Here is a 210,237-nt window from a genome sequence, read left to right on the forward strand (position 1 = left end):
CGGATCGTCGTCCCGGCCGGGGCGGCGGGGGCGGGTCATACGGCCGCGTTCGCGTCGGCGGCGCCGACGTCGGAGGCCGAGGAGGAGCGCGGCGGGGCACTGAGGTGCTCGCCGAGCTGTTCGACGAGCTCGCTCATGTTGTGGCCGATGAGGCCGACGTCGGAGTCCTCGGAGGCGACGACCGCGAGATGGGCGCCCGCGCCCGCCTCGACGATGAACAGCACGCCGCCGTAGAACTCGGCCATCGCGGACCGTACGCCGCCGGTGCCGTCACCGAACTCCACGGACGCGCCGTGCGAGAGGCTCTGGATGCCGGCCGAGATCGCGGCCAGCTGGTCTGCCTGGTCGACGGAGAGCTCCGGGGTACGGCACAGCTTGAGCCCGTCCCTGGAAAGGACGAGGGCATGACGAGTGCCGGGAGTGCGCTCCAGGAGCCCCTCCAGCAGCCAGTTGAGCTTCTCGTCGGTGGTCGCGGTCATCGGGTGTTGCCTTCTTCCGGGTGCGGGGAATTGGCCCGAACAGCCTGGCGGAAGCTGCTGAAGCGGGCTGCCTGTTCCTTGGGGTCGGAGGTGCGGGGCCGGGAGGCCGCGGCGCCGTCGGTGTGGGCGGCGGCGCGGGCCTCGGCGGCGGCGAGGGTACGGCCGCGGGGGCGCTTGGGCAGCCCGCTCTCGCCGAACCGGGGCAGGTTGCCGGTGGTGTCGGAGGCGGGCGAGTCCTCGGCGGTGGTGGCCGAGGCGTTCGCCGGGGCGGAGTCGGCCGGGTCGGTGGCGGCCGGGGCGTAAGGGGAGTGCGGGGCGTGCTGAGCGCGCTGCGGCTGCGGGGAGTGCTGCGGCTGCTGTGCGTCGGCCGCGCCGGTCGGCGTGGTGGCCGTGGTGGCGGTCGTGCCGGCCGTGGTGGCGGTCGCCGCCGGGGCAGCGGGCCGGGTCTCCGAAGCGTTGCCGTGCGCCGGCTCCGGCTCGGGGGCCGGGCGGGAAGCCGGGGCCGGGGCCGGTACGGAGGCCCGGGTGAGGAGCTCCTGCGGGAGCATCATCAGGGCGCCCGTGCCGCCGCGCGCGGACGGCCGGAACGAGACGGTCAGACCGTGCTTGCGGGCCAGCCGGCCGACGACGGCGAGGCCGAGCCGGGTGCCGGACAGGCCCGTGAGGTCCTGGAGGTCGGCCGATACGGCGCGCTCGGCGCGGCGCAGCTGCACGTCGCTCATGACCAGGCCGCTGTCCTCGACGGTCAGGACGATGCCGGCCGGCACCTCCTCGACGTACACATGGACCTCGGCCGTGGGCGGCGAGAAGTTGGCGGCGTTGTCGAGGAGTTCGGCGAGCGCGTGCATGACGCCCTCGGCGGCGTGCCCGGCGACCGCGACATCACTGGTCGAGTGGAGCCGCACCCGCTGGTAGCCGCTGATCCGGCCCATCGCGCCGCGCAGGATCGACTCCATCACGATCGGCTTCGCCCAGCGCCGCCCGGAGCGGGCACCGGTCAGCACGGCGATGGAGTCGGCGAGCCGGCCCGCCTGGGCGGTGCGGTGGTCGAGGTGGAGCAGATCGCCGAGCACGTCCTCGGAGGCGTGCCGGTGCTCCATCTCGCGCAGGTCGGCGAGCATGCTGGTGGACAGGGCCTGCATCCGGCCCGCGGCGTTGGCGCAGGCGGCGACCGCGGCGGAACGCTCGGTCTCGCTGCGGGTCGCGCGGGCGGTGAGCCGCTTGTTGTCGGCGCCGAGCCGCTCGGTCTCGGCGGCGGCCTGCGCGGTGATCCGTGCGGTCTCCGCCTCGGCCGCGGACCTGAGCCGCGCCGTCTCGGTCGCCGCGGCGGACTTGATCCGGGCGGTCTCGGCGGTGAACCGCTGGCCCTCGGCCGCGGAGGTGGAGACGAGGCGGCTGATCTCGCCGGTGAACCGCTGGGTCTCCGAGGCGAGCCGGGCACGAAGACGGTTCGCCTCGGCGCGGGCACGGACGGCGACGGCGACGGCGGCGGACAGCAGTACGGCGCCGGCGCCCGCCCCCCAGGCCAGCTCGGGCCGTGCCGAGGCGGGGGCCGCGGCGACCGCCCACAGACACAGGGATCCGGTGACGACCAGCGATATCAGCAGGGCCACTGCGGTCGGCCGAGATGAGGGGCTCAAAGGGAGTCCTAGGGGGCGGACGGGTACGGACGGATCGGGCAAGCGGGGCGAACCGAAAAGCCCAGATCGGGACAGTTCGGAACAGTGGGACGGAGCGGAGTAACTGGAGCTGACAATTCCAAGGTAAGTCCTGGTCACTATATGAGAATTGACGCTCCCTTTGGGAAGACCTTGTAGCGTTCTCTGTTACGTATGTGACTACGCGTCCGACGTATCCTGACGTATTGGCGTATTCGGGGGAAACGTGCGGCGCCGAACGGCCGATTGGCCCGATCAACGGCATCCTGGGCCGCATGGCCTCACCTCAGAATCCGACGGAACGCGCCGAACTCGCACAGGCCCTGCGCGCCGCGGTCCGCGGCGAGACCGACTTCGGTGCCACCGCCAGGGCGTTGACGACGATGGACGCCTCCAACTACCGCCGCGTACCGCTGGGCGTCGTCGTCCCGCGTGACGCCGACGACGTGGCCGCCGCGCTCGCGGTCTGCCGCGCGCACCGGGTGCCCGTGGTGCCGCGCGGCGGCGGTACCTCCATCGCGGGGCAGGCCACCGGCACCGGCATCGTGCTCGATCTCACCCGCCACCTGCGGAAGATCGTCGAGCTGGACCCGGTCGCCCGCACCGCCGTCGTCCAGCCGGGCGTGATCCTGGACGAGCTGCGCGCCGCCGCCGCCCCGCACGGCCTCACCTTCGGCCCCGACCCGTCCACGCACAGCCGCTGCACGCTCGGCGGCATGATCGGCAACAACTCCTGCGGCGCGCACTCGGTCGCCTGGGGCACCACCGCCGACAACACCCACGCCCTGACCGTGACCCGCTACGGCGGCGACACCCTGCGCCTGGCCGGGGGAACGACCCCCGAGGCCCTGCCCGGCCTCCCCGGCTTCTCTGGTCTCCCCGGCCTCCCCGAGCTCGTCCACGCGAACCTCGCCCTGCTCCGTACCCGCTTCCCGGAACTCCCGCGCCGTATCTCCGGATACGCCCTGGACGCCCTCCTGCCCGAACGCGGCACCGACCTCGTCCGCGCCTTCTGCGGCAGCGAGGGAACGCTGGGCGTGGTGACGGAGGCGACCGTACGACTGGTCGAGGCCCCGGCGGCCCGCGCGCTCGCCGTACTCGGCTACGCCGACGAGGCCGCGGCCGCCGAGGCCGCCCCCGGCCTGCTCCCGCACCACCCGCTCACCGTCGAGGGCATGGCCGCCGACCTCGTACGGGAACCGGCCGGGCTGCCGCGCGGCGGCGCCTGGCTCTTCGTCGAGACGGGCGGCGCCACCCCCGCCGAGGCGCGGGCGCACGCCGAGCGCATCCTGCGGGCGGCCGACGCCCTGGACGGCGCCGTCGTCACCGACCCCGCCGGACAACGGGCCCTGTGGCGCATCCGCGAGGACGCCGCGGGCACCGCGACCCGGATGCCGGACGGCACCGAGGCGTGGCCCGGCTGGGAGGACTGCGCCGTACCGCCCGCCCGCCTCGGCCCGTACCTCCGCGACTTCCGCGCCCTGCTCACCGAGCACGGGCTGCGCGGCACCCCGTACGGGCACTTCGGCGACGGCTGCATCCACGTCCGCATCGACTTCGACCTGCTGAGCCCACCGGGCGTCGCCCGCTTCCGCCGCTTCTCCGAGGAGCTCGCGGACCTGGTCGTCGCGCACGGCGGCTCACTGAGCGGCGAACACGGCGACGGGCAGGCCCGCGCCGAACTGCTCCCGCGCATGTACGGGGACGAACTCGTTGCCCTCTTCGCCCGCTTCAAGGACATCTGGGACCCGGACGGTGGCATGAACCCCGGTATCCTCGCCCGTCCCGCCCGGCTCGACGAGAACCTCCGCTTCGAGGTGCTGCCGAAGCGCCCGGTGGACGTCGAGTTCGGCTACCCGCACGACGGCGGCGACTTCTCGGCGGCGGTGCGACGGTGCGTGGGCGTCGCGAAATGCCGTACGGCGGAGCCGGCGGGCACCGGCGTGATGTGCCCGTCCTTCCGGGCGACCGGCGAGGAGGCCCACTCCACGCGCGGCCGGGCCCGGCTGCTGCACGAAATGCTCGCGGGCGGCTCGGGCGGCGCGGGCGGCGCGGGCGGCTTGGGCGCTGCGGGCGGCTCGGGCGCTGCGGATGGTGCCGCCGACACGACGGCAGTGATCACGGACGGCTGGCGTTCGACGGAGGTACGGGACGCGCTCGACCTCTGCCTGTCCTGCAAGGGCTGCCGCAGCGACTGCCCGGTGGGCGTCGACATGGCCACGTACAAGGCGGAGTTCCTGCACCACCACTACCGGCAACGGCTGCGCCCGGCCTCCCACTACACGATGGGCCGGCTGCCGACATGGCTGCGCCTGGCGGCCCCGTTCGCCCCCGCCCTCAACGCCCTGGCCCGGATCCGCCTCCTCGCCGCCCTTGCCAAGCGACTGGCGGGCATCGCGCCGGAGCGTGGGATCCCGGTCCTGGCGCGGGAGACGTTCACCCGGTGGCTGAACCGGCGCTGGGGCAAGGGAACGTTCATCTTCTCGAACGACGAGGTGGCCATGGTCTGGCCCGACACCTTCACCGAACACCTCTCGCCCGAGGTGGGCCGGGCGGCGGTACGGGTCCTGGAAGCGGCGGGCCGCCACTCGATCCCCGCCGGGCGCGGGCTGTGCTGCGGCCTCACCTACGTGTCGACGGGCCAGCTGGGCAAGGCCCGCAAGGTCATGCGCCGCACCCTGGACCGGCTGGGCGGCACGCTCGGCACCCCCGTGGTCGTCCTCGAACCGAGCTGCGCCGCCACCCTCCGTACCGACCTGCCCGAACTCCTTCCCGACGACCCGAGATCCGCCGAACTGGCCTCGTCCGTCCGGACCTTGGCCCAATACCTGGAGGAGTACGCCCCCGACTGGCAACCACCCCGCCTGGACCGCCCGGTCACCGGCCAGACCCACTGCCACCAGCACGCGGTCCTGGGTGACGCGGCGGAACGCCGATTGCGAGAACGGGCCGGGCTGACAGGCGAGTTGAGCGGCGGCTGCTGCGGCCTGGCCGGAAACTTCGGCTTCGAACGCGGCCACTGGGACGTGTCGGTGGCCTGCGCGGAGGAGACCCTGCTGCCCTCCGTACGGGCATCCGATCCGGACACGGCCATCCTGGCGGACGGCTTCTCCTGCCGGACCCAGCTGGAACAACTGGGCGGCGTACGGGCCCGGCACCTGGCGGAGGTGCTGGCCGAGGGCCTGGAGGAGGGGCCAGAGTGACTACGAGGCGCGGCCCGCGCCGAACCTCGCGACGGCCTCCGGGGTGACGGGCGTGAAGAAGTTGACGAGGTTCCCGTCGGGGTCGCGGAAGAGCAGCGCCCGGTTCCCCCACGGCATGGTCGTCGGCTCCTTGACGAAGTCGGCGACGAACTCGGTCAGGTTCCGGTGTACGCGGTCCACGTCGTCGACGAGGAACTCGATGATGACGCTGCTGTTCGCCGCGGGCCGGGCCGAGCCGGGGGCGAACAGCGGCACGGTGCGTTCGCTGCCGATCGCGAGCGTGGCACGGGGCAGTCGCAGTTCCGCGAAGTCCTCGGTGGCCCGGTCGGCCGTGATCCCGGTGATCCGCTCGTAGAACGCGACGAGGCGCGCGACGTCGGCGGTGATGATGCGGATCGAGACGAAGTCCATGACGTGTTCCTCGGGGTGGGTGCTCGTTTGAAGGCGTCGTTGCACGGCACACCGTAGGACCGATACCGGACAGATTCGGTCCTATTGCCCGCCCTGGGCGGCCCCGAAGCTCGGGTTCTGGGAGTCGGGTCTCGGGAGCCGGGTTCCGAGCTCCTGGTTCCGAGCTCCGGGACGGCCCGTTCACTCTTTCGTGGGTACGAGGAATGGCTCGGGGCCGGGTCTTGAGCTTCGGGCTTCGGGAGCCGGGACCCGGACGTCGGGATTCGAGCGATGTCGTACAACCGGTAGGTAAATGAAGGTGGTTGGGAAAACCTCCCCACCCTCCCCGCCCCGTCACGGCCAGCAAGTATGACTAGTCGTGACCAACTTGCGGCGGCGAGTCGCGGCTGCTTACGGTGCCCAACGTAACGACCCCGACGCGGTGTTCACAGCACCGGCCGGGGTCTGACCCCAAGATCGAGAATTCAGAGGCGATCCCGTGGCTGTTTCAGACCTTAGCCTTGCCCTGCGTGCGTCCGCATCCTCGCGCGCCCACCCGAAGGCCCGCCCCGGTTACGGAAAGCGATCCGTTCCGGAGCAATGTCCGCCGCGCGAGGCCGACTTCGCGTTGCTGCCCGAGCGCGAGCGGCACATCGCGGGCTATGTGGAGGCGCTGCCCGAGGGTGCGGCGATGGACATCAAGTCGCTGGCGAAGAGCCAGCCGCTGTACGGGCAGATGGCCGTCGGCAGCGCGCTGCGGGCCCTGGGCGTGGCCGGTCATCTGCGGCACGTCCGGTGCCTGAGCGGCGAGGGCGACCAGGTCCGCTGGGTGACCCGCACGTTCTGGTCCCGCACCGCCCACGACAACGAGTGGTGGACCGCCTTCCTGGCCGCCGAGGAACACCACCCCGCATCGCAGGAGACCACTGGGACGTGTGTCCCGGCCGAAGTGCCGGAGCCCGAACCCGGTCCGGCATCCGATCCCGTATCCGTACCCGCACAGCTGCCCGCCCCGGTGGTACCGCAGCAACGCACCGCAGCACAGGCGCCGACGCCGGTCCACACGACGAGCGACCCCTCGCCCGCCTTCGCCGCCCTGGCCCGCCTCGGCCGTACCGACTCCCGCCTGGCCCTTTCGGCGGCGGACTGTGCGGCACTGGAGCAGGCGGCCGCCGAGTGGTTCGCGCGCGGTGTGGACGCCGACTACCTGACGCAGGCCCTCACCGCCGGGCTTCCCGCGTCCGTCGACTCCCCCTTCGGCTTCGTCCGCCGCCGCCTCCACGACAAGCTCCCGCCCCGCCTGCCCGCCACGACCCCCACCGCGCGGGCAACTCCCGTACGCCGCCTGATGGTCGAATGCACCGAGTGCGGTGCGCCCGGGAGGCCCGAGGCGTTCCACGACGGCCTGTGCAGGCCCTGCCGCGAAACCGGCCCGGCCTGACAGCATGACAACGGCCCTCGCCGTGGGGCGAGGGCCGGTTGTTCGGGGCCGGTCATCCGTGGTGCTTGGCGAACTCCACGAGGCCGGTGAACCCCTCGCGTGTCAGGGTCAGATGCGGGCCGTCCGGCGTCTTGCTGTCACGGATCAGGAACTCACCGGTCGCGTGCGCGTGGCCGGGCGCCCACTCGACGCACTGTGCCCCCGTCGCCGCCGCTGTGGGTGCTCTTGACCCACAGCGCGGGCCGAGGGGCGGACGTGCTGCTCATGGGGCGTGGTCTTTCATGATCTGGCGAATCAGGGTCAGTGAAGTACGCGGCACCGTTAGGCCCTGTCCGGCGGATCATGGCGTCGACAGGGTGTGAGCCGTGATCGTTCATCTGGCTCTCGTGGTGCAATGTTGCTCATGGCAACACTTCTTGATATGGCGCAGATGTTCCGTTCCCTGCATGTACCAGGCACGCCGCTGGTCCTGCCCAATGCGTGGGACGGTGCTTCGGCCCGTGTGGTGGCGGACGCGGGTGCTGCTGCGATCGCGACCACCAGTGCCGGGGCCTCCTGGTCACTCGGTCACGGCGACGGTGAGCACATGACCCGGGACCAGGCCCTTGGCGTGATCGCCCGGATCACGGTTGCTGTTGACGTACCGGTCACCGCAGACATCGAACGCGGCTACGCGACCGACCCTGACGGCGTGGCCGAGACCGTCCGAGGCGTCATCGCGGCCGGAGCCGTGGGGATCAACCTGGAAGACACTTTGCGCCCCGTCACCGAGCAGGCCGAACGGATCGCAGCCGCCCGCGAGGCCGCGGACGAGACCGGCATCCCGCTGTTCATCAACGCCCGCATCGACACGCACCGCCTGCCGCCCGGCGACCGCACGACCTGGCTGGACGAAACGCTCACCCGCGCCCGCGCCTACGCGACAGCCGGAGCGAACGGCATCTTCGTCCTCGGCACACCGGACGCCGAGACGGTCAGCACACTCGTGGGCTCTCAACCCCTTCCGGTGAATGTCCTGGCCGGCCCCGGTGCACTCCCCGTGTCCAAGCTCGCCGAGGCGGGAGCCGCCCGCATCAGCGCGGGATCCTCCATCGCCGAGGCAGCGTACGGGCTGGTCCACCAGGCAGCCCGCGAACTGCTGGAGAAGGGCACGACGACCACACTGGAGGGCGGATTCGACTACGCCACCCTCAACGCGCTGCTCCTGGCCGAGCCCACACACTGAGACGCGGTCAGGAACGCAGCCACAGTCGGGTCGCCGCCACGGTGACGGTGCCGTGGAAAACGTAGGCCCGCTTGTCGTAACGCGTCGCCATGGCCCGGAAGCCTTCGAGGCGGTTGATCGTGCGCTCGACTTCGTTGCGGCGCTTGTACATCTGCTGGTCGAAGCCTGTGGGCCGGCCTCCTCTGCCGCCGCGGCGCCGGCGGTTGGCCCGCTGGTCCCTCGGCTCGGGGATGGTGTGCTTGATCTGGCGTCTGCGCAGGTAGCGGCGGTTACGACGGGAGCTGTAGGCCTTATCGCCCGCTCGCCGCCGCACTCCGGCTCCGTGAACACCCCCGGCGCGACGGGCGACGTGTACGCGTGCGGCCCGTGCCTGGTGGAACTCGACACCATGGTGCGGGCCCAGGCGCACGGACGGGACGGGGCCGGTGATCGCGACGCGCGGCCGGCGAGGCTCGCCGTGCCCGCGCACGCGCCCCCGTGCGGGCCCGGGACGGCGGTGTGCGAGCACCGGCGGACCGTGAGTCGTCACGGCAAGACCTTCTGCCGGGCCTGCGAGCGACAGCTCTACCTGTGACGAGTCCACCGCTGGGACGCAGCCCGTCACCGGTGCCCCGAGGCGGTGAGCAGGTCTATTGCGCCCAATTGCGCCGCCCGTCACGCAGACACCGGGGGAGGATGCAACTCGCCGCAATCCCCGCCCGCCCCGGCGACGCCTCGCCCATCCTGGATCTCCGACCCCGCAAATGTGGAGGGTGACATGACACTCAGGCTCATCGGTACGACCAGCGACGAAGGCGACTGTCCCACCCTGTACGAGATCGAGGGCACGGACGAGATTCTCGTCCAGGGCGACCGTGAGACCAACCCCGAACACCTGGTGCAGCTCCGAGACGTGAAGCCGCGCGAGGCGTTCGTGCGCGTCCCGCGCAGCTTGCTCACCCGGTTCGCGCCGCGGGCCGAGGTGCCAGAGTTGCAGCCGTTCTCCTCGGTCTCCCATCTGTTCCGCGAGTTTCGGCACACGGCGTGGCGGCTGGAGACCCGCAGCGGGTACGCCTCCGACAGGAAGAGCCCGAAGTGGGCACGCTGGCAGGCCGGCGAGGATGTCGCCGGCGGCACGAGCGCGTGGCTGGAGAACGTCGCCGGACAGACAGTGGCCGGGAAGCGGATCGAGCGAGTACGCCTGGTCGACGAGCCGCCCACCGAAGGCCAACGGTTCCTTCTCGCGAGTGCGCCCGGCAATGTGCGAGCTGGCGAGGACATCCGCAATCTCACCCGTGCGCGGGCCGAACAGTTGCGGCTGCCCGATTACGACTTCTGGCTGTTCGATTCCAGGACCGTGGCTCGATTCGCGTTCGACGAGGGCGACACCACGCTCGGTGTGTATGTCACGGAGGATCCGGCCGAGGTGCTCGCCGCCTGCCAGGCCCGCGATGCGGCCTGGCATCACGCCGTGCCTACGCGGCAGTTCGCTGTAGCTTCGACTGTGTGACGACCGACTTCCAGACAGCCCGCGAAGCCCTCGGCGCGCGCCTGCGGGAGCTGCGCGCCGAGGCCGGGCTTGAAGGGAAGGAACTCGCCGCGCGGCTCGGCTGGCAGGCTTCGAAGGTCTCACGGCTCCAGAACGGCAAGCAGACCCCTACACGTGCCGATCTCACCGCGTGGGCGCATGCCGTCGAACAATCGGATGTCGAGCCCGAGTTGCACGGCCTGCTGGCCGGACTGGACATGAAGCAGCGCAACCGCTCGTGGCGCAAGCAGTTGGCCGGAGGCATCCGTAACAGGCAGGAGATCGCGGTCAGGCTCACCGGGAACACGAAGCAGATCCGTGGCATGGAGGTCTCGCGGATTCCCGGCCTGTTCCAGACTCCGGAGTACGCGCGCGTCGTCTTCGACTCCCTCGCCGAGTTCAGGGGCATCCCAGCGACGACCGAGGCCGCTGTCGAGAAGCGCATGCGCAGGCAAGAGGCCCTGTACGACCCGGAGAAGACGTTCCGGTTCCTGATCTGCGAGGCCGCTCTGTATCACCGGCCATGCCCGAGCCAGGTGATGGCCGAGCAACTCGACCGCCTCTACAACCTTGTCGGCCGGCAGCGCATCGAGCTCGGCATCATCCCGTTCGCTGCGCAGCTTCGGCGTACCGCGCCCCATGCGTTCTGGATCTACGACAGTCGGTTGACCATCGTCGAGACGATCACCGAGGAACTGTGGCTCACCAACGACGAGGATGTACGCCTGTATGAGCGGGCGTGGGAATGGCTGGCGGAGTCTGCCGAGTACGGGGCGCCGGCCAGACGGCTGATCGGCCGTGCGCGTGCGTTGCTGGACCTCGGATAGGGAATCCCTGCCCCCGCATTCGCAATTCTGAGCAATCGATCTGCAAGCGGACACGGGTCGCCCCTATCGTCCTGGAATGGCCCCACGGACACGGGCCCCGGGCTCAGGCGTCCCGGACTCCGGCGTTCCAATTCCGCACCAGCACAACGCAATTGGGTAGCTGCCAACTCAGCCGATGCCCAGGACCGCGTGCGGCCTCCCGAGTGATCGGAGTCCACAAGCGGCCGTGCGCGTCGTCCGCCTCAGGGCGGTCGACACCGTACCCACGAGATCAGAAGTGCTGACCCCCTCGTGGCCTGCCGCGTGCCTGCTGGAGCGGGCCCTGCACGACATCACCGCAGAAGACGACTGAGGAGGAAACTTGCAAACGAGCCCCGAAGGTACGGAGACCGCCGCACAGACCCCGTGGGGGCTGCGCCGCATGGTCCCGCTGCGCAACGGTTCGCCCTCGCCGTGGCGGTACGCGGGCGTCGACCCGGCCACGCAGACCGGCCGATGGGTCGGGGCGGACGGAGTGATGACACCGGCCGAACTCGGCAAGCACGGCACGAGCGTGAACACCTACCCGCCCACTCAGGTCGGCAAGGACGGCAAGATGGATGCCGACTCCGGCCACGACGCGACGCAGGACTAAGGAGCAGCGCCATGGACGGACGCCCGGTGCTGGTCTGCACGGAGCGCGAGGACGCGACCGCTGATCTGGTCATCGCGGAACTGAACCGCCGCCGGGTGCCCGTCGTCCGGTTCGACCCGGGGCGTGACTTCCCCGCACCTGCCGTGCTTGCCGCACACATCGGTGAAGAGGGATGGGAAGGGCGGCTGACGGTCGGGGAGCGTACAGCCGACCTCTCCGCCGTGCGGGCCCTTTACCACCGTCGGCCGAGCCCCTGCCGGACGGATGGCGGTGCACAGGCGGCCCGGTTCGCCGCACAGGAGAACCGGCGCGGACTGGGCGGTGTGCTGGCCGCGCTGCCGGGGTGCCTGTACCTGAGTCATCCGCAGGCCATCGCGCGGGCGGAGTACAAGCCCGCGCAGTTGGACGCGGCGACCCGCGCAGGACTCACTGTCCCGGCCACTCTGATCACCAATGACCCGGGGGATGCCGCGCAGTTCTGCGCAGAACAGTCCGCGATCTACAAGCCCCTGCACGCGGGGGCGTACGACGTCGAGGGTGAGCCTGCCGGGATCTGGGCCGCCCAGGTCGAGGCCGGCGAGATCGACGGCGCGGTCAGCCGTAGCGCGCACCTGTTCCAGGCGCGGGTGCCCAAGGTGGCGGACGTGCGGGCGGTCGTGGTCGGTGAGCGGGTGTTCAGCGCCCGGATCACCGCGCCGCCCGGGGTCGTGGACTGGAGATCCGAGTACCGGAACCTCGCCTACGAGCCGGTCGCCTGCCCGGATGGGACGCGTGGGGTACTGGCGCGCTTCCTCACCGAATTCGGGCTGAACTTCGGAGCCTTCGACTTCGCCGTGACCGGCGACGGCGCATGGTGGTTTCTGGAGTGCAACCCCAACGGCCAGTGGGCGTGGCTCGAAGACGCGGCCGGACTGCCGGTCACCGCCGCGATCGCGGACCTGCTGGAGAACGGAGCTGGCCGCCATGACCGACCCTCTGACCCCGAAGACTGACCCCTTGGCCTCGAAGGACCTGCGGGCCGGTCTCGTGCGGTGTCTGCGGGACTCCGGCACTCTGCGCACCCCGGAATGGGGAGCGGCCGTCATGGCGGTGCCCCGCGAGGCGTTTCTCGCGCACGGCTGGTTCGAGTACGAAGCGGGCGGCTGGTACCGCCCGGCGTCCGGGGGCTCTCCGGGAGGACTCACGCGGATCTACGAGGACGACACCCTCGTGACGCAGGTGGCCGGGGGCGTCTTTCCCGACCAGGTCGAAGGACGTGTCGCCGCAGCCCCCTCGTCGTCCTCCACCCTGCCGGGCCTGGTCGTGCGGATGCTCGAAGACCTGCGGGCGTCCAGGGGGACGCGCGTACTTGAGATCGGTACGGGCACGGGCTACTCGACCGCGCTGCTCTGCCACGTCGTCGGCGAGGACGACGTGATCACGGTCGAGGTCGATGCCGAGGTGTCCGCCCGCGCGGGAACAGCCCTCGCGGGGGCCGGGTACTGGCCTTTGCGCGTGGTCGGTGACGGCCTGGCGGGCTACGAGGAGGGGGGCCCGTACGACCGTGTGATCGCTACGTGCGCGGTGCGCACCGTGCCGGCCGACTGGCTCGCGCAGACCCGGCCGGGCGGTGAAATCCTGGTCACGGTCGGCGGGTGGATGCACGCGTCCGAGCTCGTACGGCTCACCGTCGCCGACGACGGCACGGCCGACGGCCCGGTGCTCGGCGGACAGGTCTCGTTCATGCTCGCCCGGCCCCACCTTCCGCCCCCGCTGGGCATCCTGCCGAACCTCGGCGAGGGCGACGCGGTGCCCGCCGAGCTGGGCGCGGACGCGCTCGACGACTGGACGGCCCGGTTCGTCGCGCAGTCCGCCGCGCCCCGCGCGCAGCGGCTCACGCTGGAACGTGACGGCCGGACGGAACACGTCGTGGTCGACGTGGACGCCGGGGCGTGGGCGGTCCTCTTCCGGGACGGCGGACGGTGGATGGTCCGGCAGGGCGGCCCGGTGCGTCTGTGGGACGAGATCACCGAGCGGGTCTCGCAGTGGCGGACGGACGGTGGCCCGCCCGCTGACCGCATGCGGCTGCACGTGGGCCCGGACGGGCAGCGCCTCATCTGGGCGTGACCGCAGGCTGACGGCCTCCGGGCCGCGCAGCCTCGGCCGTCGCACTCCCGCCCCACCACCTCGCGCGCCCGGCGTGGGTGACGGCGGACCGCCCCGAGTTCGGCAGCCACGGAGCCATTTCCAACCTCACGCCGACGCGTGGTAAAGGACGTGGATGGCCTGGACGATCGCTGTGATGCGGTTGGTGCTGCAGCGGAGCTTCCGCAGGAGGCGCCAGCCCTTCAGGGTGGCCATGGCCTGCTCGCCGAGGCACTCGCGGCCCCTCCTCATGCGGCGGGCAGCAGCCGGCCATGGCCCAGAGCGGTGCACATACGCGTTGAAGCGCAGGAAAACGGGTTGACCAGGAACGAACCGGCTGACGAGGATCATTGCCGACTTCCGATCTTCTTTCCCAGCAGGGGGTGCAATGACGGCGATATCGCAATCCGACAGCACCGATAGCCTTGATCCGGCCGCGCTGGAGCGAGCCGTCCGTGAGGCGGCGGATGCCGCGGGATTCTCCGGCACGGTCCGGGTGACGCAGCACGGGAAGCCGCTGTTCACGCAGTCGTTCGGAATGGCCTCACGGCGGTGGGCAGTACCGAACACGCCTGACACGCGCTTCCGAGTGGCCTCAGTGTCCAAGACATTCACCGCAGTGGCCGTCCTGCAACTCGTCGAACAGGGCCGGATCGGCCTTGACGACGCGCTGCTGGACCACGTCAAGGCTCACATACCCAGACTGGACCCACGCGTCACGGTCCGCCACGCCCTGACGATGACCTCGGGCATTGGCGACTGGTTCGAGGAGAGCAGCGAGAACTGGGAAGCAGAATGGGCCGCGTTGACCGCGTCCCACCCCCTCTACCTGCTGCGCGACAACAAGGACTACGTGCCCCTGTTCGTCGACAAGCAAGCCCACTTCCCTCCCGGGGAACGCCACCTCTACAACGGCGCCGGCTACATCCTGCTCGGGCTGCTGATCGAATCAGTGACAGGCCGGACCTTCGAGGAAGTCATCACCGAGGAAGTCTTCGCCCGTGCCGGCATGAGCACGGCTGGCTTCCCAGCCCTGGACGAACTGGGCCCCGGCATCGCCGAGGGGTACCTCGCCACGGCCGACAGCCCCACCCCGTACCGGACCAACCACTACGCGACCACTCCCCGCGCGGCCGCTGACGGAGGAGCGACCTGCACGGCCGCCGACCTGACGGCCTTCAACCACGCGCTGCGCCACGGACGACTGCTGAACGAGCAGACCACACGCCTGGCACTCACCCCGCAGGTCTCCGAGCGAGAGGAGAAGATCCGCGGCTACCAGTGGATGTACGGCTTCGGCCTCACCCATATCCTCGACGACGAGGCGAACATCGTCCGCTGGGGTCACACCGGCGAGGAGGACGGGGTCAGCGCACGTCTCTACCACTACCCCCAGTACGACCTGGACGTGGCCGTCCTCGGCAACACGAGCTGGTCCGCCGGCGACCTGGGCTGGGCCGCCCACGACGCCATCGTCGGCACGTGACCTGCCCAGACCTGGGCTGGGCCGCCCACGACGCCATCGTCGGCACGTGACCTGCCCACCTATCGGACGAGGACACGGAGCGCACAGCCGGGGCCTCCGGCCGTTGCGCCCCGTGTCCTCGTCCGACGGTGCCAGCTATGCGGCCGCGAGTGGTGCTCCAGTCAGGCGCGTTCGAAGGTTTCCACGGCGGTTCCCTCTCAGCCTGTTCGTCCAGGCTCCGTGCTGCGGGTGAGTGCAGGTTCAGCAATTGCGGGCGTGCCCGAACAGTGAGCCGTTTCCAGCCTGTCGGCGCCGGCCGTGTGTTGGACGGATCTGCAGAACGACGAAGCTCCTGGTAGACGGGTTCACGACCAAGATCCGCCGTCTGCCAGGAGCTTCATTACTCCGTACAGTGCTTGCCCACCCGCAACCTGCTACCCCATCAGGTTGGAAAAGGCTCACGGTGCGGCCGCGCTTCGCGAGTTGACGAGAACGGCGCTCCCGATTGCTCCGGCCACGTCGACCGGGACCTCCACGACGCATGGTGCGCCGGACGGCGCGACCGGCCCGTGTGCGGTAAACGATTCGAGCGCGTCCGAATTCTCGACGAGCCCCCATTCCCGGGCAGCGCCACCTCCTGAACAACGCCCGCCGCAATACCGCAGTCGATGAGAACAATCGTGTGCCGGCGCGCGGCAGGGTCGAACAGCAACAATTGCCGGAGGGGAATTCTGGCAAACAAAAGAGCCCCGGCCGGAGAGATCCGGAACCGGGGCTCTTCTGTTCGTCGGCGGGTCCTGGCTGAACAGCTACGAGTGGATTAGCTCTCGCTGAAGTTGGAAGACTTGACGCATTCGGCGCCGGGAACGCTCCAGCAGAGGTGCATGTAGTACTGCGTGGAACCCACGATGTCGTACGTCTTGCTGTCGCAGCCTGCGTCACCTCCGTCGTTGATCGTCCACATGATCTTGCCGTCGGAGACGCGATACAGGCTCATCTGGACGCCGTGACCATCCGCGTTGGTGTCACATACGGTGAACTTGTCGCCGCTGTCCTGGAAATGCGCGGTGCCGCGACCATTGAGGGTCACGCCCTTGTCGGCCGCGTAGGCCGTGGAGGTGCCCAGTGCCAGCATTGTGCCCAACGCGACGGTCAGGCCTGCGGTCGACCGGACTACGTTCTTCAACCTCATGACGTCTCCCCCTTGCTCGGCGATACTGATGTAGTCGCCCTTTCCTGTCTGCCGGCCCAACTATTCCGCATCGTCACCTGGTGGGCAACGGGTATCGGATATTCCGGTTGCCGCCTCTGTGTGACGCCCGAACCCTCCGGTGTCTCCGGATGTAAATCGGACGAATTCGCGTCATTCGTTGAATGGTGCCAGTCAATGGGTCCATTCCAACCTGTCGGCTCCGGCCGCGTGTTGGACTCGGCCGCCCGCGGCCGTCCCGCTCGCCCTCGGACCATCTGCCGGGAAGAGGCCGCAGGTATGGCCCTGGAGTTGTTCGGCGCCTTCAAGTCAACTCACTGAACAATTGGATGACTTGAGCCTCCAGGTTGATGCCGCCCGAGCCGCACGATCTCGCGGGCGAGGGCGGCGAGCGCCGGCAGTGCCGGGTGCCCCGGGACGTCCCGCCGGGCGAGGAGCACGGGGACGGACGGGGCGTCGAGCAGCGGGCGGTAGGCGACGCCGGAGTGCGGGTGCATGTCGGCGGTGGACGCGGCGGAGACGCCTACGCCGCGGCCCGCCGCGATGGCCGTCAGCCAGTCGTCGGTGTTGGCGACGGTGAGGGTCGCGGTGGGGCGGGCGGACGGTGGCCACAGCTCGACGGTGGTGGTGCCGGAGACGGTGTTGAGGACGACGGTCTCGGCCGCCAGGTCGGTGAGGCGGAGTGCCGTGCGGTCCGCAAGCGGGCCGTCCGCCGCGACCGCCGCCACCCGGTCCTCCTCGAACAGCACCTCGGCGACGAGGCCGGGCGCCTCGACGGGCCCCCGCAGCAGCGCGGCATCGACCTCGCCGCGGGTCAGACCGGCGGTGCGGTCGTCGATCCGCAGCAGTTCCAGCGGGGTCTGCGGATACAGCTCCTGCCAGCGGCGCAGCAGCGGAGTGGTGTACGGGCCGAACGCCGACCAGGCGTGCCCGAGCCGCAGCGGCCAGTGGCGCAGCCCGCCGGAGTCGAGCGCCTCGTCGAACGCGGCGACCGCGGCGGTGGCCCTGTCCCGGAAGACGACGCCTTCGGGAGTGAGGGCGAGATGGTGGGTGGAGCGGTCGACGAGCCGGGTGCCGAGATGCCGCTCCAGGGCGGCGAGGGTGCGCGAGACCGCGGGCTGGGTGAGGCGGAGACGGGCGGCGGCCCGGGTGACGTTGCCCGCGTCGGCGATGGCCAGGAAGGCGCGCAGATGGCGGATCTCGATGCCGCGACCAGCGCTTTCCCCGGAACGACCGATGCTCATGCGTGGGGAGCATAACCAGCGGTCGATCGACATTTCACGCGGCACGCGGAGGTACCTACCGTAAGAGGACGTACCGCGTGTGTGAGGTGCAGTATGTTCAATCGAACAGTGCATTGAGTTGTACTGTCGGATTCGGGAGGAACACCGCAGGTGAACGACCAGCGCAGTGCAGCAGGGGCGGCGGCCGCCGAGCAGGCCGCAGCCGTCGCCGTACCCGAGGCGGCTTCCGCCCTGGGCGACGCGGCGGGCCCCGCACGCCCCGGGGGCAAGGGCCGGGGCGCGGCGCTCGCCCCGGTCGCGCTGGTCGTCGCGGGCGGCCTCTCCGTCCAGTTCGGCTCCGCCGTCGCGGTCCTGCTGATGCCGAAGGCCGGTGCGCTCGGCGTCGTCACCCTGCGCCTGGCCGTTGCCGCAGTCGTGATGCTGGTCGTCTGCCGCCCGACGCTGCGCGGCCACTCGCGCGCCGACTGGGGCACGGTCCTCGCCTTCGGACTGGCCATGGGCGGCATGAACACGCTCTTCTACCAGGCGGCCGACCGCATCCCGCTGGGCGCCGCCGTCACCCTGGAGGTGCTGGGCCCGCTCGCCCTCTCGGTCTTCGCCTCCCGCCGCCTGATCAACGTGGTCTGGGCCGGGCTCGCGCTGGGCGGCGTCGTGCTGCTGGGCGGGGGAGGCTTCGACCGCCTCGATCCGGTCGGCGCCGCCTACGCGCTGGGCGCGGGCGCCATGTGGGCGACGTACATCGTCTTCAGCGCCCGCACCGGCCGCCGCTTCCCCCAGGCGGACGGCCTGGCTCTGGCCCTGGTCGTCGCCGCGCTGCTCTCGCTGCCCCTGGGCGTCCTGGAGTCGGGCTCGAAGCTGCTGGTCCCGTCCACGCTGGGGCTGGGCGCGGCGGTGGCGCTGCTGAGCTCGGTGCTTCCGTACACCCTCGAACTCATGGCGCTGCGCCGCCTGCCCGCGCCCACCTTCGCGATCCTGATGAGCCTGGAACCGGCGATCGCGGCCACGGCCGGCTTCCTGATCCTGGACCAGGCCCTGACGACCACCGACGCACTGGCGATCGCCCTCGTCATCGGGGCGAGCATGGGCGCGGTGCGGAGCCAGACGCGGCGCGCGAGGCCGCGCGAGCGGGCCTGACGCGGGTGCGCGGGCCCTTGTCGACCGGTCGCGCGCACGGGATCATGGCGGCCCGTACACGTAACATGCCGGGGGAGCCATGGTCATCGCCGCCGCCTACTTCGTCCTCGCCGTCGGCGCGGCCGTGATGTCCGGGAGGAGCCTGGACCGGCAGCTCCAGGGCCCCCGGCTCCGCTCCGCCTGGGCCGAGGGGCTCACCGCCGAGGCCCGGTGCGTCTCCCTGCGCACCGAAGAGGTCCAGAGCCCCGAGGGCGGACCCCTCGAACAAACCCACCCCACGCTGGAGTTCCGTACGGCCGACGGGCACACCGTCAGCTTCGAGGAACGCCAGTCGCGCCACACTCCGGCCCTGGGCGACCTGGTGACCGTCTACTACGGCACCGCGAACCCGAAGGACGCGACCACCCGCGCCCCGTCCTTCGGCATGCGCCACGCCAGGGCCCTGATCACCGGGGCGGGCAGCTTCTTCGCCCTGGTCTCGGCGGCTGTCATCGCTCTGGTTTCCTGAGCGCGGCGGCCGTGGTCGTGCTGGTTCTCCGAGCGCGGCGGCCGTCATAGTTCTGGTTCCCCGAGCGCTGCCGCCGTCGTCCTCCGGTTCTTTGAGCGCTGCCGCTGTCGTCCCTCCGGTCCGTTGAGTGCGGCCTTCGTCGCCCCGGTCCTCTGACCCCGGCCCGGGAGCAGCGCGTCCACGCGCCGTCCTCCCGCGCCGTCTTCCGCGAGCCGCCTTCCCGCGCCCTCTTCCGTACGTGCCGCCTTCCCGCGTCTTCTCCGGTACGTACCGCGCCTCCTCCGGAACGCCCCGGTCGCCGCCCAAGTCCGGTGATACCAAGCCGAGTTCGGAAATCACGGCGGTTCCGCGGCGATTCCGCAGCGGCGATCGCCGGCGTATGCGCCGCGTGTGCGCACTGAGCCGCCCGCGCGATATTCCGGCTGCATGAGGGCCGCTGAGGATGGCACTCGGAACCCGGCCCCACGGGCCTGGTTCTCATCCTCAGCGAAAGGAGGTGACAGACAAATGAACCTTGTTCGCGCATGGAAGGACCCCGAGTACCGGGCCACCCTCAGCGAGGCTCCCGCCAACCCGGCCGGCCTCGTCGAGCTGGCCGACGATCAGCTCGACGGCGTTGCGGGCGGGACCACCTGGGCGTGCGCCACGATCACTCTGACCGTGACGGTGTGCTCCCCGACCGGGACCCTCTGCGGCAGCTGCAGCATGGGCACGCGTGGCTGTTGCTGAGCGTGACAGTTTCCTACAAGGAGTGATGTACGTGGACATAGTCCGTTCCTGGAAGGACGCCGACTACCGGCTGTCCCTCGGGAGTGAGGCCCCCGCCCATCCGTCGGGCGAAGGCCTCACCGCAATCACCGACGAGGAGCTGACCGAGATCAACGGAGCCGGCTCCGGAGTTCTCGGCACTCTCGGGTGCTGCTCGTGCCTGCCGTGGTACTCGGGCTGGACCGTATGTGGTCTCGCCTGCAACCCCGGTAAGCCCTGCAAGAACTAGCAGCGTACCGAAGAAACGGCGTGACCGGCAGGGGCGGGCGACTGTGCGCCCCCGCCGGTCACGTTCTTGCCCCAGGAGGAAGAGCGGAATGCCTGACGTCGCAAGCGAGCACCCCACCAGCGGGTCGGCCGGGGCCCACCTCCCCTGGCACCGGGCCGCCACCCTGAGCGAAAGACTCGGCGGGACCCCGTCGCAGTCCGACCCGGTGCGAGGCGAGAAGCGCCTGGCCATGTGGCGGGAGCTGGCGCCGCTGACCGGTGAGCGCGCCACGCTGGACGCACGGCTCGCACCGCTGGGCGTCCGCGCCGACGAACTGGCCGCTCTGCTCGGCGAGAGCGACGAGTCCCTCGCCGCCCGTCTGGCGGACGAACCCGACTGGCACCGGGTGTTCAGGCGCTGGTGGGCCGAGGGCATGGCCACCACGGACGCCACCCGCCGACTCGACCCCGACATGGGCCTCCTGGAAGTGATCCGCCCCCTCGTGGAGGGCGCCGTCCACGAACTCGACGCGCTCGTCGAGGAACGCGTGCGGAACAGCGACGACCCCCTCATGGCCGACCCGGGCCACATCCTCGACGTCGTCCGCGCGACCGCCCCGGCCGCCGACCTGCTCGGCCATGTGCAGCGGACCCTCGTACTCGAACTCAACATCGCCCGCGTCGAGGACCGGCTCGGCGGTGAGACCTCCGAGGAGCGCTTCTCCTCGTACGTCGAACTGCTCCGCTCGGAGGGCAACGCCCTCGCGCTCTGGGACGAGTACCCGGTCCTGGCACGGCTGATCGTGACCCAGCTCCGCTTCTGGATCGACACGCGGGTCGAGCTGATCGAGGCGCTCGTCGCCGACCTCCCCGTACTGCGCGAGAGCCTGCTCGCCGCCCCGGGCCCCCAGCGGCTCGAACGCCTGGAGTTCGGGGCCGGCGACAAGCACCGGCGGGGCCGCTCCGTCGCCATGGTCGAGTTCGACACCGCCACCCTGGTCTTCAAGCCCCGCCCGCTGGCCATGGACACCGCCTTCGACGGGCTCCTGGACTGGGTCAACCAGCAGGGCGCCCCGCACGACCTGGCCCGGATCGGCATCGTGGACCGCGGCAGCCACGGGTGGGTCGAACAGGTCGACACCACCGCGACCACCGACGCCGAGGGCGGCGACCGCTACGCCTGGCGGCTCGGCGCGCTGACGTCACTCCTCTACCTGCTGCACGCAACGGACTTCCACTTCGAGAACGTGCTCGCCGCGGGCGAGTACCCGGTTCTCGTCGACCTGGAGGCGCTGCTGCACAACGACAAGACCGCGGCCGTCGTCAAGATCGACGGTGAGACGGACATCGCCGCGGTCACCCTCGCCGACTCCGTCCAGTCCGTGGGCATCCTCCCCAACCACCTGCTGGTGCGCGGCGAGGACGGCACCTTCGGCCTGGACGTCAGCGGACTGGCGGGCCACGGCGGGCAGTTGACCCCCATGCCGGTGCCCACCTGGGAGGACAGCGGAACCGACCGGATGCGGCTGGTCAAGCGCCGGATGGAGATGGACGCCGAGCGCAACCACCCGATGACCGCCGACGGCGAACCGATCGACCTGGTCGGCCGGGTCGACTCGTTCGTCGAGGGATTCACCCACGTCTACCGGCTGCTGGAAGCCGGCCGGGACGAACTCCTCGCCGAGCAGGGGCCGTTGACCCCCTTCGGTCTGGTCCGGACCCGGCTCATCGCCAGGCCGACCCACATCTACGGCCGGCTGCTGCTGGAGAGCACCCACCCGGACTTCATGCGCGACGGCCTCGACCACTCCCGCTCGCTCGCCCGGCTGGCGGGCGGACATGTCGAGATGCCGGAGTCCCGCATCGCGATGATCCTGGACGAGGTCGCCGAGCTCACCCTCGGAGACATCCCCATGTTCACCGTCGACGCGGATTCCGGGACCCTGCGCGGCGGACTGGACGGCCTGCCGATGGGTACCCGCTACCCGCCGCTGACCGCCGTACGCGAACGCCTCGTCGCCCTCGGCGACGCCGACCTCGCCTTCCAGGCACGGGTCATCCGCTCGTGCGTCGCCGCCACCGCCATGGGCGAGAGCGACGCCCGCTGGCCCAACTGGCACCGCCCCCGGCTGGACGGCGCGGCCGACCCCGGCGACTTCGCCGAGGAGGCCCTGCGCCTCGCGCACCGGCTGTCGGACCTGTGCATCCGCGACGAACACGGGCTGGGCTGGATCGGTCTCGACCTGGTCGACGAGAAGTACTGGCAGTACGCGCCCGCACCGATCGGCCTCTACACCGGGACCGCCGGCATCGCGCACGCCCTGGACGCCGTAGCGGCCGTGACCGGCGACGAACGGACCGGCGAGCTGGCCCAGGCCGCCTTCGACCAGGTGGCGAAGCGGTCGGTGCTCATCGCCGAGACACTGGCGAGCCTGGCGAAGAAGCCGGGAGCCGCGGAGTTCGGCATCGGCGCGTTCGGCCCGTTCGGCGGTGCCGTCTACGCCCTGGCGCACGCCGCCGTACGCCACGACCGGCCCGAGTACGCGGAAGCCGCCGCCGCCCTGCTGCCCGCCATCGACGAACTCGTCGACGAGGACCCCCTCCTGGACATCGTCTCCGGCTCCGCGGGCGCGATCCTCGCCCTCCTCTCGCTGGAGACCGCCCGGCCGGGCATCGGAGCGGCCCGGATCGCGGCGCGCTGCGCCGACCGCCTGCTGGCCACCCGGCAGGAACGCGGCGAGGGATGGGGCTGGGCCACCCCCATCAACCCCGAGGAGCCGCTCGCCGGCTTCTCGCACGGCGCCTCCGGCATCGCGTACGCGTTCGCCCGGCTCGACCGGGCCGCTCCCCGCCCGGAGTACAAGGAGGCCGTCCGGCACGCGCTCACGTACGAGCGGACCGCCTTCGACCCGGAGCTGCGCACCTGGCGCGACCTGCGGCCGGCCAACCTCGGCGGGCGTACGGTCATGAACGCCTGGTGCCACGGCGCCCCGGGCATCGCGATGGCCCGCAACGCCTTCCAGGAACTGGGCACCGTCCCGGACCTGGCCGACCTGATCGAGAGCGACCGGCACATGGCGGTCCTCGCCGCCATCTCGACCGGCCTCGACCTCGACCCGGTGTCCGGCCTCGGCAACCACAGCCTGTGCCACGGGGACATCGGCAATCTGCTCATCATCGACGAGAGCAGCAGGGCCGACCAGGAGCCGGAGGTCGCCGGTCTGCTGCCCCGGGTGTGGAACACGCTGCTGCACGAGGGCCGGGAGAACGGCTGGCTGTGCGGCGTCCCGAAGGGCGTGGAGACACCCGGTCTCATGACCGGTCTGGCCGGCATCGCCTGGGGACTGGCGCGCAAGGCCGCACCCGAGCAGGTGCCGGACCTGCTGACGCTCGCCGGTCCGGACACCCGGGGGAAGACGTGCTGAACGGCGGGTCCGCACCGGCGGCCCCGCCGGACGGCGCCCTCTCCGACGGCGTCTACCGGCCGAGCATGGTGGCGGCCTACCGCGCCAACCCGCGCGGTGCCGCCCGTACCGGCTTCCACCCCGAACAGATGCGGCCGCGGTGGCGATGGGCCCTGGCCGGGGCCCTGCTGCTCGCCGCCACGGTGGCGGCCGGCCTCCTGGTACGGGTGCCCGTCGGGCCGACCGGCACCCTGGCCGGCGTCAACGGACGCCAGGGCGTGCTCGCCTTCCCGGGCTTCGGCCCGCCGGCGAAGGGCACCGACGTCCTGCTGCGCGTGGACGGCCGGCCCGTGGAGGGCCGGGTGAAGGACTTCCAGACCGGTCAGGGCGGATCCCAGGTCACCATGGTGCTCGTCGAACTTCCCGGTGGCGTCGCCGGCGGACTGAAGGAAGGCGCGTCCGTGGTCCTCGACCAGGGCACCCGCCCACTGCTCATGGACATCTGGGACGGAAGGGGCGACCAGTGACCATCATCCGCCGCAGGGTGCCCGTGCGGTTGCAGTCCACCTCGGTCGAGTGCGGCGTCGCCGCACTCGCCATGGTGCTCGGCCACCACGGCCGCGCCACCACCGTCGCGGAGCTGCGCGACCGGATGGTGCTTTCGCGCGACGGGGCGAGCGCCGCGTCCATCGCCCGGCAGGCACGCGAACTGGGCCTGAAGGTACGGGCCTTCCGCGCGGAACCGGAGGCGCTGCGGGGGCTCGTCCTGCCGCTGATCGCGCACTGGGGCATGAACCACTTCGTCGTCATCGAGCGCTTCACCCGCCGCGGGGTCGACATCGTCGACCCCGCGTCCGGGCGCCGGCACATCAGCTACGCGGAACTGGACGCGTCCTTCACCGGAGTGGCGCTGGAGCTGGAGCCGACCGAGGAGCTCGAACGCCGTGAGGGCGCCGAGGCGGGACTGTGGTCCTTCGTCCGGCCCTTCCTGCCGCGCTCCGTGCCCGTCGTCTCCGGGGTCATCGGCGCCTCCGCCGCGCTCACGCTCCTCGGACTGCTCCCGGCCTTCCTCACGGCGTACATCGTCGACCGCGTCCTGCCGGGGCGCGGCGAGGACACCCTGCTCGTCCTGGCGGCCGGTCTCGTCGCGTACACCGTGAGCCACGGTCTGATGACGCTGGCCCGGGCCGAGCTGCTGCTGTGGCTGCAGACCCGGATGGACTGGTCGATGATGGGCACGTTCCTCAGACACCTGATGTCCCTGCCGTACAAGTTCTTCCAGCTGCGCACCGGGGGCGACCTGCTCGTACGGGTGTCGAGCATGACGTACGTCCGTGACGCCGTCTCCAGCCAGCTCCTGGCGGTCCTCCTGGACGTGGCCCTGCTCGGCGTCTACCTCGTGGTGATCGGCTTCAAGTCCCTGCTGTTCGTCGCCGCGATCCTCGCCGTCGCCACCGTCCAGCTCGTGATCATGTTCGCCTCGGCCCGGACCGCCCAGCGGCTGACCGAACGCGAACTCCAGGCACTCGGGGAGGCGCAGAGCACGCTCCTGGAAGCGGTGACCGGCGCCGAGACGGTCAAGTCCTCCGGCGCCGAACACGTCGTGGTGCGCCGGTGGTCGCAGAAGTTCACCGAGCAGCTGGAGTCCTCCGTACGCCGCAGCAGGCTGGACAACGCGATCGACGGCGTCCTCGGCATGCTGGGCACCGCGTCCCCGCTGCTCATGCTCGTACTCGGCGCCTACCTCGTCCTCAGCGACAACCTGTCGCTGGGAACGATGCTCGCGCTCATCGCCCTGGCCGGCTCCGCGCTCGCCCCGGTGGCCCAACTGGGCCGCAGCATCAAGACGTTCCAGACCATCCGGGTCCACCTCGACCGGCTGCGCGACGTGCTGAACGAACCCCCGGAGTCCCTGGGGCAGGGATCCGGGAAGGCGGACCTGAGCGAGCCGATCACCCTGACCGACGTCAGCTTCCGCTACTCCGGGGACGGGCCGGAGGCCCTGTCGGGCATCTCCCTCACCGTCCGGCCGGGCGAGAAGATCGCCATCGTCGGCAGCAGCGGTTCGGGGAAGTCCACCCTGGCCCGTCTCATCCTCGGGCTCTACGACCCGACGGACGGGGAGATCACCTACGGCTCCACCCCGCTCACCGAACTGGACCTCGGCCACCTGCGCCGCCAGTGCGGCGTCGTCACCCAGGACGCGGACATCTTCAGCGGCTCGGTGCTGACCAACATCGCGCTGGTCATGCCCGACGCGACCCTGGACGATGTCGTCGAGGCGGCCCGCCTCGCGGCGGTCCACGAGGACATCACACACATGCCGATGGGGTACGAGACGATCCTCGGCGAGGGCGGCAACGGCCTGTCCGGCGGGCAGCGGCAGCGGGTCGCCCTGGCCCGCGCCGTCGTGCACCGGCCGAGGGTGCTGCTGCTCGACGAGGCCACCAGCCACCTGGACGCGACCACCGAGGCGGTCGTGCACGAGAACCTCTCGGAACTCGACTGCACCCGCATCGTCATCGCGCACCGGCTGAGCACGGTCCGCGACGCCGACCGCATCCTCGTCATCGACCGCGGCCGGATCGTCGAGGACGGCGACCACGAGGAACTGGTCGCGCGAGGAGGTGCGTACGCCGCCCTCGTCGGCCAGCAACTGGTCCATGACTGACCGATTCCCGCGCACGTCCCCCGGGCCCGGGGCGGCACGCGATGCTGGGAGCATGACCCCTGCGACACGCTCCCGGCCGGCGCTGCTGAGGCGACTGCGCACGCTGACCCTTCTGGAGGCGGCGAACATCGCACTGATCGGCTGGGCGGTGTTCGTGGCCCTCGGCGCACCCTTCAGCACCGCGAACACGGTGGGCTTCGCCCTGGTGGCCGGGCTCCTGCTCATCGGGTCCGGGTACTGGGCACTGAAAGCACGTCAACTGCGCACCGGAGCACGGAGACCGCCCGCGATCGGGGTGTTCGGTCCGCTCCGGCCGCTGTGCGCCCTGGCCCTGGCGGCCGGCCTCGCGGTCATGGTCCCGGCCCTCCCGGGACGGCCGCCGTCCGAGTGGGCGCCCGGCCTCGTGCTGTACGCCCTCGGTCTGGCGGAGTACGTCAACTACTTCCACCGGCAGCTGATGCACGACACCGCGGCGGACTGGCGCAGGCTGCTGCGCACTCGCCGACTGCGCAGATCGCACCTGGCGGAGGACCTGCGCGCCCACCGCGACCGGCACGTACGGACCTGACGGCCTGCACGCACGATTCCAGCGGCCCCCGACGCCCGTGCCCGTGACGCCCGGCACGGCAGCCGCGCGAACGTAAGGAACAGAGTTCATGACCCCACCGGAAGCGCCGGAAGCGAAGGAAGCGCCGGACGCGAAGGACGCGAAGGACGCGAAGGACGCGAAGGACGCGCAGGGCCGGGCCGACGGACGGCCGATCGAGTTCCGCGGCCTGTCGAAGCGGTACCGCGACAACAGATGGGCCGTGCGGGACCTGTCCTTCACGGTCGCGCCCGGACGCGTCACCGGCTTCCTCGGCCCCAACGGGGCGGGCAAGACGACGACGCTCCGGATGCTCCTCGGCCTCACCGCCCCGACGTCCGGCACCGCGACCGTCGGCGGACAGCCGTACCGGGACCTGGCACAGCCGCTCAGAACCGTCGGCGCGATGCTCGACGAGTCCGGCACCCATCGCAGGCGGACCGGCCGTGACCATCTGCGTGTGCAGTGCGCGGCGACGGGCCTGCCGGCCCGCCGGGCCGACGAGGTGCTCGACCATGTCGGACTGGCCCAGGCGGGCGGACGGCGGTACGGGGAGTACTCGCTCGGCATGCGGCAACGCCTCAACCTCGCCCAGGCGCTGCTCGGCGATCCACCCGTCCTGATCCTCGACGAACCCTCCAACGGGCTCGACCCCGAAGGGATCGCCTGGATGCGCGCCCTGCTGCGGACGCTGGCCGCCGAAGGCCGCACGGTGCTCGTTTCCAGCCACCTCATATCCGAGGTCGAGCAGACCGCCGACGATCTCGTGATCATCAGTCAGGGGCGGCTGGTGGCCGAAGGGTCGAGCCGGGAGATCGTCGCCCGGGTACGGGGCGAGGCCCGGGTACGGGTCCGCGTCTCACGGCCCGGGGAACTGGCGGCGGCGCTCACCTCGACGGGAGCGGCCGTGACGCGTCCGCCGGACGGGGACGGCCTGCTGGTCGTGAGCGGCCTCGGGACCGGCGCGGTGGCCGCGGCGGCCGCCGCCCACGGCGGGGAACTGTACGAACTCGCCGAGGACGCGCCCGATCTGGAACAGGCGTTCCTGCGGCTCACGCAAGGAAAGGCGGAGATCCGATGAGGGGGCTGATCGGCAGCGAGCTGCTCAAGCTCCGTACGCTGCCCACCTGGTGGATCGCCGGCGCGGCGATGGCCGCGGTGGCGGTGCTGCTGGCGCTGTGGAACAGCTGGCAGGCCCACACCTTCATGCAGCCGTTCGAGGACTATCTGGCAGGGGCGATCCTGACCCCCCGCGAGGACATGTCCGCCGAGCAGGTCGGCACGATGCGTGACCTCTGGGAGACCCAGTCGGCCCCCGGCCGCATCGCCGCGACCCTCTACACCTCCGGGCAGACCCTCGGCCTGCTGCTGGCGGGCGTGCTGGCCATCCTGCTGGTGACCAACGAGTACCAGTACCGGACCCTGACGGCCACGTTTCTCGCGGCGCCCCGCCGGGGCCGGGTCGTCACGGCCAAGCTCGTCGTCGTGCTCATCTCCTCGGCCGGGCTGTGGCTGGCGGCCACGGTGGGAAGCCTCGTGGTCGGTGGGATCTTCCTGACGTCCCAGGGCACCGGTCTCGGGCTCGGGAGCGGGGACGTGCTCGGCGCGGTTCTGCTGAACCTGGCCGCCTACCTGGTGTGGGGCGTGTTCGGCTTCGGCCTCGGGGTGCTCATCCGCAGCCAGACCGCCGCCACCGTCACCGCGGCGGTGCTGTACTTCCTGTCCTCGGTCGTCGTCGCGTTCGCCTTCCAGGTAGTGCACGACATGGTCCTGGAGGAGGACTGGGTGCTCCAGGCCCAGGTGCTGCTGCCCGGAGTGGCGTCCCAGATCATGACCACGCCCGGTGAGCTCTTCGCCGGGGCCCCCGCGCCCTGGACGGGCGCCGCGGTACTCGTCGCCTACAGCCTGGTCGGCGGCCTCACCGGAACGCTGCTGCTGCTCCGGCGGGACGTGACCTGAGTCCGGTGGCCGGACGGCCACCGGACCCGGCCGCGAGACCTCCGCGTCAGGAAGAAGGACGCGGAGGTCTTCGGCATTGGCACCGCTCCGCGGAGTCCTGGGTCCGGGACGCGACGAGCCGCATGGCCTCCTCACGGTCCCAGTTGAGCGCCGCCGACCGCATGGCCTCGATACCGGGAGGCAGATCGAGCCCCAGATCCTCCGCGAACAGCTTCTGGCAGCGGTTGACCACCGACAGCGTGCTGACGGTGTCGCCGTGCAGGCAGTGCACCGCCGCGAGCAGCTCCCACAGGTGCTGGCGGTAGGGGGCCTCGGCGATCACGCTCTCGATGCGGTAGGCCAACATGGTGGTGCGGCCGGCGAGGACGGACGCGGTGAAGAGGTCCTGATAGGCGTCCAGCCGGGCGTTGTTGAGCCCCGCGATGTGGGCGTTGAACCACCGGGTGGGCGGGAGGTCCTGTCCGAAGGGACCGCTCCAGAGGCCCACGGCCTGCTCCAGTGCGTCGACCGCCGACTTGTGGGAGCCGTGTATCAGCCAGTTCCGGCCACGCTGGACCGCGGCGGTGAACCGGGGCAGGTCGAACTCGTCGGGTGCGATCTCCAGTCCGTACCCGCACTGGGCGCCGCGGTAGGTCCGCATCCGGTCGCCGAGTCCGGGCTCGACCTCGTCGAGATCCCGGCGCAGTCCCGTCACATGACTGCGGAGGTTCGCCGTGGCCGAAACCGGCGGGTCGTCCCAGAGGATCTCGCTGAACTCCGCGATGCCGATGGGCCGTCCGTAGCGGAGCAGGCAAGCGGTGAGGACCGCGCGCCGGACGGGTGAGGTGACCGACATGGTCCTGCCGTGGACCGAGAGCTGCCCGAGGACGCCGAAGCGCGGATCAGGGCGTTCGTCGTGGGTTTCGGGCGGTGTAGCTGAGGTGGGGAGGCCGGCTGGGGCCGGCTCGTTCCCGACGGCGTGGGGAGCGGATCCGTCGGGAGGATCGGTCTGTGGGGACTGGATCAACAGGAGTCCTCTCACAGATACGCAGTGAGAGGCGTGCCGGTGGTGAGCCGCGGAACCTCGGTTGTCCGATTCTCGCCGCCGACCCGGGCAGAGAGGAGGACCCTTCGTTCGATGTCCGGCGAGATCCTGCTCAAGTGCGTCATATCGTCTCCTGCGTGGTCAGGGCAGGGGGAACGCACATAGGCGTCAGTCTTTTGTTCCCCCGTTGGAACTGCGTTCACGCTTTCAGAGGGAATGAGATCCGGCTAGTAGCAGCGCGTAATTGACTTGAATCCTGCGGTTGGCAGTCTTCCGAACGGTGCTACTGGGAGGTAGGATCCTGCGCTTCCGTTCATGGAGGCCCGGCCGATCGGTTCCCGCCAAATCGAGGCAGTTCTGCGACGGCAAATCATGCAAGCGTGCTTGATTGTTTATTGGCCCGCTGCCATGCTCCTGGGCACACCGCCACGCCCCGAGGGAGTGCACCGTGTCCGATGCATCGGCCGTGACCGTCGCCGTACTCGACGACCTGCGTCAGGAGAGCGAGGAACTCGACCGGTTGGTCGCCGGGGTGGACGCGGCCCACTGGGCGCGGCCGACCCCGGCCGAGGGGTGGACCGTCGCCCATCAGATCGCGCACCTGAACTGGACCGACGAGGTCGCCCTGATCGCCGTCACCGAACCGGACGCCTTCGCCGCCGAGGTCGAGAAGGCGCTCGCGCACCCCGAGACGTTCGTCGACGAGGCCGCCGGGGAGCTCGTCGCGCTGCTGCCGCCCGAGGAACTGCTCGTCCGGTGGCGCGAGGGCCGGGCCCGGCTGCACGCGGCCCTGGCCGCGGCCCCGCCGGGCGTGAAGTTCCCCTGGTACGGGCCGCCGATGAGCGTCGCGTCCATGGCGACCGCCCGGATCATGGAGAGCTGGGCGCACGGCCAGGACATCGCCGACGCCCTCGGGGTCACCAGGCCCCCCACCGCCCGGCTGCGGCACGTCGCCCGGATCGGGGTACGGGCCCGCGACTACGCCTATCTGGTACGGGGGATCCAGGCGCCCAAGGAGGAGTTCCGGGTCGAACTGCACACCGCTGACGGGGAGTTGATCGCCTTCGGGGCGCCGGACGCACCGCAGCGCGTCAGCGGGCCGCTCGTCGACTTCTGTCTCCTCGTCACCCAGCGCGCGCACCGCGACGACCTCGCCGTACTGGCCGTCGGCCCGGACGCCGACCAGTGGCTCGACATCGCCCAGGCGTTCGCCGGACCCGCCGGACCGGGCCGCGCACCCCGGGGTGAGGGCGAGTGACCGCCCACACCCCGGAGGGAGGCCGAGTGACCGCGCCGCTGCGGATCGGCAACGCCTCCGGGTTCTACGGCGACCGCTTCGACGCCGTGCGCGAGATGCTCACCGGCGGCCCCCTCGACGTCCTCACCGGGGACTACCTGGCCGAGCTGACCATGCTCATCCTCGGCCGGAGCAGGCTCAAGGACCCGAAGCGCGGCTACGCCACCACCTTCCTGCGCCAGCTCGAAGAGGGGCTCGGCCTCGCCCACGAGCGCGGGGTCAGGATCGTCGCCAACGCGGGCGGCCTCAACCCGGCCGGACTGGCCGACGCGGTACGGGAGTTGGCGGCGAAGGTCGGCGTCCCGGTGCGGGTCGCCCATGTGGAGGGCGACAGCCTGCCCGTGCCCGAGGGGTTCCTCACCGCCAACGCCTACCTCGGCGGCGCCGGGATCGCCGCCTGCCTCACCGCCGGCGCGGACATCGTCGTCACCGGACGGGTCACCGACGCGGCCCTCGTCACCGGGCCCGCCGCCGCCCACTTCGGCTGGGGCCCCGACGACCTCGACGCGCTCGCCGGGGCCGTCGTCGCCGGACACGCACTGGAGTGCGGAACCCAGGCCACCGGCGGCAACTACTCCTTCTTCCGGGGTCACGACCTGCGCCGTCCCGGCTTCCCCGTCGCCGAGATCCACGCCGACGGCTCGTCCGTCATCACCAAGCACGACGGCACCGGCGGGCTCGTCGACCTCGGCACCGTCACCGCCCAACTGCTGTACGAGACCGGCGGCGCCCGGTACGCCGGACCGGACGTCACCGCCCGGCTCGACACCGTACGGCTGACCCAGGACGGACCCGACCGGGTCAGGATCTCCGGCGTACGCGGCGAGGCCCCGCCCCCCACTCTCAAGGCCGGGCTGAACCGGCTCGGCGGCTGGCGCAACGAGGTCGTCTTCGTGCTCACCGGACTCGACATCGAGGCCAAGGCCCGGCTGGTGCGCGAGCAGTTCGCGGACGCGCTCGCCCGCTCCGGCGCCGAACCGGACGAGGTGCGGTGGGAGCTGGCCCGGACCGACCGGGCCGACGCCGCCACCGAGGAGAGCGCGAGCGCCCTGCTCCGGCTCGTCGTCCGCGATCAGGACCAGGAGACGGTCGGGCGCGCGGTCTCCGGCGCCGCGATCGAGCTCGCCCTCGGCAGCTACCCCGGCTTCCACGTCACCGCCCCGCCCGGCAAGGGTGCCCCGTACGGGGTGTTCGAGGCCCGGTACGTACCGGCCGGCGAGGTCCCGCACATCGCCGTACTCCCCGACGGGCGCCGGGAGCACCTGGCACCCCCCGCGACGACACGGCCGCTCCGGGACGTCGCCGAACCGCCGCTGCCCGAACCCCTGCCGGACCCCGGTCCCACCCGGTCCGCCCCGCTCGGCCGGATCGCGGGCGCCCGCAGCGGCGACAAGGGCGGCGACGCCAACGTGGGGGTGTGGGCCGTCGACGACGACGCCTGGCGGTGGCTGGCCCACGAACTGACCGTCGAACGGTTCCGGGAACTGCTCCCGGAGACCGCCGCCCTCACCGTCGTACGCCACCTCCTGCCGAATCTGCGCGCCCTGAACTTCACCGTGCACGGGCTGCTCGGCGAGGGCGTCGCCGCCCAGCACCGGTTCGACCCGCAGGCCAAGGCGGTGGGGGAGTGGCTGCGCTCCCGGCACCTGCCCATTCCCGTATCGCTGCTGGAGACCGCCCACGCACCGGAGGCGCACGCATGACCGTCCTGCCCACCGCGCTCGACATCGCGAGCCCCGAATACGCCGCCAACCGCACCGCCATGCTCGCCAAGCTCGACGAACTGGCCGGCGAGCACCTCAAGGCGCAGGCGGGCGGCGGCGAGAAGTACGTGGCGCGGCACCGCTCGCGCGGCAAGCTCCTGGCCCGCGAGCGGATCGAGCTGCTGATCGACGAGGACACCCCGTTCCTGGAGCTGTCGCCGCTCGCCGCCTGGGGCAGTGAGGCCCCCGGGTACACGGTCGGCGCCTCGCTCATCACCGGGATCGGGGTGATCGAGGGCGTCGAGTGCCTGATCACCGCCAACGACCCGACCGTACGTGGCGGCGCCTCCAACCCCTGGACCCTCAAGAAGGCGCTGCGGGCCAACGAGATCGCCTTCGCCAACCGGCTGCCCTGCGTCAGCCTGGTGGAGTCCGGCGGCGCCGATCTGCCCTCCCAGAAGGAGATCTTCATCCCCGGCGGGGCACTGTTCCGCGACATCACCCGGCTCTCGGCGGCCGGCATCCCGACGGTCGCCGTGGTCTTCGGTAACTCCACAGCCGGCGGGGCCTACGTCCCCGGCATGTCCGACCACACCGTCATGATCAAGGAACGGTCCAAGGTCTTCCTCGGCGGACCGCCCCTGGTCAAGATGGCGACCGGTGAGGAGAGCGACGACGAATCGCTCGGCGGCGCCGAGATGCACGCCCGCACTTCCGGACTCGCCGACCACTTCGCCGTCGACGAGCAGGACGCGCTGCGCCAGGCCCGCCGGATCGTCGCCCGCCTCAACTGGCGCAAGGCACACACCGATCCGGGCCCCGCCGAGCCGCCCAAGTACGACGAGGACGAGCTGATCGGCATCGTGCCCGGCGACCTGAAGGTGCCCTTCGACCCGCGCGAGGTCATCGCCCGGCTCGTCGACGGCTCCGACTTCGACGCGTTCAAACCGCTCTACGGGACCAGCCTGGTCACCGGGTGGGCCAGGCTGCACGGATACCCCGTCGGTATCCTCGCCAACGCGCAGGGCGTGCTGTTCAGCGAGGAGTCGCAGAAGGCCGCCCAGTTCATCCAGCTCGCCAACCAGCGCGACATCCCGCTGCTCTTCCTCCACAACACCACCGGCTACATGGTCGGCAAGGAGTACGAACAGGGCGGCATCATCAAGCACGGCGCGATGATGATCAACGCGGTGTCCAACTCGAAGGTCCCGCACCTGTCCGTACTGATGGGCGCCTCCTACGGCGCCGGGCACTACGGCATGTGCGGCCGGGCCTACGACCCGCGCTTCCTCTTCGCCTGGCCCGGCAGCAAGTCCGCCGTCATGGGCCCGCAGCAGCTCGCCGGGGTGCTCTCCATCGTCGCCCGCGCCTCCGCCGCCGCGAAGGGACAGCCGTACGACGACGAGGCCGACGCCGCACTGCGCGCCATGGTCGAGCAGCAGATCGAGTCCGAGTCGCTGCCCATGTTCCTGTCCGGGCGGCTGTACGACGACGGGGTCATCGACCCGCGCGACACCAGGACCGTCCTCGGAATGTGCCTGTCCGCGATCCACACCGCCCCGGTCGAAGGCGCCCGCGGCGGCTTCGGCATCTTCCGGATGTGAGGACGACCATGATCAGCACCCTCCTCGTCGCCAACCGGGGCGAGATCGCCTGCCGGATCTTCCGCACCTGCCGGGCGCTCGGCATCGCCACCGTCGCCGTGTACTCCGACGCGGACGCCGACGCCCTGCACGTACGGGAGGCGGACACCGCCGTACGGCTGCCCGGCGCCGCCCCGTCCGACACCTACCTCCGCGCCGACCTCGTCGTCGCCGCCGCGCTCGCGGCCGGTGCCGACGCCGTCCACCCCGGCTACGGATTCCTCTCCGAGAACGCCGGATTCGCCCGCGCCGTGCAGGACGCCGGACTCCTCTGGGTGGGCCCACCGGTCAAGGCCATCGAGCTGATGGCGTCCAAGACCCGCGCCAAGGAACTGATGGCCGCCGCCGGGGTGCCGCTGCTCGCCCCCGTCGACCCGGCCGAGGCCACCGCCGACGACCTGCCGCTGCTGCTCAAGGCGGCGGCCGGCGGCGGCGGACGCGGAATGCGGATCGTACGCGAACTCACCGAACTACCCGCTGAGTTGACGGCCGCGACCATGGAGGCGGCATCCGCGTTCGGGGACGGCGAGGTCTTCGCCGAGCCGTACGTGGAGCGCGGCCGGCATGTCGAGGTCCAGGTCATGGCCGACGGACACGGCGGGGTCTGGGCGCTCTCCACCCGCGACTGCTCGCTCCAGCGACGCCATCAGAAGGTCATCGAGGAAGCCCCCGCCCCCGGACTCGACGACGCGCTGCGCACCCGGCTGCACGACGCCGCCGTGGCCGCCGCGCACGCCGTCGGCTACCGGGGCGCGGGCACCGTCGAATTCCTGCTCGCCCCGGACGGACGCCCCTTCTTCCTGGAGATGAACACCCGCCTCCAGGTCGAACACCCCGTCACCGAAGCCGTCTTCGGCCTCGACCTCGTCGCCCTCCAGCTCCGCATCGCCGAAGGCGAACCCCTGCCCGCCACCGCACCCCCCGCACCGCACGGCCACGCCGTCGAGGCCCGCCTCTACGCTGAGGACCCCGCCCACGGCTGGCAGCCCCAGACCGGCACACTGCACACCTTCCACATACCCGACGAGCCAGGACTGCGCCTCGACACCGGGTACACCGACGGCGACACCATCGGCGTCCACTACGACCCGATGCTCGCCAAGGTCGTCGCCCACGCCCCCACCCGCACCGAAGCCGTACGCCTGCTCGCCCGCGCCCTGGAACGCGCCCGCATCCACGGCCCGGTCACCAACCGCGACCTGCTCGTACGTTCCCTGCGCCACCCCGACTTCCTCGCCACCCGCCTCGACACCGGCTTCTACGACCGCCACCTCGACGCCCTCACCCCGGCCCCCGACGCAGCGGATTCGCGTCGCGCCGCCCTGGCCGCCGCCCTCGCCGACGCCGCCGCCCGGCAGCACGCACCCGGCCCCGGCCCGGCCCGCTTCGGCGCCTGGCGCAACATCTCCTCCCAGCCCCGGACCAAGCGCTACCGCGCCGAACCCGACGGCACCGAACACGAGGCGGCCTACCGCACCACCCGCACCGGCCCCGCCCCCGAGACCGGCGAACGCGTCATCGCCGCCCGCCCCGACCGCGTCACCCTCGAAACCGGCGACGGCCTCACCCGCCACTTCGACATCGCCGTCCACGGCGACAAGGCGTACGTGGACACCGCCACCGGCTCGTACACCCTCACCGCCCTGCCCCGCTTCACCGACCCCACCGACCGCACCGAACCCGGCTCCCTGCTCGCCCCCATGCCCGGCACCGTCGTCCGCCTCGCGGACGGGCTCGCCGAAGGGGCGGCGGTCCGGGCCGGACAGCCACTGATCTGGCTGGAGGCGATGAAGATGGAACACCGCATCCTCGCCCCCGCGTCCGGCACCCTCACCGCGCTCCACGCCGCACCCGGCCTCCAGGTGGAGGTCGGCGCCCTGCTCGCCGTCGTGCAAGACGTACAGGAGGAACCGAAGCAATGAGCACCGTCCTCGAAACCGAAGAGCACCAGGCACTGCGCGCCGCCGTCGCCGCCCTCGGCAAGCGCTACGGACGCGACTACATGACCTCCGTCGTACGCGACGGCGCCCACCCGCACGAACTGTGGGCCGAGGCCGCCAAGCTCGGCTACCTCGGCGTGAACCTCCCCGAGGAGTACGGCGGCGGAGGCAGCGGAATGGCTGAACTCTCCATCGTCCTGGAGGAGTTGGGCGCCGCCGGAAGCCCGCTGCTGATGATGGTGGTCTCCCCGGCGATCTGCGGCACCGTCATAGCCCGCTTCGGCACCGACGTCCAGAAGCGGCAGTGGCTCCCCGGCCTCGCCGACGGCAGCCTCACCATGGCCTTCGGCATCACCGAACCCGACGCCGGATCCAACTCCCACCGCATCACCACCACCGCCCGCAGGGACGGCTCCGGCGCGGACGCCGACTGGCTGCTCACCGGCCGCAAGGTCTTCGTCTCCGGCGTCGACATCGCCGACGCCACCCTCGTCGTCGGCCGCACCGAGGACGCCAGGACCGGCAAGCTCAAGGCCTGCCTCTTCATCGTCCCCCGCGATGCCCCCGGCTTCGGCCGCTCGCAGATCGACATGGAACTCCAGGCCCCGGAGAAGCAGTTCGAACTGGTCCTCGACGACGTACGCCTGCCCGCCGACGCCCTCGTCGGCGACGAGGACGCCGGACTCCTCCAGCTCTTCGCCGGGCTCAACCCCGAACGCATCATGACCGCCGCCTTCGGCATCGGCATGGGCCGCTACGCCCTCGCCCGCGCCGTCGAATACGCCAAGACCCGCCAGGTGTGGAAGGAACCCATCGGCTCCCACCAGGCCATCGCCCACCCGCTCGCCCAGGCCCACATCGAACTCGAACTGGCCCGGCTGATGATGCAGAAGGCCGCCAGGCTCTACGACGACGGCGACGACATCGGCGCCGGCGAGGCCGCCAACATGGCGAAGTACGCGGCCGGCGAAGCCTGCGTCAAGGCCGTCGACCAGGCCGTGCACACCCTGGGCGGCAACGGCCTCACCCGCGAATACGGCCTCGCCTCCCTCATCACCGCGGCCCGCGTCGCCCGGATCGCCCCCGTCAGCCGGGAAATGATCCTGAACTACGTCTCCCACCAGTCCCTGGGGCTGCCCAAGTCGTACTGAGCCGGGACACCCTGTCCCTCCACGCCGCGGCTGCGGCGGTGTGGAGGGCCCGCCAAGAGGTTCACAACCCCTGCTGCCGGCCCATGACCGCTCGCGAGGCGCCGGGAAGCGGGGTGCCCGAAACCGGGGCGCCCGAAAGCGGGGCGCCCGAAAGCGGGGCCACTGAAATCATGCAAGCGTGCTTGATTGTTCCTGCTCCCGCTGCCACGCTCGACGCGACATCCCCGCAGCAAGGAGAGTGACCGATGAGCCGGCTCGCCCCACCCACCCACGACCGGGGCATCACCACCCTCACCCTCGACTCGCCCGCCAACCGCAACGCGCTCTCCGCCGCCCTGGTCGGCGAGCTCGCCACCGCCCTGGACGACTGCGCCGCCGACGACACCGCACGAGCCGTCGTCCTCACCCACACCGGCAACACCTTCTGCGCCGGAGCCGACCTCACCGCACCGCCCGAGCCGCACGCCCTCGTCGCCCTGATGCGGCGGATCATCGCCCTCCCCAAACCCGTCGTCGCCCGGGTCACCGGCCACGTACGCGCGGGCGGCCTCGGCCTGCTCGGCGCCTGCGACATCTCCGCGGCCGGCCCCGGAGCCACCTTCGCCCTCACCGAATCCCGGCTCGGCCTCGCCCCCGCCGTCATCTCCCTGCCCCTGCTGCCCCGCACCGACCCGCGCGCCGCCGCCCGCTACTACCTCACCGGCGAACGCTTCGACGCCGCCGAAGCCGCCCGCATCGGCCTGATCACACTCGCCACCGGGCCCACCGAGGACATCGACACGGCACTCGCCCCCGTCCTGGACGGGCTGCGCAAGGCGTCGCCCCAGGGGCTGACGGCATCGAAGGAGCTGGTCACGGCTAATGTGCTGAAGAATTTCGACCAGCATGCCGAAGACCTCATCGCCCGCTCGGCGGCCCTCTTCGCCTCCGCCGAGGCACGGGAAGGAATGACGGCCTTCCTCGAACGACGGGAGCCCGCATGGGCGCTGTGACGCCCCCCACCGACCGGACCCCCAAGCAGGACCGCAGCCGGGCCACCCGCCGCGGACTCCTCGAAGCGGCCGTCGCCTGCCTCGCCGAACACGGCTGGGCGGGCTCCACCGTCTCCGTCGTCGCCGAACGCGCGGGCGTCTCACGGGGCGCCGCCCAGCACCACTTCCCCACCCGCGAGGACCTGTTCACCGCAGCAGTCGAATACGTCGCCGAGGAACGCTCCGCCGCCCTGCGCGCCCTGCCCGTCCAGGGCCGCACGGACGTCGTCGCCGCCCTCGTCGACCTCTACACCGGCCCGCTCTTCCGCGCCGCCCTCCAGCTCTGGGTCGCCGCCTCCAACGAACCGCAGCTGCGCCCCCGCGTCACCGAACTCGAAGCCCGTGTCGGCCGCGAGACCCACCGCATCGCCGTCGAACTGCTCGCCGCCGACGAGACGAGACCCGGCGTACGCGAAACCGTCCAGGGCCTCCTCGACATGGCCCGCGGTCTGGGCCTGGCCAACGTCCTCACCGACGACACGGCCCGGCGGCGCAGGGTCGTGGCGCAGTGGGCCGCGCTGGTGGAGGACGCGCTGGGGTGAGGGCTTCTGCTACGCCGGACCACCGACGGCGAGCGCCGGACACCACGTGTATGCGATGCTGCGAGCTCAGGCCCTCAGGCCCTCAGGCCCGAAGACGCCCTGGGTCTGTTGGACTGTCCGCCGGGAGAGCGATGAGCACTGCACACGTGGGCCGCTGAGGAACCGGGGGAATCAGGGGAATCATGGGGGACTACTTCCAGACGATCGTCGACCTCGACGCCACCGAGCGGGACGCGCAGGAGCTCGGAGCCCGGATCCTGGACTGGCTGATCGCGGACGGGATCGTGGCGGCCGAGCGCACCGACTGCGTCCTGGACGGAGACGGATACGGTCACGCCCCCGGCCCGCACTTCACCAGGGCCGTCGATGACCCGGACCCGGTCGACCTGTGGAGCAACGGGTTTCACGTCCAGACCGGCCGTACGGTCTTCGACAGTGGCCAGGGAGACGCGGGCGCGGCCACCTGCCCGCTCTGCCGGACCGAGATCCGGCTGGTCGACGAGGTGTGGGAGCCCATCGAGTCAGCCTGGGATCCCTTCAAGGGGCGGTTCCAGGACTGGGCCGAGGACGGTGGCGAAGGGATCGTGCACTGCCCGTCCTGCGCCCGACCGTCCGGGATCGACCGGTGGAGCTGGGAGGACGACTACTACGCGTGCGGGCACCTCGGGTTCACGTTCTGGGGCTGGGCGGAGCTCACGTCCGACTTCACCCGGGAGATCGGCCGCAGACTGGGCGGCCACCGCACCGTGCTCCTCGCCGGGAAGCTGTAGCGCGTGGGCCGCGGGCCGGGCGTGCCGTCAGGGACGGGATGCCCGGCCCGCTGACACGGGAACGGCTGATCAGTTGGTCCAGAGGACCGGGCTGTCGCGGTACGCGTCACCCTCCTCGAACGAGGCGACCGCGATGGGATCGGTCTTCGTGGCGCTGAGCGAGCAGGTCTCGTACGACGCGCCCTTGGTGGTGAAGTCGCGGGGCGCCGCCTCGCTGTCGCACTTGCCCTGGATGTCGCCGATCAGAATGACGCCTGTGGGGGCGCCGCCTTCCAGCTTGCCGCGCAGCCTCAGCGACGCGTACGACAGGTCGGTCCCGCCGACGTTCTCCACCTTCATCCGGATGTAGTAGGGCGTCATGCCCTTCGCCTTGGCACCGAATGCGGCCATGTCGGCCTCGGCGCCCTTCTCGATCGCCGTGACGGTCACGGCGACGGTGCCCTTCTTGGTGGTCCCGTACTTGAACGGCAGGACCGCCCGGTCACCGATCTTGAACTTCGTGCCCGGTGCGGCGACGTCACCACCGGCCGGAGCGGCGGCGTCGTCGCTGGGGTCCGTGGACGGGCTCTTGGCGCCCGGGTCGGACGACGCCGGGGCGGAGGCCGACGGCGATTCCTGCGCCGGTGCCGCGTCCTCGCCGTCGTTGCAGGCCGTGAGCCCGAGCGTCAGAGTGGTGAGGGCGACTGCGGAGACGATGCGTCCCTTGTGTGTCATTTTGACCTAACTGGCAGTGAGGGTTGCCCATACGGCAGCCGGAACGTTCAACTGGGCGAAGCGCCCGGCCGTGTGACCGGACACGTCGGCGCAGCACGACGACGGCGGTGCGTCAACGAGGCGCGCCACGACGCCCTCTCAGACTGAGGCGGGAATGACACAGACTCGCCACAGGAACGGCACAGGCCCGGCACAGGGCGCGCGGGGTGCGGCACAGGCACGGCGCAGGGCGCGCGGGGTGCGGCACAGGCACGGCAGGGGGTGCGGCGAGGGGTGTTGCCGCAGGCATTGCACAGGGCGCGCGGGGGCGCGGCACAGGTGCGTGACGGGCGCGGCACGGCTCGGCTCGGCACGGCTCGGAGGGTGTGGCTCCCGCGGCCTGCCCCGCCGAACACGGCACGGACGGGAGTGCCGCGGCGTCTCCCGTCCGTGCGGACCCGGGCCTCAGTTCCCCAGATCGGCCGGCTGGTCGTACCCCGCCGGACCGCCGATGGCGAGGGCGAGCTGCCACATGCCGGTGGAGGGGTTCACCTTCGGCTCGTCGCCCTCCGGAGCCAGACCTTTCGCGCGGCGGACGGCTTCGGGCCAGGTGTTTTCGTAGAGACGGAAGTCGAGGCGGGTCTTGCTGTACCCGCCCGGCGCGTGCTTGTCCAGGTGCGGCACGAGATGGGCGTACGACGGGGCATGGCCGCGGTGGTCGGCGAAGTGCAGCAACAGCCACAGCTCAAAGCATGGATTGGACAGTGCGATACCGATGCCGTGGTGGTCCGCTTCGGTCACGGTCTGATCGATGTCCGTGAACTCGTCGACGTCGAAGACGCACCACGCCCGGTCGTATTCGTCGGCCGCCGAAGCGAGCAACTTCACTGTGTGCGAAACGACCTGGGAAGGTGCCTTGGGGTGTTCGAGGATCTTGACCGAAACGGCCGGATTTCTGACAGAGGACTTGAGCCCCCGCACATAGTCCCGTTCCGTCACCTTGGTGCCGCAAACGACCAGTAATCGCTGTCGCGTGACGCGATTCCCGGTCCTCCTGCCGAGCCGGGAATCAAAAGAGGGACGGTTCTGTCCGCTCGGCTTCGGTGCCCTCGCCATCCTGCTCCCCCCGGCCCGCCAGCGCCCTGGCGAAACTGTCGTCGATGAACGGCACGCCGCCGTAACTGCCGCCCAGGTAGCGGCGCTCGTGGTTCTCCCCGATGCGCGGCTTGAACTCCGACAGGGCGAACAACTCCGTCTCCCCGTGGCGATTCTTCTCCAGGAACCACACCTGGTCCCGCTTGAGAATGTCCTCTCCGCCCATGCGGCCCAGCAGGCTGGCATCGTGGGTGGTGAAGACCAGTTGCGCTCCGTGCGGGTTGGTGGCCGGGTCCTGGAAGAGGCCGATGAGCTGCGCGGTGAGCAGCGGGTGGAGACTGGAGTCGATCTCGTCCACGACGAAGGTGCCGCCCCGCCGAAGGACCGACATGAACCGTGGGGCCTGTTCCAGCAGCGCCCGGGTCCCGGCGGACTGCTCGTGCAGGTCCATCCGCACCACGCCGGTACGACCGCGATGTCCGAGCCAGGGCCGCAGGTGTTCTTGCGGGCCCTCTTCCTCCAGCCTGGCGAGCAGGCGCGCCGGAAGGCGTCCGCCGTACCGCTGTCGCAGCGCGTCCTCGTCCAGGAGCACACGCTCCGTGCCGCACTCCTCGATGCCCAGGTCGGCCGCGCGCAGGAGAGCCATCAGCTCGGGATGACGTTCCGGGCTCTCCAGCATCCGGGCCATGTCGGAGCCGGCGAGGCGTCCCGGTCCCTGTCGGCCGAACCTCAAGTCCGTCAGGAACCAGTCGTAGACCGGGCGGAAGTCCAGCTGCCTGGAACGTGCCGCCATGGTCAGGAACAGCACATTGGGTTCGGTGATGTTCTCGACCAGTTCGAGTTCGCGCTTGGCCTGTGAGTCGCCCGGCTGTACGTCGCCGTCCGGCCGTTCGAAGATCTTGCGCTTCTTCCCGTGCGGATAGCTGTAGAGCCATTCGTCCAGAACCCGCTCGTCGTCGACGCTGAATCCGTAGGTGAAGCGGACACCGTCGAGCAGCAGATCCACCACGTACCAGGAAGGCTCGTCGAGTGCGGCGGTGTCCAGACGGAAGGGACGGCGCGTGACACCGTCGTCGGGCTCCGCGTCACGGTGCGAGTTCACCACCATCCGGGCCATGTATTCCAACGCGCCGAGCAGATTCGACTTGCCGGCCGCGTTGGCGCCGAAGAGGCCCGCCACGGGAACGGCCTGCCAGTCCGTGCCGGAAGGCCTGTCCGCGTCGTAGGCGGGGTGAAGCTGAAGTTCTTGCTCTTCCCGGATCGAGCGATGATTCGACACCCTGAAGTTCAGCAGCACGTGAGCCCTCCCCCCAGCGATTCAGTGGGACTGTGCGCAAGTGAATCGCGAGTACAGGAAGCTGGCAACCCGTTACGAGGAATACCGGGCGTCACGGGTGGTGATTCCACTCGAACGGGAGCCGAGGCCGAAGGAGAGAACCCGTCCCCCGGCCCCGGAGCCGAGCCGAGCTCTCAGTTCCCCAGATCCGCGAGCTGGTCGTACCCCTCGATCTCCCGCGGATCCCGCGAGCCCGGACCCACGTAACGCGCCGAGGGACGCACCAGCCGCCCCGTCCGCTTCTGCTCCAGGATGTGCGCCGACCAGCCCGCCGTACGCGCACACGTGAACATCGACGTGAACATGTGCGCCGGAACCTCCGCGAAGTCCAGCATGATCGCCGCCCAGAACTCCACGTTCGTCGCCAGCACCCGGTCCGGGCGCCGCGCGTGCAGCTCCTCCAGCGCGGCCTTCTCCAGCGCCTGCGCCACCTCGAAGCGCGGCGCGCCCAACTCCTCGGCCGTACGCCGCAGCACCCGCGCCCGCGGGTCCTCCGCCCGGTAGACCCGGTGCCCGAAGCCCATCAGCCGCTCGCCCCTGTCCAGGGCCTTCTTCACGTACGCGGTGGCATCACCGGTCCGCTCGATCTCCTCGATCATCCCGAGCACCCGGGACGGCGCACCACCGTGCAGCGGCCCCGACATCGCGCCCACCGCACCCGACAGCGCCGCCGCCACATCGGCGCCGGTCGACGCGATGACCCGGGCGGTGAACGTCGAGGCGTTCATGCCGTGCTCGGCGGCCGACGTCCAGTACGCGTCCACGGCCTTCACGTGCCTCGGGTCCGGCTCGCCGCGCCAGCGGATCATGAACCGCTCCACCACGGAACCGGCCTTGTCGATCTCGCTCTGCGGAACCATCGGCAGCCCCTGCCCGCGCGCCGACTGGGCGACGTACGACAGCGCCATCACGGCGGCCCGCGCCAGGTTGTTGCGGGCCGTCTCCTCGTCGATGTCGAGCAGCGGCTTCAGCCCCCACACGGGGGCGAGCATCGCCAGCGCGGACTGCACATCGACCCGGATGTCCCCGGAGTGCACCGGGATCGGGAACGGTTCGGCCGGCGGCAGACCGGGGTTGAACGCCCCGTCGACCAGCAGGCCCCAGACGTTGCCGAACGACACATGGCCGACGAGATCCTCGATGTCGACACCCCGGTAGCGGAGCGCACCGCCTTCCTTGTCCGGTTCGGCGATCTCCGTCTCGAACGCGACGACTCCCTCTAGTCCCGGTACGAAGTCGGACATGGCGGCTCCCTCGGTCGACGGCTCTGCGCGGGCCACAGTGGCCTGCCTCAGATACTGGCGGGTCACCCGGGACCCGGGGAAGCGTGACATCCGGCACAGCACCCCGAATCGGCCCCGCCCCACAACACCCCTCCTTGCCGGGCCGGTCCTGCCCCTGCGGCAGGATGACCCCGTGCCCACCGCAGATTCCCCCTCCGATTCCACCACCGATCCGGCCGCGATGCGCGAGCAGTACCGCTCCGAGGGCTTCACCGAGGACACGCTGGCCGCCGACCCGATGCAGCAGTTCGCCCATTGGTTCCGGCAGGTCGCCGTCGGCGGGCTGCTCCACGAGCCCAACGCCATGGTGGTCTCCACCGCCACCCCCGAGGGCCGCCCGTCCTCGCGCACCGTGCTGCTGAAGAAGTACGACGAGCGCGGCTTCGTCTTCTTCACCAACTACGAGTCCCGCAAGGGCCGCGAACTGACCGCCAACCCGTACGTCTCGCTGCTCTTCCCCTGGCACCCGATGGCCCGCCAGGTCATCGTCACCGGCCGCGCGGACCGCACCGGCCGCGACGAGACGGCCGCCTACTTCCGCACCCGCCCGCACGGCTCCCAGCTGGGCGCCTGGGCGAGCCCCCAGTCCACGGTGATCGGCTCCCGCGACGAACTGCTCGCCCGCTACGAGGAGCTCGCGGCCCGCTACCCCGAGGGCGAACAGGTCCCCGCGCCCCCGAACTGGGGCGGCTTCCGCGTCGTCCCCGACACGATCGAGTTCTGGCAGGGCCACGAGAACCGGCTGCACGACCGGCTGCGCTACGTACGCGAGGGCGATCAGTGGCGCGTCGAGCGCCTGTGCCCGTAGCAGCCCAGCCCCATCCGGACATGCAGAGACCCGCAGGCTCTGGACCCTCCTTGCGGAGGAGCCGGCCGGACTTACCGGCGAGCCTGCGGGTCGGTGACTGCATTGGGATTGGCCGATGACCGGCCTGCACTGCAAAGTGCGCGACAACGGGCGTCAGCCCGCAGCCACCTCACGAGTCCGAGAAGAAATCACTTCTGGAACACCTCCTTTCGCGTGTGGCAGCAGCCTAGGAACACCTCTGGCACCGCACAAGCGAATTAATGCGGCGGTCGATTTCCGGGAAGTCGGTGTGGGTCGGGTCACCATCGAGTTCAATGGTCTGACGTGCGGAAATGCCGGATGCGTCCTGCGGGGGGTATGGGGTGAGTGCGTCCACAAGCAGTGGAACGGCCGAGGCGCTCGGGCCCGACGAGGGGCCGCAGGGCGGGGCCGGGGCCGTATTGCTCGCCGCGTTGCTCGACGGGATGGACGCCGCGCTCTGTGCCTTCGACGCGCACGGCACGGTCACCCACTGGAACCGCGAGGCCGAGCGGATTCTGGGCTGGTCCGCCGGGGAGGCCGTGGGGCGGGCCGGGTTCGCGGGGTGGGCGGTGCGGCGGGCGGACGCCGAGGAGGTGCAGGGGCGGCTGATGGCGGTCATGGGGGCGCCGGGGCGTCAGGTGCATGAGTTCGCGCTGCTGCGCAAGGACGGCGGGCGGGTGCTGGTGCGGACCCAGTCGGCCGGGGTGCGGGGCGCGGACGGCAGGCCGGCCGGGGTGTACTGCGCGTTCGGCGAGGTGCACGCGCAGATCGATCTGGAGCGGTCGATCGCGCTGAGCGAGGCGTTGTTCGAGGACGCGTCCTGGGGTGTGGTGCTGGTCGACGCGGATCTGCGGCCGACGGTCGTCAACGCCCATGCGGCGCGGGCGCTGGGCGGTGGCCGCAGGACGCTGCTGGGGCGCCCGCTGGGGGAGCTGATCGGGCAGGGCGTGGAGGATCTGGAGGGCGCGTTGCAGCATGTGCTCGCCGAGGGCGCACCACCGGCGCCCGCCGAGCTGTGGGTGACGCTGCGGACGGCGCAGGGGGAGCGGCGGCGGTGCTGGCGCAGCGGTTTTCTGCGGCTGGCCTCGCCGTTGGCCCAGGAGCCGGTTCCGCTGGGGGTGGGCTGGCTGTTCCAGGACGTGACGGAGCAGAAGCTGGCGGCGCAGGAGGCGGACCGGGTGCGGTTCCGGTCGAACCAGTTGCACCGGGCCTCGCGGGCGGCGTCCGAGTGCGAGGACCCGATGGAGGCGGCGACGTCGTATCTGGACTACGCGCTCGCCGGGTTCGCGGATCACGCGCTGGTCGATGTGGTGGCGGGGGAGCGGCTGGTGCGGGTGGCGGCGACGCCGTCGGGTGAGCCGGGGCCGTGTCTGCCGGTGGCCGGTGGTTCCATTCCGCTGCGGTACGCGGCGGGGCATCCGGCCCTCCAGGCGGTGGACCGTACGGGGTCGGTGCGGGCCAGCGCGGGTGCCGGGGCCGGGGCCGGGGCGTGGGCGGCCGAGCGGCAGTGGCCGGGCGACGCCGTGCACGCGCTGTGCGCGGTGCTGCGGAGCCGGGGGCGCACGCTGGGTGTGGTGACGTTTCTGCGGTCCGCCCACCGCGCCGCCTTCGAGCGCCCGGACGCGGCGTACGCGGAGAGCGTGGCGGTGCGGGTGGCGGCCGCGGTGGACCTGGCGCAGGTGACGAAGCGGCTGTAGGAGACGCGGTCCGGCCAGGGTGTGCCGGGCCCGGGTGTGCAGCCCGGCACCGCCCCCCCCCGGCCGGGGTTCGTGCCGGGCCCGGGTGTGGAGCCCGGCACCGACCCCGGCCGGGGTTCGTCCTCACGCCGCGTGCAGCGCCAGCGTCGGTGAGAGACGGGACGCCCGCACCGCGGGGTAGAGGCCCGCGATCGTGCCGATCACCAGCGTCGCGCCGAAGCCACCGCCGATCGCCCACGGCGGCACCACCCAGGGCAGTCCGCCGGAGTACGCGTACACCGCGGTCGCTGCCGCGCCGAGCGCCACGCCCGCCAGGCCGCCCAGGCCGGAGAGCATCATCGACTCCGTGACGAACTGGATGCGGATCTGGCCCCGGGTCGCGCCGAGCGAGCGGCGCAGCCCGATCTCGTACCGCCGCTCCAGTACCGAGATGATCATGGTGTTGGCGACTCCGACGCCGCCGACGAGCAGCGCGATGCCGCCCAGGCCCAGCAGCATGCTGCTGAACGCCCCCTCGGTCGCCGCCTTGGCCTGGAGCGCCGACGACGGGTCGGTGACCTTTACGTTCTGCGGGTTCTGCGGGTCGACCGTCGCCGCCATGACCTCGCGCACGTCCTGCACCGCCGCGTCGGCCGAGCGCTCGTACACCGACGTCGGGTGGCCCTTGAAGCCCAGCAGGCGCTTCGCACCCTCCCAGCCGAGCAGCGCGGAGCGTTCGATCTCCGGGGCGAGCGGCAGCGGGGCGAGGATGCCGACCACGGTGAAGTACCGGTTGCCGATCCATACCTGCCGGCCCGCGGCGGTGATGCCGAGACGCTCCGCGGAGACATGGCCGAGCACGACGGAGGGGTAGCGTCCGGTCGCGTTGTTGAGCCAGCGGCCGCTGTGGACCTCGCCGCGCAGCACCCGCAGCAGGTCGCCGGTGGTCGCCTTGACGACGATCCCGCCCGTGTCGTCCTTGTCGATCTTCTCGTTGCGGCGTGCGGTCGTGTCGAGGTCGGCGGTCGCGCCCACCTCCTCGACGCCCTTGATGCGGCCCACCATTCCGACGGCGTCCTCGGGCAGTTCGACGTCCTGCCCGGCGAACATCGAATCGCCGGGGGAGGCCACGAGCAGGTTGGTGCCCAGCTTGTCGAGTTCCCGGAGCAGCTGGGCCTGGCTGGAGGCGGAGATGCCCACAACAGAGATCATCGTCGCGATGCCGATGGCGATGCCCAGGGCGGAGAGCACGACCCGCATGGGCCGGCTGCGCAGTCCCGCCGAGCCGACGTGCAGCACGTCCCGGGGGCCGAGCCGGGCCGCTTCGAGCCGCCCCCGGCCGTCGGCGCCGCGGCCCGCGCGCCGCGCCCTCACTGGTCCGCTCCCGTCGTGGCGGGGGAGCGGCCGTTTCCGGAGGTGTCGCGTACAGCTGTGGACGGATCGCGCATGCCCGGGGACCGATCGCGTGCGTCCGCGGACGGGTTGCGTACGTCCGCGACCACCTGGCCGTCCCGGATGCGCACTTCGCGCGGCAGGTCCCGGGCGATCTCGGTGTCGTGCGTGATGACCGCGATGGTGGCGCCCTCCCGGTTGAGGTCGCGCAGCAGCTTCATCACCGTTTCCCCGGACGACGAGTCGAGCGCCCCGGTCGGTTCGTCGGCCAGCAGCAGCGCGGGTTGCCCCACGACGGCCCGCGCGATGGCGACCCGCTGCTTCTGTCCGCCGGAGAGCTGGTGCGGCTTGTGGTCGAGGCGGTCGGCGAGCCCGACCCGCTCCAGCGCGGCGGCGGCCTTGCGGCGGCGTGCGGTACGGGAGAGGCCCGAGTACAGCAGGCCCTCCGCGACGTTGTCGCGGGCGCTGACGCCCGGCACCAGGTGGAACGCCTGGAAGACGAAGCCGACGTGCTGGGCACGCAGCGCGGAGAGCCTGCGGTCGGAGAGCGCCGCCACGTCGTGCCCCGCGATGTGGACCGACCCGGCGGTGGGGCGGTCCAGGGTGCCGATGATGTGCAGGAGCGTGGACTTGCCGGAGCCGGACGGGCCGACGATGCCGAGGAGTTCGCCCTCCTCGACGGTGAGGTCCACCCCGCGCAGGGCGGCGACCGGGCCCGGGTACTCCTTGGTGACGCCCCTGAGGCCGACGACCGTGTTCATATCTTCGGCACCCCGATCTTCATGCCCTCGCGCAGCCCGCCGCCGGACACCTCGACCCGGCCCTCGGCGAACATGCCGAGCTCGACCTTCACGTCGCGGACCGTGCCGTCCTGGACGACCTGGAGGCCGAAGCCGCCGCCGGGCAGCGCGAGCAGCGCGTTCACCGGGACGCTGAGGACGTCCTTGTGCACTTCGCCGGTCAGGTTCACCGTGACCGGCGCCTGGTCGAAGCCGCCGACCTGGTCCGGCTTGTCGAAGGAGACGGTCAGGGTGACCTTGGGGCTGTTGTCCTGCGGGTCCTTGCCGGGCTTCGCCGTCCGGCCGACCGAGGAGACCGACCCGGCCGCGCTGCTGCCGTCCGGCAGATCGACGGTGACCTTGGTGCCCGCCTTGGCGAGCTGGGTCTCGGCGACGTCGAGCTCGAATGTCACGATGCGCTCGGAGCCGGTCGTGGTGAGGACCGGAGCGCCGGGCTGGGCCAGTTCACCGACGGCTGTCTCGACGCTCTTGATCCGGACCTCCGCCGGGGAGAAGGCGATGTCCTGCGGCCCCACCGTTCCGGTCCGCTCGCTGTCGTGGGACTTCTGCCAGCGCTTGACGGCGGCCGCGGTCAGCTCGGTGTACTCGTCGTCCGGGGTGAAGCCGGTGTAGCCGAGCTCCGCGAGGTTGCGCTCCAGCTGCTCCACGTCCCGGCCCCGGTCGCCCGGCTTCAGAGTCCGGTACATCGGCCCCGAGCCGTACATCAGCCACACCGCCCGGCCGTCGACCTCGTACAGCCGCTCGTTCCGCTTGACGGTCGAGCCGGTGCGCGGGGTCCAGGTCGTGGTGCCCGCCGCGCCCGCGTTGACCTTGCGCTGCTTGTCGTAGCCGAGCGTGCCGTCCGCCTGGGCGCTGTCGCGCAGGTCGCCGCGCTGGATCGAGGCGGTGGCCGGGGGCAGCCCGGCGTTCCCCGGGCCACCCGTCTCCCCGGCGGAGCCGAACCGGGTGAGAGCCAGTGACCCGGCCGCCACGGCGAGTACCGCCGCGGCGGCCACCATGACGCGCCCGCGCCTCACCGCCCGGCGCTTTCGCACGCCGCGTTGGCCTTCTCGAACTTCTTCATGTCCTTCTGCTGCATCGCGGGCGCCTGCGCCATCCCGCCCTCGAACTTCGGGTCGGGCATGTCGATGCCGTTCTTGCGCATGCACCGGGCGAAGGCGAGCATCTTGTCCTTCTGGGCCTGGCTGAGCTCCTTGGCCCCGCCGCCGACCGCCTTGTCCTGGCAGGCCTTGAACGCCTTCTCCATCTCTGCCTTGCTCTTGCCGTCGTTGCCGATGGTTATTCCGCGGCCGTCCTCGCCCGGCTTCGGCTCCGCGACGTCCAGGCCGTGCTCCCGCAGGCACTTGCGGTGCTCCAGGGCCTGGTCCTCGTTCGTCTTCTTGGTGCCCGAAGCGGATCCCGCGCTCTTGGTTTTGCTTCCGCTTCCGCCGCCGTCGCCCGAGCAGGCGGTGGCCGACAGGACGACGGCGGCGGCGATCAGACAGGCGGCGACGACGCCGCGGCTCTGTGTGCGGGAGGTGGTCCGGTGGGAAGTGACCGGGTTCATGCAGACTCCTCGTCCGTTGCTGGCAGGCCGGATACGTACGGCTTGAGCGTGTGTGAGGAGGCGGTTTCGTTTCTCTCAGCCCGGATGCTTACACCGACGAAACATCGCTTTGGGTTAAACAGAACTCATGCGCGTGCTGGTGGTGGAGGACGAGGAATTCCTGGCAGGGATGATTGCCGAGGGGCTGCGCCGCGACGCCGTCGCGGTGGACATCGCCCCCGACGGCCGGGCGGCGCTGGACCGGCTTCGGTTCGGCGCGTACGACGTGATGATCCTCGACCGCGATCTGCCGGGGCTGCACGGCGACGAGGTGTGCCGGCGGGTCGTCGGCATGCGCCTGCTGACCCGGATCCTGATGCTCACCGCGTCCGGGACGGTACGGGACCGGGTGGCCGGCCTCGGGCTCGGCGCCGACGACTACCTGACCAAGCCGTTCGCGTACGACGAACTCCTCGCCCGGGTCCTGGCGCTCGGCCGCCGTGCCCGCCCCGCTCTCCCGCCGGTCCTGGAGCGGGCCGGGCTGACGCTCGACACCGCACGCCGCCAGGTCTGCCGCGACGGCCGCTACCTCTCGCTCTCCCGCAAGGAGTTCGCCGTGCTGGAGACCCTGCTGCGGGCCGAGGGCGCGGTCGTCAGCGGCGACGACCTGATCGAGGAGGTGTGGGAGGAGGACACCAGCTATCGCACCAACGCGGTCCGGGTCACCCTGTCCAAGCTCCGCGCCAAACTGGGCGCGCCCCCGGTGATCGAGACGGTCCCCGGGGCCGGCTACCGCGTCGGGGACGGCCTCGCGGACGGGCCGGGGCACCACGGCCCCCCGACCGGACGGGTGAACGGGCCGGCGGACCGGCCGGACGGCGGCTCCGCGGACCGGCCGGGGGAGAGCCGGTGAGGAGCGAGCGCGCCCGGCTCACCGCGCTGTACGGCGGACTGCTGGTGCTGGCCGGTGCCCTGCTGATGGGGCTGGTCTACCTGCTGGTCAGCGAGCGCCTCTATGCCAGTGTGCTGACCGCGGTGGCCCCGGCGGTCCCCGACGGGGCCACCCCCGCCATTCGGTCGGGCGTGGCCTCCACGCCCGAGCTGCCGTCGTCGGACTGGGCGCGGACCGTGGTCATGGAACCCGGGCAGTACGCGGTGGCGAAGAGGGTCACCACGGCGGCCGGGGACGCCGCGCTCAACCAGCTGCTGACGGTCTCCGGGGTCTCCCTCGCCGCCTACTCGGTGCTCTCCGTCGCGCTCGCCTGGTGGATGGCGGGGCGGGTGCTGCGGCCGGTCGGCGTCATCACCGCCCGCGCCCGCCGGCTCTCCGGCAGCAACCTGCACGAACGCCTCGCGCTGAAGGCCCCGCCCGGCGAGCTCAAGGAACTGGCCGACACCTTCGACGGGATGCTCGACCGGATCGAGGCGCTGGTCGCCGCCCGCCAGCGGTTCGCCGCCAACGCCGCCCATGAGCTGCGCACCCCGCTCGCCGTGCAGCGGGCCGCAGCCGAGATCGGCCTCGCCGACGACCCGCCGCCCGAGAAGGTCGCCTGGATCCGGGACAAACTCATCGACACCGCCGCCGACAGCGAGCAGCTCATCGAGGGACTGCTGCTCCTCGCGGTCTGTGACGAGGGCCTGCGGCGGCGCGAACGGGTCGAACTGGGCGCGATCGCGGCCACGGTGACCGAGGCGCTGGAGCCGGAGGCGAAGAATCGTTCCATCACCGTCGAGGCGGAGGCCCGGCCACTGCCGGCCGAGGGCGACCCGGTCCTGCTGGGCCATCTCGTGCACAACCTGGTCGCCAACGCGCTGCGCCACAACCACCCCGGCGGGACGGTACGGATCCGGGTGGGACCGGGCGGTCTGGAGGTCGCCAACACCGGGCCGGTGGTGGAAGCGGCGACCGTGCCGCTGCTGTTCGAGCCGTTCCGCCGGGCGCAGGACCGCCGCCACGCTCCCGGTGAGGGAGCCGGCCTGGGGCTCTCCATCGTGGCGTCGATCGCGAGGGCACACGGCGGCGAGGCGAGTGCGACGGCGCACCCGGGCGGCGGCCTGACGGTCCGGGTCGTGCTGCCGGCGTGCCCGTAGCGGGGCGGCCGGCGGCCCGGGCGCGATCAGCGGCGGTAGAAGATCCGGTCCCGGTACTCCGTCATGACGCGGCCGTTCCACTCGTGGCCGCCGTCGACGTTGCCCGAGCGCAGCAGCGGCGGCTCGATGCCCCGGGCGACCAGCTGTTCCGCGGCGGCGGCCATCATGGCCTGCATCAGCGCGCTGGTGACGACCGTCGACGCGGGGGCGAACGGCGCCTCGATCCCGTCGAGGGTCAGCTCGGCGTCGCCGATGGCGATCTTGCTGTCGAGCACGATGTCGCAGTGGTCCCGCAGGAAGCCGCCCGAGGTGTGCCGGGAGCGGGTGCCGTCCGCGTACGCCACCGAGGTCACGCCGATGACCTTCAGGCCGAGGGCCCGGGCGTTCAGCGCCATCTCCACCGGGAGCGCGTTGCGGCCGGAGAGCGAGATGATCACGAGGACGTCGCCGGTGGCAGCGGGGCTGGAGTCGAGCACGGCGCCCGCCAGTCCGTCGACCCGCTCCAGCGCTGAGCCGAGCGTCGCGGGCATGACGTCGACGCCGACCGTTCCGGGGACGGCCATCAGGTTCATCAGGGCGAGGCCGCCGGCCCGGTAGACGACGTCCTGCGCGGCGAGCGAGGAGTGTCCGGCGCCGAAGGCGAAGAGCCTGCCGCCCGCCTCCACGGTGTCGGCGATCGCGGCACCGGCGGCCGCGATGTTGCCGGACTCCTCGTCGCGGACCCGCTCCAGCAGGCCGATCGCTGCGTCGAAGAACTGACCGGCCAGCTTGCTGTCGCTCATCGAGGAGGCCCTTTCCGGCGGGAAGAAGTGTTCATGGGTGTCCGTGCCGCGGATCACGTTGCGGTCTGGACCAGTGACATGTCAATACCGCCTGCCGGGCTCCGGCGTCCGGCGTTCGACCGGCCCGGCACGGTTGTCGGCGGTATGCGTCAGAATTGGGGGAGGGCCAGCGCACAGCGCTTACGACGTTTTCCTGTCACAGCATCGAGGGGCACGAATGTCCGGACTGATCGACACCACGGAGATGTATCTCCGCACCATCCTCGAACTCGAAGAGGAAGGCGTGGTCCCCATGCGCGCCCGGATCGCGGAACGGCTGGACCAGAGCGGTCCGACGGTCAGCCAGACGGTGGCGCGGATGGAGCGTGACGGCTTGGTGCGGGTCGCGGGCGACCGGCACCTGGAGCTGACCGACGAGGGGCGCCGCCTGGCGACGCGGGTGATGCGCAAGCACCGGCTCGCCGAGTGCCTGCTGGTCGATGTGATCGGCCTGGAGTGGGAGCAGGTCCACGCCGAGGCGTGCCGCTGGGAGCATGTGATGAGCGAGGCGGTGGAGCGGCGGGTGCTGGAGCTGCTGCGTCACCCGACGGAGTCGCCGTACGGGAATCCGATTCCGGGCCTGGAGGAGCTGGGCGAGAAGGCCGAGGCCGACCCGTTCCTGGACGAGGGCATGGTGAGCCTGGCGGAGCTCGACCCGGGGGCGGACGGCAAGACGGTGGTCGTGCGCCGGATCGGTGAGCCGATCCAGACGGACGCCCAGCTGATGTACACGCTGCGGCGTGCGGGTGTGCAGCCCGGTTCCGTGGTCAGCGTGACGCAGTCGCCCGGCGGTGTGCTGGTGGGCAGCAGCGGTGAGGCGGCGGAGCTGGACACCGAGGTCGCCTCGCACGTGTTCGTCGCCAAGCGCTGAGTGCCCGGCCGCTGAATGGCCGGTCGCTGAATGCCCGGTCGGCGACTGTCCCGCCGCCGGGACCGGCAGCCGGCCGGGCTCCCCGGGCGGATGCCGGGGAGGGGCGCCGGCCGGGGGCGCGGCGGGGCCGGTGTTCTCCGCCCGGATTCGCGCCGCCGGGGCGCTGCTCGGCCGGATGTCGTTGCCGGGGCACCGCCGGAGCGTTGAAGCGGGGGCGTCCGCTCAGCGATTTTCCGTCCGGAAGTGCAGCGCCCGGACGGATCGCGTGCCAGGCTGTGGCTGAGGCATACCTGAGAGTGTCGGCCAACTGGTCGCGCGGTCGGGGAGGGAGCAGGTGCATGCGCCCGTCGTTTTCGCGTGTCCGGCATGTCGGGCACGCGCACCGGAAGGTGGCTGCCGCGGTGCCGGCCGCCCGCGCATCGCGTGCCCGTGAATCGAACATTCTTGCTGCATCGCACACCGCCGCCCGGGGGACCGGTGCCGGCGCCCGCCGATGCGCATCGCCGCCGACGGCTCCCCGGAAGACGGAGGGCCCCGGCGCCTCGCGGCGCCGGGGCCTGTCCTCCCCTGCTCCGACCTGGAGCCCCGAGCTCTCAAGGTCGGTCCCCACGGGCCCTCATCCCCGAGTGGCCCGCCTCCCGGAGAAGGTCTCCCCGTCGCCGCCCCGGTCAATCCTTGGGGCCGGTCACTCGAACGAGCGGTGTTGGGTGGCAGAACCCGGTTTTCGAATACAAGTTCGATAGTCTGGCGTGACGCGACCACGCGGTGATCGAGGCTGTGATCAAGCGGTGATCGAGGACCAGAAGGGGGTGCCAGGACATATGGTGCGGCGCATCGATGTGACCGGGACCGACGGCTTACGCCTCGCGGCCTGGGAGTTCGCCGACCCGCCCAAGGGGCGCACGGAGGGCGAGCGCGCCCCCGGGGTCTTATTGCTCCACGGCCTGATGGGCCGGGCCGCGCACTGGGCCCCGACCGCCCGCTGGCTCGCGGAGCGGCACCGGGCCGTCGGCCTCGACCAGCGAGGGCACGGCCGCAGCGACAAGCCGGCCGAAGGCCCGTACACCCGTGACGCGTACGTCGCCGACGCCGAGGCCGCGATCGAGCAGCTCGGCCTCGCCCCCGTCACCCTCGTCGGGCATTCCATGGGGGCGCTGACGGCCTGGCAGCTCGCCGCGAAGCGCCCCGATCTGGTGCGGGCGCTGGTCATCTGCGACATGCGGGCCTCCGCGCTCGGCGCGGCCTCGCAGCGCGAGTGGGAGGACTGGTTCAAGTCCTGGCCGGTGCCGTTCGCGACGCTCTCCGACGTACGGAAGTGGTTCGGCGAGGACGACCCCTGGGTGGAGCGGCCCAACCCGGCCCGCGGCGAGTTCTTCGCCGAGGTGATGGCCGAGCGGGCCGATGGCTGGCGCCCCGTCTTCTCCCGCCGCCAGATGCTCCGCTCCCGCGCGACCTGGGTGTTCGACGCGCACTGGGAGGAGCTGGCGCAGGTCCGCTGCCCGACCCTGGTGCTCCGGGGGCTCGACGGCGAGCTGGGCCGGGCGGAGGCCCAGGAGATGGTCCGGGTGCTGCCGCGCGGGCAGTACGCGGAAGTGGCCGACGCCGGCCATCTCGTCCACTACGACCAGCCCGAGGGCTGGCGCGCCGCGGTCGAACCCTTCCTGGAGCAGTTCGCCGAGGACCCCCAGGCGGAGCGCGAACCCGTCCCGTCCTGACCGGGTGGTGCGACGGAGCGGCGCGGCCGGCCCCGCGGGGCCGGCCGCGGCCGTCCTCAGCCCTTGCTGACCGCCGCCAGGATCTCCGGGAGCCGGTCCGCCGTGCGCGGGGCGGCCACCCGCAGCCCCGCCCAGGAGATCAGCGCCCCGTACACCGCCCCCACCGGCAGCAGCAGCCACAGCCACTGCTCGTGGTCCGCGACGTGCAGCCAGATCGTCGCCGCGATCGCCGGCGCGCAGAGCAGCCCCGCAGAGACCATGCCGCCGAAGATGGAGATCCAGGCGAGCCCGGCCTGCCCCGGCGCCACGTTCTTGAACGCCCCGTCCTGCGGGATCGAGTACGGGAAGTTCGCCGACGCCACCGCGCCCGTCGCCAGCATCCCGCCCAGCAGCGCGAACGACAGCCCCATGACCTCCGGCAGCGCGGCCCAGTCGTCGAGCACCGCGGCCGTCACCACCGTCACCACGATCGTGTAGGGCAGCGTGATCAGCAGCAGTGCCAGTGCCCGCGCCCGCAGTTCCAGATAGGCGTCACGGGTGGAGGAGATCGTCAGCGCCACCATCCAGAACGCCGAGGTGTCCTGTCCGAACTGGTTGTACATCTGGATGCCGAGCATCCAGGCGGCGAAACAGGCGAAGTAGACCGAGCCGGTGCCCTGGAGCGCGTTGAGGATCGGCACGATCAGCCCGATCGCCAGCGCCGTCGTCCAGGCGGCCTTGGTCTTCGGGTCGCGCGCGATGTACCGCAGGCTGCGCTCCATCACCGTCCCGGTACGCCCCTGCGGCAGCAGCGAGGCGAGCCCGGAGCCGCCCTTGCCGGCCTTCTCGCGGCCCGGCCCGGCGGCCGCCAGGGTCGAGCCGTCCGGGGTCGTCATCAGCTTCACCAGGCTCCGCTGCCACAGCCACAGCAGCGCGACCAGCGCCGCGACGGAGAGCAGCAGCTGTGCGAGGGCCGGTCCGTACGAGCCCCGCGACGCCGAGTCCACCGCCCCGATCGCCGAGGCGGGCGGCAGCCAGCGCACCACGTCCGCGACCGGGTCGAGCGCGGACAGCCCGCCCGCCCGGCCGAGCCGCTGGGCGCCGAAGTTGACGACCTGGAAGCCCACCGCGATCACCAGCCCGCTGAGCACCGCGAGATCGCGGCCCTTGCGGGACGTCAGCAGCCGGGTGTTGGCCGTGGCCACCGCCCGCGCCAGCGCCACGCACACCAGCAGCGCGAGCGGCGCGGCCACCACGGCGAACACCGCGCCGGCCGCCCCGCGCGCCACCGCGAACACCGATCCGGCCGTCAGGCAGAGCGTGAACAGCGGACCGATCCCGACCAGTGAGGACGCCAGCAGCGCCGAGATCAGCGGGCGCGGCCGCAGCGGCAGCATCACCAGCCGGCTCGGGTCCAGAGTCTCGTCACCGCTGGGGAAGAACAGCGGCATCACGGCCCAGCCGACCGCCAGCACCGCCGCCAGCAGCACCACGAGGGAGCCGGTGTGGGCGTTCCCGCGCAGCGCGATCAGCCCGATCAGCTGGCCCGCGGCGAACAGCAGGGTGACGACGACGGAGGCGATGTACGCGGCCCGCCGGCCGGCCGACTGCCGCAGCCCGTTGCGCAGCAGGGTCAGCTTCAGCCGTACGAAGACCGGGACGAGCTTCTCGTTCGCGGCCCGTCCGGGGGCGGCGCCCGCGGGGGCATCGAGCACGCTCATCGCTTGCCGCCCAGCCAGTCGAGGGAGCCGTCGGTGGCGCGGGATCCGGCGCCGACGAGTTCGAGGAAGGCGGTCTGCAGCGAGGGCGCCTCGCCGCGCACCTGGGCCAGGGTGCCCTGCGCCCGGATCCTGCCCGCCGCCATGACGGCCACCCAGTCGCAGAGGGACTCCACGAGCTCCATCACATGGCTGGAGAAGACGACGGTCGCCCCCGAGCGGGTGTACCGCTCCAGGACCTCGCGGATGGTCTGCGCCGAAACCGGGTCGACGCCCTCGAACGGCTCGTCCAGGAACAGCACTTCGGGGTTGTGCAGCAGCGCGGCCGCGAGCCCGATCTTCTTCCGCATGCCGGTCGAGTAGTCGACGACCAGTTTGTGCTGGGCGCCCGCAAGATCGAGCACGTCCAGGAGCTGGGTGGCCCGCTTGTCCACCTCGGCGCCGGGCAGCCCGCGCAATCTGCCGGTGTACGCGAGGAGTTCGCGCCCCGAGAGCCGTTCGAAGAGCCGCAGCCCCTCCGGCAGCACACCGATCCTGGACTTCACCTCGACCGGGTCGCGCCACACGTCGTGGCCCGCCACCTCGACCTTGCCCTGGTCGGGCCGGAGCAGTCCGGTGACCATCGACAACGTGGTGGTCTTGCCCGCCCCGTTGGGCCCGACCAGACCGATGAACCTGCCCGCGGGCAGCTCCAGATCGATCCCGGCCACCGCGGTCTGTTCCCCGAACCGCTTCCACAGCCCCTGTACGCGAACGGCGGGCGCCGCCCCACCGGATTCGCCCGCCGCGTCCGCTCCGTCCGCTCCGTCCGCCCGTACCGCTCTGTCGGTCTCTGCGCGGTCACGCATGATTCCTCTGCCTTTCGGTGGCCCCGTGTTCCGGGACCAGCCTACGAAAGGGTGTTCCGTCAGAGGCGGGTCCGCGCGTCGGCCGCTTCCCTGGCGCAGGCGTAGGCGAGCGGGCTGATGAGCTCCTGCGCGTCCGGCAGCCAGCGGTTGGCGGGGGTGGGGCGGCGTGCCCACTGCACCGCGCCGCGACCGCCGACCCGGGTCGGCGGGCCCGTGACGTAGTGCCCCTCGCCCCGGGCGACCAGATCGATGGCGGCGGCCTGCCAGCCCAGCTTCCTCACGAGGTCGTCCGACCTGGCCGCCGCGCCCGGCAGCACGAAGAAGAACATCCGCCGGTCGGGGCTACAGGTGACAGGGCCCAGCGGCAGGTCCATCCGCTCCATCCGGGCCAGCGCCAGGAAGCCGGCGGACTCCGGTACTTCGATCGCGTCGAAGCTGCGGCCGGTGGGCAGCAGGATCGACGCCTTCGGGTGCCTGGACCACATCCGGCGGGCCGCGGCCCCGCTCCCGGTCGCCTGGCCCGCCCAGTCGGGGCCGGTGGGATGGGCGCCGGGGGCGGCGCAGCCGGCAGCGCCGCAGGAGCACCGCTCGGTACCCTCCGCCGCCTCCAGCCAGGTGCCCGGGCACACGTCCCAGTGCCGCTCCTCCGCGTACCGCACCGCCGCGTCGAGCAGTTGCTCGCCCCGCTGCTGGGGGACCTTCGCGGCTTCCATGACTCCGACGGGCTCTTCGACTGCGATGGGCTCTTCCACGCTCAGCACAACTACGGCCAAGACTTGGGGTTACGGGCGTGACGGGTGCGGTCCCGGCGTATCGATCCGGCACACGGGGCGCATGGATGCATGGGCGGGGGCGCGCGTGAGGCGGTGCCGGGCAGGGCGGGTAGCCACATACGGGCAACCGCCGGACCGCCCCTGTGCGGGTCCGTAACGGTCGGCCTCTGTCATATGCCGACATGAATGACAAGGAACAAGACGCACGTGACGAACACGATGAATCTGTGCATTTTCCGCGTATTCGCCGGGCAGTGATCGGCTCAATGATCACTGCGGCCTCAGGGGGAAACATGGCAGCCAGGCCTCTCGTCGCCCGCCAGCCGAACGAACGGCTCCAGGCGCTCATCCAGGAAGCCGGATGCTCCAACGCCGGCCTCGCCCGCCGCGTCAACATGGTCGGCGCGGAACGCGGGCTCGACCTGCGCTACGACAAGACGTCCGTGGCCCGTTGGCTACGCGGACAGCAACCACGCGGCAGGGCACCGGGAATCATCGCCGAGGCGCTCGGCCGCAAGCTCGGCCGTACGGTCACGATCGACGAGATCGGGATGGCCAACGGCAAGAATCTGGCGTCCGGCGTCGGCCTCCAGTTCGCCCCGACCGTGATCGGCGCGATCGAGCAGGTCTGCGAGCTGTGGCGCAGCGATGTCGGCCGCCGGGACTTTCTGTCCGGTTCGGCGGTCGCCTCCTCCGCGCTCGTCGAACCCAGCCGTGACTGGCTGATCACCGGCGCCGACCCGCAGGTGGCACGGGCCGCCGGGGCCCGTGTCGGGATGCCGGACGTCGAGGCGGTGCGGGCGATGACGACCGCGCTGATCGATCTCGACCACCGGTTCGGCAGCGGGCACGTCCGGCCGGTCCTGGTGCACTACCTGAACAGCGTGGTCTCCGGGCTGCTCTCCGGGGCGTACCGGGAAGCGGTCGGCCGGCAGCTGTTCGGGGCGGTCGCCCGGCTCACCGAACTCGCCGGGTACATGGCGGTCGACACCGGCCAGCCGGGGCTCGCCCAGCGTTATTACATCCAGGCGCTGCGGCTGGCCCAGGCGGCGGGCGACCGGGCGTACGGCGGTTATGTGCTGGCCGCCTCGATGAGCCATCTCGCCGCGCAGCTCGGCAACCCCAGGGAGATCGCCCAGCTGGCCCGGGCCGCCCAGGAGGGCGCGCGCGGGCGTGTGACACCGCGGGCGGAGGCGATGTTCTACGCGGCGGAGGCGCGCGGCCACGCCCTGCTCGGCGACGCCCGCTCCTGCCAGTCGGTGACGGGCCGTGCGCTGGCCGCCATGGAACGGGCCGAACCGGACACGGGCGACGACCCCGACTGGATCGCCCACTTCGACCGCGCCTATCTCGCGGACGAGCTGGCGCACTGTCACCGGGACCTCGGCCAGGCGGAGTCCGCCGCGCGCCGCGCGAAGGAGTCGCTGGCCGGCCACCCGGAGTCCCGGACCCGCCGTCGCGGCATCGGCCTGGTGCTGCTGGCCACGGCCCAGGTCCAGATGCGCGAGGTGGAGCAGGCCTGCCACACGGGCACGCGGGCGATGGAGCTGCTGGGGTCGGTGCGCTCCAGCCGGGGAGCGGAGTATCTGGACGACCTCCAGCAGCGGCTGATCCCGTACGGGGACGAGTCGGCGGTGCGCGAGTTCGGCGCCCGACTGGAGCTCCAGGCGGCCTGACCGGGGCCGGGCAACGGGGGCCCGGCCGGCGAGTGCGTCAGGACGCTCCGTTGCGAGTGCGTCAGGACGCTTCATTGCGAGTGCGTCAGGACGCTCCATTAACTGCGTCTTAAGAGCGCTGAGTGTTACAGCGCACGTGAAGGGCTGGTGAGTGACAACACACGCTTGGCGAACGGCGGCAACCACCCGATAGCGTGAGCCGACGATTCCGTAGGTTTACACGTAGGAGTCCCGGTGACGCAGAGCGGACAGGGTGACGAGCAGCAGCTCCCTGCTGTACGGCCCACGCACGAAGGTGTCGTGCTGCCCGCGGGTGGCGGCGAGCCCTGGATACCGGGGGGCCCCGCGGATCAGGCCGCCCCGGCGGGCGGCCAGCCGTGGGGGCAGCCCTGGGGGCCGCAGGCGGCGCACCAGGACCCCTCGCAACAGCCTCAGCACCAGCCCCGGCACCAGGGGCACGCCCAGGGCCAGGGGGCGTACGGACAGGGGCAGTACGGCCCCGGGCAGCCGGGGCAGGGACAGTACGGGCAGCCGCACGCCCCGCAGCATGCCCAGATGCCGCAGGCCCAGCCGCTGCCCCCCGCGCAGCCGCAGCAGATGCAACAGCCGCAGCAGCCTCAGCAGATGCAACAGCCGCAACAGATGCAGCAGCCCCAGCAGATGCAGCAACAGCCGCAGCCGCCGCAGTCGTTCGGGCAGCCGTTGCCGCCCGAGGCCGTGCCCGGGATGAGCATGGGCGGGGACGCGGAGGCCACCCAGTACATCGCGCCGGTGCCCGGTGGGCCCGGACCGGGCGGGCTGCCGCCGGAGAGCCCCGCCGAGTCGACGACGTTCCTCGGCCACGGAGTGCCGCCGCAGCAGCAGGCGTACCAGCAGCAGCCCGGCACCGGCGGTGACGCCGAGGCGACCCAGTTCATCCCGCCGGTCCCCGGCTCCACGCCCTACGGCATCAGGCCCGGCGCCCCGGGCGACCGGCAGCCGCCCGCCGAGTTCGACAACCTGTTCCGCAACGACGAACCGGCGGGCGCCACCCAGCAGATGCCCCGGCTCGACCCCGGCCAGCACCCGGGTCAGCACCCCGGTCAGCACCCCGGTCAGCACCCGGGCGGGCAGTACCGGAGCGCCCCGCAGTACCAGGCCGCCCCGCAGGCGCAGCAGCCCCCGCAGACCGGGTACCAGCCGGTGGGCGAGGAGCCGCAGCCGCCGCGCAGGAAGCGGGCCCACGTCACGCTGATCGCGGCGGTCGTGGCCGGCTGCGCGGTGGTCGGTCTCGGCGCCGGTGCGCTGCTGAGCGGCGGCGACGACAAGGGCAAGGACGACAAGCAGCCGGTCGCCGCGGCGAGTTCGCCCACCGGGAAGGAGCCCTCCACGCAGGCGGCGGCCGACCCGGCGAAGCCGCAGGCCGAGGCGCTCGACAAGCTGCTGGCGGACAGCAACAACAGCCGCGCCGCGGTCATCGGGGCCGTCGAGAAGACCAAGAACTGCACGGATCTGGACCAGGCCGTGACCGATCTGAAGGGCGCCGCCCAGCAGCGCCGCGATCTGGTGACCCGGCTCGAAGGGCTGAGCGTCGACAAGCTGCCGGACCACGCCCGGCTGACCGCCTCCCTCACCAAGGCCTGGCGGGCCTCCGCCGCCGCCGACGAGCACTACGCCGCATGGGCCGCGCAGGCCAAGCACGGCAAGAAGGTGTGCAAGCACGGGAAGGCGCGTACGACCTCCGAGACGCAGCAGGCCACCGTGCAGAGCGGCGAGGCGAGCAAGGCGAAGCAGCAGGCGTCCGGGCTGTGGAACTCGATTGCGACGAAGTACGGACTGACCCGGCGGGCGGCCACGCAGCTCTGACGGACCGCCCCGCGGCGCCCGTCCGGCGAATCCGGGCCGGCGCCGCGGGTCAGCTCCTCGCGCTGGCGTCCGACAGAGTCTTCGAGACGTCCATGAAGCCCTTCCGGTCCGCGACGAGCCGGCCGTCGCGCACCACCTGATACGTCACCCCGGTGTTGACGATCCGGGGGTACGAGGACGAGCCCAGCACGTCCGTGAAGCCCCAGCGCAGCACCGGGGTGAGGCCGCCGGTCTCCGCCGGGGTGCCCTGGTTGAGGGCGGAGGTCAGCTTCCAGGAAGTGATCTGCGCGGAGTCGACCGACTCCACGATCCTCTTCAGCACGGTGTACGCGATCCAGGTCGTCTGCACGCCCGTGTCGTCCGGGTCGATCCGGTTGTCGCCGAAGGCGTGCTTGCGGATCACGTTCCGCATCGCGTCCCAGCGGGCGTCGCCCGCGTCCGGGTACCAGCCGGTGATGTACGCCCCCTCGAACGGGCTGTTCCGGCCGCCGGTGCTGTCGATCAGCGGCTGGTCGACGCTGCCCAGCACGGAGGAGATCCGGACCTCCCCGTACGACGGTTCGAGCCGCCGGAAGGAGTCGAAGAAGGTCTCCGTGCGCTTCCCGAGCACCGCCGTCACACAGCCGCCGGACGCCCCCGCGGCCTGGAGCGCCGGGGCGGCGGCCTCGTCGTACGAAGTGGCCGACTCGGGTGCCCGGATGTCGGTGGGCGCGGGCCGGCCGGCCTCGGTGAGGCCGGTCCGCAGGAGCCACGCCTGGCCGTCGCCGGGCAGGGTGTCGGGACGGACCACGGACACCCGCCGGCAATTGCGGGACAGCTGCCGGGCGTTGCCCGCCAGCAGGGCGGGCTGGCCGCCGTTGACCGGGAAGGAGACGTAGCTGCTGAACTCCTCGTCGGAAGCGCCGTACCCGCCGATGTAGGGGATTCCGGCGCCCTCCAGCGGCGGCATGAACGCCGTGCCGTGACGGCTGTACGAGCCGACCACCGCCACCGCCTTCTCCTTGATGGCCAGCCGCGCGCAGTTCGCCGCCCCGATCGAGGTGTCCTGCTCGTCGCAGGTGACGACCCGCAGCTTGTGACCGGCCAGCCCGCCGTTGTCGTTGGCCCAGCGGGCGTAGGTGCGGGCCATGGCGGTCATGCCGGCCATGTTCACCGCGTCCGGACCCGTGCCACCGCCGGGGGCCCAGGTCACGACGGTGACGGGCTCCCTGGAGCCCCCCGTGGCCCCAGGGAGCGCGCCGCAGCCGGTGACCAGCAACGCCCCGGCCGCCGCCGCACTTGTGAGGAGCTTGTAGGGGCGGGTGAGGATGGGGCGTCGCCGTCCGGTCATGGACACGAACATTTCCGGCCGCGGGGTAACGCCACAGAGTGCCCCGCTCAACGCTCAGTGACATCCAGGTGAATTACAGGGGCCGGTGCGGTCGGCGGAAAAGGGAACGTACGATCGATGACCGTGCAGCAAGGTTCGGAGAACTCTTCCCGTCGCGGCCGTCGCTCCTCCACCATGGGCGGCATGCCGCTGAATGACATGCCTTGGTGGCGCTGGCGCAGCAACGTGCGCTCGGCGCTGCACATGCTCTCCGACCCCGTCTTCCACCACGAGTGCTGGCTGGCCGGCCGGGAGGGGTACGGCGACGTCACCGACGCCGTGTACCGCCTGGTCGAGGACACCTGGCTGGACAACTGGTCCGCCGAGAAGTACATCGGGACGATCTTCCGCGACACCGGCGAGGCCGCGCTCGTCGACATCGCCGTGCTCCGGGTGCTGCGCATCATGCACCAGGTCGGCGCGGACGCCCCGGTCTCGGCGTATCTGGAGCACCACGGCTGGCAGGAGGCGGTACTGGCCGCCCGCGAGGCCCATGTGCTGCTCGCCGGGAACGACGGCGAGGATCCCGACACACCGCCGCGCTCCCTGGACGTGCTCCGCATAATGACCAGGTCTGCCTGATTCCCGGCCCGTGTGGCACGCTACGAGGATGACTGTGCCACGGCCTGCCGACGCCGCCCCCGAGCAGTACGTCCTCACGCTGTCCTGCCCCGACAAGCAGGGCATCGTGCACGCCGTGTCGAGCTATCTCTTCATGACCGGCTGCAACATCGAGGACAGCCAGCAGTTCGGCGACCACGACACGGGTCTGTTCTTCATGCGGGTCCACTTCTCGGCGGACGCCCCGGTGACCGTGGAGAAGCTGCGGGCCAGTTTCGCCGCCGTCGGCGACTCCTTCCGGATGGACTGGCAGATCCACCGCTCCGCGGACCGGATGCGGGTCGTGCTGATGGTCAGCAAGTTCGGGCACTGCCTCAACGACCTGCTGTTCCGTTCCCGGATCGGGGCGCTGCCGGTCGACATCGCCGCGGTCGTCTCCAACCACACGGACTTCGCCGAGCTGGTCGGCTCGTACAACGTCCCCTTCCGGCACATCCCGGTGACCAGGGACACCAAGGCGGCGGCCGAGGCCGAGCTGCTGGAGCTGGTGCGCGAGGAGAACGTCGAGCTGGTCGTCCTCGCCCGCTACATGCAGGTCCTCTCGGACGACCTCTGCAAGCAGCTGAGCGGCCGGATCATCAACATCCACCACTCCTTCCTGCCGAGCTTCAAGGGCGCGAAGCCGTACCACCAGGCGCACGCCCGCGGTGTGAAGCTGATCGGTGCGACGGCGCACTACGTGACCGCGGACCTCGACGAGGGGCCGATCATCGAGCAGGAGGTCGAGCGGGTGGGCCACAACGTCACCCCGGACCAGCTGGTCGCCATCGGGCGCGACGTGGAGTGCCAGGCGCTGGCGCGGGCCGTGAAGTGGCACGCGGAGCGCCGCATCCTGCTCAACGGCCGCCGCACGGTGGTCTTCGCCTGAGCGCCGGGCACGGAAGGAACTACAGGCGGCTCAGCGAGGCCGCGGCGGAGAGCACGTCGCGGATCGCCTCGCGGTCGCCCTCCTGACCGGCCGCCGCCTCGACGGGCGGTACGTGCCCGGCCACCAGCCGGCAGAACTCCACGCCGTCCAGTGCGACCTGCGCTACGGTGTGCGCGGGGGAGCCGAGCGCGGCCGGGGAGTCCAGCGGGATGTACCAGTCGCCGCCGCCCGAACCCTCGACCTCCAGATGCAGCGAACGGCCAGGCGAACCGGCCGTCACCAGATGGCGGGCGGGCCCGGCAAGACCGGTCCTGCGGCGCTCGGCGAGGGCGGCGGGCAGCAGCCGGGCCGCCAGGTCGATCATCCGGTTGAGGTGGGCGGCGGACGGCGCCTCGTACGGATAGTCCACCGCCTCCGCGATGTCGCCGCCGTGCATCCAGCACTCGAAGGCCCGGTCCAGCAGGGCGTCGTGCATCGGGAGGGCGAAGTCCCCGTACGAGACGGAGAGCTCGCAGACCCCGCGGCCGGCGAAGGACACCGTACGGATGAGGGTGTGGCTCTGCGCCCGCCACGGCTCGTGGACCGCGCGGGTGGGCGGCCGCAGTGCGGCGGACCAGTACCGCTCGGTGCGTGCGGTGGGCGAGAGCGGCCAGTCGGCGCCCCGGCCGAGGACTCCGTCGCCGAGCGGCACGTCGAGGTCGAGCGCGGTGCCGATCAGCCCGTCGACGGCCATGAGATGGCTGATGACGCCCGCGACCGTGGTCTTGCGGCCGGCCTCCTGCTCGCCCTCGAACCACTTCAGCCGCACCGGGGCGTGCCACTCCGAGCTGCCGATGTCACGGAGCAGCGCGTCGAGCCGCGCGGTCTCCGCGTCGTACGGAGCGGCCCAGTCCGGCACCGGGATGTCGGCCGGGCGGCGGCTCAGACAGGCGTCGATCACCCGGGTCCGCAGCGTCGGGTCGAGATCCAGGCTGCGGTCGGTGTGCAGCAGCCCGACCGCGTCCCGCAGCCGCAGGGCCTCGTCCGCGCAGGCGGCGCACTCGGTCAGATGCGCCTCGACGGCCTCGGTCTCCTCCGCGGAGCAGGCCGCCAGGGCCCATGCGCCGAGGAGCGCCTTGAGGACCCGGTGCGTCAGCACCGGCGGGTCCGACGGGTTCGATGGGGCCGGTGGTGCCACGGCGGATTCCGGTTCCGGTGCTGTCGGCCGCGGGGTCGCGCGCGGCTCCTCGGGCGGGGTCGCGGGGACGGGCGGAGGCAGGGGTACGGCGGAGAGGTCGAAGTCGTCCGCGGCGGCCCGGGGCCCCGGTATGCGCGGTGCGCCCCGGACCTCGTCGTCGTGCCCGCCGTCACCCCGGCCGTCCGTTCCGTCGTCGGTCACAGGGGCCGTCCGTATCCGGGCGGCGACATCCCTTCGAGCGGACGGGTGTGCGCGGTGGAGAGCAGTTGCAGACCGAGGCGGAGCCGGCGGCGGGCCTCGTCCTCGGTGACCCCGAGATCGGCCGCGGTCTGCCGGTAGTCCCGGCGCTGGATGTACGCGAGCTCCAGGGCGGCCCGCAGCGGGGCGGGCATGGACGCGACGATGTAGTCGGCGCGGGCCGCGACCGTGGCCCGGTGCACCCGCTCCTCCGGACCGCTGCTGTCCTCGTCCGGGCCGTCGGGCAGGCCGTTCTCCTCGCGCAGCCGCCGCACGGACTGGCGGTGCGTGAGCCGGGCCACCCAGGAGCGCATCGAGCCCTCCTTGGGGTCGTAGGCGCCCGGGTTCTCCCACACGTAGCCGAAGACCTCGCGGGTCACCAGGTCGGCGGCGGTCTCGTCGTCCAGCATCCGGTGGGCCTGGCTGTGCACGAGCGAGGCGAACCGGTCGTAGAGCTCACCGAGAGCCGCCGCCTCACCGCGTGCCAGCCGCTGCTGCATCTTGCGGTCCCAGCGGGGTGGTGCGTTTTTGGCCATGCGACCCCCGACCCTGTTCCCTCTGCTCTGTTCCCCTCGTCACATCGAATGTAGTCGGCGGTGCCGACCATGTGCGTCCCTTTACGGCAAGTACGCCCGCCAAGAGGCCCGGGATGATAGGGAATGCGTCAGTCGGCTCCGGCGGAATCGGACCCGAACCGATCATTTCTGTTCGAATCCGACTGTGCCCTGTCGGGCCGCCCGGTGTTTCATGGGAGCGCGGCTGGGGCAGCCGCGAGAAGGAACGGAAACTTCCGGATCGTCGGAAGCCCCGGAACGAGAGGCCCAGTGGCGTGACACTAGATGTGGCCGAGACCGTGCAGGGCGAATGGACCGTACTGCACATAAGCGGCGAACTGGATCTGCTGACGTCGCCCGCGGTGCGCCAGTCCGTCCATGACGCGGTCGCCGTCGGCCGCCACGACGTGGTGCTCGACCTCTCCGAGGTGCTGTTCTGCGACTCCAGCGGGGTCGGTGTGCTGATCGCCTCCCGCCGGCTGATGCGTTCCTGCGGGGGCCGGCTGCGGCTGATCCTGCCGGCCCGGGGCGCGGAGGAGGGCTCGCACGTCAACCGGGTGCTCGCCGCCCTCGGCGTACGCCGGCTCTTCGAGGTCTACCCCGACTGGGACACCGCCGTCGACGACCGGGCCCGGCCGCTCTCCGCGTGAAGCCGCTCCGGGGCGCCGTCCGCAGGGGGCGGCGGCGGGCGGCGACGACCGGGTCGTGACACCGGTGGAGCGCGTAAGTGACACGTGACGCCCTCCGGCGTCGTACGCTCCCCGCATGGACAGCGCAGAGTACGAGCGCAAGATCGCCTTCCGCTTCGCCGCCTTCGACCAGGACGGCAACGGATACATCGATCGCGCGGATTTCAATGCCGCCGCGGCCCGTCTGCTCGCCGAATTCGGTACGACGGCGCGCTGCGACAAGGGCCAGGCGCTCTACATCGGGGCCGAGGCGTTCTGGCAGGGCATGGCGGGCATCGCCGATGTCGACGGGGACCAGCGCGTCACCCGTGAGGAGTTCGTGGGCGGGGCCGTGAAACGGCTGCGCGACAACCCGGAGCGCTTCGCGGAGATCGCCCGCCCCTTCCTGCGCGCGGCGATCGCCGTGGCGGACCGGGACGACCTGGGCACGGCGGACGTGCCCGCCGTGGAACGGGCGCTGCAGGTGCTGGGCGCGGACGCCGGGACGGCGCGGCTCGCGGCCCGGAACCTGGACGCGGACCAGGACGGCCGGATCGCGGAGGACGAGGCGGTGTCGGCGCTCGCCGACTACTTCACGGTGATCGCCCCGGACACGTAGCACCGAGGGGGTGCGGGGCGGCACCCGCACCCCCGTCGGGCTCTCAGCCGAACTGCTCCCGCAGCCGGTACTTCAGCACCTTGCGCAGGGCGTCGTTGCGCGGCAGCGCGGCCACCACCTCCAGCCGCTCCGGCAGCTTGTGCACGGAGAGTCCCTCGGCCCGCAGATGCCCCGTGAGCTGCGTCAGCGTCAGCGGCGCCGCACCCGCCGGCTGCTCCACGACCGCGCAGACCAGCTCGCCCCGCTCCGGGTCCGGCAGCCCGATCACCGCCGCGTCCCCGACGCCCGGGTGCCGGTGCAGCAGGTCTTCTATCTCCTTCGCGGAGATGTTCTCGCCCTTGCGGATGATGATGTCCTTCAGCCGCCCGGTGAGCACCAGATGCCCGCTCTCCCTGACATGGCCGACGTCGCCGGTGATCAGGAACCCCTCCGCGTCGAAGGCCGACGCGGTCGCCGCCGGGTCCAGATAGCCCTGGCAGACGGCCTCGCCGCGCAGCCGCACCTCGCCGTCCGTGCCGTGCGGCAGCGGCTTGCCGTCCTCGTCGGTGATCCGGATCTCCATGCCCGCGGGCGGCCGCCCCTCCGTCCCGGCGAGGTGTTCCACCGTGTCGTCCGGGGCGCCCATCGTGATCATGGGGACCTCGGTCATGCCGTAGCCGTGGGTGAGCTGGACGCCCATCTCCCGGACCACCGCGTGGTAGATCTCCGGCGGCTTCGGGGCCCCGCCGCCCGCCAGCAGCCGCAGGGTGGGGAGCAGCTTCCGGTCCGGCGTCCTGCGCTGCTCGGTCAGGAACATCGAGTAGAACGCCGTGGACCCGCCCGCGACCGTCACCCCGTGGCGCCGGTAGCCCTCCAGCGCGTCCGGCATCGCGAAGTGCTCGAACAGCACCGCCGGGAAGCCGTACAGCAACAGCATCACCGAGTAGTCGGGCCCGGCGACATGGGCGAAGGGGAAGGCCATCGAGCCGATGTCGTCGGCCGACAGATGCAGCGCGTGGGCCAGGCAGGAGCCGCCCGCGATCAGGCTGCGGTCGGTGTGCAGTACCCCCTTCGGATCGGAGGTGGTGCCCGAGGTCCAGTAGATCCAGCGCACCCCCGTGCCGTCGCCGGGCGGCGGCGGCAGCACCGACGGATCGCCGTCCGGCAGCGACGCGTACGCCTCGAACACCGTCACCGGCCGGTCCGCCGTCAGCCGTCCGGCCATCGCGGTGTGGTCGAAGCCGCGCCAGGTGCCCGGTACGGCGAAGAACTCCGCCTTCGACTCGCGCAGCGCGAACCCCACCTCGCGGTCCCGGTAGAACGGGATGACGGGCGACTGCACGGCCCCGATCCGGGTCAGCGCGAACGACAGCAGCACCGTCTCGATCCGGGTCGGCAGCTGCCAGGCGACGACGCTGCCGGGGCGTACGCCCGTTTCCCACAGCCCGGCCGCGACCCGCTCGCCGCGGTCGCGCAACTCACCGAAGGTGAGGGTGCGGTCGTCCTGGATCAGGAACGGGCGGTCCGGGGTCAGGCCGGCCCGGCGTTCGACGAGTTCCCAGAAGGTGCCCGATGCACCCAGGGCGTGCGCGGTCTCGGTCACGGCGTACCCCTCACAGCTGACGGACAGTCAGATAGTGCGGAGAGCGTAGAGCGCTGTGCCTTGTCGGTCCAGGGGTGCGGGGCTAGCCTGATGGCGACATAAATCTGACGGGTCATCAGAAAATCGCGCGCCGGAGGAGACACCATGACGGAACTGCCGCGGATCGTCAGCGTCGACGACCATGTGATCGAGCCGCCGCACCTCTTCTCGACCTGGCTGCCCGCCAAGTACCGCGAGCGCGGCCCGCAGCCGCTCACCGCGGGCATCGGCGAGCTGGCCTACACGGGCGGCAAGTACGTCATCACGATGGACCCGGACGGCCCGCCCACCGACTGGTGGATCTACGAGGACCTGAAGTTCCCGTACAAGCGCAACATCGCCGCCGTCGGCTTCGACCGCGACGACATGACGCTGGAGGGCATCACCCGGGCGGAGATGCGGCCCGGCTGCTGGGATCCGGCCGAGCGGCTCAAGGACATGGACCTCAACCACGTCGAGGCCAGTCTCTGCTTCCCGACCTTCCCGCGCTTCTGCGGCCAGACCTTCGCCGAGGCCCATGACAAGGAGGTCGCGCTCGCCTGCGTGCGCGCCTACAACGACTGGATGGTGGAGGAGTGGTGCGGCGACAGCGGCGGCCGGCTCATCCCGCTCTGCATCATCCCGCTCTGGGACATCGACCTGGCGGTCGCCGAGATCCACCGGAACGCGGCCCGCGGGGTGCGCGCGGTGACCTTCTCCGAGATCCCCACCCACCTGGGACTGCCGTCGATCCACACCGGGTACTGGGACCCGTTCTTCGCGGCCTGCCAGGAGACCGGCACGGTCGTCAACATGCACATCGGGTCCAGCTCGCAGATGCCCGCCGCGTCACCGGACGCCCCGCCCGCCGTGCAGGCCAGCCTCTCCTTCAACAACGCCATGGCCTCGATGATGGACTTCCTGTTCAGCGGGGTCCTGGTGAGGTTCCCGCGGCTCAAGCTCGCCTACAGCGAGGGCCAGATGGGCTGGATCCCGTACGCCCTGGAGCGCGCCGACGACGTCTGGGAGGAGCACCGGGCCTGGGGCGGGGTGCGCGATCTGATCCCCGAGCCGCCGTCCACGTACTACTACCGGCAGATCTTCTGCTGCTTCTTCCGGGACAAGCACGGCGTCGCCTCGCTCGACGTCGTCGGACGGGACAACGCCACCTTCGAGACCGACTACCCGCACGTCGACTCGACCTTCCCGCACACCAAGGAGGTCGCCCTGGACCACGTCAAGGGACTGGACGACGAGACCGTCTACAAACTGATGCGCGGAAACGCGATCCGGATGCTCGATCTGGACCTCGACAAGTAGGCCCGCGATGGACCTCGCGTACACCCAGGAGGAACAGGAGTTCCGGGCGCGGCTGCGCGAATGGCTGGGCGAGGCGCTGCCCGGACTGCCGCCGAGGCCCCGCCCCGACGACTGGCCGGGGCGCCGCGCGTACGACACGGCCTGGCAGCGGATGCTCCACGACGCCGGCTACGCGGGTCTGCACTGGCCCGTCGACGCGGGCGGCCGGGGCGCGACCCCGACCCAGCACCTGATCTTCCTGGAGGAGACGGAGAAGGCCGGGGCCCCGTACGTCGGCGCGAACTTCGTCGGGCTGCTGCACGCCGGCCCGACGATCGCCGCCGAGGGCACCGCGGAGCAGCGGGCCCGCTGGCTGCCCCCGGTGCTGCGCGGCGACGAGATCTGGTGCCAGGGGTTCAGCGAGCCCGACGCCGGATCCGACCTCGCCGCGCTGCGGACCAGGGCGGTGCGCGACGGCGACCACTACGTGGTGAGCGGCAGCAAGATCTGGACCTCGCACGCCGAGGTCGCCGACTGGTGCGAGCTCCTGGTGCGTACGGACCCGGCGGCACCCAAGCACCGAGGGATCACCTGGCTCGCCATGGAGATGGACGCGCCCGGGGTCACCGTCCGCCCGCTGCGCACCCTCGCCGGGTCCACCGAGTTCGCCGAGATGTTCCTCGACGAGGTGCGGGTGCCGCTCTCGCACCGGGTCGGCGCGCAGAACGACGGCTGGCGGGTCACCATGGTCACCCTCTCCTTCGAGCGCGGCACGGCCTTCGTCGGCGAGGTCGTCGCCTGCCGCCGCACCCTGGACGAGCTGGCCGCCGAGGCCCGGCGCAGCGGACGCTGGGACGACCCGGTCCTGCGCCGCAGGCTGGGCAGGCTGAACGCCGAGTTCCGGGCGCTGTGGCGGCTCACCCAGTGGAACGTCAGCGAGGCGCAGCGGGCCGGCGGCGGCGTGCCCGGCACCGGCGGCTCGGTCTTCAAGCTGCGCTACTCGCACGCCCGCCAGGAGCTGTACGAGGCGGCCGCCGAGGTGCTCGGCGCCGACAGCGCGGACCTGGACCGGGAATGGGTCCTGGACCGGCTGTCCTCGCTCTCGTACACCATCGCCGCGGGCACCTCGCAGATCCAGCGGAACATCGTCGCCGAACGCATGCTCGGCCTGCCGAAGGGGCGCTGACGCACTCATGGACTTCCAGCTCTCGGACGACCAGCGGGCCCTGCGGGCGGGGGTGCGGGAACTCCTGGCCGGGCGCTTCGGCAGGGACCGGATGCGCGCGGCGCTCGACGACGGCACGGGCGTCGACCGGGCGCTGTGGCGGGAGCTCGGCGAAGCCGGGTTCTTCGCGCTGCGGCTCCCGGAGGCGGAGGGGGGCGTCGGACTCGGACTGCCCGAATCGGTGCTGCTCTTCGAGGAGGTGGGGCGCTCGCTGCTGCCGGGGCCGCTGATAGCCACCCACCTCGCGGCCGGTCCGGTGAAGGGCGCGGCGCAGGGCGCGACGGTGGTCGCCGTGCTCGACCCGGGGCAGCCGGTGGCGCATCTGGGGGAGGCGGACGCGCTGCTGGCGCTGGGCCGAGTCCGCGAAGCGCCGCGCGTCACGCCCTCCGGGCGTACGACGGGCCTTCACGGACCCGACCAGGGTCCCGGCGGCGGGCCGCGGGCGTCCGCCGCGTCGGTGGACGTCACCCGGGTGCGGGACGATGCCACCCCCGTACGTTCGATCGACCCGTTCACACCCCTGTGGCGGGCCGAGGACCCGGAGGAGACCGGGGAACTGCTGCCCGGGGGCGGGCGGCTGCGCGAGGAGGGGGCCCTGCTGGCCGCCGCCGAACAGCTCGGCAGCGCCGCCCGGACGACCGAGATGGCCGTCCAACACGCCGGTGAGCGCGAACAGTTCGGATCGCCGATCGGGTCCTTCCAGGCGGTCAAACACCTGTGCGCCGGAATGCTGGTCCGGGCCGAACTGGCCCGCTGCGCCGTCTACGCGGCGGCAGTGACGGCGGACCCGGTGGAGATCGCGGGCGCGAAACTGCTCGCCGACGACGCGGCGGTCCGCAACGCGCGGGACTGCCTCCAGGTGCACGGCGGCATGGGCTTCACCTGGGAGGCAGATGTTCACCTGCACCTCAAACGGGCCTGGCTGCGGTCCGGGCAGTGGCTCACCGCGGCGGCGGCGGAGGAGCTGCTTGCGGGGGACCTGTGCTGAAGCCGGAGGGTTTCCGTGCAGGCTTTCGGCACCCGGCAGCGGGTCGATGTACCGTGCACGGAGGTGACAGGCAGGGCCACGAGCCTCACGCTGCGGAGTTACGCAGTGCAGTCGGCGGGCGCGGGGGCCGGTCCGCGGCCTCCACGTTCTTTGTCACGGGGTGGAGTCGGTGCCGGGCTCGGGTACGCTCCGTTGGATGCGACAGGAACTGGAACCGGGCGATCCGGAGCTTGCCCCTGCGGTGACTCCGGGTCCGGAGCGGCGTCCTGCTCGCGTTCCTGGCAGAAGCGCCGGGAGCGCCCGGGAGGCGGTTCGGGCGACCTCTGCGCGCCTCTGTTCGACTCCCCGCAACGTGCGTCGCACAGTATGCATCACGCGTACTCCTTGGCGCTGGAATATGCCCGAAGCGCTTGTTGCGGTGACTGTACGTCAACCATGCTGTCTCGAAGGGGAATCACGTTCCGTGACCCCGAGGAGGCGCGAGGCGATGTGTCCGCCGGTTCGGATGGTGTGAGCGGTGCAGGTGCTTCAGGTTCAGCTGGAGGTCGGGCCGGATCCCGCGGAGGTCGGGCGGGCCCGTAGATGGGCCCGGTCGAGACTGGTCGGGTCCGGGATAAGGGACGACGAGCCGCTGGCCGAGACGCTCATCCTGCTGATCTCGGAGCTGGTCACCAACGCGGTGGTGCACACCGGGTGCCCGGCGGTGCTGCGGATGCTGTTCGGCCTGACCGGCTCGGCCGGTGCGCCCGGGACCGTCCGGGTCGAGGTGGCCGACGCCAGCTGCCGCCCGCCGCGGCAGCGCCACGCGGCCGGGGAGGACACCAACGGCCGGGGCCTGGAGCTGGTCGACGGCCTCGCGGACCGCTGGGGCTGGCAGCCGGAGGGCGCGGGCAAGCGCATCTGGTGCGAGGTCGACCGCGGCGCACCACTGATCCAGCTGCCGCTGCACTCCGGCGCACAGGGCGCCGCGCCCTGCGCGGGGGACCCGGGCCGTGATGCGCACAAGGCATCACAGGCCGCGACGAATTTTGCATAAAGGTTAAAGCAGTCCTTGCGGGCTGCCGTCCGGCGCCGGCCGGTCCCGTCACAGCACGGCGACCGGCGCGACCGGAGTGCCGGTCGCACCGACGAACGGCTCCGGCATCGCGGAGAGCAGGAAGGCGTACCGCTCCTCCTGTGCACAGGCTGTGGACAGGGCCTCCAGATTCCAGTTCTGGCCCTGGAGCATGCCCATCTCGACGAGGTCCAGGGCGTGCACCCCCAGCCACAGGTCCTCGATCTCCGGCGGGAAGATCTCGAAGGTCAGGGTGTCGTTGGCGACCGCCGCCACATCGCGCGCGCGGAACCACTCGGGCGTCCGGATCGACAGACCGGGCGACGGATAGCCGTACGCGTGCTTGTCGCCCGCCAGATACACCTGCACCTGCCCGGTCCGTACGAGCACGATGTCGCCGGAGCGGACCCGTACCCCCGCCAGTTCCTCGGCCGCGTCCAGGTCCTTTGGGGTGACCGCGTGGCCGCCGGGCAGCCGGTCCACGCCGTGGGCGCGCGCCACGTCGAGCAGCACCCCGCGCGAGACGATGTGCGGCGCTTTGTCGATCCCGCTGAACTGCGCGCCGCCGTGGGCGGTGATCGTCGCGGCCGGGCGGCCGTTGTAGATCTTCCCCGAGTGCGAGGCGTGTGTGAGGGCGTCCCAGTGGGTGGCCGTCTGAAGGCTCAGCACCGCCGTGTCGTCGCTGGTGGCGACGGTGCCGGGGCCGAACAGCTCCTGGTTTATCTGGATCATGGTGTGCAGCGGGTTGACCCGTCCCGGGATCAGTCCGCTCTGCACGCCGTCCTGCTGGAGCGGGAGCGCGAGCGGGATCCGCAGGCCGCTGCGGACGGCGGCGGCGGCCTCGCGCACCACGGCGTCGGTGATCAGGTTGAGCGTCCCGATCTCGTCGTCGTCGCCCCAGCGGCCCCAGTTGCTGACCCGCTTCGCGATGTCGTGGAACTCGGCCGGCAGTGACATGGCGCCTCCTGGGGCTTGTGCTCGTGGACCTGATGGCCCATAAAATCTAACGGTCCGTCAGAAACCGCGGGAAGGGGCCGGGCATGGGGAACTTCTTGGCAGGCAAGGTGGTGGCCGTCACGGGTGCCGGGCGCGGCATCGGGCGCGCGGTCGCGCTCGCCGCGGCGGCCGAGGGGGCGCGGGTGATCGTCAACGACTACGGCGTCTCCATCGAGGGCGGCGAGCCCAGCAGCGAGGTGGCCGAATCGGTCGTCAAGGAGATCGGGGCGGCGGGCGGCGAGGCCGTGGCGGTCGCCGACGACATCTCCACGATGGCGGGCGGGCAGCGGATCGTGGACACGGCGCTCGCCCGGTTCGGCCGGATCGACGGGGTCGTGTGCGTGGCCGGGATCCTGCGCGAACGGATGCTGTTCAACATGTCCGAGGAGGAGTGGGACCCGGTGGTCGCCACCCACCTCAAGGGCACCTTCACCGTCTTCCGGGCCGCGTCGGCGGTGATGCGCAAGCAGGAGGGCGGCGGCACCCTGATCGGCTTCACCAGCGGCAACCACCAGGGCAGCGTCGCCCAGGCCAACTACAGCGCCGCGAAGGGCGGGATCATCTCGCTGGTACGGAGCGCGGCCCTCGGCCTGCACAAGTACGGCGTCACGGCCAACGCCGTCGCCCCGGTCGCCCGTACCCGGATGTCCGCCAACGTCCCCATGGAGCTCAAGGAGATCGGCGAGCCGGAGGACGTGGCGGCGCTCGTCGTCTACCTGCTCAGCGAACGAGCCCGCCAGGAGAAGATCACCGGCCAGGTGTACACCGTCGCCGGGCCGAAGATCGCGGTCTGGGCCCAGCCCAGGGAGCTGCGGGCCGGGTACGTCGAAGGGGCGTGGACCCCGGAACGCATCGCGGACTTCCTGCCGGGGACGGTGGGCACCGACCCGATGCCGATGCTGGCCCGGCTGGAGGAGATGGCCGCGGCGGCGGCCGCGAAGGCGCGCCCCAACGCGTGAGGCCCCGCACGGCGAGCGGCAACGGTCAGGAGACACCGTGGACTTCACCTTCGGCCCCGACGACACCGCGTTCCGCGCGCAGGCGCGCGGCTGGCTGGAAGCGCATCTCGTGGGCGAGTACGCGGCGGCCGCGGGCACCGGCGGTCCCGGCAGCGAGCACGAGGGCGTCGCGGTCCGCCGCGCCTGGGAACGCGAACTGGGCCGGGACGGCTGGATCGGCCTCGGCTGGCAGAACCCGGGCACCGGCCACGGCAACCGCCGGGCGAGCCTCACCCAGCAGGTCGTCTGGGCCGAGGAGTACGCCCGCGCCGCAGCCCCCGCCCGGGTCGGCCACATCGGCGAAAACCTCCTCGCCCCGACCCTGATCGCCTACGGCAGCGAGGAACAGCAGCGGCGCTTCCTGCCCGCCGTGGCCCGCGGCGAGGCGCTCTGGTGCCAGGGCTACAGCGAACCGGACGCCGGATCGGACCTCGCCGCGGTGCGCACCGCCGCCGTGCCCGACCCGGGCGGCGGCCACCGGGTGACCGGGCAGAAGATCTGGACGTCACTGGCGAAGGAGGCCGACTGGTGCTTCGTGCTGGCCCGTACGGAGCCCGGCTCCCGCCGCCACCACGGCCTGTCGTTCCTCCTGGTACCGATGGACCAGCCCGGCAGGATCGAGGTGCGGCCGATCCGCCAGATGTCCGGGACCAGCGAGTTCAACGAGGTCTTCTTCGACGGGGCGCACGCCGAGGAGTGCGTCGGCGGCGAGGGCAACGGCTGGACGGTCGCCATGGGGCTGCTGGCCCTGGAACGCGGCGTCTCCACGCTCGTCCAGCAGATCGGCTTCGCCGCCGAACTGGGCCGGGTGGTCCGATCGGCCGTCGACAGCGGCGCCGTCACCGACCCGGTCCTGCGTGAACGTCTCGTACGGCAGTGGGCGCAGCTGCGCACCATGCGCTGGAACGCCCTGCGCACCCTCGGCTCCACCGGCGACCCGGGCGCGCCCAGTGTGGCGAAGCTGCTCTGGGGCGGCTGGCACCGGCGCCTGGGGGAGCTGGCCGTGCAGGTCAGGGGCGCGGCGGCGGCCGTCGGGCCGGACGACTGGTCGGCGAAGGCACCGTACGGACTCGACGAGGCACAGCGCCTGTTCCTGTTCACCCGGTCCGACACCATCTACGGCGGCTCGGACGAGATCCAGCGGAACATCATCGCCGAGCGGGTGCTCGGCCTACCGAGGGAGCCGAGATGAGAGGCGTCGTCTTCGACGGCAAGCGGACCGAGGTCGTCGACGATCTGGAGATACGCGATCCGGGCCCCGGCGAGGTGCTGGTGGCGGTGGCCGCGGCCGGACTGTGCCACAGCGACCTCTCGGTGATCGACGGGACGATTCCGTTCCCGCCGCCGGTGGTGCTCGGGCACGAGGGCGCGGGGGTGGTCGAGGCGGTCGGCGCCGGCGTCCGGCATGTCGCGCCGGGCGACCACGTGTCGCTGTCCACGCTCGCCAACTGCGGGGCGTGCGCCCAGTGCGACCGGGGGCGCCCGACGATGTGCCGCAAGGCGATCGGGATGCCGGGGCAGCCGTTCTCGCGCCGCGGGAAGCCGCTGTACCAGTTCGCCTCCAACTCGGCCTTCGCCGAGCGGACCCTGGTCAAGGCCGTGCAGGCGGTGAAGATCCCGGACGAGTTGCCGCTCACCTCGGCGGCCCTGATCGGCTGCGGGGTGCTGACCGGGGTCGGCGCCGTGCTCAACCGGGCGAAGGTGGACCGGGGTGACACCGTCGTGGTGATCGGCACCGGTGGCATCGGACTCAATGTGATCCAGGGCGCCCGGATCGCGGGCGCGCTGACGATCGTCGCCGTGGACGCCAACCCGGCGAAGGAGGCGGCGGCCCGGCAGTTCGGCGCGACACACTTCCTGACCTCGGCGGACGGGGTGCGGGACATCCTGCCGAACGGCGCCGACCACGCCTTCGAGTGCGTCGGCCGCACCGAGCTGATCCGTACCGCGATCGACCTGCTGGACCGGCACGGCCAGGCGGTCCTGCTGGGCGTCCCGGCGGCCACGGCGGAGGCCTCGTTCCTCGTCTCGTCGATGTACCTGGACAAGTCGATCCTGGGCTGCCGGTACGGCTCCTCGCGCCCGCAGCGGGACATCGCGCTCTACGCGGAGCTGTACCGGCAGGGCCGGCTGCTCCTGGACGAACTCGTCACCACCACCTACCCGGTGGAGGACTTCGACAAGGCGGCGGCCGACGCGCACGAGGGCCGGGTGGCGCGGGGAGTGCTGGTGTTCTGACCGGCCCGGCGCGCGCTCTCAGCCGCTCCCGGCGGCCCGGAACGTGCGCCGGTACACCGTCGGGGAGACCCCCAGCGCCGCCTGGAGGTGCTGCCGGAGCGAGGTGGGCGTGCCGAAGCCCGCGTCGCGGGCCACCTGGTCGATCGACAGGTCCGTCGACTCCAGCAGTTGCCGGGCCCGTTCGACCCGCTGCCGGGTCAGCCACTGGACGGGGCTGACCCCGACCTCCTCCCGGAACCGGCGGGTGAAGGTCCGTACGCTCATCGACTCCTGCCGCGCCATGTCGCGCAGCAGGATCGGCCGCTCCAGCCGCCCGAGCGCCCAGGTGCGCGCCGTGGTCGTGGTCGCGAACTGCGTGTCGGGCACGGGGCGCCGGATGTACTGCGCCTGCCCGCCGTCCCGGTGCGGGGGCACCACCGTGCGGCGGGCCACGTCATTGGCGACGGCGGTGCCGTGGTCGCGGCGCACGATGTGCAGGCAGAGGTCGATCCCGGCGGCGACCCCGGCGGAGGTGAGCACCTCCCCGTCGTCGATGAACAGGACGTCCGGATCGACCCGGACCTCGGGGAAGAGCCGCTGGAAGTGGTCGGCGTGCGACCAGTGGGTGGTGGCGGGGCGGCCGTCGAGGTATCCGGCGGCGGCCAGCACGTAACTGCCCGTGCAGATGGAGACCATCCTGGTCCCCGGCCGGATGTGGGTGAGCGCGGCGGCCAGTTCGTCGGTGAGCCTGCCCTCGTCGAAGACGGGCCCGAGTTCGTAGCTGGCGGGAATCACCACCGTGTCGGCGGTGGCCAGGGTCTCGGGGCCGTGCTCGACAGTGATCGTGAAGTCGGCGTCGGTGCCGACCGGCCCCGGCGGGCGGACGGAACAGGTCACGACTTCGTACAGACTGCGGCCCTCTTCGTGCGGCTCCTGGCCGAACGCGCGGCCGAATATCCGCTGGGGGATGCCCAGTTCGAAGGGAAGCAGCCCGTCGAGGGCCAGGACGGCTATTCGGTGCGGCATCGGCGGACTCCCTTTCCCCCTAGTGGTATAGACCTCAACCCTGATACATGTCACTCCTGTGAAGGAAAAGTCAGCGGAGCACCCGCGCATTCCCGCCGCCGAACGCGATGACGTACAGCCTCTTCCGCCCGGTTCGTCCTCCGCGCGGCTGATCGGCGACGGCCGGCCGGAGGGGCTCTGGAACCGTAACTTCCGGCTCTTCTTCGTCGCCCGTACCGCGGCGCTCTTCGGCGACGGCATGATCCCGGTGGCGCTCACCGCGGGCCTGCTGGGGGCCGGCCGCCCGCACTCCTCGGTGGGGTTCGCGCTCGCGGCCTGGATGGGGCCGCTGGCGGTCTTCGTCCTCTTCGGCGGTGTGCTGGCGGACCGGTTCACCCCCCGCCGGATGATGATCATCGCGGACGCGCTGCGGCTGGTCGGCGCCTCCGTGCTGGCGTTCTCCTTCGCCACCGGGAACCCCCCGCTGTGGGCGGTGTACACGCTGAGCTCGGTGGCCGGGGTGGGCGCCGCGCTCTTCCAGCCGGGCGTCGCCTCGACCGTGCCCCGGGTGGCCTCGGACGTGCAGCGGGCCAACGCGGTGCTGCGGGTCTCCGAGGCGCTGATGACCATGGCGGGCCCGGCCTTCGCGGGCATGCTCGTCGGGCTGGCAAGCGCCGGGGCGGTCTACGCGGCGAACGCGTCGACGTTCCTGGTCTCCGGCGTCTGCCTGTTCCTGCTGCGGCTCGCCCCGGCCCTCTCGGACGAGGCGCAGCGCGGCGGCTTCGTCGCCGAACTGGTCGACGGGTGGCGGGAGTTCCGGGCGCGGAGCTGGCTGTGGGGGGTGATCGCGATCTGGACGGTGTACGGCTTCACGGTGCTCGGCCCGATGCTGCCGCTCACCGCGATCGAGGTCACCGAGGCGCACGGCTCGGGGACGTACGGCGTGATGATGGCGGTGAACGGCGCGGGCAGCGTGGTCGGAGGACTGCTCGCCCTGCGGCTGAGACCCCGGCGCCCGCTCGCGGCGGGGGCCGTGGCGCTGACCGGGGTCTGTGTGAACCTGGTGGCGCTGGGGCTCGGGATGCCGGTGTTCGCGCTCGGGGCCGGTCAGTTCGTGGCGGGTGCGGCGTTCGCGTTCTGGCTGGTGATGTGGTCGACGACGGTCCAGACCCAGGTGCCGCCGGAGGCGCTGAACCGGCTGCACGCGTACGACGTGGCGGGCTCGTTGCTGATGCTGGCGGCGGGCCGGGCCCTGGCCGGACCGGTCGCGGACCGGGTGGGGGCGCCCGAGGTGCTGCTGGCCGGAGCGGTGATCAACCTGCTGGTGGTGGCGGTGCTGCTGACGGCCCGGCCGATCAGTCGGCTGGAACGGATCCGATGACGGGGGAGGGCGTCCCGGTGGCCTCGTCCCGTACGGCCGCGCGGGGCGTCGCGGGTCCGCGTGCGCGCGCGGTCGCGGCCCTGCGCGTACGCGCGGTCGCGGCCGGGGCCGCGGTGCTGACCGTCCTCGCCGGTCTGGGGGTCAGGGCGTTCGCGGCCGGCGACCTCGCCAAGTACGCCGGGGACGCGCTCTACACCGTGCTGGTCTGCGCCCTGGCCGCCGTGATCGCGCCCGGCGCACGCCCGGTGGTCAGGGCCGGTGCGGCGCTGGCGTTCAGCTGGGCGGTGGAACTGCTGCAGCTGACCGGGGTGCCGGCGGACCTCTCCCGCCACAGCACGGCGGCCCGGCTGGTGCTCGGCTCGACCTTCAACGCCCCCGACCTGTTCTGGTACGTGGTGGGCGCGGGCTTCGCCTGGGCGGTGTCGGCGGTGGCCGGTTCCGCGACTGCCTCTGCCGGTCGCGCGCCCCGGACTCCTGCATCTCGATGACCTCGAAGACAGGGGCGCCCCTCTGCCCGCGCACCGTCCCGGCGACGAGCAGGCCCGCCCCGACGACGGGCAGGAAGCGCCGGCGCGCTGCCCACTGCACGGAGCCCGCCGGATCGGTGCGCGACGAGGCCGGCGGGACCGGCTCCTCGGCCGACCGGCGATCGTGCGCACACGCGGCTCCGGCCGGCCGGGCCGGAGGGCGACGAGCCCGGTGGCCCGATTCCTGCGAACGGTGTCCCTCCGGCCACTCGTGAGGAGGTGCGCCGCGCCCCGATGCTGAGTGACGTGACCCAGACAACCGAAAGCGCCGCCGCCCGGGACGCCGCCCGGGGTGCCGCTCAGGACGACGCCCGGGACGACCGGCCGACAGCCACCGCAACTCCCGTGCTTCCCGCGGCTTCCGCGGTCCCCGCAGGTTCCACGGCACCCCGGCGTCCCTCCCGCCGGCGTGTTCACCGTGCCTGGATCGTCGCGGCCGTCACCTTCGTGACGATCATCGGCGGCGCCGCCTTCAACGCCCTCCCCGGCCTCCTCATCGAACCGCTCAACGCGGAATTCGGCTGGTCGCGCGGGGAGATCGGCCTCGCCGTCTCCATCGACATGGCGCTGTACGGGCTCACCGCGCCCTTCGCCGCCGCGCTGATGGACCGTTTCGGCATCCGCCGGGTCGTCGTCGTGGCGCTCAGCGTCGTGGCCGCCGGGGCACTGGCCGGCGTATGGATGACGGCCGCCTGGCAGCTGATGGTCTACTGGGGCCTGCTCGTCGGTCTCGGCACCGGTGCGATGGCGATGTCCTTCTCCGCGACGGTCACCAACCGCTGGTTCGTGGCCCGGCGCGGTCTGGTCACCGGCGTCCTCACCGCGGCGGGCGCGTCGGGTCAGCTCGTCTTCCTGCCGCTGTGTGCCTGGATCGTCGACCGGCACGGCTGGCGCCCGGCGTCGGTGACCGTCGCGCTCGCCGCCCTGGTCGTCGTCCCGTTCGTCTGGCTGCTGCTCCGCGACCACCCGGCCGATGCGGGGCTGGCCCCGTACGGCGGGGAGTACGCGGACAAGCCGGCGCCGGCGCGCGGGGCGGCGAGGCGGACCGTACGCGTCCTGATCGACGCGGCGCGCACCGGACCGTTCTGGCTGCTGGCCGGATCGTTCGCGATCTGCGGGGCATCCACCAACGGCCTGATCCGCACCCACTTCGTGCCGTCGGCGCACGACCACCACATGCCCATCACGGCCGCCGCCTCGCTGCTCGCCGTCATCGGGATCTTCGACATCATCGGCACGGTCTTCTCCGGCTGGCTCACCGACCGTTTCGACGCCCGCCGCCTCCTCGCCGTCTACTACTCGCTGCGCGGCGTCTCGCTGCTCTTCCTGCCCTTCCTGATGCAGCCCACCGTGCAGCCGCCGATGGTCTTCTTCATCGTGTTCTACGGACTGGACTGGGTCGCCACCGTCCCGCCGACCCTGGCCCTGTGCCGCGAGCAGTACGGGGAGGACAGCGCCATCGTCTTCGGCTGGGTACTGGCGTCCCATCAGGTGGGTGCGGCGCTGGTGGCGTTCCTGGGCGGGGTGGCGCGCGACGTGTTCGGTTCGTACGACGTGGTCTGGTACGCGTCCGGTGCGCTGTGCGCGATGGCGGCGCTGATGGCGCTGGTGATCCGGCGGGTCCGGGAACCTTCGGACACCGTCGCCGCACTCGGCTGAGGGCGCGGGTGCGGGGGCGGTGGACCGTGGTCGGGCTGCCGGCTGCCGGGGGTGGACTGCGGCCGGGCTGCCGGGGGTGGACCGTGGTCAGGCCGCCGGGCGGTGGCCGTGGAGGTGCTCGGCGACGGCCAGGAAGACGTGCAGGTTCGCGATGTCGCTGACCGCGGTGCTGCACCAGGCGCCGGATCCGCCCGACCCCGCGACGAGGATCCGGCCCGCCACGACCCGGATCTCCCGGACCTCGGACCAGGGGAGCAGGCCCTTCGCCCTGGCGGTCAGGCCGGCGTCGGAGAGCGAGAGATCCCCGAAGTTCACCGTCTCGCCCGCCAGGACCGATTCCAGGGCCGCCGGCCCCTGGGCCCGGAGGACTGCCTGCTGCATGTGGGGTCCCCAGGTCTCGGGGCCCTCGTAGAAGTGTGTGATGGTCGCGTGGTCGCGGCCCGGGCCCACCGCGGAGTAGACGTACTCGGTGGTCGTCGGGATGCCGTTGATGATCTTCCGGGTGATGTTCTGGTAGAGCCGTACGGAGTCCCAGCGGATGACGACCCGGCCGTCGCCGGACTCCGGGTGCACGATCAGCCCGTTCTCGAACAGGTGGAGGCGCTTGGCGGCCTGTCTTCGGCTGAAGTCCGGCGTCCGGCGCAGCCACCAGAGGAAGACCAGGCCGGGTATCACGAACAGCGCCAGGAGATGGATCGTCGTGAAGACGTAGAGGGCGAAGAGCGCCCTGTTCAGGCGTTTGGGGGTGAAAGTTCCCTGTAAAGAGCCGAGTTGATGGCCGGCGGCCAGTTCGACGGCCTCGGTCGGCAGGGTGGTCGGTGCGGCTGCCATGGACGTGTCCCCCGTGTCCTTGAGTGTTTGCCTGGCGTCCCTCGTGTCGAAGTTAGGGCCGGGCAAGGCATTCCACCAGCGACTAGATTGCATGTGAGCCATGCATGGAGGGAATGTGTTCGAGATCGACGCGCTGCGTCTGCTGGTGACCGTGGCCGAGACCGGATCGTTCACGAAGGCCGCGGTCCGGCTCGACTACACGCAGTCGGCGGTGTCCCGGCGGATCGCCTCGCTGGAGAAGGAGACGGGCGGGCCGCTCTTCGAACGGCTGGCCCGGGGCGTGCGGCTGAATCCGGCCGGCCACGCCCTGCACCGGCACGCGGTGGAGGTGCTCGCGCGCCTGGCGGGTGCGCGGGAGGAGATGGCCGCGATCCGGGCCGGGCGGGGTGGCCGGCTGCGCGTGGGCGCCTTCGCCACGGCCAATGTCTCGCTGGTGCCCGCCGCGCTGCGGGCGTTCGCGCGGTCCAGGCCGGAGGCCGAGATCGTCGTGGGGGAGGGCCGGACCGGCGAGTCGATGCGGCGCCTGACGGAGGGGGCGCTCGACCTGGCCGTGGTCAGCGACTACCCGTCCGGTCTGCCGCCCGCCGACGGCGTCACGACCGAGGTCCTGCTGGAGGACGAGCTGTTCGTCGTCCTTCCCCGCGAGCACCACCTGGCCGGGGCCGGGACGATCGACCTGCGCGAACTGCGCGACGAGACCTGGCTCCAGGACGTCTCCGCCGACCGGCCCATGATGCTCGCCGAGGTCTGCGGGCGGGCCGGCTTCCGGCCGAAGCGGATCATCAGGATCGGCGAGTGGACCGGCAAGTTCGGCTATGCGGCGGCCGGACTGGGAGTCGCGCTGGTCCCCTCACTGGCCGCCTGGGCGGTCCCCGCCGAACTCGCCGTATGCCGGCTCGGCGACCTCGCCCCGCACCGGACTGTGTATGCCGCACTGCCCGCCACCGCGCCGCTCCCGGCGGCACTGGAGCTCCGGGACCTGCTGCGCGACGCGGCAGGCTGAAAAGAGCGGCGCGGGCCGGGAGGTGCGGCGCGGGCGGTGCGGGGTGGCGCGGGTCGGAAGGGTGGCCGGCCGCTCCGGCCCCGGCGCGGGCTCACCCGCCGAGCGGCCCGAACCGTCCGAACGTCCCCCGGTGGAACAACAGCGGATCGGCGCCGTCCACCGCCCCCATCGCCGCCACCCGGCCGACGACGATCAGATGGTCGCCCCCGGTGTGGACGGTCTGGATGCGGCAGTCGATCCACGCCGGTACGGAGTCCAGCACCGGCGACCCGGTCGCCGGTGCCGCCTCGTACGCCACCCCCGCGAACTTGTCCGCGCCGCTCACCGCGAAGCTCCGGCACAGCGCACCCTGGTCCGCGCCGAGGATGTTGACGCAGAAGGCCCCGGCGCGTGCGATGCGCGGCCAGGTCGTCGACGTACGGGCAACCATGAACGTGACCAGCGGCGGATCGAGGGAGAGCGAGGCGAACGACTGGCAGGCGAAGCCCGCCGGGCCCGCCGCGTCGTCCGGGTCGTGTGCGGTCACGATGGTGACACCGCTGGCGAAGTGCCCCAGTACGCGCCGGAATTCACCCGGCTCCACGGGCGCCCGCTCGTTGTCGGAGACCGCTCGCAGATGCGGGCGCGGCAGTGGATCGACCGGCGCCGGTCCGGCGGTCGTGGCGGCGCCGACGGACCTGAGGTACCGGACGGCGATGGCGGCCATGCCTGCGTGTCCCATCACCCCTCGATTAGAACTGACACCACGTCAGTTGTGAAGGGCCGGGGACCGGCGGCTTCGACATGCCTGTGCGCTGCAAGGTACATTGCATTGCATGGAACCAGGTGATCCGAGCAACCGCACCGCGAGCAAGGCCGAGAGCCAGCTCCGCAAGGGAGTGCTGGAGTACTGCGTGCTCGCCCTGATGCGCGACGGGGCGCGGTACGGGGTCGAGCTGTTGCGGGAGCTTGAGGAGACCGGCGCGCTGGCGACCAGCCAGGGCACGGTGTATCCGCTGCTGTCGCGGCTGCGGCGGGACCGGCTCGTCGACACCACCTGGCAGGAGTCCGCCTCGGGTCCCCCGAGGCGCTACTACGAGCTGACCGAGGCCGGACGTGCCGCGCTCGCGGAGTTCACGGGAACGTGGCCCGCGTTCCGGGATGCCGTCGACCGACTTCTCGTGCCGGAGACGGGCACGCGGGCATCTGGAGAGACACAGTGATGAACACCGAGAAGCCGCAGAGCGCCGCAAGCACCGGGAGCTCCGCCGGCGGTGCCGGGGACGCGTTGATACGGGACTACCTCGCGGCGGTCGGGCGCGAGGCGTCGGCACTTCCCCCGGACCGCCGGCAGGAGCTGGTGGCCGATCTCGCCGAGCACATCGAGGTCGCGCTCGCCGAACGGCCGGACAGCGGCCGGGAGATCCTGCGCGAACTGGGCGACCCCCGCGACATCGCCGCCACCGCGCTCCAGGAGTCCGGGATCGCTCCGGGGCCCGCGCCCGGGACCACGGCCTTCCCCGCATCAGGTCCCGTCCCCGCTCCGGGCCCCGCCCCGGTTTCCGGGAAGGCGCCCGCGCGCCGTTCGCCCGTGTGGCTCGTGGTGCTGCTGCCGGTGCTCGCCTTCGGGCTCGGCTACCTCTGGGTGCCGCTCGGCTTCGCGCTGAAGGTCACCGGGGCCGTGGTGCTGTTCCGGTCCCGGTACTGGACGCCGTCCCAGAAGTGGACCGGCTTCGCGCTGACCGCGCTGGCCCCCTCGCTCATGAACGCCGCCTGGTTCTTCTTCAGCTACCCCAACGATCCGCCGCAGTCCGCGTACTGGACGGCGATCGTGGCGACGGCCGTCGTGACGCTCGCCGGCGCGGCCTGGCTCTGGCGGGAGCACGAACGGGATCAGCAACGGGAGACGGAGCGGGAACGGGACGGCGCGGTCGCGTAGTTCCCCGGCAGGGCCCACCCCCGACGATCGTCGGGGGTGGGCCCTGCCGTTCGGCCCGGGTCCGCGGCTCCCGCCGCTCCTAGGTTCACGTTCATGAGACGAGAAACCGGAAGCAGGGCCCGTACCCGTTCCCGTACCCGGACGGCACGGCCGTTGTCGGCCTGCGTCGTGCTGGGCGCGGGGGCGGCAGCCGTCGTGGGGCTCGCGCCGGGCGGGCCGGGTGCGGCCGACGCCGTGGAGGTGACGGGCGGCGCGTCGGCGTCCGCGTACCGCTCGGTGACCGGGGCGGTGGCCGACGCGCCCTCCTGGGCGGGACCGCTGCTGGAGACGGCCACCGACGGCACCCTGGTCGTCCTCGGCCTGCTGCTGGTGTGGGTCTGGTGGAGCGCCGTACGGCGCGCGGACACCAGGGCCACCGCGGGCACGGTGCTCACCGGCATCGGCACGGTGCTGGCGTACGCGGTGAGCGAGGCCGTGAAGCTGGTGGTGGACGAGGAGCGGCCCTGCCGGGCCCTGCACCGCATCGCGGAGACGGCCGCCGAGTGCCCGCCGCCCGGCGACTGGTCCTTCCCGAGCAACCACGCCACCCTCGCCGCCGGCCTCGCCGTGGGCCTGGCCGTACTGCGCCCGCGCCTCGCCGCCGTCACCCTGCCGGTGGGCGCGGCGGCGGCGCTGCTGAGGGTCGCGGTGGGGGCGCACTACCCGCACGACGTGCTGGCCGGCGCGGTCCTCGGGGCCTCGGTGGTGGCGGCCGTGCTGCTGGCGTTCCTGCCGCTCGCCCGGCGTGCGGCGTCAGCGATCGGGCGGCGGCTGCGCGGGCGCGACGATTCCGGCCTCGTGGGCGACGACGGCCGCTGCGGCCCGGTTGTCGACGCCCAGCCGGGCCAGGATGGAGCTCACGTGCGCCTTGACCGTCCCTTCCACCAGGTGCAGCCGCCGGGCGATCTGACCGTTGGACAGCCCGCTGCCGAGGAAGGCCAGTACGTCGCGTTCCCGGCCGGTGAGCGCACCGACCCGTTCCCGGGCGGCGGCGCGGCGCCCGGCCAGGGCACCCGCGCCCGTCGCCGAGAGGTGGGCGACGACCCGGGCCGCGACCTTCGGTGACAGATAGGCGGCCCCGTCGGCCACCGCGCGGACCCCCGCGATCAGTTCCTCGGGCTCGCCCGACTTGATCAGGAATCCGGCGGCGCCGCCTCCCAGCGCCTGGAGGATGTAGTCGTCCTCCCCGAAGGTCGTGAGCATCACGACCCCCGTCCCCGGCACGGTGCGCCGGATCTCGGCCGCCGCCTCGATCCCGTTCGTCCCGGGCATCCGGATGTCGAGCACGGCGACGGCCGGGCGGTGGCGGCGCACCAGCTCCACCGCGTCGCGACCGTCGGCGGCCTCGGCGACGACGTCGATGTCCGGATCGGTGGACAGCACGGCGCGCACCCCCGCGCGGATCATCGGCTCGTCGTCCGCGATCAGTACCCGGATCACCGCCCGACCGCCTCCCCGGGGCGGGCGGCACCCGCGTCAGCGCCCGGGGGACCGCTCGGCCTCATGGGGGCAGTGCCCGGGAGACTGTCCGGCCTTATGGGGGCAGTGCCCGGGAGACTGTCCGGCCTTGCGGGGGCAGTGCCCGGGGGACCGCTCGGCCTCATGGCGTCAACACCCGGGAGACCGTCCGGCCTCATGGCGTCAACGCCTCCTTGGACATCAGCCGGCCGTCCCGGAAACAGAGCCGGTAGGCGTCCCCGGACCGGTCGTCGAAGCGGTCCGCGGTCATCGCGTAGTACCCGCATGTGATGCCCTCTCCCCTCGGTTCCCCGGCCACCGGCCGCTGTGTGGTCTCGCGGTCGGGCAGCAGCCGCCCGACGCTCTCCCGATCCTGGCCCACCCGCAGCCTGGCGTAGTCACCCGGGTCCAGCACGGACAGCCGGGCCGAGCGGATGTCCCAGGCCATCAGCGCCGCGCTCAGCAACGCCCAGGCCACCAGGGGCAGTACGACCGCGACGGCCAGCGCCCGGCGGACCCGGCTGCGGGCGTGCCGGTGTTCCGGGGGCAGCGCCGGGGGAACGGCCCGGGGGACGGCGGGCCCCCGGTGGACCAGCGCGGCGGGTGCGGCGTGCGGGATCCGTGCGGTGACCGCGAAGCCGCCCCCGTACGGACCGTGCGTGAACTCGCCGCCGGTCAGCCGTACCCGTTCGTCGAGCCCGATCAGTCCACGCCCGGTGCCCGGAACGCCCTCGGCGCGGGTCGGCGCGGGCGCGGGCCCGTTCGCCACCCGGACCGCCGTCTCCCCGGCCGCATGCGTCACGCGCACGTCCACCCGCGCCCCCGGCGCGTGCTTGGCCGCGTTGGTCAGGGCCTCCCGGACCACCCGGTGGGCGGCCCGCGCGGCCGCCGGGGAGACGGCGCCGGCCTCCCCCTCGACCCGCAGGGCGACCGGGAGCCCGGCGGCCGCGGCCTCCTCGACCAGCCGGGCGACACCGGTGCCGGACGGCTGTGACGCGTCCTCGCCCGCCTCCTCGCGCAGCAGGCCGATCACCTCGCCGAGCCGCTCCACCGAGGCGGCCGCCCGGGCCCGGATCTCCCCGGCCGCGGCCCGGTGCGCCTCGTCGAGACCGGGGGCCAGTTTGAGGGCCCCGGCCGACAGGGCGATGAGGCTGAGGTCGTGCCCGAGTACGTCGTGCATGTCCTGGGCGATCCTGGCCCGTTCACGGGACCGCGCCTGCTCGGCGACGAGCCGTTGTTCGCGCTCCAGCCGGGCCGCCCGCTCCCAGCCGGCCCGGACGAGTTCCTGGTACTGGCGCCAGAAGCGCCCCGCGAACCACGGCAGCATCGCGGCCACCGCCACCACCGCGACGAACCGTCCCGCCATCAGCAGCCAGGAAGGCACCAGGGCCACCGCCACCACGCCACCGGCCAGCACCGCCACCAGCACCAGGACCGTGGGCCCGGTCCTCCCGGGCTCCCGCCCCGCGAAGAACGCCGCCACGGCGGCGGGCAGCGCCCACCACATGCTGACCGCGCTCAGCCCGACACAGACCGCCGCCCCGACCGTCAGCAGATTCCCCGGTGCGACGAGCGCCCGCCGCACCGCACCGCTCGTCCTCACTCGCTCCGCCTCTCCACCCGGACGACCGTACGCAGCCGGACCGCCGCCCCGACACTGCCGAAAGTCACCCTTTCAATTGCCTGGCGCGGGGCGGGCGGGAGCGGCTAGGCTCCATGGCGAGACGGAGCGTCCCGTCTCGTCACCGTACTCACGAAGGAGCGGCATCCCGTGCCGAGCACCAGAACCTGGTTCATCACCGGCGCCTCCCGTGGCCTGGGGCGCGCTTTCGCGGAGGCCGCGCTGTCCGCCGGGGACCGGGTGGTGGCGGCCGCCCGGGACGTCGGCCCGCTCGCCGGTCTCACGGAGGAGTACCCGGACCGGCTCCTCGCGCTGCCCCTCGACGTCTCCGACCGCCGGGCCGTGTTCGAGACCGTGGAACGCGCGGCGGCGGCCTTCGGCGGCCTCGACATCGTGGTCAACAACGCCGGCGGTCTGCTGTACGGCATGGTGGAGGAGGCCACCGAGAAACAGATCCGGGACCACCTCGACGTCAACTTCTTCGGCGCGGTCTGGGTCGCCCAGGCCGTACTTCCCCACCTGCGTGCGCACGGCTCCGGGCGCCTGCTCCAGGTCACGTCGATGGGCAGTGGCGGCGGCATGGCCACCGTCGGCTTCTACGCGGCGGGCAAGGCGGCGCTCGACTCGGTCAGCGAGGCGCTGGCGATGGAGGTCGAGCAGTTCGGCATCAAGGTCACCATCGTCCAGATGGGCGGCTACGCCACGGGTCTGTTCACCTCCGGCACCACGGCGACCGCACCCGACCCCGCCTACGCCGAACTGCGCACCCGGCTGGAGGAGATGTGGGGCGACGACCTCGGCCCCGACCCGGGCGAGGCGGCCCCCGCGATCATGGAACTGGTCACCCTGCCCGACCCGCCGCGGCGCCTGATCCTCGGCGCCCGGTCGTACGACATCGTCCAGGAGATGGGCCGCGACCGCGCGGAGCAGTACCGGGCCTGGGAGTCCCTCAGCCGCATGGCGCCGGGCTGACGGCGCCGGACGGCGACCGCACCCGGTTGCGGGCCGCCACTCCGAGTCGTCGGACCGGCTGAGCGGGAGGAGGCACCGGATGACCGGTGCGCCCGACTAGACCCCCCGGTACTTCGGCGCCCGCCGCTCGACGAAGCTCGCCACGCCCTCGTTGGCGTCCTGCGTGGTCATGTTGATCTCCTGGGCCATGGCCTCGGCGGCGAACGCCGTCGCCCGGTCGGCGTCCATCGACGCGTTGACGAGCTGCTTGGTGAGGGCGATCGACCGGGTCGGCCCCTCGGCCAGCCGCTGGGCCCACGCCCGTGCCGTCGCCGCCAGCTCCCCGTCCGGGACGACCCGGTTGACCAGCCCCAGACGTTCCGCCTCCGCCGCCGGGAGCGAGTCGCCGAAGAACATCAGCTCCTTGGCGCGCTGCGGGCCGATCAGCCGGGGCAGCAGATACGCGCCGCCGCCGTCGGGCACGAGGCCGCGGCGTACGAACACCTCGATGAACTTCGCCGACTCGGCGGCCAGCACCAGATCGCAGGCGAACGCGAGATGGGCGCCGATGCCGGCCGCGGTGCCGTTGACCGCCGCGACGACGGGCTTCTCGCAGTCCAGGACCGCGGCGATCAGACGCTGTGCGCCGAGCCGGATCGTACGGGCCACATCGCCGGGCACCCGCTCGCCGGTCGCCGGGGCGCCGCGCAGATCGGCGCCCGCGCAGAAGCCCCGGCCGGTGGCGGTGAGCACGACGGCCCGGACCGCCGGGTCGGCGGAGGCCTCGGCGAGCAGGTCGATGACGCGCTCCCGCTGCTCCCAGGTGACGGCGTTCATCGCCTCGGGGCGGTTGAGCGTGATCCAGGAGACGCCGTTGTCAGTGGCGTGGAGTACCAATGAACGGAGCGGGTCGGCGGGCTCGGGCGGTTCGGTGGACTCGGTGATGTCTTCGGGGGAGGACGGCATGGGGCAGCTCCTGGGTGGGCGCGGTGGTGGCGGCACTGGCGGTGGTGGCAGCGGTCGTGGTGGCAACGGTCGTGGTGGCGGACGGTTCGGACGCTGGTACGGACGACGGCTCGGGCGGTGGTTCAGGTGGTCGGGGGCCCGGCGGTCAGCGGCAGACGGCGAGTGCGTCCAGCGCCACCGCCGACGGCTCGGGCGGTGGCGCGAGCGGTGGCTCGGACGACGGCTCGGGCGGTGGTTCAGGTGGTCGGGGGCCCGGCGGTCAGCGGCAGACGGCGAGTGCGTCCAGCGCCACCGCGCCCTGCCCCCGCCCGAGCACCATCAGCGGGTTGATGTCCAGCTCGGCGAGGTCGTCGCCCAGCTCCAGCGCCATCCGCTGCACCCGCAGCACGACCTCGACCAGCGCGTCCACATCCACCGGCGGACCGCCGCGCACGCCCTCCAGCAGGGCCCGGCCGCGCAGTTCGCCCAGCATCGAGCGCGCCTGGTCCTCGCCGAACGGCGGCACCCGCACCGCCGCGTCGTGCAGCACCTCGACGAGTACGCCCCCGAGCCCGACCGTCACCGTCGGCCCGAAGAGCGCGTCCTGAGTGACGCCGACCATCATCTCGACGCCCCGCTCGACCATCTGGCAGACCAGGATCCCGTCCAGCTCGACGCCCTCGAACCGCGCGATGTCGGTCAGTTCGCGGTACGCGTCCCGCACCTGGCTCGCGGAGGTGAGCCCGACCTTGACCAGGCCCAGTTCGGTCTTGTGGGCGAGCCGGGCGCCCGACGCCTTCATGACGACCGGATAGCCGACCAGGGCCGCCGCCCGGACGGACGCCGCGGCGCTGGTCACCAACTGCTCGCGCGGCACCCGGATCCCGTACGCCCGCAGCAGCTGCTTCGCCGCGTGCTCGCTCAGCTGCTGACCCGGGCGCATCAGCGCCTGCGCCTTGCGGAACGAGGGCGAGGGCGTGCGCGGCGCCTCGTCGAAGGGAGAGCGGTAGGAAGCGGCGAACCGGTGGTGGTCGAGGTAGGCCCTCACGGCGGTGATGCAGTTGCCGAAGGTACGGAAGGTGGCGACGCGGGACGAGCCGAGCAGCGTCGTGCGGTACGCCTCCTCCGTACCGACGGGCGAGCCCCACACCACGCACACCAGTTTGTCCGTGCTCTCCGCCGCGTCCACCAGGTCCTGCGCGAGCCTGTCGCTCATCGGCGGGAAGGGGCCGGTGATCGGACAGATCAGCACCCCGACGCCGGGGTCGGCGAGGATCGCGTCGATGATCTTCCGGCCGCGCCAGTCGCCGACCGGGTGACCACCGTTGTCGACCGGGTTCGCCACGTTCAGATAGTCCGGGATCCACTCGTGCAGTTCACGCTGCTTCGCCTCGGACAGGGTGGGCAGGTTCAGCCCCGCGCCGGTCGCCAGGTCCGAGAAGTGCGCGCCCGTGCCGCCCGAGATCGAATACACCACGACCCCCTCGGCCTGCGGCTTCCGGGCCCGCGCGAGCAGCGCCGCGGTGTCCTGGAGTTCGTCGAGCCCGTCCACCCGGATCACACCGAACTGCCGCATCGCCGCGTCCACCACCTGGTCGGCGCCGGTCAGCTTGCCGGTGTGTGACGCGGCCATCCTGGCTCCCGTCTCGGTACGTCCCACCTTGACCGCCACCACCGGAACGCCGGCCCGCGCCGCCCGGTCCGCGGCCAGCAGGAAGGAGCGCCCGTCCTTGAGCCCCTCCACGTAGCAGGCGATGGCCCCGACCTCGGGGCGCTGCGAGAAGTACGAGATGAAGTCGGCGGTCTCCAGATCCGCCTCGTTGCCCGTGGGCGCCCAGTGCGAGAGCCGCACGCCCAGTTCCTGAAGGGTGTAGACGGGGCGGCCCTGGTGACCGGACTGGGTGATCAGCGCGATGGCCGGCCCGTCCAGATCGTCCCGGAACTCCTCGAAGGCGTTGAGATTGGTGTTCGGCCCGAGCAGCCGCAGCCCGGACCGCTCCACCGCGGCGGCCAGCCGCGCCTGGGCGGCGGCCCCCGCCTCGCCGGTCTCGGCGAACCCGGAGGCGAAGGCGACGGCGAACCTCACCTTGGCCTGCGCGAGTTCCTCGATCACCGGGAGCGGATCGCCGACCAGCAGTACGGCCAGATCGACCTGCTCCGGCAGCTGTGCGACGGAAGGAGAACAGGCCAGCCCGAACACGGACTTCCTGGTGGGATGCACGGGATACAGCCGCGCCCCGACCCGCTCGGCCCAGCGGATCAGCTGCCGGGTGATGCCGGTGTTGGGCCGTCCCTCGGTGTCGGACGCGCCGATGACGGCCACGGACCCGGGCCGGAAGAACCGGTCCAGATCCGGCACGGCCGCGTACAACGGCCGGCCGCTGACGTCCAGCACGCCTTCCGTGGCGGCGGCGACCGTCATGCTGTGGACGGCGGCGTGCGGCTCCTCGCCGCAGGCCACCACCCTGGCGCGGAAGTCGGTGGTGAGGGTGCCATGAGTCGATCCAAGCATCGTTCCGCCCACTCCTGCTCGGGGTCCGTCGGGTGATCGTGCCCGGCCAGCTCCCAAAAGCTGACGCCCTGTCAGGTTACTGAACTGACGGCGCGTCAGGAATGGGTGTGCAGGCAAAGCCTGAGAGCGCGGGGCGGCGGCCGGAGCCGTACAACCTCCGAGTGATCTTGAACGTCCAACGGTCGGGCCGGACACACCGGCCGTCGCCCGCCATTCGTGGCCCACCCCTGGGAGAAACATGAGACCCGTCTCAGCCCGGCACACCGTGCGTCTCGGTGTCCGTGCCGCCGCAGCCGCCGGACTGCTGACCGCCGGCCTCGCGGTCCCCGCGTTCGCCGGGGAGCAGACCGATCAGCTCTGGATACAGGCACCGAGCGAGCAGAAGCTGATCCCCGGCAGCACGTCGGAGGGCAGCCCGCTGGACATCGGGCTCTACCACGACAACGACAACTTCGCCGTCACCGACGGCCGGCTCTCGGTCGACATCTCCGGCATCGCCGGGGTGGCCGATGTGACCTGGCCCGACAACTGCGCCCCGACCGGGACCACGGCCGTCTGCACCGTCCCCGAGGTGCCCGTCATCGGTGACGCCTACAGCTCCCAGGTCCACCTCACGGTCCGCGCCGCCGACGGCGCCGCGACCGGGGCCCAGGGGCGGATCACCTACGCCGCCGTGGCCACCGGCGGCCCCGACGGCACGCTGGAGGCCCCGCACGACTCGTTCGACACCACGGTCTCGGTCGGTTCGGGCCCCGATCTGTCCCTCGGCGAGATCGCCCCGGTCAAGAACCTCCAGCCGGGCGCCGTCCGGACCGTGCCGTTCGCGGTGACCAACAAGGGCAGCGAGCGGTCCGAGGGCCTCACCGCCACCTTCACCGCTTCGTACGGGCTGGACATCCTCACCAAGTACCCCGAGTGCACCTACAAGACGCTCGGCGACGGCTACGCCCCGATGTCCCAGGCCACCTGCTCCTTCGACCAGGTCATCGAGCCGGGCGACGCCTTCACCCTGCCGTCGCCGCTACGGGTCGCCCTCGCCGCGCACGCGTACGCCGAACGCCTCGACATCAGCGTCGAGCCCGGCAGCGGAGCCACGGACCTCTCGGACGAGGACAACTACACGATCGCCGCCTTCGGCGCGGTGAACACGGCGGACTTCGCGGCCCGGGGCGCCCAGGTCACGGGCGGCGTCGGCGAGACCGTCACCGCCGCAATCGGCTTCCGCAACAACGGCCCGGCCTGGATCGGCAACCTCGGCTCCGGCGACCCGGTCGCGGCCGTCGACTTCACTGTCCCCGACGGCGCCACCGTCACCTCCGCCCCCGCCGACTGCGAGCCGCGCACCCTGAGCGGCGGCCACTACCCGCAGCGGACCGGCGCCCCGCGGTACAGCTGCGAAATGCCGTACTGGGCCTTGGAGGACACGACGCGCTCGCTCCCCTTCCAGCTGCGCATCGACCGACTGGTCCCCGACGCGACCGGCCGCGTCATGCTCACCACCGGTGGCTCCAGCCCCGCGACCTTCCCATTCGACCCGCAGCCGGCCAACAACACGGCCCAGCTCGTGCTGAACGCCACGCCCACAGCCTGACCCACGTCCCCCTCAACACGAGCGCGGGACGCGACCGGTCCTCCCGGCCGCGCCCCGCGCGGGTCAGCCACCGACGCCCGTCAGTTCGTGGACGCGTAGTTCACGAAGTCCGCCCATGCCGTGGGTGTGACGGCGAGCCGGGGGCCGGGCACGTTCTTCGAATCGCGGACGTGGACCGTGCCCGGGGTGGTTGCGACCTCGACGCAGTCGTTTCCGTCGCCGCTGCTGCTGTAGCTGCTCTTGAACCACTTCAGCTCGGGAGTGACTGAGGCGGAAGGCTTGTGGATCATGTCTCTCCCAGCGCTTGCGTCGCGGGTGCGGACGATGTCGGTCAGTTCGTGGACGTGTAGTTCACGAAGTCCGCCCATGCCGTGGGTGTGACGGCGATTCGGGGGCCGGGCGCGTTCTTCGAGTCGCGGACGTGGATCGTGCCCGGGGTGGTTGCGACCTCGACGCAGTCACTGGGGTTGCTGCTGTCGCTGTAGGTGCTCTTGAACCACTCCAGCTCGGGGCCATCCCCGGCGGATTGCTCGTGGATCATGTTTCTCCCAGCACTCGCTCGATGAAGGCCAGTGACTCCTCTGGCGAGAGAGCCCGAGCCCGGATGATGCCATGCCGCAACTCAAGAATACGGAGCTGTCGCGGGTTGGAAACCGGGCGGCCCGCGAACTCGTCGTCGGTCCGTCCGATCGCCGAACCGTCAGCGAACTTCAGGACCTGAATGCGTCCGCCCGTTCCTGGGTGGTCCCATTGAGATGTCGGCATCACCTGGATCTCCACGGAGGGCAACCTGCCGACCTTGAGCAGGTTTTCGAGCTGCTGGCGCCACACCGCCAGACCTCCGGTCGGGCGGCGCAGCGATGTCTCCTCCTGTACGAAGCTGAGGTCCGGAGCGGGCTCCCGTTCGAAGATCGATTGCCGCGCCATGCGCGCGGCCACTGCTCGCTCCAACTCATCCCGGGACAGCATGGGGCGCCGAGTGCCGAGCAATGCCCGGGCGTATTCCTCGGTCTGCAACAAACCGTGCAGGTTTTGGCTTCCGTACGACGCGAGCTCCACTGCTCGGGATTCCAGCTTGGCCAGTGCCCGGATCTTCTTCGGGTACCGGACCTCCGCCACGTCCTGCTTCATCGCAGAGAGCTTCCCGCCGGCCCCCAGTACCCTGTCCGCTCTGTCCAGGAGCTCCGGCCGGGGGATGCGACGGCCGCTCTCCACCTTGTAGACCAGGTCCTCCCCGTACCCGATCGCCGTACCGAACTCGCAGGCCCGCAGGCCCGCCGACTCCCGCCATGCCTTGAGCTGGCGGCCCACTGCGGCGAGCACGGCCAAGCCCGACTCGTCGTCGGGGTCCACGTCCCAGCCGGACTCGTCCGCTCCGTCGTCAGTGCGTTCCGTACCGGCCCCATCCACGCTCATCCGTGCCCCATTTCCGCTGTGCGCGCCGTTCTCTTCCTCAACCCCTTCTGTCCCCGGCCCGTCACCCCGGACAGCCAGGACAGCGCTGGACAAGCCCCGGACAGTTACCGTACGCAAGGGCTTTGTCACTGTTCACGGTATGCGGGCCCGGCCACGCTGAGTGACGTGAATCGAGAAATCGCTCGACCTCAACCGGCCGCCCCCACACGCGCGTTCACCGTGCTGCTCTCGCCCACGCGCCGGGGCGCCCGCCTTGCCCGGCTGCTGGCCACGGCGCATCTGGGGGACTGGGGGATCGCCTGCGAATCGGCCGCGCACATCGTCGCCGAACCGGCCGCGAACGCCACGGTCCACGGACGAGTGGCCGGGCGGGACTTCCGGTCTGGGTGAGCTCGACCTTGCACGGTGAGCGGCCGCACCGGATCGTGACAGCCGCGACCCGGTGGACCGCGATCCGGTGAACGACGACGCGGGGGACCGCGACGTGGTCGTGCGCGACGTCAAAAGATGTAAGAACCGGGGAGAAAAACCCTTCCCAACCCAACCCCACCCCGCCCCGTCGCACCCCCGTCGCACCCCACTCCACGCCCGTCACTCACACGGGTGAGCTTCTCCAACTCGGCTGGAAGTGAGGCCGGTTGTCCGGCATATGCTCGCCACACAACCCCAGACGCGCGACGGCCCTCGCCAGGACGGCAATCCTGAAACGAGGGCCTGACCAACAAGGAAGAAGCAGAGCTTCCTGATGGATACCCCGCAGATTAGCGCGCCCTCGCGCGCCCCGTCATCCGGTGTCGTACACATCGACGCCCGGCACACCGGCCGCTTCACGGTCGTGGGCAACCACCTCACCCAGCACCGCGAGCTGTCCCTCGTCGCGATCGGACTCGCCGCCCACATCCAGTCGCTGCCCGACGGCGCCAGGATCGGCATCAAGCACCTCGCCGACCGCTTCCCGGAGAGCGAGGCCCGGATCGCCGCCGCCCTGCGCGAACTGGAGGCCCACGGCTACCTGAAGCGCACCCGGGAGCGACTGCCCAGCGGCAGGGTCGTCACCCGCACGGTCTCGTACAACCAGCCCCTCACCGTTACGAGGGCCGCCGCAGCGCCGCAGGCGCAGCCGCAGCCGCAGACCCGGCCGACGCCGGAGTCCGGGCCGCGACCAGGGCCCGTCCGCCCGGTCCCCGCGCCCCAGCCGGAAACGGTCACGCCCGCCCCCGAGCCCTCGGCTCCCACGCCCCGCCCGGAAGCGGTCACGCCCGCCCCGGCCCCCGCGCCGCCGCGCCCTCCGCTTCCCCGCCCGCAGGCTCACGACCTCGACCGGCATCGCGTGGCCGTCGAACTCCTCGCGGACCTTCGGCGCCACGAATCCCGGCTGCTGCGGAAAGTTCGAGATCACCAAAGAAGGGATCGTGCACGACATGAGGGCGCCCGCCGGACTCCACGAACTGACGGCACTCCGTCTTCGGAAGCGCCTGGAGAAGGCGATGCCGGAAGAACTGGCAGCTCACACCGGGACCCCTGATGTGGAGGACGTACCTCAGGGCATCATGCGCCACCCCGACATCATGGTGATCGCCGAGGCCGACATGGAGGGACAAGGGTCCTTCGACCCCCGTGCTCTCATCGCCGCTGTCGAAGTGGTCTCCCAGTCCAATCCGGACAACGACTGGGTGAGCAAGCTGCGGGACTACCCACTGCTCGGTGTCCCCGTCTACGCGATCTTCGACCCCCGTACGGGCACGGGCGCCGTCCTCTCCGAGATCCACGCGACGCCGGACGGACCGAGGTACGCGATCCGCAAGGACTTCGTGTACGGCGAGGACGTCACCATCGGCGAGTGGACGATCTCGACCGACGGGCTGCCGCTGTACGCCTGAGCCCACGGGCGGAACCGGCAGCCCCGCCCCGCGCGGGCTCAGTGCCTGCGTGCCGCCTTCTTGGCGATCCTGCGGGCGTCCAGGGCCAGTTCGCGCAGCATGCCGCTGATCGGGTTGGTGAAGCCGGTGAAGTACAGGCCGGGGGCCTGCTTGGGGGTGCGGGCACCGTGGACGACCGGGCGGCCCCGGGCGTCCAGTACGCCGAGATGGCCGACCAGGCCCTCCAGGGCGCGCCGGTAGCCGGTCGCCGCGATCACCGCGTCCGGGGTGATCCGCTCGCCGTCGGCCAGTACCACCGCGTCCCCGTCGAACGACTCGACGGCCGCCACCGGTACCACCCGGCCGCCCTTCACCGCGTCGATCAGCCCCACGTCCTGCACCGGGATCGCGCCGTCCTTGACCCGTGAGTACAGCCCGGTGTCCGGGCGGGGGAGGCCCTGCGCGGCGAGGTCGGGCACGGCGGCCCTGGCCATCAGACGCCCGGCCCGGTCGACCAGCCGGACCGGCAGCCTGCGGACCAGGATGCCGGTCAGCTGCGCGGGCCAGCCCGCCGTGGAGCGGCGCACGATGTGCGGCACGGTGCGCACGGCGATCCGTACCCGGGACGCCCCGCCCTCGACCAGGTCCACGGCGAGCTCCGCGCCCGTGTTGCCGATGCCGACGACCAGGACGTCCCTGCCCGCGTACGGGGCGGGGTTGCGGTAGTCGCAGGCGTGCACCAGATCGCCGGTGAAGGTGTCGAGACCGGGCCAGTCGGGGACGCGCGGGGTGTGGTTGAAGCCGGTGGCGACGACGACCGCCCGGCCGGTCAGCACCCGGCCGCCGGTCGCGGTCAGCTGCCAGTCCTCGCCGTCCGGGGCGCGGTCGATCCGGGACACCTCGACCCCCGTCACCACCTCCAGCTCATGGTGCTCGGCGTACTTGTCCAGATAGCGCACCACATCGTCCCTGGACACCCAGCGCCCGAACCGGCGCGGCATCGCGAGCCCCGGCAGCGCGGACCGGCTCCGGGTCGTGTGGAGGTGCAGCCGGTCGTAGTGACGGCGCCAGGACGCGCCCACGTTCCCGGACTTCTCCAGCACGACCGCCCGTACGCCCAGCTCGCGCAGGGCCGCTGCGGCGGCGAGACCGCCCGGCCCGCCGCCGATGACGTAGACGGGACGGTCCTCGGTGAGGTCGGTGGGGGCCGATATGGGGATACCGGCGGTAAGTGCGCTGTCGGACATGGTTCGGAGCGTAATCGCGCACCCGGTTGATGGGTCTCGGTCAAGACCGGAATCGATTGCGAATCGATCACGGGTGCGCGCCTTCTGTCCGCTCCTGGCTCATCTCCCTTCGTTTATTTCCCTTCGTTCGTCTCTTTCCATCCGTCTTCCTTCGCCCATCTCCGGCGCACTCCGTGCGCGCCCCTTGCGCGAGTTGCCCGCCATCAGGTGAACTGACGTACCGTCAGATTCAGTGAACGGGCGGCCACGGGAGGCCTCATGCAGACGATCTGGCTCGGTGGAGCCGAGTGGCTCGCCGTCCTCCGGATAGGCCTCGGCCTGTGGTGGCTGGAGAGCTGGCGACACAAGGACAAGAAGGGCTGGTTCGAGCGCGGCACGGGCATCGCCTGGGCCTCGGACGTCGCGAGCAAGCACCGCTGGCCGGTCGTACGCACCGGCTTCCAGAAAATCGTCGCGCCGCGCCCCAAGGCCATGGCGTACCTCGTCGTGTACGCCGAACTCGCCCTGGGGCTCGGCCTGATCACCGGATTCCTCACGCCCGTCGCGCTCGTCGCCGGGCTGCTGCTCAATCTGCTCTACCTCGTGCTGATGATCCACGACTGGGCCGAGCAGGGGCAGAACGCGATGATGGCGCTCATCTCGCTCGTCGCGCTGTTCGCGATGTCCTGGCAGACCTGGTCCCTCGACAAAGCGATCGGACTCTTCCTGTGACCTCGCCCGCCGTACGTTTCGACCGCCCCGAACCCGACGCCTTCACCCGCCCGTACTGGGACGCCGCCGCCCGGGGGCAGTTGCTGCTGCGCCGCTGCCGCGACTGCGGGCGTGCGCACCACTACCCGCGCGAGTTCTGCCCGCACTGCTGGAGCGAGGACGTCGTCTGGGAGCGGGCGAGCGGGGACGCCACGCTCTACACCTGGTCCGTCGTCCACCGCAACGACCTGCCGCCGTTCGGTGCCCGCGTCCCGTACGTCGCCGCCGTGGTCGACCTGGCGGAGGGGCCACGGATGATGACGGAGGTCGAGGGGTGCGAGGAGTCCGCGCTCGCCATCGGCATGGCGCTGCGGGTGGCTTTCCGGCAGGAGGAGGGGGAGGAGGCCGTTCCGGTCTTCCGTCCCGGGGACTTTACGGAAAGTGCGCACGGCTGATCAGCTTCCCGGCCATGATGTTCGTTGGGCTGGGGGTGTCCGGTGGATCACGGCCGGGGTTGCGGTGCCCGGTCCGCCCCCCCCATCCGCCGAACATCCCTGTGTGTGATGCCGGAGCGACCGCGAGCCGGATGGTTAATCGCGCCAACAGCCTGGGCTGCTGCCGCCGGGAAGGAGCTGTCCATGAGTGGATCAAGTCCTGCGGGGCCGGAGCCCTCGCCCGCTCCTCCGCCGCCTGGCAACCCGCCGTCGCCCAGTCCCGTACCTCCTGCCAGAAGCCGCATCATCGAATGGGCAACCATGCTCTCGGCACTGACAGGCGTGGCGGGGCTTCTACTGGGATTCCTCGGTCTTCCCGTGGTGTTCAACTCGCCGACCGCGAGAGCGCCGATTCCGCAACCGACCGTCACCGTCACCGCCACCGCCACCGCGCCCCAAGCGCCGGCTGACAACGGGCCCCCGCCGGCTTCCGGCGATCCCTCCCCGTCGACGGAGCCCGTCACCAAGAACGGCATCCGCATGCCTGACCGGTTCAACCTCTTGCTCTCGGACAACCCGATCAAGCTGCATGAAGGCTACGGCGGAGACCTCTCCTACTACCTCCAAACAGGGCTGACCTCCAAACAGGGGAAGCTCGTCCGCCTGGACCCGGGAGCGGACGGAAGCCGGGCAGAGTGTGAATCGGACACGCGGTATACCGACGCCGTGGACGACGCTCAATTGACCAAGGGATCCAAGGTGTGCGTGCTCAGCAATGATCACGTGGCACTCGTGACGATCCGGGCGGCCCCGGAGGAGCGGGACGGGAGCTATTTCGTAACCTTCGACATCATTGTCTGGCAGTGAGAATCTGGCAGCGGCGGGGAACACCGGCGGCTCCGACGACCGCCGGCTCCGACGACCGCCGGCCCGATAGGCCCCGTTGACGGTCTTGTCCTCCAGCCCGACAGACCCCCGTCGTAGCAGTAGTCGGAGCGCAGGGTGTTCGCCGTGCTGACGCCGATCCTCTCGACCCCCGGCTCCACGCTGCGTTCGAACCCTATGAGGCCGTACGCCCCCTGGGAGCGCCGGAAGGCACGGTCCGCCATCTTCTCGGGTGTGACCCGGGGGAATGTCCGTGGACCCGGCCAAGGCCCATACGGCCAGGGCGATCAGGGCGATGACGGGTACGGTCACCTGGCCGGGGCCAGGGCCAGGGCCGGGTACGCGTACTCAGGACTCGATGCCGCGCAGCTTGCGGCGTTCGCGGAAGTTCGGGTGGCGTACGAGCACGCCGCCCATGCCGCAGGAGCCGGACAGCCGCAGGGTCGGGGCGCCCGGTGTCCGTTCCTCCGTGGTCTTGTCCTTCAGGCCGCCGAGGCCCCGGTCCACGCTGTCGCTCTCCACGGTCCAGCCCTCAGGGACCACGATCTTCACCCCGGCCATCTCGCCGCGCACCTCCAGATCGATCACGCGCAGCCGGCACTCGGCGCGGGTGAAGTCGATCCGGACGCCGCCGATGCCGCCCTGGGCACGGATCACCGGGGGCACCTTCCAGACGCCCGCGCGGGTCATGCCGTGCAGGCCGCCCTTGAGGACCAGCGGTTGACCCCCACCCTTGGCCACCTCGATCGGGACCAGATCCTCGGTGAGGGGCGCCAGTTCGGCGTAGGTCTTGGCGGACAGCGCCTGCCCGAGCCGGGTGTCCAGCTCGTCCATGTCGATGCGACCCTCGGCCGCCGCCTCGCGCAACTGCTCGACCACCGCCTCGCGATCGGCATCCGAAGCGCGCATACGGGCGGCGGAACGGGCGGGCTCTGCAGTCATGGAAATGATGATACGGGCGGGGGCCGCGCCGGGCTCCCCACCGTTTCCCCGCCGCCCGCCCCGGCTGCCTCACAGCCCCGGCGCCCCCCACACCGGGAACCACCGGGACAGGTCCTTCTCCACCCGCAGGTCGTCCCCGAGCACCGCTCTGACCTGCAACTCCAGCTGGTTGTCCCGCTTCTCGACGCCGCCGGGCAGGGGTGCGAACGGGTAGAACGTGCCGCGCTTGTAGAGGTAGACCAGAGCCAGCGGACGGTCCCGCGCATCGCGGAAGCCGATCAGGGAGCAGAGCAGGTGCGGCCCGAACCCGCCGTCCTGGAGCAGGGTGTTGACCGCGTGCAGATCGTTGACCAGGGCAGCGGTGTCCTCGGCCGGGCGGCGGGAGAGCAGCCAGGTGTAGCCGTACGCGTCCTGGCTGAACTCCACCGGGATGCCGCCGCGGCCGGTGTCGGCGTCGAGCAGTTCCCGTACGTCCTGCTGGATGCGGGCGAAGGTGCCGCCCTCGACCCCCGCGAAACAGACCGAGCCGAGACCGGTCGGGGTGAAGCCCGCGCCCGCCTGGAGGGTGAGGGCGGCCGAGGGTACGGCGAAGAGCTGGTCGAGGTCGGGGCGGACCGGTTTGCTGCGGCCGAGGATGGTGTCGAGAAGGCCCATGGGCGTTCCTTACGGACGGGCGAGGTCGGCGGAGATCCGGGCCAGCTGGTCGAGGCGCTGTTCGAGGGTCGGGTGGGAGGAGAGCAGCCGGCTCAGGCTCTCCTTGGAGGAGAACGCGGGGACGAAGTAGAAGGCGTTGTACGGCTCCGCCTTCCGCAGGTCCTCGGTCGGTATGCGGGCCATCTGACCGCTCACCTTGGTGAGGGCGGAGGCGAGCGCGGAGGGGCGGCCGGTGAGCAGGGCGGCGGTGCGGTCGGCGGAGAGCTCGCGGTAGCGGGACAGCAGCCGGGTCAGCAGGAAGCTCAGCGCGTACACGACCGCGCTGACCAGCGGGATCAGCATGATCGCGATGCCGACGGGGTCATTGCTGCGGCTGTTGCGGGAGAGCCCGCCCCACAGGGCGACCCTGGTGATGATGCCGGCGAGCACGCCGAGGAACGAGGCGATCGTCATGACGGCGACATCGCGGTGCGCGACATGTGACATCTCGTGCGCGAGCACGCCCTCCAGCTCAGGGGGGTCCAGTCTGCGCAGCAGTCCGGTGGTGGCACAGACGAGAGCGGTCTTCTCGCTGCGACCGGTCGCGAAGGCGTTCGGTACGTCGCTCTGCGCGATGGCCACACGCGGTTTCGGCATGTCGGCAAGAGCGCAGATCCGGTCGACGGCGCCGTGCAGCTCGGGCGCCTCCTCCGGGGTGACCTCGCGGGCCCCCATGCTGAACGCCGCGATGCGGTCGCTGAACCAGAACTGGGCGATGAACATGCCGCCGACGAGGATCAGGATGATCGGCCAGGCGCCGCGCAGCACGGCGAGCAGCACGCCGACCAGGACCACGTACAGCAGGCCGATCAGGAACATGGTGCCGACCATGCGCGTGGTCAACCCGCTGTCCGGGGCGTAGCGCGAACGGGAGCGGGGGCGGGAACGGGTCTGGCTCATCGTTGCCTCCAGTCGCCCTGAGGGACAGCCCTCGGTGCTTTCCATATTGCCCCTTTCACATGAAAATCGGAGACAATTGATCCGGGCTCGAAGAACGACATCGGCTCGAAACGTTCGCTCGGGCGGGCGGACGGCAAATTGATTCCTCAACGGATCTGATTGATCTCTCAATGGATCTGTCCGAGGGTGATTCCGAGGACATTTGGCCGAACTACACCTGGACCCATTAGGTGCCTGAGGCATCTAGTGGTGGGAGATCGGTAGGACTCCCCCATCTCTTGCGAGGTCCGCCATGGCAGACACCGAGACCGTCTCATTCCCGCAGAACCGCACCTGTCCCTACAACCCGCCGACCGGATACCGCAGCGAGCACGGGGGGCAGCCGGTGTCCCGGGCCCGGCTCTTCGACGGCCGTACGGTGTGGCTGGTGACCGGGCACGCCGAGGCGCGCTCGCTCCTGGTGGACCAGCGGCTCTCGTCCGACCGCGAGAACCCCGCCTTCCCGTTCTTCGCCGAGCGGCTGGCCGCCAGCTCCCTGCGGCGCGTGGAGCTGCTCGGCGTCGACGACCCGGAGCACAACGTGCAGCGCCGGATGCTGATCCCGAGCTTCACGGTCAGGCGGACGGCCTCGCTCCGGCCGCAGATCCGGGCGACCGTGGACCGGCTGCTCGACGCGATGGTCAAGCAGGGGCCGCCGGCCGATCTGGTCGACTCGTTCGCCCTGCCGGTGCCCTCCATGGTCATCTGCGCGCTGCTCGGGGTGCCGTACGACGACCACGAGTTCTTCGAGGCACAGTCGCGCAAGCTGCTCCGCGGCCCGGCGGCCGCGGACGTCGAGTCCGCGCGGGACGCGCTCGACGAGTACTTCCACGTCCTCATCGGGCAGAAGCAGGCCACCCCCGGCGAAGGGCTGCTCGACGAACTCATCGCCAAGCAGCTGGAGACCGGGGCCGTGGACCGGCAGGAGCTGGTGCGGCTGGCCCAGATCCTGCTCATCGCGGGGCACGAGACGACCGCGAACATGATCTCGCTCGGCACGTTCACCCTGCTCCAGCACCCCGACCAGCTGGCCCGGATGCGCGAGTCCGACGGTCTGATGCCTTCCGCGGTCGAGGAGCTGCTCCGCTTCCTGTCCATCGCCGACGGGATCTCGCGGGTCGCCGTCGACGACATCGAAGTGGGCGGGGTGACCATCCGGGCGGGGGACGGCGTTCTCCTGACCACGTCGGTGATCAACCGGGACGAGACCGTGTACCCCGCACCGGACGAGCTGGACCTCGGCCGGAACGCGCGCAACCACGTCGCGTTCGGCTTCGGGGTTCACCAGTGCCTGGGGCAGAACCTGGCACGGGCCGAGCTGGAGATCGCGCTGCCCGCACTCTTCGACCGCCTTCCCGAATTGCGGCTGGCGGTCCCTGCCGAAGAAGTCCCGTTCAAACCCGGTGACACCATTCAGGGCCTGCTCGAAATGCCCGTGACCTGGTGACCGGAATCCGACCGGAAGGCCCCGCCGCAATGAAGATCAATATCGACAGGAGCCGGTGCATCGGTGCGGGTCAGTGCGCGCTCACCGCTCCGACGGTTTTCACCCAGGACGACGACGGTTTCAGTGAACTGCTGCCCGATCACGAGGAAGCCCTCGACGGTGCGGCGGCGAAGGAATCGGTGAAGGTGGCGGTCCGCGTCTGCCCGGTACAGGCGATCACCGTCGAGTGACCGGACGGCCCCGCCGGGCCGTGTCCGTCCGCGTACGCGGGTGTACGGAACTGCTCTGGTCCGGGCCTCTCGTTCGGATCACGCCGGGCTGATCCGAACGGAACCCCAAGGGCTGTCCCGCCAGGAATTGCGGGACAGTCCTCAGGGCCAGAGCAGTTCCCGGACCCACGCCGCGTCGCCCCCGGCCGCGTCCGTCCTGCGGTAGCGCAGCCGTACGTGCCTGCGCGCCGCGTCGCCCTGGAAGAACTCGACCTCCCGCGGCTCCGCCACGTACCGGGTCCAGCTCGTCACCTCCGCGTCCGGTTCGGCCCGGGCCCGTTCCCAGGCGGCGTCGGCGGTCCGGACCAGCTCCTCCCGCGAGCCCAGTACCTCGCTCTGCGAGCCGGTCAGCGCGGAGGCGAGCGCCCCGGTCGAGCGGGCGCGCAGATCGGCCCGGCTCTCGGCGGGAGCGCACTCGGTGACCGGACCCCGCACCCGTACCTGCCGGCCCTGCGCCGGCCAGTAGAAGCCGAGCGCCGCGTACGGCCGGGCGGCGAGCTGGTGGCCCTTGGCACTGGTGCGGTGGGTGGCGAAGTGCCAGCCCCGCTCGTCCGCGTCGTGCAGCATCACCGTCCGTACGTCGGGACGCCCCTCGGCGTCCACGGTGGCCAGCGACATGGTGTGCGGCTCCGCCTGCCCGGCGGCCACCGCCTCGGCGAACCAGCCGTGGAAGAGGGGGAGCGGGGCAGGGGGCGCGGCGGCCGGGTCGAAACCGGGAAGCTCCACGTCCCAGACGCGCTGGGCGTGGAGCAGGTCCAGGAAGCTCTGGTGTGCGTCGGTCATGTCCCCATTGCAGCGCATGGGGCGGCACGGGCCGGGCGGGCCGGGCGGGGTGATCGCTGTAGCGCGGTGGGACACGCCGAGCTACGCTGGTGGCATGAAGACCATCACCCAGCGGGAGTTCCGGAACAACTCCGCCGAAGTCATGAACGCCGTGGAGGCGGGCGAGGTCTTTCACATCACCCGCAACGGAATAGAGGTTGCCGAGCTGCGGCCGCTCACCCGGAAACGGCAGTTGAGCTCGGAGGAACTGGTGGCCAGGCACCGACGGCTGCCCCGCGTGGACGGTGCGCTGATGCGTCGCGAGGCCGATGAGTTCTTCGGGGCCGAGGACCGGGTGGGCGACGACGATCCGTGGGAGCGCGAGCGTGGCTGAGCGACATGAAGTGGGAGTGCTCGACACCTGCACGTACATCGACCTCGATCTGCTGCGGGCCGAGGATCTGCCCGTTCTCCCGGCGCTCACCGCCGTGACGATGGCCGAGCTCCAGCAGGGTGTGGCGATGGCGAAGGACCCGGGCGTGCGGGTGGCCCGGATGGAGAAACTCGGCGCCGCCGTGTCCGACTTCGAGCCGCTGCCCTTCGACGGGGACGCCGCCGCCCGCTACGGGAGCCTGGTGGCTCTGGCGGTCGCTGCCCGGCGTGATCCCCGGCCCCGGCGCATGGACCTGATGATCGCGTCCATCGCCTCGGTCAGGGGGCTGCCGCTCTACACGCGCAACGCGGACGACTTCAAGGGACTGGAAGGGGCGCTCACCGTCGTCCCGGTGTGACCGGCCTGCCGCACCGGGACGCGCCCCGCTCCTCGGCCCGGCCCCGCCTCGCCCCGCCCCGCTCCTCACCCCCGCCCCAGCACCACCGTCCCCGACGAGCAGAACCAGCCGCCCGTGCCCGATGCCACCGCCAGTTCCGGGAGCCGGCCGCCCGGGCGGTGCACCTGGCGTTCGCCGGCCTCGCCGCGGAGCTGGCGTACCGCCTCCACCAGCAGGAACAGCCCGCGCATCCCGGGGTGACAGGCGGACAGGCCGCCGCCATCGGTGTTCACCGGGAGCTCGCCGGTCAGCCCGGTCCGGCCCTTCTCCACGAACGCGCCGCCCTCGCCCTTCGCGCAGAAACCCAGGTCCTCCAGCGTCACCAGGGTCATGTAGGTGAACGCGTCGTAGATCTCGGCGAGGTCGATCTCCGAGGGCCGCACCCCGGCCCGTTCGAACGCGAGGCGGCCGGAGACCGCCGCGGGGGAGACCGTGAAGTCGTCCCACTCGGACATGGTGGAGTGCGAGACGTGCTCGCCCGTGCCGAGGATCCACACCGGCGCCTTCGCCGTGTCCGGTACGTACTCCTCGGTGGCCAGCAGCACCGCGCAGCCGCCGTCGCTGCGGATGCAGCAGTGCAGTTTGGTGAACGGGTCGGCGATCATCGGCCCCGACAGGACGTCGTCCACCGTGACCGGGTCACGGAACATCGCGTCCGGGTTGGCCGCCGCGTTCGCCCGTGCCTGGACCGCGACCTCGGCGAGCTGCTCCAGGGTCGTCCCGTACTCGTGCATGTGCCGGCGGGCGGCCATCGCGTACTTCGCGATCAGCGAGTGGCCGTACGGCACCTCGAACTGGAGCGGGCCGCGCGCGCCGAAGGAGAGGTTGGAGGTCCGCCGGCCCGCCTTGATGTCCGCGCGCGCCGTCGACCCGTAGACCAGCAGTACGGCATTGGCGTGCCCCGCCGCGACGGCGTCCGCCGCGTGCGCCGCCATCACCTCCCAGGTCGAGCCGCCGACCGAGGTGGAGTCCACCCAGGTGGGCTTCAGCCCCAGGTACTCGGCGACCTCGACCGGGGCGAGCGTGCCGAGCCCGGCGGAGGCGAAACCGTCGACCACGGACCGGTCCAGCCCCGAGTCGGCCAGCGCCCGGCGGGCGGCCTGGGCGTGCAGGGCGTACGGAGTGGCCGTGTCGACGCGTCCGCAGTCGGCGAGGGATATGCCGACGACAGCGACCTTGCGGTGGGAAGAAGGCATGGATCTGACGGTACATCAGATGCGGCGGGGGTGGACCGCCCGGTGCGGGGTGGATCTCCCGCTCCACCCGGCGTGGATGTCCCGTTCCTGCCGGGCGTGGATCTCCCGCTCCTGCCGGGCGTGGATCTCCCGCTCCCGCCCGGCGTGGATCTCCCGCTCCCGCCGGTGCGCGACTCTGGGCATCTGCTGGATTCGCCCCTAACATGACGCACCGTCAGATCAGGGGCCGGAGGCCTCTGAGGGGAAGGAGTCCGACGATGGATGCCGCCTTCACCGCGGAACAGGACGAGATCCGCCGCACCTTGCGCGAACTGCTGGCCGAACACTGCGCACCCGACGACATCAGGAGCGCCGTGCGCACCGCCGACGGGTACGACGCGGACCTGTGGCGACGGCTCGCCCAGGACCTCGGGCTGCCCGGACTCGCCCTCCCGCAGGAGTACGGGGGCGTCGGCTGCGGACGCACCGAACTCGCCGTCGCCTGCGAGGAGACGGGCCGCGCCCTGCTGCCCTCGCCGCTGATCGCCACCGCCGTGCTCGCCGCGCCCCTGATCGCCGCACTCGGCACCGACGGCCAGCGCACCGCCCTGCTGCCGCGCATCGCGGCCGGTGAGCTGACCGCGACCCTGGCCGTCCCCGGCGGCTCGCTCGCCACCGCACTCGGCCTGACCGGCGACCCCACCGACGGCGCCTGGGCGGGCGGCGGCCGGGCCGGCGGCGTACAGGCCGGGCGGGGCGCCGGCGAAGGGGGCTGGCGGCTGTACGGGGAGGCCGCGCAGGTCCTCGACGGGCACAGTGCCGAGCTGCTGCTGGTCGCGGCCCACGCCGGGGGCTTCCCGCGCAGCCGTACGCTCCTCTTCCTGGTCCGTCCCGACGCGGCGGCCGGAGTCGTCCGCACCCGTCGGACCTCGCTCGACGAGACCCGGCCGCTGGCCCGGATCGAACTCCGCGACACCGAGGCCGAACTCCTCGGCGCCGACGACAGTGCCGACGTCACCGGCGCGCTCGCCACGGCCGGGGAGCCGGTCGCCGCGCTGCTCGCCGCCCAGGCGGTGGGGGCGGCGGGCAGCGCGCTGGAGCGGACGGTCGAATACGTCAAGGCGCGCGAGCAGTTCGGCCGGGCGATCGGCTCCTTCCAGGCGGTGAAGCACCGCCTGGCGGACCTGTACGTACAGGTGCAGGCGGCCCGCTCCGCCGCGTACTACGCGGCCTGGGATCCGGCCGGGGCCGGGGGACTCGCCCTGGCCCAGGCACTGGAAGCGCTCCGGGTCACCACCGCCGAGGCCGTCCAGCTGCACGGCGGGCTCGGCTTCACCTGGGAGCACGAGGCGCATCTGTACTTCAAGAGGGCCGCCGCCGACGAACTGCTCTTCGGCCCCGTGCACCGGCTCCGGGACCGGGCGGCGCAGCTGGCCGGGCTGTTCGCGGGAGCGGCCACGACCGCACCGGCCGAGCGGGTGGCGGTCTGATGGCGCCCGGCGTCCGGCTGGTCCAGAAGGTCTCCTCCACCCGTGCGTTCGCCAAGGTCGCCCCGCACGTCGTTCCCGTCATGGACCGCACGGTGCACCGGCTCACGCGCGGAAAGGTGCTGCTCAGTGCCCGGATGCTGCCGGGGCTGATCCTGACGGTGCCGGGGGCGCGGAGCGGGCGGCTCAGAACCACCCCGCTGGCCTGCATGCCGGAGAAGGGGACGGAGCAGAGCTGGATCCTGGTCGGCAGCAACTTCGGCCGGTCCGGGCATCCGGCCTGGACCGCGAATCTGCTGGCCGGTCCCGACCGGGCGGTCGTGAACTGGCAGGGCCGGGACATCCCGGTGCGCGCCACGCTGCTGGAGGGCGAGGAGCGGGAAGAGGTGTGGCGGGCGGCGCTGAAGTTCTGGCCGCCGTACGCGGCTTACCAGGCGCGGGTGGAGCGGGAGATCCGGCTCTTCAGGCTGCGCGGGCGGGACGACGCCGCGTCCTGAGCCGGCAGAGCGGAGGAGCGCGGTGCGGGAAGGGCTTCGTGCGCCGTGGACATGGTCCGGGTGCACCGACGGCGGGCCACAATGCGTGGCCCGCCGTCGGTGTGACAGGACCTGAGGGCGCCCGGGACGGCCGCACGAACCCGGTGGGGAAGGGGCCGTCGGCGCCTGCGCTACCTCGTGGGCTTCTTTCCGGTGATGCCCAGATGCACCAACAGGGCGAGGTTCGGCTTGAGTTCGGCCTGCTTCACGCCCCAGGTGGTGAAGCCCTTCTGGTGCGAGGCGACGGCGGCCAGCATCGCGACCAGCGAGCCCGCCATCGCGGCGGCGCTGACCTCCTTGTCGACCTTGCCCTTGGCCTGGAGCTCCTTCACCGAGTCGGTGAGGGAGTTGGTGACCGAGTTCAGGATCTTCATGCGGATCTTGTAGAACCGCTTGTCCCCCTCGGCCGCACCGAGGTCGACCACGCGCAGGATCGCGTCGTGATGGCGCCAGAAGTCGAGGAACCCTTCGACGAGTTCCTCGGCCGTCTGCCAGCCGGCCTTGCCGACCCAGGAGCGGCCGGCGACCAGTTCGGTCAACCCGGCGCCCTCCTTGGCCATTTCCTCGGCGATTTCGAGGACGGCGCCCTCGACATCGGGGAAGTACTGATAGAAGGTCGCGGGTGAAGTCCCCGCCTTCCGGGCGACGTCGATGACTTTGACGTCCCGGTACGGCGAGGAGCTGAGCATTTCGCTGAGGCAGTCGAGCAGCTTCTGCCGCGTCGCCTGTCCGCGTCGACCGGCCACGCGGCCGTCGACGGTGCGCACTTGTCCTGTCATGCCGTCAGCTTACCGAGGGGTGATCGGAGCGCGATTCGGCCGACTGCAAATGGGGATCACCGCAGACGCGGTGGGGGGAGTGGCCGGATTTCGACGTATGCGCACCACGCAGCGATAAGTCTTATCAACAGCCTGTGGATAACTTCGGTGGATAACTTTCCGTGATGCCGTGAGCATGGAACTGTTCTTTCGAAAATGCGTTCGATGTGAACGGTTCGGGGCGCGCGGCGCGCGACCCGCGGTTACGTTTGCTGTGACGAGTGTCACTGTCGCGAACTTCATCCGTCGCGAACTTCATCCGCCACGTACCTCGACCGCCACGTACCTCGACCTCCGCGAGCCCCGTGTGCACCGTACGACCGCCGCAAACGGAAGGACCCGGGCCCATGGCCGCATTCGCGCGATCCGCGCCGTGCTGGGTGGATGTGCAGCTGCCCGACCTGGAAGCGGGCAAGCGCTTCTACGGCGAGCTGTTCGGCTGGACCTTCCGGGCCGGCGAGGGGCCGTACGCGGACGCCTTCAGCGACGGGAAACTCGTCGCCGCGCTCGCCGCCAAGCAGGACGGCCGGATGCCCACCGCCTGGGGGATCTACTTCGCCACCGACGACATCGCCGCGTCCGTGGCCCGGATCAGGGAGGCGGGCGGCCAGGTGATCACCGAGCCGGTCCGGGCCGGCCGGGCCGGGGTGCTCGCCCAGGCGGCCGACCCGGGCGGAGCGGTCTTCGGGCTCTGGCAGGCCGGTGACCGCGAGGGCTTCCAGAAGCAGAACGAACCCGGCTCCTTCTGCTGGACCGAGGTCTACACCCGGCAGAAGGACCGGGTGGACCCCTTCTACGCGAAGGTCTTCGGCTTCCAGGGCACCGACCTCGAAGCCTCCGGCCCCGACGCCGCCCGCACGGGCCCCGACGACTCCCCGGCGGGCTTCCGCATGTGGTCCCCGGCGGGCACCGAGCCCGGTCCGGACACCGCAGTCGGCGGCCGCGGCGTCATCACCGACGCGTTCCCGGCGGAGCTGCCCAGCTACTTCCTCAGCTACTTCGCGGTCGAGGACTGCAACCGCACCGCCGGGAACGCCGTACGCCTCGGTGGCCGGATCTCCGCGCCGCCCTTCGACATCCCGTACGGGCGGATGGCCGTCCTCCAGGACGATCAGGGCGCCGTCTTCGCCGTACTTCAGCCCCCTGTGTCCGAGAACGGGGCAGAGTGAGCTGTGACACCCCGATCCGCCCCCGGGTTCGCAACCAGGGCCTCAGCCAGGAAGAATCGGGGGTGCGCACCGCCGGGTGGTGCCCAGTGGTGAGACGCCGTACAGGGCGGGTTTTCGCGGGCTTCTGTTCCTGAGGCTCGTACGGGGAGGTGGCAGGGCAAGTGGTGGAGCAGCTGACGCAGCACGACCCGAGGCGGATCGGCCCGTTCGAGGTGCTGGGACGGCTCGGTGCCGGCGGCATGGGGCTGGTCTATCTCGCCCGCTCGGCTTCGGGCCGGCGCGTGGCGATCAAGACGGTCCGTACGGAGCTCGCCGAGGACCAGCTTTTCCGGGTCCGGTTCACGCGCGAGGTGGAGGCCGCCCGCGCGGTCAGCGGCTTCTACACCGCGGCGGTGGTGGACGCCGACCCGCGTGCCGCCGTGCCGTGGCTGGCCACCGCCTATGTGCCGGCCCCCTCGCTGGAGGAGATAGTGAGCGAGTGCGGGCCCATGCCCGTCCAGGCGGTGCGCTGGCTGGCCGCCGGCATCGCCGAGGCGCTCCAGTCGATCCACGGAGCGGGGCTGGTCCACCGCGACATGAAGCCCTCGAACGTGCTCGTCGTCGAGGACGGCCCCCGGGTGATCGACTTCGGGATCGCGTCCGGGGTCTCCAACACCCGGCTGACCATGACGAACGTCGCCGTCGGCACGCCCGCCTACATGTCGCCCGAACAGGCCAGGGACTCCCGCAGCGTCACCGGCGCCAGCGATGTCTTCTCGCTCGGCTCCACGCTGGTCTTCGCCGCCACCGGCCACGCTCCGTTCCACGGCGCCAACCCGGTCGAGACGGTCTTCATGCTGCTGCGCGAGGGCCCCGACCTGGAGGGCCTGCCCGGTGAGCTGCGGCCGCTGATCGAGTCCTGCATGCAGATGGACGCCGCGCTGCGGCCCACCCCCGCCGACCTCCAGTCCCAGCTCGCCCCGCACCTCTTCGCCTCCGGCGGCGACGACAGCGGTACGGCCTCCGCCTGGCTGCCGGGCTCCGCCACCGCGATGATCGAGCAGCGCCGCGGCGGCCGGAGGCCCGCACCCGCGGGTCCTCCCGCGGGTCCTCCCGCCAGTCCGCCCCCGGGTCCGCCGCCGGGCCTCGACCCCGGCTGGCGCCGCAACACCGACCCCCGCCCCCCGGCCCCCGACCCGGTGCCCGTCCCCGACGCGGGCGGTCCGGTGCGGCTGCCCGGCGCGAAGGTGCCGATCGGCCCCGGGCCGCGGGCCCAGGACGTCCGGGCCACCTCCACGTCCGCCGCGGACGCCGGCCCCGCGACCGGCTGGGTGCGCGCGCCCGCCGGAGTGAACGGTTCCGCCCCGACCGCGCCCGTACCCGGCCCCGCGCAGCCGCCCGAGCCGCCGCCCGGCCCGGACCGCTGGCGGCCCTGGCGGTTCCGCATGTCCAACGACGTCTGGGGCACGCCCGTCGTCGCCGGCGACCTCCTCTACGTCACGTCGTTCGAGGTGCACGCCCTGGACGTCGGCAACGGGCGGCGCCAGTTCAAGACCCGCGACGTGGCCTGGGTGATGGCCGTCGAGGGCGGCCGGATCCACGCCTCCGACGGGCCGTCCCTGTACGCCCTGGACGCGACTACCGGCGCCGAGCGGTGGCGGCTGCAGACGGACGCCTGGGTGTACTCCCTCAAGGTCGACCGCGGCACCGTCGTCACCGGCACCCGGGGCGGCGGCGTCCAGGCGTGGGAGGCGTCCACGGGCGAGAAGCTCTGGGAGAGCGGCGGCGTACAGACCGACTTCGAGACGGCGGAGGCCGGGCCCGCGATCCACGACGGCACGGTCTACCTCTGGCAGGACGCCCGGCTGCGCGCCGTCGACGCCCGTACCGGCACCGAGCGCTGGTCGTACCCCATCGGCGACGCCGCCTCCTGCGGCGGGGTGCCGGTCCGGGTGACCTCGGCGCCGGACGGCTTCGTCTACGTCAGCGCGGGGGCCCGGGTCCTCGCCGTGGACAACGCGTCCGGCCATGTGCGCTGGCACTTCGAGTCGCCCGCGGTCTTCCTCTCGCCGCCCGCGTTCGCCCCCGGCCCCGCCGTCACCGGCGGCGGGGTGTACCTCGCCGACTACCTGGGCACCGTGTACGCGCTCGACGCCTCGACCGGCAAGGACCGCTGGCGCATCGCCACGGAGGCCCGTCAGTCGATCGAACCGGTGCTGGTGACGGCCGGAAACGTCCATGTCGGCAGCGGCAGCGCGCTGTACACGCTCGACGCGGTCACCGGCACCCCGAAGTGGCGGTTCGCGGCGGGCGGCGAGGTGGTGGGCGCCCCGGTGGTCGCCGACGGCCGGGTCCACTTCGGCTCCGCCGACCATGTCCTCTACACCCTGGACGCGGCGGGCGGTCAGCTCCGCTGGAAGCTGGCGACCGGCGGCGAGATCACGGGTTCGCCGGTGGCGCAGGGCGGTGTCGTGTACGCGTGCAGCAAGGACCGCTGCGTGTACGCGCTGGACGCGCTGAAGGGAACGGGCACGGGCAGCCGCGCCAGGACGTAGCGCGGACGGGGCGCGGCGAAGTCCGGCCCTTACGGCGTTCGGGGCCGGAACCCCGGGCGAGGAGGGCCTCAGCCGCGTGGGCGCCCGTCCGCATCCGGGGCGGAGGCCGGGCCGCGGCCCGGGTCCGGATCCGGATCCGGCACGACGGGGTACGGGGCCGTGTCCCGGCCGTCCGGGTCCGCGCCCGGACGGTGCCGTTCCGCCGGATCCGGCCCCGTGTACAGCTCCGGCTCGGGCTCCGGCAGGGTGCTCGTCTGCACGGACGGCCCCGGCTCCTGCGTCGGCGGCCAAGTGTCCGGGTTCTCCGAGCCGGGCGCCGCGTACGGCCGGTCGTGCCCCCCGCGTACGGACCGGCGCCCGGCCGCGCGCCGCCCCGGCATCACCGCCGCGCTCAGCAGCAGCAGCACCCCGCCCGCCGCCGCCCAGGCCACGCCCCACCCCAGCCCGGAACCGTCGCCCGCGACCGTCAGACTGCCCACCGACTCCCCCTGGCGCACCATCCACAGCACGGTGAACCCGAGCACCAGCACTCCCGAGGCCGCCACCAGCAGCCGTGACCGCAGCACCACACCGATCACGGCCGGCAGGGCGGCGAAGAGGAAGACGACCAGGATCGACCCCAGCGGTCCGGGCCGGCCGGCCGTGATGCCGGTGAACAGCTCGTCCACCCGGTAGTGGCGCCCGAGGCGACCGTCGTACCAGTCACGGAAGGGGCTCAGCACGGCGGCCGCCGCTCCGGCGAGAGCGAGGACCGAGCCGAGGACGTTGCGGATCATCATCGGCCTCCTGCGTGCCACGGACCGGCGTCACAGCTCTGCACCGCTCTCGGCCTCGACGCTACGCCCGGCTCCTGGCCCTCGCCACCTTGCGCTAGCGTGACGCACGGTCGTTCGACAACTGCAGAAACGGACAACAACACAAGGGGGGCTGCATCGATGATGCGGCAGCACATAAAGCTATCCGCGGTACTGGTCGTGGTGGTGCTCGCACTCACCGGCTTCTCGACCTCCAGCCACGGCGGCCGCAGCGGCAAGAGCAAGAGCAAGAGCCACGGGTCGAGCAGCGGCGGCGGCTGCTCCAACTCCAAGAAGAGCAACAACGGTTACCACAGCAGCGACTACGACGACGATGACTACGACTCGTCGAGCAGCTCCTCCGGCTCCACCGACTACGGCACCCCGACCCCGAGCGCCACGGCGTCCGACGAACCCCAGGCGTATGTCTTCCGCTGCGCCCAGCCCCGCAAGGGCAAGCGCAAGGCCGTGACCGCCTCCACCGTCAGGCTCACCGCCGACGCCGGTGCCACCGGCTCGCACACCTACGAGGTCGACGTGACCTTCCTCGACGCCCGCGGCAACACCGTCGACACCGGTGACGCGACCGTGGACGCCGAGGGCGGCGAGACCAGGACCGTCTCCGTGCGGATGGACAACCCGCGCAAGGTCTCCAAGGTGAAGAAGTGCCGCGTGGACGCCGAGCTGAGTTACTGACCCGAGCTGAGCCACCGACCCGAGCCGCGCCACTGACCCGAGCCGAGCCGCCGGCCCGTCAGCGCGTGCGGAACCCGCCCGCACCCCGCCCCCGGAACAGCTCGGCCTGCCGCTCCGCCGGCAGATTGCCGAGTGCGACGAGGTGCGGGGCGTGGGCCATGGCCTGCGCCCTGGCCGCCTCCCGCGCGGACCACACCGCCCGCACCGTCCCCTGCACCGCCCCGGTCGGGTACGAGGCGATCACGGCCGCCGCCCGCAGCGCCGCGGCCACCGCGCCGCCGGGCGCCGTCAACTCGCTGACCAGCCCGGTCTCGTAGGCGCGACGGGCCGAGACCCGCTCCGCCGTACCCATCAGCGCCATCCGGGCCACCTCGCCGAACGGCATCCGCTGCGCCATCGAGATCGCCTCGAACGCGCTGACCATGCCGTACGTCGTGTGCGGATCGAAGAACGTCGCCTCCTCGGACGCGATCACGAACTCCGCCTCGCCCAGCAGATAGAACGCCCCGCCGCAGGCCATCCCCTCCACGGCCGCGACCACCGGCTTCCACAGGTCGTTCGCCTTCGGCCCGATCGCGATCAGCGGATCATCGATCGTGTACGGGGACGAGGGCTGCGGCACCTCCACGTCCCGGTCGATCCCGGTGCAGAAGGCCCGGCCGCCCGCACCGGTGAGGACCACCGCCCGGACCTCGTCGTCGAGGCGGAACGCCCGCCAGGCGGCACTCAGTCCGGCGGCCGTGGCCAGGTCGATCGCGTTGTGTTTCGCGGGCCGGTCGAGGGTGACGAGCGCGACCCCGGTCTCCTTGTCCGTCTCCGTGCGCAGCGCCATCGCCCCTCACCTCTCCAGCAGCCAGCGCACCAGGGTCACCCCGGGGCCGGCCGGGCAGAACACCGCCCGGACCGGCGCACCGATCCGCAGCCGCTCGGGATCGACCGAGTCCAGCGGGGCGTCCGGACCGCTCACCACGTTCCCGACCAGCCGGATCTGCGGGGCGTCCGCCAGCTCGACCACCACCGCGTTGTACGGGGCCTGCGCGGCGTACGCGGGCAGCAGCGGCGGATGCGGCCGTACGTAGGACCAGATGCGGCCGCGTCCGCTCATCGGCCGCCACTCGCTCTCGAACGACTGGCAGCGCGGGCAGCACGGCCGCGGCGGAAAGCGGAGCCGCCCGCACTCCGGCGCGGCGCACGCCTGGACGCGGAGTTCACCACGCGCCGCGTACTCCCAGAAGGGGGCGCCGTCTTCGTCCACGACGGGCAGCAGCAGACCATCCATCCCGGTCAACTCCCTCAACTCCTCAGCAGTACGGCGGATGTGGGGACACCCTCCCCGGCGGTGACCAGACACGTCCGGGCGTCCGGGACCTGGGCGGTGGAGACGCCGCGCAACTGCTTGACGCCCTCGTTGATCAGGTTGAAGCCGTGCACGTACCCCTCGCTGAGCCCGCCGCCCCCGGTGTTGATGGGCAGCCGCCCGCCGCTCTCCAGGGCACCGCCCTCGGTGAACGCGGCGCCCTCGCCGCGCCCGCAGAAGCCGTAACCCTCCAGCGAGAGCGGGATGAGCGGGGTGAACGCGTCGTAGATCTGCGCGACGTCCACGTCGTCCGGGCCGAAGTCGGCCTGCTTCCACAGCTGCCGGGCGGCCGTCCAGGCGGGCCCGGTGAGCGGGTCGTCGTTCCAGTAGTTGACCATCCCGTGGTGCTGGGCGGGCAGCCCCTGGGCGACGGAGTGGAGGTAGACGGGTTTCTGCCGGCAGTCGCGGGCTCGCTCGGCGGAGACGATCACGCAGGCCAGCGCCCCGTCCGTCTCCAGGCAGTTGTCGAAGAGACAGAGCGGCTCACTGATCCAGCGCGAGGTCATATACATGTCGCGGGTCAGCGGGCGTTCGTACATCACCGCGTCCGGGTTCTGGTTGGCGCGGTTGCGGCAGGCGAGGGCGACGTTGAAGAGGTGGTCGCGGGTCGCCCCGTACTCGTGCATGTACCGCCGCGCCAGCATCCCGATCTCGTCGGCCGGCCGCAGCAGTCCGTACGGGCGGGTCCACTGGGCGGGGGTGGGCAGTTGCACGGCGGTGTTCTTCCAGGGCCGGGGCCCTGAGCCGCGCTTGCGGGACCGCCAGGCGACACCGACGCTCGCCTGCCCGGTCGCCACGGCGGCGGCGAGGTGCGCGATCGTCGCGCAGGAGCCGCCGCCGCCGTACCCCACCTTGCTGAAGAAGGTGACGTCGCCGGCCCCGATGGCCTTGGCGACCTCCACCTCGTCGGTCTCCTCCATCGTGTACGAGGCGAATCCGTCCACCTCCGACGCGTCGATGCCCGCGTCGTCGAGCGCCGCGACGATGGCCCGGCAGGCCAAGGTCTTCTCGGATTCCGGCAGTTGTTTCGCGAAAGCCGTCTGTCCTATGCCGGCTATCGCCGTCGCGTCCTTGAGTGCCGTCACCGCCACCTCCCAGGCCGTCATGACTGCTGACAGCGGCTGAGGCTACAGCTAATCTGACGGATAGTCAGCTACTGCGTCAGGAGGGCGAACGATGCGCGGTGACGAGGAGTGGGGCAGCATCCCGGGGCTGATGCGGGCGGCGGCGCGACGGTACGGGCATCGGGAGGCGGTCGTCGAGGGCCGCACCCGGGTCTCGTACGCCGAACTGGGCGACCGTGTGGAGCGGGCCGCCGCCGCGTGCATGGCCTCGGGCGTGGAACCGGGGGACCGGGTCGCGGTCTGGGCGCCGAACACCCTGGACTGGATCGTCTCGGCGCTGGGGGCGGTGACGGCCGGCGCGGTCCTCGTCCCCCTCAACACCCGCTTCAAGGGCACCGAAGCGGCGTACGTCCTGCAACGCAGCCGGGCGAAACTCCTCTTCGTCACCGGCACCTTCCTCGGTACGTCGTACGTGGCGTCGCTGCGCCGGGCGGACGTACGGCTCCCGCACCTGGAACGGGTGGTGGTGCTCGCCGACTCCGCCCCCGACGACTACCTCACCTGGAAGGACTTCCTGGCGGCGGGGGAGGGCGTGTCCGGGGCCGAGGTGCGCACCCGGGCCGACGCGATCGCCTCCTCGGACCCCTCCGACATCATCTACACCTCGGGCACCACCGGCCGGCCCAAGGGCGCGGTCATCACGCACGCCCAGACCCTGCGCTGCTACGCGATCTGGAGCGAACTGGCGGATCTGCGCGAGGGCGACCGCTATCTGATCGTGAACCCCTTCTTCCACACCTTCGGCTACAAGGCCGGCATCATCGCGTGCCTGATGCGGGGCGCGACGATGGTCCCGCAGCCGGTCTTCAACGTGGACACGGCCCTGGCCAACATCGCCGCCGAACGCATCTCGGTGCTGCCCGGCCCGCCCACCCTCCACCAGTCCCTCCTGGACCACCCCGCCCGCTCCGCCCACGACCTCTCCGCACTCCGTCTGGTGGTGACGGGCGCGGCGGTGGTCCCGCTGAGACTGGTGGAACGCCTGCGCACGGAGCTCGGCATCGCCACGGTCCTCACCGCGTACGGCCTCTCCGAGGCGAGCGGCATCGTCACGATGTGCCGGCGCGGCGACCCGGCGGAGACGATCGCCTCGACGTCCGGCCGGGCGATCCCGGACACCGAGATCCGCGTCCTGGCCGACCCCGGCACCCCCGGCGAGGTCCTGGTCCGCGGCTTCAACGTGATGCGGGGCTACTTCGAGGACCCGGAGACCACGGCCGCCGCGATCACCCCGGACGGCTGGCTCCACACCGGCGACGTGGGCGTCCTCGACGAAGCGGGCAACCTCCGGATCACCGACCGGATCAAGGACATGTTCATCGTCGGCGGCTTCAACGCGTACCCGGCCGAGATAGAACAACTCCTCGGCCTGCACCCGGACGTGGCCGACGTGGCGGTCGTCGGAGTCCCCGACCCCCGCCTCGGCGAGGTCGGCCGGGCCTACGTGGTGCGCCGCCCCGGCGCGACGACGACCGCCGACGACCTGATCGCCTGGTCCCGCCGCGAGATGGCCAACTACAAGGTCCCGCGCGCGGTGGAGTTCATGGAAGAACTGCCCCGCAACGCGAGCGGCAAGGTGGTGAAGGGGGAGCTGCGGAGGCGGGCGGGGGACTGACGGGGCGGGGCGTGCCGACGTGATCACTCCATGGGGTGATGTGATCACCCCATGGAGTGAAGAGGGTCGTCGGGCGGGCCCGCCCGGAGGTATGGTGATTGGTATGGCAACCAAGAAGTACACCGTCACGCTCCCGGAGGAGCTCGCGGAGGAGATCCGCAGCGAGGTCGGCCCCGGTGCGTTCAGCGCGTATGTCACGCGGGCCATAGAGCGCCAGCGCGAGCGCGACCGGCTGGGGGAGCTGGTGGGGCAGTTGGAAGGTGAGTACGGCCCGGTGACCGATGCGGATCTGGCTGCGGCCGAGGTCGAGCGGCGTGAGATCGAGCAATGGTTCGACGAGCAGGAGTCAGGCGCGGACGCGCGCCGGAGTGCGGCCTGATGCCCGACGTCTCCTATGTGCTGGACTGTGAAGGTCTCTCCCGGGCCGGACTCGGAGACCCCGGGATGAAGGCCCGCCTCAAGGATGCGCATCGCTCCGGCATCCGTGTGGTGACCAGCTCCATGACCTTGATCGAGGCCTATCACGGCAAGATCCGGCGGGCCGTCTGGGACTGGGCGCTTTCGGGCATCGTGGTCGAGCCCGTGACGAAGGACATCGCCGACGAGGCGATCCGGCTGCTGAGGGCCAACGGCCTGCACGGCCACAAGTACGCCATCGACGCCGCCCTCGCGGTGATCGCGGGGCGGCAGCCGGGCCGGGCGGTGGTCTTCACCTCGGACGAGGACGACATGGGCAAGCTGTGCGAGGCCCGGGTGCTGGTCCGGGGGCTGTAGCGGCGGACGCGGAGAGGGGCACGAGCCGATGGCCCGTGCCCCTCTGTCGTGCGCCCGCGGACGTACGACGGCCGCGACGGCTCCCCCTCCGCGCCGCCGCGGCCGTTCCCCCGTGCCCCCCGTGCCCCCGTCGACGGAAGTCCTAGTTGGCCGGCTCGCTCGTGGCGTGGGTGTCCATGAGCTTGATGTCGCCGCCGGTGGCGTGGGTGTCCGTGAGCTTGATGTCGCCGCCGGTGGCGTGCGTGTCCTGGGTCGTCGCCGACCCGGTCTCGGCGCCGGTGGCGTGGGTGTCCTGCGGCTTGATGATCGGGTCGGTCTTCTTCTTTTCGCCCATGATGGTCATCTCCGTTGTGGCTGGCATGCTGCGTTGGAGGGGCCCGCCCAGCTGTTCCCCCGTGGACTGCCGGACGGGCCCCTGTCAGGGCCGCTCACCCTATTGGTTTGGCCGCTCATCGCCCCGTCTGCCCCCCGACACGACGGATCGACAGACATGAGCTTGCCGTCCGGCGATAAACGAACGATGAACGACCGGGCCCGGCCGGCGTCAGGCCCGTTCGGGGGAGACCTGGACAAGAAGGTCGCGGATCCCCGCCGCCTCGTCGGAACCGAGGTCGTCGTAGATCGCGAGGGCTTCGCGCCAGCAGACCAGGGCCCGTCCGGACTGGCCTATCCCGTCGAGGGCGTGCCCGAGGACGGTGAGCACGTTTCCCCGGCGCCACTCCCCGCCGATGCCGCGCAGGACGGTCAGCGCCATCTCCGCCTTGGAGGCGGCCTGGGCCGCGTTGTCACCCACCAGATCCGCCTCCGCGAGGCGGAACAAGGTCATTCCTTCCCAGAGCCGCTGACGGCTGTCGCGGAAGACCTTCAGGGCTTCCAGGAAGCTGTCGGTCGCCTCGGAGAGCTCTCCGCACCGGGTCAACGCGATACCGAGCGCGTAGCGGGCGTTGGCCCCCCGCAGCGTGTGCCCCAGGCCTTCGTAGATCTCGATGCCCTCACGCGCCAGAGCGACGGCGCTCGCCGTCCGGCCCATGGCCAGGTGGACCCGGGACAGGTTGCACAGCGCCGAAGCCTCTCCCGGGAGGTTCTCGCCGGTACGGAAGTCCTCGATCGCCTGAGTCAGGTACTTCTCACCGTCCTCGTGGCGGCTCTGATAGATGGCGATGACCCCGAGGTGGTTGAGCGCCCAGCAGTTGGGCAGCGGATCGTGCCCGTCGTGCGACAACTCCACCACCTGGAGAGCTTCCTGATCGGCCTGGGCGAACCGGCCGGCACCCAGATGGGCGTTGCTCAATGTGACCAGGGCGCGCCGTTCGGCATGGCGGTCGTCGCAGGTGCGGGCGGCACTCAGCATGAACGAGGCAGCGGCCTCGTACTGCTTGGAGTTCGCGCCGGACTCGGCGAGATCCAGCGCGGCCCACAGCAGGTCGATCGCCCGCCGGAGCACCTCGGGACCGGAGGACTGGCGCACGCACGCCAGCAACGGACCGGCTTCCGAATAGAGCCAGTCCTGGGCGTCGTGCCGGTCGGTGAACGACAGCCCCGTGTGCCCCGTCGGCTCCAGGTGGTCCACCAGCCGGTCCCCCGGCCGCTCCAGCGCGTACACCCCCGCGGCCGTCGCCAGATAGAAGTCCAGCAGCCGCGACAGCGCCGACTCCCGCTCCTCCAGGGGCTCCTCGCCCCGCTCCGCGCAGGAACGCGCGTAGAGGCGCACCAGGTCGTGGTAGCGGTAGCGGCCGGGGGCGGCCGACTCCACGAGGCTGGTGTCCACCAGGGCCTCCAGGAGGTCCTCCGCGGCATGCACGTCCAGGTTGAGCAGGGCGGCCGCGGCGGCCAGGGAGATGTCCGGGCCGTCCGCCAGGCCGAGGAGGCGGAAGGCGCGGGCCTGGGCGGGCTCCAGCTGGCCGTAGCCGAGTTCGAAGGTGGCCTTCACCGCGAGGTCGCCGGCCTGGAGCTCGTCGAGTCGGCGGCGCTCGTCGGCGAGCTTGGCGGCCAGGACGGAGACCGTCCAGGTGCGGCGGGCGGCCAGACGGGAGGCGGCGATGCGGATGGCCAGCGGGAGGAAACCGCAGGCGGCGACCACGTCGAGGGCGGCGTCCCGCTCGGAGTTGATCCGCTCCTCGCCCACGATGCGGGTGAAGAGCTGGAGCGCCTCCTCGGGGGACATCACATCCAGGTCGACGAGGTGGGCGCCGGCCAGGTCGACCATGCGGACGCGGCTGGTGACCAGGGCCGCGCAGCCCGCGGTGCCGGGCAGGAGGGGGCGGACCTGGGCCGCGTCGTGGGCGTTGTCGAGGAGGACCAGGATGCGGCGGCCGTCCAGCGTGGACCGGTACAGCGCGGCGCGCTCGTCCGGGGAGTCCGGGATCGCCGAGTCCGCGGTGCCCAGGGCGCGCAGGAACGCGCCGAGGACCGTCTCCGGCTCCGCCGCCCGTGCCCCCGCGCCCTGGAGGTCCACGTACAGCTGCCCGTCCGGGAAGTGCTGGCGTGCCTGGTGGGCGACGTGCACGGCGAGGGTCGTCTTGCCGACGCCGCCGATCCCGGCCAGCGCCGAGACGGCCATCACCGACCCCTCGGCGGTCGCCAGCCGGTCGCCCAGTTCGCGTACGAAGGAGGCGCGGCCGGTGAAGTCCGGGACGGTGGCCGGGAGCTGGGCGGGGCGCACCGGGGCCGGGGCGGGGGCCGGCTCGTCCGCGGGGCGGGCGAGCTCCTCGTCGGCGCGCAGGATGCGCTGCTGGAGCTGGGCGAGCTCGGGGCGCGGGTCCACGCCCAGCTCGTCGGCGAGCAGCCGGCGGGTGTCGGCGTACACCGCCAGCGCCTCGGCCTGCCGGCCGCTGCGGTACAGGGCGACCATCAGCAGCTCGCGCAGCCGCTCCCGCAGCGGGTGCGCGGCGGTGAGCGCGGTCAGCTCGGAGACCGCCTCGGCGTGACAGCCGACCTCCAGGTCCAGGTCCAGCCGGGTCTCGGTGAGCTGGAGCCGCCATTCCTCCAGGCGGGTGCGCTGGTTCTCGGCGTACGGTCCGGGCACCGATGCCAGTGCCTCGCCGTCCCACAGCCCGAGCGCCTTGTTGAGGAGGGTCCGGGCCTGGCAGCGGTCGCCGGAGGCCCGCGCCTTGTCCGCGTCGGCCGCCAGCCCCTGGGCCACCGTCACGTCCAGCGCGTCGTGGCCGGCCCGGATCGCGTACCCGCCGGCGTCGCTGACCAGCGTCTGCGGGTCGAGCACCTTGCGCAGCCGGGAGGCGTACGTACGTATCGTGGCGAGCGCCTGGGAGGGCGGTTCTTCGCCCCAGATCGCGTCGATGAGCTCCGAGGCGGTGGCCGTGCGGCCACCGCGCAGCAGGAGCGCCGCCAGCAGGGCGCGCTGCTGCGGCGAGCCGGACGACAGCGCTTCGCCGTCCCGCCATGCCCGTACCGGACCGAGTACGGAGAAACGCAGATCGACGCCGCCCGCCGACCGCTGTTGTGGAGCGCGCTGCTCCGGAACACGCACGTGTGGCCCGATGTCACGGTCCATTGCTGCCCCCTGCCCTGCTCGCCCCGCCTGTGCTGCCCATCTTGCTTGATGCTGCCCGCCTGGATTGCCCGCCCATGTGGCGTCCGGGGCGGGGGATCCGGATTGGTCGGTACCGCTGGTATCGCGGTCAACAGTCTGCCTTGTCTTGGGTGGCACGTCAGCAGTGGGTGACTCTCTGCACAAGCCCTCGACAACGATTACCGGGCGGGGTCCCGTCCGGGGAGCTGACGGTTCGTCAGATCAGCGCTACGGTGGTGTGCATGGAGACCTTCCCGAAGATCATCTCGGTGGACGACCACACGGTGGAGCCCCCTCATGTCTGGCGGGACCGGCTCCCGTCCAAGTACCTCGACCGCGGCCCGCGGATCGTCCGCGCGCCGCTCAAGGAAATGACCTTCATGGGCGGGAAGTTCGCGCCCGTGATGGGCGCGAAGGGCGACGACGGGCCGATCGGCGACTGGTGGGTGTACGAGGACCTGCACCGCCCGCTCACCCGGCTCGACACCGCGGTCGGCTACGACCGGGACGAGATCAAGCTGGAGATCATCACCTACGAGCAGATGCGTCCGGGTTCGTTCTCGGTCCCCGACCGGCTCGCCGACATGGACGTCAACCACGTCCAGTCCGCGCTCTGTTTCCCCACCTTCCCGCGCTTCTGCGGCCAGACCTTCACCGAAGCGAAGGACCGCGAGCTGGGGCTGCTCGGAGTGCGCGCGTACAACGACTGGATGGTCGAGGAGTGGTGCGGGCCCGAGGCGCACGGCCGGCTCGTCCCGCTCACCCTGATCCCGCTCTGGGACGCGGAGCTCGCCGCGGCCGAGGTGCGGCGCAATGCGGCGCGGGGGGTGCGCGCGGTGGCGTTCTCCGAGATACCCCCGCACCTCGGACTGCCCTCGATTCACACGGACGAGTGGGATCCGTTCCTGCGGGCCTGTGACGAGACCGGGACGGTGATCGCCATGCACATCGGATCGTCCTCGAAGATGCCGTCCACCTCGGCGGACGCCCCACCGGCCGTCGGATCCACCATCACCTTCGCCAACTGCTGCTTCTCGATGGTCGACTGGCTGATGAGCGGCAAGTTCGAGCGCTTCCCGAACCTCAGGATCATGTACGCGGAGGGGCAGATCGGCTGGATCCCGTACATCCTGGAACGCGCCGACGTGGTCTGGGAGGAGAACCGGGCCTGGGGCGGCGTCGCCGACAAGGTCCACCGCCCGCCGTCGGAGCTGTTCTCCGAGCACGTCTTCGGCTGCTTCTTCGACGACGCCTTCGGACTGAAGAACCTGGACTCGATCGGCGTCGGGAACGTCCTGTACGAGACGGACTACCCGCACTCCGACTCCACCTGGCCCAAGTCGCGCGAGGTCGGCGAGGCGCAGATGGGGCATCTGGACGCCGATGTGGTGGACCGGATCGTGCGCCGCAACGCGATCGACCTGCTGGGGCTGACGGACGACGGGCTGTGGGCGGGGCCCGGGGCGTGATCCACCCGGGGCCGGAAGGGGACGGGGCGGACACCCTTCCGGCCCGGATTCATGCGGCGGTGGCGGATCCACCGGATCCACCGGATCCACCGGATCCACCGGATCCACCGGATCCGTGCGGCGGTGCCGGGCCCGGGGGCGGGCCCGGTTCCCGTTCCGGGGGCCGGTTCCTGCCGGGCCCGGCGACCGGTTCCGGCGGTGTCAGGACCGGGCGACCGGCTCCTGGAGCTCCGTCACCCACTCGTCCCGGTCCTCGGGGCACTCCAGGCTGATCTCCCGGGCGTACCCCGCGGACCGGTAGCCGTTGGCGTCGATCCAGCGGGCCAGCGTCTGGGTCGTCGGCAGTACGCCGTCCATGGAACCCCGGTGGACGACGGTCGCCGCCTCGAACGGGGGGAGCTCGACCACCGTGATCCCGGTGTCGCCCAGCGGGCCCACCGGGGCGGACACCGTGACCCCCGCGTGCACGACGACCGCGCCGCCGCCCTCCGGGGCGTCCTCGTAGTGCGCGATCCCGGGACCGCTCGGAGCGACGCCCGCCTCGCCCAGCAGCGGGAACAGCCGGTCGTACAGCGGGCCGATCACCGGAGAGATCTCCTCCGGTCCGAAGCCGGTCGCGGTGGCGGTCAACTCGGCGACCCGTACCGCGGCAACGTTCTTGACGACCACATCGTCCATGGACATGCTTCCCTCGCTCTCGATCGACCGGAGCCTCGCCTCGACCTGCGTCAGCCTCGCTGCCGCCGCCCTCATGGCCTCCTCCAGCTCCGCCCGGCGCAGCCGCAGCATCCCGCGCAGCTCCTCCGGCCCCACCTGCTCGTCGAGGATGGCCCGCACCTGCTGGAGCGTGAAGCCGAGATCCTTGAGGGCGATGACGCGGTTGAGACGGGCGAGCTGGGCGGCGCCGTAGAAGCGGTAGCCGGTGGCGGGGTCGGTACGGTCCGGGCGCAGCAGCCCGATGGCGTCGTAGTGACGCAGCATCCGGGCCGACACCCGTCCGTACCGGGCGAAGTCTCCGATGGTGAACATGATGTCTCCCAGCCCACCGCCTCACACGGTGTCAAGGTCAAGCGCCGTCGCCCTGCGGGCCCGCAGCGGAGGAAAAGAAGGGCGGGGGGAGAGGAGGAGGAACGGAAAAGGGGCGGAAAGAGGGGGCGGGAAAGGCAGGAGCCCCGTTCCCCGCCGAAGCGGAGGAGCGGGGCTCCTTGGGTACTACTAGCCGGCCGCGATCGGCCGACCCGGGCAACTAGGCCGGGGTGACGTTCTCAGCCTGCGGACCCTTGGGTCCCTGAGTGACGTCGAAGTTCACGACCTGGTTCTCCTCAAGGGAGCGGAACCCGGACGCGTTGATCGCGGAGTAGTGGACGAAGACATCCGGGCCGCCGCCGTCCTGGGCGATGAAGCCGAAGCCCTTTTCAGCGTTGAACCACTTGACGGTTCCGGTAGCCATAAGCCCTCCTTGGGCCAAAGGGTTGCCCTGCTCCAGAACCTGCAAAGAAGTCTGAAAACTACAAAAGCCTGCGGGTTACATGCTCCGCAGGCTCTGTACTGCAAGGGAAACCAAACTGCAACTTGCGTCGAGCCTAGCACGCAGCGTGTATCGAAGGGTAGAGGGAAAGATCACTTCACTCGGATGTTTGATTGCCGTGCTGATGAGCTGACGAAGTGGGCCTACGGGAGGGTGTCGTGGGGGTGACTTCCGGGCGTACGGAGGGGATCCGAGGGCCCTCCCGGAGCGCCTCGGGAGTGAGCCGGAGCGCCTTGGGGGTGAGATCGGGTGCGCCCCGCGCCCCCGGTGCCGTCCGGATCGCGCCACAGGTCTAGCCTCGCGATGTGGACAATTCAACCGTCTCAACCGTCGCAGGCGACGACCGTCGCAGCCGGCCGCGCGTCGGCCACATCCAGTTCCTGAACTGCCTTCCCCTGTACTGGGGACTGGCACGCACCGGAACCCTGCTCGACCTGGAGCTCTCGAAGGACACCCCGGAGAAGCTCAGTGAACAGCTGATCAGGGGTGAGCTGGACATCGGCCCCGTCACCCTGGTCGAGTACCTGCGCAACGCCGACGACCTGGTCGCCTTCCCCGACATCGCGGTGGGCTGCGACGGGCCCGTCATGTCGTGCGTGATCGTGTCGCAGGTGCCGCTGGACCAGCTCGACCGGGCCCGGGTGGCCCTCGGCTCGACCTCGCGCACCTCCGTCCGGCTGGCCCAACTGCTGCTCGCCGAGCGGTACGGGGTCAGCCCGGACTACTACACCTGCCCGCCGGACCTCGGCCTGATGATGCAGGAGGCGGACGCCGCCGTGCTGATCGGCGACGCCGCGCTGCGCGCCAACCTGCACGACGCGCCCCGGCTCGGCCTCCAGGTCCACGACCTGGGGCAGATGTGGAAGGAATGGACCGGGCTGCCGTTCGTCTTCGCGATCTGGGCGGCCCGCAAGGACTACCTGGCGGCCGAGCCGGACCGGGTGGGCAAGGTGCACGAGGCGTTCCTGGCCTCGCGGGACCTCTCCCTGGAGGAGGTCACCAAGGTCGCCGAGCAGGCGGCGCGCTGGGAGGCCTTCGACTCGGAGGTGCTGGAGCGGTACTTCACGACCCTGGACTTCCGCTTCGGACCGGACCAGCTGGCGGGCGTGCGGGAGTTCGCGCGCCGGGTCGGCCCGACGACCGGCTTCCCGGCCGACGTGAAGGTCGAACTGCTCGGCGGCTGAGGTCCGTCGGGGGCGGGAGCAGGTGGCGAGAGCGGCGCGCGGGTCCGGAGCGCGGGTCCGGAGCGCGAATCCGGAGTGCGGGGCGCGGGTTCGCGGTGGGGCGCGGTTCGGAGTTCGGAGTGCGGGGCGCCGGGCGTGCGCCCGGCGCGGGAATGGGCCGGGATATAGGTGAATCCCGTACCTTTCGGGATCGCTTATCCCGTCTCGCGCCTTCCCGTGCCTTCCGCGCTTCTCGCGTCTTCTTCCGCTCCCCGCACCTTCTTCCGACGCATCTCCCGCCGTCTCTCTTATGTGTTTCTGCCGGTACGGCCTCGATTCGGGTTAATACGCGTCGAATAGCCGATTCCCGGACGAGGTCCGCCGGGTGTCCCGGCCGGCTGCGGAATCGCTCGGGTGAACGACGCATTCACGCCTTTTGTTGTGTCGAAAGCCGTTGTTCGTTCCCATAGGGGCGAAATAGGCGGATGGTTTCCTCTGTGACCCGATGACCTTCGCCCCCTAGGCTTCGGTCGGAGGTCAGGCCGGTCCACAGGGGGAGTGTCCATATGCAGCCGCTGGAAGCCGGCGAACCGCTGACCATCGGTGCCTACCGATTGCTCGGCAGGCTCGGTGCGGGCGGCATGGGCCGGGTCTATCTGGGGCGCAGCGCGGGCGGACGCACCGTCGCGGTCAAGGTCGTGCACCCCCATTTCGCGCTGGACGAGCAGTTCCGCGCGCGCTTCCGGCGCGAGGTGGACGCGGCCCGGCGGATCGGCGCGCAGTGGACGGCCCCGGTGCTGGACGCCGACCCGGACGCGCCCATTCCGTGGGTCGCCACCGGTTACGTGGCCGGCCCCGCGCTCTCCGCCGCCGTCGCCGAGCACGGCCCGCTGCCCGAGAACGCGGTACGGACGCTGGGCGCCGGACTCGGGGAGGCGCTGGCCGCGGTGCACGGACAGGGCCTCATCCACCGTGATGTGAAGCCGTCCAACGTACTGCTGGCCCTGGACGGCCCCCGGCTGATCGACTTCGGCATCGCCCACGCCATCGGCGCCACCGCCTCGCTCACCTCCACCGGGGTCTCGGTCGGCTCGCCCGGCTACATGGCGCCTGAGCAGATCCGGGGCGTCGACATCTCGGGCGCGGCCGATGTCTTCTCGCTCGGCGCGGTGCTCGCGTACGCGGCGACCGGTACCGCCCCCTTCCTCGGCGACTCCTCCGCCGTACTCCTCTACAAGGTGGTGCACGAGGAGCCCGAGCTGGGGGAGTTGGAGGGGGACCTGCGGGCGCTGGTCGCCGGGTGCCTGGCGAAGGAGCCCGAGGACCGGCCCACGCCCATGGAGCTGGCCCGGCGGCTGGCACCGGGCGGGGCCGCCGCGCTGGTGGCGGCCGGCTGGCTGCCCGGGCCGCTGGTGCGCGAGGTCAGCCGGGCCGCGGTCGCGCTGCTGGACCTGGAGCCGCAGGACGCGCCGGCGCAGTCGGGGCCGGTGCCGTTCAGCGGGGCGCAGTGGGGTGCCGACGGCGCCGGCGGGGGCAGCGGCCCGAGCGGGTCCGGGGGCCTGGGCGGCGGGTTCGGATCACCGGCCGAGCCCTTCCCCACGCACGATCCGACCCGGCTGTCCCACCCGGGCGTACTGCCCTCGTGGCCCGCGACCGCCGGCGCGGCCCAGTCGGCCAGGACGTCGGGGGCGTTCGGACCGCCGCCGCGGACCGGGCCCTCCGGGATGCCCGGGCAACGCGCGTCCGACCCGCATTTCTCCGTCACCGTCAGCGCGGACTCCGGCCCGGCCCGGCCGGACGCGAACCGCGGCCGGCGGCTCAGCTGCACCGTCGCCCTCGCGGTGGCGGGCGCGCTCGCCGCGGTGACCGTGGGCAGCGCGTTCCTCTTCGACCTGCTGCCGGGCGGCGGCAGCCGGAACAGCGCCGAGCACGGCAACGTCGGCAGCAACCCGCCCGCCGCCACCGCGTCCGGCCGGCCGTCGCAGCCCGCGGACTCGGCGACCGCGAGCCCGGAGCAGATCGCCGAGCTGCCGAAGGAGTTCATCGGCACCTGGAAGGGCCCGGCCACCGAGAAGACCACCGGGGCGCCGCACGGCACCCTCACCGCCGTCTTCACCGCGGGGAAGAAGGGCACGGACGTGGTCAGGATGAACACCGAGATCAGCGGCCTCGGAACCACCGTCAGCTGCAACAGCGTCGCCAGCCTCACCTCCGGCACCGCCGAGGAGCTCACCCTCCACGAACGTGTCGACCCGGACCGCCCCAGCACCCCGGCCCTGTGCACCTCCACCACCACCGACGTCCACTTCACCCTGACCTCCGACGGCACCCTGAGTTTCCGGTCCGAGGAGCGGGGCGCGGGCCTGCCGTACGCCACGCTCACCAGGTCCGGCGGCTGACCCCGAGAGGGGCTGGCGTACGCTGAACCGGTCCGTAGATCCGTTGAAAAACCGCCGAAAGGTGACAGCCCGGTGACCGAGAAGGCCGACCTCCAGCCCATCCTCGACCGAGCCGCCGAGGGCGGTCGGATCTCCCCGGAGGAGGCGCTCGACCTCTACCGTTCGGCGCCGCTGCACGCGCTGGGTGCGGCCGCCGACGCCGTACGCCGACGCCGTTACGCCGGTACGGAGCACATCGCGACGTACATCATCGAGCGCAACATCAACTACACGAACGTCTGCGTCACGGCCTGCAAGTTCTGCGCCTTCTACGCCGCGCCGAAGGACACCGCCAAGGGCTGGACGCGCGACCTCGACGACATCCTGCGCCGCTGCGCGGAGACCGTCGAACTCGGCGGCACGCAGATCATGTTCCAGGGCGGGCACCACCCGGACTACGGCGTCGAGTACTACGAGGAGCACTTCTCCGCGATCAAGAAGGCGTTCCCGCAGCTGGTCATCCACTCGCTGGGCGCCTCCGAGATCGAGCACATGGCCCGGATCTCCAAGGTCTCCGTCGAGGAGGCCATCCAGCGCATCCACACCGCCGGTCTCGACTCCTTCGCGGGAGCCGGCGCCGAGCTGCTGCCGGCCCGGCCGCGCAAGGCGATCGCCCCGCTGAAGGAGTCCGGCGAGCGCTGGCTGGAGATCATGGAGGCGGCGCACCGCCTCGGTGTCGAGTCCACCTCCACCATGCTGATGGGCACCGGCGAGACCAACGCCGAGCGCATCGAGCACCTGCGGATGATCCGCGACGTACAGGACCGGACGGGCGGCTTCCGCGCGTTCATCCCGTACACGTACCAGCCGGAGAACAACAAGCTGAAGGGCCAGACGCAGGCCACGCTCTTCGAGTACCTGCGGATGATCGCCATCGCCCGGATCTTCCTGGACAACGTCGCCCACATCCAGGGCTCCTGGCTGACCACCGGCAAGGAGGTCGGCCAGCTGTCGCTGCACTACGGCGCCGACGACCTGGGCTCGATCATGCTGGAGGAGAACGTCGTCTCCTCGGCCGGTGCCAAGCACCGCTCCAACCGCCTGGAGATCATCGATCTGATCCGCAAGGCGGACCGGGTGCCGGCCCAGCGCGCCACCACCTACGAACACCTCGTCGTCCACGACGACCCGGCGAACGACCCGGTCGACGAGCGCGTGGTCTCGCACATCTCGTCCACGGCGATCGACGGCGGCACGGCCCACCCGGAGCTGAAGCTCCTCGGCGCCAACTGAGCCCGGCCGGTCCGAGGCAGCCTTGCTGACAGTTCACGCCGCCGACGCGGTCATCGGCGCCCCGGACGGGGCGGACTCCGTTGCCGTGGACGGCGGCGCGGTCGTCGCCATCGGCCGGTACGCGGAGCTGACCGCCGCCCGTCCGCAGGCCAGGGTCAGGCGCTGGTCCGGGCTGATCACCCCCGGGCTGCTGAACGCGGCGGCCCCGGCCCTGCTGGAGGCCGCCTACCACCCGGATCCGCGCGAGGCCGACGAGCACGGCACCGAACCGCTCACCGGCGACGCGCTCACCGCACTCGGCATGGACGACGCCCGCTGGGGCGCGAGTGCCCGGCGCGGGTTGCAACGGATGCTGCGGCACGGCACGACCGCCGTGCGGGGCCCGTTCACCCGCCCCGCCGTGCGTACCGCGGTCGCCCGCTCGGGGCTGCGGGTCCACGCCCCCGGCCCGGCGACGGATGCGGCGTCGCTCGACCCGCTGGCATCCCTGCCGGAGCCGGGCGACGCGTTCGCGGCGGCGCTGACCGTCGGCGGCCCCGCGGACCTGGCGGTGTTCGGCGTACCGGACCTGGCGGCCCTGCGCACCGAGGGCGCCGGGAGCTGCACGGCGACAGTGCTCGGCGGGCGGCTGGTCTTCCGCCGCAGCTGACGCGCGCGGTTGATACGTACGTGCGGCCGACAGGAATGCACAGTTGATACGTGCGCACGGTCGACAGGAATGCACAGTTGATACGTGCGCACGGTCGACACGTGCGCACCTGCGGCGGGCCGGCTCACGGGACCTGCGGGCCGCCCAGATAGCGGCCATCGGCGTCGTACGGCCAGGCGTTGGAGACGCATCCCTTCAGCCCGTATATCTGCTGCATCATCGCGGGGGCGGGGCGCCCCTTGCCCGGGCAGGTCTCGTGGCCGTGGCCCAGCCAGTGGCCGACCTCGTGATTGATGATCAGGGCCCGGTACTCGGCGAGCGGGCCGTGGAACTCGGGCGATCCCCGCTGCCAGCGCTTGAGGTTGACCATGACGTCGGTGCCGACCCGGCAGTTGACCTCGCCATGGGTGTCGAGGCCGCTCCTGCCGCAGATGGCGTCGGTGGTCCCCGGCGTGGCGATCCGGATGACGAGTCCGGCCGGCCCTTCGGAGACCCGGCGGAAGGTGTGCTCGCCGTGGTGCGACCAGCCGCGTGGCGCGGCCAGGATCCCGGCGATCTCGGCGGCGGCCCGGTCCGGGTCGACGCCCGATCCGTTCTCCACCTCGACCCGGTACGCCATGCCCTTGCTCCGGCCCGCGCCCTTGTCCTTCTTGTCCCCGCCCCGGTCCCCGCCGGCATCGGGAGCACCGGCGACGGTGAACGTGCCGGTGCCCGGCGAACTCGCGGACGCGGACGGCGTGGACGCCTTCCCCCCGTCGCCGGCGCTCTCCCGGGGCACCAGCACGGCGGCGGCACAGAGCAGCGCCACCGGGACGGCGACGGCGACGAGCAGGCGCCCCCGGCGGCGTTCCGGCTGCGACCTGACGCGTGCGTCTCGTACGGACATCTGGGTTCCCCCCTGGATCCCGGTGGCTCGGTGCCCCTTCAGTCTGACCGCCGGTGGAACGGATTGGTTCAGTCCACTCGGGTAACGACTTGCGACCGGCGCGGAGCGGCCGGGACCGGGCTGCTTGAATGGGTGGGTGACCCGAGCATCCCTGGACAAGCAGCCGCACGAAGTCGCCACGATGTTCGACGGCGTGGCGGCGAACTACGACCTCACCAACGACGTGCTGTCGCTCGGCCAGGCCCGGCTGTGGCGCAAGGAGGTCGCGAAGGCGGTGCACGCCCGGCCCGCGGAGAAGATCCTGGACCTGGCCGCGGGCACGGCGACGTCGTCACTGCCGTTCGCCGCGACGGGCGCGTACGTCGTGCCGTGCGACTTCTCCCTCGGGATGCTCCAGGAGGGCAAGAGGCGCAACTCCTGGCTGCCCTTCACCGCGGGCGACGCCACCAGGCTGCCGTTCCGCGACGGGACGTTCGACGCGGTGACGATCTCCTTCGGGCTGCGCAACGTCCAGGACACGGACGCGGCGCTGCGCGAGCTGTACCGGGTGACCAAGCCGGGTGGCCGGGTGGTGATCTGCGAGTTCTCTTCGCCGACCTGGGCGCCGTTCCGCACGGTCTACACCGAGTACCTGATGCGGGCGCTGCCGCCGGTCGCCCGCGCGGTGTCCTCCAACCCCGACGCGTACGTCTACCTCGCCGAATCCATCCGTGCCTGGCCCGACCAGCCCGGACTCGCGGCCGCGCTCCAGCGGGCCGGCTGGTCGAAGGTCGCCTGGCGCAACCTCACGGGCGGAGTGGTGGCGCTGCACCGGGGCGTACGCCCCTGAGCGCAGTCCCGCCGGCCCGCAGGCAACGCCCCTTGTAGTCGGCGCTTCCTGTAGGCACGCTTCGGCTGGGTAACGCTTCCTGTGGGCAACGCTTCGCAGGCAACGCTTCGGCTGGGCAACGCTTCGGCGAATTCCGGCGCGGGGAACCGGGTGGCGGGGTAGACGTGTCCGTTGAAACGCACATGTCTTCCCCGACGTCGTCCCCCTCCCCGTTCCTGCCGCCGGAGCCCGCATGCCGTTGTACTGCCCCTTCTGTGGAACACCGGCCCCGGGCGGGGCGCGCTTCTGTATGAAGTGCGGGCGCGAACGCCCGACGACCGCCGACGAGGCAGCGGCCGCCGCCCCGCCGGCGATGCCGGCCGCTCCGCCCCGGCCCGAGCCGCTCGGACCGCCGTCCCACCGGCCCCCGCCGCCCGGCCACACGCCGATGCCGGCCGCTCCACCGCCGCCGGGCCCGCCCGGCCAGGTGGTTCCGTCGCCCCTCGGCGCGTTCTTCGGCCGGACCTTCCGGGGCGACTGGGCGGGTTCGGCGAAGGCGGCCGCCTGGCCCACCGGACTGATCCTGGCCCTCGCGGTGGCGCTCGCCGTCCCCTCGTACGGGCAGGGCGACGACATCGTCGTCGGCTGGGGCGACCGGCTGCGGATCGCGCTGGCGATGCTGCTCCAGGCGTTCGGCGGCGGCTTCGAGCTGCGGTCCACCGGCCCGGTCGGCGGCGGTTTCGAGAGCGGCGGATACTACGGCGACGGCGACGCCGGCGGCATGTCGCAGGGCGGCGCCTCGCTGGCCGTGGTCCCGCTGACCGTCACCGTGCTGTGGGTGGGCGCGCTGATCCTCGGCGCCCGCCGGGTCCGTGCGCAGGGCGGCGGACCGGAGGCGGCGGTACGGATCGGCCTGGTGGCCTCCGCCGCCGTGCTGGTCCTCGGACTGTTCGCCCAGCCCGATGTCGCGGGCGTATCGGTCTCGTCCGCGCCGCTCCTCGCCACGTTCGGGGCGCTGGTCATCTCGCTGCTCGTCACCGGCGGAGTGCTCCGGCGCGACGCCGCGGCACAGTGGCTGGCAGCGCGCCCGGCGGCGCTCACCACGGTCCGGGCAGTGGGAACGGCCGTACGGGCCCTGGGCGCGGTGCTCCTGTTCTGCGGCCTGGCCGGGTACATCGTGTACGCCAACGCCGACGGCGTGGACGGCGAGGCCATGCTGATCGCGCTGCCGCTGCTGCCGAACATCGGCCTGGCGGTACTCGGGCTGAGCTGGGGCGCCCCCGTCGAGTACGACATGCGCGGACAGGTGAACCTCTTCGGCTCGGGCCTGGAGCACGGCTCCGTCGGGCTGCCCGAACTGGGCGAGGAAGTGAACGGCTGGGCGGTGACCGGAGCACTGGCCATCGGTCTGGTCTGTGCGCTGGCCGTGGGTCTCTGGGCCGCGCGCCGTTCGGCGGACCGCCGCGAACAGGCCACCGCGGGCGCGCTGTTCCTCGGGATGTTCCTGGTACTGAGCGGCATCGGCGGAGTGTCCGTCGAGCTGTCGGGCGGCTTCGGGGACATGGGTGGCCAGGGCACGGCGGAGCTGGCGACGAGCGTGCCGGACGCGCTGTTGTTCGGCCTGTTGTGGGTGGGCGGCGCGGTGCTCGTGGCACCGCATCTGCTGCGGCTGACGGGGCGGACGACTCAGGCCGCGCCACAGGCGCCGATGCCGATGCCGGGGTCGGGGCCGGGGCCGGGTTCGATGCCGGGGTCGGGGCCGACGTCGGGTTCGGCACCGGGCCCCGAGCCCATGCCTACGCCCATGCCGACGCCCATGCCGACGCCCATGCCGTCCACGTCCCCGCTGCCGCCGCTGCCGGGCACGGCGCCGGAGGCCCCGGCAACGGTGGTCCCGCCGACGCCGGCCCCGTACGACCCCGCTGCGGCGGACCCGACCGCGCCCCCGACCGCGGCGCCGACCCCGTACGACATGCGGACCGTCGCACTGCCCACCGATCCCGCATCCGATCCCGCATCCGATGCCGCATCCGATGCCGCATCCGATGCCGCATCCGCATCCGCGACCACCGCCCCGCCCGGCTCCCGCAAGCGCTCCGCCCTCGTCTGGACCGGCACCCTCGTCGCGGCGCTGCTCGTCGGTGGTGGAGCGACGGCCGGGGGCTGGCCCTGACGGACGGCGGAGGCGGGGCCGGAGCGGTCGAGGACGAGAGGCCCACCGCCGGGGCCCGGAACAGCCGGCCGCCCTCGGCCGAGCCGACGCCGCAACAGACCCCCTCCACCGGCCCGCCCGCCCCGAGCACCACCTCCACCGTCTCCGCCACCCCGTCCGCCCCCGCCGCCCCGACCGTCCCCGAGGGCTTCCGGCTCGTCTCCGACACCGCCGGCTTCTCCTTCGCGGTCCCCACCGTCTGGGACCGGCAGAGCGAGAAGAACCACCAGATCACCTACGCGGGTTCCACCGGACGGGCCGCGCTCAAGGTCGGCGTCATCCGCAACGCCCCGTACACCTCGTACGGCAACTTCGTGACGCTGGAGCGGACCGCCGACACCAACCAGAAGAACTACCGCCGCATCGGGCTGACGGCCAACACCTTCCAGGGGCGGCCCGGTGCGATCTGGGAGTACACGTACGAGGACCGGGAGAGCGGCGAGACGATCCACGCGATCGACCAGAGCTACATCGCGGACGACGGCACCGAGTACGCCGTCTACACCACCGAACGCGACACCGAATGGCCAGGTGCCCGGCGGATCTTCGACACCGCCCTGTCCACCTGGACGCTCAACGACACCGACTGAGGCCCGCGTTCAGGGCGTCGGAGTCACAGGACCAACCGAAAGCAGACCACTCCCCGGCCTGTCCCCGGCCTGTCCCCGGCCTGTCCCCGGCCTGTCCCCGGCCCGTCCCCGGCCCGTCTCCGGCCCGGGGTCACAGGGACAGGCGGAAGCAGACCACTTCCCGGCCCGTCCCCGGTGCCGGGAAGCTCTCCGCCCGCTCCATCCCCAGGCGCCGGGCCACGGCCAGGGACCGCTCGTTCTCCGCGTCGATCGTCGCCACCACCCGCTCCACCCCGGCGGTGCGCAGCCGCTCCAGCGTGAGGCGCGCGGCGGTGGTGGCGTAGCCCCGGCCCCAGGCCGACCGGGCCAGCCGCCACCCGATCTCGATCTCGCCGACCGGCCCGTGATCGGCCCGCGGCCACGGCTGGGCGCCCGTGAAGCCGGCCACCTCGCCGTCCGCGCCCAGCACCGTCCACAGGCAGTAGCCGAGTTCGGCGTCGAGTCTGCGCTGGCGGGCGGTCCACTCCTCGTACATCGAGAGCTCCTCCGACGCGCCGCCGAAGAACTCCATCACCTCGGGATCGTCGAACGCGCGATGCCAGGACAGCGCGTCCTCGTCGATCGGCACGCGCAGCTGTACGGAGGGTGCACCGGGAAGCACGGTCGACATCTGGGAGCCCTTCGGAATGTTGATCGGCGGACCCCCATAGACTGCACGGGACAGGTGCCGCGCGGCACGTGATTTCGAGTCTTCGGGAGATCCGACCGTGACCGAGCAGCCCCTCTCCGAACACAGCGCGGATGTGATCGTCGTCGGGGCAGGCCCGGCCGGTTCCACGACGGCGTACTACCTGGCCAAGGCCGGACTGGACGTCCTGCTCCTGGAGAAGACGGCCTTCCCCCGCGAGAAGGTCTGCGGCGACGGCCTCACCCCGCGCGCGACCAAGCAGCTGGTCTCCATGGGCATCGACATCTCCGAAGAGGCCGGCTGGCTGCGCAACAAGGGCCTGCGCATCATCGGCGGCGGCGTCCGCCTCCAGCTGGACTGGCCCGACCTCGCCTCGTACCCGGACTACGGACTGGTCCGCAAGCGCGACGACTTCGACGAGCAGCTGGCCCGTCAGGCGCAGAAGGCGGGCGCGCGGCTGTACGAGCGCTGCAACGTCGGCGCCCCGATCGTCGACGACCGCACCGGCCGCATCACCGGTGTCAACGCGAAGCTCGGCGAGGAGAAGCGCGAAGTCACCTTCCACGCACCTCTCGTCGTCGCCGCCGACGGCAACTCCACCCGGCTGTCGCTCGCCATGGGCCTGCACCGCCGCGAGGACCGCCCGATGGGCGTCGCCGTCCGTACGTACTTCACCTCGCCCCGTCACGACGACGACTACCTGGAGTCCTGGCTGGAGCTCTGGGACCGCCGCGGCCCCCAGGACCGGCTGCTGCCCGGCTACGGCTGGATCTTCGGCATGGGCGACGGCACGTCCAACGTCGGCCTCGGCATCCTCAACTCCTCCTCCGCGTTCAAGGAGCTGGACTGGCGCGAGGTCCTCAAGGCGTGGTGCGCCTCGATGCCGGAGGACTGGGGCTACACCCCCGAGAACATGACGATGCCGATCCGCGGCGCCGCCCTCCCGATGGCCTTCAACCGCCAGCCGCACTACACCAAGGGCCTGCTGCTCGTCGGTGACGCGGGCGGCATGGTCAACCCGTTCAACGGCGAGGGCATCGCGTACGCCATGGAGTCGGGCCAGATCGCCGCCGACGTCATCGTCCAGGCCCACGCCCGCGCGACCCCCGCCCAGCGCGAACTGGCCCTGAACAACTACCCGAAGGTGCTCAAGGAGACCTACGGCGGCTACTACACGATGGGCCGCGCCTTCGTGAAGCTGATCGGCAACCCGAAGGTCATGAAGGTCGCCACCCAGCGCGGCCTGACGCACCCGCTGCTGATGAAGTTCACCCTCAAGATGCTCGCCAACCTCACCGACCCCACGGGCGGCGACGCGATGGACCGCATCATCAACGGGCTGTCGAAGGTGGCCCCGCGGGCCTGAAGACTCAAGCAGTCCTGCGCCCGGTCGTGCTCCGCTGAGCCGACCAGCACCGACGTACTCGTGCCGGCGGAACAACAAGCGTTGTTCGGCCGGCACGTTGCGTTCGGGGGTGCCCCACTGCGTTGCTACGGCCTGTCGAGTCGTCGCACATGACCATCCCTGCACGGCTTCCGCAGGCCGACGAGCTCGCCGGCGCGCGAAGCGATGAGGTATTCGCCACGGCGATGCCGAGATGCAGCAACGCCGCTCGCACCAACCGGCTCTTCAAGCCAATTTCCATACCCGCCCCGGCCTTCGGCTCGCCTGATTCCTCGGCGACGCTCAACGCACCGGGCCAGAATCCGCAGAGTATCCGGCGATCGCTTCAGGCCGGTCCTCGCATCGTGCTCGGACACAGCGGGGCAGACACTCAGATTCAGGCCGATCCGACCAGCCTCGCGGACGCCACTGTCGCACTGTTCTCGTAACGTCTGTAGCGGCAGCCTCACGTAGCGCAACCGGCGGCTGCACAGGCTTTCCCGAGCCGGGCTCGGGACACGGGGAGGACGATCGCACATGGCATGGAACGAGTGGGAACGACTGAAAGCCGACGCGGCCCGGCGTCACACCACGAACATGCAGATCAACAGTGCGTCGCCCGATGGCGGCTATGTCGAAGCAACGGGCGGCCCTGCTGCCACTGGCGACCTCAAGTCCGAGAAGGCGGCCTGGGTTGCCGCCGCTGAAGGCGTCGCCGATCAGCGTAAGCGCTTGGGCAAAGCCCTCACCGCGCTGACTACCGGGCAGAAGGGGATCGGCGAGAACGAAGGCTGCATGACCGCTGCTGCCCAGAGCACTGTGCACACCTCCTGGCACACCTACGCCAAGACGCTGGACGAGAAGTGCCAGGACCTGCAACAGATCTTGGAGAAGACCGGCCACGAGTTCCATGCCACCGACGAGTCGGTCAAGGACGAGTTGAACAAGCTCAAGACCAAGTACCAGGACACACCCGCCGCGGGTGGTCAAGCAGAGGAACGGTGATCGGGCGCCATGAACTACGCGACTCTCAGCGCACTCAAGTTGTCCGAGTTCACGGAGGCCGCCGATGGCTACCGGTCGTTGAGCGACAGTGCCAGCACCTCGAAGGACGACATCGACAACCGTGTGGCCGCCGGCATGCGCAAGGCCCTTGAGGGAGAAGCTGCCGGCTCTGCGCAGGGCGCACTCAAGGCGTTGTCCGACAACTTCCACTATGTCCAGACGGAGTGCGGTCTGATCAGCACCGCGCTCAACGGATTCATCTACGACATCGAGGTGGCCAAGAAGAAACTGGACGCCGCAGTTGCTGATGCGGGGGCTGCGAAGTGCACGGTCAACCCGGACGGCTCGGTCAGCTACCCGGCCGGCGGAGCCGAAGTCGACGGCAAGGTCCCCGCGGGCGGTACTGCGAGTGGGCTGACGGATTCCAGTGCGAGGGGAGTGGGGCGCCAGGCCGCGAACCTCGACCCCAATCCTCATCACCGAGCCGCGCAGGAATGCGCGGACCGCATTGCCGCGGCACTCAAGGAAGCCACCGAGGCAGACGAGAAGTGGGCCCCTAAGCTGCGTGCGTTGAAAGCTGACGACGACCTGACGGTTTCGGCCCGCGATTGGGTCGACGCAAAGTCGGACATGGGCGGTGCGAGCAAGGCCGCTGAGAACTACTTCGGCAGCATCAAGCATCCGCCCGAGGAGGGAAATTCAGAGGACAACGCCCAATGGTGGAAGGACCTCAGTCCGCAGGAACGTGAAGCGTATCTCTCGCTCCACCCCGACGTAGTCGGTGCTCTCGACGGCCTTCCGGCAGAGGTGCGTGACGAGGCGAATCGTACGCTCTTCTCCGAGACCAGGGCCAAGTATCAAATGGATCTCGACTCCATCCCTGCTGAGCCGGCCAAGAAGTTCAAGACGATCAACACCATCAACGGCCCCTTCGAAGTGCACTCCGACGAGTGGAGGGCGTGGAACGAGAAATATGGTGATCGGAAGTCTGAACTGCAGGGCGTTATGCGGGGTATGACTGCCATCCAGGGGCGTTTCGACAGAACGGGCGAGAACGGGCTGCCCGAGGCCTACCTGCTCGGATTCGACCCTGTCGGCAAGGGAGACGGCAAGGTCATCCTGGCAAACGGGAATCCGGACACCGCTGACCACACAGGCGTTTACGTCCCCGGAACCGGCTCGAATCTTGAAAACATCGGCAAAGACCTCCACCGCGGCGACATTCTGTGGGCGACGAGTGACAAGCTCGCCCCCGGACAGAAGATTTCGACAATTACTTGGTTCGACTACGACGCCCCACGGTCCGCCTTCCCGGGCGACAAGGGCGACGCCATTCCTGAAGCGATGCACGATCAGTACGCCGAGAAAGCCGGGCCGACCTTGCGAGGATTCATGGACGGGAACCGCGTCGCGCACCAGGGTGAATCCGGAACAGGCACCCCCGGGCACACGACGCTGATCGGGCACAGCTACGGGAGCACCGTCATCGGTGACGCCGCCAAGTCCGGTACCTTTCACGACGGTCCCTTGGCTGCTGATGACGTGGTCGCCGTTGGTAGTCCGGGTATGCAAGCCGACCGCGCCGCGGATCTTGGCATCAAGCACGGCCACATGTGGGCGGAGCAGGGTGGCGGCAGCGACAACTTCGTGACGGGTGGAGGAAAAGTTATCGGACTCGGGGATAACTGGACTATTCCGACAGATCCCGATTTCGGTGCGAATATTATGCAATCGGACGCTGCTGACCATGGTGCGTACTGGAACGGCAGCGACGACGGCTCGAAGCCGTCGGTCAGCCTGAAGAATCAGGCACGTGTCATTGTCGGCGACTACGGAAGCGTGACCCTTGACTAACGCTCGATCGACGTCGCTGTCGCAGTTTCGACGGTTTCCTCTGCTCCTGTGTGCAGTTGCCCTAGCTCTCCCTCTGGCAGGTTGTTCATCCGTGAAGACTGACAACGAGAAGCTCGGATACGAGCCCCAGGTGCTGGACGTCGAGGCGGCGGAGCAGGAGGTGAACGACATTTCCAGCAGGCTGCTCGACGCGATGAACGTCAAGGGTAGGACCGAGGGGTCGGGAGCCATGATCGCTCAGTGCGAAGCCGTAGATCCCGACATGAAGAACTACTACACGGTGGCTCACCCCTGGTCGATCTACGACCTCAAGAAGGGGACGTTCGAAGAGGCTATGCAAAACCTGCGGGATGAACTTCCCAGAATGGGCTGGAAGATCACGAGGGACGGTGAGACGAAGTCGATCGCGAAGAATCCTGAGATTGTGGCTGTAGACACCAAGAGCCATCACACCGTGACGATCGAGTGGGCCAAGAACAGGTCCGGCGACCTGAAGCAGCTGATCAGTATCGATGTCGGCTCTCGCTGCTACAGAGCCCCCGAAGGAACCGACCTCTCCACCGCGCACTGATGCCTGCAAGGGACCGCGGTTCGACTCGAAACTGCGGCAGGCGGCTTTGGGCCTCGCCGCAGTGGGTGCCGAGTGAAGTACAGAGCCGAGGTGTTCGCGGTATCGCAGGAGACGCTTCGGCTGGGTATCCGCCTGAAGATGCTCGCCAACCTCACCGACCCCACGGGCGGCGACGCGATGGACCGCATCATCAACGGGCTGTCGAAGGTGGCCCCGCGGGCCTGATCCTTCTCCCCGGCCGCCCGGCCGCCCCGCCGCCCGGCCGCCCCGGGCCCGGTCGACCTTCCGTTCCCCTGATCGACGTCACCGGCGCGGTGGGGGTCCGTGATCCTGGTTGACTGAGTGGTCTTCGACCAGGACATGGGAAGGCCCGGGGCTGCAACGATGGTGTATCGGCATACGGAACGTACGAGGCGCAATGCCCAGGAGAAGGAGGAGGCGTTCCTGCGCGCGGCGCACGACCTGGTGGCCCGCCACGGCTTCGCCGGGGCGAAAGTGACCGCGGTGGCCGGTGCGTGCGGAGCGAGTGCGGGCTCCCTCTACTCGTACTTCGGCAGCCGGGACGAACTGCTCGCCCGGGTCTTCCGGCGTGCTGCCGACCGTGAACTGGCCGCTGTGCGCGCCGCGGTGTCCGAAGCCCCTGCCGCAGCGCCGGCGCGTCTGGACGCGCTCATCAGTACCTTCACGCAGCGAGCCCTGCTGGGGCGCCGGCTGGCCTGGTCATTGCTCTTCGAGCCGGTCTCCCCGTTGGTCGAGGCGGAACGGCTCCGCTACCGGCGGGAGTACGTCACGCTGGGGGAGAGCGTCATCGGCGAAGGTGTCGCGGCGAAGCTGTTCGCACAGCAGAACGCCTACGTCGCTGCCTCGGCGGCGATCGGTGCCATCGCCGAAGCGCTGATCGGGCGGCTCTCGCCGGTCGTCTCCGGCGGGACGGGGACGGATCTTCCGGATGTGCAGTTGGTGGCAGAAATTCGCAACTTCTGCTTCAGGGCGCTGGGTTACACGCCGGACGGACCGTCCGCACCTGCTGCGGAGGATCGTTGCCCGACTCCTGCATCGCCCGTACCATAAATTGAACAATGGTTCATGGCTTGATCTGGACGTGGGGGACAGATGCAACACGGGGAACAGGTAGACATGCTCAAGCGCCTTCTCGCGCTGCGCGAGACGCGCCGCGACGAGAAGATGCTCGATGAGGTCGTCAGACTTCCGGTCACCAAGTACACGGACGAGGGGCTCCTGGAGCAGGAGATCGCCTCGGCCTTCTCCCAGTACCCGCTGATCGCCGGTCACGCGTCGACGCTGGCCGAACCCGGGGCCTATCTGACCAGTGACTGGGACCAGTTCCCGTACTTCGTGGTCAGGGGTGAGGACGGCCGGGTCCGCGCCTTCTACAACCAGTGCCGTCATCGCGGTGCCCGGATAGCCGAGGCGCCCGCCGGCACGGTGAAGAACTTCGTCTGCCCCTTCCACGGCTGGGTCTACGGGCTCGACGGCGCCCTGAAGGGCATCACCCGGGCACACGACTTCCCGGGCGTGAACCCGTGCGACTACGGGCTGGTGGAGCTGCCGGCCACGGAGGCGGGAGGCCTGGTCTGGGTGGGCCGGACGCCCGGGGCGGAGCTCGACATCCCCGGCTTCCTGGGGACGTTCTTCGAGGACCTCGTGAACTTCGACGTGGCCTCGCTGATCCAGTACAAGAAGACGAAGGTCGTCAAGGAAGCCAACTGGAAGCTGCTGATCAAGACGTACCTGGAGGGCTACCACGTCCCCTACCTCCACCGGGAGACGCTCGCGGCCGCCTTCAAGAGGGGCGTGATCGCCCACGACAGCGACGGGCCGCACATCCGGCTGTCCGCGGCGCGCACCAACATCGGCGAGTGCGCCCTCAAGCCGGAGGAGGAGTGGCGCATCCTCGACTACGCCTCCGTGTACTACACGCTCTTCCCCAACACCTTCTTCATCCTGCATCCCGACTACGTGTCCATCAACACGTTCTGGCCGTTGAGCCCCGACCGGACGATCTGGACGCACGAGATGCTCTACCGGGCCGAGGACTTCGCCGGTTCCGCCGGGCAGAGTTCCCTGGAGAAGCGGTTCCGGTTCACCAACGACACCGTGTTCGACCAGGAGGACTTCGCCATCGCCGAGGACGTGCAGCGCCACCTCCTCCACGGCGGCAGCGATCACCACGTCCTGGGCCTCGCGGAGGGCCTGCTCTCGATATTCCAGAACAACATAGACGAGCGGCTCGCCGGTCCGGGCGAGACCGCCGGCACTTCGGCCACCACCCGCGCGACGACAGGACGGCACTCATGACCACGGACCTCAGCGACTTCGCGCACGGCATCTTCAAGGCCCAGCCCTTCAGCATGTTCCTGGGCGCCGAACTCACCTCGGTGGGGCCCGGCTCGGCCGAGATCCGCATCGCCAACCGGCCCGAGATCCAGCAGCAGCACGGCTTCGTGCACGGAGGCGTCCTCAGCTACCTGGCGGACAACGCGCTGACGTTCGCGGGAGGGCTCGCCCTGGGAGGCGATGCGCTCACCGCCGAGTACAAGATCAACTACATCAAGCCGGCGGTCGGTGACACCGTCATCGCCCGCGCGCAGGCAACGGCCACCACCCGGCGGCAGGCCGTGTGCCAGTGCTCCATCTACGTCGCGTCCCCGGAGGGGGACGAGCGCCTGGTCGCCGTGGCGCAAGGGACGATCGTGACGGCGGGCGAGCGCCCGGCGCAGGAGGACTGACGGAGGCGGGGGGACGGCTGCCCACCGCCGCCCCCGGCGCAGGCGGACCGACCGTGATGGCGGACGGTTGCCCACCGCCGCCGCCTCCCGGCGCAGGGCGACCGACGACCGACGGTTGCCCACCGTCGTCCCCCGGCCCCTGGCGAGAAGACACCCGTCCTCGCGTCAGGGGCCGCCCCCTGTTCGCCCGTGTGGGTCAGCGCTCACCCGGCAGCGCCTGCTCACGCAGGACGTGCTTCATCACCTTGCCGGAGGGAGTACGGGGAAGGGACGGCAGCACCACCAGTTCCCGGGGGATCTTGTACTTGGCCAGTGTCGTGGCGAGGAACCGGCGCAACTCCTCAAGCGTCACGGCCGCGTTCGCCTCCACGACGGCCACGACGGTCTCTCCCCACTCCTCGTGCGGCCGGCCGATGACGGCGCAATCCTGGACCGCTGGATGCTGGCGCAGTGCCTCCTCCACCTCGGGGGAGAAGACGTTCTCGCCACCGGTGATGACGACATCCTTGAGCCGGTCGACGATGAACAGGTAACCGTCCTCGTCGACGCGTGCCAGATCCCCGGACCTGTACCAGTCGCCGTCGAACGCGCGCTCCGTCGCCGACGGGTCGTCAAGGTAGCCGATCATCCGCGTGCCCGAGCGCAGCCACAGCTCCCCGGTCTGGCCGGCGCGGGCGTCGGAGCCGTCGGCCCCGACCACACGGATGTCCACGCCGGGCATTCCCCCCGCACCGATCGACCCGGCCTTGGTGACCTGCTCCTCGGGGTAGAGGGCGGAGCCGACCGGGCCCATCTCGGTCATCCCGTACACCTGGTAGAAGCGGTCGGATCCGTAGGCGTCCTGGAGCATCCGTACGGTCCGCGCTCCCAGCGGCGCACCGCCGTAGGCCCACAGCCGCACGCTCGACAGATCGAAGCCGGACAGGTCGCGTCCCGCCGCCTCCAGTGTCTTCAGCGGGGCGAGGTAGGCGATGGGGGCGCCGAAGAACGCCGTGGCCCGGTGCTTCTGGACGGCTTCGAGGAAGGCGACGGGCTGGTACTCCTTGAGCAGGACCACGGTGCCGCCCAGGTAGATCATGGACAGGAACCAGTTGTTCAGGGGCGCCGCGTGCCAGATCGGCATCGCGATGAGGAACCGGTCGTCCCGGCGCAGCCCCGTGGCCGCGGTGGTGTACGCGGGCACACTGGACAGGCCGCGGTGCGAGTGGAGACACCCCTTGGGCGCACTGGTCGTTCCGGAGGTGTAGAGCACCTGTGCGACGTCGTCGGGCCCGACCTCCACGCCGTGCCACTCCTGTGCCTGCGCGACACACAGGTCGAACTCGCCGCCGCCGGTGTCGTTCGTGGTGAGAGCGACCACATCGGGGGACGCCTCGCCCACGCGTCCGGCCAGTTCCTCCGCCACGATCGTCAGGCGCAGCCTCGCGTGCCCGACGACGTACGCCACCTCGTGCGCGGTGAGCTTGTGGTTGATGGGCACCAGCGCCGCACCGGCCCGCCAGATGCCGAACGCAGCCACGGCGAAGGCGGGAGTGTTGTACATCATCACGCCCACCCGGTCGCCCGGCCGCACACCCCGGTCACGCAGTACGCCAGCCGCGCGCTTCGAGGCCGAGAGCAGCTCGGCGTAGGTCATCGAGCCCAGGTCGGAGACCACGGCGGGCTTCGCGCCGGAGGTGCGAGCCGACTTCTCCAGCATCCACGTCAGGTTCACTGCAGGACTCTCCATATTCCGTCGCGGCCGTGGCGCGACGAAGCGCGGCCCTGCCGCGACTCCTGGGTGGCGCTCCAACCGACTCAGCAAGGATTGAATCATTGTTCAATATTCTGCGGAAGCCTCAACAACCCCTGGTGTGAGGGCCGATGAACACGATGCCCCCGTCAGCGGCGCCCCGTGGCCGTGACGGGTAGGTACGGATACTCAGGGCCCGTGTGGGTGACCGTACGGACGTGGCGCCGGGCGCCTCGTCGTAGCCTCTGTGGCGACCACCTCCGGCGAGTACAGCAGACACGGCCGGAGATTTCACCCGGGCGGTGGCCCGGGTCGCGGGGGAAGGCGTGTGCATGGCGTGGGACGAGTGGGAACAGGCGAAGGCTCAGGTGGCCGAGCGGCACACCGCTCGATTACAGCTCAACAGCCTTCCGGGGGAGGGCGGCCACGCCGATCCGTCCGGTGGCGGCGGCGGTGGCGGTGCCGGAACGCTCAGGCACAAGGGCGGCCCGTGGACGAAGGCGGCCGGCACGGCGGATGGCCTCCAGACCGGCACGATCACTGCGAAGGCCGAGCTGCGCAAGGCTCATGACGGCACTTCCGGCGGTCTGGCCGGGCTGTCCAGCCTCGGGGCACTCAAGTCCGTTCTCACCTCGTGGGACGAACGCCTCGGTCGTGTCCGTGCGGAGTGCGGTTCTCTGGAGCCGAAGCTGCGGCAAGAGCGTGATGTTCACGAACGATGCCGAGGCGGGAGCCCCTGACTACAACGCGTTCATGGCGGGGATCTCCGCAACGCACGAGGGCGGCGACCCGCACGTCACCGCCATTGGACACTCCTACGGATCCCTCACGGTCGGGCTCGCTGCTCAGGAGAAAGGTGGCATTCCCGGCGCCGATGACATCATCCTGGTCGGAAGCCCCGGCACCGGCGCGGACAACGCTCAGGACCTCAACGTGGGTAAGGGTCACGTGTTCGTGGGCGCAGCCGAAAATGACATTGTCACCAAACTCCCGAACCGCGCGGAAGCCTCAGGAATGGCTTCCGGAGTGGTCGGCGGAGGGTCGACAGGATTTGTTCTGGGAGCCGGCATGGCCGGCCCGCCGGGAGCGCTCATCGGTGGCGGTGCCGGAGCCATCGTCGGAGGTATCGCCGGCTACAACGCCCAAGATGCACAATCCGATCCTAGCGAACGTTGGTTCGGCACCGACCCTGCAAGTGAGGATTTCGGTGCAACACGGTTTGTGGTGAAGGATGGGGAAACCGTCTTGGAGGACCACTTTAAAATGTCGGCGCATTCGAATTATTTTAACCGTGCGAAAGATCAGATCTCGGCTGACAATATTGCCAATATCGTAGTTGGTAATCCTGACAGGATCACCTTGGAGACGCCTCGATGAGAATTTCGGGAGCCGCGGTGCTGGCCGCTGGAGTGCTGCTCCTGACCGGATGCGGAAAATCAGGAGACTCGACTGGACGGGAGACGAAGATGGACATGCAGGAGGCGGCGATGCGTGCGGATGAAATCCTCGACGGTACATTCGCTGCAATCAAGCCGGCAGTGCACTGGACGCATGATGAGTCGATCGAGGGGGGGTGTGACGTACAAAGGAGCCGGGCGGTCATGACGATTGTCTCTGAGGAACGTCGGGGGAGCTTCCTGGGTGTGATCGAGCGCTACTGGAAGAGTCAGGGATACGAGCAGCTTGCCGTGAATAAATCGAAGAGTCCGGCGATGTACTACAGAACGCCGGACGGATTCAATGTGCGCGTTCTCATTGGCGGCAACGGGCAAGCTTTCTTTGAAGTTGCGACACCCTGCGTAAATGCTTCGAAGGTGTCTCCGCCGAAGACGGAGACAGTCGGACCGAACTATGCCGGAAGGGATATTCCTTTCCCTGACGTCAAGTCGGATTTCTGGTCCGCGAAGAGCGCTCCCTCTTCCCGGACGTGACCCGCCGCCAGGTCGTCCCTCCCGCCGACAACCCTCAGCGGCGCCCCGCCCGCCCATAGCACCGCGCCAGCGCGTGGAAGGCCTGCTTCGGCTCCCAGTGCCAGTCGGACCGCGGGTCGTCGAACCGGTCCTTGATCGGCTTCACGACCGCGTAGCTCGCCATGTCCAGGTCGTAGCGCGGGACGGGGGAGTGCGGGGCGTCGGCGGTGACGAACTCGAAGGCCATCGCGGCGTACAGGCCCATCTCCTCGAAGACGCCGAGGAGTTCGGTGAGATAGGCGGCCTGGGTCCGCTCGCTGCGGACCAGGTCGCCCTTGATCTCCGGCGGTTGCTTGGTGTAGTCGATGGTGTCCCACCCCATGCCGCCCTGCTCGGGCGCCCCCGCGTACGTGCACGTGCCGAACTCGGTGATCGCCAGCGGCTTGCCCCAGCGCAGGTACGAGCGCAGCTCGCGCACATAGTCCGCGCGGTCGGGGAAGTACGAGTAGTAGTCGATGCCCACGATGTCGAAGAGGTTCCAGTCGACCTCGTCGTCCTGGGCGGCCGCGTACGACAGGTTGCCGCCGAAGACCGACCGTCCGACCGCGGCGGCCCGTGCCGTGAACGCGGACAGGCGGCGCATCATCTGCTCCGGGTCGAAGTTGCCCTCCATCAGGTTGCGGATCCGCTCCTGGGCGTCGGCGCCGGGCACGATGCCCGGCACGAACAGCCAGAACTCGCACCCCACGCTCAGGTCGGCCCGCGCGCCCTGGCGGCGGAGCCGCTCCAGGTGCCGCCCGGTCTCCGCGAGGTGGTCGAGGATCTCCGACGGGGGGCGGTCGCCCAGGGTCGGCTGGAGCCAGATGTGCAGACCGAGCTCGGCGGCCTCGGACGCGGTGGCGTTGAGGCGGTCGACGCCGTCGCCCGTCACCTCGATCGACGTGGCGTGCATGTCGTTCTTGATGGCGCGGAGGTCCTTGCGCATCCGGGCGGTGCTCCACGCGGTGCCGGGGGTCTCGCCCGCGCTGATCGTGTAGCAGACCCCTCGGTGCGTCAGCCCCTTGTGGTTCCCGCGCCCGCCCCGCCGGCCGGCCGTGGCCGCCGAGGCGGGGGCGCCGGTCAGCAGCGGTCCGGCGGCCGCCGCGGCCCCGATCGCCCCCGCCCCGGCCAGGAACCTCGCCCGGCTGATTCCCTCACTGCGTACGTCACGATGCACTCTGACTCCCCGGATGGTCGGCGGTTCACGTGTCGCCGCCAGTCTGCCGAGCGGGTGCGGTTGCGGGCGTCCGCCGAAAGTCTCCGGGCGCGCGACCAAGGGATGAACCGCGCGTCCGGAACAGCGACTTAGGTCGACGGGCCGGGCTCGCGTCCGGAACAGCGACTCAGGTCGACGGACCGGGCTCGCGCCCTGTCCACCGCGGGAGTCCCGGGTGCGTCACTGGCCCACTCGTCCGTCGACGCACTCGCGAAGCAGGTCGGCGTGGCCGCAGTGGCGGGCGTACTCCTCGACCCGGTGCACCATCAGCTCCCGGACCGAGGTCCGGTCCTTCCCGAGACGCGTGCCCAGGTCCGGGTGCTCGGCCAGCGCGGCGTCGGTCGCCGCCTGCTCGCGCTCCAGGTCGGCGTACGCGGCATCGACCAGGGCCTGATCGGCGACTGCTCCGTCGAAGTCCGCGTCACGCCTGCCGTACAGCCTCGGCAGCGGCTCGTCCTCGCTGATCCAGTTGCGCCAGTCCCGTTCCACCATGGCGAGGTGCCGGACCAGGCCGAGCAGCGACATCGTCGACGGCGGGACCGAACGACGGGCCAGTTGCTCCGCGTCCAGGCCCTCGCACTTCATCCGCAGGGTCAGGCGGTAGTCCGTCAGGAAGCCCTGGAGCGTCGCGAGCTCACCGTCCGGACCGGTTCCCTCACTGTTGCGGGGGTCGTCGGCCGGGTCGGCCCACATGTCGGGGTAGACAGTGGCCCGGGTCCATCGTGCGGGTTGGTCATTCATGCGCCCCATGCTCGCCGCCGAGTGCCCCGCCCGCCAGGGGGTTTCGCCCACCCGGCCAACCCGTCACCCGGCCAACCCGTCACCCGGTCACCCCGTCACCCGGTCACCCCGTCACCCGGTCACCCCGTCACCCGGTCACCCCGTCACCCGGTCACCCCGTCACCCGGTCACCCGGTCACCCGGTCGGTACCCGGCGTTCCTCGTCGGCCTCGGCGCGCCTGCCGCCGGAGGCGACCACCCGGCCCCCGGACCGGCGCGGCAGCAGACGGCGGGTGAGGCCGGACGCGTAGCGGGGCTGGAGCAGCAGGACCAGGCCCACCGCGCAGACGAACGCGACGCCGAAGAGCATCCAGGACTTGGCGCCCCGAGCCGAATAGGCCACGATCCCGAACGAGAACAGCGCCGACCAGAAGTACATGAGGAGCACGGCCCGGCGGTGCGAGTGGCCGAGCTGGAGCAGACGGTGGTGGAGGTGGCCCTTGTCGGCGGCGAAGGGGGACATTCCGTTCCAGGTACGCCTGATGACGGCCAGGACCAGGTCCGCGACCGGCAGCGCGATGACGGACAGCGGCAGCAGCAGCGGAATGTAGACCGGCACCATCGCGGCCGAACCGGACCTGCCGTCCATCGACTGGTTGAGGAGGCTCGGGTCGACCTCGCCCGTCACCGAGACCGCGCACCCGGCGATGAGCAGACCGAGCAGCATCGAGCCCGAGTCACCCATGAAGATCCGGGCCGGGTGGGAGTTGTGGACCAGGAAACCCAGGCACATGCCCGCCAGGATCGCCGAGATCAGCGTGGTGGACGCGGCGGCCTCGATCCCGTAGCCGTACCAGAGCCGGTACGCGTACAGGAAGAACGCCGACGCCGCGATGCCCACCGTGCCGGCGGCCAGCCCGTCGAGCCCGTCGACGAAGTTGACCGCGTTGATGGAGACGACGATCAGTCCCACGGTCAGCAGCGTGCCCTGCCAGTCGGAGAGGTAGATCCCGTCGGTGCCCGGCACCGGGAGCCAGAGGATCGTCAGCCCCTGGAACACCATCACCCCGGCGGCGAGCACCTGCCCGCCGAGCTTGACCAGCGCGTCGACGCCCCATTTGTCGTCGAGCACACCGAGCAGACAGATCAGTGCCGCGCCGGACAGCAACGCCCGTGGCGTCGAGCTCTCGGTGAAGATCTCTTCCAGGTGCGGCAGATGGGAGGCGACCAGCAGCCCGGCCAGCAGCCCACCGAACATGGCCATGCCGCCCAGACGCGGAGTGGGCTCGCGGTGGACGTCGCGCGCCCGGACCTCGGGGACCACCCCGATGGTGATGGCGAACTTCCGTACGGGGCCGGTCAGGACATGGGTCACGGCCGCCGTGACGAACAGCATGAGCAAGTAGTCCCGCACGGGCGGCCTCACATTCCGGCCCAGCGGGCCGATACCTGAGCCCGATCGATGCCCTCGCTGTGCCCCGGCGAGCCTAACTCATGCGGATTTCTGTGCGACGGGGCGTGGCCCGGGGCGGTGGTGGGCGCGGATGAGCTCGCGCGGTGTGAGGCCGTGGAGACGGTCGCCCGAAGCTGTACGCGGATAGCTGTACGCGGATGGCGGGGACGGTCGCCCGGAGCTGTACGCGGATGGGGGCCTCCTGGGGCGTGGCCGAGGCGGAGGGCCTCGAAGCCGAAGCGGAGGCCTCGAACCGGTGGCCGCGCTCGACGGCCCGGTGCAGAAGTCACCTTGTTCGGGTCACGGTGAGCCGGCCGACGAACCGTGTGTGACGTGCGGCGAAGTGAACCCGGCAACCGGGCCGTACGACGTGCAGGTGCCGGACGGACGGTGGTTCCGGCCTCCGGGGTGCTCGGGTGGGTGCGGCAGAGCCTCGCTGTGCCGGCGGTGCCGGAGGCGTTCGGGGTTCTCGGGATCGTGCCGACCCCGGTCGGCACCGGCCTGGTGATCGGGGGGCGCTCCTATGCGTTTGGTCAAGCTGTGTGGCGCACAATGCGGGCATGGATGACGAGGGAGGGGACTCGGTGTCGGTGTGGCGGGTGGGTGGGTCGGCTCGCGTGGCGGGCTTTGCGATCCCGGCCGTTGTCGGGGCGACGGCGCTCTTCCGCTGGGCCGGGTGGGTCGCCTCTCCGGGAGCGGAGACGGCACGGCCGGCCGGGCTGTGGACGGGGCTGGCAGTCGGCGTCGGGCTGTTCTTCTGGTGGGCGATCCTCAGGGTCCGGCTTGAGGTCGGCCCTGACGGGATCGTGGCGGTCAACCCGTGGGGGACCGACCGCCTGGGGCTGGACGAGGTGGCCTCGGTGCGGCTTGGCTCGTGGGGCGCGGAGTTCTATCACGCAGACGGCTTCAAGACCACGGCCTATGCGCTGAGCGAGCTGGCCGCGGGAACCTCGCAGGACCGGCGCTTCGCGGAGCTGCAGGCTGTGCTGGAAGCGGGCCCCGACACCTCGTCGCAGTGACGCCTGACCGGGACAGCGGTCAGGAGCCGGCCGGCCGCGGTTCGTAGAAGGTTCCGTCGCGGGGCATCGCCCCGGTCCTGACACCGGCGCCCGGCATCGGTGCCAGGACCTTCGGAAGAGGGTGGCCCTCCAGCGGTTCCCCGATCCGCCCGGCCGGCAGCTTGCGCCGGTCAAGCACGGCGCCGGCGGGGCAGCCAGGCCCGGGACGGTCGGGGCGGCCGCCTCGGTGCCGGCCAACACCAACCGGGTGTCACCGGGTGCCGACCGGGTGGAGTCCCGGACCGCGCAGCCGATCCCGGGCGCGAAGCCGAACCGCTGCATCACCTTCGCGGTGGACGCAGCCGCCGTGAGTTGCGACCAGGCGAATCCGTCGTCGGAGTGCTCGACCCGTCTGCGGGCAACGTCTGCGTCAACGAGCAGGTCCTGTCCGGCGGATCATGGTCGGAGCCGTAGTCGGATCGCGGCCGCGCTGACTGTGCCGTGGAAGACATCGGCTCTCCTGATCCCCGCGACGCAGGACCGGGCCAACGAGCGATCAATCAGAAGGCCACATGATCTGCGGACAGAACCTGGCTCCCCTACCTTGCGAGCGTGTCCAGGACGTCCGCAACCGGGGTGGGATCCAGAGGGCCGACGTGTGACGCCCCGGGGAAGTCGTGCACGCGGAAGCTGTTGCCGGGTGTGGACGCGTCGGCCTCCGCGATCATTCTGTCCTGGAGCGCGGTGGCGATCGTACGGTCCCTGCCGAAACGCAGGTACGTGCGGGGAATGCGTCCCCAGTTGCCGGCCCGGCCGACCGCTCGGCCCGCATAGGCGGCGACGGGCTCGTCGGTCTGCATGCCGGCCAGTATCCGGCGGAAGTCGGCGTCGGGGTAGTCCGCGCAGATCATCTCCTTCAGGAGGGCCAACTCGGCGCTGACACCCGTACGGAAGTTCAGCCGCAATACCCCGAGCCGGTCCGGGTCACCCACCGTCAGCTCCACCGGGCTGACGGCGTTCGCGTTCTCGGGTGCCGCCGTGCAGGCGTCCGCCGTGGGCAGGACGCGGCTGGGACAGAAGGCCGCCATGTAGCAGATGTGGTGAAGCAGGTGCGGGACGGCTTCGCCGACACGGCTGACCGACACGCCGCCCAGGCTGTGCCCGACCAGCACCACCGGGCCGTTGCGTGCGGCCTGCCGCACGATGCCCGTGACGCGCGCCTCGTAGTCGTCCAGCCCGAGGCCCTTCAGCGGGGAGGGCTCGACCGCCATCGCTGTGAGGTCCTGCCACTGGTACGACTCCGCCACGAAGGCCTCCGCTCCGTGCCGCGGCTGGTCCACCATGACGACGCGGTGGCCGCGCAGCACCAGCTCCCGCGCGATCGGCATCCAGAACGCGCCGGCGCTGTGGGTACCGTGCACCAGTACGTAGGTCGCGAGCCCGCGACGCGGGGCCGCCGCGGCCGGCGAGGTTCCGAGCCCGGTGGCCAGGGCCATGCCCCCCACCGCGAGTCCCAGCCCACGCAGCGCCGTCCGCCGGGTGGCATATTTTCGTTCTTCGTTCCTGTCATCCCTCATGAACACCACGCTATGAACGGCCTGTTCGGCCCACCAGCGGTCCAGCACCCCCGCAGGGGTGGACCCAGAACCCCCTGCTGCGCGTCTCGCGGGGCCCGACCCGCGCGCCGTGAGCGACCGGGACCGCCCGGACTTCCCGAACCGCTTCTGAGCGTTCCCGCCGCGACCGCGGTTACCTGCGAAGACGCCGGATCAAGCACACGATCCCGGAGCCGAGGGACCAGCGGGCCAACGGCCGGCGCAGAGGCAGCGCGGGCGGCAGGCCCACCGGGTTCGACCAGGAGCACTCCGGCGCCGAACGAAGTCGAGCGGACCACCGGCCGGCTCAAGAACTCCCGGGAGATCGCCACCCGTTGCGGCAGGAGAGCCTATGCGGTCAGCAGGGTGTCCGGGTCGCTCGGCACAGAACGATCCTGGGCGCCCTGCCCGCGTGCCGGACACACCATCAGCAGAAGCCCGTTCAGAGGCGGGTGGCGAGAAGCGGTTCCACATCGAACGGGCGGGGCCCGGAATTTCCGATGGAACGATCGCGCACCAGCGGTAGCGCCGCGCGGAGGTCTGCGCCGAGGTGATGCAGGGAGTTGAAACCGCGTGACTCCCAGATGGGGAACTCCCCGTCCCTGTTGCGTGACGCGCTGTTCCACAACAGGGCATCACCGTTCTCGCTCCACGCGAAGACCTCCAGGGTGGCAGCCAGGGACCAGTTGCCGTCCGGTTCCACCATCCAGTCGAATGCTTCGCTCTCTCCGTCCAGATAGCTCGCGCGAAAACGCCTCGTGAGCTGGGCGCCCCGACCGTGCAGGCCATCGGCGTATCCCGGGCGGACCGGCGGGTAGACCAACCACAGCCCGAAGGTACGTCCCCACCCCGCGTGGCGAACGAACGCACGATAGGAAGCGGGGAATCCCTCACCATCGGTGAAGCGGTATCCATCGAGGGACTCGAAGTCGATGTGCTCGATCGTCGGTGAATCCCGAAGACGCAGCTCGGCTATTGCATCACTGATCATGTCGTGGATGCTAGCGATCGCACGGAACCGGAGCAGTGGTTGCCGGACACTTCCTCAGCTCGGCGGACCAAGTCAAGACAACGGATGACTGCCGCAAAGCAAGTGATGACCGCAGGAGCGCCAGGCCATACGCCGGCATTGGGAATACCTCGTCCAGAAGTCACGCCGGCGTGCCTGACTCATGTGGATTTCTGTGCGACGGGGCGTGCGGCGGGGCGGTGGTGGGCGCGGGCGTCGAGTGATACGTACGTCAGCGGGCGGATGTGCCACTCGATGTGCCGGCCACCCCGCAGCAGGAGGGTGAACCCGCAGGGTTCGCCGCGTCGGAGCGCCCCCAGGGCCTGCACCCAGCCGCCCTGGTCCGCCCAGTGGTGGGCGCGGATCAGTTCGCGCGGGGTGAGGCCGAAGAGATGGTTCGTCCGGAGCTGTACGCGGACGGCGCGGACGGCCTCCTGGGGCGTGGCCACGATGCGCAGGTCGACCGGCTCGGGGACGAAGCCGGTGGCGGGGCCGTAGCGGAGGGCCTCGAACCGGTAGCCGTGTTCGACGGCTGGTCGTAAGGGGGTGAGGGACGTACGCATCGACTACCGTCCGATCGCGAGCGGGCGCGCCAAATGGCGTGCGGGCAGGGGTGGTTGGGGCGCGGAGCGGCGGGTGGAGTCGGTTGCCCTCCGCAGCGCGGCGACGCACGGCGACGGTAGCGTTACGGAAGCGTGGGGCGCAACCATGCCCCGGGGCATGGTTGCGCCCAGATAGCAGGAGAGCCCCCGTCCGGCACGGACGGAGGCTCTCCTGCGGCAGGCGGGACGGCGCTACTGGACGAAGTGGTCGAAATCGCCCGCCTTGACACCCTGAATGAAGGCAGCGAACTTGGCGCGGCTCGTCCTGGTCACCGTGCGCGGGTCGTCGCTCTCGCGCACCAGGATCTCCTCGCCCTGCCACGCCACCTCGACGCACTGTTCTCCGCCGCCGGAGAACGACGACTTCTGCCATTCGATGTCTGCGCTCATGCTGCGGATTATCACAGGTCTCGCGCGAGGTGGTGAACGAAGCTCCGCGACTCCTCGGGCCCGAGGCCGACCTGCTGGGCGAAGTCGAGCTGCATGCGGTACCGGTTCAGATCGGCCGCAGCGTCCAGGTAGGCCCCTCTGAACGGGGTGTCGATGTGGACGGTGTCCAGCTGTGGCGCCACACCGCCCGCGTACAGCACGGTCTGTGTCACCTCGACGAACCTCTCGCTGGCGAACGGGATCACGCGCACGGTCACGTTGGGCCGGTCGGCTGCCTCCAGGAGGCGCACCAGCTGGCCGTGTGCGACCTCGCGTCCGCCGACCCGCATGCGGAGGCCGGCCTCGTGGACGATGACGTCGAACTTCGGTGGCCTGTCGCGGTCGAGTACGGCCTGCCTGCGCATGCGGTGCTCGACTCTCGCCTCCACCTCGTCCTCGGGCAGCTTGGGCAGCACTCCCTCGAACAGCGCCCGTGCGTACTGCGGCGTCTGGATCAATCCCGGCAGTGTCACGGACTGGAGGCAGCGCATATGGCTCGCGTGGTGCTCCAGCTCCGCGATGTCGAGGAAGCCGGGTGCCAGTACGCCGCGGTACTCGTCCCACCAGAACTGGCCCCGGTGCTCCCGGGATATGGCGCACAGTGCCTCGATCAATACGGTGTCGTCGCATGCGTAGAAGCTGGCAAGGCGGCGGATTCGCGCCTCGCTGATGCCGATGCGGCCCGCTTCCATGTGGCTGATCTTCGACTGATCGGTCGAGATGAGTCCGGCGGCTTCGCGAGCCGTTCGGCCGGCCTGCTCCCGCAGCTTCCTCAGTTCGCAGCCCAGGCGTGCCTGGCGTGCGGTCGGATTGTCCCTCGGTGGCATGTCACCATCCTTCGTCCCCGCGCAGTCTTGCGCGGTGCGGCTGCCCCGGTCCACCCGATCGCGTGAAGCGGAAGGGGCAACCTTGCTACGGAGCATTCTGGCGCCCTATGGTCCCAGTGGGCGACGCTCAAGGCGACATCGTCCGAAGTGCAGCCACCCGCAAGCGAGTTGAGCGCCCCCGGGGTCGGCCAATGCCACGGACCGCGCCCAACGCACGACGCCCCGGAGACCGCCTCACGCAGGGAGACCGCGCCATGACCCCCGTAACCGCTCCTCCGTCACCAGCCCCCTACCTCCCCCAGCGCGGCGAGCGCTACCGGCTCGTCGCACCGAACGCCCCCACCGCACCCAGGATCGTGCGGGACTTCGTGGCGACGGTGCTGTGGGCCGCCGGGCATGCCCCACTCGTCGACGACGCCCGGCTCTGCGTGAGCGAGGTCGTCTCCAACACGTACTGCCATACGGACTCGCCGCAGGTCCGGGTGGAGGTCACCGTCAATCGCCGGCAGGTGACGGTGTACGTGACGGACGACGAGCCCGGTCGTCTGCCCGTGCCCCCGCCCCGGTGCCTGTCCCGGTCCCCGCGCGCCCCCGGCGCGGACGAGGGCGGGCGGGGGCTGTTCCTCGTCGACGCGCTCGCCGCCCGGTGGGGGACCACCGCGTACGGGGCGCGGTCGCCGCACTCGAAGACGGTGTGGTTCACCCTCTCCGCCGCCGGTGCCGGTCACCCCTCCATTTGATTTGGACGACCGTCCAGGACTATCGTCCAAACAGGCGACCGACTCCGCCACGTACACGTATCGGAGAGTGTGATGAACCAATCCTTGCTGGCGACCGTGATCGCGGCACTCCTGGTCTGGGAGGCGCTCCTGCTGATTCCCATGGTTCCCGGGAAGCTGATCGACACGAGGGACTTCTCGCCGCTTCCGCGGTGGCAGTACAACAGCTTCAACGTGTATCTGACCTCTCTCGGGCTCGCCAGCTTCGTGGTGGCCGGGTTCGCCATGGCCGGCCAGCACTGGGCCTTCGTGGCGGCACTGGTGCTGAGCCTCGGCTACATCGCGGTGTTCGCGGCCGACCTCGGCGCGGTCTTCCCGGTCGTGCCCGACCCCCTGCCGGTGCAGCTGCTCGTCCTCGAAGCGATCGCGCTGGCCTCGGCCGGTGTGATCGCCGTGCTCGCGATCCAGGGGATGCGGCTGTGATGAGCGAGTCGACGGGCCCCTCGCGCCGGACGGACACGCGCGAGAAGATCATCGAAGCCGCGGCCTCCCTCATTCCCGAGCTGGGCTGGGGCGATGTGAGCAGTCGGCGGGTGGCGGAGCGCGCGGGTGTGAACACCGGAGTGATCCACTACCACGTGGGGAGCATCGGCGAACTCCGGCGCATCGCCGCGGTACGGAAGATCCGGACGTTCTTCCTCGACCGGATCGGCGAGGCCCTGGCGCAGGAGGATCCGGCCGCAGCCGTGGAAACCATGCTCCGCGCGCTGTCCGCCAACGACCCCCGTGATCCGGAGCTGCTGTTGCTGTACGAGTCCCTCGTCGCCGCGAGCCGGGACGACCAGCTGCGTGCCGAGATCGCCGGATTGCTGGCCGAGTTGCGGCAGCGGCTGTGCGAGTGGTTCGCGGAGCGGGGGGTCGCGCGTCCGCTCACCGTCGCGGTGACGCTCACGGCGGCGATCGACGGATACCTGCTCCAGCGGTCGCTCGACCCGTCCGTCGAGCCAGGCCCCCTCATCGAGGGACTGGTCGGCCTGGTCCGGCAGCAGCTCGCGGCCGGCGGCTCATGAGATGCAGAGGCGCGGGAACCACCTGACGAGGGGGAGCCACCCCACGTACGGGGCGCGCGGCCGCCGTACGCGGGGTGGCTCCCACGCCGTACGAGGTGTGGCTCCCCCTCGTCAGCCGCCCTGCCGGGAGAGAACCCGGGCACCTCGGCGCACCGCCGGCTGAACGGGCACGGTGCGAATGCCCGGCGTGACAGCGGCTTTCCGGGTGCTCCTCTCGCGTACGACGAGCAGTCCGGCCACCACCAGCGTCACGCAGAGCACCGGACCGAGCGGGTTTCCGGGAGAAATGAAACCCTGGGCGGCGAGTCCGAGGAGACCACCGGCGGAAAGCACCGCCGCGAGAACGACCTTGCCGAGGCTCATTTCCGATGCCGCACCGGAACGGCGACCGAATTCGAACCGGCCGAAAATTCGGGTGAAGCACACCAGGAAGAATCCCGAAACGCCGACCCACAGCGGTGCCACCGCGAACCACAGGGGGCTACCGGGCGTCGGTGTCGCGAATCCGAGTCCGACCGTGGCGATTCCCGCCGTCATCACGAGTGCGGGCATGTGCCAGAGATACAGCGTCATGAAGCGGGCCCCGCACCACTGAAGTACGGCGGTGGCCATGGGGCGTTCCGCGAATCGCGTGATCACCGGCTTGAGCGTCAGCCAGAGTCCGAGCTGGCCGACGGTCAGCGACAGCATCAGCGCGGTCGGCGGGCTCATGTTGGAGACCGGGGCCCCGGGCATTCCGATCATGGACGCCGGGTAGGGGCCGAAGAACACGGCGGCCGCGGTGAGTCCGAAGCCGACCGCGGCCACACCCGCCGAAACCCACCCGCTCCGCATGCGCAGGCCGCCGTCGGCGTAGTGGAAGCCGAACTGGTGGGCCGCCAGCCAGACGAACAGGGCGTTCAGGAAACCGATCGCGGGGCTGAACTCGAAGCGCAGCACGTCGACGGCCAGGGCACAGACGGCGAGCACGCCGATCACCCGCCAGCCGAACCGGCGGTAGAGCGTGAACATCACCGGCGTGAGCGCGACCACGAGCACATAGACAGCGAGGAACCAGAGCAGCTGCCCGGCGATCTTGCCCGCCATCAGCACCGGCTGCTCGGGCACCCCCGCGCCGATCAACGCATGGGGCAACAGCAGCCACACGGCCGCCAGGGGCACGACCGGCACCAGGAGACGCGCGATTCTGCTCCGGAGCCAGGTATTCACCGATTTCATGGATCGGAACGAGAAGAAATTGGCGGCCCCACCGGCGAAGAACACCATGGGCATGACCTGAGTCAGCCATGTGACAATCCACCAGCCGGGGCTCGCGAGCGCATTCCCGGTGCTCAAATGCCCATTGTCATAGGCCAGTACGGGCATGAGCCAGTGCTGGGATATCACGGCCAGCACGCACAGCGCTCTGATGACGTCTATGAACGAATCGCGACCGCGACCGGGCGAATGAGCGGGGGTTTGCAGCATATGAACATCGTGGCGTCAGCAGGCGATACGCACAGTAAAGCGGGCCCCCGAATCCACCGGGGTGCCAGCACCGCACGCGGTGGTGGGGTTCTCCCCACCACGTACGGGGCACGCCCTCCACTTGAGGACGGTGCGGTTCATCGCCGCTCCCCGGCACCGAGGTCTCCGGAGCGAGGTCCCGCCACGGCCACCGCCACAACCACCAGAGCCGCGACCGCGCCGCCGAGCACCATCACCGCCGACACGGACATGTGGTCGAGGACGGCTCCGCCCGACAGGGCGCCGAGGGCGAAGGTCGCCTGGAAGGACGCGGTGAACAGGACGGAAGCCGCTTCGGGTGCGTCGGGGGCGGCCCTGGCGAACCAGGTCTGCGAGCAGACCGGCACCGCGCCGTAGGCGACACCCCAGACGATCAGCAGCGCTACGGCTCCGGCCTCCCACCTGCCCAGGACCGGGAGCAGCGCGGTCGCGGTGGCGATGAGGCCCGCGGCGAGACAGACCGCCGCGCGCGGGCGGCGCGTCACGAGTGCGCCGGCGGTGAAGTTGCCGACGATCCCGGCGGCACCGTAGAGCAGCAGGAACACCGTGATCAGCGCCGGACCGGCGTGCGTGACCCGTTCCAGGAAGGGCGTGACATAGGTGTACGTCGCGAAATGTGACAGAACGACGAGAAAGGTGATCAGCAGGGCGAACCGGGTGCCGGGCTGGGCGAGCACGGTGCGCAGCAGGCTCGCGCGGGTGACCCGGGCCGGCGGCAGCGGCGGAACCACGACGAGCATCAGGGCCAGTACACCCACGCTCAGCGCCCCCATGACCACGAACGCCGTCCGCCAGCCGGCCAGGCCGCCGATGAGCGTACCGGCGGGGACACCGAGCACGGAGCCCAGCGGGACGGCCGAGAAGATCACCGCTGTCGCCCGGGCGGCCGATGCCGGGCGGACCAGCCGGCCGGCCAGTCCGGCCCCGACGGACCAGAAGCCGCCGATGGTGATCCCGACCAGCACGCGGGAGACCAGGACGAGGCGGTAGTCGGTCGCTGCGGCGAGGAGGAAGTCGGCCAGGGCCAGCAGGAGCATGAAGGCACCGAGCATCAGGCGCCGGTCGACGCGTGCCGTCGCCACCGTGACCAGGGGTGCGGAGACCGCGGCGAGGAGTCCGGGCACGGTCATCATCAGGCCCGCCGTGCCGTCCGAGACGGCGAAGTCGGACCCGATCGATGTGAGCAGGCCGATGGGCAGGATCTCGGTGGTGACGATCGAGAAGATGCCCAGCATGACGGAGAGGACGGCGAGCCGGCCGCGTAAAGGCGTGCGGGCCGGGAGGGCGGCGGGTGCGGAGGGGGTGGTGGCCGCGGTGGAGGTCATGGCGGATGCCGTCCTGTGCTCGGTGACGCGAGGGCTGTTCGCCCCAGTTCACAAGCGACGGTGGACGGTGTCCGGCAGGTTCGCGACGTCGACGCCGAAGACCGGGTTCGACGTCGGTTTTTCGCCGGAGGCCGGACACTTCTCGCCGGAGGACCGGAAACGGTGAAGGGCCGTCGCTCCCGAGCGGGGGAGTGACGGCCCTTCACCGCGCGCCGGAAAGGCGCTTGTGAATCCGTGAACCCGGAGGGTCGCGACGAATCAGAGAACGCGGACCGCGCCCGACGGCGGGTCGTAGGACAGCGGACGCTGCACCACACCGGTGCTGGAGTTCTGCGCGCCGACGAACTGGCCGTTGCCCACGTAGATCCCGACGTGGTACGCGCTGCCCGCGCCGCCCCAGTACAGGATGTCGCCCGGCTGGAGGTTGCTCAGCGAGACCTGGGTGCCGGCGGTGGACTGGGACTGCGAGACGCGCGGCAGGTCGATGTTGACCGAACGGAACGCGGCCTGGACGAGACCGGAGCAGTCCCACGAGTTGGGGCCGGTGCCGCCGGGCACGTACGCGTCGCCGACCTGGGCCTGCGCGAAGGCGATGACCGCGGCGGCGGAGCCGGTCGCGTTCGACGAGAAGGAGGAGGAAGAAGAGGAGGAGGACGTGGACGCGGCGGTACCGGTGCTGGAGCCGGAGGTCGCGCTGAGCGTCGTGCGGACGGTGGAGCGGGAGGCGCGCTCGGCGGCCTCCGCCTTGGCCTTGGCGGCCGCCTCCGCCTTCTTCTTGGCCTCTGCCTTGCGGACCGCCTCGGCCTTGGCCTTCTTGGCGGCCTTGGCCGCGGTGGCGGCTGCGGCGTCCTCCTGGGCCTGCGTCTGCAGGTCCTGGGCGACCTGCTGCGTGGCCTGGGCGGACGCGGCGACGGCGGTGGAGAGCCCGGAGGTGATGGTGGGCATCTCGATGGTCTGGGTCACCGGCTCGGCCTGGGCCGGACCGGCGGCGCCTGCGACCGCGATGGTGCTGAGGACGCCACCGGCAACTCCGGCCCGCAGCGCCGTCTTCGAGGCGTTTCGGCGGGGCTTCCGGTGGCTGGGTATGTGAGCGGTGTGGGACATGAGTACTAGCGCTATCAGGGCCTCGGGGCTCCCATCAAGAAACGTGTGTTGCGACACAGTTACGTACGGAATCTGTGAATCCGCTTTCCGGTGGCCCTTATTGACGCCGTAACGGGCAAAGCGGGCATGGCTGATCATGGCTGTGATCACGTGCTTTCGGTAATACGCCCGAATTGCCCGCCACTTACCATCCGTTCACACCGATGGCCAAGCCCGCTTTTACCGGGGCCTTGACGGAGTGACGCAGGTCACAGGGTGGTCGCGGAGCGAGGGGCGGATATGCGCCACGCGCCCAAGGCGGCACCGGGTGAAGGGAGATGTCCCGTTCGCTCCGAAGATCAGAAATGGCACCATGCGTCCATTTTGATCCCCTCGACTCCCCCTCCCGGGTGAGGTTCGGGCGACCCGGAGGGTGCGGGCCCGTCGGGGAGGGGTGGGATCCGCGCGGAGCCGGCCGGGAGGGATCAAGATCAGGTGGATTCCTCTATCACCCCGTGTCGTCCATCGCCAATTTGCTTGGCACGACCAACCCTTGATAGAGCGGCAGCCGTTTGACCAGCGGTAACAGCATCAGATGTCACGTCTCGTGATCACTCGGCCGCTTCGCGTGTGAAGATCACCGCTCATCCGACTTCATGATCCTTCGTCAGGTGGTGGAGATCACAAAGGCGTTGTCGTACCCCGTGTCGCAGATCACAGGATGGCGGGCATAGGATGCGGGGCAGTCGGGCTTGTGAACTGCCTCACATGTGCACGATCTTGGTGAGGCGGTGAGCCGGTCGCCCGATGCGGTCCAACGGTCAAGGACGACTGGAAGGAGCGAGGAGCGTGAATGCCTACGCGCCCATCCTCGTGCTCGGCGCCCTCGGGGCAGGGTTTGCGATCTTCTCCGTGGTCATGGCCACGCTTATCGGCCCCAAGCGCTACAACCGGGCAAAGCTCGAAGCGTACGAGTGCGGTATCGAACCCACACCCACGCCGGCCGGAGGCGGCCGCTTCCCCATCAAGTACTACCTGACGGCGATGCTCTTCATCGTCTTCGACATCGAGATCGTCTTCCTCTATCCCTGGGCGGTCACCTTCGACGCCCTGGGGATCTTCGGGCTCGTGGAGATGCTGCTCTTCGTGCTCACCGTCTTCGTCGCCTACGCGTATGTGTGGCGTCGCGGCGGCCTGGAATGGGACTGAGGGGCTGAGGGGCACACCATGGGACTCGAAGAGAAGCTGCCCAGCGGCTTCGTGCTGACCACTGTCGAGCAGGCCGCCGGCTGGGTACGGAAGTCCTCCGTCTTCCCCGCCACCTTCGGCCTCGCCTGTTGCGCCATCGAAATGATGACGACCGGGGCCGGGCGTTACGACCTGGCCCGTTTCGGCATGGAGGTCTTCCGCGGATCGCCGCGACAGGCCGATCTGATGATCGTCGCAGGACGGGTCAGCCAGAAGATGGCTCCCGTCCTGCGTCAGGTCTACGACCAGATGCCCAATCCCAAGTGGGTGATCTCCATGGGGGTTTGCGCATCATCGGGCGGAATGTTCAACAATTACGCCATTGTGCAGGGTGTTGATCATATTGTTCCGGTTGACATCTATTTGCCCGGCTGTCCGCCGCGGCCCGAGATGCTGATGGACGCGATCCTCAAGCTCCACCAGAAGATCCAGGGCTCCAAGCTCGGGGTCAACGCGGAGGAGGCCGCCCGCGAGGCGGAGGACGCGGCACTCAAGGCGCTGCCCCTGATCGAGATGAAGGGGCTGCTGCGATGAGCGGGAACGACAACCACGACGAACAGAGCAACAACAACGGTGTGCCCGCCCCGCGCGCGGACACCGGCGAGGTCGTCGGCGTACGCAAGGGCATGTTCGGCGCCAACAACGGCGGCGACACCTCCGGCTACGGCGGCCTCGTCCGCACCGTGACCCTGCCGGGCGCCACCTCCCGCCCGTACGGCGGCTGGTTCGACGAAGTCGCCGACGAGCTCGAAGGGGCCCTGGAGGAGCAGGACCTGCTTCCCGGGAACGCCATCGAGAAGACCGTCGTCGACCGCGGCGAGCTCACCTTCCACATCGCCCGCGAACACCTCGTCCTGGTCGCCCGGACCCTGCGCGACGACCCGGCGCTGCGCTTCGAGCTCTGCACGGGGGTGAGCGGCGTCCACTTCCTCGGCGACAAGGGCCGCGAGCTGCACGCCGTCTACCACCTGCGCTCGATCACGCACGGCCGGCTCATCCGGCTTGAGGTGTCGGCCCCGGACAGCGATCCGCACATCCCGTCCCTCGTCGAGGTCTACCCGACCAACGACTGGCACGAGCGCGAGACCTACGACTTCTTCGGGCTCGTCTTCGACGGGCACCCCGCCCTCACCCGGATCATGATGCCGGACGACTGGCAGGGCTTCCCGCAGCGCAAGGACTACCCGCTCGGCGGCATCGCCGTCGAGTACAAGGGCGCCCAGATCCCGGCTCCGGACCAGCGGAGGTCGTACTCCTGATGTCTACTCCCCATGCAACGCCCCGGGCCACGACCGAGGGGACTGTATATACAGTCACCGGCGGCGACTGGGACGAGGTCGTCGAGTCCGCGGTCAAGTCCGACGACGAACGCATCATCGTCAACATGGGCCCCCAGCACCCGTCCACGCACGGCGTGCTGCGGCTGATCCTGGAGATCGACGGCGAGACCGTCACCGAGGCCCGCTGCGGCATCGGCTACCTCCACACCGGCATCGAGAAGAACCTCGAATACCGGAACTGGACGCAGGGCACCACCTTCGTCACGCGCATGGACTACCTGACGCCGTTCTTCAACGAGGCGGCGTACTGCCTGGGCGTCGAGAAGCTTCTCGGCATCGAGGACCAGATCCCCGACCGGGCGACCATCCTGCGCGTGCTCCTGATGGAGCTCAACCGGCTCTCCTCGCACCTGGTGTGCATCGCCACCGGCGGCATGGAGCTCGGCGCCACCACGATCATGATCTACGGCTTCCGCGATCGTGAACTCGTTCTCGACCTCTTCGAGCTGATCACCGGCCTGCGCATGAACCACGCGTTCATCCGCCCCGGCGGACTCGCCCAGGACCTGCCGCCCGGCGCGATCGACCAGCTCCGCGAGTTCGTGAAGACCATGAAGAAGAACCTGCCGGAGTACGACAAGCTCGCCACCGGCAACCCCATCTTCAAGGCCCGCATGCAGGACGTCGGCTATCTCGACCTGACCGGCTGCATGGCGCTCGGCGTCACCGGACCGATGCTGCGCTCCGCCGGACTCCCGCACGACCTGCGCAAGACCGACCCCTACTGCGGGTACGAGACCTACGAGTTCGACGTCCCCACCGCCGACAGCTGCGACGCCTACGGCCGCTTCCTCGTCCGCCTGGAGGAGATGCGCCAGTCGCTGCGGATCGTCGAGCAGTGCATCGACCGGCTCGCCCCCGGTCCCGTGATGGTCGCCGACAAGAAGATCGCCTGGCCGGCCCAGCTCGCGCTCGGCCCGGACGGACTCGGCAACTCGCTCGACCACATCAAGAAGATCATGGGCACCTCCATGGAGGCCCTGATCCACCACTTCAAGTTGGTGACCGAGGGCTTCCGGGTCCCGGCCGGGCAGGCGTACACCGCCGTCGAATCGCCCAAGGGCGAACTCGGCGTGCACGTCGTCTCGGACGGCGGCACCCGCCCCTACCGGGTCCACTTCCGTGACCCGTCCTTCACCAACCTCCAGGCCATGGCGGCGATGTGCGAGGGCGGCCAGGTCGCCGACGTCATCGTCGCCGTCGCGTCCATCGACCCCGTGATGGGAGGCGTCGACCGGTGACCGAAGCACGTCAGGAAGTCAGTCTGGGGATGCCGCAGCTCCCCGCCCCCGCCTACCCGGCCGAGGTGCGCGCCAGGCTCGAAGCGGACGCGAAGGAGGTGATCGCCCGCTACCCCGGCAGCCGCTCCGCCCTGCTTCCGCTGCTGCACCTGGTGCAGTCCGAAGAGGGCTACGTGTCCCGTACGGGCATGGCGTTCTGCGCCGAGCTGCTCGGCCTCACCACCGCCGAGGTCACCGCGGTCGCCACCTTCTACACGATGTACCGGCGCAAGCCGAGCGGTGACTACCAGGTCGGCGTCTGCACCAACACGCTCTGCGCGGTGATGGGCGGCGACGCGATCTTCGACCGGCTCAAGGAGCACCTCGGCGTCGGCAACGACGAGACGACCGAGGACGGCAAGGTCACCCTCGAACACATCGAGTGCAACGCGGCCTGCGACTTCGCCCCCGTGGTGATGGTCAACTGGGAGTTCTTCGACAACCAGACGCCCGAGAGCGCGACCCGCCTGGTCGACGACCTGATCGCCGGGCGCACCGTCGAACCCACCCGCGGCGCCCCGATCTGCTCGTACAAGGAGACCGCCCGGATCCTGGCCGGCTTCCCCGACGAGCGCCCCGGCGCCGTCGAGGCGTCCGGTGGCGCGGGCCCCGCCTCGCTGATCGGCCTCCGCCTCGCCAAGGGCGAGGAGCCGCACCCGCGCGTCGTCGCCCCGCGCGGCGAGCGCCCCGGCGGCGCCCAGCCCCACGACCCGTCGCCGTCCGAGCACCTCAGCTCGCACGACGCACCGCAGCAGACCTCGGCCTCCGACCCGGACCACCCGGCCGGCCCGACAGCCGAGGAGGGGGAGTGATGACGTTGGCGACCGAGATCAACGACAACGGAGGCGGCAACGGGAACGGGGGCAGCCCCGAGAAGCTGCTCGCCCCCGTCCTCTCCGCCTTCTGGGACGAGCCGGAATCCTGGACCCTGGACACCTACCACCGCCACGACGGATACGAGGGCCTGCGCAAGGCCCTCGCCATGGCGCCGGACGACCTCATCGCCTACGTCAAGGACTCCGGCCTCCGCGGCCGCGGAGGCGCGGGCTTCCCGACCGGGATGAAGTGGCAGTTCATCCCGCAGGGCGACGGCAAACCGCACTATCTAGTTGTCAACGCCGACGAATCGGAACCGGGCACCTGCAAGGACATCCCGCTCCTGTTCGCCAACCCGCACAGCCTCATCGAGGGCATCGTGATCGCCTGTTACGCGATCCGTTCGTCGCACGCGTTCATCTACTTGCGCGGTGAGGTCGTCCCCGTGCTGCGACGTCTGCACGAGGCTGTACGAGAGGCGTACGAGGCGGGCTATCTGGGGACGAACATCCTGGGCTCGGGGCTCGATCTGGAACTCACGGTGCACGCCGGTGCCGGCGCGTACATCTGTGGTGAGGAAACCGCGCTGCTCGACTCTCTCGAAGGACGGCGTGGCCAGCCCCGGCTGCGACCTCCCTTCCCCGCGGTCGCCGGTCTGTACGCCTGCCCCACTGTGGTGAACAACGTCGAGTCCATCGCCTCGGTTCCCGCGATCCTGAACCGGGGCAAGGACTGGTTCAAGTCGATGGGCAGCGAGAAGTCCCCGGGCTTCACGCTGTACTCGCTCAGCGGGCACGTCGCGGGCCCCGGCCAGTACGAGGCCCCGCTCGGCATCACCCTGCGCCAGCTGCTCGACATGAGCGGCGGCATGCGCCCCGGCCACCGGCTGAAGTTCTGGACCCCGGGCGGCTCGTCGACCCCGATGTTCACCGAAGAGCACCTCGACGTACCGCTCGACTACGAGGGTGTCGGCGCCGCCGGATCCATGCTCGGGACCAAGGCGCTCCAGTGCTTCGACGAGACCACCTGCGTGGTGCGGGCCGTCACCCGCTGGACCGAGTTCTACGCCCACGAGTCCTGCGGCAAGTGCACACCCTGCCGCGAAGGCACCTACTGGCTCGTCCAGTTGCTCCGCGACATCGAGGCCGGCAAGGGGCAGATGGCCGACCTCGACAAGCTGAACGACATCGCCGACAACATCAACGGCAAGTCCTTCTGTGCCCTCGGCGACGGCGCCGCCTCGCCGATCTTCTCCTCGCTGAAGTACTTCCGCGAGGAGTACGAGCAGCACATCACGGGCAAGGGCTGCCCCTTCGATCCCGCCAGGTCGACCGTCTGGGCCGACGACAAGAACGCATCCCAGGGGGTGAACGCATGACAGTCACCACGAGTGCGCCCTCCGGGGGCGGCGAGGCGGCCATCCCGCCCGAGGACCTGGTCACGCTGACCATCGACGGCATCGAGATCAGCGTGCCCAAGGGCACCCTGGTCATCCGGGCCGCCGAACTCCTCGGCATCGAGATCCCGCGCTTCTGCGACCACCCGCTCCTCGACCCGGCCGGCGCCTGCCGCCAGTGCATCGTCGAGGTCGAGGGCCAGCGCAAGCCGATGGCGTCCTGCACCATCACCTGCACCGACGGCATGGTCGTCAGGTCGCAGCTCACCTCACCGGTCGCCGAGAAGGCCCAGAAGGGTGTGATGGAGCTGCTGCTCATCAACCACCCGCTGGACTGCCCGGTCTGCGACAAGGGCGGCGAGTGCCCGCTGCAGAACCAGGCGATGTCGCACGGCGACGCGGACTCGCGCTTCGACGGCAAGAAGCGGACGTACGAGAAGCCCGTCCCGATCTCCACCCAGGTGCTGCTGGACCGTGAGCGCTGCGTGCTCTGCGCGCGCTGCACCCGGTTCTCCAACCAGGTGGCGGGCGACCCGATGATCGAGCTGATCGAGCGCGGCGCGCTCCAGCAGGTCGGCACCGGCGAGGGCGACCCGTTCGAGTCGTACTTCTCCGGGAACACCATCCAGATCTGCCCGGTCGGGGCGCTGACCTCGGCGGCGTACCGATTCCGCTCCCGCCCCTTCGACCTGGTCTCCTCGCCGTCGGTCTGCGAGCACTGCGCGGGCGGCTGCGCGACCCGCACCGACCACCGGCGCGGAAAGGTCATGCGGCGGCTCGCCGCCGACGACCCCGAGGTCAACGAGGAGTGGGTCTGCGACAAGGGCCGCTTCGGCTTCCGCTACGCGCAGCAGCGGGACCGGCTCACCACTCCGCTGGTACGCAACGCGGACGGCGTCCTGGAGCCCGCGGGCTGGCCCGAGGCGCTGGCCGCCGCGGCCGCCGGCCTCTTGGCCGCCCGCGGCCGGACCGGGGTGCTCACCGGCGGCCGGCTGACCGTCGAGGACGCCTACGCGTACAGCAAGTTCGCCCGGATCGCGCTGGACACCAACGACATCGACTTCCGGGCCCGGGTCCACAGCAGCGAGGAGGCCGACTTCCTGGCCGCCCGCGTGGCCGGGCGCGGGCGCGACCTGGACGGCAGCGGGATCACGTACACCTCGCTGGAGAAGGCCCCGACGGTACTGCTGGTCGGGTTCGAGTCGGAGGAGGAGGCGCCCGGCGTCTTCCTGCGGCTGCGCAAGGCCAACCGCAAGCACGGACAGCGCACCTTCGCCGTCGCCTCGCACGCCACCCGCGGTCTCGACAAGGCGGGCGGCACGCTGCTGCCCGCCGCCCCCGGCACCGAGACCGAGTGGCTGGACGCGATCGCGGGCGGTGTCGGCCTCGACGGCGACGGAGCCGTGGCGGCCGAGGCGCTGCGGGCCGAGGGCGCCGTGATCGTGGTCGGTGAGCGGCTGGCCGCGGTGCCGGGCGGGCTCACCGCCGCGGTGCGCACGGCCACCGCGACCGGGGCCGCGCTGGTGTGGATCCCGCGCCGGGCCGGCGAGCGCGGCGCGGTGGAGGCGGGCGCGCTCCCGTCGCTGCTGCCCGGCGGCCGTCCGGCGACCGACCCGCGGGCCAGGGAAGAGGTGGCGGCCGTCTGGGGCGTCGCCGAACTCCCGTCCCGCTTCGGCCGCGACACCGACCAGATCGTCGAGGCCGCGGCCACCGGCGAACTGGCCGCGCTGGTCGTCGCCGGAGTCCAGACCGTGGACCTGCCGGACCCGGCACGGGCCCTGGAGGCCCTGGACCAGGTCGGCTTCCTGGTCTCGCTGGAGCAGCGGCCCAACGAGGTCACCGACCGCGCCGACGTGGTGTTCCCGGTCGCCGCGGTGGCCGAGAAGTCCGGCACCTTCCTCAACTGGGAGGGCAGGGCGCGGATGTTCGAGGCCGCGCTGAAGCCCGAGCAGATGACGCGCGCGCTCGCGCCGGGCGACGCCCGGGTGCTGCACATGCTGGCCGACGCCCTCGACGTCCACTTCGCGCTGCCGGACCTGAAGTCCGTACGACGCGAACTGGACCGGCTCGGCGGCTGGACCGGCACACACGCCGGCGACCCGAACGAGCCGGCGCAGCCGCTGCCCAGGCCCGGCGACGGCGAGGCGGTCCTCGCGGGCCACCGGATGCTGCTCGACCTGGGCCGGCTCCAGGAGGGCGACGAGGCGCTGGCCGGTACCCGGCACGCCGCGGTCGCCCGGCTCTCCGCGGCCACCGCCGCCGAGACGGGCGTGAAGGACGGCGATCTGCTGGCCGTCACCGGCCCGGCGGGCAGTGTCGCGTTCCCGCTGAAGGTCACCGACATGCCGGACCGGGTGGTCTGGGTGCCGCTGAACTCCGCCGGGCGGGGCGTTCCGGCCGACACCGGTGCCCGGCCCGGCGGTCTGGTCCGGATCGGCCCCGCCGCACCGGGTACTCCCGACGTCACACCGGAGGTGGGGGCGTGAGTGCCTTCGCTCAACTGGCCGCGGCACCGCACAGTGCCGTACTCGCCGCCGAGGATCTGTCGATGTTCGGCACCGACCCGTGGTGGCTCGTCGTCATCAAGGCGGTGTTCTGCTTCGCGTTCCTGATGGTGACCGTGCTTTTCTCCATCGTGTGGGAGCGCAAGGTCGTCGCCTGGATGCAGCTGCGCATCGGCCCCAACCGGCACGGTCCCTGGGGCATGCTCCAGTCGCTCGCCGACGGCATCAAGCTGATGCTGAAGGAAGACGTCATCGTCAAGCGGGCCGACAAGGTCGTGTACGTGCTCGCGCCGATCGTCGCGGCCATCCCGGCGTTCATGGCGATCGCCGTGATCCCGTTCGGCCCGTCCGGCAACGAGGTCTCGATCTTCGGCCACCGCACCACGATGCAGCTCACCGACCTGCCGATCGCGATGCTCTACATCCTCGCGGTCGCCTCGGTCGGGATCTACGGCATCGTGCTGGCCGGCTGGTCGTCCGGATCGACGTACCCGCTCCTGGGCGGTCTGCGCTCCTGCGCGCAGATGATCAGCTACGAGATCGCGATGGGCGCCGCGTTCGCCTCGGTCTTCCTCTACTCCGGGTCGATGTCGACCTCGAAGATCGTGGAGGCGCAGCAGGACCGCTGGTTCATCCTGCTGCTGCCGGTCTCGTTCATCATCTACATCGTCACGATGGTCGGCGAGACCAACCGCGCCCCGTTCGACATGCCCGAGTCCGAGGGCGACCTGGTCGGCGGCTTCAACACCGAGTACTCCTCGATCAAGTTCGCGATGTTCATGCTCGCCGAGTACGTCAACATGGTCACCGTCTCCGCGGTCGCCACGACCCTGTTCCTGGGCGGCTGGCGGGCCCCGTGGCCGATCAGCACCTTCTGGGAGGGCGCGAACCACGGCTGGTGGCCGATGCTCTGGTTCGTCGTCAAGGTCCAGCTGCTGCTGTTCTTCTTCATCTGGCTGCGCGGCACGCTGCCCCGGGTCCGCTACGACCAGCTGATGAAGCTCGGCTGGAAGGTCCTGATCCCGGTCTCCGTCGTCTGGCTGATGCTCGTCGCGACGGTGCGGGCGCTGCGCAACGAGGGCTACGACTTCTCGAAGATCGTGCTGTACGTGGCCGGGGCCGTGATCGCGATCCTGCTGATCTCCTTCGTCGTCGACATCTTCCGCGACAAGAAGGGCCGGGCCGCCGAGGCGGAGACCGGACCGGAGCCGGCGTTCGACCCGATGGCGGGCGGATTCCCGGTGCCGCCGCTGCCCGGACAGACCCTGCCGCCGGTACCGCGCCGCAGGCCGCGGGGAGAGCGGGAGCTCGTTGTCAGTGGCGGGCCGGATACTCAGAGTGACGGAAATTCGAGTGACGGAAAGGAGGCCGACGGTGTCTGAGTCACCAGAGTCCTCGGGGACTTCGGGAGCCTCGGGTTCCTCGGGGTCCTCGGAGGAGAAGTTCCAGAACCCCGTCGCCGGCTTCGGCGTGACCTTCAAGGCCATGTTCAAGAAGCGGCTGACCGAGCAGTATCCGGAAACGCCGAAGGTGACGGCGCCGCGCTTCCACGGCCGGCACCAGCTCAACCGTCACCCGGACGGTCTGGAGAAGTGCGTCGGCTGCGAGCTGTGCGCCTGGGCCTGCCCGGCGGACGCGATCTACGTGGAGGGCGCGGACAACACCGAGGAGGAGCGCTACTCCCCGGGTGAGCGCTACGGCCGCGTCTACCAGATCAACTACGCGCGCTGCATTCTCTGCGGACTGTGCATCGAGGCCTGCCCGACCCGGGCGCTGACGATGACCAATGAGTTCGAGCTCGCCAACACCACCCGCGAGAGCCTCATCTACACCAAGGACGAGCTGCTCGCGGGCCTGGAGGAGGGCATGGTCGACACCCCGCACGCGATCTTCCCCGGAATGGACGAACAGGACTACTACCGGGGCCTCGTCACCGAGGCGGCGCCCGGTACGGAGCCCCAGGTCGCCGTCTCCAAGGGCGAGAAGCCGGCCGACGGGCACAGCGAGAACAACGGCTCGGCGCAGGAGGTGGGCGCATGACCGGCCTGGCCGCCGCGGCCTCCCAGACCTCGACCGGCGAGGCCGTCCAGTTCTGGCTGCTCGGCATCGTCGCCGTCCTCGGCGCGCTGTCGACCGTACTGATGAAGAAGGCCGTGCACAGCGCGCTGAGCCTCGCCGGGACCATGATCGTCCTGGCGGTGTTCTACCTCGCCAACGGCGCCTACTTCCTCGGCATCGTCCAGATCGTCGTCTACACCGGCGCGATCATGATGCTGTTCCTCTTCGTGGTCATGCTCGTCGGCGTCACCGCGGCCGACTCGCTGAAGGAGACCCTGAAGGGCCAGCGCTGGCTGGCCGCGGGCTGCGGGCTCGGCTTCGGTGTCCTGCTGATCGCGGGCATCGGCAACGCCTCGCTGAACAGCTTCAACGGACTCGGCACCGCCAACACCGAGCACGGCGGAAACGTGGAGGGGCTGGCCAGCCTCATCTTCACCAAGTACGTCTTCGCCTTCGAGATCACCGGCGCCCTGCTGATCACGGCGACGGTCGGCGCGATGGTGCTCACCCACCGGGAGCGCACCGAACGCGCCAAGAACCAGCGGGAGATGTCCGAGGAGCGCGTACGCGGCAAGCAGCTCCCGCCGCTGCCCGCCCCCGGTGTCTACGCCCGGCACAACGCCGTGGACATCCCGGGCCTGCTCCCGGACGGCACGCCCTCCGAGCTCACCGTCATGCAGACGCTGCGCAACCGCGGCCAGATCCGCGACGTCTCGAACGAGTCGCTGGACCAGCTCAAGGCGCTGGAGCAGCGCTCCGGGGAACGGCTCGGCCGTGACAACGAAGAAGAGGAGGTCGCCAAGTGAACCCGGTCAACTACCTCTATCTCGCAGCCCTGCTGTTCACCATCGGTGCGGCCGGGGTGCTGATCCGGCGGAACGCGATCGTGGTGTTCATGTGCGTGGAGCTGATGCTCAACGCCTGCAACCTCGCGTTCGTGACCTTCTCCCGGATGCACGGCAATCTCGACGGCCAGATCATCGCCTTCTTCACGATGGTCGTCGCCGCCGCCGAGGTCGTGGTCGGGCTCGCGATCATCGTGTCGGTGTTCCGTTCCCGCCACTCGGCCTCGGTCGACGACGCCAGCCTGATGAAGCTGTAAGGGGACGTTGAATCGTGGAGAACCTGATCGCGCTGCTCGTCGCGGCGCCCCTGCTCGGAGCGGCGGTCCTGCTCTGCGGCGGCCGACGGCTGGACCGCGCCGGACACTGGATCGGCACCCTGCTCGCCGCCGCGTCGTTCGTCGTCGGTGTCGTGCTCTTCCTCGACATGCTGGGGAAGGGCGCGGAGGACCGGGCGCTGCACCAGAAGCTGTTCAGCTGGATCCCGGTCGAGGGCTTCCAGGCCGATGTGGCCTTCCAGCTCGACCAGTTGTCGATGACGTTCGTGCTGCTGATCACCGGTGTGGGCACCCTGATCCACATCTACTCGATCGGCTACATGGAGCACGACGAGCGCCGGCGCCGCTTCTTCGGCTATCTGAACCTGTTCCTCGCGGCGATGCTGATCCTGGTCATCGCCGACAACTACCTGCTGCTGTACGTCGGGTGGGAGGGCGTCGGTCTGGCGTCGTACCTGCTCATCGGCTTCTGGCAGCACAAGCCCAGCGCGGCCACCGCCGCCAAGAAGGCGTTCCTGGTCAACCGCGTCGGCGACATGGGCCTGTCGATCGCGATCATGCTGATGTTCACCACCTTCGGCACCTTCGCCTTCGGCCCCGTCCTCGAAGCGACCGGGGAGACGAGCGAGGGCAAGCTGACGGCGATCGGCCTGATGCTGCTGCTCGCGGCCTGCGGCAAGTCGGCCCAGGTGCCGCTGCAGTCCTGGCTCGGTGACGCGATGGAGGGCCCGACCCCGGTCTCCGCCCTCATCCACGCCGCGACCATGGTCACCGCCGGTGTCTATCTGATCGTCCGCTCCGGTGCGATCTTCAACGCAGCGCCGGACGCACAACTGGTCGTCGTGGTCGTCGGAGCGGTCACGCTGCTCTTCGGTGCGATCGTCGGTTGCGCGAAGGACGACATCAAGAAGGCTCTCGCCGGGTCGACGATGTCGCAGATCGGCTACATGATCCTGGCCGCCGGGCTCGGCCCGATCGGTTACGTCTTCGCGATCATGCACCTGGTGACCCACGGCTTCTTCAAGGCCGGGCTCTTCCTCGGCGCCGGATCGGTCATGCACGGCATGAACGACGAGGTCGACATGCGGAAGTTCGGCGGCCTGCGGAAGTACATGCCGGTCACCTTCATCACCTTCGGCCTCGGCTACCTCGCGATTATCGGCTTCCCCGGCCTGTCCGGCTTCTTCTCCAAGGACAAGATCATCGAGGCGGCCTTCGCCAAGGGCGGCACCGAGGGCTGGATCCTCGGCTCGGTGGCCCTGCTGGGCGCCGCGATCACCGCGTTCTACATGACGCGCGTGATGCTGCTGACGTTCTTCGGCGAGAAGCGCTGGCAGCCCGACGCGGAGGGCCACGAGCCGCATCCGCACGAGTCGCCGAAGTCGATGACCATCCCCATGATCGTCCTGGCGTTCGGCTCGGTCTTCGCCGGAGGCTTCTTCTCCATCGGCGACCGCTTCCTGAACTGGCTGGAGCCGGTCACCGGCCACAGCCACGGCCACGCCCCGGTCAGCGCCACGACCGTCACCGCCGCCACCATGGTGGTGCTCGTCATCGGCGTCGCCATCGCCTGGGCGATGTACGGACGCAAGCCCGTACCGGTCGTCGCCCCGCGCGGCTCGCTGCTCACCCGGGCCGCCCGCCGCGACCTCCTCCAGGACGACTTCAACCATGTGGTCCTGGTCCGCGGCGGCGAGCACCTCACCCGCTCCCTGGTGTACGTCGACCACACCCTGGTCGACGGCGTCGTCAACGGCACGGCGGCCTCGATGGGCGGGCTCTCCGGCCGGCTGCGCAAGCTGCAGAACGGCTACGCCCGCACCTACGCGGTCTCGATGTTCGGCGGTACGGCGGTTCTCATCGCCGCGACCCTGCTGATGAGGGCGGTCTGATCACCATGTCCTTTCCCCTCCTGACAGCGACGGCGGCGCTCCCGGCGATCGGCGCGGTCGCCACCGCCGCCGTCCCGGCCGCCCGGCGCACCACCGCCAAATGGCTGGCACTGGTCTTCTCGCTGGCCACCCTCGTCCTGGCGGGCATCGCGCTCGCCCGCTTCGAGCCCGGCGGCGACCGCTACCAGCTCACCGAATCGCACGCCTGGATCAAGGACTTCGGCGTCCGGTACGAACTGGGCGTGGACGGCATCGGGGTGGCGCTCATGGCGCTCACCGCCCTGCTGATCCCCTTCGTCATCCTGGCGGGCTGGCACGACGCCGACCCCCTGGAGACCAAGTCCTCGCGCTGGCGCCCCACCCAGGGCTTCTTCGCCCTGATCCTGATGGTCGAAGCGATGGTGATCCTCTCCTTCGAGGCCACCGACGTCTTCCTCTTCTACATCCTCTTCGAAGCCATGCTCATCCCGATGTACTTCCTCATCGGCGGCTTCGGGGACCGGGCGCACACCGGCAGCGACGAGAACGCGGCGGCGCAACGCTCCTACGCCGCGGTGAAGTTCCTGCTCTACAACCTGGTCGGCGGCCTCATCATGCTGGCCGCCGTGATCGGGCTCTATGTGGTCGCGGGGACGTTCTCGCTCTCCGAGATCGCCGAGGCCCGCGCCAACGGCTCGCTCTCCATGGCGACCGGAACCGAACGCTGGCTCTTCCTCGGGTTCTTCTTCGCCTTCGCGGTGAAGGCCCCGCTGTGGCCGCTGCACACCTGGCTGCCCAACGCGATGGGTGAGGCGACCTCCCCGGTCGCCGTCCTGATCACCGCGGTCGTCGACAAGGTCGGCACCTTCGCGATGCTCCGCTTCTGCCTCCAGCTCTTCCCGGAGGCCAGCAAGTGGGCGACGCCGGTGATCATCGTCCTCGCGCTGATCAGCATCGTGTACGGGGCGCTGCTCGCCGTCGGCCAGCGCGACATCAAGCGCCTGATCGCCTACGCGTCGATCTCGCACTTCGGCTTCATCATCCTGGGCATCTTCGCGATGACCAGCCAGGGCCAGTCCGGCGCCACGCTCTACATGGTCAACCACGGGATCTCGACCGCCGCGCTGATGCTGGTGGCGGGCTTCCTGATCACCCGGCGCGGTTCGCGGCTCATCGCCGACTACGGCGGGGTGCAGAAGGTGGCGCCGATTCTCGCCGGCACCTTCCTGATCGGTGGGCTGGCCACCCTGTCGCTGCCCGGACTCGCCCCGTTCGTCAGTGAGTTCCTGGTCCTGGTCGGCGCGTTCAGTGCCTACCCGGCGGCGGGCATCGTCGCCACGACCGGCATCGTGCTCGCCGCGCTCTACGTCCTCGTCCTCTACCAGCGGACGATGACCGGCCCGGTGAAGGCCGAGGTCCAGGGCATGGCGGACCTCAAGGTCCGGGAGCTGGTGGTGGTCCTGCCGCTGATCGCGCTGCTGCTCTTCCTGGGTGTCTATCCGAAGCCGCTGACGGAGATCGTCAACCCGGCGGTGCAGCACACCATGTCGGACGTCCAGAAGAAGGACCCCCAGCCTGAGGTGGAGGCCGCCAAGTGAGCGCAACAGCTGTCCACAGCCTGTGGACGACGGCGGGCGGGGTGACATCGGCCGCCCCGGTCGAGAAGTTCAAGGCCCCGGTCATCGAGTACACCCAGCTGACCCCGGTCCTCATTGTGATCGGTGTCGCCGTCGTGGGCGTACTCGTCGAGGCCTTCGTGCCGCGCCGGGCCCGCTATTACACGCAGGTCTTCCTCGCGGTCGTCGCCCTGGCCGCCGCGTTCGCCGCGGTCGTCGGACTGGCGGCCGGCGGGTACGGCACGACGAAGGCGCACATCGCCGCGATGGGCGCCATCGCGATCGACGGGCCGACGCTCTTCCTGCAGGGCACCATCCTGCTGACCTCGCTGGTCGCCGTCTTCACCTTCGCCGAGCGGCGGCTCGACCCCGCCGCGCACGGCAACCACGTGGACTCCTTCGCCGCCCAGGCCGCCTCGGTCCCCGGCAGCGACAGCGAGAAGGCCGCGGTCAAGGCCGGATTCACCACCACCGAGGTCTTCCCGCTGGTCCTCTTCTCGGTGGCCGGGATGCTGGTCTTCCCCGCGGCCAACGATCTGCTGACGCTCTTCGTGGCCCTGGAGGTCTTCTCCCTCCCGCTCTACCTCCTGTGCGCCGTCGCCCGCCGCAAGCGGCTGATGTCGCAGGAGGCCGCGGTGAAGTACTTCCTGCTCGGCGCGTTCTCCTCGGCGTTCCTGCTCTTCGGGATCGCCCTGCTCTACGGGTACGCGGGCTCCGTCTCGTACGCGGCCATCGCCGACGTGGTCGACGGCGCCGTCACCAAGATCGACCCCGCGCTCGCCGACACCATGGGCAACGACGCGCTGCTGCTGATCGGCGGCGCGATGATCCTGACCGGGCTGCTCTTCAAGGTCGGCGCCGTCCCGTTCCACATGTGGACCCCGGACGTCTACCAGGGCGCCCCGACCCCGGTCACCGGCTTCATGGCCGCGGCCACCAAGGTCGCCGCGTTCGGCGCGCTGCTGCGCCTGCTGTACGTGGTGCTGCCGGGCCTCGCCTGGGACTGGCGTCCGGTCATGTGGGCCGTCGCGATCGTCACGATGCTGGGCGGTGCGATCGTCGCCATCACCCAGACCGACATCAAGCGGCTGCTGGCCTACTCCTCGATCGCCCACGCCGGATTCATCCTCGCCGGTGTGATCGCCACGACCCCGGACGGCATCTCGTCGGTCCTCTTCTACCTCGGCGCGTACTCCTTCGTGACGGTCGGCGCGTTCGCCGTCGTCACCCTGGTCCGCGACGCGGGCGGCGAGGCGACGCACCTGTCGAAGTGGGCCGGGCTCGGCCGGCGCTCTCCGCTGGTCGCCGCGGTCTTCGCGGTGTTCCTGCTGGCCTTCGCCGGCATCCCGCTCACCTCCGGGTTCTCCGGAAAGTTCGCCGTGTTCAAGGCGGCGGCGGACGGCGGCGCGGGCGGACTGGTCGTGGTCGGTGTGATCTCCTCGGCGATCGCCGCGTTCTTCTACATCCGGGTCATCGTGCTGATGTTCTTCAGCGAGCCGAAGGCGGACGGCCCCACGGTCGCCGTCCCGTCCCCGCTGACGATGACGACGATCGCGGTGGGAGTCGCGGTCACGCTGGTGCTGGGCCTGGCCCCGCAGTACTTCCTGGACCTGGCGAGCCAGGCGGGAGTCTTCGTGAGGTAGCGCACTCCCGCACAACAGCGACCGCCGCCGGACGGGCTTGAGAAGTCAAGCCCGTCCGGCGTTGTCGTACGCGGCGCCTATCGTGGCAGGGGACGGCGGCAACACGGACGACCGAGCGGGACGGACCCGGGGGACAGAGCGATGGGCACGACGGGCGGGACCATGGATGTGACCGAGAGCGACGCACGGCGGACGCTGCACAAGGTATTCGGGTACGACGCGTTCCGCGGCGAGCAGGAAGCGATCGTCGACCATGTGGTGGCCGGCGGCGACGCCGTCGTGCTCATGCCGACCGGCGGTGGCAAGTCCCTCTGCTACCAGATCCCCGCCCTGGTCAGAGCGGGTACGGGCATCGTCGTCTCGCCTCTGATCGCCCTGATGCAGGACCAGGTGGACGCGCTGCGGGCGCTCGGTGTGCGGGCCGGCTTCATCAACTCCACGCAGGACTTCGACGAGCGCCGCTCGATGGAGGCCCAGTTCGTCGCCGGTGAGCTCGACCTGCTCTACCTGGCCCCGGAGCGGCTCCGCCTGGACTCCACGCTCGCGCTGCTCTCGCGCGGCGAGATCTCCGTCTTCGCGATCGACGAGGCGCACTGTGTCGCCCAGTGGGGTCACGACTTCCGCCCGGACTATCTGACCCTCTCCGTCCTCGGCGAGCGCTGGCCCGAGGTGCCGCGCATCGCCCTGACGGCGACCGCGACCGACGCCACGCACCAGGAGATCACCCAGCGTCTGGGCATGCCCGACGCCAAGCACTTCGTCGCCAGCTTCGACCGGCCCAACATCCAGTACCGGATCGTGCCGAAGGCCGACCCGAAGAAGCAGCTGCTCTCCTTCCTCAAGGACGAGCACGCCGGGGACGCGGGCATCGTCTACTGCCTCTCGCGCAATTCGACCGAGAAGACCGCCGAGTACCTCTGCCGCAACGGCATCGAGGCCGTCCCGTACCACGCGGGGCTCGACGCGGGCACGCGAGCCGTCCACCAGTCCCGGTTCCTGCGCGAGGAGGGCCTGGTCGTCGTCGCGACCATCGCCTTCGGCATGGGCATCGACAAGCCCGACGTGCGCTTCGTCGCCCACCTCGACCTGCCGAAGTCCGTCGAGGGCTACTACCAGGAGACCGGCCGCGCCGGCCGTGACGGACAGCCGTCCACGGCCTGGATGGCGTACGGCCTCCAGGACGTCGTCCAGCAGCGCAAGCTGATCCAGGGCGGCGAGGGCGACGAGGCGTTCCGCCGCCGCGCCGCCTCCCACCTGGACTCGATGCTCGCCCTGTGCGAGACGGTGCGCTGCCGCCGCGCCCAGCTCCTGACGTACTTCGGCCAGGAGCCCACCACCGCGGACTGCGGCAACTGCGACACCTGCCTCACCCCGCCCGAGAGCTGGGACGGCACGGTGGTCGCGCAGAAGCTGCTGTCGACCGTGGTGCGGCTGAAGCGGGAGCGCGGGCAGAAGTTCGGCGCGGGCCAGATCATCGACATCCTGCTCGGCCGCAAGACGGCCAAGGTCATCCAGTTCGACCACGACCAGCTCTCGGTCTTCGGCATCGGCGAGGAGCTGGCCGAGGCCGAATGGCGTGGCGTCGTACGGCAGTTGCTGGCCCAGGGACTGATCGCGGTCGAGGGCGAGTACGGCACGCTGGTGCTCACCGAGGAGAGCGGCTCCGTGCTCGGCCGGCAGCGCGAGGTGCTGCTGCGCAAGGAGGCGCCGAAGCCCGCCTCGCGTTCCACGAAGGCCGACCGCAAGTCGAAGTCGCAGGCGGCCGCCGCCGAGCTGGCTCCCGAGGCCGTCCCGGTCTTCGAGGCGCTGCGGGCCTGGCGGGGCGCCCAGGCGAAGGAGCAGGGCGTCCCGGCGTACGTCATCTTCCACGACGCGACCCTGCGCGAGATCGCGACGGCGCGGCCGGACTCGGTGTCCGCGCTGGGCGGGATCAGCGGCCTGGGCGAGAAGAAGCTGGCGACGTACGGGGAGGGAGTACTGGAGGTGCTGGCTTCGCTCGGCGAGACGGGAGCCCCGGCCCCGACCCCGGCCCCGACCCCGCCGGCCCCGACCCGGGCCCTGAAAGTCGTACCGGCTCCGGTGGCCCCCGAAGCCGACCCCGAGTTCGGCTGGGACGAGGAGCCGCCCGAGTACGAGTGAGCGCGGACCGGGCGGCCGGACCTACTGCGGGTCCGCCGCCCGGCGGCGCGCGGTGATCGCGGCGAGGTCGAGATCGACCGGGAAGGGGACGGAGACCTTCATCCGGTCGTGGAAGATCCCGGTGGAGGTGTAGGCCCCGGTCGACGGCTCCAGCTCGAAGACGTAGACCACCGCCCGGCCGTCGTGGTTCTCCACCCGCCAGTAGTGCGGGATCCTCGCCCGCGCGTACTTCACGGGCTTGGTCTCCCGGTCCCGGGTGAGGGATTCCGGGGAGACGACCTCGATGGCCAGCTGTACGGACGCGGCGGGGAAGCGGGTCTGGCTCGCGTCCTGGATGATCTCGCCGTCCACGACGATCACATCGGGCTCGGGCCGGTTGTAGCGGTCGATGTCGATGGTGAACTCGCGCACGACTTCGAGTTCGCGCGGTGCCAGCGACTGCAACTGCCATTCGAAGAAGCTGACCGCCCGTGAATGGAAGAGGGTCTGCGGACTCACGAAAACAAGGCTCCCGTCGATCAGCTCCGTGTGCGGAGGCAGATTCGGGAGTGTGTCCAGGTCATCGGCGGTCCAGCCGCCCACGGGCGGAACCGCCCACCGCGGCTCGGGGGCCTCGGGTTCGACGCTCATCAGTGCTCCCATGACGCAGAGTCTCGTGGGACTTTTCAGCGTATCCGCCGGGAACGGGAGAGGGCTCCCCCGAACGTGTGAACGCCCCTGCGAAGCTGACCCGCTCCCCTCAGTCGCCCCCGGAACTCCCGCCTCCGCTGCTGTATCGCATCCTGCGGTTCCGGTTCGCCCGGTCCCGGCGGACGTTCCGGTGCACCGCTTCCGCGGCCCAGTCCTGGTCCACCAGGCCGCGCATCGCCCAGCGGTCCCGCAGGCCGCCCCGGGACACCGTGCCCGACAGGCCGATCGCCGAGACCAGGGCGGCCAGGGCGCGGCTGCGCGGATCCGGGAAGCCGGCGGCCTCGGCGGCCGTGAAGCGGTCGCGGACGGCGAGCGTCAGGGCCGGGTCCGCCGCCGGGTGGCGGTGGTAGGGGAGCAGGCCGAGCAGGCGGTGGGTCTCCCTGCGCAGGACCGAGCGGCGCACCAGGTGCTCCAGGCACAACTCCTCGACGTGCGGGGCGGTCCGGCGTATCCAGTGCGTCGTGTCGACGCCACCCGCGAAGCCGCCCACGCCCGGGTCCGACAGGCTTCCCAGGACCTGGGCGAGGAACGGGTCCGATGGCGCGGGCGGGCCGACCACCCGGGTCCGGCCGCCCTGTCCGGTGACCCGGCCCTGGAACTCCAGCTCCCTCAGGGTCGCACCCGCCGTCCCGTACTCCAGGTATCGGCCGGCGCAGTGCGGCTTGCCGCGCAGCGGATCCAGCGCGAGCAGCAGCAGCTCCTCGGGGAGCGTGAGTTCCGGGGCGGGCGCGGTCATGACGCGGGCACGATCCGTCCGGTGACCTCGCCGAGGCCGACCCGGGTGCCGTCCGGCCCCGGCGCCCAGGCGGTCATCGTCACCGTGTCGCCGTCCTCCAGGAAGGTGCGCTTGCCGTCCGGGAGGTCCAGCGGGTCGCGGCCGTTCCAGGTCAGCTCCAGGAGGGAGCCGCGCTGTCCGGGCCCGGCGCCGCTGACCGTGCCGGAGCCGTACAGATCGCCGGTGCGCAGCGAAGCGCCGTTCACCGTCATCTGGGCCAGCATCTGGGCCGCCGTCCAGTACATGGTGGCGAACGGCGGCTCGGCGACCACCTCTCCGTTGATCGCTACGGAGATCCGCAGGTCGAGGCCGCCGGCCTCGTCCTCGTCGGCGTCCTCCAGATAGGGGAGCAGCGGGAAGTCGCGGGCCGGGGGCGCGACGCGGGCCGACTCCAGGGCCTCCAGCGGTGTCACCCAGGCCGACACGGAGGTGGCGAAGGACTTGCCGAGGAACGGGCCGAGCGGCACGTACTCCCAGGCCTGGATGTCCCGCGCCGACCAGTCGTTGAGCAGGCAGAGCCCGAAGACGTGGTCGCGGAAGCCGGTGAGCGGGACCGGGCGGCCCTGCTCGGAGCCCACGCCGACGACGAAGCCGACCTCGGCCTCGATGTCCAGCTTCACGGACGGGCCGAAGACCGGGGCCGCGTCGGCCGGCGCCTTGCGCTGCCCGGACGGGCGCACCACGTCCGTGCCCGAGACCACGACGGTGCCGGACCGGCCGTGGTAACCGATCGGGAGGTGCTTCCAGTTGGGCGTCAGCGCCTCGCCGTCCGGACGGAAGATCTTCCCGACGTTCGAGGCGTGGTTCTCGCTCGCGTAGAAGTCGACGTAGTCCGCGACCGCGTACGGCAGATGGAGCGTCACGGCGTCGACCGGGTGCAGCAGGGGTTCGATGTCCGCGCGGTGGCCCGGGACCGTCACCCACGCGGTGAGCGCCCGCCGGACGTCCCGCCAGGCGGTGCGGCCAGCCGACAGCAGCGCGGTGAGGTCCGGCTGCGCGAGGAGCTGCGCGTAGGGCGAACCGAGCGCGTGCGCCGCGGCTCCGGCGTCCAGTACGTGGTTGCCGATGCGGACGCCGACCCGGCGGTCCTCGGGGTGATCGGGGGTGGAGAACACTCCGTAGGGAAGGTTGTGCGGACCGAAGGGGTCGCCCTCGGCCAGATCGAGCGGGCTGCTCTGCTCGGGCATGTGTTGCTGCCTCGCTTTCCAGGTCGCTTGGGGGACACGTTACGTCGGCACCGCCTGCTCGCGGGAGAGCCCCAACTGCCCGTGATGCCCGGAAAGTTCCGCCGTGCCCCGGTGGCCGGGGCACGGCGGTGGGCGCGGAAGGGGCGCTGTCAGCCCGCCGTGCGCGGGATCCGCTTCTCCCAGGTGCGGTGGAAGACGACCTCGCCGCCCTCCTTGCAGACCACCTCGTTGGAGGTGATGAAGTCGGTGTCGTCCGCACCGATCTCCGAGCGGGTCTCCACCCGTACGTCCCACGCCAGCTCCGGCCGGTGCAGCCGGATCGCCCAGTCGGAGCGGGTGCGTGCGGAGAGCGGGTCGTCCTCCTGGATCGTGTACGTCTCCAGGGCGTCCTCGGTGAATTCGAGGCCGTCCGGGTAGACGCGGGTGCCGCCGTAGCGCGGGTCGACCTCCAGCCGCCACTCGCCCCTGGCGACATCGCGGACCACCAGCCGCTCCGGGCGCTGTTCGTCGAGCGTCACCGGGTACACGACGCCGAGCGGCTCCGACTGCTCCGGCTCCTCGAACCGGATCGCCGGATCCTCGACGGGCCGGCGCACCGGCAGTTCGACGAGGCTGCCGTCGGCGTCCAGGGTGAAGCCGACCGAACCGGCCTGCGGCCAGATCCACGGCCAGTACGAGGAGGAGACCGCGAGCCTGATCCGGTGGCCGGGCGGGAAGGTGTGCCCGATGCCGTTCAGCTCGAAGGTCACGTCCTCGGTGGCGCCCACCGGCCAGTCCTCCGCGCGGTCGCGGCCGCCCCGGGCGGACAGGTTGAGCGCGCCCCGGGTCACCAGGGTGGAGGAACCGTCCGGCGCGACGTCGCAGAGCCGGGCGATCGCCTGGCCGCGCGGCACGTCCATCCGGATCCGCAGCCTCACCCGGGGGCGGCCCAGGATCTCGATCGGGGCGCCCTCGACCGGGAACTCGAAGCAGACCGACTTGGCGTCCTCGTCGCGCTGGTCGGGCGGCAGGTCGGCGTCGTTGCCGAACGGGAAGAACCGCCCGGCGTCCAGCCCGGTCTGCTGCGGCGAGTCGACGATCTGCGGGCCGCCGCCGAGGGCGTACGCGACCGGCTCGACGTTCGGGGACGGCCAGCTGTTCTCGCCGGCCCAGCGGCCCGGCAGCGTCTCGTACACCGTCGCTGGACGGTGCGACCCGCTGATCCAGGCCCGCAGCAGCGGCTCGGCCATGACCCCGGTGTCCTCGTCCTTCAGGTGCTGGTCCCACCAGCGCAGGGTCTCCTGGAGGAAGCCGATCGACGGCCCGGGCGGCAGACCCCGGTCAGGGTACTGGTGCGACCACGGCCCGATCAGTCCGCGTACCTTTCCGGGGTCCAGGTGCTCGACCAGCCGCAGGACGGTGTCGCGGTACGGGTCGTGCCAGCCGCCCACCGCGAGGACGTTCGCCCGGATCGCGGAGTAGTCCTCGCAGACGCTGCCGTGCTTCCAGTAGTCGTCGCGGGTCTGGTGCGCCAGCCAGGTGTGGATGAAGGGGTCCACGGCCTCCAGCCGCTCCAGCCACATGTCCTTCCAGCCGTCGCCGACCTGCGCCGGGTCCGGCGGCCGGGAGACGAAGGCGAGCATGGTGGCCGCCCAGGCGTGCATGTCGACGCCGAGCACCGAGCCGCCCATGTAGTGGACGTCGTTGTCGTAGCGGTCGTCGGTCGAGCAGACGGTGACGACCGCCTTCAGCGGCTCCGGGGCCAGCGCGGCGATCTGGAGCGAGTTGAAGCCGCCCCAGGAGATGCCGAACATGCCGACCCGGCCGGAACACCACTCCTGCTGGGCCAGCCAGTGGACGACGGCGACGCCGTCCGCCAGCTCCGTCGCGTCGTACTCGTCACCCGGAAGGCCCTCGCTGTTGCCGTGTCCGCGCACGTCCACCCGGACGGAGGCATAGCCGTGGCCCGCGTACCAGGGGTGGCGCTGCCAGTCCCGCGGCGCCGTCCAGTCGCTCAGCCGGTAGGGCAGGTATTCGAGGAGCGCGGGCACCTGCTCCTCGGTGACGGGCCGCCAGATCCGGGCGTACAGCCGGGTGCCGTCCGGCAGCGGGATGCGGACGTCCTCATGGGTGGTTTCGTACGGGAATGCGGTGCGGATGTGCATGGGGGTACCTCAGTGGACGGGGTGCATGGTGCGCTTGAGCCAGGGTGCGGCGGCGATGACAGCCACACCGGCCACCACCGCGATCGCGCCATTGACACCGAAGTAGGCGGGGTTGGAGACCTCGCCGTACAGCTTCACGACCTGGGCCTGGATGCCGTTGGCGAGGGCCAGCGAGAGGAACCAGAGCGCCATCGTCTGGCTGGCGAACGCCTTCGGGGCGAGCTTGGTGGTCGCGGACATGCCGGAGGTCTCCAGCAGGATGTCGCCGAGACCGAGCAGCAGGTACGAGCCGACGATCCACCAGGCGGCCATCTTGTAGGTGTCGCCGGAGTGCCCGGAGGTCGGCAGCACCATCAGCAGGAAGGACAGACCGCCGAGGATCACCCCGATCGCGATCTTGTTGGAGGCGTGCGGCTGGCGCGGGCCCATCCGGGCCCAGACGGTGGCGACCACCGGGGCGAGCGCGACCTCGAAGGCGCCGAGCGCGGAGGCGTACCAGCTCGCCGGGAAGTGGAAGCCGAAGATCTCGGTACGGGCGTTGGTCGACGCGAGCAGCATCATCGTCGAGTACGCCTGGAAGAGGATGAAGTTGAAGACGACGGAGGCCAGGAACAGCACCACGTACGGGCGCAGCCTGCCGCGTTCCTCCGAGGTGACCCGGGGGCTGCGGAACATCACCACGAAGTAGACGACCGGAGCGATCACCGAGATCAGGGTGAGCAGGTCGACGAAGCGGTCCATGGTCAGCCAGCCCGCCAGGGCCAGCGCGGTGGCCACGGCGGCGACCACGACGGCGCCGGCGGCGATCAGCCGGACGGCGCGGCGCATGGGTGCGGGCGCGAGGGCGAATTCGGCGCTGTGCTTTCGCCCGGCCAGGTGACGCCGGCCCAGTACGTACTGGATCAGACCGAGCGTCATGCCGAAGGCGGCGGCCGAGAAACCCCAGTGCCAGCTCGCGTGGTCGCCGAGCCAGCCGGTGACCAGCGGGCCGAGGAACGCGCCGATGTTGATGCCCATGTAGTACAGGGCGAAGCCGGCGTCGCGGCGCTCGTCGTCGGTGCGGTAGAGCTTGCCGACCATGGTGGCCACATTGGGCTTGAGCAGACCGGTTCCGGCGCTGATCAGACCGAGGCCGACCCACGTCATGGTGTCGGTGGGCACCGCCATGGCGTAGTGCCCGCAGGCGATGAGGATTCCGCCGTACAGGACGGCGCGGTAGGAGCCGAGGATCCGGTCGGCCAGCCAGCCGCCCGCGACGGAGACCAGGTAGACCAGGGTGCCGTAGGCGGCGGAGACGGAGGCCGCGGTGCCCGGCTCCATGCCCATGCCGCCGTGCGCGACGGTGTCGGCGAAGTAGAGGACCAGGATCGCCTGCATGCCGAGGAACGAGAACCGTTCCCAGACCTCCAGGCCGGACAGGGTCATCAGCCCCCGCGGCTGGCCGAAAAACGCATGGTCGTCTTCGGGTGGCGGCTGACTCGGTTCGGTGTCGGTGGCCGTGTGGGACAAAGGGAGAACTCCTGATCGTATGAGCTGATCCCGAACATACCGGCGGTGGCGGGAAGGCGCCCACGGTGATCCAAAGGGGACCGGATACGCTGACTTGAGTGATGACAGCGACACATCGACATTCCGTGTGATCGTCAGCAGACAGGAGATCCCCTCGTGACCGTCGTCGAGCCGTTCGGGCTGAGCGCACGGGACCAGGCACTTGAGGCCGATGTCCAGGCCGGGTTGGCTGCTGTCGAGTCCGGGCTGCTCGACGCGACCAAGAGCGGCGTGCCCTTCATCACGGAGGCCGCGCAGCATCTCGTACGCGCCGGGGGCAAGCGATTCCGGCCGCTGCTGGCGATGCTGGCCGCCCAGTTCGGCGACCCGGACGCGCCGGGCGTCGTGCCCGCGGCCGTCGTCGTCGAGCTGACGCACCTCGCGACGCTCTACCACGACGACGTGATGGACGAGGCGGACGTACGCCGCGGCGTGGACAGCGCCAACAGCCGCTGGGGCAACTCGGTGGCCGTGCTGACCGGCGACTTCGTCTTCGCCCGCGCCTCGCACATACTGGCCGACCTCGGCCCGGAGGCCGTGCGCATCCAGGCGGAGGCGTTCGAGCGGCTGGTCACCGGTCAGATCCTGGAGACCGCGGGGCCGGCCGAGGGCGTCGCCCCGGTCGAGCACTACCTGGAGGTGCTCCGCGGCAAGACCGGCTCGCTGGTCGCGGTGGCCTGCCGGTTCGGCGCGATGATGGCCGGCGCCGACGAGACCGCGGTCGACATCCTCACCCAGTACGGGGAGCGGCTCGGCGTCGCCTTCCAGCTCGCCGACGACGTGCTCGACATCGCCTCCGACTCCCACGAGTCCGGCAAGACCCCGGGCACCGACCTGCGCGAGGGCATCCCGACGCTCCCCGTGCTCCACCTGCGGGCGCAGGCACTGGCCGAGGGGAAGCCGGACGACCTGGAGCTCGTCGCACTGCTCGACGGCGACCTGAGCGACGACGCCCGGCACGCCGAGGCGCTGCGCAGGCTGCGCGCCCACCCGGCGCTGGAGCAGGCCAAGCGGGACACCGTGCGCTACGCGGAGGAGGCGCGCGCCACGCTGACACCGCTGCCCGAGGGCTACGCCAAGTCCGCGCTGTGCGAGCTGTGCGACGCGGTGGTGCACCGCGCGGGCTGAGCCCCGTAGTGGCACCCCCTGATGAACGGGGTGGGGCCGGTACCTCGGTGTCATACCGAAGAGGTACGCGGAGTTGCTCCCGAGGGCTGACGCTTCCGAGCCACCGGTTTGGTCAGATGGAGAACAACCACTCCTGACCAAACCGGGTGAGAATGGCGGCACGGAGTGGACGAGTGCAACCTGACGGAAGCCGCCGACCACGGAGGTAGGGCACAGATGGCACCGAACGACAGCGCAGAGACCAACGGCGGGACCAGGGGCACCGCCGCCGGCCGCCGCAAGGCGGCGCGCTACATCGTCCCGGTCGCGGTGGCGGGTGTGGCGGCCGCGACGATCGGGCTCGTCCCGGCGCTCGCGAGCAGCGGCGACCCCGATCTGCCGAAGATCAGCGCACAGCAACTCATCGAGAAGATCGCCGCTTCGGACACCGAACAGCTCTCCGGCACGGTGAAGATCAGCACGGACCTCGGCATCCCGTCGCTCGGCGGTCTGGCCGAATCCTTCGCCCCGGGCGGCACGGGCGGCAAGGGCGGCGCCGGCGCCGACCCGCAGGAGCGGATGACGGAGCTGGCGTCCGGCACCCACACCCTCCGGGTGGCCACCGACGGCCCCGACAAGCAGCGCGTCTCGATCCTGGACGACACGTCCGAGTACAGCCTGATCCACAACGGCGACCAGGTCTGGGCGTACGACAGCAAGTCCGACCAGGCGTACCACGCCACCGGGGACCGGGCGGGCGAGGACGCCGGGAAGAAGCCCGGGCACCCCGTTCCCGACGGCGTGCCCACCACCCCGAAGGCACTTGCCGAGCAGGTGCTGAAGGCCGCAGGCCCCACCACGTCGGTGACGGTCGACGGCACCGCGCAGGTCGCCGGACGCGATGCGTACAAGCTGGTCGTCAAGCCGAAGCAGAGCGGCTCCACGATCGGTTCGGTCGTGGTCGCGGTCGACGCGGAGAACGGTGTGCCGCTGAAGTTCACGATGCTGCCGAGCAGCGGCGGCAAGGCCATCGTCGACGCCGGATTCACCAAGGTGGACTTCTCGAAGCCGGACGCCTCCTCGTTCACGTTCACCCCGCCCAAGGGCACCGAGGTGACCGAGGCGGACGACGCGAAGGCGGAGCACGGGGCCGGCAAGGGCCTCGGCGACCTGATCCCGGGAGCCGACGCCGCACAGCTGGGCGCCGGCGGGAAGAGCGCCGGGAACACGAAGATCATCGGCGAGGGCTGGAGCACGATCGCCGAGATCACCACCCCGGGCGGCACCGGAATCCCGTCGAAGGCCTCGGACGACGTCCCGGCCGAGGCCCAGCAGTTCCTGGACGCGCTGGGCGACAAGGTCACCGGAAAGTTCGGCTCGGGCACGGTCTTCAAGACCCGCCTGGTCAACGCCCTGATGACGGACGACGGCAAGGTGTACGTCGGCGCGGTCACCAAGGACGCGCTGGTCAAGGCGGCGAACAGCGCCTCCTGACACCGGGGCGCGCCGCGCTCTCCCGCACCGCCGGGCCGCCCCGCCGTACGCTCCGTACGGCGGGGCGGCCCGCCAACGGGCCCGGCCCCGGTCCGCCGGACGGGCCCTGCCCGACCCATGGGGAGTACGCATGACAGAGTCCGGGACCATGACCGGGCCGCGGGTGGTCACCGAGCCCGGGGCCGTGATCGAGACACGGGGCCTCACCAAGCGGTACCGCGGCGGCCAGCTCGCCGTCGACGGCCTCGACCTCAGCGTCCCCGGCGGCAGCGTCTTCGGCTTCCTCGGCCCCAACGGCTCGGGCAAGACCACCACCATCCGGATGCTGATGGGCCTGATCGACCCGACGTCCGGCACCGCCCGGCTCCTGGGCCACCCCGTGCCGGGCGCCGCACGCACCGTGCTCCCGCAGGTCGGCGCGCTGATCGAGGGACCGGCGCTGTACGGGTTCCTGAGCGGCCGGGACAATCTGCTGCGCTACGACTCCGCCGACCCGACCGCCGATCCGCGCACCCGCCGGGCCCGGGTGGGGCAGGCACTGGACCGGGTCGGGCTGGCCGCGGCGGCCGGAAAGAAGGCCCGGGCGTACTCACTGGGCATGAAGCAGCGCCTCGGTCTCGCCGCCGCCCTGCTCCAGCCGCGCCGGCTGCTCGTACTCGACGAACCGACCAACGGCCTGGACCCGCAGGGCATGCGGGAGATCCGCACCCTGGTCAGGGAGCTGGCGGCGGACGGCACCACCGTCTTCCTCTCCTCGCACCTCCTCGACGAGATCGAGCAGGTCTGCACGCACGCCGCGGTGATGGCCAGGGGCCGGCTGATCATCCAGGGCCCGGTCGCGGAACTGGCGGCGGGTGCCCGCGGCCGGCTGGCCGTCACCACCCCCGACCCCGGCGACGCCGCCCGGGTCCTCAAGGAACTGGGCGTCACCGGAATCACGGCCGACGGCGACCGGGTGAGCGCCGAGGCCCCGCCCGGTGACGTCGAACTCGCCGACCTCAGCGCGGCGCTGGTGCACGCCGGCGTGCGTCTGAGGTCCTTCGGCGTCGAACGTGCCTCGCTGGAGGACGCCTTTGTCGCACTCACCGGAGAGGGTTTCGATGTCGCAGGCTGAAATCGCGCCCACGGCGGCGCCCCGTGCACGCAACCCGCTGTGGACCTTCGGGATCCTCCGCTCCGAACTGACCACCACGCTGCGCCGCTGGCGCACCCTCGCGCTGCTCGGCGTGCTGGCCGCCGTGCCCGTACTGATCGGCATCGCGGTGCGGATCGAGACGGGCGACGGCTCCTCGCCCGGACCGGGCGGCGGCGGGGGAGGCCCGGCGTTCCTCTCCCAGGTCACCAACAACGGACTCTTCCTGGTCTTCGCCGCCCTGGCGGTGACGCTCCCGGTCTTCCTGCCGATGGCCGTCGGCGTCGTCGCGGGCGACTCCGTCGCAGGCGAGGCGAACGCGGGCACCCTGCGCTACCTGCTGGTCGCCCCGGCCGGACGGACCAGGCTGCTGCTGACGAAGTACGCCTCGGTGCTGGTGTTCTGCCTGGTGGCGACCCTGGTCGTCGCGCTGTCCGCGCTCGTGGTGGGCTCCCTGCTCTTCCCGGTCGGAGAGGTCACCACCATCTCCGGGACCAGGATCGGCTTCGGCGAGGGGCTGCTGCGGGCCGGGCTGATCGCGGTGGTCGTCGCGGCGTCGCTGACCGGGTTCGCGGCGATCGGCCTGTTCGTCTCGACCCTCACCGGCAGCGGCATCGCGGCCATGGCCGCCACCGTCGGACTGCTGATCACCGTTCAGATCGTGGACACGATCCCGCAGCTGAGCGGGGCGCATCCCTATCTCTTCCCGCACTACTGGATGTCGTACGCGGACCTGCTGCGCGCCCCCGTCTACTGGGACGAAGTGGTGAAGAACCTGGGGCTTCAGGGCCTGTACGCGGCGGTGTTCGGCTCGGCGGCCTGGGCCCGTTTCACCACGAAGGACATCACCGCCTGACGCGGGGACACCCCGGTGCACGGGGTGCAACGCCCGCCCGCGCCGTCGGCCGGGCGAGCCGTCCCCCGATCGGCTCGTCGCGGCACGAACGGCACGGAACGGTGCGAATTGACGGAACGACACGACACGGCACGTTCCGTTTCCGCCTGGGTATTGTTCGACCTCTGGCGACAGGCTGTCAACAAGGGCCGGTTCGAACGCGCTTATGCTCACCGAATGATCACATCGCCGAGTTCACTGCGCCGCAGCGAGAGATCACGGAGAGCGACCCTGGAGGCCGCTCTCGCACTGTGCACGGAGAAGGGGTACGGCCGCGTCACCATCGAGGCCATCGCGGCCCGAGCGGGTGTCAGCAAGAAGACCATCTACCGCTGGTGGCCGTCGAAGAGCGCGGTGATCCTCGAAGCGTTCACCGACGCGCTGGTCGGCACGACGCCGTTCGACGACACCGGTGACATCGCCGCCGATCTGCGGGCCAATCTGAGCGGCGCGGTGAAGCTCATCTCCACGCCGCCGTTCGGCCCCGCGTACGCCGGGATCCTCTCCGAGATGCACCACGACGACGCGCTCGCGCAAACCGTCCGGGCCAAGCTCGTCGACCCCCGCTTCGACGAGGCCGTCGCCCGTCTGCGCCGGGCCCAGGAGCAGGGGCAGATCCCGCCGGACGCGAATCTTCCGCTGGCCGTGGAGATGCTGTACGGCCCGATGTACTACCGGCACGTCCTGCGCAAGCCGATCCAGGACGAGGAGGAGATCGCGGCCCTGGTCGCGCATGTGCTGCGGGCGATCGGGGTGCCGCCGGAGCCGTGAGACCGGGGCGGCTGTCAGAGGCGCGTGCGAGCATGCGGCACATGGGAAATCTGTACGACTACTTCAGCGCACCGGACGACCCCGCGGCCCTGGCGGCCTTCGGCCCGGGGGTCGAGGAGGCCAGCCTCCCGCTGCTCCCGGTCAAGGGGATCGACCCGTACGTGCAGTTGGGCCAGGCCGAGAGCATGCTCACCGGCACGCCGTACGACGACGTCACCTCGCTCCCGCGCTTCAACCGGCTGCTCAGCTCACCCGAGGACGAATCCCGCTGGCTGGTCACGCTCACCGACGAGCTGCGCGACGCACTCGTGGCGGCGATACCCGGCGGATTCGCCGAGGTGGCCGAGACCTGGTCGCGCATCGAGGAGTTCGGCGGCGACTGCCCGCCCGGCGAACTGGCCGGCTTCCTCGCGCGGCTGGCGGAGCTGGCCGAGGAGGCGCGGAACCACCCCGAGCCGCACCGGCTCTACTGTCTGATGTCGCTCTGAACGGCCTGCCGCCGTACGGAGCGGCCCGGTCCGGCCCCGAACACCCGCTCCAGCACCGCCGCGACCCCGTCGTCCTCGTTCGACGCCGTCACCTCGTCCGCCGCCGCCCGTAGCTCCGGGTGGGCGTCGGCCATGGCCACGCCGTACCCGGCGGCGCGGAACATCGGCAGGTCGTTGGGCATGTCCCCGAAGGCGATCGCGGAGTCCGCGGACACCCCGAGGTACTCGGCGGCCAGCGCGAGACCGGTCCCCTTGTCGACGCCGTACGGCTGGAGTTCGACCGTGCCGGGGCCGGAGTGCGTGACGGTGGCGAGATCGCCGACGGCCCCGCGGGCCGCCTCGGCCAGCGCGTCGTCGGTCAGCTCCGGGTGCCGGACGAGCACCTTGACCACCGGCGCGGCCCACAACTCGTGGCGGTGCCGGGTCCGTTGGGCGGGCAACGTCGGATGGGGCATCGCATAGCCCGGCTCGATCAGGGTCCGGCCGTCGGCCCCGTCCTGGTCCACGGCCGCGAAGACCGGCCCCACCTGGGCCTCGATCTTGCCGAGCGCGGCGTCGGCCGCCTCCCGGTCCAGGGTGAGCGCCCGCACCAGCCGCCCGGACCCGGCGTCGTACAGCTGGGTGCCCTGTCCGCACACCGCCGGTCCCCGGTAGCCCAGCCCGGCGAGCAGCCCGCGTATCCGGGGGACGGGCCGCCCGGTGACCACGAGATGCCGGGCCCCGGCGCGGGCGGCCAGGGCGAGCGCGGCGCGGGTGCGGGGGCTCACGGTGTCGTCGCGGCGCAGCAGGGTGCCGTCCAGGTCGGTGGCGACGAGGGCGTATGCGGGTGGGATGGGCATGGCACCAGACTAGGAGCGTCCGCGGTGCGGGCGGGCGCGCGTTGACAGGCCCCCGCCGGGGTGCGTGTAATGAACCCGGTGTCGCGTGACGCCGGCCAAAGAGCAGTGGGCCGGCCGGTGCTCGGGCGAACACCCTTCACCGAGGGGCCCGTCATGAGTTCACACTCCGCGCCCTGCGTCTGACGCTTCGGCGACCCCTGGTCGCACTCTTCCGTTCCGCGTGCCCCGGCACCGTGCACCGTCACGGGCCCGCGCATCGCGCCCACCCGTTCCCACGGAGACACAGCACGCATGCCCACACCTTTCAATGAATCCGTCATCGAGGAGTTCCGCGCCAACGGCGGCGAGGTCGGCGGCCCCTTCGAGGGCGGCGACCTCCTTCTGCTGACCACCACCGGCGCGAGATCGGGGAAGGAGACCACGACACCCCTCGGCTACGTACGCCACGGCGAGACGCTGCTGGTCATCGGCTCCAACCTCGGCGCCCCGCACCACCCCGCCTGGTACTACAACCTGCTCGCCCACCCCGTGGTGCGGGTGGAGCTCGGCACTCGTACGTTCCAGGCCCTCGCCGTCCCCGCGCAGGGGGCGCGGCGCGAGGAACTGTTCGCGCACGCCGTGCGGGCGGCGCCCGGTTACGCCGACTACCAGGCCCGTACGGCCCGGCTCCTCCCGGTCGTGGTGCTGGAGCGCGCCGAGCCCGAGGGCTGGGAGCCGCCCCGCGACGTCACCACCCTCGCGGACAAGGTGATGGAGGTCCACACCTGGCTGCGGGACCAGTTGCGCCAGGTGAAGGCGGAGGTGGACGCCCACTTCGCCGCACTGGCCGCCCACCGGGGCCCCGGCGCCCCGCCTCCTTTGGGCCTCGGGCTCCAGATCAGGCAGCGCTGCCTGGCGTTCTGCCAGGCCCTGGAGTTCCACCACGTCAGCGAGGACGACCACCTGTTCCCCGGCATCGCGCGGTACCACCCGCACCTGACGGACACCTTCGCCCGGCTCGCCCGCGAACACCGCACGGTCGCCCGCATCCAGGGCGAGCTGGTGGCGCTGCTGGCGGACATCGGCATCACCGATCCCGAGCGCTTCCGCGCCGAGCTGGACAGGATGTCCACGGAGCTGAACGCGCACCTCGACCACGAGGAGGAAGAGATCCTGCCCCTGCTGGCCGGTGTCCCGTGGCCACCGGCCGCGCCCCCGGCCCGACCGTCCGCCCCGACCGACTGAAAGGCTGTGCAGTGCAAGCGAGAGTGAAAGTGAAGGACTTCGACCACCTGGTGCTCAATGTGCAGGACGTCGAACGGTCCCTGGAGTTCTACTGCGGTCCGCTCGGACTGGAACCGATCAAGGTGGACGAGTGGCGGGCGGGGAAGTTCCCGTTCCCCTCGGTGCGGGTCAGCCCGAGCATGATCATCGACCTGCTGGGCCGGCCGCGCCACGAGTCGAACGTCGACCACATCTGCCTGGTCGTCGAGCCGCTGGACTGGCAGGAGGTCATCGACGCGGGCACCTTCACGGTGCTGGAGGGCCCGGTCTCCCGCTCCGGCGCCCGGGGCGAGGCGCAGTCGGTGTACGTCCGCGACCCGGACGGCAACACCGTCGAACTGCGCTGGTACCCGCAGGACGCGGTGGGGGGCTGACCTACCGGTGGGGCCGCTCGTGCCGCCCACCCGGGTGAGCGGCACGACCGACCGGATGGAAGCGGCCGGCGGATCCGGTCCCGGTCGTGACCGGGCCCCGCGGCGATCGTTGCCAGGCCATGAAGAAGATCTTGGCTGCCGCCGCGCTCGCCGTCCTGGGCATCACCGCCGCCGCCCCCACCCACGCCGCCACACCCTCGGTGGCGAAGCCCCTGCACGCGACTTCCGCCCTCACCCCGGCAGCGGGGGCGGAAGTCCCCGAGTCGACCAGGTACGTGATCCACAACGTGGGCTCCCCCGTGGGGACGGGCCTGGGGATCGGACCCGTCCCGCTGATCTACCCGCCGATCGACGTCCCCGTGCGGAACCTCTCCGGCCCCTCCGTCGAGCGGTGGGTGGTGAAGCCGGCCGGGAACGGCCTGTACACGATCATCTCCGGACAGGGACGGCCCGCCGAACCGGGACGCCCCGGTGACTACGCCCTCGTCGAGCGGGGCGACGACGTCTTCGTCTCGGCGACGCAGCAGCCCGGCCAGTGGACGATCCAGCCGGCCGGTGGCGGCAAGTGGACCATCGGGGTTCCCAACGAGGACAGGGTCGTCACCCTCAACGAGGGCGGCGAGTTCCCGCCGGTCGGCCTGGCGCCGAGGAACGGGTCGGTCGCCCAGCTGTGGGACTCGGTACCCGTCCCGGGCCTCGACTGAGGGCTGTCCCGCCAGGAATTGCGGGACAGCCCTTAGGGTCATCCCGCCCGTGGCACCGGGGCTCCGGGAGCCGGGTGCGGGGCAGTGCGACCCGAGAAGCCCCGCCGTGCTCCCGATCCGGGTGCGTGGCGGGGCTTTCGCGGCGAACGCGGAAGGTGAGCCGTACGCCCCTCGGTGCGCACGGCCCACCTCCGCGTTCGCCCGACGCCCGGGTCACTGCACGCAGAACTCATTGCCCTCGGGGTCTGCGAGCACCGTCCACCTGCCGCCCTGCTCCGCCACCTCGCGGAGCACCGTCGCACCCAGCCCCACCAGGCGCCGCACCTCGGCCTCGCGGCGGTCCGGGCCCGCGTGCACGTCCAGGTGGAGCCGGTTCTTCGCCGTCCTGGCCTCCGGGACGCGCTGGAACAGGAGCCTGCGCCCGAGGCCCGCCCCGCTGTCCTTGTCGTACGGGTCGTCGGGGTGCCGGACCCCCGCGAGGTCGCGCCAGGCGCGGCGGTCGTGGGCGATGAGGGTGACGTCCTCGGGCACCGCGCCGAAGCCGAGCAGTCGCTCGATCAGCACGCTGTGGTCCTCGACGAGGTAGCCGAGGGCCTCTCCCCAGAAGGCGGCCTGGGCGTGCGGGTCGGTCGAGTCGATGACGACTTTCCAGTCCAGAGTCATGGAAACCGTTTATAGTGGTTACATGAGTGAGTCGTCAACGGGCGCTCCGGGGCTGCTCCTTCACACACGGGAGGGCCGCCCCTACCGCTTCGATCCCGGCGCCCTGTGCCTGGAGCTGCTGCCCACCGGCGGGCACCCGCGGTACACGCGGTACGAGGTGCTGCACACGCCCGGGGACCTGGTGCGCTGGGCGGGGGAGAGCCGGCTGCCGGGCGGTCTGTCGCCGACGGTGAGCGCGCAAGAGCTGGCGCGGGCACACGAGTTGCGTGCCGCGCTGTGGAGCCTGACCGCCGGCCGGGCGCACGGCCGTGCGCCCGGCCGGTCCGATCTCGCCGTGGTGAACGCCGTGGCGGCCGAACCGCCGCTCGTCCCCCGTATCGACCCCGGCAGCGGGGCCCTCGCCATGGCCCCGGACGCCACCGGAACGGCTCTGCTCTCGACGGTCGCCCGTGACGCGGTGGAGCTCCTCACCGGCCCGTACGCCGACCGCATCCGCGAATGCGGCTCCGACAGCTGCAAGTTGCTCTTCGTCGACACCTCGCGGCCGGGCAGGCGGCGCTGGTGCGCGATGGAGCACTGCGGAAACCTCCACAAGGTGCGGGCGCACCGTGCCCGGCACGCCCCGAAGGAGGCGTGATCCCTGCGGGGCCGACGCGGAGCCGCGCGCCCGGCCGGAGCCCGCGCGGCGCCCGGACCCGCAGGGGCACCCCGCCGTCAGGCCGTACCGGCCAGGCGGTCGAGGTATTCGCCGATCGCCCCGGGCTCCGTGGCCGGGGCGATCAGGGCCACGTGGTTGTCGGGGCGGACCAGGACGAGGAGGCCGGTGGCGGGGGTGACCCCGTACGCCGTGCGGGCGTGGCCCGCGTCGTCGGTCAGGTCGCGGGGGGCGCCGGCGTCCACGCCGTACGCCCGCACGGTGTCGCCGTACGCCGCTTCCGTCGCCCGTAGTGTCCCGGCCGTGTCCGGGCCGAAGCCCAGGAGGGTGAAGTGCGGGCCCGCGAACGCCTCGAAGAGGCGGGTCGGCGCGCCCGTCGCGGTGTCGCGGCAGGGGGCGTCGGGGGCCCGGTCGCCGGTCCGCAGGCGGGAGGTGGAGCCGGGAGCGGAAAGGGAACTCCAGGGGTGGCCGAGGCCCAGGCCGGTCGTGTCGGCGGACATCGCCGAGTCCAGGCCGCCGCCCGGCCGCCGGATCGCGTCCAGGGTCTCGCGCAGCCGCTCGGCGGTGATGCCCAGGGTCCAGGAGGCCACGGGCAGCCGCTCCTCCTCGTAGGTGTCCAGCAGGCCGGGGCCCGAGCGGCCGTCGACGACCCGGGCGAGCTTCCAGCCCAGGTTGTACGCGTCCTGGATGCCGGTGTTCATGCCCAGCCCGCCCGCGATGGAATGCACGTGCGCGGCGTCCCCGGCCAGGAACACGCGGCCCACCCGGTAGCGGTCGGCCATGCGCTCGTTGACCCGGTACGTCGACAGCAGCGTGGCCCGCGTCAGCAGCTCGGCCGGCAGCCGGGTGTGCTTGGCGAACAGCCGCCGGAAGCTCTCCGGGGAGGGCGGTACGAGGGCCCCCGCCGCGTCGCGCTCCGGCCCCGCCTGGAACCACCAGCCCGAAGCCGTCCCCGGGATCGGGCACATCATCACGGCGCCGTCCTCGTCGAACCACTGGTGCCAGATCCCGCGGTCGAGGCCGTCCGCCTCCACGTCCCCGCAGACCATCGACTGCTCCTCGGCGGTCTTCCCCTCGAACGGGACGCCGAGCATCTTGCGTACCGGGCTGTGGCCGCCGTCGCAGCCCACCACGTACCGCGCCTCGATGTTCCGGCCGTCGGCGAGCGCGACGGTCACGGAGCCGGGGCCCTCCGACAGGGCGACCGCCTCGGAGCCGAGCTCCACCCGCACGCCGTACTCCGCGAGGCGGTCCCGCAGGATCTCCTCCAGCCGCCACTGGGCGATCAGCCGGCCGTGGGCGTACGGGGTGTCCGGCGTCGGGTGCGAGGACCGGGACGGGTCGGCGTCGGCGACCGGCTCCCCGTTGCGGTACTTGCGCATCGGCAGCGGTCCCGATCCGGCGGCCAGCACCCGGTCGACGACGCCCAGGTCCTCCAGCACCTCCAGGGAGCGGGGGTTGGGGCCCTTCGCCCGTGAGCTGCGCGGGAAGTCGGCGGACCTGTCGATGATCCGTACGCCGATGGAGCGGCGCGCCAGATCGCAGGCGAGCGTCAGGCCGGTCGGGCCCGAGCCGACGATCAGTACGGGCGTGGTGGCAGGTGGGGTCGCAGGCATGCGGGCTCCTCGGTCGTGGTCCGTTGACGCCCAGGAAAACGCAACCGAGTCAAAAAGGCAACCAGGTAACTAAATCTGGGCCTGTGGGGCGGGTTCGTCGGCCGACGGGTTCGGGCGCGGTGCCTGTTGCCGCGCCGCCCGGCGGGCCTCGCGCACCTGGACGCTCGACCGCCGTGCCGTCCGCAGCGCGTCCCACGTCAGCAGCGTGAGCGCCAGCCACACCAGCGCGAAACCGGCCCACCGTTCCGGCGGCATCGCCTCGTGGAAGTAGACGATGCCGAGGGCGAACTGGAAGACCGGCGCCAGATACTGCAGCAGGCCCAGGGTGGAGAGCGGCACCCGGATCGCCGCCGCGCCGAACAGCACGAGCGGCACGGCCGTGACGAGGCCCGTCGAGGCGAGCAGCGCCGCGTGGCCGGCGCCGTCGGAGGTGAACGTCGACTCGCCCCGGACACCCAGCCACAGCAGATAGCCGAGCGCGGGCAGGAACTGCACCGCGGTCTCGGCGGTGAGCGACTCCAGGCCGCTCATGTTGACCTTCTTCTTCATCAGCCCGTACGTCGCGAAGGAGAACGCCAGGATCAGCGAGATCCACGGCGGCCGTCCGTAACCGATCGCCAGCACCAGTACCGCCGCCAGGCCGGTGCCGACCGCCACCCACTGCACGGGGCGCAGCCGTTCGCCCAGGAGCAGGACGCCCATGGCGATGGTGACCAGCGGGTTGATGAAGTAGCCGAGCGACGCCTCGACGACGTGACCGTTGTTCACGGACCAGATGTACAGGCCCCAGTTGACCGTGATCGTGGCCGCGGCCACCGATATCAGACCGAGCTTCCTCGGCTGCCGGATCAGCTCGCCGATCCAGGACCAGCGGCGCAGTGCCAGCAGCGCGATGGCGACGACCACCAGGGACCAGGCCATGCGGTGCGCGAGGATCTCGATCGCGCCGGCGGGCTTCAGCAGGGGCCAGAAGAGCGGGACCAGTCCCCACAGTCCGTATGCGCCGATGCCGGACAGAAGTCCCGCCCGCTGTTCGTCGATCCCCTTCACGGGCCCTCCAGGCATGTCTGTGTCAACTGCATGAAGGTAGCTCCGGGAGGGGCCCCGTGTCATGCCCGTATCGGGATACGGTCATGACACGGGGCCCCTGGGGTGCGAGGGAACGGTGTTACGCCGTGGCCACCGCGGCGGCCACCGTCTCGGCGAGCGGCGTCGTCGGGCGGCCGATCAGCCGGGCCAGATCGCCACTCGTGGTGGCGAGCAGGCCGCGCTCGATCGCCTTGTCGACGTCGACGAGGATGTCCGCGAAGAACTCGGGCACACCGGCGCCGACCAGGATCTCCTGGTGCGTGGCGGCGGGCACGTTCCGGTACGCGATCTCCTTGCCGGTGGCCCTGGAGATCTCCGCCGCGTACTCCGCCAGCGACCAGGCGACATCGCCGCTCAGCTCGTAGGCCGCGCCGAGGTGGCCCTCGCCGGTCAGTACGGCGGCGGCCGCGGCGGCGTAGTCGGCGCGGGTGGCGGAGGCGACCCGGCCGTCGCCCGCGTTGGCGACGACGGCGCCGTGCGCCAGGACCGGGGCGAGGTTGGCCGTGTAGTTCTCCGTGTACCAGCCGTTGCGCAGGAAGGTGTGGGGCAGCCCGGAGTCGAGGATCAGCTGCTCGGTGGCCTTGTGCTCCTCGGCCAGCCGGAAGTCGGCCTCGGGGCCGCCCAGGATGCCGGTGTAGGCGAGCTGGGCGACACCCGCCGCCTTCGCCGCGCCGATGACCGCGGTGTGCTGCGGCACGCGCCGGCCGACCTCGCTGCCGGAGATGAGCAGGACCCGGTCGCCGGCCCGGAAGACGTCCTTGAGGGACTCCGGCCGGTTGTAGTCCGCGACGCGGAGCTCGATGCCGCGGGCGGCGAGCGGGGCCGCCTTCTCCGCGTCGCGCACGACGGCGGCGATCCCGTTCGCGGGCACGGTGGTCAGCAGCTGCTCGACGACCAGACGGCCGAGCTCTCCGGTGGCTCCGGTGACGACGATGCTCATGGGGGGTTTCTCCTCTTCGGTGGCGCTTGTCCTTGTTCGGGCTCGCAGTACTCACCGTAAGGGGTGCACTTACCAATGGAAAGTACCCACTTTGAAGTAAGGTACTGGTGTGAACGTAAGCGACCGGGGCCGGTGGCCCGACATGAACGGGCAGATGTGCCCCTCCCGGCTGGTGCTCGAACACGTCACCAGCCGCTGGGGCGTCCTGGTCCTGGCCGTGCTGCTGGAGCGCCCGTACCGCTTCAGCGAACTGCGCCGCGAGGTGGGCGGCGTCAGCGAGAAGATGCTGACCCAGACCCTCCGGACACTGGAGCGCGACGGCATCGTGCACCGGGAGGCGAAGCCGGTGATCCCGCCCCGGGTCGACTACTCGCTCACCGAGCTGGGCCGGGAGGCCGCCGAGCAGGTGTGTGCACTGGGCCGCTGGACCGAGCACCGGCTGAGCGCGGTGCAGGCGGCGCGCGAGGCGTACGACGAGCGCAGCACGCACGCCTCCCAGGACCCGCGCGGTCAGTCCGGCTGAGGCGCGCGCCCCTCCTCCAGCGCACGCAGCGCACGCGACACGTCGAACGGCAGGATGGTCACCGCCACGTGCGGCAGCGCCGCCAGCGTCTTCGCCATCTGTTCGCCCGTGCCCCGGTGCAGCAGCTTGCCGAGCACATTGGAGTACGTCCGCCGCGGCACCAGCACCGTCAGCGAGGTCCTGCCGTCCTCGGTGGTGCGGGCGGCCAGCTCCTTCATCGCATGGCGCAGCCGCCGGTCCGGGCACTCCACCAGCTCCAGGGACACGGACGTGGCGGCCGTCGCCTCCCACCGGGCGGCCAGCCGCCTGCCGTACGCCTCGTCGATCGCGAAGTGCACGGCCCGGATCTCGTCCGGGCGCAGCTCGTGCGCGTACCGCAGCGCCTTGATCGTCGCCAGGTCCAGCGTCTCGACGAGGACGAAGACCCGATGGCGCAGGTCCCGGGGCCGGTCGGCCCCCGGCGCCTGGAGGCTCTGCAGCGCCGCCGCCTCGCGGCGGTACTCGCGGTTGATCCGGATCAGCGCCCACACCCCGAGCGGGAAGACCACCACGACCAGCCAGGCACCCTCGGTGAACTTGGTGACCGCGAAGATCAGCACGACGGCGGCCGAGATCACCGCGGCGAGCCCGTTGACCGCGATCTTCACCCGGCGGTACGGCTCGCGGCGCCGCAGGTGGTACGCGGTGAGACCGGCCCCGGCCATGGTGAAGGCGGTGAACACGCCGATCGCGTACAGCGCCACCAGCTTGTCCACGCTGGCCCCGGTGACCAGCAGCAGCGCCAGCGAGACGACCATCAGCGCGATGATGCCGTTGGAGAACGCCAGCCGGTGCCCGCGCCGGGTCAGCAGCCGCGGCAGGAACCGGTCCTCGGCGACGAAGCTGGCGAGGAACGGGAAGCCGGTGAACGGCGTGTTGGCCCCGGTGTAGAGGACCAGCGCGGTCGCCAGCTGTACGAAGACCAGTCCGGCCGTCCCGACCGGCCCGCCGCCGAAGGCGATGTGGGCCTCCTGCGCGATGACCGTCGGGGTGCCGTCGATGTAGGGGACGGCATGGGTGAAGTGCGCCAGCGTGGAGACGCCGAGCACCAGCACGCCGAGCACACAGCTCATCGCGATCAGGGTGCGGCGGGCGTTGCGGCCCTGCGGCTCGCGGAACGCGGAGATGCCGTTGGAGATCGCTTCGAGCCCGGTGAGGGACGAGCCGCCGTTGGCGAACGAGCGCAGCACGATGAAGAGCGAGGCGCCGTAGAGCCAGCCGTCGCCCGGGGTGCCGAGCGGTACGACCCCGGCGGCGTGCAGGTCGGCGTGCGGCAGCTCGCCGGTGAGCCCGCGCACCGCGGCGGCGAGAAGGACGAGACCGACGGCGGCCATGAAGAGGTAGGCGGGCAGCGCGAAGGCCCGGCCCGCCTCGCGGATCCCGCGCAGATTCCCGTACGCGAGCAGCACGATGACCCCGACGGAGACCGGGATCTGGAGGTGGTCGAGGCCGGTGAAGTCGCCGCCGACCAGATGGGCCAGTGAGATCAGGGCGTTGGTCCCCGCCGAGACCTGGACGGCGACGGTGACGATGTAGTCGACGAGCAGCGCCACGGCGGCGATCTGCGCGATGTCCGGACCGAAGTTCTCCCGCGCGACCACGTAGGAGCCGCCCGCCCGGGTGTAGATCATGACGACATCGCTGTAACAGAGCGTCAGAAGCAGCAGCACCAGCAGGATCGCGCCGGTCACCGGCATCAGCAGGGTGAAGGCGGCGGCCCCGACGACCGGCACGAGGACCCGGAGCATCTCCTCGGAGCCGTACGCGGACGAACTGATGCAGTCGGAGGCGAGCACCCCGAGCGCCGTCCGGTTGTTCAGCTTCTCCTCGCTGATGCGCTCGGTGGTGAGCGGCTTGCCGAGCAGACGCTTCTTGATGCGGTACGCGGGACGGTCCAGGGTCATGGGCACATCGTGCGTGGCGGCCGGCCGCCCACCCGGGACGCGAGCGCCGGACAGGCCGAAATTCAGCCCGTCCGGCGCTTCCGATCCGGCTTCGATCCGCAGGCGTACGGCCTAGTCGGCGACGGTCCAGGTGTCGTTGCCGGTGAGGAGTGCGGCGAGGTCGCCCTTGCCGTGTTGTTCGACGGCGGTGTCGAGTTGTTCGGCCATGAGGGTGTCGTAGACGGGGCGGTCGATGTCGCGGAGTACGCCGATGGGGGTCTGGTGGAGGGTGTCGGGGTCGGCGAGGCGGGAGAGGGCGAAGGCGGTGGTGGGTGAGGGGTTGTGGGCGTCGTGGACGAGGACGCTTGAGCGGTTGTCGTCGGTGACGGTGACGACCTGGAGGTCGCCGGTGGCGGGGTCGCGGACGACGCCCTTGGTGTGGTCGGTGCCGAAGAGGATGGGCTGTCCGTGTTCGAGGCGGATGACCGCGTCCTGGGCGCGTTCCTTGTCCTTGAGGGCTTCGAAGGCGCCGTCGTTGAAGATGTTGCAGTTCTGGTAGATCTCCACGAGCGCGGTGCCGGGGTGGTCGGCGGCGGCGCGGAGCACGCCGGTGAGGTGTTTGCGGTCGGAGTCGATGGTGCGGGCGACGAAGGAGGCTTCGGCGCCGATGGCCAGGGAGACCGGGTTGAAGGGTGCGTCGAGGGAGCCCATCGGGGTCGACTTGGTGATCTTGCCGACTTCGGAGGTGGGGGAGTACTGGCCCTTGGTGAGGCCGTAGATCCGGTTGTTGAACAGGAGGATCTTGAGGTTCACGTTGCGGCGCAGGGCGTGGATGAGGTGGTTGCCGCCGATGGAGAGGGCGTCGCCGTCGCCGGTGACGACCCAGACGGACAGGTCGCGGCGGGAGGAGGCGAGTCCGGTGGCGATGGCGGGGGCGCGGCCGTGGATGGAGTGCATCCCGTAGGTGTTCATGTAGTACGGGAAGCGGGAGGAGCAGCCGATCCCGGAGACGAAGACGATGTTCTCCTTCGCCAGGCCGAGTTCGGGCATGAAACCCTGCACGGCCGCGAGCACGGCGTAGTCACCGCAGCCAGGACACCAGCGGACTTCCTGGTCGGACTTGAAGTCCTTCATGGACTGCGCGGCCTCGGCCTTGGGCACCAGGTGCAGGAGTTCATTGGTGTCAGGCATCGATGGCCTCCTTGAGTGCCGTCGCGAGCTGTTCGGCCTTGAACGGCATGCCGTTGACCTGGTTGTAGCTGTGGGCGTCCACCAGGTACCTGGCCCGGATCAGGGTGGCGAGCTGCCCGAGGTTCATCTCCGGGACGACGACCTTGTCGTAGTGCTCCAGGACTTCGCCGAGGTTCTTCGGGAAGGGGTTGAGGTTGCGCAGGTGGGCCTGGGCGATGGGCTGTCCGGCGGCGCGGAGCCGGCGGACGGCTGCGGTGATGGGGCCGTAGGTGGAGCCCCAGCCCAGGACGAGGGTGCGCGCGTCGGCCGGGTCGTCGACTTCGAGGTCGGGGACCTCGATGCCGTCGATCTTGGCCTGGCGGGTGCGGACCATGAGGTCGTGGTTGACGGGGTCGTAGGAGATGTTGCCGCTGCCGTCCTGCTTCTCGATACCGCCGATACGGTGTTCGAGACCGGGCGTGCCGGGGACCGCCCAGGGGCGTGCCAGGGTCTGCGGGTCGCGTTTGTAGGGCCAGAACACGGCGGTGCCGTCGGCGAGTTCGTGGTTGGGGCCGGTGGCGAACCGGACCCGCAGGTCGGGCAGTTCCCCGGCCTGGGGGATCTTCCAGGGCTCGGAGCCGTTGGCGAGGTAGCCGTCGGAGAGCAGGAAGACGGGGGTGCGGTAGGTCAGTGCGATCCGTGCCGCGTCGAGTGCGGCGTCGAAGCAGTCCGCCGGGGTGCGGGGGGCCACGACCGGGACCGGGGCCTCGCCGTTGCGCCCGTACATCGCCTGGAGGAGATCGGCCTGCTCGGTCTTGGTCGGCAGGCCCGTGGACGGGCCGCCGCGCTGGATGTCGATCACCAGGAGCGGGAGCTCCAGGGAGACGGCCAGGCCGATCGTCTCCGACTTCAGCGCCACCCCCGGCCCCGACGTCGTCGTGACCGCGAGGGAACCCCCGAACGCGGCGCCCAGCGCCGCCCCGATCCCCGCGATCTCGTCCTCGGCCTGGAACGTGCGTACCCCGAAGTTCTTGTGCTTGCTGAGCTCGTGCAGGATGTCGGAGGCCGGAGTGATCGGGTACGAGCCCAGATACAGCGGCAGGTCCGCCTGCCG

198 protein-coding genes and 7 pseudogenes (1 of these 205 only partly in view) are annotated in these 210,237 nt (G+C 71.2%); 124 read left to right on the plus strand and 81 right to left on the minus strand.

Annotation, left to right across the window (positions count from 1 at the left end):
- The 3 genes in view from ACGF8B_RS19070 to ACGF8B_RS19080 are tightly spaced (each overlapping or abutting the next) and all read right to left on the minus strand, a layout consistent with a single transcriptional unit that may run on beyond the window.
- Positions 1-39: the start of a DUF742 domain-containing protein gene (locus ACGF8B_RS19070; protein ID WP_392739751.1), read on the minus strand. The gene continues 327 nt to the left of window position 1, outside the view; the window shows 39 of its 366 coding nt (coding positions 1-39); it begins with the start codon at positions 37-39; its stop codon lies beyond the left edge, outside the window.
- The gene (locus ACGF8B_RS19075) at positions 36-479 is read right to left on the minus strand and encodes a roadblock/LC7 domain-containing protein (RefSeq protein ID WP_093540384.1); all 444 of its coding nucleotides are present in this window, start codon (positions 477-479) and stop codon (positions 36-38) included. Before ACGF8B_RS19075 ends, ACGF8B_RS19070 begins: the two co-directional genes overlap by 4 nt.
- Positions 476-2,119 (minus strand): sensor histidine kinase, encoded by a 1,644-nt coding sequence (locus ACGF8B_RS19080; protein ID WP_392739753.1) that lies wholly within the window; start codon positions 2,117-2,119, stop codon positions 476-478. The genes ACGF8B_RS19075 and ACGF8B_RS19080 overlap by 4 nt, the downstream gene beginning before the upstream one ends.
- A 293-nt stretch (positions 2,120-2,412) precedes the next feature.
- Between ACGF8B_RS19080 and ACGF8B_RS19085 the strand changes: the two genes are divergently transcribed.
- On the plus strand, positions 2,413-5,340 hold the full coding sequence (locus ACGF8B_RS19085) for an FAD-binding and (Fe-S)-binding domain-containing protein (RefSeq protein ID WP_392739755.1): 2,928 nt from the start codon (positions 2,413-2,415) through the stop codon (positions 5,338-5,340).
- On the opposite strand, the gene ACGF8B_RS19090 is transcribed toward ACGF8B_RS19085, so the two are convergent.
- The gene (locus ACGF8B_RS19090) at positions 5,341-5,751 is read right to left on the minus strand and encodes a VOC family protein (protein WP_392739757.1); all 411 of its coding nucleotides are present in this window, start codon (positions 5,749-5,751) and stop codon (positions 5,341-5,343) included.
- Between the two features lie 478 nt (positions 5,752-6,229).
- On the opposite strand from ACGF8B_RS19090, the gene ACGF8B_RS19095 reads away from it, so the two are divergent.
- The gene (locus ACGF8B_RS19095; protein WP_392739759.1) at positions 6,230-7,171 is read left to right on the plus strand and encodes a MarR family transcriptional regulator; all 942 of its coding nucleotides are present in this window, start codon (positions 6,230-6,232) and stop codon (positions 7,169-7,171) included.
- A 52-nt stretch (positions 7,172-7,223) separates the two neighbouring features.
- Here the strand turns inward: ACGF8B_RS19095 and ACGF8B_RS19100 are convergent.
- Positions 7,224-7,437: pseudogene (locus ACGF8B_RS19100) on the minus strand (DUF397 domain-containing protein).
- Positions 7,438-7,592: 155 nt separating this feature from the next.
- Between ACGF8B_RS19100 and ACGF8B_RS19105 the strand changes: the two are divergent.
- On the plus strand, positions 7,593-8,396 hold the full coding sequence (locus ACGF8B_RS19105) for an isocitrate lyase/phosphoenolpyruvate mutase family protein (protein ID WP_392739760.1): 804 nt from the start codon (positions 7,593-7,595) through the stop codon (positions 8,394-8,396).
- A 7-nt stretch (positions 8,397-8,403) separates the two neighbouring features.
- Here the strand turns inward: ACGF8B_RS19105 and ACGF8B_RS19110 are convergent.
- A pseudogene (locus tag ACGF8B_RS19110) lies at positions 8,404-8,751 on the minus strand (transposase); the annotation flags it as partial.
- Here ACGF8B_RS19110 and ACGF8B_RS19115 point away from each other — a divergent pair.
- The 6 genes from ACGF8B_RS19115 to tgmC all read left to right on the plus strand — a co-directional run bounded on the left by ACGF8B_RS19115 (position 8,719) and on the right by tgmC (position 13,470).
- Positions 8,719-8,970 (plus strand): hypothetical protein, encoded by a 252-nt coding sequence (locus ACGF8B_RS19115; RefSeq protein ID WP_392739762.1) that lies wholly within the window; start codon positions 8,719-8,721, stop codon positions 8,968-8,970. The pseudogene ACGF8B_RS19110 and the gene ACGF8B_RS19115 sit on opposite strands and share 33 nt — an antisense overlap.
- 183 nt (positions 8,971-9,153) lie before the next feature.
- Entirely contained in the window at positions 9,154-9,885 is a 732-nt protein-coding gene (locus tag ACGF8B_RS19120; protein ID WP_392739764.1) for a DUF6879 family protein, read from the plus strand.
- On the plus strand, positions 9,882-10,730 hold the full coding sequence (locus ACGF8B_RS19125; protein WP_392739766.1) for a helix-turn-helix domain-containing protein: 849 nt from the start codon (positions 9,882-9,884) through the stop codon (positions 10,728-10,730). Before ACGF8B_RS19120 ends, ACGF8B_RS19125 begins: the two co-directional genes overlap by 4 nt.
- A gap of 361 nt (positions 10,731-11,091) precedes the next feature.
- A complete protein-coding gene (tgmA, locus tag ACGF8B_RS19130) occupies positions 11,092-11,364 on the plus strand; it encodes a putative ATP-grasp-modified RiPP (RefSeq protein WP_392739767.1) in 273 nt (90 codons plus the stop codon).
- A gap of 11 nt (positions 11,365-11,375) precedes the next feature.
- On the plus strand, positions 11,376-12,356 hold the full coding sequence (tgmB, locus tag ACGF8B_RS19135) for an ATP-grasp ribosomal peptide maturase (RefSeq protein ID WP_392739769.1): 981 nt from the start codon (positions 11,376-11,378) through the stop codon (positions 12,354-12,356).
- Positions 12,328-13,470, plus strand: a complete 1,143-nt coding sequence (tgmC, locus tag ACGF8B_RS19140) for an ATP-grasp peptide maturase system methyltransferase (protein WP_392739771.1) — start codon at positions 12,328-12,330, stop codon at positions 13,468-13,470. The genes tgmB and tgmC overlap by 29 nt, the downstream gene beginning before the upstream one ends.
- Positions 13,471-13,596: 126 nt before the next feature.
- On the opposite strand, the pseudogene ACGF8B_RS19145 reads toward tgmC, so the two are convergent.
- Positions 13,597-13,752: pseudogene (locus ACGF8B_RS19145) on the minus strand (IS5/IS1182 family transposase); the annotation flags it as partial.
- Positions 13,753-13,876: 124 nt separating this feature from the next.
- Here ACGF8B_RS19145 and ACGF8B_RS19150 point away from each other — a divergent pair.
- Complete coding sequence (locus tag ACGF8B_RS19150; RefSeq protein ID WP_392739773.1) at positions 13,877-14,974, plus strand: serine hydrolase domain-containing protein; 1,098 nt, start codon at positions 13,877-13,879, stop codon at positions 14,972-14,974.
- A 799-nt stretch (positions 14,975-15,773) separates the two neighbouring features.
- On the opposite strand, the gene ACGF8B_RS19155 is transcribed toward ACGF8B_RS19150, so the two are convergent.
- Both ACGF8B_RS19155 and ACGF8B_RS19160 read right to left on the minus strand, forming a co-directional pair.
- The gene (locus ACGF8B_RS19155; protein WP_392739774.1) at positions 15,774-16,139 is read right to left on the minus strand and encodes a hypothetical protein; all 366 of its coding nucleotides are present in this window, start codon (positions 16,137-16,139) and stop codon (positions 15,774-15,776) included.
- Positions 16,140-16,477: 338 nt separating this feature from the next.
- The gene (locus tag ACGF8B_RS19160; RefSeq protein WP_392739776.1) at positions 16,478-17,407 is read right to left on the minus strand and encodes a LysR family transcriptional regulator; all 930 of its coding nucleotides are present in this window, start codon (positions 17,405-17,407) and stop codon (positions 16,478-16,480) included.
- A gap of 150 nt (positions 17,408-17,557) precedes the next feature.
- Here ACGF8B_RS19160 and ACGF8B_RS19165 point away from each other — a divergent pair, with 150 nt between their 5' ends.
- The 10 genes from ACGF8B_RS19165 (at position 17,558) to ACGF8B_RS19210 (ending at position 28,644) form a co-directional block, all read left to right on the plus strand.
- Entirely contained in the window at positions 17,558-18,541 is a 984-nt protein-coding gene (locus ACGF8B_RS19165) for a DMT family transporter (protein ID WP_392739777.1), read from the plus strand.
- A 79-nt stretch (positions 18,542-18,620) separates the two neighbouring features.
- A complete protein-coding gene (locus tag ACGF8B_RS19170) occupies positions 18,621-19,049 on the plus strand; it encodes a DUF3592 domain-containing protein (RefSeq protein ID WP_392739779.1) in 429 nt (142 codons plus the stop codon).
- A gap of 507 nt (positions 19,050-19,556) precedes the next feature.
- On the plus strand, positions 19,557-19,778 hold the full coding sequence (locus ACGF8B_RS19175; RefSeq protein ID WP_030709583.1) for a mersacidin/lichenicidin family type 2 lantibiotic: 222 nt from the start codon (positions 19,557-19,559) through the stop codon (positions 19,776-19,778).
- 25 nt (positions 19,779-19,803) lie between these two features.
- Entirely contained in the window at positions 19,804-20,046 is a 243-nt protein-coding gene (locus ACGF8B_RS19180) for a mersacidin/lichenicidin family type 2 lantibiotic (protein WP_030709581.1), read from the plus strand.
- Positions 20,047-20,134: 88 nt separating this feature from the next.
- Entirely contained in the window at positions 20,135-23,449 is a 3,315-nt protein-coding gene (locus ACGF8B_RS19185) for a type 2 lanthipeptide synthetase LanM family protein (protein ID WP_392739781.1), read from the plus strand.
- A complete protein-coding gene (locus ACGF8B_RS19190) occupies positions 23,443-23,955 on the plus strand; it encodes a hypothetical protein (protein ID WP_392739782.1) in 513 nt (170 codons plus the stop codon). Before ACGF8B_RS19185 ends, ACGF8B_RS19190 begins: the two co-directional genes overlap by 7 nt.
- Complete coding sequence (locus tag ACGF8B_RS19195; RefSeq protein ID WP_392739784.1) at positions 23,952-26,099, plus strand: peptidase domain-containing ABC transporter; 2,148 nt, start codon at positions 23,952-23,954, stop codon at positions 26,097-26,099. Before ACGF8B_RS19190 ends, ACGF8B_RS19195 begins: the two co-directional genes overlap by 4 nt.
- A 52-nt stretch (positions 26,100-26,151) precedes the next feature.
- Positions 26,152-26,667: a multidrug transporter gene (locus tag ACGF8B_RS19200; RefSeq protein WP_392739786.1), complete on the plus strand. Its 516-nt coding sequence runs from the start codon at positions 26,152-26,154 to the stop codon at positions 26,665-26,667.
- 88 nt (positions 26,668-26,755) lie between these two features.
- Positions 26,756-27,766: an ABC transporter ATP-binding protein gene (locus ACGF8B_RS19205; protein ID WP_392739787.1), complete on the plus strand. Its 1,011-nt coding sequence runs from the start codon at positions 26,756-26,758 to the stop codon at positions 27,764-27,766.
- Positions 27,763-28,644: an ABC transporter permease subunit gene (locus ACGF8B_RS19210; RefSeq protein ID WP_392739789.1), complete on the plus strand. Its 882-nt coding sequence runs from the start codon at positions 27,763-27,765 to the stop codon at positions 28,642-28,644. The genes ACGF8B_RS19205 and ACGF8B_RS19210 overlap by 4 nt, the downstream gene beginning before the upstream one ends.
- A gap of 46 nt (positions 28,645-28,690) precedes the next feature.
- On the opposite strand, the gene ACGF8B_RS19215 is transcribed toward ACGF8B_RS19210, so the two are convergent.
- Positions 28,691-29,479 carry a BTAD domain-containing putative transcriptional regulator gene (locus ACGF8B_RS19215; RefSeq protein WP_392739791.1) on the minus strand — a complete coding sequence of 263 codons (789 nt, stop codon included), beginning with the start codon at positions 29,477-29,479 and terminating at the stop codon, positions 28,691-28,693.
- A gap of 637 nt (positions 29,480-30,116) precedes the next feature.
- Here ACGF8B_RS19215 and ACGF8B_RS19220 point away from each other — a divergent pair.
- The 8 genes from ACGF8B_RS19220 (at position 30,117) to ACGF8B_RS19255 (ending at position 39,745) form a co-directional block, all read left to right on the plus strand.
- Entirely contained in the window at positions 30,117-30,926 is an 810-nt protein-coding gene (locus ACGF8B_RS19220; protein WP_392739792.1) for a TIGR03084 family metal-binding protein, read from the plus strand.
- A gap of 26 nt (positions 30,927-30,952) precedes the next feature.
- Positions 30,953-32,668 (plus strand): acyclic terpene utilization AtuA family protein, encoded by a 1,716-nt coding sequence (locus ACGF8B_RS19225; protein WP_392739793.1) that lies wholly within the window; start codon positions 30,953-30,955, stop codon positions 32,666-32,668.
- Entirely contained in the window at positions 32,665-34,272 is a 1,608-nt protein-coding gene (locus ACGF8B_RS19230) for an acyl-CoA carboxylase subunit beta (RefSeq protein ID WP_392739795.1), read from the plus strand. Before ACGF8B_RS19225 ends, ACGF8B_RS19230 begins: the two co-directional genes overlap by 4 nt.
- A gap of 8 nt (positions 34,273-34,280) precedes the next feature.
- Positions 34,281-36,233, plus strand: coding sequence for a biotin carboxylase N-terminal domain-containing protein (locus tag ACGF8B_RS19235; protein WP_392739797.1), 1,953 nt, complete (start codon positions 34,281-34,283; stop codon positions 36,231-36,233).
- Entirely contained in the window at positions 36,230-37,402 is a 1,173-nt protein-coding gene (locus ACGF8B_RS19240; protein ID WP_392739799.1) for an acyl-CoA dehydrogenase family protein, read from the plus strand. Before ACGF8B_RS19235 ends, ACGF8B_RS19240 begins: the two co-directional genes overlap by 4 nt.
- A 245-nt stretch (positions 37,403-37,647) precedes the next feature.
- The gene (locus tag ACGF8B_RS19245) at positions 37,648-38,394 is read left to right on the plus strand and encodes an enoyl-CoA hydratase family protein (RefSeq protein ID WP_392739801.1); all 747 of its coding nucleotides are present in this window, start codon (positions 37,648-37,650) and stop codon (positions 38,392-38,394) included.
- Entirely contained in the window at positions 38,382-38,975 is a 594-nt protein-coding gene (locus ACGF8B_RS19250; RefSeq protein WP_392739803.1) for a TetR/AcrR family transcriptional regulator, read from the plus strand. The genes ACGF8B_RS19245 and ACGF8B_RS19250 overlap by 13 nt, the downstream gene beginning before the upstream one ends.
- Positions 38,976-39,157: 182 nt before the next feature.
- Positions 39,158-39,745: a hypothetical protein gene (locus ACGF8B_RS19255; RefSeq protein WP_392739805.1), complete on the plus strand. Its 588-nt coding sequence runs from the start codon at positions 39,158-39,160 to the stop codon at positions 39,743-39,745.
- Positions 39,746-39,814: 69 nt separating this feature from the next.
- On the opposite strand, the gene ACGF8B_RS19260 is transcribed toward ACGF8B_RS19255, so the two are convergent.
- The 4 genes from ACGF8B_RS19260 to ACGF8B_RS19275 form a co-directional block, all read right to left on the minus strand.
- A complete protein-coding gene (locus tag ACGF8B_RS19260; protein ID WP_392739807.1) occupies positions 39,815-40,459 on the minus strand; it encodes a hypothetical protein in 645 nt (214 codons plus the stop codon).
- Between the two features lie 444 nt (positions 40,460-40,903).
- Positions 40,904-41,554, minus strand: coding sequence for an RloB family protein (locus ACGF8B_RS19265; RefSeq protein ID WP_392739809.1), 651 nt, complete (start codon positions 41,552-41,554; stop codon positions 40,904-40,906).
- Complete coding sequence (locus tag ACGF8B_RS19270; protein ID WP_392739811.1) at positions 41,508-42,830, minus strand: ATP/GTP-binding protein; 1,323 nt, start codon at positions 42,828-42,830, stop codon at positions 41,508-41,510. Before ACGF8B_RS19270 ends, ACGF8B_RS19265 begins: the two co-directional genes overlap by 47 nt.
- 173 nt (positions 42,831-43,003) lie before the next feature.
- The gene (locus tag ACGF8B_RS19275) at positions 43,004-44,113 is read right to left on the minus strand and encodes a citrate synthase 2 (RefSeq protein ID WP_392739813.1); all 1,110 of its coding nucleotides are present in this window, start codon (positions 44,111-44,113) and stop codon (positions 43,004-43,006) included.
- A 220-nt stretch (positions 44,114-44,333) separates the two neighbouring features.
- On the opposite strand from ACGF8B_RS19275, the gene pdxH reads away from it, so the two are divergent.
- Together pdxH and ACGF8B_RS19285 are read left to right on the plus strand one after the other, a co-directional pair.
- Complete coding sequence (pdxH, locus tag ACGF8B_RS19280; RefSeq protein WP_323186651.1) at positions 44,334-44,960, plus strand: pyridoxamine 5'-phosphate oxidase; 627 nt, start codon at positions 44,334-44,336, stop codon at positions 44,958-44,960.
- A 362-nt stretch (positions 44,961-45,322) separates the two neighbouring features.
- Entirely contained in the window at positions 45,323-46,678 is a 1,356-nt protein-coding gene (locus ACGF8B_RS19285; protein ID WP_392739815.1) for a PAS domain-containing protein, read from the plus strand.
- Between the two features lie 123 nt (positions 46,679-46,801).
- On the opposite strand, the gene ACGF8B_RS19290 is transcribed toward ACGF8B_RS19285, so the two are convergent.
- The 4 genes from ACGF8B_RS19290 to ACGF8B_RS19305 are packed head-to-tail and all read right to left on the minus strand — an operon-like array spanning position 46,802 to position 50,395.
- Positions 46,802-48,031, minus strand: a complete 1,230-nt coding sequence (locus ACGF8B_RS19290; protein ID WP_392739817.1) for an ABC transporter permease — start codon at positions 48,029-48,031, stop codon at positions 46,802-46,804.
- Positions 48,028-48,810 (minus strand): ABC transporter ATP-binding protein, encoded by a 783-nt coding sequence (locus ACGF8B_RS19295; RefSeq protein ID WP_392739819.1) that lies wholly within the window; start codon positions 48,808-48,810, stop codon positions 48,028-48,030. Before ACGF8B_RS19295 ends, ACGF8B_RS19290 begins: the two co-directional genes overlap by 4 nt.
- Positions 48,807-49,847: a peptidoglycan-binding protein gene (locus ACGF8B_RS19300; RefSeq protein ID WP_392739820.1), complete on the minus strand. Its 1,041-nt coding sequence runs from the start codon at positions 49,845-49,847 to the stop codon at positions 48,807-48,809. Before ACGF8B_RS19300 ends, ACGF8B_RS19295 begins: the two co-directional genes overlap by 4 nt.
- 14 nt (positions 49,848-49,861) lie before the next feature.
- A complete protein-coding gene (locus tag ACGF8B_RS19305; RefSeq protein ID WP_392739822.1) occupies positions 49,862-50,395 on the minus strand; it encodes a hypothetical protein in 534 nt (177 codons plus the stop codon).
- A gap of 127 nt (positions 50,396-50,522) precedes the next feature.
- Here ACGF8B_RS19305 and ACGF8B_RS19310 point away from each other — a divergent pair, with 127 nt between their 5' ends.
- Together ACGF8B_RS19310 and ACGF8B_RS19315 are read left to right on the plus strand one after the other, a co-directional pair.
- Positions 50,523-51,287: a response regulator transcription factor gene (locus ACGF8B_RS19310; RefSeq protein WP_392739824.1), complete on the plus strand. Its 765-nt coding sequence runs from the start codon at positions 50,523-50,525 to the stop codon at positions 51,285-51,287.
- Positions 51,284-52,465 (plus strand): sensor histidine kinase, encoded by a 1,182-nt coding sequence (locus ACGF8B_RS19315; RefSeq protein ID WP_392739826.1) that lies wholly within the window; start codon positions 51,284-51,286, stop codon positions 52,463-52,465. The genes ACGF8B_RS19310 and ACGF8B_RS19315 overlap by 4 nt, the downstream gene beginning before the upstream one ends.
- Before the next feature lie 26 nt (positions 52,466-52,491).
- On the opposite strand, the gene ACGF8B_RS19320 is transcribed toward ACGF8B_RS19315, so the two are convergent.
- Positions 52,492-53,247, minus strand: a complete 756-nt coding sequence (locus ACGF8B_RS19320; RefSeq protein ID WP_392739828.1) for an SIS domain-containing protein — start codon at positions 53,245-53,247, stop codon at positions 52,492-52,494.
- Between the two features lie 217 nt (positions 53,248-53,464).
- On the opposite strand from ACGF8B_RS19320, the gene ACGF8B_RS19325 reads away from it, so the two are divergent.
- Both ACGF8B_RS19325 and ACGF8B_RS19330 read left to right on the plus strand, forming a co-directional pair.
- Positions 53,465-54,157: a metal-dependent transcriptional regulator gene (locus ACGF8B_RS19325; RefSeq protein WP_365480281.1), complete on the plus strand. Its 693-nt coding sequence runs from the start codon at positions 53,465-53,467 to the stop codon at positions 54,155-54,157.
- A gap of 821 nt (positions 54,158-54,978) precedes the next feature.
- The gene (locus ACGF8B_RS19330) at positions 54,979-55,872 is read left to right on the plus strand and encodes an alpha/beta fold hydrolase (RefSeq protein WP_392740131.1); all 894 of its coding nucleotides are present in this window, start codon (positions 54,979-54,981) and stop codon (positions 55,870-55,872) included.
- Positions 55,873-55,928: 56 nt separating this feature from the next.
- Here the strand turns inward: ACGF8B_RS19330 and ACGF8B_RS19335 are convergent, their stop codons facing one another.
- Genes ACGF8B_RS19335 through ACGF8B_RS19345 form a run of 3 tightly spaced genes read right to left on the minus strand, consistent with a single transcriptional unit; the run spans position 55,929 to position 59,130 of the window.
- On the minus strand, positions 55,929-57,572 hold the full coding sequence (locus ACGF8B_RS19335) for a transporter (RefSeq protein ID WP_392739830.1): 1,644 nt from the start codon (positions 57,570-57,572) through the stop codon (positions 55,929-55,931).
- Entirely contained in the window at positions 57,569-58,417 is an 849-nt protein-coding gene (locus ACGF8B_RS19340) for an ABC transporter ATP-binding protein (RefSeq protein ID WP_392739831.1), read from the minus strand. Before ACGF8B_RS19340 ends, ACGF8B_RS19335 begins: the two co-directional genes overlap by 4 nt.
- A gap of 59 nt (positions 58,418-58,476) precedes the next feature.
- On the minus strand, positions 58,477-59,130 hold the full coding sequence (locus tag ACGF8B_RS19345) for a bifunctional DNA primase/polymerase (protein WP_392740134.1): 654 nt from the start codon (positions 59,128-59,130) through the stop codon (positions 58,477-58,479).
- Between the two features lie 353 nt (positions 59,131-59,483).
- Between ACGF8B_RS19345 and ACGF8B_RS19350 the strand changes: the two genes are divergently transcribed.
- Both ACGF8B_RS19350 and ACGF8B_RS19355 read left to right on the plus strand, forming a co-directional pair.
- Complete coding sequence (locus tag ACGF8B_RS19350) at positions 59,484-60,866, plus strand: transcriptional regulator (protein ID WP_392739833.1); 1,383 nt, start codon at positions 59,484-59,486, stop codon at positions 60,864-60,866.
- Positions 60,867-61,100: 234 nt separating this feature from the next.
- Positions 61,101-62,711 carry a hypothetical protein gene (locus ACGF8B_RS19355; protein WP_392739835.1) on the plus strand — a complete coding sequence of 537 codons (1,611 nt, stop codon included), beginning with the start codon at positions 61,101-61,103 and terminating at the stop codon, positions 62,709-62,711.
- Between the two features lie 49 nt (positions 62,712-62,760).
- On the opposite strand, the gene ACGF8B_RS19360 is transcribed toward ACGF8B_RS19355, so the two are convergent.
- Positions 62,761-64,041: an ABC transporter substrate-binding protein gene (locus ACGF8B_RS19360; RefSeq protein ID WP_392739837.1), complete on the minus strand. Its 1,281-nt coding sequence runs from the start codon at positions 64,039-64,041 to the stop codon at positions 62,761-62,763.
- A 174-nt stretch (positions 64,042-64,215) separates the two neighbouring features.
- Between ACGF8B_RS19360 and ACGF8B_RS19365 the strand changes: the two genes are divergently transcribed.
- Both ACGF8B_RS19365 and purU read left to right on the plus strand, forming a co-directional pair.
- On the plus strand, positions 64,216-64,662 hold the full coding sequence (locus ACGF8B_RS19365; RefSeq protein ID WP_392740136.1) for a hypothetical protein: 447 nt from the start codon (positions 64,216-64,218) through the stop codon (positions 64,660-64,662).
- A 28-nt stretch (positions 64,663-64,690) separates the two neighbouring features.
- Positions 64,691-65,569, plus strand: coding sequence for a formyltetrahydrofolate deformylase (gene purU, locus ACGF8B_RS19370; RefSeq protein WP_392739839.1), 879 nt, complete (start codon positions 64,691-64,693; stop codon positions 65,567-65,569).
- A gap of 19 nt (positions 65,570-65,588) precedes the next feature.
- Here purU and ACGF8B_RS19375 read toward each other — a convergent pair whose 3' ends face one another.
- Both ACGF8B_RS19375 and ACGF8B_RS19380 read right to left on the minus strand, forming a co-directional pair.
- Positions 65,589-66,947 carry a zf-HC2 domain-containing protein gene (locus ACGF8B_RS19375; RefSeq protein WP_392739841.1) on the minus strand — a complete coding sequence of 453 codons (1,359 nt, stop codon included), beginning with the start codon at positions 66,945-66,947 and terminating at the stop codon, positions 65,589-65,591.
- On the minus strand, positions 66,944-67,519 hold the full coding sequence (locus ACGF8B_RS19380; RefSeq protein WP_392739843.1) for an RNA polymerase sigma factor: 576 nt from the start codon (positions 67,517-67,519) through the stop codon (positions 66,944-66,946). Before ACGF8B_RS19380 ends, ACGF8B_RS19375 begins: the two co-directional genes overlap by 4 nt.
- Positions 67,520-67,812: 293 nt before the next feature.
- On the opposite strand from ACGF8B_RS19380, the gene ACGF8B_RS19385 reads away from it, so the two are divergent.
- Both ACGF8B_RS19385 and ACGF8B_RS19390 read left to right on the plus strand, forming a co-directional pair.
- Positions 67,813-68,187, plus strand: coding sequence for an STAS domain-containing protein (locus ACGF8B_RS19385; RefSeq protein ID WP_392739845.1), 375 nt, complete (start codon positions 67,813-67,815; stop codon positions 68,185-68,187).
- Between the two features lie 115 nt (positions 68,188-68,302).
- Complete coding sequence (locus ACGF8B_RS19390; RefSeq protein WP_392739847.1) at positions 68,303-68,824, plus strand: EF-hand domain-containing protein; 522 nt, start codon at positions 68,303-68,305, stop codon at positions 68,822-68,824.
- A gap of 43 nt (positions 68,825-68,867) precedes the next feature.
- Here the strand turns inward: ACGF8B_RS19390 and ACGF8B_RS19395 are convergent, their stop codons facing one another.
- A complete protein-coding gene (locus tag ACGF8B_RS19395; protein ID WP_392739849.1) occupies positions 68,868-70,406 on the minus strand; it encodes a class I adenylate-forming enzyme family protein in 1,539 nt (512 codons plus the stop codon).
- 144 nt (positions 70,407-70,550) lie between these two features.
- Between ACGF8B_RS19395 and ACGF8B_RS19400 the strand changes: the two genes are divergently transcribed.
- The 4 genes from ACGF8B_RS19400 to ACGF8B_RS19415 all read left to right on the plus strand — a co-directional run bounded on the left by ACGF8B_RS19400 (position 70,551) and on the right by ACGF8B_RS19415 (position 74,972).
- Complete coding sequence (locus ACGF8B_RS19400; RefSeq protein WP_376632373.1) at positions 70,551-71,744, plus strand: amidohydrolase family protein; 1,194 nt, start codon at positions 70,551-70,553, stop codon at positions 71,742-71,744.
- A gap of 7 nt (positions 71,745-71,751) precedes the next feature.
- On the plus strand, positions 71,752-72,909 hold the full coding sequence (locus tag ACGF8B_RS19405) for an acyl-CoA dehydrogenase family protein (RefSeq protein WP_392739852.1): 1,158 nt from the start codon (positions 71,752-71,754) through the stop codon (positions 72,907-72,909).
- Between the two features lie 7 nt (positions 72,910-72,916).
- Positions 72,917-73,936, plus strand: coding sequence for an acyl-CoA dehydrogenase family protein (locus ACGF8B_RS19410; RefSeq protein WP_392739854.1), 1,020 nt, complete (start codon positions 72,917-72,919; stop codon positions 73,934-73,936).
- 517 nt (positions 73,937-74,453) lie between these two features.
- A complete protein-coding gene (locus ACGF8B_RS19415; protein WP_392739856.1) occupies positions 74,454-74,972 on the plus strand; it encodes an ATP-binding protein in 519 nt (172 codons plus the stop codon).
- A gap of 48 nt (positions 74,973-75,020) precedes the next feature.
- On the opposite strand, the gene ACGF8B_RS19420 is transcribed toward ACGF8B_RS19415, so the two are convergent.
- A complete protein-coding gene (locus ACGF8B_RS19420) occupies positions 75,021-75,947 on the minus strand; it encodes a cyclase family protein (protein ID WP_392739858.1) in 927 nt (308 codons plus the stop codon).
- Between the two features lie 83 nt (positions 75,948-76,030).
- Here ACGF8B_RS19420 and ACGF8B_RS19425 point away from each other — a divergent pair, with 83 nt between their 5' ends.
- The 3 genes from ACGF8B_RS19425 to ACGF8B_RS19435 are packed head-to-tail and all read left to right on the plus strand — an operon-like array spanning position 76,031 to position 79,222.
- Positions 76,031-76,945, plus strand: coding sequence for an SDR family oxidoreductase (locus tag ACGF8B_RS19425; RefSeq protein ID WP_392739860.1), 915 nt, complete (start codon positions 76,031-76,033; stop codon positions 76,943-76,945).
- Between the two features lie 37 nt (positions 76,946-76,982).
- Positions 76,983-78,176: an acyl-CoA dehydrogenase family protein gene (locus ACGF8B_RS19430; protein ID WP_392739862.1), complete on the plus strand. Its 1,194-nt coding sequence runs from the start codon at positions 76,983-76,985 to the stop codon at positions 78,174-78,176.
- The gene (locus ACGF8B_RS19435) at positions 78,173-79,222 is read left to right on the plus strand and encodes a Zn-dependent alcohol dehydrogenase (RefSeq protein ID WP_392739864.1); all 1,050 of its coding nucleotides are present in this window, start codon (positions 78,173-78,175) and stop codon (positions 79,220-79,222) included. The genes ACGF8B_RS19430 and ACGF8B_RS19435 overlap by 4 nt, the downstream gene beginning before the upstream one ends.
- 18 nt (positions 79,223-79,240) lie before the next feature.
- Here ACGF8B_RS19435 and ACGF8B_RS19440 read toward each other — a convergent pair whose 3' ends face one another.
- On the minus strand, positions 79,241-80,227 hold the full coding sequence (locus ACGF8B_RS19440; protein WP_392739866.1) for a GlxA family transcriptional regulator: 987 nt from the start codon (positions 80,225-80,227) through the stop codon (positions 79,241-79,243).
- 58 nt (positions 80,228-80,285) lie between these two features.
- Here ACGF8B_RS19440 and ACGF8B_RS19445 point away from each other — a divergent pair, with 58 nt between their 5' ends.
- From ACGF8B_RS19445 to ACGF8B_RS19455, 3 genes are all read left to right on the plus strand, one after another.
- Entirely contained in the window at positions 80,286-81,587 is a 1,302-nt protein-coding gene (locus ACGF8B_RS19445) for an MFS transporter (protein ID WP_392739867.1), read from the plus strand.
- Positions 81,584-82,075, plus strand: coding sequence for a DUF2809 domain-containing protein (locus ACGF8B_RS19450; protein WP_392739869.1), 492 nt, complete (start codon positions 81,584-81,586; stop codon positions 82,073-82,075). Before ACGF8B_RS19445 ends, ACGF8B_RS19450 begins: the two co-directional genes overlap by 4 nt.
- A 384-nt stretch (positions 82,076-82,459) precedes the next feature.
- Positions 82,460-83,773: an MFS transporter gene (locus tag ACGF8B_RS19455; RefSeq protein WP_392740139.1), complete on the plus strand. Its 1,314-nt coding sequence runs from the start codon at positions 82,460-82,462 to the stop codon at positions 83,771-83,773.
- An 87-nt stretch (positions 83,774-83,860) separates the two neighbouring features.
- Here the strand turns inward: ACGF8B_RS19455 and ACGF8B_RS19460 are convergent, their stop codons facing one another.
- The gene (locus ACGF8B_RS19460; RefSeq protein WP_392739871.1) at positions 83,861-84,604 is read right to left on the minus strand and encodes a DUF6585 family protein; all 744 of its coding nucleotides are present in this window, start codon (positions 84,602-84,604) and stop codon (positions 83,861-83,863) included.
- 115 nt (positions 84,605-84,719) lie between these two features.
- Here ACGF8B_RS19460 and ACGF8B_RS19465 point away from each other — a divergent pair, with 115 nt between their 5' ends.
- Positions 84,720-85,607 (plus strand): LysR family transcriptional regulator, encoded by an 888-nt coding sequence (locus ACGF8B_RS19465; RefSeq protein WP_392739873.1) that lies wholly within the window; start codon positions 84,720-84,722, stop codon positions 85,605-85,607.
- Positions 85,608-85,698: 91 nt separating this feature from the next.
- Here the strand turns inward: ACGF8B_RS19465 and ACGF8B_RS19470 are convergent, their stop codons facing one another.
- Entirely contained in the window at positions 85,699-86,313 is a 615-nt protein-coding gene (locus ACGF8B_RS19470; RefSeq protein WP_392740142.1) for a flavin reductase family protein, read from the minus strand.
- 109 nt (positions 86,314-86,422) lie between these two features.
- Between ACGF8B_RS19470 and ACGF8B_RS19475 the strand changes: the two genes are divergently transcribed.
- The 3 genes and pseudogenes from ACGF8B_RS19475 to ACGF8B_RS19485 all read left to right on the plus strand — a co-directional run.
- Entirely contained in the window at positions 86,423-86,809 is a 387-nt protein-coding gene (locus ACGF8B_RS19475) for a PadR family transcriptional regulator (protein WP_392739875.1), read from the plus strand.
- Positions 86,809-87,525 carry an HAAS signaling domain-containing protein gene (locus ACGF8B_RS19480; RefSeq protein ID WP_392739877.1) on the plus strand — a complete coding sequence of 239 codons (717 nt, stop codon included), beginning with the start codon at positions 86,809-86,811 and terminating at the stop codon, positions 87,523-87,525. Before ACGF8B_RS19475 ends, ACGF8B_RS19480 begins: the two co-directional genes overlap by 1 nt.
- A 93-nt stretch (positions 87,526-87,618) precedes the next feature.
- Positions 87,619-88,230, plus strand: a pseudogene (locus ACGF8B_RS19485) (phosphatase PAP2 family protein); the annotation flags it as partial.
- Positions 88,231-88,317: 87 nt separating this feature from the next.
- Here the strand turns inward: ACGF8B_RS19485 and ACGF8B_RS19490 are convergent.
- Together ACGF8B_RS19490 and ACGF8B_RS19495 are read right to left on the minus strand one after the other, a co-directional pair.
- Positions 88,318-89,004, minus strand: a complete 687-nt coding sequence (locus ACGF8B_RS19490) for a response regulator (RefSeq protein WP_392739879.1) — start codon at positions 89,002-89,004, stop codon at positions 88,318-88,320.
- Between the two features lie 193 nt (positions 89,005-89,197).
- The gene (locus ACGF8B_RS19495; protein WP_392739881.1) at positions 89,198-90,625 is read right to left on the minus strand and encodes a sensor histidine kinase; all 1,428 of its coding nucleotides are present in this window, start codon (positions 90,623-90,625) and stop codon (positions 89,198-89,200) included.
- A gap of 168 nt (positions 90,626-90,793) precedes the next feature.
- On the opposite strand from ACGF8B_RS19495, the gene ACGF8B_RS19500 reads away from it, so the two are divergent.
- The gene (locus ACGF8B_RS19500; RefSeq protein WP_392739883.1) at positions 90,794-91,615 is read left to right on the plus strand and encodes an SDR family NAD(P)-dependent oxidoreductase; all 822 of its coding nucleotides are present in this window, start codon (positions 90,794-90,796) and stop codon (positions 91,613-91,615) included.
- Positions 91,616-91,711: 96 nt separating this feature from the next.
- Here the strand turns inward: ACGF8B_RS19500 and ACGF8B_RS19505 are convergent, their stop codons facing one another.
- Together ACGF8B_RS19505 and ACGF8B_RS19510 are read right to left on the minus strand one after the other, a co-directional pair.
- Positions 91,712-92,560 (minus strand): enoyl-CoA hydratase/isomerase family protein, encoded by an 849-nt coding sequence (locus ACGF8B_RS19505; RefSeq protein ID WP_392739884.1) that lies wholly within the window; start codon positions 92,558-92,560, stop codon positions 91,712-91,714.
- 259 nt (positions 92,561-92,819) lie between these two features.
- On the minus strand, positions 92,820-95,051 hold the full coding sequence (locus ACGF8B_RS19510) for an acetate--CoA ligase family protein (RefSeq protein ID WP_392739886.1): 2,232 nt from the start codon (positions 95,049-95,051) through the stop codon (positions 92,820-92,822).
- Positions 95,052-95,289: 238 nt separating this feature from the next.
- On the opposite strand from ACGF8B_RS19510, the gene ACGF8B_RS19515 reads away from it, so the two are divergent.
- Complete coding sequence (locus ACGF8B_RS19515; RefSeq protein ID WP_392739887.1) at positions 95,290-96,642, plus strand: hypothetical protein; 1,353 nt, start codon at positions 95,290-95,292, stop codon at positions 96,640-96,642.
- Positions 96,643-96,722: 80 nt separating this feature from the next.
- Here ACGF8B_RS19515 and ACGF8B_RS19520 read toward each other — a convergent pair whose 3' ends face one another.
- From ACGF8B_RS19520 to ACGF8B_RS19530, 3 genes are read right to left on the minus strand one after another with little or no spacing between them, the layout of a single operon-like run.
- Entirely contained in the window at positions 96,723-96,932 is a 210-nt protein-coding gene (locus tag ACGF8B_RS19520) for a DUF397 domain-containing protein (RefSeq protein ID WP_392739889.1), read from the minus strand.
- 41 nt (positions 96,933-96,973) lie between these two features.
- Positions 96,974-97,183, minus strand: a complete 210-nt coding sequence (locus tag ACGF8B_RS19525) for a DUF397 domain-containing protein (RefSeq protein ID WP_392739891.1) — start codon at positions 97,181-97,183, stop codon at positions 96,974-96,976.
- Complete coding sequence (locus ACGF8B_RS19530) at positions 97,180-98,058, minus strand: helix-turn-helix domain-containing protein (protein WP_392739893.1); 879 nt, start codon at positions 98,056-98,058, stop codon at positions 97,180-97,182. Before ACGF8B_RS19530 ends, ACGF8B_RS19525 begins: the two co-directional genes overlap by 4 nt.
- A 165-nt stretch (positions 98,059-98,223) precedes the next feature.
- Here ACGF8B_RS19530 and ACGF8B_RS19535 point away from each other — a divergent pair.
- A pseudogene (locus ACGF8B_RS19535) lies at positions 98,224-98,439 on the plus strand (ATP-binding protein); the annotation flags it as partial.
- A gap of 403 nt (positions 98,440-98,842) precedes the next feature.
- On the opposite strand, the gene ACGF8B_RS19540 reads toward ACGF8B_RS19535, so the two are convergent.
- Positions 98,843-99,064, minus strand: a complete 222-nt coding sequence (locus tag ACGF8B_RS19540) for a hypothetical protein (protein ID WP_392739895.1) — start codon at positions 99,062-99,064, stop codon at positions 98,843-98,845.
- Between the two features lie 415 nt (positions 99,065-99,479).
- Here ACGF8B_RS19540 and ACGF8B_RS19545 point away from each other — a divergent pair, with 415 nt between their 5' ends.
- Positions 99,480-99,938, plus strand: coding sequence for a Uma2 family endonuclease (locus ACGF8B_RS19545; RefSeq protein WP_392740144.1), 459 nt, complete (start codon positions 99,480-99,482; stop codon positions 99,936-99,938).
- Positions 99,939-99,976: 38 nt separating this feature from the next.
- On the opposite strand, the gene ACGF8B_RS19550 is transcribed toward ACGF8B_RS19545, so the two are convergent.
- Positions 99,977-101,164, minus strand: a complete 1,188-nt coding sequence (locus tag ACGF8B_RS19550) for a flavin-containing monooxygenase (protein ID WP_392739897.1) — start codon at positions 101,162-101,164, stop codon at positions 99,977-99,979.
- Positions 101,165-101,422: 258 nt separating this feature from the next.
- On the opposite strand from ACGF8B_RS19550, the gene ACGF8B_RS19555 reads away from it, so the two are divergent.
- The 3 genes from ACGF8B_RS19555 to ACGF8B_RS19565 all read left to right on the plus strand — a co-directional run bounded on the left by ACGF8B_RS19555 (position 101,423) and on the right by ACGF8B_RS19565 (position 103,155).
- Positions 101,423-101,875 carry a DoxX family protein gene (locus ACGF8B_RS19555; RefSeq protein WP_392739899.1) on the plus strand — a complete coding sequence of 151 codons (453 nt, stop codon included), beginning with the start codon at positions 101,423-101,425 and terminating at the stop codon, positions 101,873-101,875.
- Positions 101,872-102,309 (plus strand): Zn-ribbon domain-containing OB-fold protein, encoded by a 438-nt coding sequence (locus tag ACGF8B_RS19560; RefSeq protein WP_392739900.1) that lies wholly within the window; start codon positions 101,872-101,874, stop codon positions 102,307-102,309. Before ACGF8B_RS19555 ends, ACGF8B_RS19560 begins: the two co-directional genes overlap by 4 nt.
- 300 nt (positions 102,310-102,609) lie before the next feature.
- Positions 102,610-103,155 carry a hypothetical protein gene (locus ACGF8B_RS19565; RefSeq protein WP_392739902.1) on the plus strand — a complete coding sequence of 182 codons (546 nt, stop codon included), beginning with the start codon at positions 102,610-102,612 and terminating at the stop codon, positions 103,153-103,155.
- Positions 103,156-103,521: 366 nt separating this feature from the next.
- Here the strand turns inward: ACGF8B_RS19565 and ACGF8B_RS19570 are convergent, their stop codons facing one another.
- From ACGF8B_RS19570 to htpX, 3 genes are all read right to left on the minus strand, one after another.
- A complete protein-coding gene (locus tag ACGF8B_RS19570; protein ID WP_392739904.1) occupies positions 103,522-104,115 on the minus strand; it encodes a DUF1707 domain-containing protein in 594 nt (197 codons plus the stop codon).
- Positions 104,116-104,184: 69 nt separating this feature from the next.
- Complete coding sequence (locus tag ACGF8B_RS19575; protein ID WP_392739906.1) at positions 104,185-104,769, minus strand: hypothetical protein; 585 nt, start codon at positions 104,767-104,769, stop codon at positions 104,185-104,187.
- A gap of 9 nt (positions 104,770-104,778) precedes the next feature.
- Positions 104,779-105,708, minus strand: a complete 930-nt coding sequence (gene htpX / locus ACGF8B_RS19580; RefSeq protein ID WP_329590151.1) for a zinc metalloprotease HtpX — start codon at positions 105,706-105,708, stop codon at positions 104,779-104,781.
- Positions 105,709-106,000: 292 nt separating this feature from the next.
- On the opposite strand from htpX, the gene ACGF8B_RS19585 reads away from it, so the two are divergent.
- Together ACGF8B_RS19585 and ACGF8B_RS19590 are read left to right on the plus strand one after the other, a co-directional pair.
- Entirely contained in the window at positions 106,001-107,194 is a 1,194-nt protein-coding gene (locus ACGF8B_RS19585) for a cytochrome P450 (protein WP_392739907.1), read from the plus strand.
- A gap of 29 nt (positions 107,195-107,223) precedes the next feature.
- Positions 107,224-107,424 carry a ferredoxin gene (locus tag ACGF8B_RS19590; protein WP_392739909.1) on the plus strand — a complete coding sequence of 67 codons (201 nt, stop codon included), beginning with the start codon at positions 107,224-107,226 and terminating at the stop codon, positions 107,422-107,424.
- Between the two features lie 141 nt (positions 107,425-107,565).
- Here the strand turns inward: ACGF8B_RS19590 and ACGF8B_RS19595 are convergent, their stop codons facing one another.
- A complete protein-coding gene (locus ACGF8B_RS19595; RefSeq protein ID WP_392739911.1) occupies positions 107,566-108,246 on the minus strand; it encodes a pyridoxal 5'-phosphate synthase in 681 nt (226 codons plus the stop codon).
- A 94-nt stretch (positions 108,247-108,340) separates the two neighbouring features.
- Here ACGF8B_RS19595 and ACGF8B_RS19600 point away from each other — a divergent pair, with 94 nt between their 5' ends.
- Entirely contained in the window at positions 108,341-108,619 is a 279-nt protein-coding gene (locus ACGF8B_RS19600) for a type II toxin-antitoxin system prevent-host-death family antitoxin (protein ID WP_317863190.1), read from the plus strand.
- Complete coding sequence (locus ACGF8B_RS19605; protein ID WP_392739913.1) at positions 108,612-109,016, plus strand: type II toxin-antitoxin system VapC family toxin; 405 nt, start codon at positions 108,612-108,614, stop codon at positions 109,014-109,016. Before ACGF8B_RS19600 ends, ACGF8B_RS19605 begins: the two co-directional genes overlap by 8 nt.
- 65 nt (positions 109,017-109,081) lie before the next feature.
- On the opposite strand, the gene ACGF8B_RS19610 is transcribed toward ACGF8B_RS19605, so the two are convergent.
- Positions 109,082-110,251 (minus strand): acetyl-CoA acetyltransferase, encoded by a 1,170-nt coding sequence (locus ACGF8B_RS19610; RefSeq protein ID WP_392739915.1) that lies wholly within the window; start codon positions 110,249-110,251, stop codon positions 109,082-109,084.
- 15 nt (positions 110,252-110,266) lie between these two features.
- On the minus strand, positions 110,267-110,434 hold the full coding sequence (locus ACGF8B_RS19615; RefSeq protein WP_392739917.1) for a hypothetical protein: 168 nt from the start codon (positions 110,432-110,434) through the stop codon (positions 110,267-110,269).
- Between the two features lie 74 nt (positions 110,435-110,508).
- Between ACGF8B_RS19615 and ACGF8B_RS19620 the strand changes: the two genes are divergently transcribed.
- Together ACGF8B_RS19620 and ACGF8B_RS19625 are read left to right on the plus strand one after the other, a co-directional pair.
- Positions 110,509-111,720 carry an acyl-CoA dehydrogenase family protein gene (locus ACGF8B_RS19620; RefSeq protein WP_392739919.1) on the plus strand — a complete coding sequence of 404 codons (1,212 nt, stop codon included), beginning with the start codon at positions 110,509-110,511 and terminating at the stop codon, positions 111,718-111,720.
- On the plus strand, positions 111,720-112,214 hold the full coding sequence (locus ACGF8B_RS19625; protein ID WP_362000584.1) for a nitroreductase/quinone reductase family protein: 495 nt from the start codon (positions 111,720-111,722) through the stop codon (positions 112,212-112,214). Before ACGF8B_RS19620 ends, ACGF8B_RS19625 begins: the two co-directional genes overlap by 1 nt.
- Positions 112,215-112,384: 170 nt before the next feature.
- Here ACGF8B_RS19625 and ACGF8B_RS19630 read toward each other — a convergent pair whose 3' ends face one another.
- The gene (locus ACGF8B_RS19630) at positions 112,385-113,032 is read right to left on the minus strand and encodes a TetR family transcriptional regulator (protein WP_124717053.1); all 648 of its coding nucleotides are present in this window, start codon (positions 113,030-113,032) and stop codon (positions 112,385-112,387) included.
- Positions 113,033-113,418: 386 nt separating this feature from the next.
- Between ACGF8B_RS19630 and ACGF8B_RS19635 the strand changes: the two genes are divergently transcribed.
- Complete coding sequence (locus ACGF8B_RS19635; protein WP_392739922.1) at positions 113,419-114,240, plus strand: VOC family protein; 822 nt, start codon at positions 113,419-113,421, stop codon at positions 114,238-114,240.
- A gap of 164 nt (positions 114,241-114,404) precedes the next feature.
- On the plus strand, positions 114,405-116,774 hold the full coding sequence (locus ACGF8B_RS19640; RefSeq protein ID WP_392740147.1) for a PQQ-binding-like beta-propeller repeat protein: 2,370 nt from the start codon (positions 114,405-114,407) through the stop codon (positions 116,772-116,774).
- Between the two features lie 68 nt (positions 116,775-116,842).
- Here the strand turns inward: ACGF8B_RS19640 and ACGF8B_RS19645 are convergent, their stop codons facing one another.
- Entirely contained in the window at positions 116,843-117,550 is a 708-nt protein-coding gene (locus ACGF8B_RS19645; protein WP_392740149.1) for a hypothetical protein, read from the minus strand.
- Between the two features lie 159 nt (positions 117,551-117,709).
- On the opposite strand from ACGF8B_RS19645, the gene ACGF8B_RS19650 reads away from it, so the two are divergent.
- Positions 117,710-118,264, plus strand: coding sequence for a hypothetical protein (locus tag ACGF8B_RS19650; protein WP_392739924.1), 555 nt, complete (start codon positions 117,710-117,712; stop codon positions 118,262-118,264).
- Positions 118,265-118,322: 58 nt separating this feature from the next.
- On the opposite strand, the gene ACGF8B_RS19655 is transcribed toward ACGF8B_RS19650, so the two are convergent.
- Genes ACGF8B_RS19655 through ACGF8B_RS19665 form a run of 3 tightly spaced genes read right to left on the minus strand, consistent with a single transcriptional unit; the run spans position 118,323 to position 120,706 of the window.
- Entirely contained in the window at positions 118,323-119,096 is a 774-nt protein-coding gene (locus tag ACGF8B_RS19655) for an enoyl-CoA hydratase/isomerase family protein (protein ID WP_392739927.1), read from the minus strand.
- Between the two features lie 6 nt (positions 119,097-119,102).
- Complete coding sequence (locus ACGF8B_RS19660; protein ID WP_392740152.1) at positions 119,103-119,543, minus strand: Zn-ribbon domain-containing OB-fold protein; 441 nt, start codon at positions 119,541-119,543, stop codon at positions 119,103-119,105.
- A gap of 14 nt (positions 119,544-119,557) precedes the next feature.
- The gene (locus tag ACGF8B_RS19665) at positions 119,558-120,706 is read right to left on the minus strand and encodes a lipid-transfer protein (protein WP_392740155.1); all 1,149 of its coding nucleotides are present in this window, start codon (positions 120,704-120,706) and stop codon (positions 119,558-119,560) included.
- 91 nt (positions 120,707-120,797) lie between these two features.
- Here ACGF8B_RS19665 and ACGF8B_RS19670 point away from each other — a divergent pair, with 91 nt between their 5' ends.
- The 3 genes from ACGF8B_RS19670 (at position 120,798) to ACGF8B_RS19680 (ending at position 123,134) form a co-directional block, all read left to right on the plus strand.
- Positions 120,798-122,360: a FadD3 family acyl-CoA ligase gene (locus ACGF8B_RS19670; protein ID WP_392739930.1), complete on the plus strand. Its 1,563-nt coding sequence runs from the start codon at positions 120,798-120,800 to the stop codon at positions 122,358-122,360.
- A 103-nt stretch (positions 122,361-122,463) separates the two neighbouring features.
- The gene (locus ACGF8B_RS19675; protein ID WP_392739932.1) at positions 122,464-122,739 is read left to right on the plus strand and encodes a hypothetical protein; all 276 of its coding nucleotides are present in this window, start codon (positions 122,464-122,466) and stop codon (positions 122,737-122,739) included.
- Positions 122,739-123,134, plus strand: coding sequence for a PIN domain-containing protein (locus ACGF8B_RS19680; RefSeq protein WP_392739935.1), 396 nt, complete (start codon positions 122,739-122,741; stop codon positions 123,132-123,134). Before ACGF8B_RS19675 ends, ACGF8B_RS19680 begins: the two co-directional genes overlap by 1 nt.
- Positions 123,135-123,276: 142 nt before the next feature.
- On the opposite strand, the gene ACGF8B_RS19685 is transcribed toward ACGF8B_RS19680, so the two are convergent.
- Both ACGF8B_RS19685 and ACGF8B_RS19690 read right to left on the minus strand, forming a co-directional pair.
- On the minus strand, positions 123,277-123,495 hold the full coding sequence (locus ACGF8B_RS19685) for a hypothetical protein (protein ID WP_342287693.1): 219 nt from the start codon (positions 123,493-123,495) through the stop codon (positions 123,277-123,279).
- 183 nt (positions 123,496-123,678) lie between these two features.
- Entirely contained in the window at positions 123,679-126,645 is a 2,967-nt protein-coding gene (locus ACGF8B_RS19690; protein ID WP_392739937.1) for a BTAD domain-containing putative transcriptional regulator, read from the minus strand.
- Between the two features lie 260 nt (positions 126,646-126,905).
- On the opposite strand from ACGF8B_RS19690, the gene ACGF8B_RS19695 reads away from it, so the two are divergent.
- Positions 126,906-128,132 (plus strand): amidohydrolase family protein, encoded by a 1,227-nt coding sequence (locus ACGF8B_RS19695; protein WP_392739939.1) that lies wholly within the window; start codon positions 126,906-126,908, stop codon positions 128,130-128,132.
- 201 nt (positions 128,133-128,333) lie between these two features.
- On the opposite strand, the gene ACGF8B_RS19700 is transcribed toward ACGF8B_RS19695, so the two are convergent.
- Together ACGF8B_RS19700 and ACGF8B_RS19705 are read right to left on the minus strand one after the other, a co-directional pair.
- The gene (locus ACGF8B_RS19700) at positions 128,334-129,161 is read right to left on the minus strand and encodes a MerR family transcriptional regulator (RefSeq protein ID WP_392739942.1); all 828 of its coding nucleotides are present in this window, start codon (positions 129,159-129,161) and stop codon (positions 128,334-128,336) included.
- A 217-nt stretch (positions 129,162-129,378) separates the two neighbouring features.
- Positions 129,379-129,582: a cold-shock protein gene (locus tag ACGF8B_RS19705; RefSeq protein WP_003967102.1), complete on the minus strand. Its 204-nt coding sequence runs from the start codon at positions 129,580-129,582 to the stop codon at positions 129,379-129,381.
- Between the two features lie 383 nt (positions 129,583-129,965).
- On the opposite strand from ACGF8B_RS19705, the gene ACGF8B_RS19710 reads away from it, so the two are divergent.
- The 4 genes from ACGF8B_RS19710 (at position 129,966) to ACGF8B_RS19725 (ending at position 135,143) form a co-directional block, all read left to right on the plus strand.
- Positions 129,966-130,844: a menaquinone biosynthetic enzyme MqnA/MqnD family protein gene (locus tag ACGF8B_RS19710; RefSeq protein ID WP_392739945.1), complete on the plus strand. Its 879-nt coding sequence runs from the start codon at positions 129,966-129,968 to the stop codon at positions 130,842-130,844.
- A gap of 545 nt (positions 130,845-131,389) precedes the next feature.
- On the plus strand, positions 131,390-133,222 hold the full coding sequence (locus ACGF8B_RS19715; RefSeq protein ID WP_392739948.1) for a serine/threonine-protein kinase: 1,833 nt from the start codon (positions 131,390-131,392) through the stop codon (positions 133,220-133,222).
- A gap of 72 nt (positions 133,223-133,294) precedes the next feature.
- On the plus strand, positions 133,295-134,494 hold the full coding sequence (gene mqnC, locus ACGF8B_RS19720; RefSeq protein WP_342287212.1) for a cyclic dehypoxanthinyl futalosine synthase: 1,200 nt from the start codon (positions 133,295-133,297) through the stop codon (positions 134,492-134,494).
- Between the two features lie 22 nt (positions 134,495-134,516).
- Positions 134,517-135,143: a hypothetical protein gene (locus ACGF8B_RS19725; protein ID WP_392739952.1), complete on the plus strand. Its 627-nt coding sequence runs from the start codon at positions 134,517-134,519 to the stop codon at positions 135,141-135,143.
- A 124-nt stretch (positions 135,144-135,267) separates the two neighbouring features.
- On the opposite strand, the gene ACGF8B_RS19730 is transcribed toward ACGF8B_RS19725, so the two are convergent.
- On the minus strand, positions 135,268-136,029 hold the full coding sequence (locus ACGF8B_RS19730; protein ID WP_392739954.1) for a DUF3152 domain-containing protein: 762 nt from the start codon (positions 136,027-136,029) through the stop codon (positions 135,268-135,270).
- 136 nt (positions 136,030-136,165) lie between these two features.
- On the opposite strand from ACGF8B_RS19730, the gene ACGF8B_RS19735 reads away from it, so the two are divergent.
- The 3 genes from ACGF8B_RS19735 (at position 136,166) to ACGF8B_RS19745 (ending at position 139,639) form a co-directional block, all read left to right on the plus strand.
- Positions 136,166-136,858, plus strand: a complete 693-nt coding sequence (locus tag ACGF8B_RS19735; protein ID WP_392739957.1) for a demethylmenaquinone methyltransferase — start codon at positions 136,166-136,168, stop codon at positions 136,856-136,858.
- 232 nt (positions 136,859-137,090) lie between these two features.
- Positions 137,091-139,010, plus strand: a complete 1,920-nt coding sequence (locus ACGF8B_RS19740) for a zinc ribbon domain-containing protein (RefSeq protein ID WP_392739960.1) — start codon at positions 137,091-137,093, stop codon at positions 139,008-139,010.
- 353 nt (positions 139,011-139,363) lie between these two features.
- Positions 139,364-139,639 carry a hypothetical protein gene (locus tag ACGF8B_RS19745; RefSeq protein ID WP_392739962.1) on the plus strand — a complete coding sequence of 92 codons (276 nt, stop codon included), beginning with the start codon at positions 139,364-139,366 and terminating at the stop codon, positions 139,637-139,639.
- A 130-nt stretch (positions 139,640-139,769) separates the two neighbouring features.
- Here the strand turns inward: ACGF8B_RS19745 and ACGF8B_RS19750 are convergent, their stop codons facing one another.
- Positions 139,770-140,288 (minus strand): GNAT family N-acetyltransferase, encoded by a 519-nt coding sequence (locus tag ACGF8B_RS19750; protein WP_392739965.1) that lies wholly within the window; start codon positions 140,286-140,288, stop codon positions 139,770-139,772.
- Positions 140,289-140,385: 97 nt separating this feature from the next.
- Between ACGF8B_RS19750 and ACGF8B_RS19755 the strand changes: the two genes are divergently transcribed.
- The 9 genes from ACGF8B_RS19755 (at position 140,386) to ACGF8B_RS19795 (ending at position 147,870) form a co-directional block, all read left to right on the plus strand.
- Entirely contained in the window at positions 140,386-141,672 is a 1,287-nt protein-coding gene (locus tag ACGF8B_RS19755) for a geranylgeranyl reductase family protein (protein ID WP_342283225.1), read from the plus strand.
- Positions 141,673-141,821: 149 nt separating this feature from the next.
- On the plus strand, positions 141,822-142,139 hold the full coding sequence (locus tag ACGF8B_RS19760) for a hypothetical protein (RefSeq protein WP_392739967.1): 318 nt from the start codon (positions 141,822-141,824) through the stop codon (positions 142,137-142,139).
- Positions 142,140-142,227: 88 nt separating this feature from the next.
- Complete coding sequence (locus ACGF8B_RS19765) at positions 142,228-142,695, plus strand: hypothetical protein (RefSeq protein WP_392739970.1); 468 nt, start codon at positions 142,228-142,230, stop codon at positions 142,693-142,695.
- A 9-nt stretch (positions 142,696-142,704) separates the two neighbouring features.
- Positions 142,705-144,549: an alpha/beta hydrolase gene (locus ACGF8B_RS19770; protein ID WP_392739973.1), complete on the plus strand. Its 1,845-nt coding sequence runs from the start codon at positions 142,705-142,707 to the stop codon at positions 144,547-144,549.
- Between the two features lie 91 nt (positions 144,550-144,640).
- Complete coding sequence (locus tag ACGF8B_RS19775) at positions 144,641-145,120, plus strand: hypothetical protein (RefSeq protein WP_392739976.1); 480 nt, start codon at positions 144,641-144,643, stop codon at positions 145,118-145,120.
- A gap of 90 nt (positions 145,121-145,210) precedes the next feature.
- Positions 145,211-145,345, plus strand: coding sequence for a hypothetical protein (locus tag ACGF8B_RS19780; protein WP_392740166.1), 135 nt, complete (start codon positions 145,211-145,213; stop codon positions 145,343-145,345).
- Positions 145,346-145,504: 159 nt separating this feature from the next.
- The gene (locus ACGF8B_RS19785; protein ID WP_392739979.1) at positions 145,505-146,191 is read left to right on the plus strand and encodes a TetR/AcrR family transcriptional regulator; all 687 of its coding nucleotides are present in this window, start codon (positions 145,505-145,507) and stop codon (positions 146,189-146,191) included.
- 66 nt (positions 146,192-146,257) lie between these two features.
- Entirely contained in the window at positions 146,258-147,439 is a 1,182-nt protein-coding gene (locus ACGF8B_RS19790; protein ID WP_392739982.1) for an aromatic ring-hydroxylating dioxygenase subunit alpha, read from the plus strand.
- Positions 147,436-147,870, plus strand: a complete 435-nt coding sequence (locus ACGF8B_RS19795) for a PaaI family thioesterase (protein WP_392739985.1) — start codon at positions 147,436-147,438, stop codon at positions 147,868-147,870. Before ACGF8B_RS19790 ends, ACGF8B_RS19795 begins: the two co-directional genes overlap by 4 nt.
- Before the next feature lie 196 nt (positions 147,871-148,066).
- Here the strand turns inward: ACGF8B_RS19795 and ACGF8B_RS19800 are convergent, their stop codons facing one another.
- The gene (locus ACGF8B_RS19800; protein WP_392739987.1) at positions 148,067-149,584 is read right to left on the minus strand and encodes a class I adenylate-forming enzyme family protein; all 1,518 of its coding nucleotides are present in this window, start codon (positions 149,582-149,584) and stop codon (positions 148,067-148,069) included.
- Between the two features lie 350 nt (positions 149,585-149,934).
- On the opposite strand from ACGF8B_RS19800, the gene ACGF8B_RS19805 reads away from it, so the two are divergent.
- From ACGF8B_RS19805 to ACGF8B_RS19815, 3 genes are all read left to right on the plus strand, one after another.
- Entirely contained in the window at positions 149,935-150,342 is a 408-nt protein-coding gene (locus ACGF8B_RS19805) for an amino acid ABC transporter permease (RefSeq protein ID WP_392739990.1), read from the plus strand.
- Positions 150,308-150,979 (plus strand): alpha/beta hydrolase, encoded by a 672-nt coding sequence (locus tag ACGF8B_RS19810; RefSeq protein ID WP_392739993.1) that lies wholly within the window; start codon positions 150,308-150,310, stop codon positions 150,977-150,979. Before ACGF8B_RS19805 ends, ACGF8B_RS19810 begins: the two co-directional genes overlap by 35 nt.
- Positions 150,980-151,068: 89 nt before the next feature.
- Positions 151,069-151,533, plus strand: coding sequence for a hypothetical protein (locus ACGF8B_RS19815; protein ID WP_392739995.1), 465 nt, complete (start codon positions 151,069-151,071; stop codon positions 151,531-151,533).
- 34 nt (positions 151,534-151,567) lie between these two features.
- On the opposite strand, the gene ACGF8B_RS19820 is transcribed toward ACGF8B_RS19815, so the two are convergent.
- The 3 genes from ACGF8B_RS19820 to ACGF8B_RS19830 form a co-directional block, all read right to left on the minus strand.
- Positions 151,568-152,728, minus strand: coding sequence for an abortive phage infection protein (locus tag ACGF8B_RS19820; protein ID WP_392739997.1), 1,161 nt, complete (start codon positions 152,726-152,728; stop codon positions 151,568-151,570).
- Positions 152,729-152,947: 219 nt separating this feature from the next.
- Positions 152,948-153,508, minus strand: coding sequence for a DinB family protein (locus ACGF8B_RS19825; protein WP_392739999.1), 561 nt, complete (start codon positions 153,506-153,508; stop codon positions 152,948-152,950).
- A gap of 175 nt (positions 153,509-153,683) precedes the next feature.
- Positions 153,684-154,901, minus strand: a complete 1,218-nt coding sequence (locus ACGF8B_RS19830; RefSeq protein ID WP_392740002.1) for an MraY family glycosyltransferase — start codon at positions 154,899-154,901, stop codon at positions 153,684-153,686.
- 599 nt (positions 154,902-155,500) lie between these two features.
- On the opposite strand from ACGF8B_RS19830, the gene ACGF8B_RS19835 reads away from it, so the two are divergent.
- Entirely contained in the window at positions 155,501-155,959 is a 459-nt protein-coding gene (locus ACGF8B_RS19835) for a PH domain-containing protein (protein WP_392740004.1), read from the plus strand.
- A 578-nt stretch (positions 155,960-156,537) separates the two neighbouring features.
- Here ACGF8B_RS19835 and ACGF8B_RS19840 read toward each other — a convergent pair.
- A complete protein-coding gene (locus ACGF8B_RS19840) occupies positions 156,538-157,521 on the minus strand; it encodes an alpha/beta hydrolase (RefSeq protein ID WP_392740007.1) in 984 nt (327 codons plus the stop codon).
- A 149-nt stretch (positions 157,522-157,670) separates the two neighbouring features.
- On the opposite strand from ACGF8B_RS19840, the pseudogene ACGF8B_RS19845 reads away from it, so the two are divergent.
- Positions 157,671-157,887 (plus strand): annotated as a pseudogene (locus ACGF8B_RS19845) (IS5/IS1182 family transposase); the annotation flags it as partial.
- Positions 157,888-157,975: 88 nt separating this feature from the next.
- On the opposite strand, the gene ACGF8B_RS19850 reads toward ACGF8B_RS19845, so the two are convergent.
- The 4 genes from ACGF8B_RS19850 to ACGF8B_RS19865 all read right to left on the minus strand — a co-directional run bounded on the left by ACGF8B_RS19850 (position 157,976) and on the right by ACGF8B_RS19865 (position 160,400).
- Complete coding sequence (locus ACGF8B_RS19850; RefSeq protein WP_392740010.1) at positions 157,976-158,524, minus strand: hypothetical protein; 549 nt, start codon at positions 158,522-158,524, stop codon at positions 157,976-157,978.
- A gap of 179 nt (positions 158,525-158,703) precedes the next feature.
- The gene (locus tag ACGF8B_RS19855; protein ID WP_392740013.1) at positions 158,704-159,105 is read right to left on the minus strand and encodes a hypothetical protein; all 402 of its coding nucleotides are present in this window, start codon (positions 159,103-159,105) and stop codon (positions 158,704-158,706) included.
- A 231-nt stretch (positions 159,106-159,336) separates the two neighbouring features.
- Positions 159,337-159,534 carry a DUF397 domain-containing protein gene (locus tag ACGF8B_RS19860; RefSeq protein ID WP_392740016.1) on the minus strand — a complete coding sequence of 66 codons (198 nt, stop codon included), beginning with the start codon at positions 159,532-159,534 and terminating at the stop codon, positions 159,337-159,339.
- 11 nt (positions 159,535-159,545) lie between these two features.
- Positions 159,546-160,400 (minus strand): helix-turn-helix domain-containing protein, encoded by an 855-nt coding sequence (locus ACGF8B_RS19865; RefSeq protein WP_392740018.1) that lies wholly within the window; start codon positions 160,398-160,400, stop codon positions 159,546-159,548.
- Between the two features lie 254 nt (positions 160,401-160,654).
- Between ACGF8B_RS19865 and ACGF8B_RS19870 the strand changes: the two genes are divergently transcribed.
- From ACGF8B_RS19870 to ACGF8B_RS19880, 3 genes are all read left to right on the plus strand, one after another.
- Positions 160,655-161,140, plus strand: coding sequence for an ATP-binding protein (locus ACGF8B_RS19870; RefSeq protein ID WP_392740021.1), 486 nt, complete (start codon positions 160,655-160,657; stop codon positions 161,138-161,140).
- A 72-nt stretch (positions 161,141-161,212) separates the two neighbouring features.
- Positions 161,213-161,602 carry a hypothetical protein gene (locus tag ACGF8B_RS19875; RefSeq protein ID WP_392740024.1) on the plus strand — a complete coding sequence of 130 codons (390 nt, stop codon included), beginning with the start codon at positions 161,213-161,215 and terminating at the stop codon, positions 161,600-161,602.
- On the plus strand, positions 161,602-162,189 hold the full coding sequence (locus ACGF8B_RS19880) for a TetR/AcrR family transcriptional regulator (protein WP_392740027.1): 588 nt from the start codon (positions 161,602-161,604) through the stop codon (positions 162,187-162,189). Before ACGF8B_RS19875 ends, ACGF8B_RS19880 begins: the two co-directional genes overlap by 1 nt.
- Before the next feature lie 111 nt (positions 162,190-162,300).
- Here ACGF8B_RS19880 and ACGF8B_RS19885 read toward each other — a convergent pair whose 3' ends face one another.
- The 3 genes from ACGF8B_RS19885 to ACGF8B_RS19895 all read right to left on the minus strand — a co-directional run bounded on the left by ACGF8B_RS19885 (position 162,301) and on the right by ACGF8B_RS19895 (position 166,124).
- A complete protein-coding gene (locus tag ACGF8B_RS19885; protein WP_392740030.1) occupies positions 162,301-163,656 on the minus strand; it encodes an acyltransferase family protein in 1,356 nt (451 codons plus the stop codon).
- 137 nt (positions 163,657-163,793) lie between these two features.
- On the minus strand, positions 163,794-165,020 hold the full coding sequence (locus ACGF8B_RS19890; RefSeq protein WP_392740032.1) for an MFS transporter: 1,227 nt from the start codon (positions 165,018-165,020) through the stop codon (positions 163,794-163,796).
- Positions 165,021-165,278: 258 nt separating this feature from the next.
- Complete coding sequence (locus ACGF8B_RS19895) at positions 165,279-166,124, minus strand: C40 family peptidase (RefSeq protein ID WP_392740035.1); 846 nt, start codon at positions 166,122-166,124, stop codon at positions 165,279-165,281.
- Between the two features lie 828 nt (positions 166,125-166,952).
- On the opposite strand from ACGF8B_RS19895, the gene ACGF8B_RS19900 reads away from it, so the two are divergent.
- The 15 genes from ACGF8B_RS19900 (at position 166,953) to recQ (ending at position 185,134) form a co-directional block, all read left to right on the plus strand.
- Positions 166,953-167,312 (plus strand): NADH-quinone oxidoreductase subunit A, encoded by a 360-nt coding sequence (locus ACGF8B_RS19900; protein ID WP_003992243.1) that lies wholly within the window; start codon positions 166,953-166,955, stop codon positions 167,310-167,312.
- 18 nt (positions 167,313-167,330) lie between these two features.
- Positions 167,331-167,885 (plus strand): NADH-quinone oxidoreductase subunit B family protein, encoded by a 555-nt coding sequence (locus tag ACGF8B_RS19905; RefSeq protein WP_030926341.1) that lies wholly within the window; start codon positions 167,331-167,333, stop codon positions 167,883-167,885.
- A complete protein-coding gene (locus ACGF8B_RS19910; RefSeq protein ID WP_392740037.1) occupies positions 167,882-168,610 on the plus strand; it encodes an NADH-quinone oxidoreductase subunit C in 729 nt (242 codons plus the stop codon). Before ACGF8B_RS19905 ends, ACGF8B_RS19910 begins: the two co-directional genes overlap by 4 nt.
- A complete protein-coding gene (locus ACGF8B_RS19915) occupies positions 168,610-169,932 on the plus strand; it encodes an NADH-quinone oxidoreductase subunit D (RefSeq protein ID WP_392740040.1) in 1,323 nt (440 codons plus the stop codon). Before ACGF8B_RS19910 ends, ACGF8B_RS19915 begins: the two co-directional genes overlap by 1 nt.
- Before the next feature lie 29 nt (positions 169,933-169,961).
- Positions 169,962-170,783, plus strand: a complete 822-nt coding sequence (gene nuoE / locus ACGF8B_RS19920) for an NADH-quinone oxidoreductase subunit NuoE (protein WP_342283229.1) — start codon at positions 169,962-169,964, stop codon at positions 170,781-170,783.
- Entirely contained in the window at positions 170,780-172,165 is a 1,386-nt protein-coding gene (nuoF, locus tag ACGF8B_RS19925; RefSeq protein ID WP_392740043.1) for an NADH-quinone oxidoreductase subunit NuoF, read from the plus strand. Before nuoE ends, nuoF begins: the two co-directional genes overlap by 4 nt.
- Entirely contained in the window at positions 172,162-174,669 is a 2,508-nt protein-coding gene (locus tag ACGF8B_RS19930) for an NADH-quinone oxidoreductase subunit G (protein WP_392740044.1), read from the plus strand. The genes nuoF and ACGF8B_RS19930 overlap by 4 nt, the downstream gene beginning before the upstream one ends.
- Entirely contained in the window at positions 174,666-176,069 is a 1,404-nt protein-coding gene (gene nuoH / locus ACGF8B_RS19935) for an NADH-quinone oxidoreductase subunit NuoH (protein ID WP_392740046.1), read from the plus strand. Before ACGF8B_RS19930 ends, nuoH begins: the two co-directional genes overlap by 4 nt.
- Complete coding sequence (gene nuoI / locus ACGF8B_RS19940; protein ID WP_259928613.1) at positions 176,062-176,727, plus strand: NADH-quinone oxidoreductase subunit NuoI; 666 nt, start codon at positions 176,062-176,064, stop codon at positions 176,725-176,727. Before nuoH ends, nuoI begins: the two co-directional genes overlap by 8 nt.
- Positions 176,724-177,551, plus strand: coding sequence for an NADH-quinone oxidoreductase subunit J (locus ACGF8B_RS19945; protein ID WP_342283196.1), 828 nt, complete (start codon positions 176,724-176,726; stop codon positions 177,549-177,551). Before nuoI ends, ACGF8B_RS19945 begins: the two co-directional genes overlap by 4 nt.
- Positions 177,548-177,847 carry an NADH-quinone oxidoreductase subunit NuoK gene (nuoK, locus tag ACGF8B_RS19950; protein WP_093543641.1) on the plus strand — a complete coding sequence of 100 codons (300 nt, stop codon included), beginning with the start codon at positions 177,548-177,550 and terminating at the stop codon, positions 177,845-177,847. The genes ACGF8B_RS19945 and nuoK overlap by 4 nt, the downstream gene beginning before the upstream one ends.
- Before the next feature lie 14 nt (positions 177,848-177,861).
- Positions 177,862-179,757 carry an NADH-quinone oxidoreductase subunit L gene (gene nuoL / locus ACGF8B_RS19955; protein ID WP_259928612.1) on the plus strand — a complete coding sequence of 632 codons (1,896 nt, stop codon included), beginning with the start codon at positions 177,862-177,864 and terminating at the stop codon, positions 179,755-179,757.
- A 5-nt stretch (positions 179,758-179,762) separates the two neighbouring features.
- Positions 179,763-181,334, plus strand: coding sequence for an NADH-quinone oxidoreductase subunit M (locus ACGF8B_RS19960; protein WP_384752784.1), 1,572 nt, complete (start codon positions 179,763-179,765; stop codon positions 181,332-181,334).
- Positions 181,331-182,995, plus strand: coding sequence for an NADH-quinone oxidoreductase subunit NuoN (nuoN, locus tag ACGF8B_RS19965; protein WP_392740051.1), 1,665 nt, complete (start codon positions 181,331-181,333; stop codon positions 182,993-182,995). Before ACGF8B_RS19960 ends, nuoN begins: the two co-directional genes overlap by 4 nt.
- A gap of 141 nt (positions 182,996-183,136) precedes the next feature.
- Positions 183,137-185,134 carry a DNA helicase RecQ gene (recQ, locus tag ACGF8B_RS19970; RefSeq protein ID WP_392740053.1) on the plus strand — a complete coding sequence of 666 codons (1,998 nt, stop codon included), beginning with the start codon at positions 183,137-183,139 and terminating at the stop codon, positions 185,132-185,134.
- Positions 185,135-185,155: 21 nt separating this feature from the next.
- Here recQ and ACGF8B_RS19975 read toward each other — a convergent pair whose 3' ends face one another.
- The 5 genes from ACGF8B_RS19975 to ACGF8B_RS19995 form a co-directional block, all read right to left on the minus strand.
- The gene (locus ACGF8B_RS19975; RefSeq protein ID WP_392740158.1) at positions 185,156-185,764 is read right to left on the minus strand and encodes a Uma2 family endonuclease; all 609 of its coding nucleotides are present in this window, start codon (positions 185,762-185,764) and stop codon (positions 185,156-185,158) included.
- A gap of 109 nt (positions 185,765-185,873) precedes the next feature.
- Positions 185,874-186,560: a GPP34 family phosphoprotein gene (locus ACGF8B_RS19980; RefSeq protein ID WP_392740056.1), complete on the minus strand. Its 687-nt coding sequence runs from the start codon at positions 186,558-186,560 to the stop codon at positions 185,874-185,876.
- Entirely contained in the window at positions 186,557-187,786 is a 1,230-nt protein-coding gene (gene fahA, locus ACGF8B_RS19985) for a fumarylacetoacetase (protein ID WP_392740058.1), read from the minus strand. The genes ACGF8B_RS19980 and fahA overlap by 4 nt, the downstream gene beginning before the upstream one ends.
- Before the next feature lie 149 nt (positions 187,787-187,935).
- Entirely contained in the window at positions 187,936-189,930 is a 1,995-nt protein-coding gene (locus ACGF8B_RS19990) for a CocE/NonD family hydrolase (RefSeq protein WP_392740060.1), read from the minus strand.
- Between the two features lie 9 nt (positions 189,931-189,939).
- Positions 189,940-191,439, minus strand: coding sequence for a peptide MFS transporter (locus tag ACGF8B_RS19995; RefSeq protein WP_392740062.1), 1,500 nt, complete (start codon positions 191,437-191,439; stop codon positions 189,940-189,942).
- A gap of 156 nt (positions 191,440-191,595) precedes the next feature.
- On the opposite strand from ACGF8B_RS19995, the gene ACGF8B_RS20000 reads away from it, so the two are divergent.
- The 6 genes from ACGF8B_RS20000 to ACGF8B_RS20025 all read left to right on the plus strand — a co-directional run bounded on the left by ACGF8B_RS20000 (position 191,596) and on the right by ACGF8B_RS20025 (position 197,365).
- Entirely contained in the window at positions 191,596-192,606 is a 1,011-nt protein-coding gene (locus ACGF8B_RS20000; RefSeq protein ID WP_392740064.1) for a polyprenyl synthetase family protein, read from the plus strand.
- 216 nt (positions 192,607-192,822) lie between these two features.
- The gene (locus ACGF8B_RS20005; protein WP_392740067.1) at positions 192,823-194,079 is read left to right on the plus strand and encodes an outer membrane lipoprotein carrier protein LolA; all 1,257 of its coding nucleotides are present in this window, start codon (positions 192,823-192,825) and stop codon (positions 194,077-194,079) included.
- 130 nt (positions 194,080-194,209) lie between these two features.
- Complete coding sequence (locus ACGF8B_RS20010) at positions 194,210-195,193, plus strand: ATP-binding cassette domain-containing protein (RefSeq protein WP_392740070.1); 984 nt, start codon at positions 194,210-194,212, stop codon at positions 195,191-195,193.
- A complete protein-coding gene (locus ACGF8B_RS20015) occupies positions 195,180-196,067 on the plus strand; it encodes an ABC transporter permease (protein WP_392740074.1) in 888 nt (295 codons plus the stop codon). Before ACGF8B_RS20010 ends, ACGF8B_RS20015 begins: the two co-directional genes overlap by 14 nt.
- 216 nt (positions 196,068-196,283) lie before the next feature.
- Positions 196,284-196,877, plus strand: coding sequence for a TetR/AcrR family transcriptional regulator (locus tag ACGF8B_RS20020; RefSeq protein ID WP_392740076.1), 594 nt, complete (start codon positions 196,284-196,286; stop codon positions 196,875-196,877).
- A gap of 41 nt (positions 196,878-196,918) precedes the next feature.
- Positions 196,919-197,365 (plus strand): hypothetical protein, encoded by a 447-nt coding sequence (locus tag ACGF8B_RS20025; RefSeq protein ID WP_392740078.1) that lies wholly within the window; start codon positions 196,919-196,921, stop codon positions 197,363-197,365.
- On the opposite strand, the gene ACGF8B_RS20030 is transcribed toward ACGF8B_RS20025, so the two are convergent.
- The gene (locus tag ACGF8B_RS20030; protein WP_392740080.1) at positions 197,344-198,204 is read right to left on the minus strand and encodes an HAD family hydrolase; all 861 of its coding nucleotides are present in this window, start codon (positions 198,202-198,204) and stop codon (positions 197,344-197,346) included. The genes ACGF8B_RS20025 and ACGF8B_RS20030 overlap by 22 nt on opposite strands.
- Positions 198,205-198,495: 291 nt before the next feature.
- Between ACGF8B_RS20030 and ACGF8B_RS20035 the strand changes: the two genes are divergently transcribed.
- The 3 genes from ACGF8B_RS20035 (at position 198,496) to ACGF8B_RS20045 (ending at position 200,545) form a co-directional block, all read left to right on the plus strand.
- Complete coding sequence (locus ACGF8B_RS20035) at positions 198,496-199,428, plus strand: nitroreductase/quinone reductase family protein (RefSeq protein WP_392740082.1); 933 nt, start codon at positions 198,496-198,498, stop codon at positions 199,426-199,428.
- A gap of 23 nt (positions 199,429-199,451) precedes the next feature.
- Entirely contained in the window at positions 199,452-199,841 is a 390-nt protein-coding gene (locus ACGF8B_RS20040; RefSeq protein WP_392740161.1) for a VOC family protein, read from the plus strand.
- A 119-nt stretch (positions 199,842-199,960) separates the two neighbouring features.
- Positions 199,961-200,545 carry a hypothetical protein gene (locus ACGF8B_RS20045; RefSeq protein ID WP_392740085.1) on the plus strand — a complete coding sequence of 195 codons (585 nt, stop codon included), beginning with the start codon at positions 199,961-199,963 and terminating at the stop codon, positions 200,543-200,545.
- Between the two features lie 213 nt (positions 200,546-200,758).
- Here the strand turns inward: ACGF8B_RS20045 and ACGF8B_RS20050 are convergent, their stop codons facing one another.
- Positions 200,759-201,208 carry a VOC family protein gene (locus ACGF8B_RS20050; RefSeq protein WP_392740087.1) on the minus strand — a complete coding sequence of 150 codons (450 nt, stop codon included), beginning with the start codon at positions 201,206-201,208 and terminating at the stop codon, positions 200,759-200,761.
- A 22-nt stretch (positions 201,209-201,230) separates the two neighbouring features.
- On the opposite strand from ACGF8B_RS20050, the gene ACGF8B_RS20055 reads away from it, so the two are divergent.
- Entirely contained in the window at positions 201,231-201,845 is a 615-nt protein-coding gene (locus tag ACGF8B_RS20055) for a CGNR zinc finger domain-containing protein (protein ID WP_392740089.1), read from the plus strand.
- 77 nt (positions 201,846-201,922) lie between these two features.
- Here the strand turns inward: ACGF8B_RS20055 and ACGF8B_RS20060 are convergent, their stop codons facing one another.
- The 3 genes from ACGF8B_RS20060 to ACGF8B_RS20070 form a co-directional block, all read right to left on the minus strand.
- Positions 201,923-203,479, minus strand: coding sequence for an FAD-dependent monooxygenase (locus ACGF8B_RS20060; protein ID WP_392740092.1), 1,557 nt, complete (start codon positions 203,477-203,479; stop codon positions 201,923-201,925).
- A 69-nt stretch (positions 203,480-203,548) separates the two neighbouring features.
- Positions 203,549-204,529 carry an EamA family transporter RarD gene (rarD, locus tag ACGF8B_RS20065; protein WP_392740094.1) on the minus strand — a complete coding sequence of 327 codons (981 nt, stop codon included), beginning with the start codon at positions 204,527-204,529 and terminating at the stop codon, positions 203,549-203,551.
- A 118-nt stretch (positions 204,530-204,647) separates the two neighbouring features.
- Complete coding sequence (locus ACGF8B_RS20070) at positions 204,648-205,508, minus strand: SDR family oxidoreductase (protein ID WP_392740097.1); 861 nt, start codon at positions 205,506-205,508, stop codon at positions 204,648-204,650.
- 142 nt (positions 205,509-205,650) lie between these two features.
- Between ACGF8B_RS20070 and ACGF8B_RS20075 the strand changes: the two genes are divergently transcribed.
- The gene (locus ACGF8B_RS20075) at positions 205,651-206,031 is read left to right on the plus strand and encodes a winged helix-turn-helix transcriptional regulator (RefSeq protein WP_392740164.1); all 381 of its coding nucleotides are present in this window, start codon (positions 205,651-205,653) and stop codon (positions 206,029-206,031) included.
- On the opposite strand, the gene ACGF8B_RS20080 is transcribed toward ACGF8B_RS20075, so the two are convergent.
- The 3 genes and pseudogenes from ACGF8B_RS20080 to ACGF8B_RS20090 all read right to left on the minus strand — a co-directional run.
- Positions 206,019-207,974, minus strand: a complete 1,956-nt coding sequence (locus ACGF8B_RS20080; RefSeq protein WP_392740100.1) for an APC family permease — start codon at positions 207,972-207,974, stop codon at positions 206,019-206,021. The two genes, ACGF8B_RS20075 and ACGF8B_RS20080, sit on opposite strands and share 13 nt — an antisense overlap.
- A 111-nt stretch (positions 207,975-208,085) precedes the next feature.
- A complete protein-coding gene (locus ACGF8B_RS20085) occupies positions 208,086-209,144 on the minus strand; it encodes a 2-oxoacid:ferredoxin oxidoreductase subunit beta (protein ID WP_392740103.1) in 1,059 nt (352 codons plus the stop codon).
- Positions 209,137-210,237 (minus strand): annotated as a pseudogene (locus ACGF8B_RS20090) (2-oxoglutarate ferredoxin oxidoreductase subunit alpha); the annotation flags it as partial. The pseudogene ACGF8B_RS20090 and the gene ACGF8B_RS20085, both read right to left, overlap by 8 nt.

The sequence above is a fragment of the Streptomyces sp. NPDC047917 genome (genome assembly GCF_043204345.1).
GTDB classification, from domain to species: domain Bacteria; phylum Actinomycetota; class Actinomycetes; order Streptomycetales; family Streptomycetaceae; genus Streptomyces; species Streptomyces sanglieri.

Bases quoted from the DNA above. Each gene is read 5' to 3' on its own strand.
- ACGF8B_RS19075 (WP_093540384.1), bottom strand. From the start codon at position 479: ATGACCGCGACCACCGACGAGAAGCTCAACTGGCTGCTGGAGGGGCTC.
- ACGF8B_RS19085 (WP_392739755.1), top strand. From the start codon at position 2,413: ATGGCCTCACCTCAGAATCCGACGGAACGCGCCGAACTCGCACAGGCC.
- ACGF8B_RS19090 (WP_392739757.1), bottom strand. From the start codon at position 5,751: ATGGACTTCGTCTCGATCCGCATCATCACCGCCGACGTCGCGCGCCTC.
- ACGF8B_RS19105 (WP_392739760.1), top strand. From the start codon at position 7,593: ATGGCGCAGATGTTCCGTTCCCTGCATGTACCAGGCACGCCGCTGGTC.
- ACGF8B_RS19120 (WP_392739764.1), top strand. From the start codon at position 9,154: ATGACACTCAGGCTCATCGGTACGACCAGCGACGAAGGCGACTGTCCC.
- tgmB (WP_392739769.1), top strand. From the start codon at position 11,376: ATGGACGGACGCCCGGTGCTGGTCTGCACGGAGCGCGAGGACGCGACC.
- tgmC (WP_392739771.1), top strand. From the start codon at position 12,328: ATGACCGACCCTCTGACCCCGAAGACTGACCCCTTGGCCTCGAAGGAC.
- ACGF8B_RS19150 (WP_392739773.1), top strand. From the start codon at position 13,877: ATGACGGCGATATCGCAATCCGACAGCACCGATAGCCTTGATCCGGCC.
- ACGF8B_RS19160 (WP_392739776.1), bottom strand. From the start codon at position 17,407: ATGAGCATCGGTCGTTCCGGGGAAAGCGCTGGTCGCGGCATCGAGATC.
- ACGF8B_RS19170 (WP_392739779.1), top strand. From the start codon at position 18,621: ATGGTCATCGCCGCCGCCTACTTCGTCCTCGCCGTCGGCGCGGCCGTG.
- ACGF8B_RS19175 (WP_030709583.1), top strand. From the start codon at position 19,557: ATGAACCTTGTTCGCGCATGGAAGGACCCCGAGTACCGGGCCACCCTC.
- ACGF8B_RS19180 (WP_030709581.1), top strand. From the start codon at position 19,804: ATGTACGTGGACATAGTCCGTTCCTGGAAGGACGCCGACTACCGGCTG.
- ACGF8B_RS19185 (WP_392739781.1), top strand. From the start codon at position 20,135: ATGCCTGACGTCGCAAGCGAGCACCCCACCAGCGGGTCGGCCGGGGCC.
- ACGF8B_RS19200 (WP_392739786.1), top strand. From the start codon at position 26,152: ATGACCCCTGCGACACGCTCCCGGCCGGCGCTGCTGAGGCGACTGCGC.
- ACGF8B_RS19205 (WP_392739787.1), top strand. From the start codon at position 26,756: ATGACCCCACCGGAAGCGCCGGAAGCGAAGGAAGCGCCGGACGCGAAG.
- ACGF8B_RS19210 (WP_392739789.1), top strand. From the start codon at position 27,763: ATGAGGGGGCTGATCGGCAGCGAGCTGCTCAAGCTCCGTACGCTGCCC.
- ACGF8B_RS19215 (WP_392739791.1), bottom strand. From the start codon at position 29,479: ATGTCGGTCACCTCACCCGTCCGGCGCGCGGTCCTCACCGCTTGCCTG.
- ACGF8B_RS19230 (WP_392739795.1), top strand. From the start codon at position 32,665: ATGACCGTCCTGCCCACCGCGCTCGACATCGCGAGCCCCGAATACGCC.
- ACGF8B_RS19235 (WP_392739797.1), top strand. From the start codon at position 34,281: ATGATCAGCACCCTCCTCGTCGCCAACCGGGGCGAGATCGCCTGCCGG.
- ACGF8B_RS19240 (WP_392739799.1), top strand. From the start codon at position 36,230: ATGAGCACCGTCCTCGAAACCGAAGAGCACCAGGCACTGCGCGCCGCC.
- ACGF8B_RS19245 (WP_392739801.1), top strand. From the start codon at position 37,648: ATGAGCCGGCTCGCCCCACCCACCCACGACCGGGGCATCACCACCCTC.
- ACGF8B_RS19250 (WP_392739803.1), top strand. From the start codon at position 38,382: ATGGGCGCTGTGACGCCCCCCACCGACCGGACCCCCAAGCAGGACCGC.
- ACGF8B_RS19255 (WP_392739805.1), top strand. From the start codon at position 39,158: ATGGGGGACTACTTCCAGACGATCGTCGACCTCGACGCCACCGAGCGG.
- ACGF8B_RS19260 (WP_392739807.1), bottom strand. From the start codon at position 40,459: ATGACACACAAGGGACGCATCGTCTCCGCAGTCGCCCTCACCACTCTG.
- ACGF8B_RS19265 (WP_392739809.1), bottom strand. From the start codon at position 41,554: ATGGCGAGGGCACCGAAGCCGAGCGGACAGAACCGTCCCTCTTTTGAT.
- ACGF8B_RS19275 (WP_392739813.1), bottom strand. From the start codon at position 44,113: ATGTCCGACTTCGTACCGGGACTAGAGGGAGTCGTCGCGTTCGAGACG.
- pdxH (WP_323186651.1), top strand. From the start codon at position 44,334: ATGCGCGAGCAGTACCGCTCCGAGGGCTTCACCGAGGACACGCTGGCC.
- ACGF8B_RS19295 (WP_392739819.1), bottom strand. From the start codon at position 48,810: ATGAACACGGTCGTCGGCCTCAGGGGCGTCACCAAGGAGTACCCGGGC.
- ACGF8B_RS19300 (WP_392739820.1), bottom strand. From the start codon at position 49,847: ATGGTGGCCGCCGCGGCGGTACTCGCCGTGGCGGCCGGGTCACTGGCT.
- ACGF8B_RS19305 (WP_392739822.1), bottom strand. From the start codon at position 50,395: ATGAACCCGGTCACTTCCCACCGGACCACCTCCCGCACACAGAGCCGC.
- ACGF8B_RS19310 (WP_392739824.1), top strand. From the start codon at position 50,523: ATGCGCGTGCTGGTGGTGGAGGACGAGGAATTCCTGGCAGGGATGATT.
- ACGF8B_RS19320 (WP_392739828.1), bottom strand. From the start codon at position 53,247: ATGAGCGACAGCAAGCTGGCCGGTCAGTTCTTCGACGCAGCGATCGGC.
- ACGF8B_RS19325 (WP_365480281.1), top strand. From the start codon at position 53,465: ATGTCCGGACTGATCGACACCACGGAGATGTATCTCCGCACCATCCTC.
- ACGF8B_RS19330 (WP_392740131.1), top strand. From the start codon at position 54,979: ATGGTGCGGCGCATCGATGTGACCGGGACCGACGGCTTACGCCTCGCG.
- ACGF8B_RS19335 (WP_392739830.1), bottom strand. From the start codon at position 57,572: ATGAGCGTGCTCGATGCCCCCGCGGGCGCCGCCCCCGGACGGGCCGCG.
- ACGF8B_RS19340 (WP_392739831.1), bottom strand. From the start codon at position 58,417: ATGCGTGACCGCGCAGAGACCGACAGAGCGGTACGGGCGGACGGAGCG.
- ACGF8B_RS19345 (WP_392740134.1), bottom strand. From the start codon at position 59,130: ATGGAAGCCGCGAAGGTCCCCCAGCAGCGGGGCGAGCAACTGCTCGAC.
- ACGF8B_RS19350 (WP_392739833.1), top strand. From the start codon at position 59,484: ATGGCAGCCAGGCCTCTCGTCGCCCGCCAGCCGAACGAACGGCTCCAG.
- ACGF8B_RS19360 (WP_392739837.1), bottom strand. From the start codon at position 64,041: ATGACCGGACGGCGACGCCCCATCCTCACCCGCCCCTACAAGCTCCTC.
- ACGF8B_RS19365 (WP_392740136.1), top strand. From the start codon at position 64,216: ATGGGCGGCATGCCGCTGAATGACATGCCTTGGTGGCGCTGGCGCAGC.
- purU (WP_392739839.1), top strand. From the start codon at position 64,691: ATGACTGTGCCACGGCCTGCCGACGCCGCCCCCGAGCAGTACGTCCTC.
- ACGF8B_RS19380 (WP_392739843.1), bottom strand. From the start codon at position 67,519: ATGGCCAAAAACGCACCACCCCGCTGGGACCGCAAGATGCAGCAGCGG.
- ACGF8B_RS19390 (WP_392739847.1), top strand. From the start codon at position 68,303: ATGGACAGCGCAGAGTACGAGCGCAAGATCGCCTTCCGCTTCGCCGCC.
- ACGF8B_RS19400 (WP_376632373.1), top strand. From the start codon at position 70,551: ATGACGGAACTGCCGCGGATCGTCAGCGTCGACGACCATGTGATCGAG.
- ACGF8B_RS19405 (WP_392739852.1), top strand. From the start codon at position 71,752: ATGGACCTCGCGTACACCCAGGAGGAACAGGAGTTCCGGGCGCGGCTG.
- ACGF8B_RS19410 (WP_392739854.1), top strand. From the start codon at position 72,917: ATGGACTTCCAGCTCTCGGACGACCAGCGGGCCCTGCGGGCGGGGGTG.
- ACGF8B_RS19420 (WP_392739858.1), bottom strand. From the start codon at position 75,947: ATGTCACTGCCGGCCGAGTTCCACGACATCGCGAAGCGGGTCAGCAAC.
- ACGF8B_RS19425 (WP_392739860.1), top strand. From the start codon at position 76,031: ATGGGGAACTTCTTGGCAGGCAAGGTGGTGGCCGTCACGGGTGCCGGG.
- ACGF8B_RS19435 (WP_392739864.1), top strand. From the start codon at position 78,173: ATGAGAGGCGTCGTCTTCGACGGCAAGCGGACCGAGGTCGTCGACGAT.
- ACGF8B_RS19440 (WP_392739866.1), bottom strand. From the start codon at position 80,227: ATGCCGCACCGAATAGCCGTCCTGGCCCTCGACGGGCTGCTTCCCTTC.
- ACGF8B_RS19450 (WP_392739869.1), top strand. From the start codon at position 81,584: ATGACGGGGGAGGGCGTCCCGGTGGCCTCGTCCCGTACGGCCGCGCGG.
- ACGF8B_RS19460 (WP_392739871.1), bottom strand. From the start codon at position 84,604: ATGGCAGCCGCACCGACCACCCTGCCGACCGAGGCCGTCGAACTGGCC.
- ACGF8B_RS19470 (WP_392740142.1), bottom strand. From the start codon at position 86,313: ATGGCCGCCATCGCCGTCCGGTACCTCAGGTCCGTCGGCGCCGCCACG.
- ACGF8B_RS19475 (WP_392739875.1), top strand. From the start codon at position 86,423: ATGGAACCAGGTGATCCGAGCAACCGCACCGCGAGCAAGGCCGAGAGC.
- ACGF8B_RS19480 (WP_392739877.1), top strand. From the start codon at position 86,809: ATGAACACCGAGAAGCCGCAGAGCGCCGCAAGCACCGGGAGCTCCGCC.
- ACGF8B_RS19505 (WP_392739884.1), bottom strand. From the start codon at position 92,560: ATGCCGTCCTCCCCCGAAGACATCACCGAGTCCACCGAACCGCCCGAG.
- ACGF8B_RS19510 (WP_392739886.1), bottom strand. From the start codon at position 95,051: ATGCTTGGATCGACTCATGGCACCCTCACCACCGACTTCCGCGCCAGG.
- ACGF8B_RS19515 (WP_392739887.1), top strand. From the start codon at position 95,290: ATGAGACCCGTCTCAGCCCGGCACACCGTGCGTCTCGGTGTCCGTGCC.
- ACGF8B_RS19520 (WP_392739889.1), bottom strand. From the start codon at position 96,932: ATGATCCACAAGCCTTCCGCCTCAGTCACTCCCGAGCTGAAGTGGTTC.
- ACGF8B_RS19525 (WP_392739891.1), bottom strand. From the start codon at position 97,183: ATGATCCACGAGCAATCCGCCGGGGATGGCCCCGAGCTGGAGTGGTTC.
- ACGF8B_RS19530 (WP_392739893.1), bottom strand. From the start codon at position 98,058: ATGAGCGTGGATGGGGCCGGTACGGAACGCACTGACGACGGAGCGGAC.
- ACGF8B_RS19545 (WP_392740144.1), top strand. From the start codon at position 99,480: ATGAGGGCGCCCGCCGGACTCCACGAACTGACGGCACTCCGTCTTCGG.
- ACGF8B_RS19550 (WP_392739897.1), bottom strand. From the start codon at position 101,164: ATGTCCGACAGCGCACTTACCGCCGGTATCCCCATATCGGCCCCCACC.
- ACGF8B_RS19555 (WP_392739899.1), top strand. From the start codon at position 101,423: ATGCAGACGATCTGGCTCGGTGGAGCCGAGTGGCTCGCCGTCCTCCGG.
- ACGF8B_RS19565 (WP_392739902.1), top strand. From the start codon at position 102,610: ATGCTCTCGGCACTGACAGGCGTGGCGGGGCTTCTACTGGGATTCCTC.
- ACGF8B_RS19570 (WP_392739904.1), bottom strand. From the start codon at position 104,115: ATGACTGCAGAGCCCGCCCGTTCCGCCGCCCGTATGCGCGCTTCGGAT.
- ACGF8B_RS19575 (WP_392739906.1), bottom strand. From the start codon at position 104,769: ATGGGCCTTCTCGACACCATCCTCGGCCGCAGCAAACCGGTCCGCCCC.
- htpX (WP_329590151.1), bottom strand. From the start codon at position 105,708: ATGAGCCAGACCCGTTCCCGCCCCCGCTCCCGTTCGCGCTACGCCCCG.
- ACGF8B_RS19585 (WP_392739907.1), top strand. From the start codon at position 106,001: ATGGCAGACACCGAGACCGTCTCATTCCCGCAGAACCGCACCTGTCCC.
- ACGF8B_RS19590 (WP_392739909.1), top strand. From the start codon at position 107,224: ATGAAGATCAATATCGACAGGAGCCGGTGCATCGGTGCGGGTCAGTGC.
- ACGF8B_RS19595 (WP_392739911.1), bottom strand. From the start codon at position 108,246: ATGACCGACGCACACCAGAGCTTCCTGGACCTGCTCCACGCCCAGCGC.
- ACGF8B_RS19600 (WP_317863190.1), top strand. From the start codon at position 108,341: ATGAAGACCATCACCCAGCGGGAGTTCCGGAACAACTCCGCCGAAGTC.
- ACGF8B_RS19610 (WP_392739915.1), bottom strand. From the start codon at position 110,251: ATGCCTTCTTCCCACCGCAAGGTCGCTGTCGTCGGCATATCCCTCGCC.
- ACGF8B_RS19615 (WP_392739917.1), bottom strand. From the start codon at position 110,434: ATGCCCAGAGTCGCGCACCGGCGGGAGCGGGAGATCCACGCCGGGCGG.
- ACGF8B_RS19620 (WP_392739919.1), top strand. From the start codon at position 110,509: ATGGATGCCGCCTTCACCGCGGAACAGGACGAGATCCGCCGCACCTTG.
- ACGF8B_RS19625 (WP_362000584.1), top strand. From the start codon at position 111,720: ATGGCGCCCGGCGTCCGGCTGGTCCAGAAGGTCTCCTCCACCCGTGCG.
- ACGF8B_RS19630 (WP_124717053.1), bottom strand. From the start codon at position 113,032: ATGACAGGACAAGTGCGCACCGTCGACGGCCGCGTGGCCGGTCGACGC.
- ACGF8B_RS19635 (WP_392739922.1), top strand. From the start codon at position 113,419: ATGGCCGCATTCGCGCGATCCGCGCCGTGCTGGGTGGATGTGCAGCTG.
- ACGF8B_RS19645 (WP_392740149.1), bottom strand. From the start codon at position 117,550: ATGATCCGCAACGTCCTCGGCTCGGTCCTCGCTCTCGCCGGAGCGGCG.
- ACGF8B_RS19650 (WP_392739924.1), top strand. From the start codon at position 117,710: ATGATGCGGCAGCACATAAAGCTATCCGCGGTACTGGTCGTGGTGGTG.
- ACGF8B_RS19655 (WP_392739927.1), bottom strand. From the start codon at position 119,096: ATGGCGCTGCGCACGGAGACGGACAAGGAGACCGGGGTCGCGCTCGTC.
- ACGF8B_RS19660 (WP_392740152.1), bottom strand. From the start codon at position 119,543: ATGGATGGTCTGCTGCTGCCCGTCGTGGACGAAGACGGCGCCCCCTTC.
- ACGF8B_RS19670 (WP_392739930.1), top strand. From the start codon at position 120,798: ATGCGCGGTGACGAGGAGTGGGGCAGCATCCCGGGGCTGATGCGGGCG.
- ACGF8B_RS19675 (WP_392739932.1), top strand. From the start codon at position 122,464: ATGGCAACCAAGAAGTACACCGTCACGCTCCCGGAGGAGCTCGCGGAG.
- ACGF8B_RS19680 (WP_392739935.1), top strand. From the start codon at position 122,739: ATGCCCGACGTCTCCTATGTGCTGGACTGTGAAGGTCTCTCCCGGGCC.
- ACGF8B_RS19685 (WP_342287693.1), bottom strand. From the start codon at position 123,495: ATGCCAGCCACAACGGAGATGACCATCATGGGCGAAAAGAAGAAGACC.
- ACGF8B_RS19690 (WP_392739937.1), bottom strand. From the start codon at position 126,645: ATGGACCGTGACATCGGGCCACACGTGCGTGTTCCGGAGCAGCGCGCT.
- ACGF8B_RS19695 (WP_392739939.1), top strand. From the start codon at position 126,906: ATGGAGACCTTCCCGAAGATCATCTCGGTGGACGACCACACGGTGGAG.
- ACGF8B_RS19700 (WP_392739942.1), bottom strand. From the start codon at position 129,161: ATGTTCACCATCGGAGACTTCGCCCGGTACGGACGGGTGTCGGCCCGG.
- ACGF8B_RS19705 (WP_003967102.1), bottom strand. From the start codon at position 129,582: ATGGCTACCGGAACCGTCAAGTGGTTCAACGCTGAAAAGGGCTTCGGC.
- ACGF8B_RS19715 (WP_392739948.1), top strand. From the start codon at position 131,390: ATGCAGCCGCTGGAAGCCGGCGAACCGCTGACCATCGGTGCCTACCGA.
- ACGF8B_RS19730 (WP_392739954.1), bottom strand. From the start codon at position 136,029: ATGTCCGTACGAGACGCACGCGTCAGGTCGCAGCCGGAACGCCGCCGG.
- ACGF8B_RS19740 (WP_392739960.1), top strand. From the start codon at position 137,091: ATGCCGTTGTACTGCCCCTTCTGTGGAACACCGGCCCCGGGCGGGGCG.
- ACGF8B_RS19750 (WP_392739965.1), bottom strand. From the start codon at position 140,288: ATGTCGACCGTGCTTCCCGGTGCACCCTCCGTACAGCTGCGCGTGCCG.
- ACGF8B_RS19760 (WP_392739967.1), top strand. From the start codon at position 141,822: ATGACCATCCCTGCACGGCTTCCGCAGGCCGACGAGCTCGCCGGCGCG.
- ACGF8B_RS19765 (WP_392739970.1), top strand. From the start codon at position 142,228: ATGGCATGGAACGAGTGGGAACGACTGAAAGCCGACGCGGCCCGGCGT.
- ACGF8B_RS19770 (WP_392739973.1), top strand. From the start codon at position 142,705: ATGAACTACGCGACTCTCAGCGCACTCAAGTTGTCCGAGTTCACGGAG.
- ACGF8B_RS19785 (WP_392739979.1), top strand. From the start codon at position 145,505: ATGGTGTATCGGCATACGGAACGTACGAGGCGCAATGCCCAGGAGAAG.
- ACGF8B_RS19790 (WP_392739982.1), top strand. From the start codon at position 146,258: ATGCTCAAGCGCCTTCTCGCGCTGCGCGAGACGCGCCGCGACGAGAAG.
- ACGF8B_RS19795 (WP_392739985.1), top strand. From the start codon at position 147,436: ATGACCACGGACCTCAGCGACTTCGCGCACGGCATCTTCAAGGCCCAG.
- ACGF8B_RS19805 (WP_392739990.1), top strand. From the start codon at position 149,935: ATGGCGTGGGACGAGTGGGAACAGGCGAAGGCTCAGGTGGCCGAGCGG.
- ACGF8B_RS19810 (WP_392739993.1), top strand. From the start codon at position 150,308: ATGTTCACGAACGATGCCGAGGCGGGAGCCCCTGACTACAACGCGTTC.
- ACGF8B_RS19815 (WP_392739995.1), top strand. From the start codon at position 151,069: ATGGACATGCAGGAGGCGGCGATGCGTGCGGATGAAATCCTCGACGGT.
- ACGF8B_RS19825 (WP_392739999.1), bottom strand. From the start codon at position 153,508: ATGAATGACCAACCCGCACGATGGACCCGGGCCACTGTCTACCCCGAC.
- ACGF8B_RS19835 (WP_392740004.1), top strand. From the start codon at position 155,501: ATGGATGACGAGGGAGGGGACTCGGTGTCGGTGTGGCGGGTGGGTGGG.
- ACGF8B_RS19850 (WP_392740010.1), bottom strand. From the start codon at position 158,524: ATGATCAGTGATGCAATAGCCGAGCTGCGTCTTCGGGATTCACCGACG.
- ACGF8B_RS19855 (WP_392740013.1), bottom strand. From the start codon at position 159,105: ATGCGTACGTCCCTCACCCCCTTACGACCAGCCGTCGAACACGGCTAC.
- ACGF8B_RS19860 (WP_392740016.1), bottom strand. From the start codon at position 159,534: ATGAGCGCAGACATCGAATGGCAGAAGTCGTCGTTCTCCGGCGGCGGA.
- ACGF8B_RS19865 (WP_392740018.1), bottom strand. From the start codon at position 160,400: ATGCCACCGAGGGACAATCCGACCGCACGCCAGGCACGCCTGGGCTGC.
- ACGF8B_RS19870 (WP_392740021.1), top strand. From the start codon at position 160,655: ATGACCCCCGTAACCGCTCCTCCGTCACCAGCCCCCTACCTCCCCCAG.
- ACGF8B_RS19875 (WP_392740024.1), top strand. From the start codon at position 161,213: ATGAACCAATCCTTGCTGGCGACCGTGATCGCGGCACTCCTGGTCTGG.
- ACGF8B_RS19880 (WP_392740027.1), top strand. From the start codon at position 161,602: ATGAGCGAGTCGACGGGCCCCTCGCGCCGGACGGACACGCGCGAGAAG.
- ACGF8B_RS19885 (WP_392740030.1), bottom strand. From the start codon at position 163,656: ATGCTGCAAACCCCCGCTCATTCGCCCGGTCGCGGTCGCGATTCGTTC.
- ACGF8B_RS19890 (WP_392740032.1), bottom strand. From the start codon at position 165,020: ATGACCTCCACCGCGGCCACCACCCCCTCCGCACCCGCCGCCCTCCCG.
- ACGF8B_RS19895 (WP_392740035.1), bottom strand. From the start codon at position 166,124: ATGTCCCACACCGCTCACATACCCAGCCACCGGAAGCCCCGCCGAAAC.
- ACGF8B_RS19905 (WP_030926341.1), top strand. From the start codon at position 167,331: ATGGGACTCGAAGAGAAGCTGCCCAGCGGCTTCGTGCTGACCACTGTC.
- ACGF8B_RS19910 (WP_392740037.1), top strand. From the start codon at position 167,882: ATGAGCGGGAACGACAACCACGACGAACAGAGCAACAACAACGGTGTG.
- ACGF8B_RS19915 (WP_392740040.1), top strand. From the start codon at position 168,610: ATGTCTACTCCCCATGCAACGCCCCGGGCCACGACCGAGGGGACTGTA.
- nuoE (WP_342283229.1), top strand. From the start codon at position 169,962: ATGCCGCAGCTCCCCGCCCCCGCCTACCCGGCCGAGGTGCGCGCCAGG.
- ACGF8B_RS19930 (WP_392740044.1), top strand. From the start codon at position 172,162: ATGACAGTCACCACGAGTGCGCCCTCCGGGGGCGGCGAGGCGGCCATC.
- ACGF8B_RS19945 (WP_342283196.1), top strand. From the start codon at position 176,724: ATGACCGGCCTGGCCGCCGCGGCCTCCCAGACCTCGACCGGCGAGGCC.
- ACGF8B_RS19960 (WP_384752784.1), top strand. From the start codon at position 179,763: ATGTCCTTTCCCCTCCTGACAGCGACGGCGGCGCTCCCGGCGATCGGC.
- recQ (WP_392740053.1), top strand. From the start codon at position 183,137: ATGGGCACGACGGGCGGGACCATGGATGTGACCGAGAGCGACGCACGG.
- ACGF8B_RS19975 (WP_392740158.1), bottom strand. From the start codon at position 185,764: ATGAGCGTCGAACCCGAGGCCCCCGAGCCGCGGTGGGCGGTTCCGCCC.
- ACGF8B_RS19980 (WP_392740056.1), bottom strand. From the start codon at position 186,560: ATGACCGCGCCCGCCCCGGAACTCACGCTCCCCGAGGAGCTGCTGCTG.
- fahA (WP_392740058.1), bottom strand. From the start codon at position 187,786: ATGCCCGAGCAGAGCAGCCCGCTCGATCTGGCCGAGGGCGACCCCTTC.
- ACGF8B_RS19990 (WP_392740060.1), bottom strand. From the start codon at position 189,930: ATGCACATCCGCACCGCATTCCCGTACGAAACCACCCATGAGGACGTC.
- ACGF8B_RS20005 (WP_392740067.1), top strand. From the start codon at position 192,823: ATGGCACCGAACGACAGCGCAGAGACCAACGGCGGGACCAGGGGCACC.
- ACGF8B_RS20010 (WP_392740070.1), top strand. From the start codon at position 194,210: ATGACAGAGTCCGGGACCATGACCGGGCCGCGGGTGGTCACCGAGCCC.
- ACGF8B_RS20015 (WP_392740074.1), top strand. From the start codon at position 195,180: ATGTCGCAGGCTGAAATCGCGCCCACGGCGGCGCCCCGTGCACGCAAC.
- ACGF8B_RS20020 (WP_392740076.1), top strand. From the start codon at position 196,284: ATGATCACATCGCCGAGTTCACTGCGCCGCAGCGAGAGATCACGGAGA.
- ACGF8B_RS20025 (WP_392740078.1), top strand. From the start codon at position 196,919: ATGGGAAATCTGTACGACTACTTCAGCGCACCGGACGACCCCGCGGCC.
- ACGF8B_RS20030 (WP_392740080.1), bottom strand. From the start codon at position 198,204: ATGCCCATCCCACCCGCATACGCCCTCGTCGCCACCGACCTGGACGGC.
- ACGF8B_RS20035 (WP_392740082.1), top strand. From the start codon at position 198,496: ATGCCCACACCTTTCAATGAATCCGTCATCGAGGAGTTCCGCGCCAAC.
- ACGF8B_RS20045 (WP_392740085.1), top strand. From the start codon at position 199,961: ATGAAGAAGATCTTGGCTGCCGCCGCGCTCGCCGTCCTGGGCATCACC.
- ACGF8B_RS20050 (WP_392740087.1), bottom strand. From the start codon at position 201,208: ATGACTCTGGACTGGAAAGTCGTCATCGACTCGACCGACCCGCACGCC.
- ACGF8B_RS20055 (WP_392740089.1), top strand. From the start codon at position 201,231: ATGAGTGAGTCGTCAACGGGCGCTCCGGGGCTGCTCCTTCACACACGG.
- ACGF8B_RS20060 (WP_392740092.1), bottom strand. From the start codon at position 203,479: ATGCCTGCGACCCCACCTGCCACCACGCCCGTACTGATCGTCGGCTCG.
- ACGF8B_RS20070 (WP_392740097.1), bottom strand. From the start codon at position 205,508: ATGAGCATCGTCGTCACCGGAGCCACCGGAGAGCTCGGCCGTCTGGTC.
- ACGF8B_RS20075 (WP_392740164.1), top strand. From the start codon at position 205,651: ATGAACGGGCAGATGTGCCCCTCCCGGCTGGTGCTCGAACACGTCACC.
- ACGF8B_RS20080 (WP_392740100.1), bottom strand. From the start codon at position 207,974: ATGACCCTGGACCGTCCCGCGTACCGCATCAAGAAGCGTCTGCTCGGC.
- ACGF8B_RS20085 (WP_392740103.1), bottom strand. From the start codon at position 209,144: ATGCCTGACACCAATGAACTCCTGCACCTGGTGCCCAAGGCCGAGGCC.